This window comes from Haliea sp., from assembly GCF_041395985.1.
Lineage (GTDB): Bacteria > Pseudomonadota > Gammaproteobacteria > Pseudomonadales > Halieaceae > Haliea.
In genome coordinates, this window is sequence record NZ_JAWKZJ010000003.1 from 115,344 (window position 1) to 346,029 (window position 230,686).

Consider the following 230,686-nt stretch of genomic DNA (forward strand, 5'->3'; position numbering starts at 1 on the left):
CAGCGCGGCGTCGTCCATGAGGCCAACCGCATGTTCTGTGGCACCTATCCTGGCACGCAGCCGGTTTTCCTGCTCCGTTCGCCAGCGCAGCACGTCGTCAAACGAGGGTGCCTGCAGCATCAACCAGCGATCCGGCTGTGCGTGCAGCGTTGCATAGACGCCGGCCAGCTGTTGATTGACGTAGCCGCGCCAGACCGCCTGTGGATCCTCACGCTGTTCCAGTGCGTTACAGGGGGCCGCGAGCGCCGCCGGCAGTTCGGGCGAGACACCCAGGCACCATCCTTCGAGCAGCACAACGTCCAGCGGTGCGCGGATACGCGGCCACGCCACAGCGGGTTGTCGTTCGTCCTCGGCCTTGCTGAAGCGGGGAACCGCCACGTCACCGGAGACCCTCAAGGCCTGCAACGTGTGCAACAACAGCGGGATGTCGTGGGTGCCGGGAACCCCGCGAGTTGCCAACAGGGGATGCACGGAGAGCGCCAGCGCCTGCCGCTCAGCGCGCGTCAGGTAGAAATCGTCCAGCGACATGCACAGTGCAGAGAGCCCGGCTTCATGCACCAACCAGTCGCAGAGGTAGGCGACAAGCGTGGTCTTTCCTGCCCCCTGCGCACCATTTATGCCCACCAATAGCGTCGACTTTGCACTGCTGTGGTGCACCTCGGCCAGCTGCACCGCAACCGGGTCAAACCAGCGCCTGGCCTCGACGAGGTAATCCGCAGGCAGGTTTTCTCTCGTGAGGAAAGCGGCACGCCAGTCCTGCTGGCCAGAATCCTGTATGTTGCCTGCCGTCACGCCTTCTCCTGTCGCGTTCGCATCCGCCTGCTGACAGTCCTAGCAGGCTCCGTGCCAACCGGCGCGGCGCGCTAGAACAGTAACCTGCGTATATCCCCCAGCAGCGTCACCAATTGCGTGCAGAACCGGCCGGCGTCACCGCCATTGATGACGCGATGATCGTAGGACAGTGATAGCGGCAGCAGCGTGCGTGGCTGGAACGCCTGGCCGTCCCACACCGGTTTCACCGCCGCGCGGGAAACGCCCAGGATCCCCACCTCCGGAGTGTTCACAATCGGGGAGAAGCCGTTGCCACCGATATTGCCGAGGCTGGAAATCGTGAAGCAGCCGCCCTGCATCTCAGCAGGCTTGAGCTTGCGCTCTCGCGCCTTCTCCGCCAGCTCCACCACCTCATCCGCGAGTTCCCAGATGGACTTGCGATCCACATCGCGTATCACCGGTACCATAAGCCCTACCGGTGTATCCACCGCCATGCCGATGTGGACATAGTGCTTGTAGACCAGGCTCTCACCATCGGCTGTCACCGAAGCATTGAACTTCGGATTGTCGCGCAAAGCGGTGGCGCAGGCCTTGAGCAGGAAGGGCATCGGCGTAAGCCGCGTACCACGCTGCTCCGCCTCCCCCTTCATGCTCTTGCGAAACGCTTCCAGGTCCGTGATGTCGGCGTCGTCAAACTGCGTGACATGCGGCACATTCAACCAACTGCGCTGCATATTGGCGGCGGTGAGCTTATCGAGCTTGGTACGCGGTACGGTTTCGACAGCACCGAAGGCGCTGAAATCGACATCCGGGACGGTCGGCAAGCCGGCTCCGACGGCGGCGACCGGCGCCTTGCCACTCAGGGCGCGCTGCACAAATCCCTGCACATCCTCCTTGAGCACCCGCTCACGGGGCCCGGAGCCAGTCACCTTCGCCAGGTCAACGCCGAGTTCACGGGCCAGCTTGCGCACCGCGGGTCCTGCGTATACCAGCGTGTCATCACTGTCTCTGGCCGCGGGCTGGCTGGTGGCTGCCCCCGCTGTCGCGGGTGCTTGTGCCACAGAGTCATCAACCGGCGTCGACTCCGTACTGGCCGCGGGACTGTCGCCGCCGGCGCTGACCTCGACCGGCTCATCCCGGGCACTCTCCAGCAGCACCAGGGGGTCGCCCTCGCGCACGGCTGCACCCTCTTTGACCAGCATACGGATCACTTTGCCGGCGCGCGGGGATGGCACCTCCATGGAGGCCTTGTCGGACTCCAGCACCACCAGTGAGTCGCCCTCAGCGACCTCGTCCCCGGGCTTTACACAGAGTTCAATGACATCGACCGCATCGTCGGTGCCAATGTCGGGCACCTCGACAGTGATCTCGCTGGGCGCGCCGCCGCCCGATGACGCCTGCTCCGCAGCCACCGGCTCAACGTCGGCGTCCTGCACAGCCTCACCGGCGGGAGACCCACCCTCGGGCTCCGCTGTATCGGCGCTGGATTCGGGTTCTGGCTCGGCTTCAGCCTCAGCCTCGGTTTCCACAACAACAATCGGGTGCCCCTCGGAAAGCTCATCACCCACCTTCACCAGAACCTGCAGCACCTTACCGGCCAGCGTAGAGGGTATTTCCATGGAGGCCTTGTCCGATTCGAGCACCAGCAACCCCTGCTCCAGCTCGATCTGGTCGCCTGCTGCGACCAGCAGTTCGATCACCTCTGCGCCCTCTGCGCCGCCGATATCCGGTACCGTTATCTGTTGCTTAGCCATGCGCCTCGTTTCCTGTACCGTTAAAGGGTGGTGGGATCGACTTTGTCCGGGGAGATGCCCAGGGCCTGCATGGCCTCGACCACCACAGCCGCCTTCAGCGCCCCTTCATCCACCAGCGCCTTGAGGGCCGCCAGCACAACGAACTCCCGGCTCACCTCGAAAAACCGTCGCAGACGCTCACGGGTGTCACTGCGACCGTAGCCATCCGTACCCAACACCGCATAGCGACGGGGAATGAACTGGCGCAGCTGTTCTGCATGCGCTTTCATGTAGTCAGTCGCCGCAATGACAGGCCCGTCATGCCCCTCCAGCTGCTGGGTCAGGTAAGGCACGCGCGGCTCGTCCGCCGGGTGCAGCAGGTTCCAGCGCGCCACACTCTTGCCCTCGCGCTGCAGCTCGTTGATGCTCGTCAGGCTCCACACATCCGCTGCCACACCGTAGTCCTGCTCCAGCATGGCCGCAGCCGCCTCGACTTCCCGCAATATGGTGCCGGCGCCCATGAGTTGCACGCGCGGCCCCTTCTTGCGCGTCGAGCGCCGCAGGGCGTAGATGCCACGCACGATGCCTTCCTCCGCACCCTGGGGCATCTCGGGCTGCTGGTAGTTTTCGTTCATCGTGGTGATGTAGTAGAACTTGTTCTCCCCTTCCTGGTACATGCGACGCAAACCGTCCTGGATGATGACGGCCAGCTCATAGGCATAGGCGGGGTCGTAGCTGACGCAGTTGGGGATGGTGCTGGCCAGGATGTGGCTGTGGCCGTCCTGGTGTTGCAGTCCTTCCCCGTTGAGCGTGGTACGACCCGCCGTGGCACCGATCAGAAACCCCCGCGCCTGGCTGTCGCCAGCCGCCCAGGCCAGATCGCCAATACGCTGGAAACCGAACATGGAGTAGAAGATGTAGAACGGCACCATCGGATAGCCGCTGGTGCTGTAGGAGGTCGCCGCCGCGATCCAGGCGGAGAAGGCACCGGCTTCGTTGATGCCCTCCTCCAGGATCTGTCCCTTCTGGTCTTCCTTGTAGAACATGATTTGCCCGGCGTCCTGCGGCGTGTAACGCTGGCCAACGGAAGAATAGATGCCCAGTTGGCGGAACATGCCTTCCATACCGAAGGTGCGGGCCTCATCGGGTACGATGGGCACCACGCGCTCGCCAATATGCTTGTCCTTGACCAGGGTTGAGAGCAGGCGCACGAACGCCATCGTGGTGGAGATTTCCCGCTTGCCGCTACCCTTGAGCTGGTTGTCGAAGGCACTGAGCGGCGGCGTCTCCAGCAGCTCAAGCTCCTTGCGCCGGGCAGGAATCAACCCACCCAGCTCTTCTCGCCGCTGCATCATGTAGCGCATTTCCGGGCTGTCCGGTGCTGGCCGGTAATACGGCACATCCTTGAGCTCGGAATCCGATATGGGAATGCCGAAGCGATCGCGGAATGCCTTCAGGCTGTCGAGATCGAGCTTCTTCAGCGAGTGGGTCTCGTTGTTGGCTTCGCCCGACTCGCCCGTGCCGTAGCCTTTGACGGTCATCGCCAGAATCACTGTAGGACGTTCGTGCTGCGCGACCGCCTGGGCATAGGCCGCGTAAAGCTTGTAGGGGTCGTGGCCGCCACGGTTGAGGTACATGATGTCGTCGTCCGACAAGTCCTCGACCAGCTTCAGGGTCTCCGGGTACTTGCCGAAGAAATGCTCACGGGTGTAGGCGCCACCGTTGTACTTGTAGTTCTGCAGCTCACCATCGCAGACCTCGTCCATGCGCTGCTGCAGCAGGCCGCTGTCGTCTTTCTCCAGCAGCGGGTCCCACTTGCGCCCCCAAATCACCTTGAGCACGTCCCAGCCCGCACCGCGGAACACGCCCTCCAGCTCCTGAATGATCTTGCCGTTGCCGCGCACCGGACCATCCAGCCGCTGCAGATTGCAGTTGACCACGAAAATCAGATTGCCGAGGCGCTCCCGCCCGGCCATGGAAATGGCACCCAGTGACTCCGGCTCGTCGCACTCTCCATCGCCGAGGAAACACCACACGTTGCGATCGCCATGATCGACAAGCCCGCGGCTCTGCTGATACTTCATCACGTGGGCCTGGTAGATGGCCTGAATGGGCCCCAGCCCCATGGACACCGTGGGGAATTGCCAATAATCGGGCATCAGCCAGGGGTGTGGGTAGGAGGACAGGCCATTGCCATCGACTTCGCGGCGGAAGTTATCCAACTGCTCTTCGGTCAGCCGGCCTTCCAGGTAGGAGCGGGCATACATGCCGGGGGCACTGTGTCCCTGGTAGAACACAAGATCACCGGGATGCCCGTTCTCGTTGCCGCGGAAGAAATAGTTGAAGCCCACATCGTACAGGGTAGCGCTGGAGGAAAACGAGGAGATGTGACCACCCAGCCCCTCGTCGTTGTCGTTGGCGCGCATCACCATGGCCAGTGCGTTCCAGCGCACCAGAGACCGGATGCGACGTTCCATGAACAGGTCGCCGGGCATCAGCTTTTCATCGCGCGGTGCGATGGTATTCCGGAACGGTGTGGTAATCGCCGTCGGCAAACGCACGCCGGTCTCGGTGGCGTGCTTGGCAAGCTCGATAAGCAACTCAGCGGCGCGCTCCGGCCCACTGTATTTGCTGACCGCGTCCAGCGCGTCCATCCATTCCCGTGTTTCGATCGGGTCCTTGTCTTCGGTCATGCGGCTTAAACTCCTCAAGCGGGGTGGCTTGTGCGTACGCAGCTTTATTAGTTCTTAAATAGAACCTTATATGCACTCACAACACAGGGCTGAGTATAGCCGGTAACGTCAGAAATTACCTGCTTTTGCCTGCGCGCGCCTCACGTACGGGGTAGCACAGTACACCACACATACCCGCTGTGACAAACATACAGTTCTTTTATGGAACCTTATTCGACACTTTCATGCCACAGAGGCCGCGCAGACGGCAATGCTACTGGATGGTGTAGACCCCCATACGCGCCTTCACCGCCGCCGCCGACTCAACCGACTCACCATAACCACCCGGAACGGCTGCCGCTTTGCCCGGAGCAACCACCAGCAGGGACCGCCGCTGCTGCATGAACACCGCGTCGAAGTAGCGGCGCCAGTCATCGAGCGCCATGGATTGCACCGCCTCGGCGAGCTGCTGGCGGCTGTCAAATGCCGTTTCGCGCTTGGCGATCGACTGCCAGTAGAACTCCGCCCGCTCCCACAGGTTCTTGTCGGGGCGGAGGATCTCACCGACCAGGGAGTCGCGGTAGCGCAGGAACTGCGCCTCATCAAGACTGGCGTCGACGCCGTCCAGATAGCGATCCATCGCCTCGACAATGGCGGGCGCGGGCGTATTGGGCGACTGGATAAGCATCATCAACCCCGGCACGTCCAGCTGCGGCCAGGCAAAGGCGCTGACCACGTAGCCCAGCTGCTGCTCAGTGCGCAGCTGCTGGTAGAAACCCGTCTTGATAACGTGCGCGGTCAAAGCCGTTGCCGCCCTGTCGCTCCAGGTATCCCCCGCTGCCTGCAGGTACCATCCCACTACCGCGTCGTCATGGGGCACTTCCACCACATACTTCAGGGCAGTCCCGGGCTCCAGACGGGTCACCTGCAGCGGGGGCATTGCGAGGGGCTCACCGGGGGCCAGCAGCGTGTTCACACGCTCTGCCACAGCCTGCACCTTGTCCGCCGTGTAGTTGCCGTAGAGCAGGGTTTCCGCTGTTGCCTCACCCCAGAAATCCCGCACCCAGGCGTTCAGACCGGACAGGCTGATTGCCTCCAGTGCATCAATCAGCGGCTGTTCACCCCACTCACCATGCAACAACGCCTCGCGGGCATCGTCGATCACCTGGCTGCTGGGTCGCTTGGCCACGGCGTTCTTCAGGCCGCGCACCATGTCAGCGCGGATATTGTTGAAGCGCTGATCACTGAAACTGGCCTCATCGATCGCGACCAGCAGGCGATCCAGCAGACGCTGCTGTTTGTCGTCATAGCCGCTGATACGCAGGCTGATACCCTGCGCATGCTTGTAGACATCGAAATTCAGCCCTGCCAACAACGCAGGATAGGTAAACTCGTTGACGGCATCTTTCAACAGCGCGGTATACAACAAGGCCGCAGCCGCCTGCTCGGGAGTCTCTCCCACATGCGGCGAGCGGAAGTTGATGTACAGGGCCCCGCGAGGCACACCAAACTCCGTATCCTGACCGAACCAAACGGTCTGGCGCGCAGTTTCCAGGGTACGCTCCGGCGCCTGCGCAACCGGATCCTCGCTCACCAACGTGACATCTTCGGCAATAAACTCATTCGGGGCGGGCAAGGCCAATGCGGTATCACCCACCGGCGCAGTCCAGCGCGCAAGCAGCTCGGCGCTCACGGTCTGCACGCTGTAGGGTACCTCGTAGTGGGGGCTTACCCTGTCGACCGGAACCGAGGCATGGCTGATGGTCACCAGTGCGTTTTCCGGCACCACCGAGGCCAGCAGCTCCTCGATCAGCGCTGGCGCATATTCGCTCATCAGGCTGCCACCACGGAGGATGTCTTCGGGGGCGTAATCGTGCATACCGCTGGCCAGCGCACTGACATAGTTCACCGGGTTCGCCTGCTCGCGAAAACGGAACTGCAGGTCGGCCAGACGTGACTGCTCGTCGTACAACCACTGCTGCGGGCCTTCGGCACGCAGCAGGTCGAGGTAGGCGAACAGCAGTTGCAATACCCTGTCCTGCCCGGCGAGTCCCGCTTCCGTCAAGCCGATACTGATACTGAACAAGGCGCCGCCGCGCCAGCCGAGCCCCGAGCCTGCCGCCAGCGTCTCCGCCAGGCCCTCTGCCTTGAGCTGGGACAACAGACTGCCGGCCCCCTCGTGCCCGACCAGGTTGCCGAGGTAGGCAAGGGGGTTGCTGCGATAGTCAGTGCGGTAGTCCGCTACCGGAAACGACACTTCCAGCTGGCGCAGGGTCGCCTGGGGCTGGACCTGCAGCAGCATGGGCAGGCTCTCCGGTGTGAAAAGTGGTTCGGGAATATCCGTCACCACCACCTCACGGTTGGGGACAGCGCTGAACAGCGGCGTCACCAGTGCTTCCAGCTGTTCAAGCGACTCGGCACCAAACACCACCAGGCGCATCTTGTCAGCCGAGTAGTGCTGTTCGTAGAAACGCAGCAGATCTTCGCGGATCGGCTGTTCCGGCGTGTCCGCGAGGGTTTGCAGGCTGCCCACTGTGAACTGGCTGAAGGGATGCGCCGGGTTCATGACGTCCTGCAGCACATCCAGACCTCGCCGCGAGTCACTGCGCAGCCCCATCTGGTATTCCGCCTCGACCGCATTCATCTCGCGCTCGACATAGACAGCGTCAAAGCGTGGGGCGATGAAGAACTGGGCAAACCGGTCCAGCGCGCCGGGTAAATACGCTGCCTGGATATCAAAGAAATAATTGGTGTGCTCGAAGCTGGTGTAGGCGTTGTGGCTGCCACCGTGCTGGTCGATGTACTGCTGATAATCCCCCGCCTCCGGGTACTTGTCGGTGCCGAGGAACAGCATGTGTTCGAGGAAGTGCGCCAGGCCCTCGCGTCCGGGTGGGTTATCCCCGCTGCCTACCAGCACATCGAGGGCAGCGGCCGCCTTGGGTGCATCCGGGTCGGAAATGAGCAGCACCTCAAGCTGGTTGGGGAGTGTGAGGTAGCGGTAGGCATAGTCGTCATTGGGGCTCTTAACCGGCTGTGGCTGTGCCGGGGGAAGGCTGGCACAGGCAGCCAGCAGGGCGAGCACAGTAAACAGGGCCAGTGATCGATGCCACCGTCCAAACCGGGTTGCTTGCATGAACTTACTCCAGACTGCGTTGGTTATGGCCCTCTACAGGCGTGGGCCAGGCATTGATCACTGCCTTGATCAAGGTTGCCAGGGGAATGGCAAAGAAGACGCCCCATACTCCCCAGATACCGCCAAAAAACAACACGGCGAGAATAATGGCCACCGGATGCAGATTCACGGCCTCGGAGAACAGCAGGGGCACCAGAACATTGCCGTCCAGACCCTGGATGACAAAATAGACCGCCATCAGCCAGTAAAATTCACTCGTGAACCCCCATTGAAAGAAACCCACCAGCAGTACCGGCAATGTCACAAGCGCCGCACCCAGATAGGGGATGATCACCGACAGGCCAACGCACAGGGCCAACAGGGCCGCGTAATTGAGCTGCAGGAAGGTAAAGCACACATAGCTGACTGACCCGACGATCAGAATCTCCAGCACCTTCCCTCGCGCATAGTTGGCGACCTGGGTGTCCATCTCCGACCAGATACGACGCAGCAACGGGCGCTCGCTGGGCAGAAAGGTGGCCAGCCAGCTCAAAATCTGCTGCCGATCCTTGAGAAAAAAGAACACGAGGATGGGAATCAGGATCATGTAGACCAGCAAGGTCAAAATACTGGGGATGGTCGCCAGTGAACGTGTCACCACCTGCTGACCGAGACCACCCAGCTCTGCCTGCGCCAGCGCCACCATCTGGTTGATCTGCTGCTGGCTGACGACGTCTGGATAGCGACCGGGTAGCAGGGTCAACAGCTGCCGACCCTGCTCCAGCATACGCGGCATTTCCGAGGCCAGCGCCACCAGCTGACGCCAGACCAGCGGCAGCAGACCGAGCGTCACACCGAAGAAAATACCAACGAACAGCGTGTAGGCCACGCTTACGCCCACCCAGCCCGGCAAACCACGCTGCTCCAGACGTCCTGCAAGACCCTGCATCAGATAGGCGAGCACGATAGAAGCCACGACCGGCGCGAGAATGTCGCCAATCGTCATCAGCAGCGCCACCGCAACAACGAGCAGCACCAGCAAAAGCACCGACTCTTCTTCGAACAGGTAGCGCTTGTACCACTTATTGAAGATATCCAGCATGCTGCAGGTCCCTGTTGCCTAACGCTTTTTCAGCAGATAGGAGTAAATGCCATCGTGCTCGTCAGAGGCCAACAGCGCGTGGCCGGACTGCTCCGCGAATACCCGGAAATCGCGCAGTGAGCCGCGGTCAGTCGCCAGCACCCGCAAACACGCTCCGGGCTCCATCCCGTTGAGCGCCCGCTTTGCCAACAGCAGCGGCATGGGGCAATCAAGCCCCTGCGCATCGACCTCTACCACCGCGTCCTTTGCCTTCTGCATCATCCACCCGCCGGGTTTGTCCGCCGCGCAGTATATCCATTCATCCGATACACCCCAACAGCGCTGAACTTTTCTGTAAAACGATCATCACAGGGACTGTTACCGTGCTGGGCCGCCTGCGCGCCGTTCACGTACAATACAGGGATTGCCCTTGGCCCGCGCGGCTGTCATTACACGTGGTATGTAAAGAGCGTATGCTGCTCCGACGTTTCAGACCGACCCTGCTGCACGCCGCCCTGCTGGCGACACTGCTGCCCCTGACTACGGCATCGACACAGGCCGTGGAGGGGCTAAAGCTGCCCAATCTGGGTGAGTCCAGTACCAGCCTGTTCTCCGCCGAATACGAGTACCAGCTGGGCCGCACCTGGCTGAAGATTTTCCGCAGCCAGGCGGCCACCATGGACGATCCGCTGCTGTTCGATTATCTGGAAGACCTGATCTACCGTCTGGTCATACACAGTCAGCTGGAGGATCGACGCATCGACCTGGTGCTGGTCGACAACCCGACTATCAACGCGTTTGCCGTCCCCGGGGGCGTGATCGGCGTGCACAACGGCCTGCTGATGTATGCCCAGACAGAAGACGAACTGGCCTCGGTGTTGGCGCATGAAATCGCGCACCTGAGTCAACGTCACTTCTCGCGCCGTGTGGAGTTCCAGCGCAATCAGCAGCCACTGAACCTGGCTGCCATGCTGGCGGGCTTCGTGTTGCTGGCCACGGCCGGCGGCGATGCGGGCATGGCCGCGCTGTCTGCGGCCCAGGCGGCAGCCCAGGATTCGGCATTGCGTTACAGCCGCAGCAACGAGGCGGAAGCCGACCGTGTCGGCATGCAGACGCTGGTTGCGGCCGGCCTCGACCCGCATGCAACACCGGCCATGTTCGAGCGCATGCTGCAGGCCTCGCGCTACGCCAGCGGCAACCGCATCCCCGAGTTCCTGCGCACCCACCCCCTTTCGGAAAACCGCATTGCCGACACCCGCAACCGGGCGCGCCAGTACGCCAGCCCGGCGAACAGGGATGACCTGCAATACCAGTTGATGCGCGCCCGGGTCGCCAACCACCTCGCCGCAACACCGGAAGCCGCGATACAGCAGTTTCGCGGTGAGCTGGATGGCAACACGCGCTCACGCGAAGCATCCACCTACGGCCTGGTTCTGGCGCTGACGGAGGCGGGCCGGGTGGATCAGGCCGCACTGGAACTGGACAGCATCTGGTCCAGCAACCCGGAACGCCTTGAGTACAAGCTGGCCAATGCGGACATCCTCATGACGCGCGGCGAGCCGGGCAAGGCGGCAGAGCTGCTGGAGCATGAGCTGAAGCTGTCTCCCGGCAGCCACCCGCTGGCGATGGCGTATGCGCGGGCCCTGATGCAAGACCGCAAACCGCATATTTCGGAGGCTGTGCTGCTCGAGCAGAGCAAGGTGCGGCCCGAGGACCCCGCACTCTGGTATCTGCTGGCCGAGGTTCAGGGCCTGTCAGGAAATATTGTCGGCCTGCATCAATCTCGCGCCGAATATTTCATCCTTACGGGCAACCTGGGTGAGGCTGAGAAACAGTTGAGCTATGCACTGAAGCTGGTGGGCTCAAACCACGTCGCGGCTGCGCGCATCAACGAGCGCCTGAGCGATATCAACACATTGCGCGAACGAATGGATATCTGAATCAGGCGCGACCCAGCACGCTCTTGTTGAGATTGGCGGCAAAATCGAGCATGCGGCGCAACGGCACCATGGCTTGCTGCCCTACGACCGGGTCGACGAATACCTCGTTGCCGCCGCGTTCAAACACCTGATCCAGCGCTTCCAGTTCGTTCATTGCCATCCAGGGGCAATTGGCGCAGCTGCGACAGGTAGCGCCATTGCCCGCCGTCGGGGCGATAATGAATTCCTTGTCCGGTGCCTGCTGTTGCAGCTTGTAGAAGATGCCCTGGTCCGTGGCGACGATAAAACGGGGGTTCGGCATCTCCCTGGCGGCGCGGATGATCTGCGTGGTCGAACCGACCCGATCGGCCAGTTCGAGAACCGCCGCAGGCGACTCGGGGTGCACCAGCACCGCGGCGTCCGGATAGACCCGTTTCAGATCGGCTATCCCGCGGGCCTTGAATTCCTCATGCACAATACAGGCGCCGTCCCACATGAGGATGTCGGCACCGCTCTGGCGGCGCACATAGTCCCCAAGGTGTTTGTCCGGGGCCCAGATGATCTTCTTGCCCTGCGCCGCCAGGTGCTCGGCCACATCCAGGGCAATGCTCGAGGTTACTACCCAGTCCGCGCGCGCCTTTACCGCCGCCGAGGTATTGGCATACACCACCACCTCGCGGTCTGGATGCGCATCACAGAAGGCTGAAAATTCCTCGATCGGACAACCGAGATCCAGGGAGCAGGTCGCCTCAAGCGTGGGCATCAGCACACGCTTTTCGGGGGTGAGGATTTTCGCGGTTTCCCCCATAAAACGTACCCCGGCCACAATCAGCGTGGTCGCCGGGTGATCGTGCCCAAAGCGCGCCATTTCCAGAGAATCCGACACGCAGCCACCGGTCGCCTCGGCCAGCGCCTGAATCGCCGGGGCGGTGTAGTAATGCGCAACAATCACCGCATTTTCCGCGCGCAGACGCTCGCCAATGCGCGCGCACAGCTCGCGCTCCTGCTCGGGGCTCAGCTCGTGCCGCTGAGCATTATCCAGATGAACCTGAACCTGCTTGCGGATGGATTCCAGCTTGTCGGAGGCAATGCTCATGATCGGCCCGTCGTGCGAAAAGGCGGGGGATTCTAGCACAATTTAAGCGGATGTCGCCGCGTGCAAGGTCGGCACTGCGGACCTCTTCGCCGGAAAAAAATGTGAATGCGTCGGTGTTTGCGAAAAATTACTAGAATTTCTCTCACATACTACGTGAATTCAATTTGTAAGTGCAACTCTTGACGAGTTGGTTAGAGGGCAAGCTGCTGTACTATTGAGCTTTCTCTCACCGACCAAAGTTAGAGGAGCACAATGAAATACAAACAGCTTACCCAAGAAGAACGATACCAAATTTCAGCCTTGTTGAAAGCAAATCATGATCGATCCGAGATAGCCATGATATTGGGGCGTAACAAATCGACCATCAGCCGCGAAATTCGGCGCAATACAGGGTTGCGAGGCTATCGCCCGAAACAGGCTCAGCGCTTGGCTGAAGAACGCCGTGTGGCGAAAAGCAAGCCCCGTATTAACAGTGAGACCTGGATCGCTGTCGAGTACCTGCTTACCCTCGATTGGAGCCCAGAACAGATCAGCCTTTGGCTCAAGACATTCTGTAGAGTTTCTATCAGTCATGAATGGATTTACCAGTTTGTCCTCCAGGACAAAGCCAATGGCGGGGACCTTTTTAAACACTTACGCTGCCAGAAACAGCGCCGCAAACGTTATGGCAGTTACAACCGTCGAGGTCAGTTGATCGACCGCGTCAGCATCGATGAGAGACCCGCCGAGGTTGATTTACGTTCCCGTATTGGCGATTGGGAGCTCGACACAATTATTGGCAAAGGCCATCAGCAAGCGATCGTCTCTCTGACTGAGCGTAAATCACGCTTCACGCTGATACAGAAGGTGGAGCGTAAAACAGCACAGCTCGTTTCCAATGCCATTATTAACCTGTTATCTCCATATTCCGAGTCCGTGCTGACGATGACCTCAGATAACGGAAAAGAGTTCGCGAATCACAAAGCAATCGCTAACAAACTCAATGCAGAATTTTACTTTGCTCACCCCTATGCATCATGGGAACGTGGACTGAACGAGAACACCAATGGGCTCATTCGACAGTACTTCCCGAAGGGCAGAGACTTCACAACCATTACCCAGAAGGAAATCAAACAGGCAATGGACAGATTAAACAATCGACCAAGAAAATGTCTTGGCATGAAAACACCGAATCAGGTATTTTTTGGAATCACCCCCCCCGTTGCACTAGCGAGTTGAATCCGCGCTACGTATAACCTCATGTTAAATATAGAATAAGAAGCGATATAACCACGCCGGTGGGGCGCGAGCCCGAAGGCGGCGATATAAGGATGATGCGGGGAGCCTGTGGATCTGCGAACGATTCTGGCGATTTCAGCCAACAAAACAGACCATCTGATCCTGGCAGACTGCCTGGACCGCGCCGAGCCCCGCCGATTCCGGTTGAGCAGCAGCACCTCCCTTGAGCGCCCGCTGGATACGCTGACAGACCCTGCGATAGAGGCCGTCATCCTCGCCGCAGGGCCCGAAACCGACTACCTGCTGCGCCTGGCACAGAAACACGTACCGTCCCTGCCCATCATTCTTCTGCGCGACAGTGTCCCGGACAGCGAGCAGTTACGCCAGCTGCGCGACAGTGGCGCGCAGGACTACCTGGTGCGCGGGCAACTGCAAGATCCCATGCTGCACCGGCTGCTCGACTACAGTATCGAGCTGAAACAGGCCCGCACCACCATCAGCGAGCTATCAAACCGCGACGCCCTCACCGGGACGCTCAACCGGGCGGGTTTTCGCGCTCACCTTGAACGCGCCATGCAGCGCTCGCAGCGCTATCGCTTCAAGACAGCGCTTCTCTACCTCAATGTCGATCAGTTCACCAACATCAATGATCACTACGGTGAACAGAATGGCGACGCGGTTATCCAGGCGTTAAGCCAGCGCATGCTGAGCAAGCTGCGCAGCAGTGACAGCATCGCTCGCCTCGGCGGCGATGAGTTTGCCGTGATACTTGAGGACGTGGGCACACCCGCCGACATGGCCCGCATCGCCGACAAGATGCTGCAGGCCATCGCGGCACCCTACTACCTCGAGGGCCAGCACGTAGCGATAGACGCAAGCATTGGCGGTGCGCTCTACCCGGACGATGCTTCCAGTATGAGCGAGCTCATGGACCACGCACGCAGTGCCATGCTGCAGGCCAAGGCGATCAGCGGCTGCCGTTTCGTGGCCTACAGCGATCACCTGCAATTTGATATGCAGGGCACCAGCACGCTCGCTGCCGAATTGCGCCTGGCGGCGCGGCACAACCAGTTCGAGCTGCATTATCAGCCGCGCATGAACCTTGAGCGCGGGCAGCTGGCGGGGCTGGAAGCCCTGCTGCGCTGGAATCATCCGCAACGCGGCCTGATCTGTCCCGGTGAATTCATCGCCGAATGTGAAGACATGGGCCTGATGAAAACCATCGGTTATCAGGTCATACAGCACGCCTGCTGCGCCCTCAATTGGCTGGGTGACCAGCAGATGCATGACGTTGTGGTGGCGGTCAATATTTCGTTCTCGCAGATTCAGGACGATCGGTTCATCACTGCGGTGAAAGACATTCTGCAGCGCACGGGTGCAAATCCCGCTCGCCTGGAATTCGAACTGACAGAAACCACCATCCTGAAAGATCCCTCTGCCATCAAGGCACGCATGCACGAGCTGATGCAGATGGGCATCCGTTTTTCGCTGGACGACTTCGGCACCGGTTTCTCTCAACTCACCCACCTCACCGAGCTACCCATCTCCGCCATCAAGGTCGACGCAGCTTTCGTGAGAGACCTGCCTCATAACCCGCAGCAGGCGGCGGTGTGCAGCCTGATCATAGAAATGGCCCGACGCCTGGAAATCGAAGTAATCGCAGAGGGCGTTGAAAATCACGAGCAGGTCAGCTTCCTGCGCGGCCAGAATTGCGAGCAGGTTCAGGGCTTCTACTACAGCAAAGCCATTCCACTGCAGCAGCTGCCGCGCTTCGTACAGGAGCAGCGCTTCAAGCAGCGGGAGCGCATATCATCCTGACATTTTGTAACAGGGCCCGCGATACGCAGCCTTGCATCGGCGCCTTGGACAAAGAAGCCTATGCGGTAGCGACACGGAGTGGTAGCCTTGACCGATCTTCAGGTTGCCGCGCATAACGTACTGATGCCACAGTCCAGTTCACACCCGCTACGCGCAAAAATCCTGGTCTGTGATGATGACCAGATTGTGCGTTTATTGACACGGCAGTGCCTGGAAGCCGAGGACATGATTGTCATCGAGGCCAGCAGTGGCCCAGAGGCGCTGGAGCTGTTTTCGTCTGAACGGCCAGACCTGGTATTCCTGGATGTCGAAATACCGGGCATGTCGGGGCTTGAAGTCTGCAAGCTTATTCGCGAGATGCCCCAGGGGGAGTCCATCCCCATCATGATCGTCACGGGCTCCGACGATCGGGACTCCATCGACCTGGGCTTTGACGCCGGCGCCACCCAGTACAAAACCAAGCCGGTAAACTGGTCCCTGCTGGGCAGGGATGTACAGTACATGCTGCGTGCCAGCCAGGCCTTCAACGCCCTGCGTCGCCAGGAAGACCGGTTGCGTTACCTGGCCTACTACGACCCGCTGACGAACCTGCCAAACCGCCGCAATTTCAATGAACAGCTGGTGCGCATTCTGAAGCGCAGCCAACGTCGCAAGTCCTACGCTGCACTGCTCTTTATCGACCTGGACAACTTCAAACGGATCAACGACTCCATCGGCCATGGCCGGGGTGACAGGCTGCTGGTGGAGATCGCCAAGCGCCTTACACTGGAGCTACGACAGGATGACGCCATCAACTTCTTCAGCGATGACGATGAAGACGACGATGCGAGCGGCGATGGCAGCGCGGAGATTGCCAGACTGGGGGGTGACGAATTCACCGTCGTACTCTCCGACGTCCCCGATACCCAGCATGTGGAGAGCATTGCGCGACGCATTCTCGAAAGCCTGTCGCAGCCCATCGCACTGCAATCGCACAACCCGGTTGTTACGCCCAGTATCGGCATCGCCATTTACCCGACTGATGGGGAGGACCCCGACAGCCTGATCCGCAATGCCGATACCGCCATGTACGTGGCGAAGGCCGAGGGACGAGCCTGCTTCCGCTTCTACAACGAAGAGATGAACGCCAAGGCCGTAGAGCAGCTCAAGATGGAAGAAGAGCTGCGTCATGGGATGCAGGCGGGAGAACTCGAGCTGCGCTACCAGCCCCAGGTCGAAGTCGCCACCGGCAAAGTCGTCAGCCTCGAGGCGCTGGTGCGCTGGAAGCATCCACTGCGCGGCATGGTATCGCCAGCGGAGTTCATCCCCGTTGCGGAGCGCACAGGGCAGATCATAGAGCTGGGGGAATGGGTCATGACCCAGGTCGCAAAAGACTGCCAGTACTGGGATAGCCTGGGACTGCCGGCCTTCCGCGTGAGCGTCAATATTTCCCCCCTGCAGTTTAACCAGAGCGGCCTGTCCCGGTTTGTACGCGGCTTTCTGGAGAAGTCGAAGATGCTGCCGCACAGGCTGGAGCTGGAGCTCACCGAAGGCGCCATCATGACAGATGCGGAGGCCAACATTGTCAAACTCAAGGAGTTGAAGGCCATTGGTCTGGACCTCGCGGTCGACGACTTTGGCACTGGCTACTCCTCGCTGAGCTACCTCAAGCGCTTTCCGATCGACACGCTGAAGATCGACCAGAGCTTTATCGCAGACCTCGGCAGCCCCGATGGCGCCGCCATCATTGATGCCATCCTGGCCTTGTCGCGCACCCTCAACCTGCGTGTGATCGCCGAGGGCATAGAAACGGCAGAACAGATGCGTTATCTCGTCGACAAGAAGTGCGACCTGCTGCAGGGCTACTATTTCTCCGTGCCGGTTTATCCGGAGGAAGTGCCCAACCTGCTGCGCCACAATTTTTCCGAGCAACTCGCCTCGGGACAGTAGATTGACAGCACAGATGCGCGTGTGCCTGAGGAAACTGCCACTGAGCCTGGCCGCGTTGCTGTGGCTCGCACTACCGGCCCACGCCGAAAACCCTGACGATGCGTCCCTGATGATTATGCTGCAGGGCGCTGACGTGACGGAACTGCGGCAATTGGTGGAAGGCGTCGGCGGCACGATAACCCACGACCTCCCCATCATCCAGGCGCTGGGAGCCGCAGTGACCACTGCCCAGCTGGAACAGATTCGCAACTCACCGCTGATTCTGCGACTGATTGACGACCTGTCGATGGACATGTCCGAGCCGCTTCCTCCACCAGACACAGGCCAGTGCAATCTGGGTGGCGCACTCGAGGCGCGCATCAGCGACAGCAGGCTGGAATGGGACATACATAACCTCGGCGGGGTGGCAGAGCGACTCACGCACGTGGAACTCTCCTGGCCCGAAACGCTCGGCCCGGAAGTGCAGATACTGTTGGGAGCGACGTCGCTCAAACTCCCGCCACCGGCTCAGGAGAGCGACGGCGCCTGGTACACGCGCGACGAGATTGCAGGGGGTGTTCCGGCACCCCTGCCAGGTGACATCGCAACATTTGCCATTGCATTCCCGCAGCAAGCCGACTCAGGGTCTGCAGGCTGGCAACAACACCATTTCAGTGTGGCACTGCAGTTCGGTGGGGCGTGCAAGCTCAAAATGATCCCGGGGTACACCGATTACTTTTCGGACACGTATTTCCCGAGCGTCTCAGGCGCAGCCGAACTACACCGCCACGGCATCACCGGCCGCGGCGTTACCGTTGCCGTACTCGACTCGGGACTCTGGGAGCACCCGGCACTGGCCAAAGATACCCGCGGCGAGAACCGCATTGCAGGCCGCTACGACGCAATCCGTGATGTCGCCGACCACCCCGTGCCTGATGCCAGCGGGCACGGCACACACATGAGCAGCGTTATCGCTCACAGTGAGCGAGTGCTCACAAATGGTCAACCCGACGGCAGCTATAAAGGTATTGCTCCGGATGCTCGGCTGGTCGCCATCAAAGCCTTCGATGAAGAAGGGCAAGGCGATTTTCTGGACATCGTCCGCGGCATTCAGTGGGCTGTCGACAATCGGGAGCGCCTTGATATCAAGGTGCTCAATCTTTCGTTCGCTGCCCGACCCCGCTGGCCTTATTTCCTCGACCCCATCAACCAGGCGCTGATGCGCGCCTGGGCCGCAGGGATCACCATTGTCGCGGCGGCCGGGAACGAAGGTCCCGCACCCATGACCATCGGCTCCCCCGGTAATCTCCCCTACATCATCACCGTTGGCGCCTACACAGACTCCTGGACGGTTGACGACCGTAATGACGATTACATCCCTGGATTCTCGTCGCGAGGCCCCACGCCCAGCGGCCATATCAAACCGGATATCGTCGCGCCGGGAGGCCATATAGCAGGCCTGGCAGAGCCGGGCAGCGCGCTGACACGGAAACACCCGAACTACATGATCAGCACCGGTGAGTTGGTCATGACCGGCACATCACAGGCCAGCGCACTGGTTTCCGGTATTGCCGCGTTATTGCTGCAACTGGAGCCTGGCCTGAGCCCTGATGACATCAAATGCAAACTGATGAGCAGCGCCGAACCTGCCATACACAAAAACGGCCGCCTCTATTACAGCCCTTTCCAGCAAGGCAGCGGCGCTGTCAGCGCAACTCGCGCCGTGACTCTGGGGATTTCAGGTTGCGGAAACGCAGGGCTGGATCTAGCCCGCGACATCAATGGAGAAATGCACTTTGAGGGGCCCGCTGTGGTTGACGATGCCGGGCAACCTACGCTGCCCGGCATCGAACGCATGCTGGCTCCCGATGCCACTGAGGATTCCCCATCCAGCGCTTTGCGATGGGGCGTGAAAGCACACATCGAACGAGAAGACGCTGTCCCACCAGAGGAAAACTTGCCGATGAACTGGCTGGAAATCTACTTTTCCGAGAAAGCCAAGATCGAGGAACTCTCGCGCAACGCGGACCTTGACACCGGTCACTAACCCTCGACATCGACCAACTACCCCATATGGGGCAAACCCGGAACAGCACCTTGCCGTAATTATTTTTCTGATTATTTTTCAACAATTTAGAGCCAATTACCTCAAGCCAACTATGAAACAGCGGACGTCTTCCGCCCTCCTTTAAGAAAACGCTGCCCCAAACAGGGTATGGAAACGTCTTCAACCCCCTCTGCCCCAACTCTATAACGTTCACAAGCATTACAAACCCGTGATGCAAAGTGCCTCTCAAGGATGAGATCAGGTTAAAGAAATTGGGTCACAAATGTGGCCGTATCACGCGATGAGGCAGAGGATTTTATGAGAAACGACGTGAGGTCATTGCGAATTACAGAAACCTTAGCTGCTTGCGCTTTCGCTGCAGTGACTCTTAGCGGATACGCGTTTGCAGGTAACCAGCAGGTCAGCGAAGACCAATCGCTTGAGCTATCCGCTATCCCGGCATCAATTGCGAAGCAATACGAATACCGTGCCCCCGGTTACAAGTGGGGAAGCGCCAACATCAGCCACCAAACATCCACGGCACAGTGGGAAACCCCAGCCGTGAGCGCATCAAGCTTTAAGTGGGCAAGTGCTGGCAGCGAGACGAAAGCTGACGCGAGGCGCGAGAGCGCTGATGCCTCGATTGGTTCGAACGACACCGTCTCAGGCACTGTGAGTCATGCCGGTTACCGCTGGGGTATTCGCAACGTCGCTGACCAGGCGGGTTATCGCTGGGGTATTCGCAATGTCGCTGACCAGGCGGGCTATCGCTGGGGTATTCGCAACGTCGCTGACCAAGCAGGCTACCGCTGGGGTATTCGCAATGTCGCTGACCAGGCAGGCTACCGCTGGGGTATTCGCAACGTCGCTGACCAGGCAGGCTACCGCTGGGGTATTCGCAATGTCGCTGACCAGGCAGGCTACCGCTGGGGTATTCGCAACGTCGCTGACCAGGCAGGCTACCGCTGGGGTATTCGCAACGTCGCTGACCAGGCAGGCTACCGCTGGGGTATTCGCAACGTCGCTGACCAGGCAGGCTACCGCTGGGGTATTCGTTAGACCTGCTATTAGCAGACAGGTAGAAAAAAGCGGCTATAAGCCGCTTTTTTTTGGCTGCACCTCCAGCGTGACCTCCACGGTGCAAGCGCGTTATCATCTTACCCCGACTATCTGTGAACGGGGCCCATTTGTTTGAAAATATCAATCCGCTCACTGCTTTGCTTATTCGGTATTCTGTTTTATTGCGATGTGGCCGAATCATTGAGTCCGCGTGACTACACTTTTCAGCTTTCCCCCGCCACTAAAGAGCTATCGCAACAGTCTGTCAGAAGTGTGTTTCAGGACAGTCGCGGCTTTATCTGGATACTCACACAAGAGGGCCTACATAAATTTGACGGCTACTCCGTTACAAGATTTCGAGCATCTAACCGGGATCCAGACTCAATCAGTCATCAATCAACTACCGATATCGTTGAAGATGCGAAGGGCTTCCTTTGGATATCAACGGCGGGTGGGGGACTGAATAAGTACAACCCTGCAAATCATAAATTCTCGTCTATCCAAGCGACAACAACGCAATCAGATCAGCACCCACTGTCCAACAATATATACGCGATGTACAAAGATAGTGACGGCTTTGTCTGGATTGCTTATGAGGCAGGGGCGGGCTTCAGTAGATTTTCACCAGACAGACAAACGTTTGATCATTTCCCTCCCGACCCAAGTGCAAAGCAAACGCGTGCGGTTTCTTTCGTGGAGACTGGTGACAAAAACCTTTGGATCCTCATTGACGGACTGGGGCTACTTCAACTCAACAGACAACGCGACTTGGAGAATGTCATTGCCGTCACGACAGGTATTGAGAACTTCACCACAATCACCCGCTTCAGCCACATCATGGCGTCTAGGGACGGGAAGCTATGGATATCTACACTTAATGGGGGCCTGATCAAATACAACCCGACTACCGGTCATTTTACACACTACAGCAATGGATCCACAAAAAACAAAGCGCTATCCGACAACACCGTGTACATGTCAATCGAAGACCAATCTAACAATATTTGGGTGGCAACACGATCCGGTGTGAGTGTATGGGAGCCGGAAACCGACACATTCACTTGGATCAATGCTACAAATTCAAACATACCTGATGACCAAGTATTTAGCATATTTCAAAGCAAAGCGGGAATTATATGGATAGGCACCTTCAATGGGCTTGCATACGGGACTCGGTCGCTGTTTTCCCGAGTAGATTCTGAGACCGGATCTCCTGGAGATTCAATAAACACCTTCGCTGAAGACGACGATGGAAAAATTTGGATCGGAACTAACTCGGGAATATATATCTACGACCCAGAAGAGGGGCCATCTGATCACTATCAACCTGCAAATGCGATAAACGAGAAGATATCATCTCAGCTAGTCATGAGCCTGCTAATTGAAGAAGACTCTTTGTGGATAGGAACCCTAGACGCCGGGCTGAACCGCTTGAACATCGAAGACAACAAGGTGGAGATTTACAAAAAACGTATATCGCACGAGGGAAGCCTGAAAGCTGATGGAATCACGTCGATAGTTCGAGCTTCTAACGGCAAACTATTGATCGGCACATATGGCGGAGGGCTAGGCGTACTCAATGAAGGGAGTAAGAGCTTTCAGACCTACATGTTTGACCCCGATGATCCGGATAGCATCAGCAGTAACAACGTAATTGCAATTCTTGAAGATAGCACCGGAGATGTATGGATAGGAACCGAGAACGGGCTGAATCTTTTTGATGATTCGGCAGAAAAAGCAAAATTCAAGATATTTAAATCAAGTCTCGACAATCCAGAGAGCCTTTCAAGTAATATGCCTTGGGCACTACATGAAGACAAGTCCGGGACGCTTTGGATAGGGACACAGAGCGGTGGATTAAATTCTTGGAGCAAAAACGAAAGAACAAGGAGGACCAACCGATTCTCTCAATACCTAGAGTCAATCAATCTACCAAGCGCGGATGTCTATGCTATAACCAGTGACCGCGATGGAAACATATGGATGTCGCATAACCGAGGACTTTCAAGGTTTTCTGTTGAAACCAATTCCACAGAAAACTTTGACCTATCCGATGGATTGCAGGGCTCAGAATTTAATCATGGCGCCGTATTCAGAGATAGCAACTCGATACTGTATTTCGGAGGCAACAACGGATTCAATGTAATAGATCCCAAAAATCTCAAGAAAAGTGTATATTTGCCGCCAGTTCAAATCACTGAATTTAAAATTCTAAATGAAGAAGTATTTTTTGATGAACCGCTTTCCGAAAAATCTTTAATAGAGCTAGCTCACGATTTTAGATATGCGAGCTTTACATTTGCATCTCTTGATTACACCAATCCAGCATCAAATCAATATCGCTACAAGCTAAATGGTTTTGACGATGAATGGATAGAGCTCGGTACATCAAGGTCTGTATCTTTCACCAGTCTTCCAGCCGGAAACTATGACTTCCTACTACAAGGAAGCAATTCGGATGGCGTCTGGAGCCCCGCAACGTTATCTTTCACTTTGCGCGTCCATCCTGCACCGTGGTTTAGTCCAACTGCGTACATATTCTACGGTATCGCCACCATCTTCGTCGTAGCAGCATTGGTAGCCCAACAGAGAGCCAGAAGCGCGCTAGCCATAGCGCGGCAGCGAGAGCTAGAGAACAAAGTTCAAGAGCGCACAATAGACTTGGAAGAGGCGAGGAACGCCGCCGAGAGAGCAAACCGCGCAAAGTCTGACTTCCTGGCTACCGTAACACACGAGATTAGAACTCCTCTGCACGGAATAATTGGGATGACGGAGTTACTGCAACATACTCCACTCTCAGATGAACAAAAGAGATACACGGTAGCAGCTCATTCCAGTGGGGAATCTCTATTAGACCTCATCAATTCCATACTCGACCTCTCGAAAATCGAAGCGGACAAAGTGGTGGTGGAGCAAACAGAATTTGATCTCGTGAAACTTCTAGATGAGATATGCTATATCCAGAGCGAGGCTGCAAATAGGAAATCTCTTAGCATCTTCTATTATATCGAGCCCGACATTCCCGAAAAGCTAATTGGAGATCCGACTAAAATAAGGCAGATCATTACCAATTTATTTAGCAATGCAATCAAGTTCACCGAGGACGGATCTGTAACACTACGAGCAGGCTGGATCCCGAAGAACGATATAGTTAGTGAGGGCAAGTTCTTTATAGAGGTAAGTGACACAGGAATCGGAATTGAGGCAAACGCGAAAGACCGACTTTTTGAAGCTTTCACTCAAGCCGATGCGAGTACCACCAGAAAGTACGGGGGAACCGGATTGGGTCTAGCTATTTCGAAGAACTTTGTCGAGCTCATGAACGGTGAGCTTTCGGTTGAGTCATCCCTTGGTGTGGGGACCAAGTTTTCCATCTCGATACCTTCGGAGTCAGCATCTATACAGGTAAAGCCATCCAACCAAAACCCCACTTCTACCATAACACTCTATTCAATCAACGAGAGACTTATCGAATCCTTTATAGGACACGCAAAGAGGGCCAGAAGAAAGACATATATCTGTCGCACTCAAACAGAGGCCTTCGTCAAAGAACAAAAGAGTTCAGAGATAATAATTGATGTAGATGCATTTTCAGGTAAGACAGACTTAATCCACTTCCTTTCCACTTGTGACTTTGATAGGAAAATTCTTCTTTGTTCCTTCCGGTTCGACACTGAGCCATACGAAGAGCTAACCGATTCGGTCATCATTAAGCCAGCGTCCAGCACATCAATACTCCAACTTAATCATTACGACGATATACGAGATAACGACCGCGCGAGAGAAGCCCTTCCCCGCAGCAAGAATCAAAGACCGGAAGTTCGCGTATTAATCGCCGAGGATTTAGAGACGAATCAAAAAATAGCGACGGCCGTATTGGAGATGTTTGGTTGCGAAGTAACCGTTGCGAATAATGGCCAGGAAGCTGTTGAGAGATTCAGAGAGTCCATATATGACGTAGTATTTATGGACTGCCAAATGCCTCTCATGGACGGCTATGAAGCGACCATAAATATTAGGAAGCACGAACAGAGCAGTGGGCTCAGAAGAACTCCTATAATAGCGTTAACAGCCGGAAACAGTAACGACGAGATGCGCCGCGGCATTACTGCCGGAATGGACCAGTATCTCACAAAACCATTCAAGATGGATGAAATTAGGGACGCGCTCGAATCCCAGGGAATAATAGTTACGCGCGAAGCTCAAACAAACTCAAAGAGCGCTGAATTCCCAGAGAAAACCGACACTAATTCCGTTTATTCGGGAACAGACACTCTTAATATTAAGGCACTAGAGAATATTTTTGCTGTTGAAAAACAAACTGGCTCCGATTTACTTGAAAAGCTTATAGATGGGTATCGAGCCCAGATGACTCAAAAGATTGAGCAACTAAGGTTGGCAGTCAAAGATCAAGACGCAAGCTCCATTTTCTCAGTGGCGCACGCCATTAAATCCATGAGCTCTAATCTTGGAGCTGAGAGAGTACGGGTAATTAGTTTAGCAATTGAGAAGGTTTCGAAATCTGATAGCACTCGTGACCTGACGTCGGAAATCTTCGAGTTGGAGCTTGCAAATGAAGACTTTCTCTCAGCCATCAATGAGCTTCGTCGCCCCGATTAAAAAATGAGTAAAGTGTCAACGGCAATTTTATTTTCCGCAGTAGCAACTCTTTCAGCACTGCCCTCAGCTATTGCTACTGAATACCAGAAATCAGACTCTAAAATCTCGAATGAAATTCAAGCAAGTCATATTTCAATTCGGGAGTTCTCAGGATCGAGTAATATTAGAAATACCCCGGTAACGGAAGTTTTGCTCGACTCCTACGGTCGCCTTTGGATATCCACGCAAAGCGGAATATTTCTACATGATGGCCAGCGGGCAATTCCATTCAGTACTCGAAGAGGACATGAATTCTATGCACCCTCACTCGATATAACCTCTCTTACCGAGGATTCTAATGGTCAGATATGGGCTACATCTACAAGCATGGGCCTGATGAAATATAGCTCGCAGAACCGTAGTTTTCTTCCCTTTTCGAGTGTAAATCATCATGGCATAGCTGACGCCATTGCGCATAGCTCTGGCGCTCTGATATTCATCGCGCAAGATCAAGTCCACGCCATAAACATATCGACGGGCGACCAACTCCAGTGGATCACAGAGGCATGGAGGAAATCAGGAATAGGGAATGCTCATCAAATTCTTCATTTTAGTGGACGAAACTCTCTTTTTGTCTCCGGCTCAGAAGGTCTTATGGAGATTAATATTGTTGAACGCACGTCAGGCACCACCACGTGGAGTGATTTAGTTCAATCCATAGTGTCCGAAGGAAGTTCATCGGCGCCACGCTCCCGTCATGCAAGTGAAGAGCCGAAGAACTTTGGCATTCGCAAGAAGGAATTTCCTACCGACTTAGAAGCCGCGCTCATGTCCTTGCGCGAGTCATCGAAGAATTTGGTCGTTTTTCAAGATCTAATCTTCTTAGGTACCGATAAAGGCTTGTACGCCTTCACACTAAATGGATCATTTTTTAAAAGATTTACAAAGAGTAACTCTGGACTTTCAGGAGATCATATAACCGCACTAGCGGCAGACAACCGCCAATTGTGGATCGGAACTTTCAACGGATTATCTCGCCTTACTATTAGTGATTTTAAAAATTTCAGCCGCGCTGAAGGAGCAGCGTTGCAAGACGTATTAAACTTTTCTGAGGACCCGGATGGAAATGTATGGGTGGCAACATACAATGGCCTACTTCGATATAGCCCTGAGTCCGATACAATCAAAGAAGCGCAAAGTGTTTTTCCTAAGCTGAAAATGGTTGATGATCGAGTCATGGCAGTTAGTAGTGCGTTTGGATATCTTTGGATAGGAACTAGAAGATCTGGACTTGTTGTTTTCGACACAGCACGGAATTCGACAGTTGTGCCCGAGCTACGTTTCGAAAGCAGTTTCGCGGTTGCCAGTATCGCGCAGCTTGATTCAAAGACGACGCTAGTTGGCAGTTACAGCCACGGTCTATTCCTACTCTCCAGGATCGACGAACCTCAACCGAAGTTTGAGTCATATCATCTTCTTGAAGAACCTATACTTGGCATATATCCCCTTGAATCTCATGTTCTAGCTATTGGCGGCTCTAAGATTTTTTCAGTTCAGCCAGACCAGAAGGCAGTCGCTGAATTGTCTCTGACGAAGGACGGCATCCCAATTAGCATGATTTTGACTGCAGTGAGCCAAGTTTCCCCCGAGAGCTTTCTAATCGGCACTCAAAGTCACGGTGTGTTAATCGCCTCAATAGCGCTACATCAATCTGCGACTATAGTTGAAGACGTGATGACAGAGATCTTGCAGTTCGCATCTGCTATATATGCCATCGAGAAGGACGATTCAGGGCGCTTTTGGATCGCAACATCTAATGGGCTATTTTTGTACTCATCCGACTTGCATTTTCTGCGAAGATTTAGTCGTGCCAATCACTTACAAGCTGACAATTTCAATTTTGGGGCATCACTTCATTCTAGAGACGGTTCACTTTATTTCGGAAGCAATCTTGGCTTTACAAAGGTAACACCAAACAGCGTCACGGCTGCCCCCTCGGAATCACGCCTATACCTCAATGAAATCACCGCCGGCACTCAGCGGTTTCTCGGGCCTCAGCTTCTACTTCACACCGAAACCATTACCCTAACCCATAAAGATCGTTTCCTAACTCTGAATTTCAGTACAAGAGACCTTACCGACGTGGAGGCTGCTCAATATCGCCACAAGCTAGAGGGCTTCGAAGACGCATGGGTCGATATCGGAAACCGTGGATCCGCCACCTATACCAACCTGCCGCCGGGCAGCTATGTGTTCAAGGCCCAAGCGCTGAATGCCTCGGGGGTATGGAACCCGGAGGGCGTATCGATCGGCGTCACTGTAAAACCCGCGCCGTGGCGAACATGGTGGGCATATACGCTCTACGGCCTGTTCGTGCTGGCTATCGTCTATCTGATGCTCAGGGTATACCGGGAACGGATGCTAAAGGAGCAGGCAGAGAAGCAAGCGGATGAGATGCAGAGAATAGCCGATCAGTTCGCTGACGAGGTCCAGGACCAGATGGACTTCCAGCGTGTACTCGCAGACTCAATGCATCGCTACAACAAGGAGTTGCTGGCCTGGGCAAATGTCTGTATCCGACGCAGCGCTGAGTACGCGCACGGCGACGTGTCTGCACTTCAGTCTGGTATTGAGTACAGGCTGCGGGTGCTGGATCTGGTTCAGGATGCACTTTACTACCGAGGAGAGCAGCTCTACCTTGATCCCCATGCCTTCGTTTCAAAGCTCTTCACACTGGCTGCAGAGCGGCATCCCGAGTTGAACCAGCGACTGACCGCAATCAACGATGCCACGAATGAACTACTTCCAGCTTCACAGGCGATACCTATTGCAGTAATCATTGGTGAGCTGTTCGAAAACAGCTTGCACCACAGCTTTGCAGCGTCACAGGGGCCTTGCTACCTGCGTATCGCTTTAACGATGCCATCGGTCAACGAAGTGCAGCTCGAAATTCAGGACAACGGGGTGGGCATACCGGCAGGCCTGAGTTTTGAGGCGGCGGAGTTTGCTGGTTTTGCCATCGTGGCTGACGTTGCATTGGCTGCGCGCGGCGCCCTCAAGATTGGTTCAGACCGCAAGTCTGTGCTCGGACAGTTCTTGCTCGCTGAGGAGCCGAAGAAAAAGGATCAGCGGCCCTGAAACCTGGGCTCACGCTTTTCCTGACGCGCCCTGAACCCCTCCTGCAGGTCCTGTGATTCCAGGCACTCAGCCGCCAGCCCCTGGGCGAACGCCCGGTCGAGCGTGCCTGCAGCTGATTGCTGGATGATCTTCTTCATGGCTCTCACTGAAAGCGGAGCGAGCGCTGCGATACCGGCTGCGAGCTTGTCGACGGTGTCTTTGAGAGCCGCAGGCTGCACCAGGTAATCAAGGAAGCCAATTTCCAGCAGCGTCTGCGCGGGCATTTCCTCTGCCGCCAGTAGCATGCGCTTTGCAGCGCTCACGCCCAAACGCTCCACAAAGCGGTTTACGCCACTGACGGGATAACAAAGGCCTATGGCTGCCGCGGGAACCCTTAATTTACTGCCAGCAATACCGACACGAAAGTCACAACTGAGCGCCAATTCTGCGCCACCGCCATACACGTTGCCGCTGATAGCACAGATGGTCGGTATAGGAAGATCGGCGATGAGGTCTGTCGTTTCCTGAAAGGTGTCGCCGGATAAATTCCCGCTGCCCAGCTGTTGCAGGGACGCCCCGGCACAGAAGGTCTTATCGCCTTCACCGGTAATGACCAGAACCCGGACCTGCTCGTCGCCCTGCACAGCCACCAAGGCAGATTGAATGGCGCTCAGCTGCTTTTGCCCCAGAGCATTGTGCTGAGCGGGATTGTTCAGTGTCAGGCGGGCGATGTGCCCGGTGCACTCGTAGCGTATGGTATCTGTCATGGGGATGAATTCTGGCACACACCGGGATACGGCGCCAGATCACACGAAGGCATTGATGCTAGACAGGATACCGGGACAGTCTGATACTGAGGGCTTTTGCCGGGACAGTAGAGGAATGAGCACAATGAAGCGCTGCGGTTGGTGCGGAACCGACCCCCTTTACCTGGCCTATCATGATCAGGAGTGGGGCGTACCAGTACGCCACGACCCTACGCTGTTCGAGTTTCTGGTGCTGGAGGGGGCACAGGCGGGCCTTTCCTGGATTACCGTACTGCGCAAGCGAGACGGCTATCACCGCACGCTCGCAGGTCTGGACCCCGAGAAAGTGGCGCTCTTGTCCGATGCGCAGTTAGAGCGTGCTCTGCTGGATCCGGGCATTGTGCGCAATCGGCTGAAGGTATTTAGCGCGCGTAAAAACGCCCAGGCATTTTTGAATATCCAGGCAGCCGCTGGCTCATTTTCCAACTACCTCTGGCAGTATGTCGACAATGTTCCGATCACCAATCATTGGGCAAGTATGGCTGAGGTGCCGGGACGTACTCCGCTTTCGGACAGGATCAGCAAGGATCTGAAGAATCGCGGATTCAGCTTCGTAGGGTCGACGATCATCTACGCTTACATGCAGGCCATCGGCATGGTCAACGATCACCTCACAGACTGCTTCCGGCACGCGGAATGCCGTCGCCTGGCCTATGAGACCGGGGGAGCTTGATGGGTGACACGAGCCGGTTGATGGAGGCCAGGGAGTCGAGCAGTGCACGGGTATGGCAGTTGGCCTGGCCCACGATTATCTCCAACCTGCTATTCACCACCGTGGGCTTTCTGCATATCAAGATCGCCGCAGGGCTTGGTACATCTGCGGTCGCCGCGGTAACCACCGGCCACCGGGTGTTCTTTCTTGTGCAGGCTATCCTCATGGGGCTATCGGTAGCGACAACAGCAACCGTTTCTAGACACTGGGGGGCGAAGCAGGTCGCTGAGGCCGAGATGGCAAGCTGGACAGCATTGCTATTGGCGCTGCTGGTTGCGGGACTATTGACCGTCCCTGTGCTTTGGGTGCCTGACGCCATTGCTGGAATTTTTGGCTTGGACAATGCGACTACCGTACTCGCCGCGAGCTTTATTTTTTGGCTGGGTTTATTCAACCTCTTTTCGGCAACAAACATGATGTTGTCCACCTCGTTGCGTGCCACGGGCGATGTGATTACGCCGCTGTATTTTCTCGCCTGCAGTACCTTCATGAATGTGATTTTTGGTTACGCGCTGGCATTTGGCGTGGGCCCGCTGCCAACCATGGGTGTAGCCGGCGTTGCACTGGGCGGAGGCATAGCGGGCGCTTTGGTAACCGTAACCTTCGTGTTGATGTGGTGGAAAGGCCGATTCAACCTGCAACCTGTTGGAGAGGCGCGCTTTGACTGGACTGCAGCCCGCAAACTGGTGCGCATTGCCCTCCCTGCTGTCACTGAACAAGGTGTTGTACAAATCGCCTTCCTCGCGTTCTTTGCAATTGTGGCCAACTACGGCACCAGCGCCTACGCGGCCTACGGTATAGGTATCAGCCTTGTTGCCTTCCCAATCGTCGTCGGCTTCGGTTTCGGGATCGCAACGGCGACTCTGGTCGGACAGCAACTGGGAGCGGGCCGCCCGGCGCAGGCGATGCTCATCGGCTGGAGATCCCTGCGTATGGCACTTCTGGCGATGATCACACTCTCCGCGCTGATGGCCTGGTATGCCCGAGATCTAGCTACCTTCATGATTGACGATACCGAGGTGATAGACCTCACGGTCGGCTTCATCTATATCATTTGCCTTGCACAGCCCATGATGGCGGTTGATTTTGCGCTGGCCGGCGCGCTGCGGGGAGCTGGCGACACACGTTTCCCGCTGCTGGCGACATTCATCGGAATTATATTCGGTCGCCTGCTACCCGCCTGGCTCTGCGTGCAACTCAGCTTGTCCGTCTATTGGGTTTTTGCCGTGATGCTGCTGGATTACCTGTTGAAATCCTGCATGTTGATGTGGCGTTATCGCTCCCGGAAGTGGCTGCACACCAACTCGGGCAGAAACGCAGAGGACGCGCGCTAGACAGCGACAAAAAAAATACTTAAAGTTTGAATTGTCGACTATCGAGTACGGATGGCGGAAGTTCCAGAACCCGCAGAGGCGCTGCATGACCAGACTGAGTGAGGGACCACGACAGGGATCACCGTTCAACCGAACTGCACAGCACGATGCCAAGCGCGCGGCCATCCTTTCCCAGGCAGCACGGCTGTTCAACTCGAAGGGCTCGCGGGCAACCACACTGCGCGATATCGCCGAGTCCCTCGGGCTCACGAAAACCAGCCTCTACTACTATGTAAAAACCAAGGAAGAGCTCATTTTCCAGTGCTACCTGGCAACACTGGATCATCACCTGCAATCGATGGCCGAGATTGAGCGCTGCTGCGAGAGCCCGCTGGAGCGAGCGCGTCAATTCTTCCTTCTGCAATTCGAAAACTGGCTGGCGGCGCAAGAAAACAGGGGGCCCCACTACGCGGCACTGTTGGAAATCGCCTCCCTGCAGGGGGCACAGCGGGATGAGGTGGAGTCCCGCTACATCGACATGTTCAAGCACCTACGTAGCTACCTGCGCGACGGTATCACCGCTGGCGAAATCAGGCCCTGTGAAACCTCGGCTGCAACGCGGGCGATCCTTGGCTCGGTGGACTGGGTATTTTTCTGGCTACACAGCCTGCCGAGAAACTCAGTACCCCAGGTGGCAGCACAGGCCTGGGACATTATTGCGCATGGGCTGCGCAGCGGTGATGACATCTATCAGCCAGCACCACTGGCCATCAGCACGTCATCGGAACCCTACATACAAGGCTTCGACCGCGATGAACAGAACAGGCAGAAACAGCAGGCGTTCTACAAAACAGGCACCTGGTTCTTCAACAAGAAAGGTTTTACGGGTACCTCGCTGGATGAAATCGCAGAGCAACTGAACGTATCCAAAGGCGCCTTCTACTACCATCTCCGCAATAAAGAGGACCTGCTGTTCAACTGTTACACCTATTCGCTGGATATTAACGAAGAAATCCATGCCCAGGCAGTACAGCTACAGGGTAATGGGCTGCACAAGATTGATCAGGTGTGCCGGAAGATCTTTCACGCGCAGAACTCCGACCGCGGCCCGCTGATCCGCTACAGCACCATCACCGCACTGCCGATTCCACGCCGTAAACAGATCCTGGCACGTACAGAGGCCTCCAATCGGCGCTTCGGCGACTTTATCCGTGAGGGGATAAGCGATGGCAGCATACGGGACATTGATCCCTTCATCGCACAACAACTGATCACGGGCGCCATCAACGCTTCCATGGACATCAAACTGTGGCGCCGTGTGGACGATCTCGACGCGGTCGCCATCGACTACTTCGACCTGTTTTTCAACGGACTCGCGCCCCGCAAAGGCCAGGCCTGAGCCCACTCAAAGAGGCATATTCGTGGCAGATAAACTGCAGAAGCTACTGACCCTGCTCGAAGTCGAGCGCATCGACAAGTACCTGTTCATCGGAAACAGCCCGAGCTACCCGCCCCGCGTTTTCGGCGGGCAGGTGCTGGCACAGTCCCTGAACGCAGCGAGCAGGACCGTAGACGTCGACCGGAAGGCGCATTCCATGCACGCCTATTTCCTGCGCCCGGGAAACCCGAAAAAACAGATTGTGTACGAGGTCGACCCGCTGCGCGACGGCGGCAGCTTCACCACGCGGCGGGTGACTGCGAAACAGGATGGCATCCCTATTTTCAGTACGTCGGTATCGTTCCAGGCCGAAGAAGAAGGATTCAGCCACCAGTTCGACATGCCCAGCGTCACGCCGCCCGAAGAGCTGGAAACCGATTTCGAGTTCTGGAGCCAGATGGCCAAGCGCCATCCGGAACGCTTTGGACCGCCGATGATGCAGGCCCTCGAACGACGCCCCGTGAAGCGACGGGATTATCTGAACCCACAACCGCAAGAGCCAGAGCAATGCACCTGGTTCCGGGTACTGGATCCGGAGCAGGTCATCGGCGACGACCCGGTTCGACACCAGACGATCCTCGCCTTCATCTCGGATTTCGCATTGCTGGGCGCTGCCCTCCTGCCGCATCCGGTGACAGTCATGGACCCACAGATGCAAACCGCCAGTCTGGACCACGCACTGTGGATACATCGTCCTCTGCGGGTTGACGAGTATCTGCTCTACGCGATTGACAGTCCCACCGCGCACGGCGGGCGGGGCCTGAGTCGAGGCAGCTTCTATAACCGTCAGGGGGAGCTGGTGGCGTCAACCGCCCAGGAGTCACTGTTGCGACGCAAGCGGCCTGTCAGCGATACGTGACGAGTTGCTCGCCCTGCTGCGTGCCCAGCACCTGCAGGAAGGACCTGTCGTTGAAATACGACAGGGACACCTTGTCCCCGCTGTAGAACAGTTGCGTGACTGAGCAGTTGAAGATGGGCTCGTAGAATTTATAGGCATGTTCGCCAGACAGACCCAGAACCTGACTGACGATGGTCGCGATCGTGCCACCGGAGGTGAAGATGCCGACGGTTTTCCCCGCGCCCTGGGCGGCCATCACCGCTTTCAATGCAGCGCTGACTGCGCCCGAATAGTCAGCCCAGCTCTGAATGCGCGGTTCGTCGCATTCCGGTGAGGTCCAGTGGGTGAATACCGCCTCGATCACCTTCTGGTAGTCCTTGCTGGACGACAAGCCCTTGTCTACCAGCGCCTGAATAGCCGGGTTTGCCCTGGCCACAACCGGCACCAGATACCGGATCTGCTCATCATTGCGGACCTCATCAAACCGGGGGTCGATATGATGCGGCACATCGACCGGCTGGCTGGCCAGCGCCAGGGCTGTGGTCTCACGTTGGCGCAGCAGCGCACCGCTGTAGGCCGCGTCCAGCTGGATACCCTGATCCCGCAGATAGTGACCCAGCACCTCTGCCTGGCGGCTCCCCAATGGGGAAAGTTTGTCGTAATCGTCGGCACCGAAAGACGCCTGCCCGTGCCGGAATAGATACAGTGTAGCCATTATGCGATGCTTGCCTGTTGTTCGGGATTGCGGTTAAAGCGCAGCTTGCGCCGGTAGGGAAAGAAGTCCTCGACATGGCCCTCGCGGATGCGCTCCTGCAGGCCTCGCCAGAAGCTTGCCTCATAGATATCACTGTGCATTTCATCGAACACCCGGCGCGCACGCTGGTTGCCGGAAAAGAACAGGCGAAACTCCTCAGGAAAGATATCGTTGGGTCCCACGTTGTACCAGGGCTGGCTGGCCAGTTCCTCAGCTTCGCTGCGGGGCGTGGGGATCTCGCGGAAATTGCAGTCCATCAAGGGCACAATCTCGTCGTAGTCATAAAACACCACGCGCCCATGGCGGGTGACACCAAAGTTCTTCAGCAACATATCACCGGGGAAGATATTCGCGGCTGCCAGCTGCTTGATGGCATTGCCGTACTCGTCCATCACGGCCACCACCTGCTCATCGGTCGCGTTCTGCAGGTACAGATTCAAGGGCGTCATGCGACGTTCAACGTAAACGTGCCGGATCACCAGTGCCTTGCCATGTTCCTCGATCATGGACGGTGCGACTTTGTGCAGCTCCTCCATCAGCTCGTCGGAGAAGCGTTCCCGCGCAAAGGCGAGGTTGGTGAACTCCTGAGTATCCGCCATGCGGCCAGCGCGGTCCCAGCGCTTCACCAGCCGGTATTTTTCCTTCACCTGTTCACGCGTCATTTCCTTGGGGGGCGTAAATCGGTCCTTGATGATCTTGAACACAAAGTCGTAGGACGGCAGGGTAAACACACTCATCACCATCCCCTTGATGCCGGGCGCAATGATGAACTGGTCGGTGGTCTTCTGCATATGCCGATAGGCACAGCGATAGTAGTAGGTCTTGCCGTGCTTGTTGTAGCCCATGGAACTGTAGAGTTCGGAGATCGGCTTGGCCGGCATCAGCTGCTGCAGGAACAGCACATACTGCGAGGGGATGCTGGCGTCGACCATAAAATAGGCACGTGTAAAGCTGAATACAACGCTCATTTTGTCCGCACCAAACAGGATGGTGTCGACATAGACCTCGCCATTACCGGAGTGGAGAATGGGGATGACGATGGGCATCGAATCCGGCCCGGATACAATTCTTCCGACGATGTAGGCACCTTTGTTACGGAAGAAATGGGGTTCAAGCGTCTGCAGCTCGACGCCTTCCCGGGAGAGATCCAGGCGCCCTGACAAGCAGCCGTTGATCGCCTCCGCCAGGTTGTTGATATCCCGCTCGAGGTCTTCCCACGGCAGCCTGAAGCTGTAGTCTTCCAGGAGCGTATGCAGCATCCCTTTGAGATCATCGCCAAACGGGTAGCTCCGGTAGACCTTGCTCACGTCCGGAGCAGGCATATCCCCCTGAGGCGAAAAAACGAAGGCATACTCGTCGCGGATCTTGCGGTGTTTGAAGACGCCGCAGTACACCGAATTGAAAAACGTCTCAGCAATCTCGAAATTGTTATGCCCACGCACCAGATCGGCGTATACCAGACGCGCTTCCTGCCAGAACTGGAGTGAGTGGAGCTGCTCACCGGCAATCAACTCGACGTATTCCAGCACCCGGGTGGTGGCTTCCTTGTAGAGGTCTATGCGTCGAATGGAGGCGGCATGCATGCCCAGCCAATCCTGGGCTTCGAAGCGCGAACGCGCTGCGAGGGTGATATTCTGGAACTCGGCAAAGTAGGCTTCAAAGCCATTCAGGATGGTGCGCGCGAACCGTGCCTGTTGCTCTTTCCGCTGCATTTCGCTGTCGCCACCTACAGGTTAGGGTTACCGAAGCGCCGGCGCAGCTTGCGCATACCGCCCAGCCAACGGTCGTAATCGGCTGCCTTGTGAGCCCGGTAGTCGGCCACCTGGGGATGAGGAAGAATCAGGAAGCGCTCTGCAGCCAGCCCCTCTACAACCGCTTCTGCCACTTCATCAGGCGTCAGAATGCCGTCGACACCTGCGGTACCGCCCTCCTCCACGCTGCCGATCATCTGTGTGGCCACGGCCTGTGGGCAGAGCGCAGACACCTTGATGCCATCGTCGCCGTGGGTGATTGCAAGGGCCTCGGCAAATCCAATTGCCGCGTGTTTGGTCGTCGAATAGGCTGCGTCGCCCACCTGGTTCAGCAAGCCGGCAGCTGACACGGTATTCAGCAGGTAGCCCTGCCCGCGGGCCAACATCCCGGGCAGGCAGGCGCGAGCGGCGTACACATGGGCCATAACGTGTATTTCCCACATCGCTTGCCAGGTCTCGTTCGGCGCCGAGGTCGCCCACCAGGGCTCACCGTCACCGGCGATGATGCCTGCATTACTGCAGAACAGGTCGATATGACCGTATTTGTCCGTGACCTCATCAACCATGGACTTCAACGCGGCTTCATCGCGCACATCCAATGGATAGGCATCGCCGTCCACCAGCGCTGCGACGGCCTCGGCATCAGCTGCGTGGAGGTCTGCGACCACCACCTTCCGTGCGCCTTCGCGATGGAAGCGTGTGCAGAGCGCCTTGCCGATGCCGTTGCCACCGCCCGTAACGATGACAACGCCGCCGTTCACCTGCACTACAGCAGCTCCTTGGCGAAAAACTCCAGCACGTCCGGGTCGTGCACACCCAGCAGCATGGTGCCCACTTCGCCGCGGGACGCCGCAGCCTTCCAGCTCGACAGGCGTTCCACAATGCGCTCCCGGGGCCCGACCAGAGCGACCTCATCGAGCAACTGGTCTGGCACCAATGCCTCTGCCTCGGCCTTCTTGCCCGAAAGATAGAGATCCTGAATACGTTCGGCCACCTCACCGTAACCGGCGCGAGTGGCGTAGTCGTTGTAGAAGTTCTTGCCCTTCGCCCCCATGCCACCGATGTATAGCGCAAGCCAGGGACGCAGCGAATCATAGGCGGCCTTGAGGTCATCGTTCACCGCCACCGAGACAAATGGCGCGATATCGAAGTCGGCAAGGCTCTTGCCGTTGCCCGCGGTGTCAAAACCCTTCTGGATGTGGTCACCAAGGATGCTGAACTTGTCGGGGTCCATCCATACCGGGAACACACCGTCCGCCACTTCGCCCGCACAGCGCAGGCCTGCCGGTGTAATCGATGCCGTGTAGATGGGGATGTTGGGATTGCCCTCAAGAATCGATTTCAGGGGCTTACCCAAGCCCGTTGTGCCGGGGCCCGTGTTGGGCAGCTGATACATATCGCCGTCGAACTCCACGGGGCCTTCACGTGCCATGATCTTGCGCATGATCTGGATGTACTCACGGGTGCGGGTCACCGGCTTGCCGTAAGGTACGCCGTGCCAGCCTTCCACCACCTGCGGACCGGAAGCGCCCAGGCCGACGATAAAGCGACCACCCGACAACTGGTCGAGCGACATGGCCGTCATCGCGCACATGGCAGGCGTTCTTGCCGGCATCTGCATGATGGCAGTGCCCACACGGATCTTGCTGGTCTGTGCCAACACCCAGGTAGCGGCTGTGACGGCGTCGTTGCCATAGGCCTCGGCGGTCCATACGGAGTCGTAACCCATGGCTTCCGCACGGTGAATCAGGTCCAGCGGGATGTTGATCTGTTTGCCAGAGTACCCCAGCAATATACCCAGTTTCATGATGTGTTCTCCCGGTTCATGATCGAAACGGCTGCCGCGCGCACACCGCACTCATAGCGTGCGGCGCCGCAGGCACCGTTCTATTTTGCTTCAGGCACTGTAGCGCAGTTCGTTGAACTTTGCCTGATGATAGTCGCCGTTGCCAAAGGTGGTGTTGATCATCATCAAGCGCTTGGCGTAGTGACCAATATCCAGCTCATCGGTGATCCCCATGCCGCCGTGCAACTGTATCGCCTCACCAAATATTTTCTTGCCGTTGCGATCGACCAGCACCTTCAGTGCGTGTACACAGGCTGCGGTATCGTCACCCTCGCCATCGAGCTCGCAAACTGCGCGGTATAGCAGCGACTTGACCTGCTCGTAGGCCATAAAGGTATCCACCATGCGATGCTGGAGGGCCTGAAAACTGCCGATAGGAACGTCGAACTGCTTGCGCGTTTTGGTGTACTCCAGCGTCTTGGCGTTCAACTGCCCCATAATACCCAACGCTTCGGCAGCCAGCGCCACGTTGGCCCGGGTGATCACCGGACTCATCACGGCATACCCTTCGCCCGCTTCACCAACGATATCCGCCACCGGCACGCGTACGTCCGTGAAGGTGATATTGGCCACCACCTGCCCGTCCATCATCCGGTAAGCCGTGCGCTCCACGCCTGCAGCATCTGCGGGCACCAGCACCAGGGTAATGCCGTCTTCGTCGCTCTGCTCCCCGCTGCTGCGAGCAGCAACGATAAGCTGGTCAGCGCTGGCGCCGTTGAACACCACAACTTTCTCACCGTTGAGCACCAGCTGGTCACCCTGAACGGCTGCCGTGGTCTTGATGTCCGTGATCGCGTGGCGGCTCTGGCGTTCCAGATAGGCGAATGCGCCCAGGCAGCTACCTTCAATGATGCGCGGGATCAGCTCTGCCTGTTGTTCCACGCTGCCACCGCGCTGCAAAAGGCCACCGAACAGGAGCACGGTAGCCAGGTAGGGTTCCAGCACAATGCCCTTGCCGAACTCTTCCATCATCACCATGGTGTCCACCGGCCCACCGCCAAACCCGCCGTGGGCTTCGGCGAAGGGCACCGACAGCCAGCCCAGCTCGGCGAAGGTCTGCCAGCTTTCGCGGCTCATGCCCTCATCGCTGGCGGCTATTTTGCAGCGCGTATCAAAGTCATAGCTGTCCTGCACAAAGCGCGCCACGCTGTCCCGGAGCATGCCCTGTTCTTCTGTAAACTCGAAATTCATTGCTCTGTCCTCTCCAACAATCCGGGGTTAAAGGCCGAGTACGGCCTTGGCGATGATGTTCTTTTGCACTTCGTTGGACCCGCCGTAGATGGTTGATGCGCGACCATACATATAGGTCTGGCGAGCCTGGGAGCCGAAGTCATGCCCCAACTGCTCCGGGGTGAGATCGTTGGGCAGCACGCCCTGATAGTAGGCCGCCACCTCCATACGCAGCTCCTGCACAGCCTGCTGCATTTCGGTGCCCTTGATTTTCAGCATTGAGGATTCCGCGCCCGGCGCACCGCCGGCCGCCACGGTGGCCAGCACGCGCAGTTCGGTGAATTCCAGCGCCATCAGCTCAATTTCAATGTCGGACAGCCGCTTCTGAAACAGCGGATCGCTCAACAGGGATTTGCCGCCATTCACTTCACGCTCGGCAAATGCGCGGGTCTCGGCCAGGCTGCGCTTGCTGTCGGCAACGCCTGCGATGGCCGTACGCTCGTGGGCAAGCAGCGCCTTTGCGTAGGTCCAGCCCTTATCCTGCTCGCCAATCAGGTTGGCAACGGGCACCCGGACCTCGTTGAACTCCACCTCGTTCAGGCTGTGGTGGTTATCAATGGATACGATGGGGTTGACCTTGATGCCCGGCGTCTTCATGTCGATCAGCAGGAAGCTGATACCATTCTGCTTCTTGCCCTCATTGCTGGTGCGCACCAGGCAGAATATCCAGTCGGCGTACTGTGCGTAGCTGGTCCAGATCTTGGCGCCGGTGACCACGTACTCGTCGCCTTCACGAACCGCACGTGTTTTCAGCGAGGCGAGGTCGGAGCCAGCACCCGGTTCTGAGTACCCCTGGCACCACCAGTCGTCGCTTTGCAGGATACCGGGGAGGAAGCGCGCCTTCTGCTCCTCGTTGCCGAAGGCATAGATCACCGGGCCAACCATGTTGAGGCCAAAGGGAATCACGTCGCGGATGCCCGCAGCGCTGCGCTCAGTTTCATAAATGAATTTCTGTGTGGCGTTCCAACCCGTACCGCCATACTCCTTGGGCCAACCCGGGGCAATCCAGCCTTTCTTGTACAGGCGTTTCTGCCAGTCAATTACCGCTTCCTTAAACGTTTCCAGGTTGTTCAGCCGCGCCTGCAGTTCGCTGTCATAGGCTTCTGCAAAAAACGCACGCACTTCATCGCGAAACGCGAGATCTTCGGGAGCAAAACTTGTATCCACGTGGCTACCTCTTGTTTGATTTTGATCTAGAGAGACCCGGTGGGTCTCGATAAATTTACTCCTGGCGAAACAGCGCCAGAAAACGCACTAAACGGGCAGTGTCCGCCAGTCCGCCGGACACCTTGATCGTGCCGTCGGCCAACGCGACCGGAAAACTCCGCTGACCGGCCAGCAACCCCAACCACTCCGTGGCTGCCACTGTCACCACCAGACTCTCGTCTTCGGGTACTGCCTCCAGCGGCTCAATGACCGCAATCTGGTGACGCACGTGCACGGCATAGCGAGCGTCCTGATCAGGGAAAACAAATACGACGCGCTCATCCACGCCTGCACTGCGCTCCGGATCCAGGTTTACCGCCATGCTGCGCAGCACCCCCGCCACCGGGAAAGTGCCGGCGAACGCGACACGCTCCGCACTGATGGGCGAAGGCCCGGTCGTGATGCGCCCCTCGAGCTCCAACGCGTCGGTGAGATACCAGTTGCGGGCGTTGGGGTTGGGTGTGTTCACTGCCAGCATACGCAGCGCACGCGCCTTCAGCTCAGCGGCAACCGGTACAGAATCCGGACTGCCCTCCAGCACCAGATCGGCGAGCTCTGCCGCCCACTGCGGATCAACCGACAGCTGCGCCTGGGCTTCGGCCAGCACCGCAGACGCCCCACCGGCAAGCGCCAGCAGGCGCTGCGCGCGCGTACCCGCCGGCGTGGGAAAGAGTGTGCTGCTATCGCCCTGGTACCAACCCAGGTAGCCGTTGTAGATCGCCCGCACCGACCAGGCTACGGTGCCATAAAACGGTTGCAGCCAGGGGTGCGCCGCCAATTCGGCAGGCAGTTCAACCCGCCGCGCAAGCGCGTCCGCCTCCAGCCCCTGATTCATGCCGCGCACGGTCTGGTCATGCACAAACTGGATAGCATCGCCATAAACCTTGAGGATCTCATCGATCTCTGCGGCACCGGACACGGGACGGGTATGACTGGGGACCAGGTGCTCCGCCCCCAGTGAACGCATGAGGCGTACGCTGTCGGCCCACTGCATGACATCGCGGTAGCGCGTACCGCGAATCGTGTAGAGATTGGGAAAGGCCTTGTAGACGTTATCGCCGGGCAGCAGCACACGCTCCTCGGGGAGCCAGATCAGTAACTGGTCGTCGGTCTCGCCGGGGGCGTGCATCAGTACCAGACGACGGCCCGCGATGGTGATCTCCAATTGCTCATCAACCGTGTGGGTAGGCGGCAGCAACCCATAAATATCACCCTCACCGCTTGTACTGTGCGCCAGTGCCGGACCGATACCGTCGTTGACGATGCGTTCTCCACCCGCCGCCAGATAGTTCCCGAACATATGGAAGGAGCGGGTCTCAATGACCGGTCGCAACACATTCATGATGCGCTCGATATGAGTCCAGGTGGTCCTGTGGGCATAGACAGGGACATCGCGCCCCTCGGCAAACGCCTCGGCGCCAAAAATATGATCGGTGTGATTATGGGTGTAGATAATCGCGCTCACCGGCTTGTCGGTGATCCGGTCGAATTCGGCTTTTACCGCACGTGCGGCCTGCAGGGATTCCGTGGTATCGACAATGATGACGCCGTCATCACCTTCAATCAGAATGACGTTGGCCAGCGCGTACCCGATGGCGACATGAATACCCGGCACCACCTCGATGATATCCCGGCGAAACTCGGCAGAGTGGGCCTCAAGCTCGGCACTGCCGGCCACTGGCACCTCCGCTGGTGCTGGCGGCTCCGAGCAGGCAAGCAAGCCTGGCAACGCAACCGCAATGACGCTGCTGCACAAGTGGCGCAGACGCTGCATCGGGGCCGTATTACGGGTACGCGCCATAGCGGGTTTGACCTTGGAGTATGTTTTTCATCGCCAGGGCATGTACCTTAACGATTACCGCACCGCAACACAAGCACCGGAGCCCGCCCGCTGCCCGCGGGGGGCGGCTCAGTACAGCAGGCTATAGAGCTTGCGTTGATACTCCGCAGCCAGGGGGTCGCTCTTGCCCAGGCTTGCGATCGTATCGATCAGCGCCTTTTTGGTCGCCCCGTCGGCATGGTTGAGGTCCTGCCGCAGGATGGTGATCAAGTGTTCCAGCGCCTCGCGGAAGTAACCGGCATTGGTGTACTGCACCGCCAACTGGTGGCGCACGTCATGGTTGCCCGGTTCCGCCTCCAGGCGCTCCTCAAGCGCTGCCATCTCGGGTGTTACCGCGGCCTCACGCTTGAGCTTCAACTGGGCAACCAACTGCTCCCACGCGGGGTCCTGATCGGCCATGCGCACGGTGTCGAGCACCGCCTGTGCATCGTCCAGCCGGTTGCACTCAAGCAGGGCATGGGCGTATGCAAGGGTAATGTCATGGCGCTGCCCGGAATCCTCGAAGGCCTGCCGCAGCGGACCCAGGGCAGAGCTGAAGTCGCCCTGGGCCATGAACGCCTGACCCTGCTCCAGCAGGCCGTCCCAGGGCTTGGGCAGGTACTTTTCCAGCAGTTCCCGCACCTGCGCCTCGGACTGCGCACCGACGAATCCGTCCACCGGCTGACCGCCCTGCATCACCATCACGGTCGGCAGGCTGCGCACCCCGAATTGCTGGGAGATCATGGGCTGCTCGTCGGCATTCACCTTGGCCAGCAGGAACGCGCCCGCGTACTCATTGGCCAGCTTTTCCAGCACCGGCATCAGGCTCTTGCAGGGTCCGCACCAGTCGGCCCAGAAGTCAACGACCACCGGCCGCCGATGGGATTCCTCAATCAGCAGGGCCGCTGCGTTGCTCTCATCGATGTTGACAATACACTCTGTCACAAGCTTTCCTCTAGCGCATAGGGTGAGGGGGCCGGCTTATAACCCCAAAACGTCCTGCATGTCATACAGCCGCGGCTCCCGGCCCACCAGCCATCCCGCCGCGCGTACCGCGCCGCGGGCAAATGACATGCGGCTGGAAGCCTTGTGGGTAATCTCCACCCGTTCACCGTCGGCGGCAAATATCACGGTGTGGTCCCCCACAATATCGCCGGCGCGCACGGTGGCAAAGCCAATCGTGTCGCGCTTGCGCGCACCCGTCTGACCCTCCCGGCCATACACCGCCACTTCCGCAAGATCCCGACCCAGGGCATTGGCCACAACCCCGCCCATAGACAGAGCCGTGCCCGAAGGTGCATCGATTTTGTGCCGATGGTGCGCCTCAACGATCTCGATATCGACATCATCACCCAGAACACGCGCAGCCATATCCAGCAGCTTGAAGCACAGGTTCACGCCGGTGCTGAAGTTGGAGGCCTTGCATACCGCAATCTTACCCGCAGCCTGTTTGATCAGCTGATCCTGATCCGCCGTGAAACCCGTGGTGCCGATCACCATGGCCTTACCCGCCCGGGCACAGGTCTCCAGATTGGCCAGCGTGGCCGCAGGCACCGTAAAATCGATCAGTACGTCGATGTTCTCTAGCACATCGGCAAGTACGGCAGAGACCGGCACACCCAGCTTGCCGAGGCCGGCCAGTTCACCGGCGTCTGCACCGATCAGGCTGCTGTCCGGCTGCTCTACTGCAGCGGCCAGCTGCAGTCCCGGTTGTTGGGCGATGGTTTCGATCAGGGTGCGACCCATACGCCCACCCGCACCGGTGATTCCCACTCGTATCGTCATGGCTTCATATCGTCGAAAAAGGCCTTCACACCCTCGAACCAGCTGGTCTGGCGCGGCGACTGTGCGTCACCGCCCTGGCCGAGGCTATCCTGGAACTCCCGCAGCAGCTCCTTCTGTTTCTTGTTCAGGTTGACCGGGGTTTCCACCACGGCACGGCACAGGAGGTCGCCAACCGCACCACCACGCACCGGTTTAACACCCTTGCCGCGCAGTCGGAACAGCTTGCCGGTCTGGGTTTCGGCGGGAATTTTCAGCTTTACCCGACCGTCCAGTGTAGGCACTTCCAGCTCCCCACCCAGGGCAGCATCCACGAAGGTAATGGGCACTTCGCAGTACAGATTCTTGCCGTCGCGCTCAAAAATCGGGTGTTGTCGCACTGACATCTGCACAAAAAGATCGCCGGGCGGCCCACCGTCGGGGCCGGCCTCGCCCTCACCGGACAGGCGAATACGGTCGCCGGTATCCACACCCGGGGGCACTTTCACAGACAGCGTCTTGCGTTTCTCTACGCGCCCCTGACCGTGGCACTTGCCACAGGGGTCGGAAATCATCTTGCCGCGGCCGCGGCACGTCGGGCAGGTCTGCTGCACCTGGAAGAAGCCCTGCTGCATGCGCACCTGGCCGATGCCGCCACAGGTGGTGCAATTCACCGGTGAGCTGCCTTTTCGTGCACCGGTGCCGTCGCACTCGTCACAGGTGGCCAGTGTGGGCACCTTGATTTCCACGGTAGTACCCTTTACGGCGTCTTCCAGCGAAATATCCAGCGTGTAGCGCAGGTCTGAACCGCGTTGTGGCCCTCCGCGTCCACGGCCTCCGCCGCCGCCAAAAATGTCGCCGAACACATCCCCGAAGATATCGCTGAAACTACCGCCACCTGCGCCAAAACCGCCCCCACCCATGCTGGGGTCGACCCCCGAGTGGCCAAAGCGGTCGTAGGCCGCGCGCTTCTCTGCGTTCATCAGAACGTCGTAGGCCTCGGTCGCCTCCTTGAATTTCTCATCAGCATCCGGGTCGTCAGGGTTACGATCCGGGTGATACTTCATGGCGACCCGTCGATAGGCCTTTTTGATGTCCTTCTCGTCGGCCGCTTTCTCGACCCCGAGCACTTCGTAATAATCGCGTTTTGACATAGTCAGCCTGACGTTAAACTGCATTCTCGCAAATGACGACGCGGGCTCTCAGGTCCCGCGTGGTCAAGTTTACCGACGGGGCGCCCTGCGCCCCGGTGACAGGAAGCGCTAACGCCTACTTCTTGTCGTCCTTCACTTCTTCGAACTCAGCGTCAACCGCGTCATCGCCCGCCGCGGACTGCTCCGTGCCCCCTGCTTCAGCACCCTGCGCCGCCTCTGCCTGCGCCTGGTACATCTTCTGGGCCACAGGACCGGTTGCCTCGGTCAGCTTGGCCGCTGCCGCTTCAATGGCGTCTTTCTCGTTCGCCTTGAGCGCTTCCTCGGCCTCGCTGATCGCCGCCTCAATCGCTGCCTTCTCATCGGCAGTGGCGTTATCGCCCGCCTCTTCCAGCGTCTTGCGCGCAGCGTGCACCAGGCCGTCACAGCTGTTGCGTGCCGCGATCAGCTCCTCGAACCGCGCATCGGCATCCGCATTGGCCTCGGCATCCGCCACCATCCTCTCGATGTCCTCCTCGCTCAGGCCACCAGAAGCCGTGATGCGGATCGACTGCTCCTTGCCCGTAGCCTTGTCCTTCGCGGACACATTCAGGATGCCGTTGGCATCCAGGTCGAAAGTCACTTCGATCTGTGGCATGCCGCGCGGCGCCGGCGGAATGTCCGCCAGGTCAAAGCGGCCCAGCGACTTGTTCTGCGAAGCCTGCTTGCGCTCACCCTGAACCACGTGGATGGTCACAGCCGTCTGGTTGTCGTCCGCCGTTGAAAACACCTGCGATTTCTTGGTCGGAATCGTGGTGTTCTTCTCAATCAGGGGTGTCGCAACACCACCCATGGTCTCAATGCCCAGCGTCAGCGGGGTGACGTCCAGCAGCAGCACGTCCTTGACGTCGCCGGAGAGCACCGCACCCTGAATAGCCGCACCCATGGCAACCGCCTCGTCAGGGTTGACGTCCTTGCGCGGCTCCTTGCCGAAGAAATCCGCCACGGCCTTCTGTACCATCGGCATGCGGGTCTGGCCGCCCACCAGGATCACATCGTTGATTTCACTGGGGCTCAGACCTGCATCCTGGAGTGCCATCTTGACCGGCTCCATGGAGCGCTTGACCAGCTCCTCCACCAGAGATTCCAGCTTGGAGCGTGACAGCTTCACGACCAGGTGCTTGGGACCCGTTGCATCAGCGGTGATATAGGGCAGGTTCACTTCGGTCTGCTGGCTGGACGACAATTCGATCTTCGCCTTCTCTGCCGCTTCCTTGAGACGCTGCAGCGCAAGCGGATCGTTGTGCAGGTCGATGCCGCTCTCCTTCTTGAACTCCGCCGCCAGGTATTCGATCAGCCGCAGGTCAAAGTCCTCACCGCCCAGGAACGTGTCGCCATTGGTCGACAGCACTTCAAACTGGTGCTCGCCATCCACCTCGGCGATCTCAATGATGGAGATATCGAATGTACCGCCACCCAGGTCGTATACCGCAATCGTGCGGTCGCCCTTCGCCTTGTCCATACCATAGGCCAGCGCAGCCGCCGTCGGCTCGTTGATGATGCGCTTCACCTCGAGGCCGGCAATACGACCAGCGTCCTTGGTGGCCTGACGCTGGGAGTCGTTAAAGTAGGCGGGCACGGTAATGACCGCCTCGGTCACCGTCTCGCCCAGATACTCTTCCGCGGTGCGCTTCATTTTGCGCAGCACTTCAGCGGATACCTGGGGCGGTGCCATTTTTTCGTCCTTGGCCTGCACCCAGGCATCGCCGTTGTCGGCCTCGACGATTTTGTAGGGCACCATTTTGATGTCCTTTTGCACAACGTCATCCTTGAACTTGCGTCCAATCAGGCGCTTCACCGCGTACAGGGTGTTGTTCGGGTTGGTGACGGACTGGCGTTTTGCGCTCTGCCCCACCAGAATTTCGCCATCCTGGGTGTACGCCACAATCGACGGCGTTGTGCGATCGCCCTCGGAATTCTCGATAACGCGCGCCTTGCCCCCTTCGAGCACCGCGACGCAGGAGTTGGTGGTACCCAGGTCGATACCGATAATCTTGCCCATGTGTTCATCTCCTCATTTGCGCCGGCTCAGCCGGCTGCAGTATTCACTTGTTGTCTATATTGGCGCTGGGTCGGCAATTTCAAGGGGCCGAAACGGTTTTTACTCACCGGTTGGCGCTTTGCTGACCATGACCATCGCCGGGCGCACCAGGCGCGAATTCAGCGTGTAGCCCTTCTGCATGACCGCGATGACCGTATTCGGCTCCACTTCCGCGTTTTCAACCAGGCTCATGGCCTGGTGCAGCTGCGGGTCAAACGGCTGCCCTTCCGGGTCAATCGGCTCAATGTGAAACTTGCGCAGGGCATCCACGAAGCTTTTCAGCGTCAGCTCCAGGCCATCGATGATGGGTTTCACCGACTCGTCGTGACCCGCTGTTACCGCCAATGCGCGCTCCATGTTGTCGACCACGGGCAGGAGTTCCTTGCAAAACGATTCCAGGGCGAACTTGCGCGCCTTTTCCACGTCCTGTTCTGCGCGGCGCTTGATATTCTGGGCATCCGCCTGGGCCCGCAGGGCCGCATCCCGAGCGGCATTGAGATCGTCCTCCAGCGCTGCCATCAGCGCTTCCGGTGTCTGCTCCTCGCTGCCTTCCGCTCCCTCAGGCTGCGTGGATGCGGCCGTGTCCGCATAGGCGGCCGCTTCCGCGGCCTGCCGCTGGTTACCGCCCTCACCGGGCTCGGATTCGGGTGTGTTTTGCTCGTTATCAGCCACGTCTGGACTCCATCACTGGCACTTGTGAATGACACAGGCACGGCGCCGCTGCACCGCCCCGCTGTGGTTGGGGAAGATGTTGGGACGACCGGGGTAAATTTCAAGGCCGCCGAACTCTGGCGGCCCTGCTCAGTTGGACAGTGCGGAGCTCAGCATACGCGCGGTGATGTCCACGACCGGTATCACCCGTTCGTAGGGCATCCGCGTGGGCCCGATCACCCCGAGCACGCCCAGCGTACGGGCACCGTCTGTGTAAGGGGCGGTAATCACGCTGTAGTCGCCGAAGACCTCAAAGCCCGCCTCATTGCCGATAAAGATCTGCACCCCGTTGGCGCGGGTGCAGCGCTCCAGCAAATGCAGTAGATCTTTCTTGCGCTCAAAGGCGTCGAACAACTCACGCAGGCGCCCTACATCTTCCGGGCTGACGTGGCCCAGCAAACGCGACTCGCCGGCCATGAGGTATTCGTCTTCCGGGGCCTCCTGGTCCAGCGCCTTGCTGGCCAGATCCAGCGCCGCCTGCAGATAACTGTCGATACGGCTGCGGGCATCCTCCATCTCGGCCAGAATACGGCTCTGCACCTCATTCAGGGGCCGGCCGGCAAAGCGCTGATTGACCAGTGCGGCGGCATCCCGCAACTCGGCCTCGGTGAAGGCGCGCTGGGTGTGGATAATGCGGTTCTGCACCTCGCGCTCATTGACCACCAGAATCACCAGTACCCGGTCCCCGGACAGCGGCAGGAATTCAACCTGGCGCAGCTGATGGGTCTCTGGACGGGGCACCGTCACCAGGCCAGCCTGGGCGGTAATGGCTGACAATAGTGACGACGCCGACTGCACCAGCTCTGTCGTGGATTTGTCCGGATGCAGCTGCTCGCGCAGGGCGCTCACCGCCCGTTCGTCCAATGGCTGCACCTGCAGCAGGCGATCCACAAACAATCGGTACCCCTGGGCGGTGGGCACACGCCCCGCCGAGGTATGCGGCGAGTGCAGCAAGCCTCGCTCTTCGAGGTCAGACATCACATTGCGCACTGTGGCCGCACTCACCGACAAGCCGGCCTCTTCCAGCAGGCTGCGCGACCCGACCGGCTGCCCGTCGCGAATGTGACGCTCAATCAGCGCCTTGAGAATGGTCCGTGCCCGTTCCGATAAATCCGCTGAGCTCATACTCCACCCTGTGTGACTGCTGCCCCGGTTGTATCACAGCCCCCGCGGAATACAAAGCGATGAGCGCTGCGGATGTTTATGCCGCGGGGGATCTGCGGTATAACAGACCAAATACCCAAGCGGCTCACCATGCTCACCCATATTCACATCAGCGATTACACCATCGTCGACACGCTCGACATGGAATTCCATGACGGCATGACCGTCATCACAGGGGAAACCGGCGCCGGCAAGTCCATCATGCTGGATGCGCTGGGCCTGTGTCTGGGCGACCGGGCAGACCCCAAGGCGGTGCGCAGCGGCAGCGAGCGCGCCGAGGTTACCGCCACCTTTGCTATCGCCGACAACGCCGCCGCCACCGCCTGGCTGCGGGCTCGCGACCTGGACCACGGTGACGAATGCCTGTTGCGCCGGGTGGTAACGGCCGAGGGGCGCTCGCGCGCCTACATTAACGGCAGCGCCTCCACGCTACAGGACTGCGCCGAGCTGGGTGAATTGCTGATCGATATCCACAGCCAGCACGCACACCAGTCGCTGCTGCGCAAACCGGTACAGCGGGCCATGCTTGACGCCTTCGCCGGCCAGCAGGCGCTGGCGCGCCGCGTCGAGCAGGCTGCATCGGACTGGCTGCGAGGCCAGCGCGAGCTGGCCATGCTCACCGGCAATCGGGACGAGGCCACCGCACGGGCACAACTGCTCGCCTACCAGGTAGATGAACTGGAGCAATTGGGCCTGCGCGAGGGTGAACTGGAGGAACTGGAGCGCGACCAGAGCCTTCTGGCCAATGCCGAAGATATTCTCCAGGGCGCGCACCAGGCACTGGAGATCTGCGAAGAGCAGGCCGGCAGCGCCCGCCATGCCCTGCAGCTGATGCGCGTCGCCAGCGGCAGCAAGACTGCCGACAACGCGCGCAGCCTGCTGGATTCCGCAGCGATACAGTTGGAGGAGGCGCGCCGTGAAATACAGCGCTACATCGACTCCATCGAAATCGACCCGGAGCGGCTGGCTGAGGTTGAGAAACGCCTGGAGCAACTGCACGACGTAGCGCGCAAGCACCGCATAAAGCCGCCGCAGCTGCTCGAGCTTCAGGCGGGTCTACAGGAGGAGCTCGCCGGTCTTGCCCAGGGCGGCCAGCGTATAGAAGAACTGCAACGCGAGCTGGATGCCCTCGCGGAAAGCTACCGCAAGGACGCAACTCGGCTCAGCAAAGAGCGCGCCAAGGCAGCCGGGGATCTGGTCGCCCGGGCCACCGAGGTGCTGCACACGCTGGCCATGGCGGATTGCCGTTTTGACATTGCCCTGACCCCACGCGAGACGCGCGCACCCCACTCGCACGGCGCGGAAGATATCGAATTCCTGATCAGCACCAATCCCGGCTCAGCGCCACAGCCCCTGGGCAAAATCGCTTCCGGCGGTGAGCTGTCGCGCATCAGCCTCGCCATTCAGGTGGTCACCGCCAAGAGCGGTACCCTACCCAGCATGGTTTTTGACGAGGTGGACGTCGGCATCGGCGGCGCCGTGGCCGAGGTGGTGGGCCGCCTGCTACGCGGGCTGGCAGCCGAGGCGCAGGTGCTCTGCGTCACTCACCTGCCCCAGGTGGCCTCGCAGGGGCACCGGCACCTGCTGGTCAGCAAGACGTCGGACAAAACCGCCGCGTGGACACGCATGACCGCACTGGAAGACGACCAGCGGGCGCAGGAAATCGCCCGCATGCTGGGCGGCGTCAAGCTCACCGAGCAGTCACTGGCCCACGCCCGGGAGATGCTGCGTGACGCAGAGGGCGCCTGAGACTGGCAGCGGGCGCGGCTTCTGGTGTATGGTGGACGGTCATAGACAGTCTCCTGCCGCCACAAAAAGACACCTATTTTGAGCAACCCACCACCCCGCAAGAGTCTCCGAGAGCGCAAGAAGCAGGCGCAGCGCTCGCGCATCATTGAGGAAGCGCTCACACTGATCGGCCAGAGCGGCATCGCGGATATGACCATTGACGCCATTTGCGAGCGTGCCGGCATTTCCCGTAAAACCTTTTATAACTACTACGGCACGCGCCACGACCTGCTCTTTGATATCTGCGTCAGTCGCACGCTGGAACTGGTCAGGGGCTCGGTAGACGAGGCCCTGGAGCGCTTCGACCATCTGGACGAACGCATCTCGCACGTGCTGGGGATGCAAAAGCAGCAGCTCTGCCAGGCCTCCGATCTGGAACATGAACTGGCGCGCTATTCCATCGCCAGTATTGGCAACAGCCTCGCCAGCGGCGCGACCTTGTTGTCAGTGATGAATGAGAACTTCCTGCGCCTGTACAGCGCCAGCACGGGCGACCTCAAGGACAGCCTGTCGGCGGAATTCTGCGCGGAAATGACCGTTGGTATGATAGATACGGTGATTCTCAACCACCTGCACAACCCCGACTATGATGCGGGGCAGCGTTATGACGAGCTGATAGACTTTCTCTGCCGCAGCCTGGTGCGCGAGCGCGCCCGGTTGAGAGTTAGCGGCGCTGCCCAGGGGTAGGCGCTGCCTGTAAAAAGGCCGGAGCGCGCAATGCACACCGGCCCTTCGCACAGACCTAACCGTGCAAGCCGTGGCTGATGGGGCATTCGCCACGCGCCAGCTTGCGTGCGCGTTCCACCAGGGTCGCCTCCATGGTCTCGCGACCAATCATGATCACGAAGTCCTGCTTGCGCAGACCGTCGAGTGCAAACTCGGCGAGCTCGTCCAGGTCCTGCACCGGCAGATCAACGCCAATCTCCTTCATACCCTGCATGAACTCGTCGAAGGTCATTTCACCGCCCTCTGGCACCGGCTTCTCACGCGCCAGTTCCTCCGGGCGATTGCGCCGTGTGGTCCAGATGCCGGTAGGCAGGATGCCACCTGAAGGGTAGAAGATGCAGGCGCGCAGCTTGGTTTCCTGGCCCACCAGCTGGGCATTCAGGCACTCCGTCATGATGGACACCCCCGCCTTGCTGGAGGCGTACACCGATTGATCCGCCAGCGGCGAAATGCCGCCATCACCTGATGAGGTGTTCATGACGACGCCTTCTTCACCCGATGCCAGCATGCGCGGCACAAAGGCTTGCACACCGTGCGCGATACCGCGCAGGTTCACGCCCAGAACCCACTGCCAGTCGTTCGGCGTGGTATCCCAGACATTGGTGTTGGTAACGCTTACACCGGCGTTGTTGCACAGCACATGGCAGTGACCGAACTCATCGAACACCGCATCTGCCAGCGCATTGACAGATTCGGGCTTGGACACATCAGTAACGATGGCGCGCACCGTGCCACCGTTGGCCGCCAGTTCATCGCGGGTCGCTTCCAGCGCGGCGCGCTCCACATCCGAAAGCACCACTTTTGCGCCCGCGGCCAGAAACGCTCGGCCGAGGGCCTTGCCAATACCACTTGCTCCACCGGTAATGACCACAACCTTGTTATTGAAATCCTGCATAGTGGGGAAATCCTCTGTTATAAAACGTCAAAGGCCGCGGGCAAACGCCAGCGGCCAGGAGTAAACCGAAGGCGTTCTCAGCCCTTCAGCGGGCCACCATTAACGCCACGCCAGCGGGAATTGCCGATGGTGTTGGCCCAGGGCTCAAACGCGTCGGCATCCAGCGGATCACCCAGATCCACACTGCGGCCCAGGAACTCGGGCGTCCACAGGAAGGTTTCTGGCTTGGAGACGGGCGGCAGACGCTCAGTCAGCGGATCCCAGGGGCTGTCACGCAGAATCAGCTCACCTTCAACCTTGAGTTTCTGCGCTGTACCGTAGTTGGAGACGACATTGACCACATGCGGCGGAAAATCGAAGCCGGTTTTCACGTAGGACGCTGCACGGGAGTACTTCACCCAGAACTCGTGCTCGTCGAACTTGGGGCCGTTGTCCAGCGTGTCGGTCACCTTGCCGTAAAACTCCAGGAACGTGTAGTTCTGGTGCGTAACGCGGGCACCGACTTCCTCGCCGAGACGGTAGTACTTGATCTCCGCCGGGTATTTGGGCTGGCCAAACTTTTCCTGGCTGATGAAGATTTCCGCTTCCTTGTCGATGCCGTAGCCGAGTGCAAACTGGCCTTCCTGGCCTTTGTAGTTACACAGCACCGTCGTCAGCAGGCCCTGCTCCGGCTCACCGTTTACCGGCACGTTGTACACAGTCAGGGTCACTTCCGGGCGGCTGCCGGGCTCGAAACCGGGGGGCAGCACCGCCGCCAGCTTGGCCGGATCCGTCAGGTAGCGGATTTTCAACATCGGCCAGTTGTAGTGATCGCCCGGCGTTGTGGCTAGTTTTTCGTTCATACGCTTTATCCTCTGTTATGGGTGCTCTCTGTAACCTTGCTTTCCCGAGCCCGGAGGGGCTCAGGCATAAAACTGCTGGAACCACTTGCGATACTTGGCAATGGGGCCATCTCCGTCGCACAGCGCCGGATCATCCAGATAGACCTTGTGCTCCCAGATCGGGATATCCTGCTCTACCTGGCGCACGATCTCGTGCACGGTACCGGTGGCCATCATGGCGTTGTCTTCTGACTGTTTGCGCGGCACCGAGAAATTGAAACGCAGGTGGACGTTCTGGTCGTCAATCGGCGTCACCGTGCCCATCATCACCACATCGAACATGCGGGAAAAACGCTGGAAGGTAAAACCGGGGCCGACGCCCTCGGAGCGCAGGTGGATCGCATCGTGGTTTTCGCCGCTCAGGTCCACGTTGCCCTGCTCGTCAATCGCGTGCGCACGCGAGTCGAACTCGGTCACGCGACGCGGGCCATCCATCTCGACCGTGCCCTGGGGCATTGCCGGGCTGCCGTGGACGGTGATGAAGTGCGCGAGGTCTGCGGCGTTCTCGCCGGTTTCCTGGATGATCGTGTTGATCTTCCAGTCATAGGTGTCCAGGGGCGTCCACTCACCGGAGGCCAGCTCAGGGATCTCGTCAATATCGAACATCGGCGCCGCGCCTTCAGGGTGGTACCAGGCCCAGATCATCTGGTTGCGCTCAATAACCGGGTAGCTGGGCACACACTGCTTGCCCTCCACTTTCGGCGGCATGCGCTTGGCATAGGGAACAGACGTGCAGTAACCCTCGTTATTGAACTCCCAGGCGTGGAACGGACAGCTGATGGATTCACCGTTGACGATGCCGCCATAGCCCAGGTGCGCACCCAGGTGCGGGCAGTGCGCACTCAGCAGTGAGGCCGTGCCGGATTCGGTGCGGAACAGCACCAGTTCGCGACCAAAATACTCCACCGGACGGACATCGCCGGGTTTCAGGCCGTCGCTGTAATCAATCGCATACCAGCCAAACGGAATGGGCTTTTCGTAACGTTTGCTCATCGTCATTTCCTCTCTTATTTGCGGATATTGGTGCGTACGCGCAGCTCGCGAAACACCACCGCGTTGTGGTCAGAATTGTCTTTCTCCGGCTCTCCATCCAGTTCCAGATCCGGGAACTGCTTGAACAGCTCGACCATGGTCAGGTACAGCTGACGCTTGGCCATGGCGGCGCCGATGCAGTAGCGCGGCCCGTAGCCGAACAGCACATCAGGGTTGAACTCGCGCTTGACGTCGAAGCGCTCCGGATCAGTGTAATACTCGGGATCGTGATCCTTGAGGTGCGGCATCATCAGCACCATCTGCCCCTTGGTCACTTTCTGGCCGAGGATTTCCATGTCCGCCGGCGCGTAGCGGGCAAAGCCCATCTTCGACGAGATGGACCAGCGCATCACTTCGCTGAAAGTGTTAGAGAATGCATCCGGCGATTCCAGCGCAGCGGGAATCTGATCGCGGTGCTTGAGCAGCGAGTACAGCGTCCACTGCTGGGCGACCAGCGTGGTATCCGCACCCGCGCCAATCAGCGCGAGGATCAGAGTGATGATGTCCCACTCACCGAAATTCTCGTTTTCCGCCTCAATCTTCAGCAGCACACTCAGGAAGTCGTCATCGCCGGGGTTGGCGCGACGCTCGGCAATCACCCGCTGCAGGATCTCGATGGCGCGGTTGCTGTCCTGGCGAGCCGCTTCGCGGCGCTCGTCACTCAGCGTGGGGTTCCATGCCTCGGTGAAGGTCAGCACCACCTGCTTGATTTCGGGCCAGTATTTCTCCGGCAGCCCGACCATGCGACTGATGGAGATGAACGGAATGTGGTTGGCCACTTTCTCGATGTAGTCAAAGCTTTCCAGATCTGCGAGTTCGCCGATCAACCGTTCAACATCGGGCTTGATGCGGCGCTGGATCTCGTCGACCACGTTGCGGGAGAAGGCAGGCGACACCACGCGACGCACAAGGCGATGGTGGTCGTGGTCAGCGAGCAGGCTATGGCCGATCATCGCGCGCTCGTAATTACTCCACTGGTCCTCCGGCGGACGCGGCGGTGCAAATTCCCAATCATAGAAGTCGGAGGACAGGTATTCGTTGCGCCAGCACTCCATGATGTCGGGCATGCGGGTCATGATCCACGCCTGCCAGGGCGCGTACCACACGAGGCGGCCACGCCGCGCCAGCGCCAGGTACTGCTCCGGCGCATTTTCCAGATACTCCGGCGATGCCGGATTGAACAGGGCCTCAATGGGCTCTTGGGTTTCGCTGACGGCCTGCATACTTGCCTCCTCTGCCAATAGGCTGACGCAAGAATATACGTTCGCATAAAACTACACACAAGTGTATTTTTATTAATTCCACGTCACGCCGAGGAAATGTCATGCAAAAAGCGCGACAAAAGCCGCGCAGGGAGAGGGTTAGCGGCGTTTCTCTCGCACGTAGAGCACCAGGGAGTGATCAACGAGCTCGAATCCGTGTTCGGCGGCGATTTCCTGCTGGCGGCGTTCAATCACCGGGTCGGTGAATTCGATCACATCGCCGGTGGTCATGCAGACCATGTGGTCATGGTGCTCACCGGTGTCCAGTTCAAACACCGAATGGCCGGTTTCAAAATTGTGACGGTTCACCAGCCCTGCGCTCTCGAACTGGGTCAGCACGCGATACACGGTCGCCAGCCCCACGTCTTCACCGGCATCGCGCAGCTTCTGGTAGACATCCTCGGCGCTGAGGTGCTCGCTGGTCTCGCTGGTCGATTCCAGAATCTGCAGAATCTTGACGCGCGGCAGCGTGACCTTGAGGCCCGCATTGCGCAATTCCTGATTGTCAGTCGGCATGGGATCGGGGGTTCTCTGTACAGGTCTGGACGGGTATGATGCCACCCCATCATGACAAGTGGAAGTTAAAGCCCATGCGCAGTATTTTCCTGGCACTGGCACTGGCCTCGCTCACTGCCTGCGGCAACTTCGGGTTCCCCGGTGTCTACCGTATCGACGTTGAGCAGGGGAACATTGTCACCCAGGACATGATCGATCAGCTGCAGCCCGGCATGAGCCAGCGCCAGGTGCGCTTCATTCTCGGCACTCCGCTTGTGGAAGACAGCTTCAATGCCGACCGCTGGGACTATCCCTACCTGTTGCGAAACGGCAACGATGTGATCCGGGAAGCCTCCGTCAGCGTGCACTTCGACGGCGATGCGCTCACGGGTGTGAGCGGGGACTATCTGCCTGCCTGGGCGGCGTCAACGCCAGCACCCGAGAGCGAGCCCTCCCAATAACGACTTCTCAGCCGTCGCTTTCCTGGCGACGCTCCTTCACACGGGCTGCTCGCGCCTTGCGTACTTCTTTCGGGTCGGCCTTGAGTGGCCGGTAAATTTCAACCCGGTCACCCGCCTGCAGCACCTGGTCAGGCGCTACCAGCTTGCCGAAAATACCCAGTCGCGAATCCTCCAGGTTGAGTCCTTCAAAACGCAGCGCGACCCCGGAACGCCGGGCAGCCTCCAGCGCCGTGGTACCCGCTGCCACGTTGACCGGGATAATTGCCTGTCGGTCCGGTAGCGCATAGGCCACTTCGACCTGAATCATGTCTGTCTCGCTCGTCTCGCTCATCGCATCCTAACCGTAAAGCTGCCGCGCGCGGCGACCAATGGCGTCGACCAGGCTGTTGGTGACGCTGTCGAACAGGCGACTGACTGCTGCACCCACCAGCAGGCTGCTGGTACTGAACTCGAGGTCCAGGGTCACCTTGCAGGCACTGCTGCCAAGGCCGCGAAACTCCCAGTTACCCTGGAAGTAGTCGAAAGGGCCGTCCAGCAATTCCAGGGTGATCGATTGCGGGGCGTGCAGATGGTTACGCGTACTGAAACTCTGCTTGATGCCGCCTCGCGACAGATCCAGGCGCGCTTCAACGATATCCGCCTCACGGCGCAGCACCCGGGAGCCAACGCAGCCGTCCATGAACTCCGGGTAGGCCTCGATGTCATTCACCAGGTCAAACAGCTGCCGATCTTCATAAGGCAACAGGGCGTGGCGGTAGATTCGGGTCATCGCGATCTCTGTCGGGGGTGGCGACCGGCGCCACCTCGGGTTTACTCCGTTACCAGGGCACTTGCCATGACCAGCACGATGCCCAGCGGCGCAATATACCTTAACAGGAAGTACCACAGCGAAAAAAACTGTGTGCTTTCGCGGTACAGCTGTGCCCGCAGCAGGGGGCGTCCCAGCCGCCAACCCACCAGCAGGGCGGTGCCCAGAGCCACCAGAGGCAGCAACACACCGCCGGCGAGCTGGTCCATGAGCCGAAACAGGTCCGGCGCCCTACCGCGGCTGTCCGGGGCCAGCGTCGCGGCTGCTGCATAGGCCAGCGCCCAAACGACGGCGCCGACTATGACCGCCGCGGTGACCCGGCGCAGGCCGAAGCGCTGCTTGATGGCCCCGGTCACCGGCTCGAGTATGGCGATGGCAGACCCCAGGGCCACCAGCGCCACCAGCGCAAAGAACAGCGCACCAAACACCTCGCCATTCAGCATGTTGCCAAAGGCGTAGGGCATACTGATGAACATCAGGCCAGGGCCCATCGAGGGAAGCAGATGGCTGGCGAACACCAGCGGAAATATCGCCAGGCCCATCGCAATGGCCACCAGCGTGTCGAACAATGCCACCGCGAGCACCGAGCGACCGATGGGCGCGCGAACGGGCGCGTAACTGCCATAACTGATACCCGTTCCCACGCCTACACCCAGGGTGAAGAAGGCCTGGCCCAGCGCCATCAACACCGCGTCACGGTTGAAATCCAGCCATTGTACCGAGAACAGGAATTTGCCCGCGGCCGACGCATTGCCGTTTGCCAGGCTGTATTGCACCAGGAGAACCAGCCCTGCGAGCAGCGTAGGCACCACCAGCCAGGCAAACAGGCCAATGCCGCGGCGCACACCCGCGCCGACCACGACCACCGCGCTGGCCAGGAACAGCGTCTGGCCCAGCAGCATACGATCACCATCCTCCACCAGTGCCTCGAAATACTGCGCGGTATTGAACATGCTCGCAGCATTGAAACTCCCGGTATACATCGCGCCCGCGTACACCAGTGCCCAACCCGCGACGACGGCGTACAGGGCAAGCAGCAGAACACCGGTTACACAGGCCAACCAGGGTAGCGCCAGCCAGGCCCGCCGCAGCCGGGAGCGCTCAACAGCGCGATTGACCGACTCCACCACGCTGCCCATACCCTGCCGCCCAAGCACAAGCTCGGCAATGAGCAAAGGTACGCCCAACAGCAGTAGAAAAATGACATACGCGACCACGAACGGGCCACCACCATACTCCCCGCTCAGGTAGGAGAACCGCCAGACACTGCCCATGCCGACCGTGGCGCAGGCCAGTGACAGCACAAACGTCATCCGTGAGCGCCACTCCCCCAGCGGATTTCCCGCAGTCGAATTCACCGGGAAAACTTCCTTCTAATCATGGGCTTAGACTGCCCCACAGCGCAGGTGATGAAAAGAGCCAAATTCACGTTCCAGTGTGCAGGCTTGTCCGTATAATGCGCGCCATGGGTAACAAGAAGCCAGCAAAAAACGACAATGTGATCGCACGCAACAAGCGTGCGACCTTCGACTATCACCTGCTCGACAGCTACGAGGCGGGCGTTGAGTTGCAGGGCTGGGAAGTCAAGAGCCTGCGCATGGGCAAATGCCAACTCACCGACTCCTATGTGTTGATGAAGGACGGTGAGGCCTGGCTGCTGGGCACCCAGATCACGCCGCTGGAGACCGTGTCCACGCACTATGTCAGCGATCCCACCCGTACCCGCCGCTTACTGCTGCACCGTAAGGAACTGGCGAAGATCCTTGCCGCGACCAGCCAGAAAGGACTGACCTGCGTGTGCACCCAGCTCTACTGGAAAGGGCATCTGGTGAAAGCCCGAATCGCGCTCGCCGAAGGCAAGAAGGGCCATGACAAACGCGATACGGAAAAAGAGCGCGACTGGAACCGTCAAAAACAGCGCATCATCCGCGACAACGTCAAGCAGTAACTCCCCCTCACACCGGTCGGAAAGCATTGTTCAGCCTCGTCGAGGCTGGCAACATGAGCGAGTCCTTCTACTGCACTCGGGTCGCCTGGCATGTCGAAAGAACGTATCAATGAACTGCGCACGCGCATGCAACAATCCATCGTTGGCCAGGAGGCGGTCATCGAGCGGCTACTGATCGGTCTGCTGGCCAATGGCAATCTGCTGGTCGAGGGCCTGCCCGGTCTGGCGAAAACACGCGCCATCAAGGCGCTGGCAGACCATCTGGAAGCGGACTTCAGCCGCATTCAGTTCACACCTGACCTGCTGCCATCGGACGTCACCGGCACCGAGGTGTATTACCAGGATGGCAGCCGGGGCGACTTCCGCTTCGAGCCCGGCCCCATCTTCGCCAATATCGTGCTCGGCGATGAAATCAACCGTGCACCCGCCAAGGTCCAGGCCGCCATGCTCGAGGCCATGGAAGAGCGCCAGGTCACGGTCGCTGGCAAGACGCACCGCATGCCGCCACTGTTCATGGTGATGGCAACCCAGAACCCGGTTGAACAGGAAGGCACCTATCCCCTGCCCGAAGCACAGATGGACCGCTTCCTGATGCACGTGAACATTGTTTACCCGCCCGTCGAGGATGAAATGCGCATTGTCGACCTGGTGCGTTCAGAGGAACGGCAGGCGCAGGCGCGCCCGGATGACGCCGGCGAAAAACCCGAAAAACCCGCGCGAATCCCGCAGCAGGCGGTATTTGATGCACGGCGGGAAATCGCCCAGGTGCATGTGTCGGAGCCCATGAAGCGCTACATGGCCGATCTGGTATATGCCACCCGCACGCCGGAAAAGTACTCGGCCGACGTTGCCCGCTGGATTGAGGTGGGCGGCAGCCCACGGGCATCTATCGCACTGGACAAGTGCGGTCGCACCCACGCCTGGCTGCAGGGGCGGGACTATGTCGACCCCGAGGATGTGCGCGCCATTGTCCACGATTGCCTGCGACACCGGCTGATGCTGTCCTACGAGGCCCACGGCGAAGGCATGAACGCCGACAAGGTCATCGACGCACTGTTGGCTGAGGTGGCACTGCCCTAGCGGCGCCGCGCCATGCACGACGACCCCCGTATCCACGTCTCACTCGAACACCTGCGCAACCTGCAGGGGGCTGCCGAACAACTCAGCTTCCTGCCGCGCCAGCCTGCACGTAGTGTGCTCAACGGCCAACATGCCTCCCGCCTGCGCGGCCGGGGGCTCAACTTTGAGGAAATGCGCGACTACCTGCCCGGCGACGACGTTCGCTCGATCGACTGGAAAGCCACCGCGCGCACCGGCACTCCCCACGTGCGGGTCTACACGGAGGAGCGCGACCGACCAGCGCTGCTGGTCGTTGACCAGCGCATGTCGATGTTCTTTGGCTCCACCCTGAACATGAAGTCCGTCACTGCGGCAGAGGCCGCAGCCATCGCCGCCTTTGGCGTGCTCGGCGCGGGAGATCGCGTCGGCGGCATTGTGTTCGACGACAGCACCCAAGTGGAATTTGCCCCGCGCCGCAGCCGGCGAACCCTGTTTGCCCTGCTGCAGACCATGGCCAACTTCAATGGCGCGCTACACGCGGCAAAGCGGGTCGACGAAGGTGCTGACCGCCTGAACGACGTGCTGCGGCCGGTGGCGCGCCTGGCACGGCACGACCACCTGGTCATCATCCTCAGCGACTTTGCCGGGGCCAATGAGATCACGCGCAAACGCCTGTCCACCATCGCCGCGCACAACGATGTCCTCTTGATGCTGGTCCACGACCCGCTGGCAGAGCAGGGCCTGACCCGCGGCGAACCCACGGTGCTCGGCGACGGCCACCTGCAGGCGGAAATCGATCTCAGCCACAGCAGCACTCTGGAAGCCGTGGGCGGCTTTGCCCGCCAGCGACTGCAGACCATCAGGAACTGGCAACGCGAGATCAACCTGTCCGTGTTGCCCCTAAACGCGGCGCAGGACACCCTGCCGCAGATCCGGCAGCTACTGGGCCAGGCGCGCCCCGGACGACCCCGCGCATGAGCCGCTACGACGGGCTTTCGCTCTCACAACTGATCGACCTGCTGCACCCCATGGTGACGCCGGAACCGGTGTCGATGGCACCCGCCACCAGCGGCTGGTGGGTGCTGGGAGGCTGGCTCCTGGCGCTGATGCTGATCGCGCTCGGGCACCGTGTCGCCGCCTACCGGCGCAACCGCTATCGACGGGAGGCGCTGCGCGCGCTGGATGCGCTGGCGCAGCAGGAACCGGCTGCGAGCCAGGCTATCGCCGTGCTGCTCAAGCGCACGGCGCTGGGCGCCTATCCACGCCGGGACGTTGCCGCCCTGCAGGGCGACGCCTGGGCCGCGTTCCTGTGCACCAGCAGCGGCAACGACCCCGTGGTTACGGCCGCAGCGCCCTCTCTCGCCCGCGCAGCCTATCTCGCGCCCGTGAACGACCCACAGTTACTGGCCGCGGCCCGGCGCTGGGTACAGGTGCACCGTGCTTGAGTTTGCCTTTGCCTGGGCTGTGCTCGCCCTGCCCCTGCCGCTGCTGCTGTGGTGGGGGTTGCCGCCGCACCGGGAGCGCGCCAGTGCCCTGCGCGTACCTTTTTTTGCCGACATCGTGGCCGCGTCCGGCGTGGAGCCGGGCACCGGCGCCGTGGTGCATCGCCGACGCCGCACGCAGGCCGTTCTCCTCTGGCTGATCTGGCTATTGCTGGTTGTCGCGCTGATGCGGCCCAACTGGGTAGGAGAACCCATTGTACGCACCGAGGTCGCACGCGACATCATGCTCGCCATCGACCTCTCCGGCTCCATGGATTACCGGGATTTCCCCGGGCGCGACGGCCAGCCCATTTCCCGTCACCAAGCCGTACAACAGGTAGTGAAGGCCTTCATCGCCGAGCGCGAGTCCGACCGCGTGGGGCTGATCGTATTTGGCGACAAAGCCTATATGCAGCTGCCTTTCACCCGTGACCTCGCCACTGCAAGCACCCTGGTCGACCTGATGGCCGTCGCCATGGCGGGGCCGCAAACGGCGCTGGGCGATGCCATCGGCCTGTCCATTCACGCCTTTGAATCGAGCAGCATCGAGGAACGCATTCTGATTCTGCTCACCGACGGCAACGACACTGCCAGCCGCATGACGCCGATCAATGCCGCGGCCATTGCCGCGCGCAATGGCGTGGAAATCTACACCATCGGCATTGGCGACCCGCAGGCCACGGGGGAAGACCGGGTCGACTTCAGCCTGCTGGCCGATATTGCCGGGCGCACCGGCGGCGAGTTTTTCAATGCCGAGGATGAGACTGCGCTCGCCGCTGTCTACCAGCGCATCGATGAGGCGACCGCCGCCGAGGTGAACACCGAGTCCTGGCGCCCGCGGCAATCACTGGTGGTATGGCCCGCGGGTGCTGCGTTGCTGATTGGGCTCGCGACACTGGCGGGCATGCGGTTCGGCCGACAAAGGAGCAGCGCATGATGGAACAGCTGCATTTTCTGCGCCCGCTCTGGCTGCTTGCCCTGCCCGCGGTTCTTGGCATCTGGTGGTTGCTGCGCACCCAGCGCAGCCCCGAGAGCCCACTGGGCAACCTGGTTGCGCCGCACCTGCGCCGCGCGCTGACCATACAGCACGACACGCGCACAGGTTTCAGCGCTTTGGACAGCTTCACCATCGCCCTGCTGGCCCTGACACTGGCCGCCGCCGGCCCCGCCTGGCGCCAGCAGGTGGCACCGTGGTTTGAGGAAACGGCACCGCTGGTGATCGCAATGGAGGTCACCGACTCCATGCGCAGCAACGACCTCGCACCCACCCGCCTGGACCGGGCACGTTTCAAGGCACTGGACCTGGTCGCGGCCCGCACCGGGGCGCGCACCGCGTTGATAGCCTACGCGGGCTCTGCGCACATTGTGGTCCCCCCGACCACCGACAGCGCGGTTCTCGCCGGATTTCTCGAGAGCCTGGACCCGGCCATCATGCCGCGCGGCGGCAATAACAGTGCAGCCGCACTGCCGCTGGCACTGGACCTGCTGGGCGAGAGCGCCAGCATCGGCACGCTGTTGTTCATCACCGACGGTTTCGACAGCGCCGACATCCCCGCGCTCGCCGCGTTCAGTGTCAATGCCTCGGCCCCGGCGGTGGCGGCACTAGTGGTGGGCACCGATGCCGGCGCTGTCGCACTGTTACCCGATGGCAAGCCCGTGGTTGGCCCCGGGGGCGGCCCCCTGCAAACGGCGATTGACACCGACCTGCTGCGCCGCGTGGCGAACGAAACCGACGTCACCCTGGTGCGCAGCGAAGCAGGCGATGCGGATATACGCAAGCTGCTGCGACTGATTGAATCGAATCTGCTGCAGGCGGATGACCCGGACGCCGAGTGGCACGACGAGGGCTGGCTGCTGCTCTGGCCCGCCCTGTTGCTGGTGCTCTACGGCTTCCGCCGGGGCTGGGTGCTGCGATGAAGCGCCGGAATCAGAGGTCACCCTGGCAGCACGCGCCGCTGCAGTTTGCCGCGGTAACTCTCGCAGCCCTGCTGGCACTGGTGTGGCTGGCGAGCCGGGAGGCCACCCTTGCCGATCTGTGGCTGACCCGCGACCAGCAGGGCCAGCGCGCAATGAACCAGCGCGACTGGAAAACGGCACTGGCTCGCTTCGAGGACCCGGCACAGAAAGCCACCGCGGCCTACTATGCGGGCCAGTACGAGCAATCCGCCGACCTGTTCGCCCGCATTCCGGACGCCGTGGGCTTCTACAACCGGGGCAACGCCCTGATCAAGGCACGCGACTATCGCAACGCCATCCGTGCCTTCGAGCTGGCCGTCGCCGCCGAGCCGGGCTGGCAGCAGGCCGCGGAAAACCTGGACCTGGCACGGCATATCACCGAGTACATCGAGCAGCTGCGCGAGGACAGTGATACCGAAGACGAATCCGAACTCAGCGCGGATGACTACGTGTTCGACAACGAGGTCGAGCGCGGTCGAGAAATGGAAATCACGCGGGAGAGCACCATTGGCCTTGAGTCCGCCGAGAAGTGGATGCGCTCGGTGGATACCGACACCGCCGAATTCCTGCGCACGCGCTTCGCGCTGGAACAAAGCCGGGAGGAGGCGCCATGAAGCGCTGGTTCGCCCTGTGCCTGCTTGTGCTGCTGAGCGCACACAGCCTGGCCCAGGTGCAGCCCGTGGTGGAAGTGAGCATAACGCCGCAACAGGTCAGGGTGGGTGAACCTCTGGAGCTGCAGGTTACGGTACTCGTACCCACCTGGTTTGCACAGCCCCCCAACTACCCCGACTTTGAGCTGGCCAACGCGATCACACAGCGCCCCCCGGACAGCTCCTTCCCCACCAGTCGCGCGATCAACGGCGAAACCTGGTCAGGGATCGTACGCAGCTTCCGCATTTATCCGCTGCAGGCCGCACAGTATCGCATCGACGAAGCTGAACTCGGGGTCAGCTATGCCAACCCAGGCAGCGCGCCCACACGCCTGCAGGTGGCGCTTCCCGAGATTCGTTTCAGCGCGGTGGTGCCGCCGGGCGCAGAATCACTGACCCCCTACCTGGCCGGCAACGCGCTGCGCCTGACCCTGGAAGTCGGTGGCGATACAGGCAGTTTGCAACCGGGCGACGCCGTTACGCTGGTATACCGGGCCGAGCTGGAGGGACTGCCCGCGATCTTCCTGCCGCCACTCGCGCCCGAGCTGGACTTTGAGGCCGCCTCGGTCTACGCCGACCGACCCACCACGGCGGACGGACCGCCCGCGACACGCAGTGAAAAGCTCACACTGGTGTTTGAGGCGGGGGGCGAGTACAGCGTGCCGCCGGTGACCCTGAGCTACTGGAATACCGACACCGGCAGGGTGGAACAGGTCACCGCCGACGGTGTGACGCTGCGCGTCAGCGGTGCAGCCCCAGCGCGCGAGGGCGAAACCGCTGCGCGTGATTACGCCCTGCAATGGTGGCCACTACTGGTCGCCGCCGCGGCGGCCCTCCTGCTCTCCTGGGCATGCTGGCGCAGCTGGCAGCAGACACTGCGCCCACGCTGGGAAGCCCACCGGCAGCGCCACCTCGACAGCGAAGCGCATGCCTTCAAGGTATTGCAGCAGCGGTTACGGGCCCACGACCGCGCTGCGGCCTACCGCGCCCTGCTGGCCTGGAGCGCGCACCTGACCCCGACCATGGACAGCCGGGAATTCGCGCAACGCTACGGCGACGAAGCCCTCACCCGCGCACTCGACAGCTGGCGTATTGCGCTGTTTGGCCGGGGAGAAGAAGCGCCGGTCGGCAGCACACTGGAGAAAAAACTGCAGGCCGCTCGGCAACGCTACCTCAAGGCCAGCCACAAACCGGCGGCGCATGCCCTGCCGCCGCTGAACCCCTGAATATCAGCCCAGCGGCGCAGGCTGCGGCACTTGCAGCTGGCGCGCCAGCGGCGCCAGATCCTTCATGATGCTGGGGTACAGCGCCACGCCACCCGCCAGTTGCTCACGGCGCTGCTGCCACGCTCTCTGCCCGGGAAACCGTGCCGGCGGTGCCCCCTCGGATACTTCGCTTGCGGTGACCAGATACTGCAGTGCATGCAGCTGCTCCCTGAACACGGCGAGCGAGCCAAAGGCCGCAGGATCGATAATCTGTAGGAACACAGAATTGGCTTCGCCGTCCCCCGCTGCTTCCGCATCGGCCCGGCCATAGTTGCCCAGCGCCATGCTCAGCACTTCGGTTGCGGCCGACAGCGCGGAGCCCTTGTAACCATGCTGGGCACCACCGATGGGCATGATGCTGCCCCGGGGCGGTCCAGCGAGCGCGGACGGGTCATCCGTGATGACGCCCTCCGCGTCCTTCAGGCAGGGTTCGGGCAGCCGCTCGCCCTCACGCGCCGCGCGCGCCACGTAGCCGCCTGCGGTGATGGACATGCTGATATCGAACAGCAGTGGGTACTCCTTCCCCGGAGCACCCATGGCCAGCGGGTTGGCGGAAAATACCGGCGTGAGGCCGCCAAAGGGACTCACCGTGTGCTCCGCGGGCGTCGAGCAGGTCAGGATCCCGAGATAACCGGCCTCAATCACCCGGGGCAGATAGGCTGCCAGGCAGGCAATGTGCTGGCTGCGGCGCAACGTGGCGGTGACCACGCCGTACTCCGGAACGCGGGCCAGCGCGGTATCAACCGCCTGACTGACGACCCAGGGGCCGGGCAGAAAGGCGGCGTCCCAGTTGAACAGCGCGCCCTTGTCCACCAGCACCACAGGCTCGCCATTACAGCGGCTTGCGCCCTCCATCAGCCAGCGCACATTGTGCGCCACGCGCTGCATACCGTGGGTGGTAAAGCCCATCAGGTCGGCCTCCAGCAGCACCTCGGCCATCACCGCGGCACGTTCAGCGGGCAAGCCCGCGGCCTCGAACAGGCGCTGGCTGAAAGCGTGGAGGTCGGTGTGAGCGTAACGTACGGACATGTCAGGCTCCTTTTTTTAGCGGTATGGCAGGTAAAGCGCCCACTGGCGGGAAAGCGGCCCCGAGGGAACTATTGCAGATTTCACAGTCTAACACTGTGCAATTGAGGTACAATTGCGAGTCACACTGGGGGCGATACGGATTCGACGACGGTAACGAACCCTGAGGTGCATGCCGTGATGGTAGCGAATCACGTAAATCCAAAGCTGCAAACTATTAGTTGCCAATGACGACAACTACGGTGCCCAACTGGCTGCGTAAGCAGCCCGTGAAAGCACCAACTAGTGGCTTCGGCCCTAGCGGTCTTTAGTAAGGTGCCAGTACCGCACTACTGACTGTCATATAGAACTGGATCGCTGTGAAGCCCGCCTGAGGTGGAACTGCTAAAACTTATTCAGGCTCGCCAATTACGTCCTGCCCGTTGGGCTGTATGAGGCTAAATTAATTAACGGAAACTAAGCATGTAGAGCCGAAGGCAGAGTACTGGCGGACGCGGGTTCAACTCCCGCCGCCTCCACCAAACACCCATCCAAGCAAGTCCAAAGAAGTCCACGAAAGCCGCGACTCACAAGGGTTTCGGCTCTTTTTTGTCCATTGGAGTCCATCCTGATCTTGCATAATCCCGATGATTTAGGAACACTGGAAGGAACACCGACCCAGAGCCCCCCTGAACTGGTGTTCCTAAAATGCTCAATGGGATATGGAAATGGCCCGAACCACCAAGCCCCTCACGAACACGGAAGTGCTGAACGCCAAGGCTCGAGCAAGAGAATACAATCTGGTCGACGGCGCCGGCTTGAAGCTCCGGGTCAAACCGAACGGAACGCGAACCTGGCTGTTCAACTACTACCGTCCGCACATTGGCAAACGCGCCAACATGACCTTGGGGGCCTACCCTGACATCACCCTGGCAGCGGCAAGGCGGCTAGCAGAGGATGCACGCGCCCTAATCGCACGGGAAATCGACCCGCAGGAATATCGCGCAGAACAGGCCAGGCACAATCAAGAGGCGCACGCGACCACATTCGAACAAGTTGCCCGCAAGTGGATGGCCATCAAGAAGGGCAAAATCACCGCCGGTCATGCTGACGACATCTGGCGCTCCTTCGAGATCCACCTGCTGCCCGACCTGGGTACGCTCCCTATTCACAAGATCAGAGCGCCCGCCGTCATCGCAGTTCTGGAACCGCTCGCCGCAAAAGGGACGCTGGAAACGGTCAAGCGCCTCACTCAGCGCGTCAACGAGGTCATGACGTATGCGGTTAACACGGGGCTGATAGACGCCAATCCGCTCGCTGGTATCGGGAAGGCATTCCACGGGCCAGACAAGCAGCGCATGCCCACCCTGAAACCCGAGCAACTGCCCGACCTCATGCGGGCACTGACAGGCGCCAGTATCAAGCTGACCACCCGCTATTTGATCGAGTGGATGCTGCATACCATGGCAAGATCGGGAGAGGCCGCCGGCGCACGCTGGGAGGAGATTGACTGGGAAGATCGAGTTTGGGGCATCCCAGCGTCCCGCATGAAGAACTCGCGCCCCCACAGCGTACCCCTGTCGCCCCAGGCAATGAACCTGCTATTCGCCATGAAACCACTGAGCGGACACCGCGAGTTCATATTTACCGCGGATCGTAACAGCCGGAAACATACCCACACGCAAACTGCCAACATGGCACTTAGACGGATGGGTTACCAAGGAAAGCTGGTCGCTCATGGTTTGCGAGCCCTAGCCAGCACGACACTTAACGAGCAGGGCTTTGACCCGGATCTCATAGAAGCGGCCCTTTCCCACATCGACAGTAACGAGGTCAGGTCAGCTTACAACCGCGCAGATTACCTTAGCCGACGCCGGGGCATGATGGATTGGTGGAGCAGACATATAGAGGAGGCCGCGACAGGCAACATGAGCCTTGCGGCCAGCGAAACACAACTGGCGTAAGGGTCTAGTCGAATTTTCGCGTTTTTCACGCCGCACCACTTGCAGTCGAAAACGCAAGAAGTGACTGTTAGAAGATCTGTGTAAACCAAACCAACATTCATAAGGCTGAGGAATGAGGTACACTTGACTGCGGTTTTCGATTCTTGCTGCCTATTCTTCCTTCTTGTTGGTCATTTGATAAAACGGAACCTCAAAGGCTGGCGTATACCCAATCCTCGCACACGATGAATGTACGAATTCACGCCAGTAAGGCCAAACATGGTAGCCGACATTGTCCTGAGAGAATGCCATTAGCTGGTCTTCGCTCAATTCATTGAGAGATAGATAGCTTGCGTCAAACTGACCAACTATCTCTATAAGCGGCTCGTAGTCGTCAGCCTTACTTTCTTCCTCCTCTGAGTCCAGTATTAAACGAACTCCCACTGCATAGTTAAAACGATAATTCCATAGCTCGAGATCATCGCCTTCATTTGCGAGATTAAGCTCTCTTATTCTCACAAATGAGCGAAAACCTTGAGTCATGGTATCACTCCTATCCATTGACTCAGGAAAGACATCATCTCTCACAAATATCTTGCTTTCTCGAAGGTAAACCTCCTGGATTCGAAGGCTTTTTTGAGCTTCATTTAGGAGTTCATCAACCATCAGGCAGCACTACTCTCCCATACTCCGCGGCCAGTACAATCAATAACATTTGTCGAGCGATATATTGCAACCTTCTTTGCGCATTGGGCATTTTTGTCCACATCAATGTTAGTCCATGTAGCGTTATTCAAGCTGCGTCTATCCATTCTATCTACTGAACAATATTGAAGACCAACAACAGGCTTTACTCCAATTACAAAACAAATGTCAGAGAAAGTACCGAATGTCATATTTCTAGCTCCACTCAAGAGCTGAGAGACATATGCTCGAGACTTCCCTAACCTCTCGGCCAGATCTCTTTTGGAAATTTGAAAATCTTCCAAAGCTATAAGAATATCTTCAGTCACATTATAGATGAGCTCATCCCTGGCGAATGCTCGCTCCTCCGCCGCATCAAACTTTTGTCCTTCTGAGTAAAAAAGATCTCTAGCACTCATCTTCATAAACCTCAATTCTCCTCCAATTTTCGCCAACTCGCTTACTATCTTTATTTTTCAGATTCTCATAATCCTTGTAGACATAATGACTTATGAAATATGTATTCTCGTGCCGCTCTGAAAGCCAACAATAACCTCTGATTGGTATACGTTTGAGAGCGTTAAACTTTTTGGCCCGGTGTTGGCCTGTTCGCTTAGGCAATTCGGCCTCCTGGGGAAAGCTCTCCTTACTCATCCTATGACCGTCTGCAAGCCTTTGTATCTGGTTAATCATGCCACGCGTAAACGATTTTCGTTTGTTCGCCTCCACATGCCCGAGCGCCTCAGAGAACGATTCCAGTGCTCCTTGGCAGTGGACGATCGTAAACTTGCAGCCCTTGATCCTACACTTTGGTTTGTCACTAGTCACAATGGAATGGCACTTTAGTTAATATATATGTTAATTTCAAGAAATATCAAGGGGCATGTCGCATGCCCCTCTCAAAACCCCACAAATACCTTTAAAATCAATAGATTAAAAGTTTTCAAAGTCAACGGTCGCCTCCCCGGGCTCACATCGAGCTATTCACGTCTCCTTTGCCAGCATAACGAACGGTGTTAGACGCCGCTCTATTTCCGTAACTTATTAATTTTCCTAATAAAAAAGAAGACTCTGACATGTAACCGCCTTTTCTAAACGGCCCTCGCAGAGTAAGCACTTTGCTCGCCCCCATAGTAACTGGTCATTAGGTGATGGAAAGCTGCCTCACATTTCTCGTTATATATGCCCTCGTCGAAGCTCTCAGGAAGCCGCTGATCAAAAACAACCTCCATGGTTCGTCGCACAACTCCCCTCGACTGTGCCTTCTTCCGCCAATCCAGCACCAACTTCCCCGCCTTGAGGGTCTCCAGTAGCTCCCTACACATGGCCTTTACCTGAGCCACCTCCTTGTCGCTCATTTCAGGCGCAGGCCTAGTGATGATGTCGAAAAGCGCCAGCTCTTCCTCGGTGAGACCCTCACGAATGGCTCTTTGGTCTTCATCCTGCAGTTCCTCGCCAAAATCCATCAACTGTTGGAAGAACGCCTCAATATTCAGACTGCCGGCGTTGTATTTCTCTATTAGTCGTCGCAGTTTCTCCATGAAGTCCTTTCGACTTGGGTTCTGGGCTACCATGCTCTCCAATTTCTGGTTCAACAGTGCCTTCAGTTTCTCGGACTCGGTACGTTTCTTGCCCTTGCTGAATTTCTCCTTCAGTTTTTCGAAGTCGATCCTGCTGAGGTCAAACAATTTGTCCTCGTCCGCCTCCTCTATAACATAAGGTAGCGGGGCCACAGACCTGTCTAGCAGATCGTCTACATCCCGCATTACCTGAGATATGTCCACCTCAGGCTCCAGTGCCTTGATCTTCTGGGCCAGCACGGAGAGCAGCACCGCATCTGGGGCCAGCTCATTCGCGGAAGGGTCGGGTAGGATTGCCCGGTAGACTCTGGAGGCAGCCCTGGCAAGGCTCAAGAAAGCTTTCTTGGTCTCCTCGCTCTCCAACAGTTTCTCCACCGCATCGTCCAGCAAGGCGACCTTGGCGAAGCCTCCAGCTGCCTTGATGGCCGCGGGGTCGGCCTGTCTGTCTACCAGGAATGCCACCCCTTTAGCCAACAGGTGCTTGAGGTATTCAACCAGCTCAGCTTTTTGCTGGATGGGGCTGCCGTCCAACGGTGGTCTTTCACCATTGCCCGGCGAAGGCTCGCTCACCGCAGTAGCTGGACTGCCACCATAAATCGCCAGTGCCTCCTGCAGCTTCTTGAACACCCCAGCATAGTCGACGATCATCCCCGCCGCCTTGCCAGGGTACTTGCGATTAGCCCTCGCAATGGTCTGCATCAGCGTGTGGTTCTTCATCGGCTTATCGAGATAGATGGTCGAGCAGGAAGGCACATCGAAGCCGGTGATCCACATGGCGCAGACAAACACCAGCCTCAAAGGGTCGTCGGCATCCTTGAACTTTTCGTCAAGGTCTTCCTCAACCATGCGCTTGCGGTGGGGCAGAATGTCGAGGCCCTTGTCTGCTTGCTCCTTCACCTCGTTCTGACCCTGGGAGACCACCACCGCCATGTCGGTCGTCTCCAGCACCTTGATCTTATGCTTCAGCGCCTCCTGCTGCTCCTCTGGGGCCGATGCAAGGTCAGCCTGAAGCCCTTTCAGGAAACCCTTCCAGTGAGCCTGCACCTTGTCGTACATCTTCACGGCGGTGGCCTTATCGATGCAGACCATCATGGCCTTGCCCTGATGCCCCCTGCCGACGAAGTGCTGCACCAGATCCTCGGCGATGGCCTCCAAACGGTCGTCACGGGTGATCAGGTGATACTCACGGGCGAACACGCGCTCGACTTTCTTCTCCTGATCCTCGTCCAGCTCGGCATCTTCCAGCAGCTGGGTCAGGTCGTCGTTGAGGTTCTCGTTGATCAGTTGCAGCTCGGGGATGCGGTTCTCGTAGTAGAGCGGCACCGTAGCCCCATCGGCGATGGACTGGCCGAAGTCGTAGACCGAGATGTAGTCACCGAACACCTCCTTGGTCTTCTCTTCACCGGCCATCAGAGGCGTCCCGGTGAAGCCCAGGAAGGCGGCATGGGGCAGAGCCGTCCGCATGTTCATCGCCAGGGTGTCGTACTGGGAGCGGTGCGCCTCGTCGGTGATGACGATGATGTCTTGGCGGTCGGAGAGCTTGGCATAGGTCTCACCTTGCTTGGTGCCGAACTTCTGGATCAGCGTGAAGACGTACCGGTGATCCTCGCTGAGGAGCTGCTTGAGGTGGGCACCGCTCTCGGCGTGGGCTTCTACCTCGTTGACCGCACCGGTGGCGGCGAATGTCTTGTAGATCTGCTCGTCCAGCTCGTTGCGGTCGGTGACGATCACGAATGTCCAGTTGCCGGTGATGGTGCGATGGATCTTCTGGGTGAAGAACACCATAGAGAGCGACTTGCCCGAGCCCTGGGTGTGCCAGAATACCCCCAGCCGACCGGCCTTACCGGCAGGGCGGTTCTTGATTCGCTGTAGCTCGGCGATGGCCTTGTTCACCCCGAGGTACTGATGGTTCTTGGCGATCTTCTTGATGGTGCCGCCCTGGGCCTCCTCGAACACCGTGAAGTTATCCACGATGTCCAACAGCCGCGTTCGCTCGGCAATCCCTCGGATGGCGGTCTCCAGCGACACCACGCCTTTCTCACCCTCGTCGTTGATCCGCTTCCACTCGAAGAGATGCTCCCAGGGGGAGAAGGTGCCGCCCACAAGGGTTTCGGAGCCGTTGGAGAGCATCACCACGGCGTTGTAGATAAACAGCTGGGGGATCACCGTGCGGTAGTCGCTCAGGTTGCCGTCATAGGCGGCCTTGAGGGTCTTGTGGCTGGCCTTCAGTTCCACGAACAACAGCGGCAGCCCGTTCACGAAGCCGACTAGATCGGTACGCCGGGTATGCAACTCGCCCCTTACCCAGAACTGCGAGGTGAGCAGGAAGTCGTTCTCCTCGGGCTTGCTCCAGTCGATCACCCGTACCGTCTCGATAGCGGTGCCACCATCGTCTTCGGACACCTCAACCTTCACGCCATTCTTGAGCAGCCGGTAGACCTCCAGGTTGGCGTTCACCGCCAGCAGCTTGGAGCGGTCCCGGGTCAGCTCTTCGATGGCCTTATCCAGGGCATCGGCGGGCAGCTCGGGGTTGAGTTTCTCCAAGGCCACGCGCAGCCGGGGCACCAGAACCACATCCTGCTGTGTCTGCCGTCCCTCGCTCGATACCGTACCCGACCACTCTCCGTAGAGGTTGGCAGTGTTCCAGCCCAGATCAGCGAACAGCTCGATAGCGGGCTGCTCGACCAAGGCATCTTCAGAGTAGGCATAAGCGGGGGATGGCGGGGGTGTCATGCGGCTTCGACCTCCTTGTCGTTAGGCATGGAGATATTGGATGCGTCGATCTCACCTGAGACTAGCTTCGGCAGGAGCAGATCACGTTGGGCTCGAAGATTAACGTTCTTCCGTTTAAGCCTCATTTCCAACTCATACATAGGCTCAAGCGCGTCAGCCATTATCTTCAACGTGGCTTCCTCGGGCACTACAACCTTCATGGCTTTGAGATCTTTGGCACTCAGGTGAGCTACTGTTGTCCCAACGATGGTTTCTTCCAAGTGCTTGATCGGCCTCTCGATGGTCAAGAAAAGTAGGTATCGAGACATTGGCTGAGTGGGTCTGAATCTGGCGACTCGCTGAACAAGCCATGCCTTGCCTCCAGCCCACTTACCCATATGGAACTGGCCGTCCATCCCTACAAGGATGTCGCCATTCTCGATGATATGCTTGGGCTTTCCCTCTTCAGTTGTGTAGGTCTTTACCTGCCCATCGCGAATGTCTCGAATCCTGACCGCACCCAGCCCTTCCCGGTGATCATTAAACTGCTTGGCTTTGAAAGGATGCCCGTAAGTGACTTCGGCAATATCGTAAAGGCCTTTAACCTCCCACCCTTCAGGATTCCTTCCAAGCTCACTCTCCTTGAAGCTCACCTCCTCATGCCCAGGGAAGCGGAAATGGACGAACCACTCCTCGTACAGCCGCCGGGCAATCTCCTCAAGGATCCCGATGCGGCGCGTGTTGTTCTCAATGAGGTCGTCGTAGGCGGAGAGGATATCGACGATTATCTTTTGTTGCTCAATCGAAGGAAGCCGTAAATGGATCCTTTTGATTATGTCTTGGTTCAGAGAGGCCATGGTGGCTCCATGCGAGCACTGCTGCATCATCCAAGACTGGTGTTCGTGGGTGAGAAATGTGAATGATAGATACTTGGATAGTACGTTTTCCTCACTCAGAAGCCTGAGCCGTAAGCAATCTGATCCCTGAAACCAACGATTTTGAGCGTCTGTGATATAAACATGTCGTTCGACAGCTCCCTTCCTGCCAAAAACGATGTCACCTTTTCGTAGCAGGTGACCAGAGAGCCTTGTGACTACGTCTTCAGGGATATATTCCAGCTTGTCGTGCCGGATGTTTCCGAAGCCGATATTCCTAACATTGATGACAGGTGTGCCCTTCTCGACATAATCACTTGCTCGGAGCTGAGTTCCGAAAGGTCCGGTCTTGACCTCGGCTTCCGCACGTCCGACAAGGTCGCCAATAGTAATGTTGCTCCAACTCATGATGCTGCCTCAAGAACACCAGCAACATTAATCCCAATCACTTCCTCAAGCTCCCTTGCCTCAGAGTTCAGTACCTCCAACTCTTCAGCCAGTTCCTCCAGCCTCTCCGTGAAGTCCACATCCTCGGCTTCTCTTGCCGCTGCCCCGACATAGCGCCCAGGGTTCAGCGACCAGCCCTGCACCTCGATTTCCTCCCGAGTGACCACCTTGCAGAGCCCAGGCACATCGGTGTAGCCCTCGGCCAGACCCTTTTCGGCCAGCAGCGGCACACTGCCCTGGTCCCGCTCGATCTCTTCGCCACGGTAGTGGCGCACGATATTGGCTAGGAACTCGATCTGCTCCGGCAGCCAGTCGCGGTGCGCCCGGTCGATCTGGCGGTAGATATGGCGAGCGTCGATGAACAGTACCTTGTCGTCACGCTCGGTCTCGCGCTTGGCGCGGTCAAAGAACCATAGTGTGCAAGGCAGCGTGACGGTGTAAAAGAAGTTCGGCCCTACCGAGACGATCACGTCCACGGCACCGGATTCGATCAGCTTCTGGCGGATCACCTGCTCACTGCCTCGAGCATCCCCCGCCGAGTTGGCCATGACGAAACCAGCCCGCCCGGTGGGCTTGAGGGAGGCGAAGAAGAGCTGGATCCAGAGGTAGTTGGCGTTGTCGGTCCTGGGCATTCCGAACGGGAACCGGGGGTCACCCCCCAGGCGCTCCTTGTCCACCCCCGAGACGTTGAACGGGGGGTTGGCCATCACGAAGTCGAAGAAGCCGTCACCGTTCTTGTAGACCGAGCCGTGAGGGTCTTCATAGTAGGTGTTGGAAACGCGCACATCACCGGAGAGGCCATGCACCGCGAGGTTCATCTTATTGAGGTTGACGGTGGTCTGATCCTTCTCGGTGCCAAAGATCGAGATCTCGTCCATCGCGGTCTTATGGTGACGCTCCACGAAGTCCGCCGAGTGGACGAACATGCCGCCAGACCCACAGGCCGGGTCGAAGATGCGACCGTGGTAGGGCTCGATGATTTCCACGATCAGCTTGACGATGGATTCGGGTGTGTAGAAGACACCCCCTTTCTGGCCTTCCTTCAGGGCGAAGTTGCCTAGGAAGTACTCGTAGACCTTGCCGAAGGCGTCCCCAGACAGGTCCACCGGGCCGATGAGCTTGAGCAGCTCTTGCAGCACCCAGTTCTCCAGGCGAGTGTAGTTGCGAGGCAGGGCACCCTTGAGGTCGGGGTTCTCCTCCTCTATGGCTTTCATGGCATCGTTTACGGCCTTACCGATGTTGTCGCCCTCGGTGAGCGACAGCAGGTAAGAGAAGCGGGCGGTCTCGGGAAGGAAGATCACCCCCTCGGCCAGATAGTCAGCCTTGCTCACCTTGCGGCGGCCACCGGATCCCACCGGCCCGAGCTTCTCCTCGGCTGCGGCGTATTTCTTCTCGGCGTACCTCAGGAAGATCAGGCCCAGCACAGGGGCCGAGAACTCAGCGGGCTTGAGGCCGGTGTTGGCCCATAACTGGTCAGCGGCTGCCCACAGCCGCTTTCCTACATCTCCGTTAACCAAAACTATGCCCCCAAATCCGGCCGCTGTGTAGCCCAACCGTCAAATCCGGAGAGCTTACTACAATACCCGGCAGGTGGGAGAACGGAGAGTACAGGTCGCTACGGCATATCGATCTTCATCCTCGATTTCGGGGCAAGTGCACATTCAGATGATGTCTACTATTTTATAATATAGTTGACACATGAATAACCGGCCAATAAAGTGCACATTAAATCGCTAATTCACGTTAATTGACGTGTGAGTGTCAATTAAACGATTTAATAGACACGGGGAAGCCGGATTATGGTCAAACTGGGCTATGCACGGGTATCAACCAATCAACAAGATCTCGCCACACAACTTGAGAAGCTCAAGGCCGCCGGGGTCAAAGATCACAAGGACTTTCTGTTCACTGACAAGGCCAGCGGCAAGAACGACAAGCGCGATGGCCTGCAGCTACTCGTGACTAAGGCGCGGCAAGGAGATCACATCGTCATCAGCAAACTCGACCGGCTGGGGCGGAATACCGCCGACATGATACGAATCATCGAAGACCTCCATGAGCGGGGTATCACGCTCGAGTTTCTGGACGATGGCATCAGCACCCAGGGCTCAATGGGAAAGATGGTGACCACCATTCTGGCAGCCGTTGCCCAGGCAGAGCGCGAACGCATCCTAGAGCGCACCAATGAAGGCAGGCGGGCCGCGATGAGCCGAGGCGTCAGGATGGGGCGCAAGCCCTCGATCTCGCAAGCTGTCAGAGAGCGTGCGGTGCAGATGGTGGCGGATGGAAGACCGAAAGCCACAGTGGCCAAGGAGTTGGGATTCAGCCGGCAGAAGCTGTACGACATTCTTGATGAGTTCGCTTGACTAGGGTTGGTATCAGCAGGATGTCTGCTTTCACACCTCGTTGCGGTCTTTTGTAGGAGGCGAAGCTCTCCGCCCAATCATTCAGAATACCAAGACTTTCGCACGGAGAGCGATGAGGTGACTATTTGCTAGTATTCTGAATCCTAGCCTTTTTTGACGCCCACAAAAAGACAACCTTTCTCTTCTGTTCTTCAAAATATAGAGGAAACTCTCGCGAAAGAATTTTTTCCGCTAGCTCGAAGTTATTTTCAGAAATAGCATCCACCGCCATCTCGTGCGTATTCCGGTGAACGTGAACACCTATTCTGGACGAACGTGAACACCTGATTTCCCAGCGCATCACGTGTTGTGTTTTTTACTCTAGGTGTTCACGTTCCGTCAATTCACCTAGAACTTTCCGCATTGATTCCCCCTTCAGTGGCAGACGATGAGCGTTGTGCATCAGGCGATCTAAGATGGCATCGGCCAGCGTGTTGTCGCCGATAGCGGAGTACCACTGGTCCGTTGGTAACTGACTAATCATGATCGTGGAGGTTGTATTGTGCCGATCGTCCATAATCTCCATTAGGTCGTTGCGGTGGGCGGCATTGAGTGTCTCCAGCCCCCAGTCATCAATCAGCAGTAGTTGGGTCTTGGCAATTTGCTTTAGCACTCTCTGATAGCTGCCGTCGGCCTTCGCCTGAGTGAGTTCCAGTAGCAATCGAGACAACCTGAAGTAGCGTACGCTGTAGCCCTGTAAGCAAGCGTTATGGCCCAGAGCGCAGGCCAAGTAAGTCTTGCCACTGCCGCAGGGCCCGGTAATCAACAAATTTTGAGCGCGAGCAATCCAATCTCCTTGCGCAAGCCGAGCTATCTGATCCGGTTTGATGCTTCGTGGATGCTGGTAATCAATATCTTGCACAGTGGCACGCAGCTTGAAGCGCGCCTGGCTGACCAAGCGGCTTTGCTTGCGGTGCTCTCGCTCGAGACACTCTTGTTCGATCAGCAAACCAAATCGCTCCAAGAACGACAGGGCGTCATAAGTGCCGACCTGTTCGAGTTGCCTTTCTAGAGCCTCGGCCATGGCGCCGAGACGCAAGTCTCGCAGACGTGCGAGGGTAATAGCTGTTGTCATGAGTTTCTCCTTTAGTGGAAGTTATGTGGGCCGCGGATATTCTCGTGGTGCTGCGGTAGTTCAGTCGCAAGATTGAGTTGATCAGGCAGTTGATCCCGGTTGCTCTTCAAGATGGCCTTGACCTGTTTCAAGCGAAGCAAGCCTGAGCGATTGGCGATGCGACAGGCGGCGTTAAGGCGGCTAGCGGGATATTGCTTGCTGAGATTCAGCAATCCGAGACAGACCTTGTAGGCTTGCTCGGGATGTTCTCGAGCCTCAAGCTGGCTACTGACCCAGACCAATGTGTCTGCCCCAATATCTACTGCCCAGCGCTTTATACGCCCAGGTGACCACTGCTGCTGCGCTCGATGGCGTGTCGGCATATGACCGGGGTTAGTGGTAAAACCTGCGCGATGCTTGCGAGGGTGCGTAGCCACTAATTGTCGCCGGAAGTAGATCTCCACCAGCGTGTCGCTCGCATGTAGCTCCAAGCGTTCACCCACGTACTGGTGTGGCACCGAGTAGTGATGATCCTTGTATAAGACGTGGTAGTCGATATTGACCTTGACCGGCTTGATGTCGACATAGCGGTAAGGCTGGCTCGGCAATGGTCTGAGTGCTGGCCGGTCCAATTCCTCAAACGCGGATCGGCGGCATCCTGGTAGCTGCTTGAAGGGTCGGTTGTTCAAGTCCTCCAATAACGCTCGAATGCACTGGTTCAGCTCTGCTAGAGAGAAGAACGTATGATGACGCAAACGAGCCAGAATCCAGCGCTCGACGATCTGTACCGCCACCTCTGCCTTCGCTTTGTCTTTGGGTTTATACGGGCGAGCCGGGATAACCGCGACCTGATAGTGCTCCGCCCATTGCTGATAGCTGGGGTTGAGATCTGGATCATAGCGACACGCCTTGGTAACACCGCTGCGCAAATTGTCTGGCACGATCAGCGCTGTACAGCCGCCAAAGTAGTTCAGCATTCGAACATGGCTACCCAACCAGTCTGGGAGTGACTGCGTCCAAGTAGCTTCGGCGAAGGTGTAGTTAGAGGCGCCTAACGCAGCAACAAAGATTTGTGCTTCACGAACCTCACCGGTCTCGGCACTGACGACCGGCACAGTTGCGCCGGCATAGTCCACAAAACACTTCTCACCAGCCTTGTGATGCTGGCGCATAGATCGCTTTTGCTTCTTGCACCAACGCCGGTAGCGCTCGCAGAACTGGGAGTAACTGTAACAACGATTGGGATATTGCTGGGTGTATTCCTCCCATGCCAATTGCTTGGTCATGTGGGGGCGCTTGAGATCCTGGTGGAGAGCTGACCAGTCCGGCATCTGGAAGCGCGTTGAGCTACCGGTATCCGCCGAGGGGTAAAACAGCTGTGCCAGCTGGTTATCGTCCATGTCATCGGGTAACGGCCATTCGAGGCCGAGAGCAGCTGTCTTGGCTAACAACTTCTGGATGCTGCCGATGCTGAGCTTGGTGCTACGACTGATCTCACGAATTGAGAGGCCGCCGGATAGGCGGTGCCTGAGTACATCTCGAATTTTGCGCATTGTGATCCTCTTGCCTGGCATGAGCCCTCCCAAAAAAGCGGAAGAGCGTACCAAATCGTATGAATATCAATGCGTTGGGAATGATTCCGGTTGAGCGTGAACAGTGATTCCGGGATGGTGAACACCGATTCCGGAAAATGCGGCAAAGTGTTCACGTTAAACCAGAATGGGTGTTCACGTTCGTCCGGAATAGGTGTTCACGTTGAACCGGAATGGGTGTTCACGATGGGCCGGAATACGCACTCGAGCATAAATGCAGAGAGCGGGTCCAGCATCTCAATTGGCTTCTCGTTAGCGGGCTTCCTATTTGCTATAGCTGACTCTTGTTTCGCTATGCGTTCTCTGCCTGAAAAGTAATACTCATTCCTGTCTTTCCTTCCATCTACGAGTTCTCTTTCGGAATATTTATCGCTTAGGGCAATTTTTTTGACACTTGCAGTCGAGTTCTTTTTCGCTGCTGGCTGATGACTTTCGAGACGTTTAGCTGGAGCTTCTGGATTCCTATTTAGGGCAATTTTCACTAGGCGCTCATAGAGGGTGGAGAGGTCGTGAAAGACCTTCTTCGCATCCTCGTGATCCCTGTATTGAGATTCAAGCCACAATCCTGACAGTGCAATCGCGTAAGACCTACTGCGATCGAAATCATGCCGCTCACGCGCATCCTTGAACATTTCCTTACTCGACTTGAGTGCGCCGTCTCTGGACCAGTTCCCCTGCATGGCCATTAAATCAGTCACTCGCAGCAAAAAAATGTCAGCACATTCAGCTTTCCTATCAGCGCCCAAAGAATCAAACTGGCGAAGCGTAAGCTCTAGATCCCTTTTTAGTCGGCTCGCATGAGCACCTTCATTGGCTTCCTTAGCAGATTGCTTTATTGAATCCCAAATTCCCATTGAGAAAGTTCCCTCCCTTTCCTTCAGTTTATACGCAAGTCTCCTTTAGGCGAAAGCGGACCTGGCCGCTTCCACCTCACTAGGGACGGAACAGTCCTGTAGACCTTGATGCTCTGTGGTTGCGCTTCCGGCGAGAAGCCGACACGGGGTATCCAGCCGAGCCGGAAACCGGCTTAACTTGCTTTCAAATAGCGGTTGACCACTAAAAAAACAAGCGAGTAGTATATTTAGGCCAAATACTGGGTTTCCAGGGTGAAAGGATTGGGATTTTTCAGCAATATGAATAATAGGGCTCTGGAGGAGTTTGGTACTACCCCCCTTCACGTGACCATGCAAAAGAGCCAGTCCTGGGCAAGGATGCACCCGAAAAAACTTCGAGAAATACTTTCGCCACCGCGGATACACCTTCACACCTGAAGTGGCGCAGATTTTCAAGATGGCACTAAGCACCACTCCCGAAATGACGTATCGCGAATTCGTGGACTGTTACCTTGAGGAATAAGCTTAAGTGTCTCTGACAGTTTTATTCATAGCTCTACTGCATGGCGTGCCGGTTGGCATTGCCAATCTGGTTTGGGGTAAACACATCGGTTTCATCACCGCACTCATAATGAGCGTTATTGCGGTGGCATCTGGAGGCAGTCAATATGCAGGCGCGGATATCCTTATCATTTGGCTTATCTTCTTTCTGGTCTAGTACCATTGCTTAAACTAGGAGAGAGCGATGTTTGGCTTCAAAAGCAAGGAGACAATACGACGTATTTGTGCCGATCTCGGGCAAGCTGCAGTGGCACTGGAGGCGTTACCAGAACCCAGCAGATCAGATCAATTGGTCATGCTTTGGGCCGACAATATCTATCAGATAATCACTAGCACCGAAGCTATCCATGGTCTGAAGGTCAAAAAAAACACGAGATTTGATGGCTTTCTGCGGTACTACGTCAGTAAGGATCGTGATGGCCTGAAGAAGATGGTCGTTCAATTGAGGCAAGAACTACGCCGGAAGGGTCGCGCCATCGATAAGGGCAGCGATCTATACTTCTGTTTCACCAAAGACCTTCACTACTTCTGAGGCTCTAGCAAAGCCTACGTGTACTAGCATGCACAAGCAGAGAGCGAGCTCACTGCCTTCACTCGAGACGGACCATTGAATTCGACCGGTTAGCTGCCGCTTTCGATCCGGATCACGCTCTGAGTAAGGGTTTGCAAAGCTCGGTTGAAGGAATGCTGAGGGTTGTCAGTGCAGTAGGCCTCCAGCCAACGAGTCATCTTCTCGATTGATGTCTTACTCCCTGTCATACCATCGCCGCCAAACACTTTCTGAGCGGTGTTGAATCCAGTGAAGTACCCACCGATGTAGGTTCTGTACTCAATCCACTCCAGCGTCCCTTGCTCGCTTTGCTTACGCTTCGACGCCACGCTATTAAAATCGGCACATTTGAGATTTGCCAAACCCATCAAGTGCATCGTCTCCGCTTTGACGGTTGGGGGCGATGCGAATATGGCAAAGCAAACGAAGACGATTAACCACCTGGAATACGCACTGATAAGCATGATGACTCCCCCTGCGACTGAGAGTTAGGAGTTACACATCAAGCTGCCGGCCATAGCCGCAGCCGTGCCTGTACAAACCTTTGCGGGATCGACTTGGATGCCCAGTCTCGCCAGATCCAGCCGATCAGCATCCCAGCAACACGCCACCGAAGTACCTGTGTGTACCATACGACTACTATGAAAGCTGCTCGCCTCCACGATGAGATCAAACTCTGATTGCTTGAGAGTGTCTCACTAGATACCCGAGAGTTGAACGAAGCAGCCAGCAAGTTCATCGCTCCATCCGTAAAAATATTCGACACGAAATACCTGGTCAGTCCATCCGCCTGGGAAGTGTACGCGATTATACTGCAAGGCATCAGCCCACCGCGTTCGGAGCCTCAGTCAGATTCTCAATCTCTTCCGCCAGTTTCGCAGCTTCGGTTTCAAGCTCGGTGATTTCTGTCGCAATGTCGCTGGCTTGTGCATCGGCAACCTCCTGAAGAAGCTCCGGTTGCTCTTGCGTTAATCGATACAGCTCATAGTCACTGCTCTCTCGTAGCTCTTCGAGGGTTTCCAGTAGCTCCATGATTCGCGCCTGCAACGAATCGTAGAGCGCGCGCAGTTTCGTCAGGTCCGAATCGTCATCGAGATTGAGACCACCGAGCCCTTCGCGAGCGAGGAATCCGTCTAGATCTTCAGCGATCTCTCGGAGCCGCTGAATGTCTCCCCTGTCCCTGGCGCTGTTTATCTCGCTGGTCAGGCGCGTGTACAACTCGTGTTTCTCAGGGTCGTGGGCGTACCTGTCCGGGTGGTACAGGCGCACGAGCTTTCTCCAAAGCCGCTTTAGCTCCTGCTCCTCCTCTTCACTCAGCGCCTGGTTCTGAACGGCCAGCGCCGCTTCCCTTTTATACTCTTGCTCGGTCTCCGCTTGCGCCCTTTCGTGCTCCTGCTTGACCTCTTCTGCTTCTTCTTCGCCACCGACGAGCAGTAAATCGATGTACTTTCGGCGATAGCTGACCTTGAGTTTTAATTCATCAAGCTTCTGGTAGAAAGGGCGCAGTTTTTCAAACAGCCGTGATCTGACGACTTCTACTGCATGGTGCTCCTGTGTGTACTGCGCTTCCAGGTCCGCGAGACGCTCTCTGGCGCTTGCGATAAGGCTATTGAGTGTGGCGCGTTCTGCGGCCTGGTAGACGACCACCTCGCCGCTGTTGATGACTGGCGCACCTGTGACCGGAGTCTGCTTTTCCCCAAAGGCGCGGCCCGACTCCAACTGCTCCAGGTACCAGCGGCCCATAGATACACTCCGCGAGTTCTTAGCTTGTGCCAGCCACTCCAGCCATCCATGGAGGTCAGGGTCCTTTATCGCTTCTTGGTAGTCGCGCCCCTTGTACTTGCCAAAAGCGATTCGCGAGGGAAACCACGTCGCCGCCCCGAAATCAACAATTTCATCCCAGGTCAACAACCCTCGTTGTTTAGCGAGTGGTTTCAAGACCTGTTGCATAAGGTCGGCAACGGTCTCCACGTCGCCCAGTGCGGTGTGCGCTCCTCGCTCTGGCAACCGATAGTACTGACGGAGGGTCTGGAGCTTGTGGTTACCGGCGGGGACGGGGTCCAGCAAGCGTTGAGCCAATTCGAGTGCGCAGAAGCCGCGATTGCCAATGGGCGCGACACCCAGCCGAGACCACTCCGGCTGCAGGACACTGTCCAGGTCGTACTTAAGGTTGTAGGACACAAGGGGAAGGTCACCGACATACTCGGCAAAGTCCTCGTAAACGTTGAGGGGCGGGTCGCCGTCACGCTCCAAAATCTCGCGAGTGTAACCGTTGACTCTCGACGCCTCGGGAGACATGTCTGAGTTGTGGTTTAACAACCGACGGAATGGCTCGCCCTCAGGCTCCCATCCGCGCATACGCTGCGCAGCAAGCTCGACGACAAAGACGGGCGCCTTGATGCCCGAGGTTTCAGTGTCGAGGAGTATCCAAGGGGTTTGGTTCATAGTCAGAAGGGGACTGTATCAGGCGAATTCAATACCTTGTCAGGACCCTCGTCTGCATAACTGACGACGGTGCCACCATTTAATACAAACTCGCGAGGTGCATTTATGATTTTTACGCCGCCGTCGCACCGCAATTTTCTAATAGTAGGCACTGGGAAGAGGTCCAGCTCGCTAAGCTCATTATTGCGGCAGTCAAGTTCGAATAGCTTTGGCACTGGAGACAGATCTAGCTCGGTGAGCTGGTTATGGTTGCAGTACAGAAGACCAAGCTCCGGTACCGCAGAGAGGTCCAGCTCGGTCAGCTGATTGGTTTCGCAATCAAAGGCGTCAAGCTTAGGCACTGCAGAGAGGTCCAGCTCGGTCAGCTGATTGTGATTGCATCCTAGGGCTTCAAGCTCGGGTACCGCAGAAAGATCTAGCTGGGTGAGCTGGTTCGAGGCGCAAAATAGAAACTGGAGCTCAGCCACCGCAGAGAGGTCCAGCTCGCTGAGCTGATTACCGTCGCAGTATAGCTCGGTTAGCTTTGGCACCGGGGAGAGGTTCAGCTCTCTGAGCTGATTCCTAGCGCAACTCAGAAACGTAAGCTCAGGTACGGCGGAGAGGTCCAGCTCAGTGAGTCGATTCGGGGCAGATAAAAGCGAAAGTAAATCATCTTTCGATGTTTTGACGGGTATTTCGAGGACTTGCAGATAAGGCAAAATTGGATACCAAGTAGAGATGTTATCAGGCCATTCACCTCGAACGTACAGTTCCCGAATCATCAGTCCACGTCCCCAAATCCCGGGAGCATCTTTCAACCGATCTAGGTCCCATACTAAGCTGGTGATGGCGCCGTCTTTCACAACAAAACGCTGTTCCTCAGGCGTAGCCTCACGGCACTTGGAATCCTCCAGCACGTTAAGCAAAGCTTCAGGCGCCATTCCCAGCGCTTCAGCCCACCGAAGAATCTGCTGGTAGTCAGGCTCACGGAACTCATAGTCGCCGAGCTTGAAGCGTGCCTGACTGACCTCGTGAGACCGCGTCCGAGCGAGCACGTCTTGAGTCATCCGACTGACTAGTTGGTTGGCCTTCGACGTCGATACGGCGAGCTCCGAACCAGGCCGTGGGATTAGTGATCTTTTTCTTCCCTCGTCCAATTTGAAATCCTCAGGGGTCTTTATAGCTATCTGCCAAGGCTTAGAATCAGAAGAATATCAGAATACCCCAACCACGGAAGGTGGCTCTCACAAATTCGCCAGTCCGCTCTGTGGCGGCTGCAGAAATCAAAGGCGGTTATGTCATATCCGTGTAGGATAGAGCGCGTAATGGCACACGATTACACTGCCAAAATTACGAGCTCTACGAGGCCGGAGTTGATGCCCCGGGAAGAAGAAAAGGCGTTTATAGCAGCGATCAGGAAAGCCAAAAACGTGCAAGAGATTCACGCGGCGCTAGAGTTGCTGCCGCTGCCCCCCAGCGATTCTCCCACGGAGCCCCCTGAGACGTTAGGGGATCTGTGGCTGGCCATCCTTCAGGAAAATTCAGCGGGTGGCTTGAAGGACGGCTCGATCTGAATAGCGTCTGGCATCTTGCTGGAAATTGTTAGCTCTACCACATATACCGCCCGCGTTGCTTCACTGTGTAGTCGCCATCCATGATGTTCAACTCCTTGATTGCCTTGATTGCGGCAGCCGGGTCGAACGGCGACATTTCAACGTAAATCGTTCTAACGATCGTGCCATCAGGAGCCACTTCAACTTCCTCGGTGCGACTGACTTCGCGCTTGCCCCCAGCCTCAGTTGCGAGTGCCCATAGCCGCTCTCTCTTTGCCTGCGTTGTGATTTCCAGCCGCTGTCTAATTTTTCTTTGTCGTCGTGCGACCGCATCAATGATATGAGGTTTATTCAGGTTCTCATGGGCAACTGCACCTAGGGTGGCAGAGCTACCTCGATAGCCAGCGGCACGTGCAGCCGCGGTTCCATTGCCCCCGGTCTGGATGTAATTCTCCACAAACAGTAATTGCTTTTGAGTTAGCGCCTCTGTTGTCATCATCGTCTTCTCATCAACATGCCGTTTTTCACCGGTATTATTGGGCCACTCTGAAATTGAGTGCCAAAGGACGGCCTTCATTGAACTGCAGACCAGCACCAAAATTAAGGCCGATGGTGCCTTCAAATTCACCGTTCCGCTGCTTTTCCACAATGAATCGCTGGTCGAAATGCTTTTCAACGTATCCAGCTTCGGCCTCTGTGAGACGAATACCACTATCGCGCTTGACGGTAAGCCTCACCTTTTTCTTGTCTGCCCAATGTATGAACACATTGTGCACAAGATCGGTAAGCTCACCTGCCCCGCGAACATCAAACTTGTTGGGTATGTATTCCTCGCCCTGCGAGCTAGGTTTGCGAACGTGGCATACCAGGTGGATGTGTATTTGGAAAACTTTTGCCGTTGCGCACAGTGCGTCGATGAAGTCCTTCTCTGCTCCGCGCTCACCATACGGCAACCCGCACTTTGTCAGGGAGTCGATCAAGATGTGTCTGCAGCCCATCTCCTTCGCCATATAAAACACGGCACCCAGGACGCGAGAGGATGGCGTAGTGTCCAGCTTGTCGTAGTATGCAAGGTTCTGATGATTCCACTCGGCCCAGGCATGGATAAATTCCGGAGCAGGGTCTTGCGTCCCTGCCGCTTGTTGACACATGCGTTTCTGGGTGTCCCTGACAGGCATTTCAAAGCTGGCGATGCCAGCGGGCTCACCCTGGGCCGCAAACCATTGCATCATTTGCCCGGTGACCATGCTTTTGCGGTGGCCGTTCATGCCCGCGTGGATTGAGACCTCGCCGGGACGGAAGCGCACAAGATCTTGTGCTTTTACCCAAGGCAATTTAGCGCCGGTGAGCACCTCGCCATTCTTGAAGTGGTCAAGGAGTTCGTCGGTGTATTCGTTGCCCCAGCGGATACTCTGGGACTCTTGCCGGCCAAGGAAGGCTATCAAGTCCTTGTCGGTGTAGGAGACCTGGCTGTCATTGAAGTTCATACAATGTACTCCAGCGTGTCTGCGGCCACAGAACCAACTTCGTTGTCCCAGCCACGATCCCGGATCCATCGCTCGACGTGCTGGAAGTTGGCGGCAAACTGGCCTTGCGCTCTAAGGTCGCGCTTGACACGCACCTGTTGCTCAAGGCGAGCCCTGATCTCTTTCTCAAACTCGGGTGTTGGCTTCAACCTCTGCCACTGGTCGAGGGCGCGTTTACGATTACCCTTTTCACCCATGTCTGTTGGCCATGAATTCCAGAAGTCATCAAACCGCTCGGCTAGCGACGCAGCCGTGCCTTCCTTTCCTTCCTTCCTTCCTTCCGCTTGTGCATACACTTCACGTGAAGGTGACGCCTCACCCTCGCGTCGCTCATGCGTGCCGCACGCGTCGTGGCCCTTGTGCTCGCCGGCGATCACCTCATCTGCATCGTCAATCGAGGGCAAAGCCGAGCCAGACTCTCGGTTGTTTATGACCTGGTGCTTTGCAAAGGTCGGTATGCAGCCAAACAACTCGTCACCAACACGATACTTAACGATGAAACCACCCGTGAGCCACGCGTCAAGCACGCGTGAGAAGTCCAGATTGTCGTGAGGAAGAACCTGCGCTTTTAGAGTTCGTGGACGCCAACGAAATCGCCCTTCTCTGTCGGCTACCGTGAATAACATCACCCAGGCGAACCGAACCGGGAGCCCTGTTGCTTCCTCCAGGTCAAACATACCTTCATGGGCCGATAGTTCTGGCTTCACTGTTCGTATGCGCGCCATCAGGCCACCTCTCTGTCTGCTGACCGCTGACGTTGAAATGCGGTGAGTTCGGCCGCCATGAGCCAGCCCGGCAGATTCGCTCCTGCCGCTCGTTCATGCACGCAAAGCTCAAGCGTCAGGCGGTCAAGCTCCGTGAAGTAGCCTGACCGGTACACGTCATCATCGGTGGCAAGCTGCCCGTGGTCGTTAAAAAGAGGGGCGCCAGCCTCGTCAACATAGTAGGCAGGCATACCAGCGAAACTCGGTTCGCGGCGGCGGATCACTTCGAGTACCCACAGATAAAATTGAGGCCCCCTAACAAGTACGTCCTTCCGTCAGGGTAAACTCGAAACAAGTTGACGATCGCGCCTTCCTCATTCCGGATGAGCGTCACAAGCGCGTCTTGGTACCTGCGTATTTGCAACCCGCCAGGAATATTGGCGGCTGTCGAAGGATCCAACAAAATGACTGGAGAAGCCGTATCCCAAATTTCCTGCGCCAACTCAGCCAAGTTAGTCATTTTTTGCCACCTCGTCATCACGAGTGACGGGCACAGAATCTCGAACGACTGAGGGTAGGAGCAACTTACGTCGAGCCAATAGTTGGCGTACCAATGCTCTTATTTCAGCGTCCGAACAACCAGCGATTCGCGCCGAGTTGATGGCATCAACTTCATAGTCTGGCCAGCCCACAGCGCGCGGGCCTAATGGAACTGGGGCAGTAAACAGCCCTAGCTGAATATCAAGATAGTGTGCGCTGCGGGATCGACCGCGCTCGCGGAGTACCGAAGGAAGGCGAAGAATTGTAGTGGCCATGTCTGTACCTCATAGGCTCTAGCGGAACGTCTCCGCATAACCTTCTGCATGACATGTCACAAAACCAAATAAAATCCTTTATAAACAAAACGTTAGAATTACCCGATCTGTCATGACAATTCCGGATTTGTCATTACTCATGGCCTAGTTCGTTGGCCCTGAGCCACTTGTCCGCATCATCGTCTTCGAAGTCGAACCTTGTCTCAGAGTTCGCAAACTCGCGTCCCTGGGCTTCCAGGTAATCTCGCGATAAAGTTCTGCGCTGAGCATCGACTTTCGCGCGCTCGTCTAAGCGACCGCGATGATCATGTATTGCAAATTTTGGTCGCCAGCCCAAGTCCTGACTGTGAGGCTGAAATGGGTCTATCTGGAAACCGAGTCGTTCGCGAAGTGTCTTACGCAGCCGCTCCATGATCTTGGCATTCTTCACTTCAGCATTGCAGAATTTCTTCTTCTTCGCCAGACCGACCAACACCGCTGCCTTTTGGTTCAATGAGCCCCGCCGTCTATCCACAAGATCGAACTCTGCAAGAGATACACGCCGCTTTTCGCCTCGCGCAGAGATTTCAAGCATATTGTTCCCGGATAATCCGGATTCGACAACATCGCCAAGGATAGTGATGGTAATCTCACTGGGGTTGAGTTTATCCATATCACGAAAAACAGAGCATCGGTCGCTGTCTGAGGTTTGTTTCGCAATGGCCGGATTACTAGCCGGTGATTTCGTTTCGAGTCCACCGAGGGCAATCGATGAGTTCGTTCCTACATCCAGACAATCCTCAGACTCAACCTGTTCGATTTGCCTCACCTGAAACAAGCCTGCAGAAAGAGGGGGATAGTATGAATCTTCGCTGTGAGTCCATTGCGTGCAAGTAAACGTTGGATGAATGTCGAGCAAACGCGATTCTCTGACCTTTGCACGAATGAAAGCTACCACATTCGGGATATAGGCCTGATTACTCCATCGGCTGATCAGCGCCGTACCGGTAATGTAGCGATCTGCTGGTTTAAACCTATCAACATCCTCCTGGCGAAACCAACACCCCATAAGGAGTTCAAGGTAATCCTCGCCAAGATATTCCTCGAAGCGAAACTTTGGAGGCGAGCTCAGTTCGTTCGCGTTCTCGAATGCCGCAATGCCTCCATTGCCTGGTTCTAAGAAGATCCATACCGCAAGCTCGTCGGGTGTCGCCCCCAACCGATCGGCCAGTAACTTCATGGCTTTGGGGTAGGGGATATAATCGCGAGCAGAAATTGAACCGCGGGCCACTATGAGGCCTCCTCCACATCAATAGACTGACTTCAATGCTACCAGCTATTAGTTCGAGAGGCTCCGCGACTCATTCGACTAGCCCACGTAAAATGCCGAAGGTGTAACTAGGAAGTGGCTGTCCATTTTAGTGTCGCTACTTGGGTCATCATGGTATTTCAGATCCATATTACTCCACTGAATAGCCATCACCAGTACACTCAATACATCCCAAACCGGGCTGACATTACGTCTTAGGAACACGCTTAGGAACACTAACGAACACTTTAATTATTATTTCGTATTTAAAACAAATATATAGGTTAATAGTTCAACTCCCGCCGCCTCCACCAAACACCCATCCAAGCAAGTCAAAAGAAATCCAGGAAGGCCGCTGTTGAATGCCCGGTGGCGGTCACTACTCCTGGATAAAGAAACGCAGCCGCGTGGGCTCTGACAGGTTACCGCGCCCACCGTTTGCGCAGATGTCCACCGCCGTGCTCGCGGACCGCACATCCTGATCGTCCGTGTAGCAGACCCTGTACATGCCGTTCGCGGCGTCGAAGCTCTCGAAGACGGCGTAGCCCGTCAGGTCGTCCCTGTCCGTGTCCGCGAGTTGCGTGTAGTTGATGACCGTGTCGTTGAGTTCGAAGGTGTACTTTCCGGTAGCGAAGAGCGGCCCGGCGCGCTTGCTGTAGTTGCCGTTCTCAGAAAAGCGATAGGTCACCGAGAGGCCAGACTCGCGCACCAGGAACGCCGTCGACTGGATGAGCGCCGGGTCAAATGCATCCGTGGGAATCTGCACAAACTGGGGTACGAGGAAAATACTTCCTCCTGTCGCTCGAGGAAGCCCATCAGGATGTCATTGCCCTCGAAGCCCGACGTGAAGAGCCGGCAGGACCCATCGGAGCCGCCACACAGGCCGCGCTGGCGCTTAAGCCAGCTGTCGAAGCGGTAGCCGGTCGCCGGTTCGCCGCGGAAGGTTTCATCAAAAAACAGGTCCACGACATCGATTTCGCAAACCGCGCCAGTCTCGCAGTCGTAGCTACCAGACTCGGTGGTGACACGGCCACCTTCCGGCACCTCGATGCGGATCTTGCAGCCACCCAGCAGAAGGGTGGACAAGGTGATGACTATCAGAATCGACTGCTTCATTATGGGTACTCCCTCGGATTCGCTGTCAGGACAGAATTCGCAATTCGCACCCGCAGGGTAGGACCTGAGACAAGTGAAGTGACGAAAACTGGACGAAAGTTCACGAAATCAGCGCGAAATTCGCGGAAAACGGCATTAAGGGCGGTATGTGAATGACTTCTGCAGTGGCCTCAGGAGCACTTAGGCAATTTGAGCATTTTGCGATCGACACAAGTCGGGGCGCGGTCCTGCGGGACGGCGAGACGATCACGCTGCGGCCGCAGTCGTTCCGCGTTCTGCAGTACCTGGCGGCCAACCCCGGCCGCCTGATTAGCAAAGAAGAGCTCTTCGACAGGATCTGGGGTGAGCCGAACTGCGGCAGATCCGCGGGCGGGACATCGCCATGGTCTTCCAGGACCCGATGACCTGCCTCAATCCCTACATGACCATTGGCGACCAGCTGATGGAGCCCCTGCGCTATCACCACGGGGTCGACAAGGCAGAAGCGCGAGAGCGGGCCATTGCCCTGCTGGAAGAAGTGGGTCTGCGCGATCCGCAGACTACCATCGACCAGTATCCCCACCAGTTTTCCGGCGGCATGCGCCAGCGGGTGATGATCGCCATGGCGCTGATCAACGAGCCCAAGCTGCTGATCGCCGATGAACCGACAATAGCCCTGGATGTGACCATCCAGGCGCAGATTCTGCGCCTGCTGGCGGATCTGCAGAAGCGCCACGATGTCGGGGTGATCTTCATCAGTCACGACCTGGCGGTGGTGGCGGATATCGCCGACCACATTGTGGTGATGGAGAAGGGGCGCGTGGTGGAGCGGGGTGATCGCCGGGCGATCTTCGAGCACGCCGAACACCGCTACACCCGCAAGTTGCTGGCGGCTATCCCAGGGGGCAGCAAGGTGCCGACGGAGTCCGTGGGCGAGGACCTGGTGACGGTGCGTCACCTGTGTACCTGGTTTGGCCAGGGCAAGCATCGCGAACCGGTCAAGGCAGTGGACGACGTCAGCTTCTCGATCCGCCGCGGGGAGATTCTCGGGCTGGTGGGGGAGTCGGGCAGTGGCAAGTCCACCATCGGGCGCTCGCTGTTGCGCCTGGTGCCGGTAACCAGCGGTGAAGTGAACTTCGACGGGATAGATGTCACTGCCCTGGAGGGCAAGGCCCTCAAGCAGATGCGCCGGCGCATGCAGATGATTTTCCAGGATCCCTACGCGTCCCTGAATCCTCGCATGACCGTCTTCGACACCCTGGCGGAGCCGCTGCTGCTGCACGGCATCGAGACCCGCAGGAGCGTGGAGCAGGGGGTGCTCAAGCTGATGGATGACGTCGGTCTGGCCCGCGCCTTCATTCGCAAGTATCCCCACGAGTTTTCCGGCGGCCAGCGCCAGCGCATTGCCATCGGTCGCGCCCTGGCCACCCGGCCCGAGTTCGTGGTGGCGGATGAGCCGGTGTCGGCTCTGGATGTCACCATCCAGGCGCAGATTCTGGACCTGATGCTCGCCCTGGGGCAGGAGTACGGGCTGACCATGCTCTTCGTGTCCCATGATCTCGCGGTGGTGCGGCATATCGCCGATCGCATTATCGTCCTATACAAGGGGCGCATCGTGGAGGAGGGGCCCGGCCAACAGCTTTTCGAGCAGCCGAAGGAGGCCTACACGCGCCAGTTGCTGGAGTCGATTCCCGGCCGCAGCCTGCTTTAGCGCGTGAACCGAGGCGAACACGTCGGCCTTTCCGCAGGCTGCGATTCGGAAGAAATCTGCATCGAGTGAGCATCAGGGGTGAGGTAAGATCCTCCGGCCTTCGTCAATCAGTCAAAAGCTGCGAGATTATCCACGTGTCCCAAGCCGATTTCCCCTCGCCCTGGCGAGCCAATTACGCGCTGCTGCTGTTGCTGCTGGCCTACATTCTGTCGTTTATCGATCGCAACGTGATGGCGGTGCTGATCGGGCCGATTCGCAGCGACTTTGCCATCAGCGACTTTCAGTACAGCCTGCTGCACGGCTTTGCCTTCTCGATGTTCTACATCGTCATGGGCCTGCCCATCGCGCGCCTGGCGGATCGCCACAGCCGCAAGTGGATTGTCACTGTGGGGCTGGTGGCCTGGAGCCTGATGACCTGCCTGTGCGGTACCGCGCGCAGTTTTTTCACCCTCTTCCTGGCCCGCATCGGCGTGGGCGTCGGTGAGGCCACCCTGTCTCCGGCGGCCTTTTCCATGCTGGGTGATCTCTTCCCGAAGGAAAAGCTGGCCCGGGCCCTGTCCATCTACAGCCTCGGCATAACTCTCGGTGGCGGTCTTGCCTATGTGGTGGGCAGCACGGTGTACGAGTGGTTTGCCTCCGCCGAGCAGCTGGTTCTGCCCCTGTTCGGCGAGGTACGTCCCTGGCAGATGACCTTCATCGCGGTGGGCGCCCCCGGTTTCATTCTGGCCATTTTTCTCGGGTTTCTCAGCGAGCCGGTGCGCCGCAGCGGCACCGTGGCGGCCGGCACCCCGGCGGCCGGCGCTCCGGTGGCCGGCACCCCGGCGGCCGGCGCTCCGGAGGTGCACCACGGTCTGGCGGAGATTGGCGCGCACCTGCGCAGGCACTTTCGCGCTTATATGGCACCCATCGGTTCAGTGGCGGTGCTGGGTATCCTCGGTTACGGCACCATGGCCTGGTATCCGGAGTTTCTCATCCGCACCTTCGACATGCCGCGGGGCGAGGCGGGCAGCCAGTTCGGTCTGATGTTCCTGATCGCCGGCAGTGCGGGAACACTGGTGGGTGGCTGGTCGGTGGAACCCCTGATGCGGCGGGGCTACCAGGATGCGCCCCTGCGCATCATCCTGGCGGTGTCGGCACTGTGGATACTCCCCGCGGTGCTGGGGCCCCTGAGCGGTTCACCGACCATGGCGGTGTGGATGGCGGCTCCGATTGTGTTTTTCCTCAATGCCCACTACGGCGTAGGCGTTGCCGCGGTGCAGTTCATCACCCCCAACCGGATGCGCGCCCAGGTTTCCGCCCTGATGCTCTTCGTCACCAATCTCTTCGGGCTGGCCTTCGGACCCACGGCGGTGGCCATGCTGACCGACTTTGTGTTTGGCGACGACCTGGCGTTGCGCTACTCCCTGGCTGTGCTGCCCCTGCTGGTGTGTCCACTGGCGATTGTTCTGGTGCTGCAGGGGATGCGGGGTTACCGGCAGGCGGCGGACCTGGAGTAGGCCGATGATTGTCGCAAAACCTCTGCGCGGGCAGGGCGGCGATCCACTCTGTGGTAATCTTCGCCCCATGAAAGACGAGTCGCACCTTGAGGATCTGTACGCGAAGCACCGGGCGTCGCTGCAGCGCCATGTGCGCGGTACGCTGGATACCGCCGAGGATGCCGACGATGTGGTGCAGGACACCTTCCTGCGCATGTTGGCCAGCGAGAATGCCGGTGACCGGCTGCGGGATGCCGAATCCCCCGTGGCCTATCTGTTTCGCTCGGCGCGCAATCTGGCGGTGGACCGCCTGCGGCAGCTGCGCGCGCGCGGCAGCCACCACAATATCGTCTACCTGCAAGCGGCGTCCGCGGACGAGGCCCCGGGTCCCGAGCGGGCGATGCTTTCCCGGGAGCGTCTGCAGGCCCTGCAGGCAGCGGTGCGGCGCCTCCCCCCGCGCCGTCGGCAGGTGTTTTACCTGCACAAGATCCGCCAGCTTACTTATTCTGAAGTGGCGGAGCATCTGGACATCAGCGTCAGCATGGTGGAAAAGCACATGATGAAGGCCCTGCGGCAACTGGATCGGGAGCTGGGGGGCACGTCATGAGCCGCGGCGCGCCGTCAATTCCGGCGCTTCGCGAGGAAGCCCGGGCGTGGCTTCTGCGGATGAGTTCAGGGCAGGCGGGACCCGAGGACGAGCGTGCCCTGGAAGCCTGGCTGGCGCGCTCGGAGGAGCATCGCCGCCAGTTCGCGGAAGTGCATCGCCTTTGGAGCGAGCTCGACCAGGTGCCGGAGAGCACCTGGCTGGATGCCGGGCCACCGGCGGTTCGCTGGCGTTTCCGCTGGCTTCCCCATGCACTGGCAGCTTCCCTGGCGGTTGTCCTGCTCGCCGGTGGTCTGGCCTGGCGCGAACTGGCGGGCACCGGGCAGGCGTCGAGCCAGTGGCAGTACGTTACCCGGACCGCGGAGCTTCGCCCGATCGTGCTGGAGGACGGTTCGGCGATCGAGCTGGGTCCACGTTCGCGGATGCAGGTGGCATTTGCCCCGGACCAGCGGCGCGTTCTGCTCCAGGATGGCGAGGCCTATTTTGATGTTGTTCGGGATGCTGATCGTTCGTTCCTGATCGACGTGGGCGTGGGTACGGTTCGGGTTCTCGGCACGGCCTTCAACATTCACCGCAATGGCAACCAGATTACCGTAGCCGTGGCCCGGGGCGAGGTCTCGGTGTCGAGGGGCTCACACCAGGTTTCTCTCACCGCCGGGCAGCGACTCAAACTCAGCCAGAGCGAGTTGTATAGACTGGAGGACCTGCCCTCAGTGGAGATCGCTACCTGGCGCGACGGGCGCAGGGTGTTCAGGGACAGCCCGCTGGCGGACCTGGTTGCCGACCTGAACCGTTACAGCCGTAAACCGGTGGTGATCGCGGATACCCGCCTGGCCGGCATGCGCGTGACCGGTGCCTTTGACAACTTCGCCGATGTGCCTGCTGTTCTCGAGACCATAGAGCTGTCGTTGCCGGCCCGGGTGACCCAAACCCCCGAACGGGTACTGTTGCGCGCGCGCTGATGCAGGGCCGCTGGCTGGCACGGGTCGCGTGTTTCCTTTGCCTGGTCTGCGCCGGGCCCGTGCCCGCCGACGATGCCGGTCCCGCGTCACGTTCACTGGTGCTGCCGGCCCAGCCCCTGTCCGAGTCGTTGCGGCTGTCGTCCGAGTTCGGGCGTCCCATCCTGTTTGCTTCGACACTGACCCGGGGTCTTATGGCGCCGGCGCTTAAGGGTGTCCAGGATTTCGAGGAGGCCCTCGCCAGTCTGCTTGAAGGGCTTCCTCTCACCTTCAGCTTCACGCCCTCCGGTGCCGTCGTGCTGGCGCCGAGGGAGGTTCCCGCGGAGCGCGAACGTCCCGTGCCCCGGGCACCCGAAGAGGAGGTGCTGGTGACTGGCAGCCACATTCCCCGGGAGCCCCAGAAACACCTGCCCCTGCAGCTGGTGCGCCTGGACCGGGCAGACATGGAACTGTCCGGCATCGCCGAGCTGGGCGAACTGCTGGGGCGTCTTCCCTCCACTTCCGGCAACCAGATCCAGGTGCACAACCTCAATCAGCCGCTGACGGCGGGTGCCACCACCTTCAACCTGCGCAACCTCGGTCTGGGTTCGGCGCTGGTGCTTCTCGACGGCAAGCGGCCCGCGCGGGCGGCCGTGGCCACGGCTGAAGGCGAGACCTTTGTCGATGTTGGCAACCTGGTGCCGGCGATTGCCCTCGAGCGCATTGATGTCGTGCACGGCGGGGTATCCGCAGTCTACGGCAGCGATGCCGTGGCCGGTGTTGTCAACCTGCAGACCCGGGAGCAATTTCAGGGGCTGGAGCTTGTCCTGCGCCACCAGGCAACTGACAACCGTGATCAGGCGGATACTCGAGTGTCCGCCCTGGCCGGCAAGTGGCTGCGCGACGGCGAGATTCGCTGGCTCGGGGCATTCAGTCAGCTGGAGCGCTCCGCCCTGTCCACCGAGGACCGCGCCTTTGCCCAGCAGACTGCATTCAGCAGCCTCGGCTTCCCCGGGACCTTCGTGAGCCCGAATCAGGTTCTTGCCGATCCGTCCTGCGGCGTGGGCAACTCCCGGGTGGATCTGGAGACCGGCTTTTGCCAGCTGGATATTTCCGGATATTTTGATCTCACCCCCGAGGAGCAGCGCGAGCAATGGTGGACGCGGCTGGAGCATGTGCCCTCTGCCACGCAACGGGCGAGCCTGACTCTCGCCTGGAATCGCGCAGAGGTGGCGGTCAGGGCATCGCCATCCTTCCCCTTCGCCCGACACATTCCCGAAGTGCCAGTACACAACCCGGGCAATCTTCTCGGAGAGCCGGCGTTTTTCTACGGTCGGGTTCGCGGGGTGGGTTCACCTGTCGGTGACCGGGAGCGATTATCAACACGTATTTGTGGCGGCCGAGATCGAGCGGCACATGCCCCTGCTGTCGGTTCGTGCCAGCCTCTCCCACAGCCACAACAGCGCTGATTACGAGCGCCGCGACACCTTGAGGCCGCGGCTGGAGGCCGCCCTGGCTGGGCGCGGCGGACCTGCAGCCGATCAGTACTGGAATCCCCTGTATGGAAGCGAGAACGACCCGGCTCTGGTGGATGGTCTGTTGGCGGACTGGGGGATGCGCGGACGCTCCAGTCTCACTGTGGCGGAACTGCTTGCTTCGAGCGACTGGCATGCCACTGCACTGGGTCAGCATGCGGTTGCCCTGGGCCTGCAGTTTCGCCGCGAGGCCCTTCGACACAGCTTTGCCCCCGCGTTTAACCAGGAGCAGTTTCTGACGCTGGGGGGCGGGCCGGACTTTGGCGGCAGCCAGCGGGTGAGCGCACTCTTCGCAGAATGGCATCAGCGCTTTGATCCGACCCTGAGCATGGAGCTGGCACTGCGACATGAAGACTACGATGGTCGCCTGGGTGTACTGTCCCCTGGACTGACTCTGCTCTGGAATCCCGACTCCGCGTTTGCCCTGCGCAGTGCCTGGAGTCGATCCTTCGCCGCGCCCACGCTGTTCCAGCGGGTTGCCAGGCAGTCGGTGAGTACTGCCGTGAGCGACCAACAGACTCTGAACACGCCGGTTTTCGTCAATATCGTCGCCGAGGGTTCGCGTGACCTGAAGGCCGCGGTCGCAGATGCCTGGTCGGCGGGGATCAGTCTGGGCGAGCAGGCGGGCAGGCGTCTGGACCTCGATTTCTGGCACTACACCGTTGACGACCTGATCTTCAAGGAGCCGGCGCAGCTTATCGTGGATGCCGCGCAGGCGGGAGACCCGTCGGCCCTCGACCGCGTGCACCGGGATCCCTTGACCGGTCATATCGCGCGTGTGACCACCGCTTTTGTCAATGGTGCTTCGCTGCGAACCTGGGGGGTGGACGCCCAGCTCGAACAGCGCATTCAGCTGGATGGGGCGCTGCTCACCCCCTCGGCACGCTTGAACTGGGTGGGAGGGTACAGTGTCGAGGATCACGTGCGGCAGCAGCGCCGGGATGCCGTCGGTTATCTCAACGACACGCTGCCTGGTGTGCGCGCCCTGCCGCGCTGGCGGGCGCAACTGCAGCTGGACGGGCAGGCAGGGAATCATCGGGGGCGCCTGCAGCTCAACCATGTGGACAGCTATCGGGACGATACTGACGGTGACCGGCATATCGCCAGTCACACCACGCTGGATGCCCACTACCGCTGGAGCCTGGACGGCTGGAGTCTTGGCGCCGGCGTGCTGAATCTTACCGACAGGGATCCGCCGTCGTTGCGGGGCTTCCTTGGCTACGACAGCCGGACCCACGAGCCGAGAGGGCGGCTCTGGTATGTCGAATTGAACCGTCGCATCTGACTCGATCGGGTCCGGGGTGGGGTAAACGTGTCCCGCTTACGTCTCCTTGATGGGTTTCACCCAAACATGGAGAGACACAATGAAAACACCCAGATTATCCCTGACTGCATCGACCGCACTCGCGCTGGCCGGTTTCACGCTGCTGCCGCTGGCGCAGGCGGTGAAAGCGCAACAGACTCCAGCACTGGAAGAGGTGGTGGTTACCGGCAGTCACATCCGCCGTAAAAGCCAGTTCGATACACCCTCGCCGCTGTCGGTGGTAGACCGCGCCGACATGCTGGACCAGGGGGCGTCGACCGTGGTCGATGTGATCAAGAATCTGCCGGAGAATTCCGGTGCGGAGTTTCAGGTGGATAACCTGACTCAGCCCCTGACCAGCGGTACTTCAAACATCAACCTGCGCAACCTCGGGTTGGGCTCCACGCTGGTCATGATCAATGGCCAGCGGCATACCCTCAGCGCCGTGGCTGCTACCGACGGCAGCAGCTTCGTGGATACCAACTCCCTGGTGCCCTTCATTGCTCTGGATCGTATCGAGGTCCTGAAAGACGGCGCCGCGGCGACCTATGGCTCCGATGCCGTGGCCGGTGTGGTCAATTTCATGACCCGCGACGATTTCGAGGGTGTCGAGATCCAGGCGAAGTATCAGAGCGTGGATACCGGCAGCCACTCCGACAGTGAGCTGGGTGTCATCTGGGGCGGCGGCAACGACACCACCCACCTGGTGCTTGCGGCCAGTTATTTCGATCGCGACCCGCTGCAGTCCAATGAGCGTGAATTCACCGAGGGCACGGCACTGTCCAGTCTCGGACAGCCGGGAACCTTCCTGACCAGTGAAGGCTTCCAGGTGGATCCCGCCTGTGGTGTCAGTGGCGGCTTTGTTCGTGCCAGCGGCTTCTGCGGTTTTGACTACTCGCCATATTTTGATTTGAGCCCGGAGGAGCAGCGCTGGCAGGCTTTCGGCAAACTGACCCACGACTTCAGCGAGACCACCACGGGCACGCTGGAAGTTTCCTATGCCGATACCGAAGTGAAGGTGATCGCTTCGCCGTCCTTTCCGTTCTCAACCTTTTTCCCGACGGTTCCCGCGCATAATCCGGGTAACCTGTGGGGTGAGGATGCCCAGTTCTTTGGCCGGGTTCTCGGTGCCGATGCCGGGCCCTCGGTTGCGGTCAACGAGTATGAGACCGCGCGGATAGCGGGTTCGCTCGATGGCAGCTTCAGTGCCGGCTGGTACTGGACACTGAACGCCAGCTACAGCGAGCAGGAAGTTTTCTATGACAAGGGCGATGTGCTACAGGAGCGCGCGGTTGCTGCTCTGGAGGGGCGCGGTGGCCCCAACAATGACCAGTACTGGAACCCCCTGTACGATGAAAAGGACGATCCGGCAGTCATTGCCGACATGTTCGGGTCCACCGGGCTGCGGGGTGAAACCAGCCTGTATACCGTGGATGGCATCGTGTCCGGAGACCTGATGGAAATCAGTTCCGGAACTGTCCAGGCGGCGTTTGGCGTGCATTACCGCGACGAGGAACTGTCCCACGACTGGAGTGACGACTTCAACAACCGGGCCTTCCTCAACCTCTTTGGTGGCCCCGACTACAGCGGCAGCCGGGATGTCTACGCACTGTTTGGCGAATTCGCCATTCCCCTTGGTGACACTCTGGACATGCAGGTCTCCGCCCGCTACGAGGACTACGGTTCCGGACTCGACAGTCTTGATCCCAAGTTGGCCCTGCTCTGGCGTCCCAGTGAGCAGTGGTCGGTTCGCGGCAGTGTCGGTACCGCCTTCAGAGCTCCCTCGCTGTTTCAGACCATCGCCACCCAGGCCACCCAGGCCAACATGTACGACCCTCTGAGCGACAGCACGGTCTACCGTTCGGTACAGACAGTGGGCAACCCCGACCTGGAGCCGGAGGAAGCCGATGTCTTCAATACCGGTGTCACCTGGGCGCCCACGGATGCGCTGGAACTCAGTCTGGATTACTGGTACTTCAAGTACGACGATCTGATCGTAAAGCAGATTCCTGATGTTGTAGTGGCTCAGGAAGTGGCCGATACCCAGGCCGGGCTCCAGGGGACTGACGCACAACAGCGCGTCATCCGTGAAGCTGCCAGTGGGCTGATCACCTTCGTCAAGACCGACTTCATCAATGCCTCCTCCGCGGAGACGGACGGCCTCGACCTGAGCTGGAGCTATCGCTTCGCCCCACAGGGCATGGGCGATTTCCGTTTCGGGGGGACCTGGACCTGGATGAATCGCTATGATTTGCAGGAGGGTCCGGACTCACCGGAGATCGATGCCGTGGGAAGCCGCAATCGACTGAATTTTGCCCGCTCCATGCCGGAATGGCAGGGCAACATCAATCTGTCCTGGATGCAGGATGCACACAGTGCAGCGGCTTATCTTCGCTACACCGACAGCTATGTGGACGACGGCAACAACACGAAGATTGACAGCCATGCGACGCTGGACCTGCGCTATGCCTACGAGATCGAGCAACTCGGGGCGGGCAGTGCCACGCTTGCGGTGGGCGCGATCAACGTGACTGACGAGGATCCACCCACTGTCATCGACCTGCTCGGCTACGATACCAAGGTTCACGACCCGCGCGGTCGCATGTTCTATCTGAACGTGACCTACGCGTTCTAGGTGAATGGACCGAACCGGGGCGGGGCAGTCATGCTCCGCCCTTTTCATTTGAGGAGAGAGAAATGTTGGAAGATCGAATGCAGGCGCTCGAGCGGCGACTGCAGCGCGCCGAGGATGAGCTGGCGGTCCGCAATCTCATCGCACGCTACGGCATGGCGGTGGATTGTGGCGATGTGCAGGCGGCCCTCGACTGCCATCTGCCCGATGCCGTCTATGTGGTCTCCGCGCCGCGGGCCGGGCGCGAGGGCCGTGAGCCCGACGCGGATCTCGACCTGCGAGGGCATCAGGCCATCCGCGACATGCTGGATTCCGAGCTGCACCAGTCGCTGCTGCCGGGTTGCGCACATACCGTGGGGCCCCTGACGGTGGAGCTGGAGGGTGACAGCGCCCGGGCAAGTGGCTACTCGCGGCTGTATCACTACCGTGATGGTCGGCCGGAGTTGATGCGTCTGGCTATCAACGAGTGGGAGCTGGCCCGGAAAGGTGCCCGCTGGTATATCGCCCGGCGAACCTCGCGCCTGATCTCCGAGTCCGCCGCTCAGGCCGTGCTTAAACGGGCCGCCTGGTCTCCCGAGTCACCCTGATTGGAGGTCCTGAATTTGTCCAGGCTGGTGATCTGTGTGAATCACCGCAAATAAATTGACAGCTTCCATGTTTGGGATTATTTTCCCAAACATGGATATGCCAATTCAAAAAGCCCTCGCCGAGGGCGTGCTCAAGATTCTTCGCCCGCTGGCGCGCGTGCTGCTGTCCCACGGCATGGCCTGCGGGACATTTACCGAGCTGGCGCGGCGCGCCTTCGTGGACGCGGCCTTCGAACAGTTGCGCCGGGAGGGACATCGACCTACGGTTTCCAGTGTCTCGGCGCTGACAGGTCTCAGCCGCAAGGAGACCGCGCGCCTGAGGGATGCCGCGCCCGAGGAGGATGCCTCCAGCCAGCAGCGCTACAGTCGGGCGATCCGCGTGATCAGCGGCTGGGTCAGTGACCCGGCCTATCTGGACCACGACGGTCAGCCCGCGGCCCTGCCGATGGAAGGGGAGTTCGGCAGCTTTCACGCGCTGGTGCGGGATTACAGTGGAGACATCACGCCGGGGGCCATGCTGCAGATTCTCCAGGCCAGCGGCAATGTCGAGCTGGTCGATGGCAGGCCCAATCTGAAGACGCGCGCCTACATCCCCACGGCCACGCCCCTCGAGCGCATCGGCATCCTGGGCACCGATGTTGCCGAGCTGGTGGAGACCATCGGCCACAACCTGGAGGCAGCACCGGTCGACCGCTTTTTCCAGCGCAAGGTATCCAACTATTCGATTCCGCCCGACGCCCTGCCGGCATTCCGGGAACACTCCAATCAGCAGTCCCAGGCCTTGCTGGAGTCCTACAACGCCTGGCTGATGCGCCACCAGGTGGACGCGAGCGAAGACCCTGACCAGCCGCCGTGCTACGTCGCGGTGGGCATCTATTACCACGAGGATTTCTCCCGGGAGGGACAGTCATGAAACGCCTATATCCCAGCACAACCGTCGTTACTGCCAGCGCGCTTTCCCTGGTCCTCACCGCCTGCGGGCGTATAGGCAGTATAAACCACCTGTTCGTTGGCTCGCAGCGGGCAGTCTCGCCTGATTGGCCAAGGCATCTGCCGTCGGCCAGCCACGTCGGCCGCTCCAACGGCATGTGAATCGGCGTCAGGCCCCCGAATTCTTCCCAAAGTCGGCCGCGCCGGACCGCTTTCCCCCTCCCCGCCTGTTTACCGGCCAGCCGCCGCCATGGCCGTGCCGCTGACGGCAAAGCCCGAACGAAAAGATCCTGGGGTTGTCACACCGTCTCGTCGAACAGCCCCCGCTGCGGTGGCGCTCGACTCGGCGGCCGCTGGGTGGCTTTGCATTCAGCCGTTTTCGAATCCAGGTGATCGAGTATCTTCTCGATGACGTCGGGGGCCTCAATGCAGGCGATGACCCGCATCGACCCGCCGCAGGCCGGACAGGTCTCGATGTCGATCCCGAAAACCCGCTTGAGACGTTGCGCCCAAGTCATCGCGGCACGGCGTTCGGCCGGTGTCCGCTCCTCCGGATCCGCTGTCGTGGCATGCCGGCCTCCCCTGCCCCGCGTGGCCGGGGTCACCCGCGCGCGGTACTTGCTGTTGGGCGCAAACACGCCGTGGAAGCGCGTCAGGTTGACCCGCGGTTTCGGCACCAAGGCTGCCAGCCGGGCAATGAAGTCCAGTGGCTCGAAGATGACGTGCGTCGTGCCGTCGCGGTACGGCGTCTTCAGCTGGTACCGGACGTTGCCGTTCGACGTCAGCGACAAGCGCTTTTCCGCGATCGCCGGCCGACTGATGTAGCGACACAGCCGCTCGAGCTTCTGGCGTTGATCCGCCCGCGCTGCCACACCGGCGTGCAGGGAGAACCCGGCCACCTTGCCGACCCCGGCATCGAAGGCCTCATCACACGCCGGCAGCGTCTGCAGCGTGAACACCTTGCGCCCCTGCTGCGGCCCGACGGCGATGCGGTAGGTGATCGACGAACCCAGAAGCTGTTCCATCGGCCCGGCTTCGAACGCGTCGCCAGCCAGGTAGCTGTTCTCCGCGTCGCGTTCCAGCAGTCCCTGGCGCTCGAGGAAGCGGCCGATGCGCCGCGCGAGGGTCTGAGTCAGCCCGGCCAACTCGGCGCTGGTCGGTGCCTTCACCCAGCGGAACCGCAGCGAGCCGGCAGGCCGCTCGACGTAAACCCCGTCGAGGAACAGCATGTGGAAGTGGACGTTGAGGTTGAGCGCACTGCCGAAGCGCTGGATCAGCGTGACCGCGCCGGCCTGGGCCGTCTTCCGTGAGAACCCCGCCTTCTTGATCAGGTGCGTGGCGATGCAACGGTAGACGATGCCGAGCACCCGGCCCATGACATCGGGGCGGCTGGCGAACAGGAAGCGCAGCGGATAAGGGACGCTCAGCACCCATTGGCGTACCGGCTGCTCGGGAAAGACCTCGTCGACCAGCAGTGCAGCACTCTCCGCCATACGCCGGGCACCACAGCTGGGACAAAAGCCGCGTTTCTTGCAGCTGAAGGCAACCAGGTGCTCGGCATGACAGGTGTCGCAGCGTACTCGTAGAAAGCCGTGCTCGAGACGCCCGCACTTGAGGTAGTCCTCGAACTCCTGCTGCACATACCCCGGCAAATCTGTGCCCTGCGCCAGAAGTTGCGCTTTGAATGCGGGGTAGTATTCCTCGACGAGTTGATAGAGAAGGGTTCGCTCCGGGCGGTGGCGCACGTATGGCGGCGCGCTGCCACCCGAACTGGCTTCCTTGCCAGCCGATGACGGCAACATGATCGCATCCTTGCGATTCAGTCTTTCTCCGCCTTAGCCTAACAGGGTGTGGCGCTACCTGACCCTATCAATTCCTATCATTTCGATCGGGGGTATTTTTGGGGGCATTACTGGCGTTTAGCAACGCAACCTATTGATTCACAAGCCAATGTGATTGCCGCCGCCTCCACCAAACACCCATCCAAGCAAGTCAAAAGAAATCCAGGAAGGCCGCTGTTGAATGCCCGGTGGCGGTCACTACTCCTGGATAAAGAAACGCAGCCGCGTGGGCTCTGACAGGTTACCGCGCCCACCGTTTGCGCAGATGTCCACCGCCGTGCTCGCGGACCGCACATCCTGATCGTCCGTGTAGCAGACCCTGTACATGCCGTTCGCGGCGTCGAAGCTCTCGAAGACGGCGTAGCCCGTCAGGTCGTCCCTGTCCGTGTCCGCGAGTTGCGTGTAGTTGATGACCGTGTCGTTGAGTTCGAAGGTGTACTTTCCGGTAGCGAAGAGCGGCCCGGCGCGCTTGCTGTAGTTGCCGTTCTCAGAAAAGCGATAGGTCACCGAGAGGCCAGACTCGCGCACCAGGAACGCCGTCGACTGGATGAGCGCCGGGTCAAATGCATCCGTGGGAATCTGCACAAACTGGGGTACGAGGAAAAATACTTCCTCCTGTCGCTCGAGGAAGCCCATCAGGATGTCATTGCCCTCGAAGCCCGACGTGAAGAGCCGGCAGGACCCATCGGAGCCGCCACACAGGCCGCGCGCTACTCTTTCAACATTGGAAGGAGCATCAAACGCTAACTCCCGGGCCTGTTGAGCTTGTTTGGGCGTATCCATAATCAGGGCCATATAGTGGTGCGATGCAACAGTCGATCGTATCCTTCAAAACCGCCGGTGGCCGCGTGCAGCACGGACCTGTTGTCCCACATGATGAGCATGTTCGGCTGCCATTGATGCCGGTAAACGCATTCTTCCTTAGTTTGCCAAGCGTGCAACTCGCGCAGCAATTCTTCTGCCGCAACTTCATCCATACCTTCGATACCGATGGTGTAACCCATGCAGCCGAAAATGGCCTTGCGGCCATTGACAGGGTGGGTGATTACCAGCGGGTGAGTCTGGGTTTTTCGCGCCTCATCAGAAATAATCGGCTGCATGGCGCTTTTCACCCCGGGATCGGGCTTGCCGTACAGGCCGTCAGGTGAGTACGCCAGAACCGCCGAATGGACCGCTGTCAATTTTTCGACCCTGCGCTGCAATGACTCAGGCATTCTTTCATAGGCCAGGTGCTGATTTGCAAACAGCGTATCCCCGCCCTTTGGCGGTATGGTAACGCCCAGCAAGCAGGTACCTATGGGGGGCCTGGCTTTGAAGCTCCAGTCTGAATGCCACGATTCAGCAAAGATCGGCGACGTCTCATCCGCAAACCGGGCAATCGCTGCGATATAGCGGCGGCCTTCGATTGGGCGTAAAAAGGGATCGTCGCCAAGTTTGCCGAAGTACTGGGTAAAGCGCTCCAGATCATCGTCGGTCAGCTGCTGATCTGGAAACGACAACACGTGGTGCTCAGCCCAGGCCTTTTTGATGTCGGCTACCTCTCCGGTGGTAAGCGGCTTACTTAAGTCCAGGCCAAGAACTTGCGCGCCACAGGCTTGTCCACTGGGAGTAACTGTAATACTCACGGTTAAGCACCTCCTCTGCTCAAGGCTGTTGATGAAACACAGATACTGAACCCCATGCTAAAAACTCGCCCGCCTCCCGTATTGACCAATCACGCCAAGTTCTTCATCATCCTCCTGGTGATAATTCGAGTTTCAGGGCAGTTCACCCGTCTCCTGTCGGATTGGCTGGACCGCAACCGCATCGTCGACCCTGTATTACACGACCGTCTGGCAAGGTTGTCGAAGTGCGATACCGTAACAGCCGAAGAGTGGCGCGAAGCGCTGACACTGGCCTCACGACATACCGGTGATTCCCACTTCGGCTTGCAGGTGGGTATGGGCGCGACACTGGGTCACGTCGGCATACTGGGCTACTTGGTCTTAAACTCAGCCACGCTCTTTGATGCCTTGCATACCTACCAGATCAGTGAGCGGCGTTTCTACGGGGTCAATTTCTGTATTTTCGATAGCGACGAGAATCAGGTTTCGTTGACCTGGCCTAACACCTTGGGAGAGGAAAATGACCTGTTTGTGCAGGTCTCGCTGGCAGCCCTGGTTGGATTCCTGCGCCAGTGCTTCCCCACCACGTTTGCACTGATTTCAGTCGCCCTCAGTGAAACGCATCCGGAATATTGCGCTCCCTATGAACAGTATTTTGGATGCCCGATTGAGTTTGGAAGCGATTATCCGGGCATTCGGGTGAACCGCAGTTGCGCCAATCAATCGGAGACCGGCCAGTTGCCGCGGGCGATTTACAGTCTTCGAGACCAGCAAGCGCAGGCGTTTAGTGATCTGCGCTCAGAACGTACTCCGTTTTTACAGAAACTGCAGGAGACCCTAATGCAGCTGATTCCGCTGGGACAAGCTTCCCTGGGCCAGGTAGCCGATGCAATGGACATGTCTCCGAGAACTTTGCAGCGCAGACTGGGAGATCATCACCTCTCCTTTCAATCACTACTCGACGGATTACGTGAAAATCTCGGTTGTCGTTATTTACAGCGACGCGGCCTTAGTCAGGTCGATATTGCCCTGCTACTGGGCTTCTCAGAACAGAGCGCCTTTAATCGCGCTTTTAAGAATTGGACAGGCAGCACCCCTGGGGTTTACCAAAACTCCGCACCAAACACTGGAACCACGAAAGTTTGAATTGATGGGGCTTTTTGCCACCAGGGTTTCGCAACAGTTTCAGATCGAGCGCGCCGAGACAGTCACCGCTGTCTTTAGAGCACATGACTTTCGTTAGAAGTCACCTTCTTCTATATGCCAACCAATGCCAGACATTGCCTGTGAGTGCCCGTCACTCCCACTCCATTATCAATAAGCCATTTTTATCTTTTATTATCAACGGGTTATTTTACTGATAATCGGTAATACCATGAAAAATACCATACTCAGAAATTTCATGTAAAAATATTTATTTTGAGCAGATGAATGCGTCATTTCACGGCGTATCTGAAGGCAATCTCCCAAATCCAGCTTCATCGTCGACCCTCTAACCCCGCACGCAGTGCGTATTCCGGCCCATCGTGAACAGCCATTCCGGCGCTACGTGAACACCTAATCCGGACGAACGTGAACACCCATTCCGGGTGAACGTGAACACTTTTCGGGTCATTTCCGGAATCGGTGTTCACCATCCCGGAATGGGTGTTCACGTTCAACCGGAATCCCTCCCAACGCATTGATACTTAATCGCTTTTGGTAAGCTCCCCGCCTTTTCGGAGGGGGCATGCCAGCACCGAGAATCACAATGCGTAAAATTCGAGACGTACTCAGGCTCCGGCTGTGCGTATAGGCAGTATAAACCACCTGTTCGTTGGCTCGCAGCGGGCAGTCTCGCCTGATTGGCCAAGGCATCTGCCGTCGGCCAGCCACGTCGGCCGCTCCAACGGCATGTGAATCGGCGTCAGGCCCCCGAATTCTTCCCAAAGTCGGCCGCGCCGGACCGCTTTCCCCCTCCCCGCCTGTTTACCGGCCAGCCGCCGCCATGGCCGTGCCGCTGACGGCAAAGCCCGAACGAAAAGATCCTGGGGTTGTCACACCGTCTCGTCGAACAGCCCCCGCTGCGGTGGCGCTCGACTCGGCGGCCGCTGGGTGGCTTTGCATTCAGCCGTTTTCGAATCCAGGTGATCGAGTATCTTCTCGATGACGTCGGGGGCCTCAATGCAGGCGATGACCCGCATCGACCCGCCGCAGGCCGGACAGGTCTCGATGTCGATCCCGAAAACCCGCTTGAGACGTTGCGCCCAAGTCATCGCGGCACGGCGTTCGGCCGGTGTCCGCTCCTCCGGATCCGCTGTCGTGGCATGCCGGCCTCCCCTGCCCCGCGTGGCCGGGGTCACCCGCGCGCGGTACTTGCTGTTGGGCGCAAACACGCCGTGGAAGCGCGTCAGGTTGACCCGCGGTTTCGGCACCAAGGCTGCCAGCCGGGCAATGAAGTCCAGTGGCTCGAAGATGACGTGCGTCGTGCCGTCGCGGTACGGCGTCTTCAGCTGGTACCGGACGTTGCCGTTCGACGTCAGCGACAAGCGCTTTTCCGCGATCGCCGGCCGACTGATGTAGCGACACAGCCGCTCGAGCTTCTGGCGTTGATCCGCCCGCGCTGCCACACCGGCGTGCAGGGAGAACCCGGCCACCTTGCCGACCCCGGCATCGAAGGCCTCATCACACGCCGGCAGCGTCTGCAGCGTGAACACCTTGCGCCCCTGCTGCGGCCCGACGGCGATGCGGTAGGTGATCGACGAACCCAGAAGCTGTTCCATCGGCCCGGCTTCGAACGCGTCGCCAGCCAGGTAGCTGTTCTCCGCGTCGCGTTCCAGCAGTCCCTGGCGCTCGAGGAAGCGGCCGATGCGCGCGCGAGGGTCTGAGTCAGCCCGGCCAACTCGGCGCTGGTCGGTGCCTTCACCCAGCGGAACCGCAGCGAGCCGGCAGGCCGCTCGACGTAAACCCCGTCGAGGAACAGCATGTGGAAGTGGACGTTGAGGTTGAGCGCACTGCCGAAGCGCTGGATCAGCGTGACCGCGCCGGCCTGGGCCGTCTTCCGTGAGAACCCCGCCTTCTTGATCAGGTGCGTGGCGATGCAACGGTAGACGATGCCGAGCACCCGGCCCATGACATCGGGGCGGCTGGCGAACAGGAAGCGCAGCGGATAAGGGACGCTCAGCACCCATTGGCGTACCGGCTGCTCGGGAAAGACCTCGTCGACCAGCAGTGCAGCACTCTCCGCCATACGCCGGGCACCACAGCTGGGACAAAAGCCGCGTTTCTTGCAGCTGAAGGCAACCAGGTGCTCGGCATGACAGGTGTCGCAGCGTACTCGTAGAAAGCCGTGCTCGAGACGCCCGCACTTGAGGTAGTCCTCGAACTCCTGCTGCACATACCCCGGCAAATCTGTGCCCTGCGCCAGAAGTTGCGCTTTGAATGCGGGGTAGTATTCCTCGACGAGTTGATAGAAGGGTTCGCTCCGGGCGGTGGCGCACGTATGGCGGCGCGCTGCCACCCGAACTGGCTTCCTTGCCAGCCGATGACGGCAACATGATCGCATCCTTGCGATTCAGTCTTTCTCCGCCTTAGCCTAACAGGGTGTGGCGCTACCTGACCCTATCAATTCCTATCATTTCGATCGGGGGTATTTTTGGGGGCATTACTGGCGTTTAGCAACGCAACCTATTGATTCACAAGCCAATGTGATTGCCGCCGCCTCCACCAAACACCCATCCAAGCAAGTCAAAAGAAATCCAGGAAGGCCGCTGTTGAATGCCCGGTGGCGGTCACTACTCCTGGATAAAGAAACGCAGCCGCGTGGGCTCTGACAGGTTACCGCGCCCACCGTTTGCGCAGATGTCCACCGCCGTGCTCGCGGACCGCACATCCTGATCGTCCGTGTAGCAGACCCTGTACATGCCGTTCGCGGCGTCGAAGCTCTCGAAGACGGCGTAGCCCGTCAGGTCGTCCCTGTCCGTGTCCGCGAGTTGCGTGTAGTTGATGACCGTGTCGTTGAGTTCGAAGGTGTACTTTCCGGTAGCGAAGAGCGGCCCGGCGCGCTTGCTGTAGTTGCCGTTCTCAGAAAAGCGATAGGTCACCGAGAGGCCAGACTCGCGCACCAGGAACGCCGTCGACTGGATGAGCGCCGGGTCAAATGCATCCGTGGGAATCTGCACAAACTGGGGTACGAGGAAAAATACTTCCTCCTGTCGCTCGAGGAAGCCCATCAGGATGTCATTGCCCTCGAAGCCCGACGTGAAGAGCCGGCAGGACCCATCGGAGCCGCCACACAGGCCGCGCTGGCGCTTCAGCCAGCTGTCGAAGCGGTAGCCGGTCGCCGGTTCGCCGCGGAAGGTTTCATCAAAAAACAGGTCCACGACATCGATTTCGCAAACCGCGCCAGTCTCGCAGTCGTAGCTACCAGACTCGGTGGTGACACGGCCACCTTCCGGCACCTCGATGCGGATCTTGCAGCCACCCAGCAGAAGGGTGGACAAGGTGATGACTATCAGAATCGACTGCTTCATTATGGATACTCCCTCGGATTCGCTGTCAGGACAGCATTCGCAATTTGCACTCGCACGATAGGACCTGAGACAAGTGAAGTGACGAAAACCGGACGAAAGTTCACGAAATCAACACGAAATTCGCGGAAAAAGGCATTAAGGGCGGTATGTGAATGACTTCTGCAGTGGCCTCAGGAGCGCTTAGGCAATTTGAGCATTTTGCGATCGACGCAAGTCGGGGCGCGGTCCTGCGGGACGGCGAGACGATCACGCTGCGGCCGCAGTCGTTCCGCGTTCTGCAGTACCTGGCGGCCAACCCCGGCCGCCTGATTAGCAAAGAAGAGCTCTTCGACAGGATCTGGGGCGAGGCGGTGGTCACCGACGACAGCCTGGCGCAGTGTCTCGTGGACATCCGCCGGGCCCTTGGCGATGAGGGCCGGCACGCGGTCAGGACGCTGCCCCGTCGAGGGTACCTGTTCAATGCCCGGACCGTGGATACGCCGGTCGCCACACAGCCACCGGCGTCCGCAGCCTTGTCCGGCACGATCCGTGGAGCCTGGTTCACGGCGGCGATACTGGGATTGGGTACATTGCTACTGGCTTGGTGGCTGCTCCTGAGGCCCGAGTCCGATTCAGTAGAGAGACCCGCGGCGTCTCCCCCCGTCGTTGCGGTGCTGCCCTTCGCCGACTTCACGGCGGCGGGTGACAGGGACTATCTGGCCCTTGGCCTGCCGGAAGAAATCATCAACAGCCTGACCCGGGTGCATGGCCTGCGGGTTATTTCCCGCACCTCGTCATTCCTGCCGCAGCTGGGTCAGCAGCTGACCGCAAGGGAGATCGGTGCGCAGCTGGGCGCCACGCACCTCCTCGAGGGCAGTATTCGCGAGCACGACGAACTCCTGCGGATCACGATACAGCTGATCGAAACGAACAGTGGGCACCATGTCTGGTCCGAGACGCTCGACCGCAGGTACGGCGATATCCTGCGCGTACAGAGCCAGGTCGCCAGCGCTGTTGCGGGCCTGTTCCAGCTGACGGTGATGGAGCCGGCCGGGTCTGACACGGTGATAGCCCCGGACGATTACAACCTGTACCTGCGCGCCCTGCACGTGCTGCGAAGCGGTGAGTTCGCCGAACTGGGCAGCGCGATCACGTCACTGGAGGGCGTCGCGCGCAGGAGTCCGCGTTTTATCCCGGTGCGGGACCTTCTGACCCGGAGCTACCTGCTGCAGGTCTATCGGGGCGAATTGTCCGGTACCGACGTGGCGCAACGGGTTCGCACGCTGGCCGAGGAGATGCTCGCCGTGCCCTCCGGCAGCGCTGGCGCCCACGGGGTCCTTGCCGTACTGGCCCTCGAGGTAGAGAACGACCTGCCGGCAGCGGCTGAGCACGTGACCGAGGCCCTGACACAGGAGCCGGGGAATCCCCGACACCTGAGACTTGCCGGCGATCTCGCCTACGCACTGGAACGCTTTCCCGCGGCGGTGGCCCTGTACCAGGGAGCGCTCGATCTCGATCCCTTCTGCACCGCCTGCTACATACACCAGGCACAGGCCTACATCGCCGCCGGTCAGCCGCGCCAGACCGAGGCCGCCGTCCGGCAGGTTATGGAACGTTCGCGCGGCGGCCACCTGACCCTCGGTCTGACCAAGATCATGCAGGGCGATTTCGCGGCGGCACAGCAGATTATCGATCAGACGGTGCCGGCAACGGCGAGAAAGTTCCAGGAATTCTACCGGGCGTTGCTGTGTCACGCCCAAGGCGAGATCGCGTGCTTCCGTTCACTGCTCGAGCGTTTCGAGGCCGAGAACGGTGAATCCGAGGCGATGCGTATCGCGCAGCTGCACGCCGTCGGTGGTGACGTGGATGCGGCCTTCCGATGGCTGGCGCGCCTGCGCGAGCGCAAACAGACGCTGCTGCTGAAGAACCTGCCGGACCCCCTGTTCGACAACCTGCGCGAAGACCCGCGCTGGCAGCACATGCTGGTGGAGCTCGGTCGCGCGCCGCAGCAGCTGCGGCAGATAGCGTTTGATGCCGAGGCGTTGCTGGAGGCACGCTGAGAGCAAGAGATCGACGACGACTGGCTGCAGGACCGTCCAAACCTCGCTTCACTCTCAGCCACATCAGGATTGGTCCGGCGGGGTCGTCTATGTCGCAGAGATCGGTTGACTCGGTTTGAACTGCCCCGTTAACCTCAACGGGTTCTTCTACTCTTATCGAGGATACTATGGCGGGAGAGCCCAGCATGGTGCGAGCGTCCCGCGCGTCCGACACAGCAATTGAAACCGAAACCGTCCGTGAGGGGCTGGTCAAGCTGTTGTACGAGTCGCTCAGGTTGTCCTTGTCGATGAGCGTTCTCAATGGCTTCATTCTGGCGGCAATTATGTCCCCTGCTCTTGGCTTGGCGAGGGTAGGACCGTGGTATCTTGTTCTGCTGCTGATATCTGCCCTGCGATGGCAAGACATGCTGGCTTATCAGCGCGCACCTTCTCAGCACGATGCCCGAGTCTGGGAGCGCAGAGCCTTTCTGGGGGCTGTGGTTGCGGGTACCGTTTGGGGTGCCGCCGGTTGGGTGTTGTTTGCTCCGCACGATCCTGTTGAGCAGGTTATTCTCGCGTTTGTGTTGGCGGGTATGGCAGCGGGTGCGCTGTCGGTTTTGTCCTCTCTTCGTTATGCAGTCAACGCATTCCTGGTTATCTCGCTGTCCCCACTGATCCTTCGCTTCTTGTTTGAGGGGGGACGTGTGGGCTGGCTCATGGGAGGCATGGCGCTGCTGTTCATGATTGCACTGTATGTCACCGCCCGGCGTTTGAATACAACGATTACCGACTCTTTGCGTACACGTTATGACTGCCAGCAGGCCGAGAACTCGGCGTCGTATCAAGCGCGCTTTGATGATCTGACAGAGCTGCCAAACCGGCGTTACCTGCACGAACAGACCCAGCGGAACCTGGCGCGCTCGCGACGTCACGGCATTGGGGGTGCTCTGCTATTTCTGGATCTGGATAATTTCAAGACCGTTAATGACTCACTGGGCCATCCAGTAGGCGACCAGGTGCTGCGACAGGTTGCGGATCGACTGCGCACCCGGTTGCGTACAGAGGATATCGCGGCGCGTCTTGGTGGTGATGAATTTGTGGTGTTGCTTTCGGATTTGAGTGTTGATGTACAAACCGCTGAAGCTGCGGCGATGCGCTTTGCCGAAGACCTCCAGCATGTGCTTACCGACCATCCCTACGAAACACAAGAGCATGTTCTGCACATGTCTGCCAGCATAGGGATCACTGTGTTCCCCGGGAACGGAACGGATATCGACGATCTGATGCGACAGGCTGACACCGCGATGTATGACGCCAAGGCGAGTGGTCGCAACGCTATCAGTTTTTATCATGGTGCGCTGCACGAGGCTGCCAGCCTGCGCCTGCAGCTAGACCGGGAGCTGCGTGCTGCATTGCGGGGCGGTCAGCTGAGCTTGCACTATCAGCCGATGGTGGATCAGAACGGACAGATTAGTGGTTTGGAGGCATTGCTACGCTGGAATCACCCTGAACGCGGCATGATTCCCCCGGCGGAATTTATCCCTATCGCGGAGGAGACCGGAATTATTCTTGAACTGGGCGAGTGGGTTCTATCCACAGCCTGTCGTGATCTCGTGCGGTTGCTGCGGCGGTTCGGTGATGCAACCCCGTCCATTTCTGTCAATCTAAGCGCGCGCCAGTTCCGCTTGCCAAGCCTGGTCGATACGGTTGTGGCGATTGCAGCTGACGCAGGCGCGCCACTGTCAAAATTGTGTCTGGAGGTTACCGAAGGTAGCCTGATGGATAACGTGGAGCGTGCCATCAGCACCATGGAGTCCCTGCGGGCGCTTGGTGTGAAGTTCTCCGTTGACGATTTTGGCACAGGTTATTCATCGTTGGCGTATCTGAAAAAACTGCCAGTCGATAACATTAAGATTGACCAGTCGTTCGTGCGTGATGTGCTGCTGGATCATAACGATGCGGGCATCGTTGGGGCGATCCTCTCAATGGCTCAGCACCTGGGGTTGGCGACTGTTGCGGAGGGCGTAGAGTCCGTCGAGGTGCGCGACTTTCTGATTGCTCGCCATTGTACGTATTTCCAAGGCTATTATTTTTCGCGTCCTCTGATCTTCGAGCATTTACTGAATTTCATAGACCAGGCTTCACGGCAGCGCGCGTGATCTGCGCCGCCTCCACCAACGCGGTGCGCCACATTGGTCAACCGGGCACGGCAAGCATCGCTTCAACACCGCCGTCGACGGGAAGTACCACACCGTTGACGAAGCCGGCGTGCTCTGAAGCGAGGAAGGCCGCTACCGATGCGATATCCTCCGGCGCGCCCAATCTCCCCATTGGTTGTGCCTCGGCAAAGCCTTTCACCCCGCCCGGTGTCGACTCCAGCCACTGGATCATGCCTGTGCTGGCAGCAGACGGTGCTATCGCGTTCGCCCGGATGCCCTTGCGGCCATACTCGATGGCGATACTGCGCATCAGGCTGTTGACCCCGGCTTTGGCCGCTCCGTAGACCGCCAGCCCGTTCACCGCGCCGGAGCCGGCTCCCGAGGTCGTCGACAGAATCACCCCGCCCCCCTTGGCAACCATGACCGGAAGTGCCTCCATCGACGCGTGGTATACGGCATCGAAGTTAAGCGACCTGAGTCGCTGGAACTCTTCTTTGCTGATCGCTTCCATTGGGGTCGGGAACGAACCGCCAGCGTTGTTAAACAGCACGTCAACACCACCCAACTTTTTACAGGCAAACTTCACAACGCCAGCGGCCTGGTCGGGATCGGTGACATCAGCAACAATCGACAGGGCGGAACCGCCCGCATCAACGATTTGGTCAATCGTCTCCTGCAAGCGCTCCTCGTTGATATCGCTGGCAATCACCGATGCACCAAGCCGGGCAAAGAGCAGCGAGCTCGCCCGGCCGATGCTTCCACCCGCGCCGGTGATGATGACGCTTTTACCCGTGTAGTCGATCTTCATGGTTCAACCCTACTCCTCATGATCGTGGGATACCGGGTGATTAGAACCCGGGGCCAGCGTTGCCGGCGAAAGTTGCCTGTCGCCCCTGGTTTAGCTGCCTTAAACCAAGCGTGAGCTACCCGAATCATAGCAAGGGCAGCCTAATAGTTCGCGGACCGAAAAAAACTTGAACCACCCCACGGTATTGTTTCATAACCCCCACGCAGAGCTTGCTTTAGCTTCGTCAAGGCAGCACGGTTATACAAACTAAAATTCGATAAAGAAAACCCATCCCAAAGGGATTTATAATGAATAACAACAGCACAACCGACCAGACCGAGACCAACAACCCCATGACTCCCGGCAAGGGACTGCTGGTGCTGCTGGGCATTATCATCGTGGTCGGGGGGTTTATCGCGCTCAATACTGCGCTCGGTGTACACGAGTTCTGGGCAGGTTTTTTGTTCCTGCTCTACTGGGCGGGCATCGAACAGTTCGCCTGGGACAAGCTGGCGGCTTGTGTGGTGGGCGCCATTGTGGGCTTACTGATGGCTTGGTTGGCCTTCACTCTGCCCGGATGGCTAGGTGATGCTGGCGGGTTGGTCTTCCTCACACTCATCCTGGCGTTGATCTACTGCCAGGTGATGGGCTGGCTGTCGGTGGCGATCAATCTGGCCACTATGCTGCTCCTAACCGCCGGCACGATTCCCGCCGTGCAAGAACACGTCAACTTTGCAGACGCCTTCATCTCACTGGGCCTGGCCTTCATCTACTTCATCGGCCTGGTGTGGGTGGGCACGCGAGTGATGGCAAAGAAAACAGCGGCAGTGCCTAGCCAGTAGCGTGGGAACACGCAGGTGAAGCGGCGGAAGTTCAACAGCGGGAAGAGAATTGCGAGTGGATTCTGAAGCGGAAATACGGCGCGCAATCTGGGAGCAACTGCAGTGCGCGACTATTGACCGACATCATGCGTGGCGCTTGCCCGTTCTGGCGAATGTAGACGAACATGGCTCACCGCAGGCGCGCACTGTGGTGTTGCGCGAGGTGCAGGAAGCGTCCCAGCGCCTGATGATTTACACCGATCATCGCAGCCCCAAGGCGCTGGCTCTGGCCGTCAATCCGTCGTCGGTACTGGTCTTCTGGAGCAAAGCACTGAGCTGGCAACTACGTGTGTCGTTGAGCGCCCGGATTGAAACCCGGGGCGAAAAGGTAGAAAAGGCCTGGGAAACCGTACGTCAAACTGCCGCTGCAGCTGATTATCTCTCGCCACAAACCCCAGGGTCACCAATGCCCGCCCATGCTGGAAAGCCTGCCGAGGAGTCTGCCTTCGCCCTCATTATCGCCAGCGTCCTCAGTATCGATTGGCTGGAACTGGGCGGTGAAGGACATCGACGAGCGTTGTTGACGCCCGATAAATTCCAATGGTTGGTTCCCTGAGCCTCTTTGCCAGGTGTAACGGGGGCTGAATGAAGAAAAGGCTAAGATGCGCATCTTGATACTGGCGAAGTTACTGCCACAGGCCGCACGCGACCTCCAGCCTGACGCCGGCTACAGTTGACGATTACAGGCGGTTGCCGCCCCAGGAGAGAAACAGTGAGTAACAGTGCTACTGAGATCGCTAATTTGCTGTATCGCTACGCTGAGTTAATGGACAGCGGCGAACTGGAAGCGGTTGCCGCTCTGTTTGATAGTGCAATGATCAAGAGCCAAGGTGCCCTCCTGGACAGCCAAGGACTACTAGAGCAATGGCGGCAATGGGTGAAAATTCACCCCAATGGTACACCGCTCACCAAACACGTTATCACCAATCCGATTATTGACGTGGACGAAGAGGCCAATGCGGCAACTTGTCGCTCCTATTACACCGTCCTGCAGGCGACTGATACCTTGCCCTTACAGGTCGTTGCTGCGGGGCGCTATCACGACGAATTCGAGCGGGCTGCGGGTCTCTGGCGGTTCCGTTATCGTGACTATTCGTTGTTCGATTTGAAGGGCGACCTCAGGGATCATCTCAACTTTCTGGTTTAGTCGTGAACCTGACTGCCCATGAACGTGTTTTCATTCGAGTGGCCACCCGCTTGTAGTAGCTCTGCGCGGCCCCGCGCGGCCTTTTTACTCAAAATAGCCGAACGGAATATCACAGTGTAGTATTGAAACAAAAGCCGTGACCGCCGCCTATGCCTGTTCTTCAGTCCCTCACTAATCGTGCCGTCTTCCAGAGCCTACGGAACACCACACTCACAATCACTGGCTCAGCATGCACCATTGGCGGTCTCATCGCTGATGTCCTGCAGCCAATAGCGCCATTCGCATTCTATATGTTCGCTATGGCCATACTTGCCTTCGTGCTTCTGTTCATTCTCTATCGTCGTGGCAATGAAGAGCTTCTGGGCAGCGTGGCCTTTAGCGGCATTGCAGCCGGTGTATTTGGCCTGATTGTTTTCTTTCAATCCGCTGAAGACGCGGAAGAAAGCGGGTTTATCGCTGCAGCCATCCCGGGCGTTGCTGAATTGCAGGCCAGCCTCGGTATCATCGACGCCAAACTCGACAGCATTGCCGAAGATACCCAAAGCCTGCGTGAAAGCGCCGCACGCCTTGAGGATAATTCCGCTCAGGTGCTCCGTACGCTGGAGGAGATGAGAGAGAACTTCGCCAGCGGCGGGTTAATCGACAAGCCGCGCTCGCCGGAAGACTACTATCACAACGCGCGGCTGCAGGAACTGGGTGGCGATTATTCTGCCGCGCGCCGCTCGTATATCAGCTATTTTCGCAGTGATTTACCGCTTCTCGATCCGCATCTCCGGTTTTTGGCGTTTCTGAAAGTGCAGGAAGGCACCGCGGGGGCTCGCGAAACCTACACAACCCTGATGGCGGGCAAGGAAGGGGGCATGCCGGCCTATGTTCGCCTGCTGCTCCTGCCAGCCCCTCAACGTGTAATGGCGCTTGAAACCTATGCAGAGCAGCACCCGCAATTTGCACCGGCTTACTACCATCTCAGCGAAGACGTTTCCGCACGCCGCCTGGGCTTTCAAACCTTCGCCGACAAGCGCACAGAACAGCGTTACCTGCAGAAGTTTCAGACGGCGGACGAAGCCGGCGGCCTGCTCAAGCACATAATCGATCAATCATTGGTGGAGGAATGGCGCAACGACGCGGCAGCGCGGCTTCAGGCGCTGAACGGCTTAGGCGAAGGTGTTCTGGAGAACCCCGTGTCTCTGTCCTTTGGCGTCAACAATTCCGGTTACACCGTCACCGTCGGCATCGCCGAGCCGGCGCTCGAAATACTGTGGAATGTGCAGGGGAGCACCGAACCGCGCAGCACCGGGGATAGCGGTGCCATCAACCCGCAAACGGGCAAGCCCATGCCGCAAATGTTTTTCACCCTTCCTGCCAGCCAGCGTGATACACGCCTTGAAATCCGCTACCGCGATATCAAAGGCGTTGTGCAGGGGCCTTATAGCTTTGAGTTCAAGGGCAAGCAGCAAAGCGAAGACGCAAACCAGCGAATTCTGGAATCGACCACAACCAGTTGGGTGAGTTTTCGGGATTACGAGGGCAAGCGCCTGCTGTACTTCACGCACCTGATGAGCTACCGCGGCAGTATCAGGAATATACAGTACGGATTAAACAGTGCTCAGCCAAACAAGAACTTTCGCTTCAAGCCCTGGAACAAGGCTGGGATGGCACCCATCGACGCCAAGACGCCTATGTATATCACCGTGCCGCGCAGTACAGACTATGTGACCGTGCAACTGACCTACAAAAGTGGCGAGCAATCCGCCGTGCAACGCTTTGACTATCCCGGCTGATGCACGAGGGTGAATCACAGGAGGAGGAAGAGTTGACGGCAGAGAAAACCAGCCTGCGGAGGCGGCTGCAGACAGTTTTTTCCGGTAATAAAACGCTCTTCGGGCGAATTTGCCAAATATTGATTCAAGCCCTGATTGTGCTCTCTATTGTGGCGTTTACCGTGGAGACCCTGCCCGACCTGCCGCAGGAGGTACGCACCAACCTGCGCAGGTTTGAAGTGTTCGTGATAACCGTATTCACCATCGAATATCTGTTGCGTCTCTGGCTTAGCGAAAGACGTCTGGCATTCATCTTCAGTTTTTATGGCCTTATCGATTTGCTGGTGATTCTGCCATTTTATCTGCAGCTCGGGCTGGATTTGCGCAGCTTGCGCATTCTCTGGTTGTTTCGGCTGTTCCGTTTATTCAAGCTCGTTCGCTACGTCGATGCCGCCAAACGCATTGGCGATGCCTTTCGCCTTGTGCGCGTTGACCTCGCCGTATTTGGCATTGGCGCGCTGTTTGTGTTTTATCTCGCCGCTGTGGGAATTTATTTCTTCGAGCGCGACGCACAGCCCGAAACCTTCGCGTCCGTGTTCCATTCTTTCTGGTGGGCACTGGCCACCCTCACGACCGTGGGTTATGGCGATGTGTACCCTGTCACCGTGGGCGGCAAGATATTCACCTTTTTTACCCTTATGATCGGGCTTGGCGTGTTCGCGGTACCCACGGGCCTGATTACCATGGCAATTGTCAGCACGCGCGAAGCCACGCTCAAGGATGACGCCAGCTGAAAAGTTCAGGCGCGTCATGGCCGGCGAGAAAAACTGCAAGCCGTGAAACGGAGATCAAGTGCGAGTTCAACACGTTCGATCCCATAGATTTCACGCACTGCAGATGACTATCAGCGCTAGCAGATCCGCGGCAATTGCTCACCACTCAGCATGTCCAGCATCTGGCTTCCACCCAACTGACTGCAGGCGATGACGCCGCGACCTTCGGACACCACGCCAATCGTTCGGGCACTGGCACTCAGACTCTCCAGAATCTCGTCTTCACGCGACGGCTCGGCAAACAGCACCATTCGGCCCTCATTGGCCATATACAGAGGATCCATACCGAATAACTCGCAGACCGAGGCCACTTTCTTGCTGACGGGCACCCGGTCGCGTTCGATAGTTATCCGCAGGGAAGCCGTTTCACTGAGCTCGGCCAGGACCGTCGCCAGGCCACCGCGAGTGAGATCGCGGATACAGTGAACAGACTCAGCCAAAGGCGATAAGCGCGCGACGGCGGGCCACAAGTGGTCGCAGTCACTTTCTATTGGAGTCTGAATCTGCAAGTCCTCACGCTGGGCGAGGATGCAGGCGCCGTGCCGTCCCAGGTCACCGGAGACAATCACCACGTCACCGGGCTGAATAAGCCGGGGATGGCAGGAAAACCTGCGTACACCGACACCGGACACGTTCAGGAACACACCGTCACCGTGACCACGCTCCACCACTTTCGTATCGCCGGTGACGATTCTGGCTCCGACTTCAGCTGCAGCCAGGGCCATGGACTGTGCCAGCGCGAATAATGACTCGGTGGGAAAACCCTCTTCGATAATCCAGCCACAGCTCAGATACGCAGGCTCGGCGCCACACACGGCGAGATCGTTGCAGGTGCCGATCACCGAAAGCTTGCCAATATCCCCACCTGGAAATACCAGCGGGCTGACGACGTAGGAGTCCGTGGTGAACACCAGGCGACTGTCGGGTGGGTCCTGAAAAACGAGATCAGCGCCATCCTGATCCGCCTGCACATCGGTCATGGCCGCAGAGAAAATATCCCGTATCAGTTGCTGGGTGAAACGACCACCGGCACCATGAGCAAGCGTAACGACGGGATATCTGGCGAAGGGGAAACGACACTCAGGCACGGTGTGCTCCTGCATTTCGGCGGTAGCGATAGTACGCCGCGCAAGCGCCCTCACCGGACACCATGGTAGCTCCCAGTGGGGAATCCGGGGTGCATTCCCTGCCGAAACGTGGACACTCATAGGGGCGGATGCGTCCAGTGAGGACGTCTCCGGCGAGGCACTCACCTGACTCCCTGGACGGTACGCCACTCAAGGCGAACTTTTCCCTGGCATCGTAGCTGGCGTAACGACCCTGCAGCTTGAGTCCGGAGGCCTCAAGCCTGCCCAAACCCCGCCAGGACTGTCCGGTCTCGCGAAAGACCTGCTTCATCAAGTTCTGTGCCTCGCGGTTCCCATTCCGGTCCACACAGCGGGCATATTGGTTTTCGACCCGGGCCTCACCGCGCTCGAGCTGTCCCAGCGCAGCCTCAATACCGAGGAGAACATCCAGTGGTTCGAAGCCGGTCACAACCACAGGCACTCCCAAACGAGCTGCAACCGCCTCGTACTCCCAATAGCCCATCACAGCACACACATGTCCCGCAGCAAGAAAGGCCTGTACCCGGTTACCGGGCGAGCCGGCTATTGCTTCAATAGCCGGTGGCACCCGAACCTGACTGACCAACAGGGAAAAGTTGTCGACGCGGGATGCCCTGGCCTGCACAACACTGAGCGCATTTACGGGTGCCGTGGTTTCAAAGCCAACCGCAAAGAAAACGACCTCGCGCCCGGGATTCTCACGCGCCAACTGCACTGCGTCCAGGGGTGAGTAAACCGTGCGGACGTCTCCTCCCATGGCTTTGCAGGCCAGTAAATCCGTATCGCTGCCTGGCACTCGCAACATGTCGGCAAAGGTCGCGAAAATCACGTCTTGCCTTCGAGCCAACTCAAGCGCCTCATCAATGCAGGCTACTGGCGTGACACAGACGGGACATCCCGGACCGTGAATCAGCTCTACTGAATCAGGCAGCAATTGATCGATACCATACCGGATAATGGCGTGAGTCTGACCGCCGCAGACCTCCATCAGGACCCACGGCCGAGTTACCAGGCCAGCGATTCGGGCAACGATCGCCTCAGCCAGCACAGGGTCCCGAAACTCCTCAAGAAACCGCATGACCGCGCTCCATCGAGGCCAGCTCATGCAGCAGGGACAAGGCGCGCTGTGCCTCCTCCTGATCCAATACCCGGATCGCGCAACCCACGTGCACAATGACGTAGTCGTCTGTTACTACCTCTGGCGTCAGGCACAGGTTAACGACACGTTCAACATCGCCGAAGCGAACCAGGGCCTGTCGCTCAAGGCCGACGCCGCTGATGCTGATGACTCTTCCGGGTATCGCTAGGCACATTGCTGAGAAACTCCGGTCTGTTTTGCACCCATGGCGAGGGCCACACACTGCCCAGCGGCAATACTTCCATCGTTGGGCGGGAGTCGCCCGGGCAGCAATAGCTTCAATCCAAGTTCCCTGGCGCCAGCAACCATCAGCTCTACCAACAGGCGATTTTGAAAAACCCCACCAGACAGCAGAACGCTATCACCACGCCCCAGACGGCACTGGCGCAGCGCCGCTCTGGCCAATGCCTGATGAAAGCCCAGGGCACGGGCAGACAGACTGACGCTACGGTCAGCAACCACCGGCAACAGCGGGCGCCAGTCCAGATCAGCGCCAACCAACGTGAAATCCATGTGCGACGCGTTGGTTGCACGGTGGCCGAGCGCTTCCCACTCCATGGCGACCTGGGCCTCGAACAGGTTTTCCTCCCGAAGCCCGGCCAGTGCGGCGAGACCCTCGATTAATCGGCCCATGCTTGAGCAGGCAATCGAACTGCCGGGATACGTCTCGCCGCTCAGGACTCTGGCGATCCTGCCTGGAAACCGGGCGATGTCGTGCCCCGCTGGCAACTGAAACGGGCGAATGCTACCCAGGCGCTGCCACTCCATTCCCGCCTCAAACTGCAGGCACTCTCCCCCCCAGACCGTGCCGTCGGGACCCAGGCCAACACCGTCCCAGGTGAGCGCCTGAAAAGGGGGGTCCGGCTGATGCTCCAGCCAAACAGCCATGGCATGGGCTACGTGGTGCGGCACCGTGAGCGCGTGGTCATCCGCCTCTACGCTAGAACCATAATCGGGGTGCAGATCAGTGACTTCAGTCCCTGCATCAATCTGGAAAAAAGCGGGCATTGTGGACTTCTGCTGGAGATAACGCTGCCTGTTGCCAGCTCCCTGAAGATCGCCGATGTACGGGCCAACGATCAGCGTATGCCTCTCTTGCATCGCGAGGTTGACCTTCAAATGCGCGCCACAACCCAGCGATGAGTGGGCTACCGGTACAGTGTGTATCTGGGGCGCCAAGCCTCGCCCAAGTCGAAGACTGACCGACTGGCCAGCCATGACCCGCAGTACGGCATCATCCAGGCCCTGTACCAGATCAAGATCGTGCAACAGGAACGCATCGGCAATGTCAGCCAACGCAGACAGTGCGGTGTCATTTTCATGAATCAGCGGCGCACCGGAAAGATTGGCACTCGTAACGACCAGAGGGCGCTGCAGCTCCCGCATTATGGAGAGCTGAATCCCGCTGCTGGGCAACATGACGCCCAGTGTACCCAAACCAGGCGCCAATGATTCGTGTATCCCGCCATACGCCCTGAGCAACACGATAGGTGCTGCAGATCCCTTAAGTGCAGCACGCTCTGCAGCCTCGGTATGGGCGTTTTCAAGCACCCATTCAAACGTCGGGGCCAGCACTGCGAGTGGTTTACTGCGTCGCTTGCGCTCCCGCAGGCGCGCAACAGCCGCCGGATTCTGCGCATCCACCAGCAAGTGGAATCCGGCACTACCTTTGACGGCAACCACACCACCGCGCTCCAGCACAGCACAGGCCTCCTGTACTGCCGCCTCGCCCTGCAGACCGTCAGCAGTGAACAACACCGGACCACAGTCCGGACAGGAAATACCCACGGCGTGGAAGCGACGGTCCAGAGGCGACTCGTACTCCTGTCGACACGCTGCGCAGAGGGAAAACCGGCTCCAGCTGGTATTGATCCGATCCCAGGGGAGCCGCCTACAAATGGAAAAGCGCGGCCCACAGGACGCGCAGCTGATAAACGGATAGTGGTAACGCCGATCGCTCTGATCGTGAAACTCGCGACGACAGTCCTCGCAGATTGCCTGATCCGCAAGCAGCGTTCCGGCGATGCCGGCGTCAGTCTGACTCGGAGCAATCACAAAGTCGCTGTGCGCTGTTGCGGCGGCCACATTCACCGAAAACTCATGCCGCTCTCCGGGCGCATTCCGGCGAAGCTCATTCAAAAACTGGTCCAGCACCGCCATCTGGCCCTGTACTGTAATGCTCACCCCTGAGGAACGATTGCGTATTTCACCCTGCAGGCCCAAGCGCTGCGCCAGCCGGTATACATAAGGCCGAAAACCCACCCCCTGGACCAGGCCGGTAACCTGAATATGGCGGCACTCAGACTTCGGCAATGTCGATACTCCTCAAGAGAATAGCCTGGGCCTGAGGATGGTTGATATCTGACGATGTTTCGACTGTGAGCTCGGCACCCTCCGCCAGGCTGCCGACAGTTTCGTTGCGAAAATGCTCGGCAAAATGTTCCGGTGAAATATGGCTCAGGGCACCCAGCCAGACCGTTACCCGTGTCACCGACGTCGCCGCTTCCCGACTGGCTAACTCGTTGATTTTTTCGAGCAAATCCCTGATCAATCCAGCCTCATGCATAGCCATACCGTCCGCTGAGTTCTGCGACAAGGCGGTCCGCGGCCGCCATCACGTCAGCGGAAAGGCCCTGCCCCTGACCAAAGCACGCGCCGGCAATAGCAATTACGGTGAAACGGTCAGGCAGGGAACCGAGTGATCGAGCCAACGCGATAGCCTCGGCCACGCCCATGGCATGTGTGCTGGCGCGCAGCCCGACGTCGGCAAGCGCCGGGTCATTCGCCTCCAACCAGATCACGCTGCCCGGGCATAACCCCGCGCCAACAGCATCCACGGCATCGATGAGCAGCAATTCATCACAGCCCTGGAACGCGGCAATAAGTCCACTGACCTCGCCGTCAGATGCCACCAGATCCAACCCCGGAAGCGCCTCGGACAATCTGCTGAAGACGTAGGGTCCAACACCGTCATCTCCGCGGTAGGAATTACCCACAGTCACAATTCTGCCCCCTCTAGCCATGACGTAACTGTAGCTTAAGGAAGTGGGTCGCACAGGAAATACAGGGATCATAGTTTCGAATCGCCTGCTCACAGAGCACAGTCAGCTCGCTCTCGGCGAGATGAAGATTGCCCGCTACCAGCTCGTGCAGGTCCTGCTCGATCGTCAGTTGGTTCTGTGAGGTTGGCGGCACAATGTTGGCCAGGGTGATAAGCCCGTCCTCACCGACTTCATAGCGGTGAAAAAGCAACCCACGCGGCGCTTCTGTGGCCGCCATCCCCACACCGCCACCCGCGGGAACCACTTCTGCCGCCCGTGCTGGAACGATAAAATCGTCTATCAGCCGAATGGCTTCGTCGAATGCCTGAAAAACTTCCAGCGCGCGCACCACGATGCTCTCAAAGGGGTTATCCACCGTGCGATCAAAACCGACTTCGCATGCGAGCTTCCGGGTCGCGCTCGAAAGGCGATCGCGATTCAGGTTGTATCGAGCCATGGGACCGACAAAGTAAGGCGTATTGTCAGGCGTGCGCACTGAGTGCAGGGCATTGCTGTGGGGCACCTGACGCTCTGAGAAATGGCTTGGGTACTGTGCCATCGCAATATCAAGCCCGCGGCTGGACACAATGCGCCCCTCGCTGAAGGGATAGTCGCTATCGTGGCGCAGTGCGACGAACTCATAGTCGCGATGCATATCCGGAATATCGAGACCGGCTGCCCAGAACACTGTCTCTGCGGCCGCGTCACGGGCCCACTTCAGTTCATCAAGCAGCGCGGTGAATGCCGCGACTTCGGGAATCTTGTAGAACCCGCCCACGCGGACATTGATGGGATGAATTTCCCGACCACCCAGCAACTTGACGATATCGTTACCCGCTTTTTTCATGCGCAGGCCGCGTTTCACCACGTCCGGATGCTCCCGAGCCAGTGTGATTGCGTCGTCGAAACCGAGGAAATCCGGTGCGTGGAGCATATAGATATGCAAAACGTGACTTTCAATCCATTCACCGCAGTACAGCAGCCGGCGTAATCGGCGGATGCCCTCGTCGGGGCGGATACCGAGCATCGCCTCCAGCGCATGCACGGCGCTCATCATGTAGGCCACGGGGCATATTCCGCAAATGCGCGCGGTGATGTCCGGCGCCTCTGTCAGTTCTCGGCCCTGCAAAAAAGCCTCGAAGAAGCGCGGCGGTTCAAAAATCTTTAACTGGACGTCCCTGAGCTCACCGTCAACCACATCCACCATCAGGGCACCCTCGCCTTCCACCCGGGCGAGATAACCCACATCAATACGCCGGGTTTTCAACCCGGCCCTGACCGGAATGTCTTTACCCGTCATGGCCACCGCTCCCTCTTTTGCTACCGGAAACATCGTCCTTTTCGCACTGCAGGGCGATGATCTGCAGCGGTTCAGCTGTAGGATTGTAGGCTCGCAGGCTGCGCCTGGCCTGGTCCAGGGTCATACCATGGTGCACTCGCAAATGGTCAATCAGCGAACCCACCTGAGCCTGCTCTTTCACCCCGAAGCAACCATAGCAACCGCGGTTGTAGGCAGGACACAATGCACCGCAGCCAGCCTGGGTAATCGGGCCCAGACAATGCTGCCCCTGGGCAACGAGTACGCAGACATTGCCCCGGGCTTTGCACTCCATACAAACGCTTTCGCGGGCGATCTGGGGACTTCGCCCGCTGGCGAAAGCCAGCACCACTTCCAGCAATTGATACTTGTCGACGGGGCAGCCATGCAGCTCGTAATCGACGGCGACATGGTCAGCGATCGGCGTAGAGGTCTCCAGCGTCGAAAGGTACTCCGGATGGGGATAGACCGTGCGGGCATAGTCACTGACATCAGCGAAGTTGCGCATAGCCTGCAGGCCACCCGCTGTGGCACAGGCGCCGATACAGATCAGGAAGCGGCTCTGCTCGCGAATCTCGGTGAGACGTTCGCGATCATGCGCGGTAGTGATAGAACCCTCCACCAGAGCGATATCGTAGGGGCCCTTCAGCATCCGTCTGGATGCCTCGGGGAAATGCACAATATCGACCCGTTCAGAGATGCTCAGCAATTCATCCTCGCAATCGAGCAGGCTTAACTGGCACCCATCGCAGGACGCAAACTTGAAAACGGCCAGTCGCGGCTGAGCAGGCATAGCCATCAGAATTCCTGCGTCATGAGATAGTGTTCCACATCAGGATAGGCGAATACCGGCCCGTCCTTGCAGAGAAAATACGGGCCCAGCTGACAATGGCCGCAGAAGCCGGTGGCACACTGCATGTGGCGTTCCAGGGAGACATGAATCGCGTCGCTGGCGACGCCGAGCTCCCGCAACCGTCTTGCGGAGAAACGCAGCATGATTTCCGGCCCACAGACCATTGCCACGGTTTGCTGCGGGTTTATACCTGCCCTCTGCACCAGGTCGGTGATAACACCGACGTCGCCGCGCCATTCGGCGGAGGCCGCGTCGACGGTTGCCAGCAACTGCAGGCCGGCATCTGATTTCCAGCGTAGCAGCTGTTCGGCATACAGCAGCTCCTCCGGGGAACGAGCGCCCAGCAACAGGGTAACTCGTCGATAGCGCTCAGGCGCAGCGAGAGCCTGAAACAGTACCGGCCGCAGTGGCGCCAATCCGATCCCACCCGCCATCAGGAGCAGTTCCCGACCTTCGGCAGCGGCCAGAGGCCAACCTCGACCGAAAGGACCACGCAGACCGATGCGGGCAGGTGGCCTGAGACCGCGCAGAGCTCGCGTCACAGTGCCTACTGCCCTGACTGTGTGCGTCAGGTGATTTCTGTCAGCCGGGTCACCGCTGATAGATATCGCCGATTCACCGATGCCGGGCAGGTAGAGCATATTGAACTGGCCCGCACGAAAGGTCCCGTAGCCTTCCGGCGGCTCGACCTGAAAAGTAAACACGAGCTCGCTTTCCTGCTGCCAGGATTGAATCTCGACGCCTTGGGGCAGCAGCGGGTCCTTCACGGGGCGTTCGCGCTCCCATACAGGTCCAGCACCTGCAGTCGCGTGGCCTCTACGCGCTGACTCATAATGTAGGAAAAGCGCTGCATGAGGGCGTACCCCATCACGGGGTCAGTATCACACTTATGGCGCAGACATTTACCGTCGAGTCGAATGGCATGCACATCCTGCATCGCTATTGCCTCAATCGACCAGCGAAACGGCGGAAACAGCCAGGACCAGCCCAGAATATCGCCGGCATCGAGCGTTTGTATGAGTAAAGCGCCCGTTGCCGACGTGTGTAGCTGCAACGCGACCCGCCCTCGCTCAATGACATAAAACTCATTGGCCGCACTGCCTTCGCTGGCTATCGTCGCACCTGACCGGAACACCACATGTTCGCCACAGCCTGCGATCAACTGCATGCAGTCCTCACTCAGTCCAGCGAAGAACGGATGGGCCCGCAACTCGTCGCCAACAGTTCTCATAGCGGCCGCCTGATCTCGGCAACTTCCTCCGTCAAATCAATGCCAACCGGACACCAACTGATGCAGCGCCCGCATCCCGTGCAGCCGGACACGCCAAATTGTAGCTCCCAGCCTGCCAGCTTGTGCGTCAACCACTGGCGATAGCGCGACTTCACACTCGGGCGTACCACACCACCGGAAAGATAGGAGTGATCGGCAGCAAAGCAGGATTCCCAGCGGCGCATGTGCGTCACCCCAAGACCGACAGGGTTTACATGCTCCCGGGTTGAGCTACAAAAACAGGTCGGGCAGACCTGGGTGCAGTTGCCGCAGGCCAGACAGCGCTCGGCGACCACATCCCAATGCGGATGATCAAGGGCGGAGTACAGTGCCTCGGCAATGCCCTCGGTGGCAAACTCGCGCTGCATCTGCAGTCGGGTCGCGGCCAGGACTTCATCCCGGGCGTCGATTTCCCCGGTTGCCGCCGCAGGGCCACCGATAGCCGAGATCATCAATTGGCCAGCTTCGGTTTGAGCCTCCACCAGGTAGTAGGGATCCTCCGGCCGCAGCTCGGTCAGGATCAGGTCGGCGCCGACACCCACTGCAGGGCCATCACCGGTAGATGCGCAAAAACAGTTACCCGAAGCCTGGGAGCAGTTGACCGCAATCAGCAGCAGGTTTTCACGGCGCGAGGCGTAGCCAGGGTCGGCAAAGTCGCCCATGAATACCCGGTCCTGAATCGAAATCGCGGCCAGCTCGCAGGCTCGGACACCGAAAAAAGCCATTTTATCGGGCTGCTCACGGCAGCTGATAAACTCCCCGTCCTGCACACGAAATATCGCCTCCTCTGGCGGAAACAGGAACTGTTTCCAGGTCGACGGGCCCAGGTTGTAACCGAAGCGACTCTGATCGTGTCTCGCGGTCAGACGATAGTGGCCGGGGGCCTGCTCGTCACCACATCCGATGGGCAGAGTTTCAATCTCATCGTAGAGTATGGCCGCATCGCCCACCCTTGGACCAAGTACGCGAACCCCCTCGGCACGCAAGCCGTCGATCAGCGCCTGTAAATCCCTTGGAGTCCAGCGTTGCATAAGCATGGCCTTCCAGTATCGGGGCAACACGCCGGCGCTGCGAAGTGCTGCGCGGCTAAACCCGTATTCTTATCACCCCGTCTATTCTGTAGAAGAATTTGTGCGGACGACACCCCGAACCGCAAAAATGCCAGTGAAGCCGGCGGAATCCCACTGAATCTTGAGGCAGGTCAATAATCCTGGCCCGCGTTGCGAACACACTGAAATCGGGACGTGGGAGGCAATGTCATGAGTAACTTCAGTTACGTTCGACTGTTCTCTGAACTGGGCATCGGTGATGTGCCTTTGGTAGGAGGCAAGAATGCCTCATTGGGCGAGATGTACAGCACACTGTCCGGCCAGGCAATACAGGTGCCGGATGGCTTTGCTACGGTGGCTGCAGCCTACTACGCATTCCTTGATCATAACGATCTTCGCAACAAGATCACCGAGGCACTGGCCCAGCTGGATATCGCGGATGTCCGCGCGTTGGCCACTGTGGGTGCCAGCATCCGCGGCTGGATTGTCGATGGTGAAATGCCTCCTGAAATCGCCGCAGAGATCAACGCCGCCTACGACATCCTGAGACAGAAAAACGGCGGCATGGACCCCGAGGTCGCCGTACGGTCATCCGCAACTGCCGAGGACATGCCTGACGCCTCATTTGCGGGGCAACAGCAGACCTACCTCAACATACAGGGCGAAGAGCACCTGCAGCGCAGCTGCAAACGGGTGCTCGCGTCACTGTTCACAGACCGCGCCATCGCCTACCGCGTGCACAAGGGCTTCGACCACATGGCAGTGGCACTGTCCGTCGGTGTACAGAACATGGTGCGTTCCGACCTTGCCTCATCCGGCGTCATGTTCAGCATCGATACGGAGAGTGGCTTTACCGACGTGGTCATGGTTACCGCCGCATACGGCCTCGGTGAAAACGTGGTCCAGGGGGCGGTTACGCCTGATGAATTCCTGGTTTACAAGAACACACTGGCGGACGGCTTTCGGCCCATCATTCGCAGGCAGCTGGGTTCGAAGGCCCTGAAGATGGTGTACAGCAAAGACGGCGTTACCGGCGTGGCTACCCGCAACGTCGAGGTGCGTCGTGAGGATCGCGAGCGCTTTGCGATCACCGACGACGAAGTGCTGCAGCTGGCCCACCTGGCAATCAGCATCGAACGCCACTACGGGAGACCCATGGATATTGAGTGGGCCAAAGATGGCCGGAGTGGCGAACTGTTCATTGTTCAGGCTCGCCCGGAGACTGTGCACTCAAACCTGGACGCCAGCAAACAGCTGAGCTACCGCCTGTCGGAAAAGGGCAAGGTCTTGCTCACCGGCAAAAGCGTGGGCGCGCGCATTGGCAGCGGCACGGTGAAAACGATACTCGATGCCTCGCACATGGCCGATATCGAAGACGGCGATGTACTCGTGACTGACATGACCGACCCTGACTGGGAGCCCATCATGAAACGTGCCAGCGCGATTGTCACCAATCGCGGCGGGCGCGTCTGCCACGCGGCTATCATTGCCCGTGAACTGGGTATTCCTGCCATCGTCGGGACTGTCGATGCAACGGATCGACTGAGCGACGGGCAGGCGGTAACGGTGTGCTGTGCCGAGGGCGAAACGGGGAAGGTCTATGACGGACGGCTATCCTTCGAGACTGTGGAGTTCAATCTTGAGGCGGGTATACGCCCACGCACAAAAATCATGATGATCGTTGGCAACCCCGGACGTGCCCTCGAGTTCAGTCGGCTGCCGAATGATGGCGTCGGCCTGGTCCGAATCGAGTTCATCATCAACGATCACATCGGCGTGCACCCCCAGGCCCTGCTGGATATCGACAAGCTTGAGCCGTCGCTACAGTCAGAGATACGCGAACGGATCGCAGGCTACGGCAGTCCCCGGGAGTTCTATGTCGGTCGTCTCGCCGAAGGAATAGGCACTATCGCGGCTGCCTTTTACCCGAAGCCAGTGATCGTGCGCATGAGCGACTTCAAGTCCAATGAATATGCGCAGTTGCTTGGTGGTGTGGACTACGAACCACGGGAGGACAACCCGATGCTCGGCTTCAGGGGGGCATCCCGTTACCACTCACCACGCTTCGCGGACTGCTTCGCCATGGAGTGCGATGCGGTAAAGCGAGTCCGCGACGTCATGGGGCTTGCCAATCTGGAGTTGATGATTCCCTTCGTCCGCAGCGTGGAAGAGGAAATCAAGGTCATGGAACTGATGGCGGGACAAGGTCTGCGCCGGGGAGAGAATGGCCTGCGTATTCATCTCATGTGCGAAATCCCGGCCAATGCATTGCTGGCAGAGCGCTTTCTGGAGCATTGCGATGGCTTTTCGATTGGCTCAAATGACCTGACACAACTCACACTCGGGGTAGACCGGGATTCAGAACTCCTGACGGAGTTCGATGAGCGCAACGACGCCGTTGCCGCACTTATGGGGATGGCCATTCGGGCCTGCAAGAAAGCGGGGAAATACATCGGTATCTGTGGGCAGGCGCCGTCTGATTTTCCCGAGATAACCCGCTGGCTCGTAGAGCAGGACATTGAATCCATCGCGCTGAATCCCGACAGTATTCTGAAAATGACACAGCTGGTTCTGGACGTGGAATCAGGCGTGGCCCGCATGACACCACAACCCAATGACTCTGGAACGCAGCAATTATGACAACTCTCACCCTGGCGATCAGCGGCAGTGGTGGCGCCGGCGCAATCTCGACCGGTGAACTGGTCCTGCGGCTGTATGCGGAGGTCGGCGGCTACGGCATGCTGAAAAAGACCTTCAGCCCACAGATCCGCGGTGGCGAATCAGCCGCCATCTTGCGCCTGGGCGACGCGCCGGTATCGACGATACCGGCTACGATTGACCTGCTGGTTGCGTTGGACTGGCAGAACTTTGCACGTTTTGCCGATGAAGTGCCGATCAGCGCCAGCACCCTGGTCCTGCATACCGGCACCGACGTCCCTCCACCCGGGGTCACCCCCGACAATCTCCTGACTGTTGACGCCCCAGGGATTGCTGCCACCGCGGACTCGGGGTGGCTGAACATGGTGTTTTTCGGGATGCTCGCCAGCGGCCTGGGTTGCACATGCGCCGCGGCGGAGACGCTACTGCGCGCGCGCCTCGAAAAACACGACGATGCAGTGCTGGATGCCGCCTGCCGGGCACTGCAGGCCGGGTTTGCCCAGGCACTGCCGGATCCGTTACGGGAACTCCTCGCCACATTACCGGTGCCCGCGGCGACTGCCCCCGGGCAGCCCCAACGCTGGCTTGCCAGCGGCAACCAGATGGCGGCGCTGGGCGCGCTTGAGGCCGGGGTACGTTTTGTCGCGGCCTATCCCATCACACCCGCGTCCGACCTGCTGGAGTGGCTGGCCCACCATATCGAGCACTACGGCGGCCATCTGGTGCAGGCCGAAGATGAACTCGCGGCCATCAACATGGTGATTGGCGCAGGGTTTGGTGGCGTGCCGGCCATGACCGCCACCTCTGGCCCCGGAATGGCGCTGATGAGCGAGGCCATGGGACTCGCAGTCGCCAGCGAGACCGCGGCAGTGGTGGTCGATGTCATGCGCGGCGGCCCTTCCACGGGTATTCCCACCAAGAGCGAACAGAGCGACCTGAACCTGGCGCTCTACGGCATGCACGGTGATGCCCCGCATATTGTGCTGGCGGCACAGTCGATCGCCGACTGCCACTTCACTGCCGCGTGGGCGGTGCATCTGGCAACCCGCCTGCAAACCCTGGTGATCGTGCTAAGCGACCAGTCCCTTGGCCAGTCCATTCAGGTGATTGATGCGCCCGGGAGCGACTGCCCACGGGCCGCCGTCGACAGCTCGCAAGAAGCAGAACCCTACTTGCGCTATCGCGACACGGATTCGGGTGTGTCGCCGCTGGCCCTACCCGGTGAGCCGGGCCACATGTATACCGCCGATGGCCTCGAACACAGCGAGAATGCCATCCCGTCACCGCGTGCCCGGGACCACCGCATGCAGCTGGATAAACGCTGGCGCAAGCTCGCCGACTGGGACTTCGGTGGGCACTGGGCCGAACTCGTCGGCCAGGTGGACCAGCGCCCCGTGATCCTTTGTATGGGGTCGGTCACCGCCACCGCGCTGGAGGCGCAGGCGGCCATGGCAGGCGCTGGGCGCGAGGTCGCGGTGCTCAGTCTGCGCCTGCTGGCGCCGCTGCCCACGAAACAGCTGGCAACCCTGCTTGCGTCCGGCACCCGACTTCTGGTGGTAGAGCACAACCATGGGGCACAGCTTTGGCACTACCTGCGCTCCCTGCTGCCGCAACTCGCCTTCGAGAGCCTGGCGCTGCCCGGGCCCACAGCGATCCAACCCCGGGACATCTACACAGCACTGGAGGCGGCCAATGCCACTTAAAGCGAGAGACTACAAATCCGGGATCAAGCCTATCTGGTGCCCGGGTTGTGGCCACTACAGTGTGCTCAACGCAATCACCAAGGCCATGGCTGCGCGCGAGGTTGCCAGCCACAATACGGCGATCGTCTCCGGCATTGGCTGCTCCTCGCGCCTGCCCGCCTACGTCAGCAGCTACGGTTTCCACGGTGTGCACGGGCGGGCACTACCCCTGGCCGCCGGCCTGAAAGTGGCGCGCCCCGATCTCGAGGTAGTCGCAGTGGGCGGCGATGGCGACGGCTTTTCGATTGGCGGCAACCACTTCCTCCACGCCTGCCGCCGCAACGTGAATATTGTCTACATTGCAATGGACAACGAGGTCTACGGCATGACCAAGGGGCAGGCATCTCCCACCAGTCCGGAATCCTGGCTGGATGGCAAACTGACCCCTCACGGCACCGAGATGCGCGCCTTCCAGCCCTGCGCCATCGCCCTGGCCAGCGGTGCCGGCTTTATCGCCCGTGGCTACAGCGGGGATCCCAACGGCCTGGCACAGCTTATCTTTGAGGCCATGGCCTTTCCCGGCTTTGCCTTCATTCACGTGCTCAGCCAGTGCGTGACCTTTGTACCAGAGCAAACTGCCTGGAAACAGCGCGTGCACCCTGTGGAGGGCACGCCTGCAACCGCCGCGGAGGCTGCAGCGCTGATTCACGCGGACGACGGTTTCGGCAAGGGTATTCTGTACCGCAATCCGCGGCCCGTATGGCCGCGGATGCATCCACAGGCTGGCGGGGGGGAAGATCCACGAGCGGGGTTTGCACTGTGAATAACGATCTGATCACGGATTTGTCCCTGTTCCTCGCCCACAGCCTGGAACTGGAACAGGAATCTGCCGAGCGTTTGCGCGAATTTGCCGACACGATGCGTCACCACCGGCAGCAGGCCCTGGCAGCACTGTTCGACGAGTTGGCCACCTACAGTGACCTGCACGCGCAAGAGGTCGCCGCCATCTGTGCCAGCCACGACCTGCCGCGTCTCAAGCCCTGGGAGTTCGCCTGGCCCGACGAAGAGCCGCCGGAGACCGGCGCCTATGCCGACCTGCGCTACGAAATGCAGCCGGAGACGGCACTGGGCCTGATGATCAGGCAGGAAACCGCAGCGGCGGATTTTTACGCCGACGTTGCGGCCCGCTCAACAGACCCGGAGATCGTGAAATACGCCGCGGAGTTTGCGGCGGAGGAGCGCGAGCACGCTAGCCTCCTGCAGGCGAGGCTGGCAACGCTGCAGCGAGAGAACAGTGCGGCGCCGCCGGCGCCGGACATCGACCCGCCCCACCAGCCGGATTAGGCAGCCAGGTCCGCCAATACCCCCTACACCCTGCCCAGCCAGCTGGCGAGCTGATCCGAAACGCGCGGGTCGCATAACATGCCCAGGTGACCAAGATCGTACAGGATGCGTGTGTTCTCACGGTTCAACCCGAGATCGTGTCGCGGGTTGGCGTGCCTGCCGGTGGCACTTGAGGGATGCACAAGGCCATCGCCCAGCAACCTGCCTAGCCGTTCTCCGGGTTTTTTTGACAGGGTTGCTGCGATTGCGTAGTGCTCTATGCCCTCAGCCAGTGGCGTGGGAACGCGGTAATCGCCATTGTCGCTGTCCGCGTCGTGGTGTTGCCAGTCTTCATCGCGCAGGTTGCCGTGGCGCAAATCGATAATACCGTCGCTGCGAATCCTGCCCAGCACGGCGAATGGGGCGGTATAGGGGCTGTAAGTCAGCAGTTTCTGTAGCCAAAAGCCGCCGCGCTCCAGCACCGCGCCATGATGGGGCGTGCCGATGTAGACAGCCTTGTCGACCTGGTTGATCCAGCCCAGCTGCCGCTGTTGTGCACGGAGCATGGCGCTGCGGGCAACCAGCCCCCCCATGCTGAATCCAATCAGGGTGATGGACTCCACCGGCAACGGCCAGCCGGCCACCAGTGCGTCGAGCGCCGCGGACAGCTCCCGGCCATTGTCGGAGATGTGCTTCCCGGAGTTGTAGGACACATAGACGGGGGTGAAACCATGCTGGTTGGCCAGCGTCTCGATGTGGTTCTGGTTCTGCCAGGTCCATTCCTGATCATTCATGCTCAGGCCGTGGATAGCAATCAGCAGGCGCCCACCCGGCTTGCGGATGTTGTCGCTGGGCCCTGCCCGGCCGACACGCAGGCGCGTCTGTATCGCCAGCGGATTGCCCGTGCGCGCCAGGTGATCGCCACAGACACCATTCAGCGCGGCGATGACCGCCTCCCTGCGCGGGCCCGGTGGCGCGATGCTGTCAAGTCGCGGCGCAACCTGCTTGAGCACAAGATCCAGGCTGCTTCGGCTGATGCCGCTGACCTGGCGGATCGCTGTATGCACGAAGCCTGCGATGCCGGGTGCCGGCCCCTCCGGGGACTTGCCCAGGGGCCAGGCGCCCGCCGCGATGTTCCGATACATGCCTTCGACAATGTGTGTAACGCCATCGACGGCATCAAACGCCAGGTGTGTGCTGCCCCGCAGGGCCTTACCGGTTTCCATGACATCGACTCCGTGGACCTGGAGCTGAGAGCATAGCGCATTTACCGGTGCAACGCCGTCTCACCGAATGGTGTCACGCCGCCGGCGAGCGAGACGACGCAGATACCAGTGCCGGTGGCAACAGCGAACAGAAGCCCTGCTTCATTCAAGGCGCATGCTGTCGATCAACTCCTGCAATTCGCCGTTCTCGCGCATGGCCTCGATTTCTGCACGCAGGTCGGCCGCAGCCTCAGGGCTCTCAGCCCCCAACAGAAAGCGCACCGGCTCATCGCGCAGCACCGCATTGTCAGCGCGCTCGAGCTTGTTGTGGCGGATCATGCCTTTCAGGGAATCCACATAGTCCTGGCCCCGTTCGGAGTAACGCAGCAGGCCATCAGCCAGCCGCAATGAAGAGAGCGGCTCGCCACGCGCGCGCATGTCAGCGCGCAGTTGCCGGAAATCCTCATAGGCGGGGTGAGACATCAGGTTGATGAAATAGCCACGCACGCTGTCGAAGGGCCAGTCAAAAGCCTTGATGGAGTAGTCGCCCTTGTAGGCGCGGTGTTCCTTCGCCTTGATGCCATCACCCTGATACGTCCACTGACCGAACAGCGAATTGCCCTCCACCGCGAAACGCGAGGTGCCATAGCCACTCTCGTAGGCCGCCTGCCCCAGTACCAGACCCGCAGGAACGACATCAACACGGTAGAGCAGGCTGCTGATCATCTCCTTCAGCTCCGGGTTGTTCTCCTGCAGTGCAGCGACATGCTCTGCCGTCTCACCGGGCAACAGCAGTGACAGTCGGCGCAGCAGGGTGAGGCTCTGCTCCGACACCCTACCCTCGCTGGCCAGTTCCCGCTGTGCCTGCTCCAACCCCGCGCGAAATTCCATCACCATATGGTTGGCGTGCAGCACCTGCGGCAGCATCAGGCGATAGAAGAGCGCCTTCTTGTCTTGCACCGGGATACTCTTCGACGCTTCCTGCCAACTCGGCCTGATCGCGGTAATCAGCAGGCGCGGCACGTCCAATGGCTCATCGGCCTTGGCTTCACCCCACCAGCTCTCCTTCTCCAACAGTGCGATCATGTCCTGCAGTGACGCAGACACGAGCACCTCTGCGTCGCTGGTCGCCCGTGCCGCAGCAGAGTCTTCGGGGGCTGTCAGCTCGTCTCCCGGAGCCCCCGCGTCCGAATCCGGCGTTTTGTCACCGCTGCAGCCGCTCAACAGTAAAGACACAAGGCACATTGCCAGTATGTGGAGTCCTCGCAAGGGCATGCAGTTGATCTCACTCTGAGGGTAGCGCCCCGATTATGCCCACGCCGGGGCGGCAAACGTCAATCCCCCTGTCATAAAGGGTTGCCGTCCAAGTGCGTTACAATGCGGGCCTTCTGTGGAGCACGCTTCGGGCACTGGAGCGACCAAATGAACGAAGAACACGAAATCCGTGAACAGAAACGCATGGGCTTGGCGATGCAGGCCCTCGCGTGGGTCGTGCTGCTGGGGCTGGGTGTGCTCTATTTCAGTGATGTGCTGGACAGACAGTTGAACCCCAACCGGCAGCTGGAGACCCTCTACACCGACGAGGGCGTTCGCGAAGTCACCCTGCAGCGGAACCGGTTCGGCCACTACGTGACCAGCGGAGAAATCAACGGCCAGCCGGTTACCTTCCTGCTGGATACCGGAGCCACGGGCGTGGCCATACCAGAGACGTTGGCGAACCGGCTGGGGCTGCAGCGTGGGCGTGCCTACCGCACGCAAACCGCCAACGGTACGGCGATCAGCTACGCCACAACGCTGGACGAAGTGGCGGTAGCCGACATACGGCTTCCCGATGTACGTGCCGGCATTGTGCCCGGGCTACAAACCGATGAGGTGCTGCTCGGTATGAGCTTCCTGAAACACATCGAGTTTACCCAGCGCGGGGACAGCCTGACACTGCGCCAGTATCTGTAAGCCGTGCTTACGGGTCGCTGTCGGGGGCCAGCAGCAGGAACACCATGAACAACCCGCACACCGTACCGTAGCGCATCGCGCCAGCTATCGGGCCAGCGCCCGCTGCGGTCTGCCAGATCATAAAGTAGCCTTCGCCGACCACGATGAAGATACCAAACCAGACCAGCATTCCCACCGCGCATGCGGCGACTGCGGGCCGCGTGGCCGCGGCAAACAGCTGCGCGTCGGCGGAACGGTTCTTCAGCATCATGAACACCGCCGCACTCGCCAGGCCTGCGACCGCCAGTTCACCCGCCAGTATCAGCGCCAGCGCAAGCCCATGAAGGACGCGCGACATCGCGGGGGGACCATAGAGCGTATAGAACGGCTGCTCACTTCCTGCTGTAACGGCGCCTACAAACCCGATTGCGGCTTCCAGATTGGCAAGGTTGCCGAGCACATGCAAAAGGCCGAGTAGTGCCACAAAGAACGCTGTTGCAATCTTGAGTGATCGAAGCATGTCCAGTCCCCAGGGAAGCCAGTCTCATACATGAAGCGTAGACAGGAATCTCAAAGCTATCCAGCCGAAACCCTCCCGGCGCACAGCGACAGCTAGGTCCTCGCCCGCATACCCTAGGGCTTCACCCCACCGTTCGCTAATGAAGGTTAGGACCTGCGCTGCAGCGCGAGTCGCAGCTGCTTCTCGACTTCGATGATGGCAAAGAACACGGCACCAACCACAATGATCAGCAGACCGTCAAGCAGCGGCACCGACTGCGTCCCAAACACGGACTGCAGCGGCGGCGCATAGGTGATAGCAAACTGGGCGCCCGTTACTGCGATCACGCAGGCCCACACCACTCGGGTGCCGCGGGCTGCAGCCCAGGTCAGTGACGTCCCGTAGATATTGCGGATGAAGAACAGGTGAAAGATCTCCAGCACCACCAGCGTGTTCAGCGCCATCGTCTGCGCCAGTGCCGGCTCATAGCCGCGGCCGGTAGCGTAGGTGAACATGCCGAACACCGCTATCAGAAAGAGTGTGGAAACCAGAACGATGTGCCAGACAAGCTCGCCCTTGAGCAGTGGCTCGTCACGCCGACGGGGCGGGCGGCGCATCGTGCCCGGCTCGCTCGGCTCAAAGGCGAGCGCCATCCCGAGCGTAATCGCCGTGACCAGGTTGACCCAGAGAATCTGCACGGCGGTGATCGGCAGGGCCAGCCCCAAGAACAACGCGACCACAATGGTCATGGCTTCACCCGCATTCGTGGGCAGCGTCCAGCTGATGACCTTCTTGATATTGTCATACACGGTGCGGCCCTCGCGCACCGCCGCGGCAATCGAGGCAAAGTTGTCATCCGCCAACACCAACTCGGCGGCTTCCCGCGCGGCGGCGCTGCCCTTCAGACCCATAGCAATTCCCGCATCCGCGCGCTTGAGCGCCGGGGCATCATTGACTCCGTCCCCGGTCATCGCCACCGTCAGCCCGTGCGATTGCAACGCCATGACGAGGCGCAATTTATGCCGGGGCGATGTGCGGGCAAAAATATCCGTCTCACCCACAACGCTGGCCAGCTGGGCGTCGTCGAGCTTCTCGAGTTCTGCACCGGTTAACACCCGCTGCGTATTCTGCAGGCCCACCTGCACAGCAATCGCCCGGGCCGTAGCCGCGTGGTCACCGGTGATCATCTTCACGCGGATCCCCGCCGCATGGCACTCGGCGACCGCCTCGATCGCTTCCGGTCGCGGGGGGTCAATGAGCCCTATCAGCCCGAGCAGCGTCATCTGCCTCTCGACATCGGCGTTATTAAGCACCGTGTGTGCCTGGGGCACGGAGCGCGTGGCAACCGCGATAACACGCTGGCCATCCGCCGCCAGACGCTCCACCATGTCGTGCCAGTAGTCAGCCTGGAGCGGCTCATAGCCGCCAGACGCGGTGCGCTGATGCACGCTCATCGCCAGAACCGCCTCGGGCGCACCCTTCACGAAGATGCAGGCGTGCCCGTCGTGGTCATGGTTCAGCACGGCCATATACCTGTGTGCAGCGTCGAACGGAATGACATCAGTACGCTTCCAGTGTGGAAACGGGTCCGGCCCTTCGCGGCTGATCTTGCCCGCCAGTGCGCGCAAAGCCCCCTCCATCGGGTCGCCTTCGACCTGCCAGCCTGCGGCGCGCTGGTGCAGCACAGCGTCGTTGCAGAGCGCAGCAGCCTGGGCAAACTCCAGCAATACCGCATCGTCCTGGCAGTCTGCGCCATCTTTTCGCTCCACCAGACCTTCGGGCGTGTAGCCGTCGCCCTCTACCACATAGATTGAACCTCGCGCCGCCAGGGTCGAGGCCAGCATTTCATTTCGCGTCAGCGTGCCGGTTTTGTCTGAGCAGATCACCGAGACAGACCCCAGTGTTTCGATAGCCGGCAGGCGGCGCACGATGGCGTTGCGCCTTGCCATCGCCTGCACACCCACCGCCAGGGTAATGGTGAGTACCGCCGGCAACCCCTCTGGAATCGCAGCCACGGACAGCCCTACCACCGCCATGAACAACTCGGCGAAGGGCAGCGCCTCGCGCACGTAGCCGTAGAACAGCAGGCTCCCCGCAACCAGCAGAATGAAAACCGTCAGCCAGCGCGCAAACATATCCATCTGCCGCACCAGCGGGGTCGTCAGGGTCTCTACACGCGCCAGCATGCCGCTGATGCGGCCTATCTGGGTCTGCGCGCCGGTAGCAACGACAACCCCGCGGGCGGCGCCCGCGGCCACCAGCGTGCCACTGAACAGCATTGAACTCTGATCGCCCAGAGCGGCTTCGGTCGGCACAGCTGCGAGACTCTTCTCGACTGGCACCGATTCGCCGGTAAGAATGGCTTCTTCGGCAGACAATCCACGCGCTTCAATAAGCCGGATATCAGCGGGCACGCGGTCTCCGGGCTCCACCAGCACGATGTCACCGGGGACCAGATCCGCGGCGTCGACAGTGACGCGTCGACCCTCGCGCAATACAGACGACCGTGGTGCCAGCATGCCGCGAATGGCCAGCATGGCCTGCTCCGCGCGCCCCTCCTGAATAAAGCCGATCACGCCATTCACCAGCACGACAGCGAGGATGACGCCCGTATCGACCCAATGCCCCAGGGCAGCCGTCACCAGGGCGGAGGCGAGCAGGACGTAGATGAGCAGGTTGTGAAAGTGCGCCAGAAAGCGCAACAGGGGGTGGCGAGGTGGCGGTTCCGGCAAGCGATTGGGGCCGTGCAGCGCTGTGCGACGCTCTACTTCCGCGGCATTGAGCCCCTGGGCAGAGCCCTCGACCGCTGCCAGCGTGTCCTCCGCGGACAGAGAATGCCAGTGATGCCGTGCCTGCGTCATGGCACCCTCCTGTCTAGATCGTGGTCTGCCCGCCATCAATCACCAGCGCTGAGCCGGTGATAAACCTCGCCTCTTCCGAGGCCAGGTAAGCCACAGCGCCGGCGATTTCCTCCGCCTGCGCGAAGTAGGGGGTCAGCGGGAACATCCGGCCATAGAGCGACATATCGGCACCCTCGGGTATCTGGACGTCCTTGACCAGCGGTGTATCCACCGCACCCGGACATACGGCATTGACCCGCACACCGCGGCCCGCGAACTCCGCAGCGAGGGACTTCGACAGCAGCAACACCGCGCCCTTACTGGCGCAGTAGGCACTGTTATAGGGCAGGCCCTGCAGGCCCGCCGCAGAGGAAATATTGACAATGTTGCCGCCGGTTTCCAGCAGGTGCGGCATGGCGGCCTGGCACAGCACAAAAACGGAGCGGGTGTTTACCGTCATCACGCGGTCCCAGTCCGCTGCGCTCACGTCGGCAAAGTTTTTGGTCAGCGCCATACCCGCGATGTTGCACAGCACATCCAGCTTGCCGAGCTCGGCCACGCACGCTGCAATGGCCGCGCGACAGGCCGTCTCGTCGCTGACGTCGAGGGCGAGATTGCGAATAGCCAACCCTTCCCCGGCAAGGCTCGCGGCTTCGCGCGCCAGCTGTTCAGCGTTGATGTCGACAGCGTACACCTGCGCGCCCTCGCGGCCCAGACGCGCCATGGTTGCCAGGCCGATGCCCGAGGCTGCTCCCGTCACAAACGCCACTTTCCCTTGAAAACGTTTCATCCTGTGTACTCACTGTTGGGCCAAGAATTGGGCCAAATCTACCACGGATTGCTCGTGGCCAGCAGGCCAGAGGGCGCCTCAGGCGACGTTGCGCGGGCCATGGTCTGGTCGGCCATCGAGGAAAACGCCATACTCGACACTATGATGCTACTCACCGTCAATGCCGGCAGCTCCTCCCTGCGCCTCGCCGCGTACAGCGTAAGCGGCGGCGAACCGGAAGCGATTGCCAGCGCGCGTTACGAATTGCAGGGTGCATCGGTGGCGGAGCTCCTCCGCAACTTCCTGGCGCAATACCAACCGGGGCACATCACGGCCGTGGTACATCGCATCGTCCACGGGGGGCCGCATTTCTCCGGGCCCAGCCTGATTGACGCAGCGTCGGAGCAGCAGCTCGCGCAGCTCACACCGCTGGCACCCCTGCACACCGGGCGGTCGCTGTCGCTGATTCGCGCCGCCCGGGCGCTGTTCAGCGCCGACACACCGCACATCGCCAGCTTTGACACCGCGTTCTACTCAGGCCTGCCGCCGTTCGCACGCCACTACGCCCTGCCGGCAGAACTGACGACGCGCCTGGGCCTGCGGCGCTACGGCTTCCATGGGCTGGCCCACGAAGCGCTGTGGCAGCGCTGGTCGGCGGTCGCAGCGCGGGGGGCGAGCACGGGGCGTATCCTGACGCTGCAACTGGGTTCAGGCTGCTCCATCACCGCCACCCGCGATGGCAGGCCGGTGGACACCTCCATGGGGTTCACCCCGCTCGAGGGCCTGATGATGGCCACCCGCAGCGGCGACATTGATCCAGGCCTGCTGCTGTACCTGCAACAGCACCACGGCTGGAGCACCGGTGACCTGGACGACCTGCTCAACCGCCAGAGTGGACTGCTGGGTGTATCGGGCCTGAGCGCCGACATGCGCGTGCTGCTGGCGTCCGACAGTGCAGCGGCAAAACTGGCGGTGGGGCTATACTGCTATCGCGTGCGGAAATACGTTGGCGCCTACCTCGCGGTACTCGGTGGCGCAGACAGCATCGTATTCGGCGGCGGTGTAGGCGAAAACGCCCCGGAGGTGCGCGCACGCATCCTCAGCGATATGGACTGGGCAGGCGTGCATATCGATCCGACCGCGAACAGCGCGACAACGGGTCATGAACGCCGCATCAGCAACCTGCAGAGCCCGGTCAGCGTCTGGGTGCTGAAGGCAGACGAGCAGGCGCTGATGGCCAGGCAGGCCGCTACCCTGCTGGCCGCACAAGCAACGCACTGATCGGCGGAAACCGACCCAGCAAACACCCACAGGAGATGCGACTTATGGACAGGCCCGGGAACATATCGCCTCTGGAGGCCGACGAACTGCGCCAGATAGACGCCTACTGGCGCGCCTGCAACTACCTCGCGGCAGGCATGATCTACCTGCGCGATAACCCGCTGCTGCGCGAACCACTGCAGCCTGAGCACATCAAGGAGCGCCTGCTCGGACATTGGGGTAGCAGCCCGGGCTTGAGTTTCCTATACGTGCACCTGAACCGGCTCATCCGCAAGCACGATCTCAACGCCATTTACCTGGCAGGGCCGGGCCACGGCGCACCTGGCGTACTGGCACCGGTGTACCTGGAAGGCACGTACTCGGAGGTCTACCCGCACAAGGGAGAAAACAGCGCCGGCCTGCTGCAGTTCTTCCGCGATTTCTCCTTTCCAGGCGGCATCGGCAGCCATTGCACGCCAGAGACCCCGGGATCGATTCACGAGGGCGGCGAGCTGGGCTACAGCCTCTCGCACGCCTTCGGTGCGGCTTTCGACAACCCCGACCTGCTGGTTGCGGTGATGGTGGGTGACGGCGAGGCCGAAACCGGCCCACTGGCCGCCGCCTGGCACTCCAACAAGTTTCTCAACCCGCGCCGCGATGGCGCGGTGCTCCCCGTGCTGCACCTGAACGGGTACAAGATCAACAACCCCACCGTGCTCGCGCGAATATCGCATGAGGAACTCGATGCGCTGTTCCGGGGGTATGGCTGGTCCCCGCTGTTTGTGGAGGGCGACGACCCCGAGCTGATGCATCAGGCGATGGCGGCGGCACTGCAGCACTGCGTGGCGGAGATACGCCGCATTCAGGCGGACGCGCGCGGCTCGACAACGTCTGCGCCGGAACGCCCACGCTGGCCGATGATTGTGCTGCGCAGCCCGAAAGGGTGGACCGGCCCGAAAACCGTCGATGGCCATGCCATTGAAGGCAGCTGGCGAGCACATCAGGTCCCGCTGGCGAAGGTACGCGAGGATGCCGGGCAACTACAGAGCCTGGAAGACTGGCTGCGCAGCTACCGGCCCGATGAGCTGTTTGACGCCGAGGGTCGGCTGAACAGCGAGCTTAGGGCACTCGCACCGCAGGGGAACCGCCGCATGAGCGCCAACCCGCACGCCAACGGCGGCCTGTTGCGCAAGGCTCTGCAGCTGCCCGACTTCCGCGACTATGCCGTTGCGGTACCGCAGCCCGGCGCGAGTATCGCCGGCAACACGTTTCCACTGGGCGAGCTGCTGCGCGATATCCTGCGCGCCAACCCGACGAACTTCCGCGTGTTCGGGCCCGACGAAACCTCATCCAACAAGCTGCACGCCGTCTACGAGGCCAGCAAGAAGACCTGGATGGCCGACCGGGTGCCGGGAGATGACGATGGCGGCGAGCTGGCCGCAGATGGTCGCGTCATGGAGCTGCTGTCTGAACACACGCTGGAGGGCTGGCTGGAGGGCTACCTGCTGACCGGGCGGCATGGTTTCCTGTCAACCTACGAGGCTTTCGTGCACGTGATCGACTCCATGTTCAACCAGCACGCGAAGTGGCTGGACGGCGCGGAGGATATCGATTGGCGGGCACCCATCTCATCGCTGAACCTGTTGATCACCTCGACCGTCTGGCGCCAGGATCACAACGGTTTCACCCACCAGGACCCCGGCTTCCTCGACCTGGTGGTGAACAAGAGCCCCAGCGTTGTGCGTGTGTACCTGCCACCGGACGTCAACACCCTGCTCAGCGTGGCCGACCACTGCCTGCGCAGCCGCAACGACATCAACGTGATCGTGGCCGACAAACAGCAGCACCTGCAGTATCTGGACATGCCTGCGGCAATTCGCCACTGCACCCAGGGCATTGGCATCTGGGACTGGGCCAGCAACGACCAGGGCGAGGAGCCCGATGTGGTGCTGGCCGGCTGCGGGGATGTGACCACGCAGGAGGCGCTGGCGGCCGTTGAACTGCTGCGGGAACATTTCCCCGCCTTGAAAATCCGTTTTATCAACGTGGTCGACCTGTTCACCCTGACGTCGCCCCAGGAGCACCCCCACGGCCTCTCGGACCGCGACTTCGACAGCCTGTTCACGGTGGACAAGCCGATCATCTTCAATTTCCACGGCTACCCGTGGCTGATCCACCGGCTGGCCTACAAGCGCAGTAATCACGCCCACCTGCATGTGCGCGGCTACAAGGAAAAGGGCAGCATCAACACACCATTGGACCTCGCCATCAAGAATGAAATTGACCGATTCAGCCTGGTGATCGACGTGATCAACCGCGTGCCTGGCCTGCTGGTGGCGGGTGCCCATGTGCGGCAGAAAATGCGCGAGCTACAGCTCGACTGCCAGGCCTACGCCTATGAACACGGTGTCGACAAACCGGAGATCCGCGACTGGCGCTGGGGGGCCAGCGGGTAAACGTGCAAGACTTTTTATGGGCCAACACGACTCACTGGAGTGGGTGCCCGAGTACGCAACAGGGACTTCAAACCATGCATAACATTGATCTGACCGGCAAGGTCGCACTCGTAACCGGCGGCAGTCGCGGCCTCGGCAAGGCCATGTGCCACGGCCTCGCCGACGCCGGCGCCGACATCATCGTCGTCAGCCGGCGACTGGAAAACTGCGAGACTGTCGCGGATGAGCTGCGCGCCAAGGGGCGCAAGGCGCTGGCGCTGTCGGCACACATGGGTCGCACTGAGGACCTCGACAGGGTCATTGAGGCCGCCTACGAAACCTTCGGTCGCGTGGATATTCTGATCAACAACGCCGGCATGAACCCGATGATTGGCGAGCTTTCCGACCTGCAGCCGGATCTGTTCCAGAAGCTGTTCGATGTCAACACCAAGGGACCCTGGTACCTGGCGTCAAGAATGGCTCCGAGAATGGCAGAGCACGGCGGCGGCTCGGTGATCAACGTGATCTCCGTGGGCGGCCTGAAGCCCTCCGCATTACAGGGCTTTTACGCCGCCACGAAGGCGGCCCTGGACGCACTGACCAAAGTGATGGCTGCGGAATGGGCCGGCAAGGGCATACGGGTCAACAGCCTGGCGCCCGGCAGCTACCACTCCGACCTGTTCGACAGTGCAGCGAATATCCCCGGCTATCTGGACGGGGCCATTGCGGCATCATTGCAGAAACGGGTGGCTGAAACCGAGGAAATCATCGGGCCCGTGCTCTACCTCGCCAGCGACCTGTCGAGCTTCACCACCGGGCATACCCTGGTGACTGACGGCGGCTATATGGTGTTGTGAAGGGCAAGGCGGCACTCTGACCGCCCAGCCCGCAACCAGTGCCTCCCTGGCCTCTCAATCAAAGCACCAGTTCAGCCATCTGGCGCAGGAACTCGCGGTCACCATTGACCAGCATGGTGGTTACCGGTGAGCGCTTCCAGTCCTGCAGCCGTTCACGTATGCGGTCCAGCGGGCCGCACAGCGCGATCTCGTCGGCAAAGGTGTCCGGCACCATGTCGATCGCCTTCTCACGCTCACCGGCAAAGAACAGCTCCTGAATCTGGTCCGCCTCATCCGGAAAGCCGAGTCGCGCCATCAGGTCTTTGTGGAAATTGTTGGTCTTGGAGCCCATGCCGCCCACGTAGAAACCGAGCATCGCCTTGACCGGGCGCAGGGCCGCTTGCAGGTCATCGTTGATATTGACCATCACCATGGGGGCAATTTCGAAGCCTGGCTTCGCCGCCACCAGCTGGCTTTCGTAGACCTCATGACGCCAGGGTGAGTAGTACAGCGGCAACCAGCCATCGGCGATTTCCGCCGTCTGCGTCACGTTCTTGGGCCCCTCGGCGCCGATGAAAATCGGCAGGTCGGCACGCAGGGGGTGGGTGATCGACTTCAGCGGCTTGCCCTGCCCCCAGGCGTTGGGGCCGTGATAGGGCAGCGGATAATGCTCACCATCGTTGGACACGGGCTCTTCGCGACGCAGGATCTTGCGGATGATGCTGACGTATTCGCGGGTGCGGGCCAAAGGCTTGCTATACGGCTGGCCGTACCACCCCTCAACCACCTGCGGCCCGGACACACCGAGGCCAAGCATCATGCGTCCACCGGACATGTGATCCAGCGCCAGCGCCGCCATCGCGCAGGACGCCGGCGTACGCGCAGAGAGCTGTGCGATCGCGGTTCCAAGGCGAATACGGGACGTGTGTGCGCCCACCCAGGCCAGCGGCGTGAAGCAGTCATTACCCCAGGACTCCGCCGTCCACACGGAATCAAAACCGAGGCGCTCCGCCTCCTGTGCCATACCGACAAAATCCGGCGGCGGCTGCGCGCCCCAGTACCCCAGTTGCAGACCCAGTTTCAGTGAACTCATTGTGAGACCTCTATCGTCAGAATCATGTTCTCAACGCACTCGGTGAATACCGTTCGCGCATTCTTTTTCAGCAGGTGCCGCATCAGGGAGCGCACCAGCTCGGCGTCCTCCGCGGGCAACTTGTCGACATCGCTCATGCTCACGCGAGACCCTGAACGCTTGCTGGCGATTTCCATTAATATCGCACTCATCACGGTCGTAGAGACCCATTGCACGGTGTCCGCAAGGCGGTTATCCGTCCGCCCGGTTTGCGCCAATATACGGGCCAGGGTGGCGACCTGGGCCAGCCATGCGCTGGCGATATGCTGTTGCCAGCCGATGATGGTGAAAAGCGCGGGATTGGCCAGAAAGTAGTCGCGTGTGGCGAACGCCCAGTGCCGGATCTGTGACTGCCAGGGCTGGTCTGGAATTTCGGGCTTGAAATCACGCAACATACGATCGGCCACGGCCTCCATCAGCTCATCCCGATCACTCGCATAACGGTAGATCGCCATGGGTGTAATACCGAGGGCCTTGGCAATGGCGTTCAGTGAGAGATCCTTCTCGGGCTCACGGGCCATGAGCTCGACGGCCTTGTCGACGATCTCCTCGAGCGAGGTTTTCGGCGGTCGCCCGCGACGTGTCGCCCGCGTGCTCACAGTTTGCTCCACACGGGTGCGCGTCCCTCCTGGAATGCCCGCATGGATTCTTCCATGCATCCGGAGAAGTACCCCAGAACCTGCGTGCGGTTCTCCAGCTCCATAGCGTGGCGCAGGCTGGGGGCGTCCTGATTGGCGCGAATGCCTTTCTTGGTCATCCAAACGCCATACTCACTGTTCTCGAGAATCATCTGCGCCAGACGGGTCGCTTCCGGAATCAGTTCGTCTGCCGATACCACCCGGGATACCAGGCCAAGCTCACGGGCTTCCGGGGCGGGGAAGATTCTCCCGGTCAGCATCAGCTCTGTTGCGGCGGAAACGCCGACAATGCGCGGTAGCAGGTAGCTGGTACCCACATCGCAGGAAGACAGACCCGTCTTGATGAATACCGCGCCGAACTTGCCCGCCTCGGCTGTAATGCGGATATCGCAGGCCAGCGCCAGCGCCATGCCGCCGCCCACGGCCGCGCCGTTGATGGCCGCAATAACAGGCTTGTCGCACTCCTGTATGGCCAATATCAATTCCGCCAGATACTCCTGATACTTGTAGACATAGCCCAGTTGGCCCATGCCCTCGGTACCGGGCACCGAACCGGGCCGGGACCCGCTGGACTTCAGATCCGCTCCCGCGCAAAAACCCTTTCCCCGGCCGGTCAGAATGACCACTCGCGTTTCACGATCATTGTTCAGGCCGCGAAACACCGCCAGCAACTCGCCGATCAGATTCTCATTCAGCGCGTTCAGGCGATCGGGCCTGTTCAGGCTGACTTCGATCACTCCCTCCGCCAGCTGTCGTCTCAGCACTGTTTTCATAGTGTCGTCACTCGTGGTGTCATTGGTCGATCGTAGTTGATCGAGCTCATTACAAACAGGACCGCTCGGGGTTCAGCGCGATAGCCTGGCCCAACTGCTCCAGGGCGACATTAACACCGCCAGACAGCATCTCGTAGTGCCGCGCCCATACCGCATAGCGCCAGAGTGGGTACTCACGGTCGTGCCCCAAACCACCATGCACATGCTGGCAGCCCGCCAGCACCCGATGGCCGGCGTCTGCCGCCCAGATGCGCGCCGTGAGCACATCCAGCTCGGCGTCCTCACCATTGTCCAGCTGTGTTGCCGCCGCGAGGGCAGCAAGGCGCAGGTTCATCAGGTCGATCCAGCAATCCGCCAGGCGCTGGGACACTGCCTGGAAACTGCCGATAAGCACACCGAACTGCTCCCGCTCGCAGGCATGGTTGCGGGCGAGCTGCAGTGCAGCATCCAGTACACCGGTCTGCGCCATGGCAGAGGCCATCGCCCCGCACTGGTCCAGCCAGGCCAGCAATTCGGCGCCACCCAGCCGCTGCGCGGCCACGGCGTCAACCTGCAGCAGTCCCAGCGGCTCCAGAGCGGTGCTTGTCTGAGCCTGCCAGGTGACTTCGTCACTGGAGACTTCCAGCAGGCACAGGCACCAGCCCTGCTCGTCGCGGGCGGGAACAACCAGGTGATGGCAGCCGCGCCCATGGGCAATGCCACCCAGCGACCCGCTGAGCCGACCGTTCACACAGCGCAGCGTATTGCCATCGGTACGTGTGGACGCCGCCATCCAACCGTCAACAGCAAGCAGCGGCGCCAGCGCCGAAGCCCCCCGGCTGCGCTCAACAGCCAAAGCCGCCAGACCGTGAGCCAACAGCGGTATGGGCGCAGCCGTCGCGCCGACCTGCTCCAGAATCAGGCCGAACTCCAGCAGGCCCAGCCCACCGCCACCGGCCTCTTCACTGGCAGCCACCGCAGACAGGCCGGCCTCACGCAGGGTTTGCCAGAGTTCCTGATCGATGCGCTGCTCCCTTTCCTCTATTTCCCGCAAGCGTTCCACGGTGCTGCCGTCGGTCAGAATCTCGCGCGCGAGTTCGCGCACCTGTTGCTGCAGTTCCGTCAATGCAAAATCCATAACCCCTGCTCCTAGCGTTTGGCGCGCGGCAGGCCCAGTCCGAACTGGGCCACAAGATCGCGCTGAATTTCATTAGTGCCGCCAGCGAAGCCATACACTGGTACGGAGCGGTAAATCAGCTCAAGCTGTCCCTGCAGCAGCGCACCGGTGGAGCCGCGTTTGAGGATACCGTCGGGCCCCAGCACCTCGAGCAGGCTGCGGTAGCAGCTCAGAAAAATCTCGTAGCCGGACACTTTGATGGCGGAGGCATCAGCGGTTTCCAGGCTGCCATTGGCGATCGCCCAGGCCTGTTTGCGACAGGCAAGCTGCAGCACACGGAGCTGGCTGTAGACGGAGGCAAGCAGCCGCTGCACCCGGGGCTGCTCCAGCAGGGGCCGGCCATCCGCCGCCAGTGTGGTGCGCGCGTGCTCCAACGTCTGCTGGTAGAGCAGATTGGCTGTGCCGGGGTTCATCAGTGTCAGCCGTTCCCGATTGAGCTGGCTGGTGACCACGCGCCAGCCACCGTTTTCGGCGCCGATGAGGTTCTTGACAGGCACACGCACGTTGTCGTACCAGGTGATATTGGTTTCACCATCACCCACGGTGTAGATGGGGGTGGCGGAAAAGCCTGGGGAATTGGTCGGGACCAGCAGAATGGAAATGCCCTTATGCCGCGGCAATGTTTCCGGATCTCCCGTGCGCACGGCGAGAAACACGTAATCGGCAAAATGTGCGAGCGAGGTATAGACCTTCTGCCCGTTGATCACGTACTCGTCTCCCTCGCGTACTGCAGTCGTGCGCAGCGCCGCCATATCGGTACCCGCCTGGGGTTCGGAGTACCCGATGGCGACCACAGTCTCACCCGCGAGGATGCGCGGCAGCAGGGCGTCACGAATCTCCGGGTCGGCAAATTCTGCGACGGCGGGGCCGATCGACTCCGTGGTCAGGTAGGGAAACGGGAGGCCGGCGCGCGTGACCTCCTCGATAAAAATGTACTGCTCAATCGGGCCATACCCGCGTCCGCCCCACTCTGTTGGCCAGCCCAGACCGATCCAGCCATCGGCGCCCATTTGCTGCATGGCTTTGCGCCAGAGCGGACCACCACCCTCGGTCGCCAGAGGCTGCTGAAGTTCCTCGCGCAGCGCCGGTGTCATCAGCACCTGCATATAGGCCCTGAACGCGTCACGCAGCTCCCGCTGCGCGGGTGAAAAGTCGATGTTCAAGCGTACACTCCCTGCAATCCCATTAAATATATTATATATATTATTTTACAGGACCGGCCGCTGCAAGCCTTTCCACCACATTGGCGCAGGCCCCCGCAGGACGCGGGGGCCAAGACTACAGGTCCGCCTCTTCCCGCAGCCGTATCGGCCCCACGTTGGCCGGGAACTTGCCGACCATACCGGCATAGAAGTCGCGGAAATACTGCATGTCGGCTACCACGTTGCCGGTGGTCGAGAGGCCGGGCCCAAACCCTCCCCGTTTGCGGGAGAAATCCAGAAAGGAAGGCACGATGGGGACGTTGGCTTGGCGAGCGATGTGGTAAAAACCCGATTTCCAGTAGTCGGTGCGGTCTCGCGTGCCCTCCGTCGGCACCACCAGCACCAGCTGGTCTACCTGCTCGAAGGCTGCAACCATGGACGTCACCAGATTACCGGCGCGATGCCTGACGATGGGCATTCCGCCGAGGCCGCGCATGACCCCGCCAAAGGGCCAGACAAAGAGGCTGTGCTTGCCCATCCATCGCACCTTGATGTCGAAGGCGGCGGCGTACAGCAGCATCAACGGAAAGTCCCAATTGGAGGTATGGGGCGCCGCGATCAGGACATAGCGCGCATGTGCCGGAGGAGCACCCTCCAGGCTCCAACCCGCGGCGCGCAGCAGCCAGCGCGCGATTGTCTGCTTCATGTATCTGGCACTCCCAGAGCGGTTGCGGGTTGGGGCCCGGTCAGTTGGCGCCACATGGCAGCAGGCTTTTTCGTGAACGCGGAGTCTAGCAGACTTGCGGCATTTCCGGATGTGTCGTCCAGATAGTTGGACCGCCGCGCTGGCAGCCACACCGGGAGCAGCTAGTATGTGAAGTCTGCACGGTAAAAAATAAGGAGAATACGATGCAGCTACCGTTCTCAGCGCCGCGCCAAAGCGGCGCTCTGCGCGCCCACTTACTCACGCTGGCGTTGCTGCTGACCGCCTGCAGCGACGGCACCGACCATGGAAACGGAGGTGAACCTGAGCTGCTCGGTGCGTTCGCCGTCTCCGTACTGTCCAGCCCACCCGAGATGGTCAGCGGGGGAGAGGCGCGGGTCGGCATAGAAGTGCCGGCCGCGCTGCCACTGGAGAACGTGGTGGTGATGCTGGATGGAGAGGATATCACCGGGCAGTTCGAAGCACGCAGCGACGGCCACGGCCTGGAGGGCCGGGTTGTCGGGCTGGTGGTGGGTGACAACGCACTGGAAGTCAGCAGTAGCGCAAACAATGTCACCGCTGCCAGCATCACCCTGAGCAATCATCCTGCGAGTGGGCCAATCTTCTCCGGACCGCAACAGGCACCTTTTTTCTGCGCAACCGACCGTCACCTGGCCGATCTTGAGCTGGGCCCGGTGATTGATGAAAACTGCAGCGTGGAAACAGTAGTCAGTTACAAATACCTGACCGAGGGTGGCGCCTGGATGGATTACCCGGAAAACGGCGAACGCCCCGCCGACATCGCCACCACGACCACGATTGACGACCGCGAAGTCGACTTCATCGTACGCTGGGAACGCGGCAGCCTGAACCGTTTCCTCTACTCAATCGCCATGCTCTCGCCAGCGCCCCAAGAGGACGACGACCCCGACCTGAGCGTCTGGAACCAGCGGCTCATCTACTACTTCCAAGGGGGCGTTGCCATTGGCCACTACCAGGGTGGCCCCAGCCGTAGCCGGGCACTGTATACGGACGGTCTGGCCGCCGGGTACGCGGTGGCCTATTCCACTGGCACGAAAACGGGTACTCACTACAACCTCGAGCTCGGCGGCGAGACCGCCATCATGGTCAAGAGCCGTTTCGTCTCGGCCTATGGTGCACCCGAGTACACCGTTGGCGTCGGCGGCTCTGGTGGTGGCATTCAGCAGTACGTTTACGCCCAGAATCATCCAGGGCTGATTGACGCTGGCGTCCCCCAGTACTCCTATTCAGACATGGTCACGCAAACCATACACATCGGGGACTGCGAGCTGATTGAACGCTGGATCGATCTGCAACTGCGCGAAGATCCCGGCGGCAAGTGGGCGGATTGGAACAACCGCAGCTGGCTGATAGGCCTGAATGCAAGTAACGATGTACCTAACGACGTCGTCAGTTTCGGGCTCACACCCTGGGTCCCGCAGGGTTCCAGCGAGTGCACAGCCTCCTGGCGCGGCCTCTCGCCGCTGGCGCTGAACCCTCACTTTGGCGAGGCTCCCGGCATCACGCCAGAGCAGCAGGCCGAGGTGGAATGGACACACTTTGCTGACGTGATCAACATCTACGGTCGTGCCGAGGACGGCTTTGCCGCCACCACCTGGGACAACGTCGGCGTGCAGTACGGTCTGCAGGCACTGCTTGACGGCAACATCAGCCCTGACGAGTTCATCGATCTGAACTGGAATATCGGCAGCTGGAAGAACGAACCGGACATGGTGCAGGAGGGCTGCCCCTTTATCATCGACCTGTGCTTTGCCCTGACCGACGACGAGCCGCTGTACCCCAACCAGATCGACCCCTGGAGTTGGCGCAATGCCACAACCGCGACGGAGGACACACCGGCGCCACGCAAGCGCGCCGACCCGGGCGCGATCCGGGCCGCATTCGATTCGGGGATGGTGCAACGGGGCGAGGCGGAAATACCTTTCATCGACCTGCGCCACTACCTGGAGGACGAGCTGGACATGCACAACACGATCCAGTCCTTCGTCACACGACAGCGCCTCCTGAATCACGATGGTGATGCTTCCAACCAGGTGATCTGGTTCATCGACCGCAATCCGGACGGCAGCGACTACGACAACACCATGCAGGCGTTTGCCGTGCTCGACGAGTGGGTGGCCAACATTCATGCCAACCCGGATAGCCCGGTGGGCGCCAACCGCCCTGCTGCTGCGGTGGACAGCTGCTTTGACAGCGACGGCGAACTGATCGCCAGCGGAGAGACGGTATGGGACGGCATCCTCAATGACCGGCCCGCCGGCAGCTGCACAGAGCGCTTTCCACCCTACAGCACATCGCGCATCGTCGCCGGTGCGCCCATCACCGGTGACGTCTTCCGTTGCGCACTGCAGCCCCTTGACGACGCAATTGATGCGGGCCTTTACGGCAGCTGGGAACCGTCCGCCGAGGAGTATGCAAAGCTGCAGGCCATCTTCCCCGATGGGGTCTGCGACTACAGCCAGCCGGGCGTCATCGACTAGGCAACGTACAAGCGTCGCACCGTTTCAGCGGGTGCGGCGCTCTCTTGACACCACGCGCACTCTCGCACCCGGACGTGCCCCTCGCCAACCGTGCGCGCGCGGACACCAACAATTGCGCTATGCTGCGCTGGCATCGCATACCGACAGGAGTCTCGCGTGGATCAGAACCTGCTGTACATCATCGCCGCCGTACTGGTACTGGGCGTGGGGGCCCAGTGGCTCTCCTGGCGACTGAAGCAGCCCTCTATCCTTGCCCTGCTGGTGCTGGGCATCATCGCCGGACCCGTCACCGGACTGCTCCGACCCGATGAACAGTTCGGTGACCTGCTCTTCCCCATGGTGTCTCTCGGGGTGGCACTGGTGCTATTCGAAGGTGGCATGACGCTGAAGTTCCGAGACCTGAAGGGCCACGGACGGGTAGTCACCAACCTGGTGAGCTGGGGGGCCCTGCTTAACTGGGTGCTGATGGCGGTAGGCTGCTGGCTGCTGGCCGACTTCTCCCTGCCTGTTGCCCTGCTGTTTGCGGCACTGGTCGTGGTCACCGGGCCGACTGTAATCAACCCGTTGTTGCGCACCATGCGCGCCAAGCCGGAGGTCAGCCAGGTGCTGCGCTGGGAGGGCATTCTGATTGACCCGGTGGGCGCGCTGCTTGCCGTTCTGGTCTTCCAGTACATCCTCTCAGGCGTGGATTCGTGGGCCGTGTTTGCCCAGAGCATCGGCGTCGGCCTGGTGGCGGGTTTTGTTGGCGCCCTCAGCCTGGGGTTCGTGTTGCGCAAACACTGGGTTCCGGAATACCTCATCAACGTGGTCACCCTGGCCTGGGTCATCATGATGTTCGCCGGCAGTGATTACGTCGCCCACGAATCCGGCCTGCTCACCGTTACCGTGATGGGCATCTGGCTGGGCAATATGAAAGACGTGGGCGTGAGTGAAATACTCAGCTTCAAGGAAAGCCTGTCGGTGCTGATTATCTCGGTGCTGTTCATTGTGCTGGGCGCGCGGGTTGATCCCCAGGATATTCTCGCCACCGGCTGGAACGGCGTGATCGTGCTGCTGGTGGTGCTACTGGCGCGGCCGGTCGTGGTATGGGCATCCGCCATCGGCGGCAACTACAGCTGGCGCCAGAAAGCGCTGCTGAGCTGGGTTGCACCGCGCGGTATTGTTGCCGCAGCCGTCTCCTCACTGTTTGCGCTGCGACTCGAAGGCATCGACTACCCTGGCGCCTCGGACCTGGTGGCCTACACGTTCCTGGTGATCATCGCCACCGTCGTGCTGCAGAGCCTCACCGCCGGCGCGGCGACCCGTGCACTGGGCCTCGCCGAAGCGGAGCCGAACGGCGTACTGATTGTCGGCGCGAATGCCGTGGCTCGGGCCGTGGCCCAGGCCCTGGTACGGCAGGGTTTCCGGGTAAAACTCGCAGACACCTCCTATGAAGAGATTCGCAGCGCACGCATGGCGGGACTGGAAACCTATTACGGCGATCCGATTTCCTCCCACGCCGACCAGTATCTGGAACTCGTGGGCATTGGGAGACTCTTCGCCATGTCCCGGCGCGCGCGTTGGAACACGCTGGCCTGCCTGAAATACCGCAGCGAGTTCGGCCCGAAGAAGGTGTTCAGCCTGCGCAACGCGGAAGAGCGTGAAGTCAGCGAGCGTGAACGGCCCGCGGACGAATTCCGCGCACCGCGTCTCTTTGGCAGCGAAGTCACCTACCAGAAGCTGGCCAGCCTGCTGGCGCGTGGCGCGGAGATACGGGCGATCAACCTCAATGCAGAGTTTGACCTCGTCGCCTACAAAGAAAAAAATGGCACCAGCATGATCCCGCTGTTCACCCTGACAACTGACGGCAAACTGCGCGTCATCAACGACGATGCACCCGTGGAGGAGCTGGCCGAGGGCAAGCTGCTGGCGCTGGTCTGGTCTACAGAGAGCCTGTAGCCGACGTCCGAAATGACCCACCCCATACCACTATTAATGGTCAACGAGGGAAGAGCACACCATGGATATCAACAACAAGCATATCGCTATCACGGGCCCCACGGCGGGCATTGGCCGCAGCGCCGCCCTCACCCTTGCCGGCAAGGGAGCGGTACTCACGCTGCTGTGCCGCAATCTGGAAAAGGGTGCGGCGCTCAGCCGGGAGATCGTCGCAGCGGGCGGGGCTGAGCCCAGCGTGGTACAGCTTGACATGGCCAGTCTGGCCAGCGTCCGCGCCGCCGGCGAAACGTGCCTGTCCCAGGGGCGGCCGATAGACATACTCCTCAACAACGCGGGCCTGATGAATACCAGCCGCAAGACGACGGTGGACGGCTACGAAGAGACGCTCGCGGTGAACCACTTCGCGCCCTTCCTGCTCACGGGCCTGCTGCTGCCCGCATTGATGGAAGCGCCCAGCGCACGCATCGTCAACGTTGCGTCTGCCGCGCACGCGTTTGTCCGCGGCCTGCATTTCGATGACATGCAGGCGGAGAAGAACTACAAGGCGTTTCGCGAATATGGCCGCTCCAAGCTGGCGAACATTCTGTTCACCCGAACCCTGGCACAGCGTCTCGAGGGGCAGCCGATCACGGTCAACGCCCTGCACCCCGGCGCGGTAGCCACCTCACTGGGCCAGCAGAATGACGGCTTCCTGAAGAACATTGCACCGGCGTTCATGAAGATATTCTTCCGCTCCCCGGACAAGGGTGCCGAGACATCTGTGTATCTGTGCACCAGCGATGACGTTGCAGACACCAGCGGTGAGTATTTTGCCAACTGCAAGCGGGTGCGTCCGCGTCCCTGGGCCAGAGACGATGCGGCCGCGGCTAAGCTGTGGGCGTATACGGAAGACTGTACCGGATTCACCTACCCCATCTGATACGGGCCGACGTTCGGAACGCACCGGCTAGAAGGTGCGCAGATAGCTGAGCGAGTAGGCGCGAAAGTTTTCATCGCTGTCGTTGAGGGAGCCCTGCTCATAGGCGAGCTTAAACGCATTGCGCCGGTTGAAGGGGAATACCAGGGTGAATCCCGCTTTACTGTCGCGCTGCAGGTTATCCAGGCGCCGGCCGCCCAGCGTGCTTCGTCCTCCGCGATAGAAGTTCGCATCCAGCGATACCCAAAGTCCCGGATGGATCTGGCGCACGAGATGCGTCTCGACCGAGTACAGCGCAGCCTGCTCCCGCCGCAAGCCCAGAAAGTTGTCGTTGTCCTGAAACCACCAGCCGCCCGCCTCAAGCTCCCATATCCACTGGTTTCCGATAGGCAGGATGTAACCCAGCTCCAGCTTGGTTGCCCAGCGGTTCGCACCGACATTCAGCAGCCGCTCAGGGTCGTAGCGGCCCGTCGGTGCCACAATGCGCAGGCTGCCGCCAAGCAGGGGGCGGGGCGACCGCAGCATCTCGGCAAAGGCCTTACGATCCATGGCGGGCGCACCGGAAAAGTTGACCGACAGTGTTGCAGCGATATCCCCGAGGCCATCATAGTCGCGAGACACCGTGCCCAGCCCATCAATCTCTGCTGAGGAGCGGCCGCTGGCATAAGGCGCATCTACCACAAAGGTCGCGGTGCGCCCCGCGAGGGAGAAGGTCTGGCGAACACTGAGCTGTGCCGTGGTAATGGACGAGTTAAGGCCGGCAATCGGCAGCGAGGGATCGGGAATGGTGTCGCCCCGGGTATGCGCAAACCCGAGGGCACCGATCTGCGTGCCCTGTGGTGCGGGCCAGTAGGCGCGGGGAGAAAGCTCCTGTGCCAGTGGCCTCGAGCTCACTGACATCAGCAGGAGCAGGAGTGCAACGACTTTCCCGGTTGTTCGCGCCACGCCATCCTCCCCGCCGTGTCATGCCTGGCCATGCGACAAAGAAAAGATTACATCAGTGGGGGGACCCAACACCACCGGGCAGCCCTGGCACCCGCGGCGGGGGCCCTGGCATCAGAGGCGGAAGCGCGCGCCGATTTCAAAAGAGCGCTCGGGCCCCACATAGATACCCTGGCGCAGGCCCGTGATATAGCGTTCATCTGTCAGGTTTTTCACCGCACCGAACACCGTCAGGCTGCTGCTGAATTCATACTCAGCCATGAAATCCAGCAGCGTATAGGAAGGCATCTTGCCACCCCAGATACCGCCGGCTGCGTTGTCGGGGATATCAACCTGGTTGCTTGCATCACCGAACTGCGAGCCACGGTAGTGGGCGGTCAGCGCGGCATTCCACTGGCTGCCACGGTAGTTAAGGGCCAGATTGGCCAGATGCTCCGGTGCATAGGGCAGCCTGTTCCCCGCAAACTCCCCAGTCTGGAAGTCCGACTCAGGCACCCAGGTCGCGTTGGCATCCACGCTGAAGCCCGCGCCCAACTCATAGCCGAGGATCAGCTCCATGCCTTTATGCACCGTTTCGCCGGCATTGGACTGGGACAGGTTGGGATCGCTGTTGCCCGTGACCACCTGGTTGTCGAAATCCATATAGAACGCAGCGACTTCATAGCTCAGCTTGCCCTGCAAGCCACGAATGCCGACCTCATAATTGTTTGAGCGCTCGCCGTCCAGGCTCTGGTCCGTGAGGCCGTCCAGCGCCACGCCATTTGCCGCCGGCGAGAACGCGCGGTAGAGGCCGCCGTAGAGCTGGGCCGTGGGGGTCAGTTCGAAGGTTGCGCCGACCCCGGGCAGGAGCTCAGTGTTGGAAGTTTTGGCCGAGGCGTTGTTCTCGGTCAGCACCCGACGCTTCTGCTCATAGGATTCGATTCGCAGCCCCGGTGTCACTGCCAGCCGCTGGGTCAGCTCGGTACGGTTCTGCACGTGCACTGCGATGCTGTCGGCGCTATCCACGATATGGCGGTCATTGATACCGGTGCGATCGGCGTCCCGAGTGGCGCGTATGCGCGTGTCGTCCGACTCCTCGCTCATCACCCGGAAACCGATTTCCGCGGCATTTTCCAGGCCGAAAAGCTGGTGATCCAGCTGCAGGCGTGTCTCCAGGCCGAGCCGCTCAAAGGACCGGTTGTTGCCGGTGAGGGTGTCGGTATAAACCCAGCGACCCGCCTCGTTGGAGGCCGCTGTATCGACATTGTAGCGCCAGTAATCCCGCGACACCTCGCTCCAGTAGGCCACGGTTTGCAGCCTGGCGTTATCGTTGATGCGCCAGGCATGATTGAGGTCGAAGGCCACACGATCGGTCAGGAAGTAGTCATCTGGCGCCGGGTTGTAGGTTGCGCCGGCCTCATAGTCACCGAGCAACAGGCCGCGGTAGGAAATGTTGGCGTCATTTTCGTACCAGGAGAACTTCACACCCACCTCCTGGCTGTCGCTGAGCGCCATGCCGGACTTGACGAGAATGTCCGTCATTTCGTAGTCCTTGTCCATGAAGCCGTCGCTTTCTGCGCGGGTCGCCACAAGCCCGGCAAAGGCATCGCCAGAGGCGCTGCGACCTCCCGCCTCCAGGGAGGCTTCGCGGGTATCGAAGGAGCCAAGCCGACCCGACAGCAGAACACCGTCGTCCGGTGTCTTCGTCTGGTAGTTCACCACGCCACCGATGGTGGAGGGGCCATAGCGCAGGGACGCCGACCCTTTCAGCACTTCGATGCGTTCGACACGCTGAATGCGGGGGTTGAAATACCGCTCGTTGCCGATAAACAGGCCGGGGGCCACAGGCACACCGTCTTCAAGAATCAGGGATTTTGACTCACTGGCCGACAACCCGCGAATTCCCAGATTGGCTACAATCGCCGTCTCGTCTTCCGTTGTCGCATTGATGCCGGCGACGCGGCGCAGCGCGTCATCGGTGGACAGCGGCTGGATCAGCTCCAGCGCCTCCCGGTCAATCAGCACCACCGAACCCGTCTGCCGCGACACGGCATCATCGCTTTTGCCGATAACCTCGATCACCGGCATGGGAAATTCACCCCCCTCCTGCGCGGCAAGGCCGGATGGCAGCAAAATGGCGGCAACAGCAAGGGTGAGCACCCGTTTCGGTGGGCGCGAGGGCATGGTGTTCATAGGTTACTCCAGGATCAGGCCCAGGCGGTTTCCGATGTGGGCTTGAGTTCAAAGAAAAGGGATTCAGCAACCGTCTCGGCTATCACTTCTTCAGCGCTGTCTTTGCAGGTGCCGCAACATGTACCCACCTCCAGGCGGGCCTGAATGTCTTCATAGCAGACGGCGCCCTGCTGGACTTCGGCGCGGATGGCGGAGTCGGTCACTCCGCGGCACAGACAAATAAACATGCAATAACCTCCTGACTGCACCTAGTGTAGACGAATGCGAATCATTGTCAATTGCGTGTGGTATTAATTGTCAGTCTCGAACACAGAAATGGGCCGCCAAGCTTGACGGCCGGAATCCGTGGTCTCCCGACGCCAAGTTGACTACACTGCAGGGGAAACCCACCACACAAGGAGCAGAGCGTGAAAGGTGACAAGCAGGTCATTGCCTTCCTGAACCAGGCACTGAAAAACGAACTCACGGCCATCAATCAGTATTTCCTGCACGCGCGAATGTTTGAAAACTGGGGGCTGAACAAGCTCAATGAGAAAGAGTACGAGGAATCCATCGATGAAATGAAGCACGCCGATCTGCTGATCAAGCGTATTCTGTTCCTCGAGGGGCTGCCTAACCTGCAGGACCTCGGCAAACTGTACATTGGTGAAAACGTTGCAGAAATCCTGCAATGCGACATGAAGCAGGAAGAGCTGGCCATTCCGCTGTTGCGCGAGGCCATCGTGCACTGTGAATCGGTCTCTGATTTCGGCACCCGCGACCTGTTCTCCGAGATCCTGAGGAGCGAAGAAGAGCACGTCGACTGGCTGGAGACGCAACTCGAGCTCATCGAGCGCGTCGGTATACAGAACTACCAGCAGTCCATGATCTAGAAGGAAAAAGCCCGCCCCAGTCTCTGCGGCGGGCCTGTGTTACCGCGCGCGACGCACTCAGTCGCAGCCGCCACTCAGGCTGTTCAGCCAGTCACGCACCAGTCCTACGGCTTCGTCATGAATAATGCTGCGGCCGATTTCCGGCATGCGCACATTGGGCTCGTTGGAGTTCATGCGAAACACGGTGATGGACGCATCGGCATTGCCCGGCACAAGAGCATACTGCAGGCCACCTGAGCCTGCCCCGGCAGCAACGGGGGGCTTGCAGACACCGTAGGTGGCGTTCACCTCGCGCCAGAACTCGGTGAACATGCCAGAGTTGCTGGCAAAGCCGCCGGGGCTATGGCAATGGGCGCAGTTGATGTCCAGGTAGGCCTTCACGCGTGACTCGAGTGGCTTGCCCACGTCTTCCCAATCAGGCGCCGTATCGATGGCCGCGAGATCTGCCGGCAAACCCACCAGGACACCTTGATCCGCCATATGCGCCAACTGGTTCTTCAGGGTGCCGTCGTACAAGCGCTCGCGGTTAAGGAACCGCGCCTTGGGCCCGATAGGCAGGTTGACGGTCTCCGTGTTCACGCCACTGCCCGTTTCCGCCCGGGTCACGCCGTGGCAGGTTTTGCAACTGTTGGCATCGGGAATCACGTACTCGGTGCTGCGCGTGCTGCCGTCACTGTGAATCCACTCCAGCGAGCGGCGGCCTCCCGCCACCGCCAGGTCGGCGCCGCTGCCATCCTCGCGCCAGATATAGGGCAGTGTTGCCCACCCATCCCGGCGATGAATCAACAGACGGGTTTCGATAATCTCCTCGCCCGCCGCCGGATTCAGGAAGTCGTTGGGCATGGCGAAGGTCTTGGCGATGATGGTGCCCACCGGAAAATCGAATACGTTCTGACTGTTGTAAGCAGCTTGCAGACCGTCTGGCACGTAGATGAAGCGGTACTTGCTGGCATAGTCGGTAAACAGTGCGCTGGTCAGCTCGTAGCCGATACCGTCGTTGGCGGCTGAGCGCGGCTCCAGCGCATCCGCAAACAGGTTGTAACCGGCAAGCTCCCGACAGCTGACTTCCGCCGCATCGAAATTGGGGTCGCTGCCCTCGGGGGTACACAGTGCCGCGATTTCATCTTCGGTGAGGGGGCGCTCGCCCTCTGCAATCTCTTCCGGGGTATCCAGTACTACCGCGGTCAGTGATGCATGCGCGCAATCAAAGAAGGCGGGATCCACGCTCGGGCCACCGCCGCCGGGCTGGAACACAACGCCCAGACGAACTGAGGCTTTTTCGGAAACACAGATACGGTCCGCATCCGGGAACGCACCTTCCGCTTCACCCAGCCCGTCATAGACCACCTCAGGCAGGCCATCTAGCGCGGCGAACAGCCCGGCAACATCCGCCGCAAGGTCCGCGGGTGCGTAGGCATTGTTGGCGTACAGGTTGTCGTGCACGTGGATGCGGCGCGGATCCGGATCGTAGCGCACATCATTCGTGGTCAGGCCGCTGATGTCGTAGCTGACGATGGCCACCGCCATGGACTGGTTGTTTTCAATGCGGTTACCAAAAATCTCCACATCGTCAAACGCCATGGCGAGTATGCCGGTGCCCGCCGGCACAACACCCACGATATTGCCCGCTGGCGCAAAGTTGGGGGTATTGTTATCGCGGATGGTATTGTCGAAAATCCGCGCGCGCGCACCGTCCACAGACAGGTTCGGCAGGTCGAATACCAGAATGCCGCCCGTGTTGTTCTCCGCAACGTTGTCGTACACATCCGAGTCTGTGGAGTTCTCGATCTCAATGCCCGCCACGTTCAGGGAGACATTGTTGCGGCGCACGATGATCTTGTCCGACTGGCCGACATAGATCCCCGCATCGCTGGCGCCGATGACCACACAGTCTTCGATCAGCACGTTCTTGGTCTGTACCGGGTACAGCCCGTAGGCACCATTGCTCTCACAGGCGCCACAGGTCCATTCCACGCGCACCGAACGCAGTGTCACACCGTTGGAGAATTTGAACTTGATGCCATCTGACGGCGCGTCGATCACCGCGAAATCTTCCAACACCACGTTGTTACTGGTGACCAGGATACTCTCGCCACCCGACACCTGGCTGCCGAAGTCGAGCAGGGTTTCACCATGACCCTGGCCGCGTACGGTAACATTGTCCACATCCAGCGACAGCTGGGCGTCCAGCTCAAATTCTCCAGCGGGCAGTTCGATGGTCTGCCCGGGCTCAACGTTGATAAAGGCCTCTATCAACCGCCGCTGGAAATCTTCGCCGGGCTCGATGACGACCAGGTCGGGGTCCGGCACCTCCTCGGGCGTCACCTCAGGTGGCGGTGGCGCAGCAGACCCGCCGCCATCCGAGCAAGCCGTCAGTGACGCCAACCCGAGCAACAGCAGAGTGGACAGAACAGAGTTTCTGGCGAATATCTTCATGATGCTCCCGGTTTATTATCTTTAGAATTGGAGTTCCGCCTGCCTATTTATCACAGGCGGAGTAAATCACAAAGCCACGTCAGGCGATCGCTACCAGTTCGATGTCAAACGTAAGGTCTTTTCCGGCCAGCGGATGATTGGCATCCAGCACGACCACCTCGTCACTGACTTCGGCGACCCGCACCGGGATCGCCTGACCGTCGGGGGTTTGCATCTGCAACTGCAAGCCCGGTTCCAGCGGAATATGCTCGGGGATCTGCGACCGGGCCACTTCCTGCCGGGCCTCGGCAGCCGGCTGGCCGTAGGCCTCGTCTGCCGGCACATTGACCTGCTTTTTGTCACCGACGGCCATGCCCTCGATGGCCCGATCCAGGCCGGGAATGATCTGCCCGGATCCCACTTCGAACTGCAATGGGTCGCGACCATCGCTACTGTCGAATACGGTGCCGTCGTCCAGGGTACCGGTGTAATGAATGCTGACGTTGTCGCCTGCTTTGGCTGCGCTCATATTGTGCTCCTGATTGCGTAGGGACAGGGGAAACTACGCAGTGCCTGGCGCAGTAACTCGCGAATGCTCCAGTTTAACGGCTGCAATGAGGATGTAAACCGAAGGCACTGAAAACCTGCGCCAGGGCAGGCGGCAGGGGAGAAACGGTAATAGTGGTGCCGCGGGGCACTGGCGAGGGGCCCGGGAGATCAGTATCTTGCTCACGACCACCGGCGCAAGTCCGGTACAACCGTTTTGCAGGAGCTGACTCATGATGGCGTTGGGAGCCGTACTCATCGGCCTGGTATTGCTGGTCTGGAGTGCCGACCGCTTTGTATCGGGCGCGGCGGCAACGGCCTGGCATTTCAACGTGCCGCCGCTGCTGATCGGCATGGTCATCATCGGTTTCGGCACATCGGCGCCCGAGATGGTCGTCTCCGCCATTGCCTCCAGCCAGGGGAATCCGGGCCTGGCACTGGGCAATGCCTACGGCTCCAACATCACCAACATCGCGCTGATTATCGGCGTCACCGCTGTGCTCAGCCCCCTGGCCGTGCACTCGCAGATCCTGCGCAAGGAGCTGCCGATACTGCTCGCTGTCACGGCGCTGGCAGCCTGGCAGGTGGTCGACGGCGTCATCACCCACCTTGAGGCATTCCTGCTGCTTGGCCTGTTCGTCCTGCTGATGGGCTGGTCTATCCACCAGGGCCTGCGGGGCGACCGCGATACGCTGGCCATTGAGGTCACTGCGGAGCACGCGTCTACCCAGCACATGCCGCTGGGACGCGCGCTGTTCTGGCTGCTCGCCGGCCTGCTGCTCCTGATTGCTGCTTCGCGCCTGCTGGTGTGGGGCGCGGTGCTGATTGCCGAGGGCCTGGGGGTCAGCGACCTGGTGATCGGGCTCACCATCGTGGCGGTTGGCACGTCGCTTCCCGAACTCGCGTCCTCGGTGATTGCCGCGCGCAAGGGTGAAAGCGACATCGCGCTGGGCAACGTGATCGGTTCCAACCTGTTCAACACGCTGGCGGTGGTGGGCATCGCGGGCGGTATTGCCGAGATCGACGTGCCGCCGGAGGTGCTTGGCCGGGACGTACTGAGCATGGGGGCCCTGGCGCTGCTGTTGTGTGTGATGGGCTATCGACGCCGCGGACCGGGCCGCATCAACCGGCTGGAGGGCGCCCTGCTTATCCTGTGCTTTGTCGGTTATACCAGTTGGGTGCTTGTCTCCAGCGGCTCATGATCCGAGCTTGCGCAGCAGGGCCTCAAAATCTTCGGCCGGCAGCGGCTTGCTGAAGTAATATCCCTGAAACTCGTCACAGCCGTTGTCCTTGAGGAACTGCCACTGCGCCTCCGTCTCCACGCCCTCGGCGATGGTGCGGAACCCAAGTCCGCGAGCCACGCCGATAATGGCCAGCGCGATAGCCTGGTCCTCGGCGTCCTCTGCCACCCCGTCGACAAAACTCTTGTCGATTTTCAGCTTCTGTACCGGATAGCGCTTGAGATAACTCAATGAGGAGTAACCGGTGCCGAAATCGTCAATCGACAGCACGACGCCGCGCCGATGCAGGTCAGCCAGCGTTGCCAGTGTCTTGCCGGAGCTCTCCATGGCAATGCGCTCGGTGAGCTCGAGATCCAGCAGTTCCGCCGGCACGCCAGCGTCGGCGAGCATCTGACTTACCATCTCGGCGAAGTCTTCGCGGTAGATCTGCATGGCGGAGAGGTTCACAGCGACGGGCCCAACAGGCAGCCCCGCTGACTGCCACAGCGCCTGCTGGGCTATGGCGGTACGCAACACCCAGCTGCCGATCTCCAGGATCAGCCCGCTCTCCTCGGCGATGGGGATAAACCGTGACGGCGGCACGAAACCCAGCTCAGGGTGCTGCCAGCGGATCAGGGCCTCAACGCCGGTGATCTCTCCTGTCGTCAGACTGACTTGCGGCTGGTAGTGCAGGCTGAGGTCGCCTTTGGCCAGGGCCTCCCTGAGCTGGTTCTCGATCTGCAGCGTTTCATTGGCATGCACGCGCATCTCGTCTTCGAACACGCAGAATACATTGCGCCCGGCGAGCTTGGCACGCGAGAGCGCTGCGTCTGCGGCCTGCGTCAGCTGATCGAGGTCTCGGCCATGCTCCGGGAAGCAGGCGATGCCGATGCTCGCGGTAACGCTGAGCCGTTGCGCCTCCAGCTGCAGGGGCTCGGCGATGCGACTGAGCAGGCGTTCCGCCACCTGGACGGCGCCTGCTTCGCCAACGCCGGGAAGCAGGAGGAAAAACTCGTCTCCCCCCATGCGGCTCAGCGTGGACTCCAGGTTCAGCTCGGCGCTCAGGCGGCTCGACAGCGCGGTGAGCACAGCATCCCCCACCGCGAGCCCGAGCGATTCGTTGATCAGCTGGAAACGGTCGAGATCGATATAGAGCAGTGCCAGCGGCGTGGCACTCGCGGCAGCGGCGGTCACCGCCAGGCGCGTCCGCTCGTGCAGCAATTCCCGATTGGGCAGGCCTGTGAGCGTGTCGTAGTGGCTGAGGAAGCGGATGCGGTCCCGGTTGTCGCGATGCTCGGTAATATCGGTGGAGATACCACAGAGCGCGTAGACCTTGCCTTCAGCGTCATACAGCGGGATTTTCACCGACCAGAATACTGAGGTCTTGCCGCTGCTGCGGATGGTCTCCACCTCTTCGCGCTCCTCGGAAATACCCGAGGTGAGCACCTTGCGGTCGTTCTCGCGAATACGGGCCACGCTATCCGGTTCAAACAGGCGCTCGTCGCCCTGACCGATAATGTCCTCGCGCTCGACCCCCCAGGTCGCAAGCACCTGTCGATTCACGAACAGGTACTTGCCCTCGAGATCCTTCAGGTAGATGCAGGCACCCACATTCTCAAGGATGGTGGACAACAGCGACTCACTTTCCCGCACCGCCTTTTCATAGCGCGTACGCTGTTCCTCCCGATCAAAGTTGTCGAGGGCGAAACTGATATCTGCGCTCATCTCACGCAGCAGCGCCGTCGCCTCCTCGTCAAACACGTTGCGATGCGCATGGTAGACACTGAACACAGCAAACGGCTTGCCGCCCCGGGGAACCGGAAACGCGGCCGATGAGCGCCAACCGAACTCGCGCGCCCGATCGTGCCAGGGTTCGGTCAGTGAAGAGTCGAGGTAGTCGTTGATGATCACTGGCCGGTTCTCCCGCGCTGCGGTGGCCATGGATCCGCCTCCGCCAGGATGGTTGGCATCAATGGACAGGGACTTGCTGTCGAAGTATTCACGTCCCTCCCCGGCACCGGCGACGCCGACAATCGCACCACTTGCGGTATCAATGCGACCGACCCAGGCCAGGGTAAAGCCACCAAAACGAACCGCCACATTACAGACCAGGGGCATCAGCTCCGCCTCGCTGTCCATGCGCACAATGGACTGGTTGACTTCACTGAGTGCGTGATAAAGGCTGGCGAGACGTTCCGCGCGCCGGTCGCTGCGGTCGCGGCCGCGGGCTATCACCAGCACTAGCAACGCCAGGGCAAGGCTGGCGGAACCACCCGCCACAAACATCGCGGAGGAGCCCCCCGGCGCCCGCGACGCGGCGCGGAAGGCGGGCGTAGAGCTAATATAGAACGTCCAGCTGCGGGTACCCACCGTCACGCTGTGCTCCGCCTGCACCTCACCCGCGGCGGCGCGGGCCGCATGGGATACGGCGTCCGACAGATACAGCCGATTACCCGGATCGCGCGGGTCGCCGTCGTAAATATCAAAATCCAGGTCGGCATCAATCTCCCTCGCCATACCCTCAATCAGGTCACTGACGCGGAAGGGCACGTCGACATAGCCGGTGATTCTGGCCCTGCGCTCCGCCAGTGTGTCCGGCACTGCCGACGCACCGTACACCGGCAGGTACATCACAAAGGACGGAGACTCGGGATTCTCCGCCGCTGGTGCATCACCTTGGTCCTGCACCAGTTGCAGCGGGCGGGTGATGACGATATCGCCGAGGTCACGCGCTTTCTCTGCGGCGGCGCGAGCCACCGGAAGCTGGTAGATATCAAGGCCGATGGCGCGCAGGTTGGCACCCGCCAATGGCTCGATGTAGATGATTGGCGCCAGCACCTCGCCCGGGTTCCCCGGTCGAATGCTGTAGTCCACCGGCAGTTGTGCAGCCATCTCCTCCAGGTGCTTGTCCAGCTGGCTGTGTCGCACCAGTTGCACCCAGGCGATTCCCTGCAGGCCTGCCAGCTCCGTCGTGGCATTAAGGGCCCTCGTGTAGGCCAGGAACTCGGGATACTCAACGCTTTCCGAGCCCTGGAAAAAACCCTGCAGACCGCGCATCACCACAGAATAGGTGTGCAGCTGCTTTTCCGCTACGGCAATCAGGCGTTGTGACTCGGCAGTGAAAGCTGCAGACAGCAGCGCCTGCTCACGTTGCTGGTATTGCTGCCAGGTGGCGATCGTAAGCGCCATACCCAGGGACAGCACGAACACGGATAACAGTGCTGGCACCAGATTGGCAAAGCGGTATTTTCTGACAGCCTTCATGTGTTTTGCCGCGACGCAGCGCTATTTCCGGTTTCGACCCTCATATGGTCCATGTAAGCATGAGGAAAATAGTCCCGCAATCACTCTTGGTGCAATTCATACAATTCCCTCCCCGGCCACCGCTACCCTGTCGTTGACGGTGGGCAAAATCGGGGCAAGTCGCTACACACGCGTGAATATTTCTCCTCACGACACTTGACGCAGCAGGCCCCGACAACGTTAAACTGCGGTTGCAGGTTTTCGATAACATACAATCACTGCGCAATCCAACACACTGTGTTGGCAGGTTACCCCGGCGCCCCTCCGGAGCGCTGATAATAACGATTACGGAGCCTCACCATGCCGAGATATATGCACACACCCATCGCCGCCGCGCTGATCGCGGCCACGTCGATCCCCTTCGTTTCCGTTGTTCAGGCTCAGGGTCTGGCACTGGAGGAAGTCGTGGTTACCGCACAGCGTCGGGAGACGCTGCTGCAGGAAACGCCCATCGCGGTGACAGCCTTCAATGCCGAGCAGATTGCCGACCTCGGCATCTACAATGTCACGGACCTGAACGGGCTGGTGCCGAACACCAACGTACAGAAGCAACCCTCGTCCAACTCCAACATGTCGATTTACATCCGGGGGGTGGGCAGCGGTGAAACCTCGCTGATGACCGACCCGAAAACGAGCTTCTACCTCGACGGCGTTTACATGAGCAAAACCGTCGGCGCGATTTTCGATATCGTTGACCTGCAGTCCATCGAAGTACTGCGTGGCCCACAGGGCACACTCTTCGGCCGCAACAGCACCGGCGGTGCCGTGAACGTCACCACACGCAAACCCACCGGCGAACTGGGTGGACGTGTAGAAGTGAGCGTCGGCAATGATGGCTATCGCCGCCTCACGGGTTCCGTCGACCTGCCACAAGTGGCTGACATGCTGTCAGTCAAGATTTCCGGCAGCAAGATGGAATACGACGGCTGGGCGACCAATGAATTCCCCGGCGTCAACCCAGACCTGGCGAGTGAGGACAACTCCTCCTACCGTGTTGCGCTGCGCCTGGAGCCCACAGACGGGTTGACCGTAGACTATTCCTATGACGACACTGACAACACCGGGGTACCCACACCGTATCAGGTGACCAAGGTCAAGGACTCCATCTACAACGGCTTTACCAACACCCCCTTCCCCTACACCTTCCTCGGCGGAGAAATCTTCCAGCAGATGGCGGCAACGGTGGGCGACCCCACCAAACGCCGTGAGACCTTCATGCTCGAGGGGTCCAGCGAGGAATGGCTGGAAGTGCAGGGCCACAACCTGACTGTTGCTTGGGAACTTGACCCCTTCACCATCAAGTACATCTACGCCAACCGCGACACCGATTCCGGCTACGACTCCACCGACCTCGATGGCGGCGCCTACACGATGCGTGACCTGCTGTACGGTGGCGGCGCGGAGATTCCGACACAGGGCTTCCAGGCCGGCATTCCCGAGGGCTGGATTAAAATGGAAAGCCACGAATTCCAGCTGATCGGCGATGCCTTCAACGACCGCCTGCAGTACACGGTGGGCGTATTCCTGTTCGATGAAGAAGTGTATCAGGACAACCCGCAGAGCTTTGTGCTGCCCATCCAGTTCCTGGTGGACAGCGCGATCGGACCGGCCTTTATCGGCGCCGGCTTCTGTAACGACTTCGGCACCGGACCGGTCTGCCAGGGCAGCCAGCGACTCCCCCTGCCCTTCCCGTTCCCAGGGGCCGACCCGAACCTGAACGGCTTCCAGGATTTCATTTACGGACAGGAGTCGGAATCGACCGCGGTCTACGGCCAGGCGACCTACTCTCTCACCGATCAGCTGGATATTACCGCGGGCCTGCGCTACACGGAGGATGATCGCGAGGCGTTCCTGTTCAACGAGGGCCTGGGCCACGTCAGCTTCGACGACCGGTTTACCAACGAGGACACCTGGGACAACATCAGCTACCTGCTGACAGCCAACTACTCGATCAGCCCGGACATGAATGTCTATGCCACCTACTCCACGGGTTACAACGGCGGCGGTTTCAACAGCCGCGCGTCCAGCGCCACAGCCTGGGAGGAACCCTACGAGGAAGAAACTCTCGACTCCTACGAAGTGGGGATGAAGTCCGACTGGCTGGATCGCCGCCTGCGGGTCAACGGTGCGGTGTTCTACAACAACTACAAGGACATGCAGATTGCCGTGTTTGAAGCTGGCAGCGGCGGTGCGTCCAGCCGCATCACCAATGCCGGTGAGGCGACCTACATGGGCCTTGAACTGGAGGTGATTGCGCTGCTCAGCGAGAACGTGTCCGTGGACCTGAACTACGGGTATCTGGACGCCGAATTCGATGAATACAACGCACGCAACCCGGTGACCAACCAGATCGAAAATATCAAGGACGTTGTCACCGTCACCCGTGCCCCAGAGAATACGGCGTCACTGGGCCTGCAGTACTCTACCGCCAATACGGGGATGGGGCGACTGAGCGCACGTCTCGATGTGTCGTACACCGACAGCATGGTATTCCACCCCTTCCAGAACCAGTTTGATTCCTCGGATGCCCGCACGCTGCTGAATGCGCGCGTCACACTGGACGAACTCACGATGGGCGAGAGCGGCGACCTGCGTCTTTCGGCCTGGGTACGTAACCTCACGGATGAGGAGTACCGCGAGTGGGGGATCGACTTCGGCACGCTGGGTTGGGCCGGCAACACCTGGGGGCAGCCACGCACCTTCGGCTTTGACGCGGTCTACTCCTTCTAGACGGTCAACCCGCCCTCTGAGAGGGCCGGTAGCGATTCGCTACCGGCCCTTTTTTATGCCGCAATAAAAAGTTCTTGGTTTCGCCACGCAAGCGCCACATCACTGCAACACAGCCTCTCTACCCTCCTGCCTGGATAGCCGATGCGATCCTGCACCGGCCGACACGCCCCCGGTGACAGCCGCCGGGGTACCGCTCACTCCTCTCAGCGCAGGTAGAGACAACCATGGAACATGATGAAGGCACCAGTAACCCGTCAAGCAACCGTCCCTTTCGAGAGGTCCTCAAGGACTACGCCTCGCGGCGGCAGGTCCTGCGCGGCGGCCTCACGCTGGCCGCGGGCGGCTTTCTCGCAGGCCCCTTGTCGGCGGCCGCCAGCAGCGCCCCGGCCGCGCCAAGCCGTAAAATCGGCAGCCGGCTGATCGACTTCCAGCCCGTGACGCTGGCCGAGGGCAACGGCCCCCTGCCCGCCATTTCTCCCGACTATGACTACCAGGTGCTGATCCCCTGGGGCACCTCACTGACCCATAACGTCCTGGACTACAGCGGCGCGCCGGACGCAAGACCCAGCGCCGGCGAACAGGCTCAGCAAATCGGTATCGGTCACGACGGCATGTGGTTCTTTCCCTTCCGTCGCAGCAGCACGCGCGGCCTGCTTGCCATTAATCACGAGTTTGGCACCAACAGCACGGTACTCGGCAAGGCGGCCCCAGAGAGCCTGGCAGACGTGATGACCTCACAGCATGCGCACGGCATCTCCGTCGTGGAGATACGCAAAACCGGCCGCGGCTGGGAGCTGGTAAAGGACAGCATGTACAACCGGCGTGTGCACGGCCGCACCCCGGTGGAATTCAGTGGCCCGGTGGCAGGCAGCGAGTTCATCGGACCCGAAGCCGGCGCGATGGGCACGCTCAACAACTGCGCCAACGGCTACACACCCTGGGGCACGTACCTGACCTGCGAGGAAAATTTCAACGGCTACTTCGGGACCAGCGACCCGAGCTGGACACCCAGCGAAGAGCAGGCACGTTACGGCCTGAGCGCCAACGGCTTCGGCTATGGCTGGCACCTCTTTGACGAACGCTTCGACCTGTCCGGCGGTAGCCACCCGAACGAAGAGAACCGCTTTGGCTGGATCGTTGAGGTCGACCCTTTCAACCCCGATGCACTGCCGGTCAAACGCACGGCAATGGGGCGCTTCAAACATGAAGGGGTGGCTCTGGTCGAGGGCCGCGGTGGCCGCGTCGTAGGCTACATGGGTGACGATGAGCGCTTCGACTATATCTACAAGTTCGTTTCTGCCGGCAACTGGCGCTTCATGCGCTCGCAGGGTCTGAGCCCGCTGGACAGCGGGACGCTGTACGCCGCCAGATTCAACGATGACGGCAGCGGTGAGTGGCTGGAACTGAGCCTGCGCAACCCCGCCATCGCAGCGCGCTTCAGCTCTGAGGCGGAAGTACTAACCTACGCCAGAATCGCCGCCGACCTCGCCGGCGCCACACCAATGGACCGCCCTGAGTGGACCTCAGTCGGCCGGGATGGCACGGTGTATTGCACACTGACCAACAACAGCCGCCGCGAGGAGGCGGATGCCGCCAATCCGCAGGCGCCGAATCCGGACGGTCACATCATTCGCTGGCGTGACAGCAACCGCCATGTCGGCCGCCATTTCACCTGGGAGATATTCCTGCTTGCCTCGTCAACGCACGGTGGTGAACGCAGCCTGGCCTCACCCGATGGACTCTGGGTAGACCCCGAAAACCGTGTTTTCATCCAGACCGATGGCGCACAGAAAGATGGCCTCAACGACCAGTTACTGGTGGCGAACGGCAATCAGTCCGGCGATGACATCGAGATCAGGCGCCTGCTCACCGGTGTCACCGACTGTGAAGTCACCGGCATAACCGTCACACCCAACCGGCGCACATTGTTCGTCAACCTGCAGCACCCCGGCAACGGCGATCCTGCAGTGACGAACTTCCCTGCCGCCCTGGGCAGCGGCGCTATCCCCCGCGACTGTACGCTGGTCATCACCCGCAAGGACGGTGGCATCGTAGGGTCCTGATTCTGCACGCCGCACGTGGTCCCGGCCGCTGGAGGCGACTCCAGCGGCTTTTTTATTCGCGCAGCTGCATCGCTCGCTGTGGCAGATCCACTGCCTGCAGAATCTTCATCCGCAACTGGGCGTTATACGCTGGCCGGGCCTGCAGAAAGCCCTGTACCGTGGCAATCGCCTCGGGCGTGTGGTGGTACCGCAGTGTCGTGTTCAACCAGGCCGATGGAAAGAAGATGTCGCCGGTCACCTGGATGTCCTGCAACCATTCCAGGCTCGGCTCAAGATAGCGCTCGGCGTGCGCAATCCGCAGGGGATGGTGCAGGTAGCCCAGCGCATCCAGCACCCAGTTCTCCGTCGCCCGGTTGGCGGGGTCGGCAAGGCTGGCAAAAAACGCATCGCGCTCCGTGGCATCGGCGGACAGCGCGGGCGCCAGAAACCGGAGACGGCGCCGGTTATCGGGGTTTTCGACCTGCGCCAGTTGCTGGGTAATGAGCGCGCTGGCGCGTTCGGGCATGGCCACGGCGAGCCGCTCAGCGAGGCGTATCCTGTCCCGTTCTGCCAGCGCCAGCCCGCTGATCGAGTCCTCCCCGCGCCAGATGGCGTGCAGACGCTGCAAGGTCTCCGGCTGCCGTGCCAGTTGCGTGAGGTTGTCGAACAGCAGGCGTGTACGGCCCGCATCCGTGGACTGCGCCAGTGCCTGCCACAGAGTCGCTTCGAGATCGGGCTGGACCCGCTCGCGCGCCGGGTCGGCCAGCAACAGCTGCTGCAGCACTGCGAGCTGATCCAGCATCTGGCTCAACAGCAGCTGGTTCGGCTCGGCGGTCAGGCGCGACAGCAGTTCGCGAGCATAGGCTTCGGGCGCAACAGCGCCACCCTGCAACACCCCCTCAAAGAGGTTGAGCAGCAGGCGTCCGCGCGCCACGGGAGACAACTGCGGCCAGCGCGCCATGTCCTCAAGCTGCGCCGCCTGCGGACCATAAAACAGGGCAGTATCCTCCGCCTGCCGGCTGTCCGGGGGGAAACCGGGACTGTGCACCCAGGTATCGCTCCAGGCCGCAAGGTCCAGCGGGGTTTTCTGATCAAGAATCTCCACCAGTGCCGGCCAGGTGGCATTGGCATAGGCAAAACGCTCCAGATACGCCGCCAGGCCTTCGCGCAGTGCATCGGCACCCAGCAGTGATTCGAGCTGACGCATCATGATGGGCGCCTTGTTGTAAATGATAGGCCCGTACATCTGCCCGGCCTCGTTGAGGTTGCCCAGCGCCTGCCGGATCGGATTGGCCCCTGCGCTGCGGTCGACCGCATAGGCCGCCGGGTAATGGCGCAGCAGAAAGTTCAGTTCGTGGTCAATCTCAGGGAACAGCGGATTCACCATTTTTGCCGCCATGAAGTTGGCAAAGACTTCCTTGGTCCACACATCGTTGAACCAGCGCATGGTCACCAGATTGCCGAACCACATGTGAGCAACCTCGTGCGCAATCAGGCTGGCGCGACGCAGGCGCTCGTCATCCGTCGGGTTTTCATCCAGCAAGAGCAGCTCAGCGCGGTATTGAATCGCCCCCACGTGCTCCATACCGCCATACTGAAACGCAGGAATGAGCGCGAAATCCAGTTTTTCGAAGGGAAACGGCACACCTGTGTAGTCCTCCAGCCAGGCCACAGCTTCGCGGTGTTGACGGAATATGTCGTCGAGATTGCGGGCCAGCTTCTCCGGGTCAGTTTCCCGATGCAGCATCGTCATGCCCTGCCCCCGCCACCCCCGCGTGACCGACTGGAAGCGACCTGCAACGAAACCGAACAGATAGGAACTGATCGGCTCGCTTGCCGCGAAGCGGTGTACCCGCCTGCCGTCCGCTTCGCTTACCGACAGCCTTGGCGTATTGGCAATCGCCTCCCAGGCGGCGGGCAGGTCAAGGCTAAGTTCCCAGCTGGCCTTCAGGTCCGGCTGGTCAAACACCGGCAGCGCTGTGCGCGCCCGGTCCGGCACAAACAGGGTATAGAGGTAATCCGGATTGCGGTTCAGGGCGCTGTCCCCTGCAGTAAACTGCAGCGCCACGTTATTCTCGCCGATGTGCAAGGTATTGGTCGGTAGCAGCACATGTTCAGCCTCGACGGCCGTGGGCAGGGCAGCACCGTTGACCTGCAGACTGTGCAGCGCCTCGCTGGCGGCACGGAAATCCAGCGCCAGCGGCTCCTCTGCAGTGGCCAGGTTGAAGCGTATCTCCATGCGCCCCGCAACCGCCTCCGAGACGGCCTCGGGGACGGCCAGGTGAACAAGGTAGCTGACGTCGGACACGCGCTGTGCGCGCTCCTCTGCCAGCGCCAGTGAGACCCCAGGCTCGACCGGACCGGACTCCGGAGGTGCCGTTGTGCGGCTACAGGCCATCATGAACAGGACCAGGACGAGGGTGAAACAGAATTTTGGCATGGTGCCTCCTGACTGCCATTCTACCCTCCATGGCGACCTGCAGTTAACCGCCGGTGTGTTTGCTGTTAACATAGGCCGCTGCCTGTCACAGGGATCCTCCCGTATGCTCTCCAGACTCGCCGCACCGCGCACGCGCGCTGCACTGCTGCTGACCAGCGCCGCGCTCCTGGCCGGCTGTACCGACGGCCCCTGGAATAACCCCAACCCGGAGAGCCCGCCGGGCCTTGTTACCTACCAGTCGGTGATGACACCACTGCCGCCCAAGCATCTGGACCCGGCACTGTCCTACGCGTCCGATGAGTCGCTGTTCCTGATGCAGATCTATGAACCCCCCATGGGCTACCACTACCTCAAGCGGCCCTATGAACTGTTGCCCCTGGGCGTTGAGGATTTCCCTCAGATTACCTATATCAACGCCGAAGGCGAGATTATTGACCCGGAGGCAGAGGACGTCGCCTACTCGGTGTATGCGTTGACCGTGCGCGCCGATGCGCGCTACCAGCCACACCCGGCCTTTGCCGTGGACGACCGTGGCGCGCCGCACTACCTGTTCGAGGACGCCAGCGAAAGCCGCCCGTATCGCCAGATCAGCGATTTTCCGGAGCTGGGTTCGCGGCCGGTAGCCGCCAACGACTACGTCTACGCCATCAAACGCCTCGCGGACCCGTTCAATGCCTCACCCATGCTCGGCTTCATGGCCCAGTACATTGTCGGTATGGAGGACTTCTCGGCACGCCTGAAAGACGTGCCGCGGGACGGCTGGGTCAACCTGGACGACTATCCGATGGACGGTCTGGAAGTAGTTGACGAGCGCACCTTCCGCATCACCATCAAGGGACGCTACCCGCAATTCAGCTACTGGCTGGCCATGCACTTTTTCTCGCCGATCGCGCCAGAGGTGGACCGCTTTTTCCACAATCCGGGCTTTTTGGACCGCAACCTGACCCTGGACTGGTGGCCGGTAGGCAGCGGGCCGTTCATGATGGTGAAGAATGACCCGAACAGTGAAATCGTTCTGGAGCGCAACCCGAACTTCCGCGAGGACTATTTCCCCACCGAGGGCGCGCCGGGAGACGCCGAGCAGGGGCTGCTGGAAGATGCGGGCAAGCGTCTGCCGCTGATTGACCGCGCGGTGTTCCGGCTGGAAAAGGAAGTGCTGTCTCTGTGGACCAAGTTCCTGCAGGGCTACTACGACCGCTCGGGTGAAAGCCACGGCAACACCAACCGGGTGTTTGACCAGGCCTTCGTGGTCGGCCCGAATGGGGTGGAACTGGGTGCGGAACTGGCCAACCATGGCATCACGGTATCGCCCGATGTCAAACCGGCGATCTATTATTACGGTTTCAACATGCGCGACCCGGTGCTCGGCGGCTACACCGAGGAGCGCCGGAAACTGCGCCGTGCATTGCAGATTGCCTTCGATACCGAGGAATACCTCAACATCTTCTACAAGGGCAACGGCATTGCTGCCCAGTCGCCGATACCGCCAGGCATACCGGGTTTTGTCGAAGGCGAGGCCGGCATCAACCCTTACGTGTACGATTGGGTAGACGGCGCACCCAAGCGCAAGTCAATTGAGCACGCAAAACAGCTGCTGACCGAGGCCGGCTACCCGAACGGTCGCGATGCGCGCACCGGGGAGCCGCTGAAGATCTTCATTGACGTGCAGAGCCAGGCCATCTCCAGCACCAGCATGAACTGGATGGACCGCGCTTTCGGCCGCATTGGTGTGCAGGTCGAATACCGCCCGGCTGACTGGAACCGCACCCGCGAAAAACTGCTGACGGGCAACACACAGATTTTTTCCCACGGCTGGCTGGCCGACTACCCGGACCCGGAGAACTTCCTGTTTCTCCTCTACGGACCGGAAAGTCCGCTGATCTGCAATTGCGATGGGGCCAACAATGCGAGTTACGAGCGCCCCGAATACGACGACCTGTTCCGCCAGATGCGCGTTCTTCCTGCCGGCGAGGAACGGGATGCGCTGGTCGCGCGCATGGTCGACCTCTACCGCGAGGACGCCGTCTGGCTGTACGGCTTTTACCCGAAGGACATCTACCTGAATAACCCCTGGGTACACAACAACAAACGCCACGGCATTTCCAAAAACACCCTCAAGTACGTGCGCATTGACGATGACCTGCGCGAGCGCAAGCGCGAGGAGTGGAACCAGCCCGTGATCTGGCCGTTGTATGCCATGAGCGCGCTGCTGGTGGCACTGCTGCTTCCCGGCATTATCGCCTATCGCCGTCGCCTGCGCGCGACGGCCCGCCAATAACAGGAGCGACCATGTTTGCCTATATCGTGCGCCGCCTGATCTATGCCATCCCGATCCTGGTGGGCGTCAACCTGCTCACCTTCACCCTGTTCTTCGTGGTCAACTCGCCCGATGACATGGCAGCTTCCCAACTCGGCGACAAATACGTCACCCCCGAGGCTATCGAGAACTGGAAGCAGAAGAACGGCTATGACAAACCCCTGTTCCTGAACCCGGACGCAGCGGGCGTGGCGCAGCTTACCGATACCATTTTCTTCGACAAGTCCGTGCGGCTGTTCGCCTTTGACTTTGGCCGTTCGGAAAGCGGCCGGGACATCACCACGGATGTCGCCACCCGGATGTGGCCCAGCCTCGCCGTCGCCCTGCCCACCTTTCTGGTCGGTATTGGCGTCAACATCTGCGTGGCGCTGATGGTGGTCATGTTCCGCGGCACCCGGCTGGACCGCGGCGCCGTATTTGTCTTTGTCGCGCTGATGTCGATTTCCTACCTGTTCTACATTATCGGCGGGCAGTTCCTGGTAGCCAAAACCTGGCGCCTGGTGCCGATATCCGGGTTTCATACGGAGGGCCAGGTGTGGAAGTTCCTCATCCTCCCCGTACTGGTGGGCGTGGTGGCGGGCATCGGCGCCGGCGCCCGCTGGTACCGCACACTGTTCCTCGAGGAGGCGAACCAGGATTACGTCCGCACCGCCCGTGCCAAGGGCTGCAGCGAGCTGTCTATCCTGTTCCGGCATATCCTGCCCAACGCGCTGATACCCATTCTCACTGGTGTGGTGGTACTGATTCCCTCACTCTTTATGGGCAGCCTGTTGATTGAATCGTTCTTCGGCATACCCGGCCTTGGCAGCTACATGCTGGACGCCATCAACTCCCAGGACTTCGCCATCGTGCGCAGCATGGTGTTTATCGGCTCTATTCTGTACATCATCGGCCTGCTGTTAACTGATATTTCCTATACCTGGGCCGATCCCCGGGTACGGCTGTCCTGAGGGCCTGACAACGATGAAACCCGTTATCCTCTGGTCCGATGCGCTGATCTTCCTGCTGGTGATCTCACTGACCCTGTTTTTCTGGCGCCTGCGACGTGACCCACAAACCCGGGAGCGCTGGGCGGAGGTCTTCAGCTCGCGACTGGGCATGGTGGCGTTTACAGTCATCGCCGCCTATATCATGGTGGCCCTGCTCGACTCCCTGCATTTCCGGCGCGCACTGGAAAACCCGGAGAGCCTCGCCACCGAAGAGGTGTTCTACGACAACAAGGTTACGAGCGTCTTCGACGTGCTCACTGGCGGTATGGGGGAGCGTTTCGAGCGCACCTACTCCGCGCCTTTTGCACTGTTATCCTTTGAAAAGGAGAATATCAAGGACGCGGACGGGCGCGACATCCGTGATTTCCCGCCCCTGCGCCATGCCGGACAGCACCTCAGCCACCCCGACGAACGCGCCGCCGATATACTGGGCAAGAGTGTCCGCGCACTACTCTGGGGCCTGCTGCTCTGCGCACTGGTGATCACGCCACAGTGGCTGCTGCTGCGCGGCAGTCGCTTCCCCTGGCTGGCGTCGTGGACGACACAGGCGGTGATTCTGTGCAGCGCCGTGTGGATGGTGAGCCTCAGTCGCCATTACCATATTCTCGGCACGGACCAGGGCGGCGCAGACGTGCTGTTCCAGTCACTCAAGGGTATTCGCACCGGTGTGCTGCTGGGCACCCTGGCCACACTGATCATGCTGCCGATCGCGGTCACGCTGGGCGTCATGGCCGGTTACTTCAAGGGCTGGGTTGACGATGTCGTGCAGTATCTCTACACCACCTTGAGCTCCATTCCCGGGATTCTGCTGATTGCCGCCTCCGTGTTGCTGTTCCAGGTCTACATCGATCTGAACCCGGATTTCTTTGCCGTGGGCATGGAAAAGGCGGATGCCAAGTTCATCGCCCTGTGCTTCATCCTGGGGGTGACGAGCTGGTCGACACTGTGTCGGCTGATTCGTGCGGAGACTCTGAAGATCAGCCAGCTCGGCTACGTACAGGCAGCGCACGCCTTCGGCGTCAGCCACAGCCGTATTCTGGGTCGGCATGTCCTGCCCAACGTCGTGCACATCATTCTCATCACGTTCGTACTCGACTTCAGTGCACTGGTTCTCGCCGAGGCCGTGCTGTCCTATATCGGTGTCGGTGTCGACCCCTCCATGGGCAGCTGGGGCAACATGATCAACGGTGCGCGGTCAGAGCTGTCGCGGGAACCCACCATCTGGTGGACGCTCACCGGCGCGTTCTTTTTCATGTTTGTTCTGGTGCTGGCCGCCAACCTGTTTTCGGACCTGGTACGCGATGCCTTCGACCCGCGCACCAGCCTGCGGAGGGCAAGCGCATGAGCAGGGAACGCCAAACGCAGCCTGCAGCGGGCACCGTCTGCCTGCGGGTCCAGGACCTCACGGTCACCCTGGCCGAGACCGGCGAGGCGATCGTCAAGGGCATCAGCTTTGAACTGCAGGCCGGCAAGGTTTTTGCGCTGGTCGGCGAATCCGGCAGCGGCAAGTCGGTCACGTCCCTGGCCGCCATGCGCCTGTTGCCGGATGCGCTGCGCATCAGCGGCGGCAGCGTGGAGGTGTCGGGGCAGGATCTCTTTGGATTGTCCGAAGCGCGCATGCAGGAAGTCCGCGGGCGCCGTGTGGCGATGATCTTCCAGAACGCGATGAGTGCCCTGAACCCTGTGCAGACTGTGGGCAGGCAGGTTGCCGAAACACTGCGCCTGCACACGCGCCTACGGGGCGCGGCTCTGCGTGAGCGCGTAGTTTCGCTGTTCCACGAAGTCGGCATTCCCGACCCCGAGCAGCGCTTCGACTTCTTTCCTCACCAACTGTCCGGTGGGCAACAGCAGCGGGTCATGATCGCCATGGCCCTGGCCTGTGAGCCCGATGTATTGATCGCCGACGAGCCTACTACGGCACTGGACGTTACCATCCAGCTGCAAGTGCTGAACCTGATACGCGAACTCACACGCTCAAGGCAACTCGCAGTTCTGCTGATTACCCACGACATGGGTGTGGTCAAGAATACCGCCGACGACGTTGCGGTCATGTATCGCGGAGAGCTGATTGAACGCGCCAGCGTGGAAGATTTTTTCCACAACCCGAAGCAGGCTTACAGCCGGCGCCTGATCGATGCCCTGCCGGACCTGACCCATTTCCGCGAAGCGGCTGCCGAGGCGCCGCTGCTGGAGCTTGAGGATGTGAAGGTCTGGTTTCCCATTCGCCGTGGACTGCTGCAGCGGGTGGTTGACCACACCCGCGCCGTCGACGGGGTATCCCTCGCCATCGGGCGCGGTGAAACCTATGCCCTGGTCGGTGAATCCGGCAGTGGCAAGTCCACGCTGGGACGTGCGGTGCTCAACCTGGAGCCGATCGCGGGGGGTGCAATCCGCTTCCAGGGCGAGACCATAGGTGGTCTGGGGCGCAGCGCCATGCTGCCCTACCGCAAGCAGATACAGGTGATTTTCCAGAATCCGTTTTCGTCCATGAATCCACGTATGACCGTAGGCGACATCATTGCCGAGGGCATGATCAGCCTCGGTCTGGCGCTCTCCCCGGAAGAACGCAAGGAGCGCATTCAGCGGCTACTGGAGCGGGTGCAGCTCGCTGCGGAGCACGCCCATCGCTATCCGCATGAATTTTCCGGCGGCCAGTTGCAACGCATCGCGATCGCCCGCGCCCTTGCGGTGAATCCGGAGCTGATCATCTGCGACGAGCCGACCAGCGCGCTGGACGTGTCAATTCGCGCTGAGGTGCTGGACCTGCTGGCAGAGCTGCAGCGCGAATTCGGTGTCTCTTACCTGTTCATCACACACGATCTCTCTATCGTTCCCGGACTCGCCCACAAGGTGGGTGTGATGCAGCGAGGCAAACTGGTGGAACAGGGTACCGCAGAGCAGATTCTCACCGCGCCCGAGCACCCCTACACCCGGACACTGCTGGCCGCCGTGCCAAGGGTCTGAGGATCTGCGGGTCCGCCGCGGTGCGGCGCCTTACATGACTCCGTAGGCGATCATCGCGGCCGCCACTTTGTTGAACCCGGCGATATTGGCGCCCTTGAAGTAGTCCACGTGGCCGTCCGCCGCAGTGCCAAACTCCACGCACTGGTCGTGGATGCCGCGAATGATGCTGCGCAGATGCTGGTCGACCTCGGCCCGGCTCCATTGCAGCCGCAGGCTGTTCTGGCTCATCTCCAGGCCGGACACGGCCACTCCGCCGGCGTTGGCCGCCTTGCCCGGGGCATGCAGCACATTTTTGGCCCCCTGAATCACCCGAATTGCTTCCGTCGTTGCCGGCATGTTGGCGCCCTCGGAGATGCCACGGCAGCCATTTTCCACCAGCTGCCTGGCATCATCCGCAGTGATTTCATTCTGCGTGGCGCAGGGGAACGCCAGGTCACAGGGCACTTTCCAGGGGCGCTCGTCCGCGTGAAAGGTCGCACCGGAGAACTCTCTGGCGTACTCCTCGATGCGTCCGCGACGCCGGTTCTTCAGCTCCATGATCCACTGCAGTTTCTCGTGGGTCAGCCCCCCCGGGTCGTGGATGAAGCCACCCGAGTCCGACATGGTTACCACCTTACCGCCCATGCCTATCAACTTTTCTGCACAGTAGGTGGCCACATTACCGGCACCGGACAGCAGGCAGGTTTTACCCTCGATGCTCTCCTTATGGTGGGAGAGCATTTCCTCCATCATGTACACAGCGCCGTAACCGGTCGCTTCCGCACGAATCCGGCTGCCGCCAAACTCCAGTGATTTGCCGGTCAACACACCCTCGAAGCGGTTCACGATGCGTTTGTACTGGCCGAACATGTAGCCCACCTCGCGCCCTCCCACGCCGATGTCTCCGGCGGGCACATCGGTGTTGGGGCCGATATGTTTGTAGAGTTCGGTCATGAATGCCTGACAGAACCGCATGATCTCGCGCTCGCTCTTGCCTTTGGGATCGAAATCGGCGCCTCCCTTACCGCCGCCCATGGGCAGGCCGGTCAGGCTGTTCTTGAACACCTGCTCGAAGGCGAGAAACTTCAATACCGACTGGTTCACCGAGGGGTGGAAGCGAATGCCGCCCTTGTAAGGGCCGATGGCATTGTTTTGCTGCACGCGAAAGCCGCGGTTAACGCAGATCTCACCGTGATCGTTCTCCCAGACAACGCGGAAGGTGACAATGCGGTCCGGCTCCGCCATCCGCTCCAGGATTTTCAGCTCCTGGTAAACGGGCTTGTCCGCAATATAGGGCACAATATCCATGGCCACTTCGTGTACGGCCTGCGCGAACTCTGGCTCTCCCGGATTACGGCGCTCGATTTCTTCCATGAAACTCTGTAATGCGTCAGCGTGCTGTGCGTTCACTGTCGTGGCTCCTGTGTGTGGTACACCGGCGGTTATCGCGGCGGGTCGACCCGGGTCGCCGTGGACCCGTTCACCCGAAACCACCCGGCAATGGAATATCGGTCGCGGTTGGCCGGCAGCACTTCGTGGGGAAAGTCCTCGCTGAGAAACACCACCACAGTGCCATGCAGCGGCTGCACCAACAGCGCGGCTTCGTCGTCGGTGCCGGTAAACAGGCGTAGCTCCCCCCCATTGTCGCCTTGCCAACCCGGATTCAAATAGGCAACCACGGACAACACCCGGTTGGCCTCACCGCGAAAAGCGTCCACGTGCTTGCGGTAGAAATCCCCGGGGCGGTAGTGCGCAAAATGACTTTCAAAGGAAAACAGGCCGAGTAACAGCTCCCGGTTCAAGGATTCACGCAGTGCCTCGGCCCACGCCAACCACGCCCGCCCGGCGGATGACTCGCCGTTGATCCAGCAGATCGCATCGGTGCGCACGAAACTGTTCAGTGTGTGGTCGTTCTCGCGTCCAACGCCGGCCGCAGTGAAACGCGCTGCGCTCATCGTATGCAGGTGGTCCAGCAGGCCCCCGGCAAGCGCCAGCGGCAAGGCGCCCGGGCAGACGCTGTAGCCGCGATCACGCAGGTCTCCGGCAATGCGTACGAACAGTTGCGGGTCGACGAGCGGCGTGGCCTCGGCCGTGTGGACGACTAGGGCACTCACCGGCCGCGCTGCTCCAGACGCTGCTGAAACTCTGCCATGATCAACATGTACAGTTCCTTGCCGAGATAGGCATCCTCCACGTCGTGCTCAATGCTGGGGTTATCATTCACCTCCATCACGTAGACCTGTTGCCCCTTCTGTTTGATATCCACGCCGTATAACCCCTTGCCGACCACACGCGATGCCTTCAGGGCCGCGTCCAGCACCACTTTGGGGACCTCGAAGGTGGGCAGGGTTTCGAAACCACCTGAGGAAAAGCGTTTCGCGCCGTGGTTGTAGATCTGCCAGTGATCCCGCGCCATGTGGTAACGGCAGGCATAGATAGCCCGTCCTGCGAGCACTCCCACACGCCAGTCGAAATCGGTGTACATGTACTCCTGCACCAGCACCAGCGCAGTATTACTGAGCAATTCCCGCAGCCGGTGGGCCAGTTCCTCCCGGTTTGCGACCTTGTAGATGCCCTTGGAGAAGGCGCCTTCGGGCAACTTCAGAATGCAGGGGTAACTGAACTGGGCTTCGATCTCATCCAGCTCGGCTTCCGACGTACCAATCACCGTGCGCGTTTTCAGGGAGGGCACCCGGTGATAGCTGAACGCGTCGTGCAGGAACACCTTGTTACAGCAGCGCAGAATCGACGCCGAGTCATCAATCACCACGAGGCCCTCACGCTCTGCTTTGCGCGCCAGCCGGTAAGTATGGTGGTCAATTGCCGTCGTCTCGCGGATAAACAGCGCATCGTACTGCGCGATCTGGCCGGCCTGCTGTGCGGTGATGGTTTCTGCGTGCATTCCCAGCTTCGCCGCGGCCTTGATAAAGCGCTTGATCGCCTCGGCATCGCTGGGCGGAATGGCCTCGTCGGGGTTGACCAGAATTGCCAGATCCCAGCGCAGGGGCTTGCGATTCGACGAGGTACGCCACACCTGTTCGGTAAAGGTCTTCAGGCGCTGCTGGAACAGGCCGCGCTCGACATCGGTAAGGTGTGTGTATCCGTGGCGGCGCACGGTCAGGCGGGGGCTGCCGTTCTCCAGCGCCAGACGAAACCGCAGTATCGGTGCCGGGTAGCGCTCAAACAGATTGCGCACGGACTTGCGCCAGCGCTCATCCTCGGTCCAGCCAAAATAGGCGAGAAACTCCCGCGTCTCGCCTTCCTGCAGGGAGGCCACGTCAAATGCCGTCAGATTGACGTCGTCATCCGGCCCCAGTGTCAGGTCACGCAAATCGTTGATTGCACTGACGCTGGGCAACACCTTGTGCTGGCGCGCTTCCGCGAGCAGGGAACAATAATATCCCCGGCTCAGGTAGTACTCGGTGTCACACAGGTTGATAAGGCGGGTCTTGGGCTCATTGCGCTTGGGGAAGTCGACCAGGTAGCGCTCGAAGGAGACCACCTCCAGTTCATCCGAGGCCAGGGCGAAATCGTCTTCATCAACGACAATAATGGTTTTATACATAGCGCATCCCCCTCACGCGAGGCTTGCAAGATCTTCTTTACGAAAGGCACGCACCTGCGCCAGGTTGTCCGCGGCGACATGCTGTACCCAGTCGGGGTTGGCGATCAACGCCCGGCCGACTGCCACCAAATCGAACTCGCCCGCATCCAGCCGCCGCAACAACTCGTCGAGACTGGCAGGCTCCGCTTCCCGGAACGTGGTTTCACCGGGTTTGGGTATGAAGTCCGCGTTGAGGCCAACACTGCCCACGGTAATGGTCGGCTTGCCAGTGAGTTTACGGGTCCAGCCGGCCAGGTTGAGCGTGGAGCCTGCGAACTCCGGCTCCCAGAAGCGACGCGTCGAGCAGTGAAAGATATCCACGCCCGCCGCTGTCAACGGCGCCAGAAACTCATCGAGCTCAGCGGGACCCTTGACCAGCCGTGCGCTGAAATCCTGCTGTTTCCACTGCGAGAAGCGGAAGATGATCGGGAGGCCGTCCCCGACAGCGCGGCGCACCGCCTGGATGATGTCTACCGCAAAGCGGGAACGCTTTGCCAGGCTGCCACCATAGGCATCCTCGCGCTGATTGGTACCCTCCCAGAAAAACTGGTCGATCAGGTACCCGTGGGCGCCGTGCAGCTCCACGGCGTCGAAACCACAGGCCTTGGCGTCCGCAGCAGCCCGCGCGAATGCGGCAACCACGTCGTCGACGTCCTGCTGCGTCATCGCATGCCGGTTCACCCTGCCCGGGACATTCATACCTGAGGGCGTGTAGCCCGGCACATCGCCCTCGGGCATCACTCCGGCGCTGCGCATGCCACCCACGTGCCACAGCTGCGGCGCTATTTTTCCACCCTCGGCGTGGACGGCGTCGGCAACCCGCCGCCAGCCCGCCAGGGACGCCTCACCGTGGAAATAGGGTACATCCGGGTAGCCGTTGGCCGCGATGTGGCCCACGCAGGTACCCTCGGTAATAATCAGGCCTGTACCGCCCTCGGCACGACGACGGTAGTACTCTACCACCGCGTCCCCCGGGACATTCCCCGGGGAAAAATTGCGGGTCATTGGTGCCATCACGACCCGGTTACGCAGCGCAAGCCCACCGAGGTTGATGGGTTGCAGAAGGGCGTTGGTCGCAGGCATACGGGCTCCAGAGGGGATTCAAACCTGCGCGGCAGCGTATACCAGCCGATAGCCCAACACCAGCCGCGAAAAAGCAAATATGGCGGCCACCACGGTATCCCGGACCTGCACTGCAGGCCCCGGACAAAACGTGCAGAAGAGGCTTTCAATCTGCGTAGACCCCGCCTGCGTACACAGGGAACAGACCCAGACGGCGGAACCATGCGCGAACTCTACTGGCTACAGAACGACCTGCGTCTGCAGGACAACCCGGGGCTCATGGCCCATGCGGAAGCCACAGAGCTCCTGCTGATCTACATATGGCAGGAGCCCCGGCCGTGGTGCAATCTGCGCGGCATTGGCAAGCAGCGCCAGCGTGTCACGCTGGAGCACCTGCAGGACCTGCGGGAACAGCTCGGCCCCCTCGGGCAGGACGTGCTGGTGCTCCAGGGTCAGCCGGAGACCCTGTTGCCCGAGCTGGTGCGCCAGTGGCGTATTGACCGGGTAGGTACCAGCCGTTGCGCTGGCGTGTATGAGGATCAGCAGCTGGAGCGCGTGCGCCAGCGCCTGTCGATTCCGTTGCAGGTGCACGGTGGCAACACCCTGTTCCGGCGCCAGCAACTGCCCTTTGCACTGGAAGACCTGCCCATGCAGTTCACACCGTTTCGCAGGGCGGTCGAAGCGCTGACCGTCGATCACCCTCTGGAAGCCCCTGGTCAACTGCCGCCCCCACCTGCGGGCCTGACCTTCGCCCCGCTGCCCGCTGCACCCGTTGCGCCGCACACCGCCCTGCCGCTGCGCGGTGGCAGCCGCGCCGGGCAACGCAGACTGCAGCAGTTCACGTTCGGTGAGCAGGCCCTCGCATGCTACAAGGAAACCCGGAATTGCCTGGATCCACTGACCGGTTCCAGCACCCTCTCGCCCTGGCTGGCCGGAGGCGCGCTCTCTCCGCGGGAAGTCGCGCACGCCGTGTACCGTTTCGAGGCCGCGCAGGGGGCCAACGAGTCTACACACTGGCTGGTCGTTGAACTGCTTTGGCGTGAGTTTTTTCACTGGCGCGCCCTGGAGGACCGGCAGCTGCTGTTTCGATTTGAGGGACTCGGAACCGGGCGCAACAATCGCTTCTGCACCTTCGATCCAAGGGCCTTTGCCCGCTGGTGCCAGGGTGATACTGACTTTCCGCTGGTCAACGCACTGCAGCGCCAGCTGCTGGCGACCGGCTGGATGAGTAACCGCGGTCGGCAGATCAGCGCCAGCTGCCTGATCCACGAGCTGGGACTGGACTGGCGCTACGGCGCCGCGTTCTTTGAGAAGCACCTCATCGACTACGATGTGGGCAGTAACTACGGCAATTGGCAGTACATCGCCGGAGTCGGCTGCGACCCGCGCGGTGGGCGCCGCTTCAACCAGGCGAAGCAGGCGGCAGAGCACGACCCGGAGGGGCTTTTCACGACCAAATGGGGCGGACAGCGGCCAAAACAGCCGCTGTACGTGACCGATGCCGCCGACTGGCCCCTGATGCCGACTGCACCGGAGGGCGACCGTGGGCCGGGCTGAGCGCCCCAGCAAACTGTGCCCGGTGTGTGCGAGGCCGTTCCAGTGGCGAGCGCGCTGGCGCCTCAATTGGGAACAGGTTCGCTACTGCTCCCGACGCTGCGCAAGCCGGCGCAACAGCGTCAGTCTGGCGGACCCACCAGCTGCTGCAGAGCCTGATCGGCCCAGGCGACGATAGCCTCGCGATCCGCGGCACTGCGCTTGCGCCAGTTCGCCGTGATCAGGCCCATGCGCGGGTTCTCCGACAACGCATCCAGGTGGCGGTCGATAAAACGCCAGTACAGCGCGTTGTAGGGGCAGGCGCCCTCTCCAGTCATGCGTGAGGGTGCGTAGCGACACTCCTTGCAATGGTCACCCTGGCGCTGGATATATTTACCACTGGCCGCATAGGGCTTGCTGGCCATGACACCCCCATCGGCATGCAGGGCCATACCCAGGGTGTTGGGCAGTTCCACCCATTCAAAGGCGTCCACGTAGACGGCCAGATACCACTCGCACACTGCCTTCACGTCCAGGCCTGCCAGCAGGGCGAAGTTGCCGATGACCATCAGACGCTGTATGTGGTGGGCGTAACCGAGATCAAGGCTCTGTTCCAATGCGCGCTGTAAACACCGCAGGTCAGTTTCAGCATTCCAGAAAAACGCCGGCAACGGCGTCCGGGCGTCCAGGCCGTTACCCTCGGCGTAGTCCGGCATCAGCAGCCAGTACACGCCCCGCACATATTCCCGCCAACCGAGAATCTGGCGGATGAAGCCCTCTGCAGCAGAGAGGCTGCAGTGGCCGTCGTGCCACGCCTGCTCCACATCGCGACACAGCTCCAGCGGCTCCAGCAGGCCGATATTCAGGTACATGGAAATCTTGCTGTGAAACAGCCAGGGCGACGCCTCTGTCAGCCCATCCTGATACCTACCGAAATCGGGCAACGCGTGCCGCAAAAACCAGTCGAACTCGCTACGGGCCTCTGTGGCCGTGCAGGCGTAGTTGAACTGCTGCAGATCGCCGGGATTGCTGGGAAAAGCCTCTGCCACCTCGGCGAGCACCTCGCGGGTCAGGGCAGACTGTTGAAGCCTGCGGCGTTGCGGGATCTCGCGCTGCTGGCGCCAGCCAACGCGGTTTTCCTGATCGTAGTTCCAGCGACCACCCGCGGGTTGCCCATCCGTTTCCAGCAATACGCCGTAGCGGCGCCGCATGTCACGGTAGAAGTATTCCATCCGCAGCTGCTTGCGGCCCTGCGCCCATGCACGAAACTCGCCATGACTGGCCAGAAACCGGCTGTCTTCCAGCATTTCCAGCTCGATACCCAGCGCCTGCGGCCACCCGGCCATGGCCAAGCGCAGCCGGTACTCACCGGGCTCGCAGACCCGCACAGTTGCGCAGGGGTGGCGCTCCATCACCTGCGCCAGCGCCGCCTGCAGGGAGGGCACGCCGTCCGCGAGGCGAATGTAGTGCACCTGAAAACCGCGCGCCCGCAGCTCCTCGGCAAAATGCCGCATCGCAGAGAAAATCAGCGCGATCTTGTGCCGGTTGTGTGGCACGTAACTCGCTTCCTCAGCGACTTCCGCCAGCAACAACAGATCCTTCCCGGGATCAGCGCTGGCGATAGCGGGGTTGGCGAGGGACAGCTGGTCTCCCAGCACGAGAACAAGGCGCGATGCAGGCATGCACACAATACGCACCAGGGTGGCGCACGGACCACGCCCGGATGCGCTCCGGGGCTATTCCTGCAGAATCAATGTCTCCCCAATCTGCTGGGCGGCGATATCCGCTTCGCAGTAGGGGAAGCGCACCCACTGTTTGTTCGCATAGAGCTCGGTCTGGTCGGCAAAGTGCGGCGATTCGGGATTGGTGGACTGCGAGGGAACCAGGATCACATCGGCAATGGGGCACTCCGAATCGTCCCAGGTTACCGCCTGGATATAGGAATTGCCGCTGCCCGGATTGACATAGCCGGTGTCGCGCAAGGCCGCACTGATGGCCCCATACACGCCCATGGTGCCCGAGCCACCGTGGATAGGCACACGCACACCGTTGCGTTCCAGTACCTGCACCTCGCCCCAGGGCGCGTCCAGCGGCACACCGACCGCTGCCAGCCTCTCGCCCGCCACGGCCAGTGCATTGACCACCCGCGCGCTGTTGGCCGGTACGCCCAGGTCAATGCCGGATGGCGTGTTAAGCGGATCCTCCGGATTGAAATCCACTGCCCAGAACTCGTCACTCTGTACAATGTTCTGGAACCTGTTGCCGAGTTCATCGCTGATCTCTTTCCAGAACTCGGTGAAAATCTGTGCACCCCGGCTGTCCACGTTGACCCGGCGATCCCAGCCGGCAAGGACGTTGCAGGCCTGCAGGACCGGCGCGGCAGCCTCAGTGGCGCAAATGGCCAGCACGTCATCCAGCACGACCTCCGCACCATAAACGCGGTTTGCGTACATCAGGCCCTTGAGGGTCTCCAGGTTGAACAGCGGCTCCGAATCCAGACCATCGGTGGCCTGCTTGCGCTCCTCCACCATGATGTGGCCAATGCGGGTGCGCAGGAACTGCTGCTGCCGCTCATACCCGACTGGCCCCATGATGACCGGGAAGCCCTCCAGGGGATTGTTGGCATCGGACAGCCAGTAACTGTTGTTGCTGTTGCCTACATAGTCTGTGGTCAGCAGCTGCGGCAGGCTGGAGCCACCGTACAGGTTGCTGCCCGGTGGGGCTTCGGGGTCCGTACCCCACTCGCAGGCCGGATCGGAGCCGTCCAGCGACAGGATGACGTTGGTGGTCGCAGCCGCCAGCAGGGGCCCGACCACACCGTTGATACAGCGATCGAGCTGGGCCTGGGTGACAAAGGGCACCGCTGACAGCTCGCCGTAGAACGCCTGGCCCGCCCGGTCAGCCGCCAGTTCATGGAACACCGGATTACCGATGCTCTGGAGGGCATCAACGTACTCTTCGATTGAGCCCGCCTGCCCCTTGGTGATCCACTGTTCTATACCGCGAATCCCGGTGAGGATATTGGCATCGCGAAACGCAAGTACAGAGCCGTTGAACATCGGCCAGCCGTCCAACAGCGACGTCACCCCCTTCAGGTTAACCACCGGGCCATAGTGCGACACATAGAAGACCTGCTCACGATCCTGCAGGCTGCCATCAGGCTGGCGCACCTGGATGGTCACGGTCTGCGGTACGATGTCTCGCCATTCACCGTCGTAGTCATACTGCAGCGGGTTGTCGGGGTTGAGCTTCAGTTCGTAGAGACTGAAGCGGTTGGCCAGTGACACCGTATGCGTCCATGCCACGTCCCGGTTGAAACCAATACCGATAAAGGGGAAGCCGTGCAGTGCAGCACCGGCGACATCGTACACCCCCGGCAGCGTCAGATGAGCCTGATACCAGGCACCGCTGCCGAACCAGGGTTGGTGCGGATTTCCCAACAACATGCCCTTGCCACTGCGGGTGGCATCGCGACCCAGGGCCAAACCGTTGCTGCCGCGGTCAATATCGCGCAGCGCTACGGCGGCATCCTGCAGCGCGCGCACGGCATCGTCCAGCGCATCAGGGGCGGGTGCGGCACCTTCATCAGGGCCTGTGGTGGCCAGAATCGCGCGCCGGAACAAACCCTGCTCCGAGCTGCCACGCAGCGCCTCTCGGCGCAGGAACAGGAACAGGTCCACACTGTCGATGGGGTATACCCAGTCGGCGTTGCGACAGCCATAATCGCCTTCGGGCAGGTTATCGAGACCGGTTTCTTCCAGGTAGCGATTCATGCCCCGGCTGTAGCCCTCGGCGAGATCACGGGCAAACTGTGGCAGGGCCGAGACAAACTCCTCGGCGAAAGCGTCCTTGTCACCGTTGAGAAAGCGAAACAGGAAGTCCGATTCGACATTGCCCATCTCTTCCCCCATGAGCTCTGCTGAGCGGCCGGCGGCAAAGACAATTTCACGCATCGCTACGCAGTAGTTATCCTGCGCGTAGGCGTAACCGAAGCCGTAGCCCAGGCTGCCCCAATCCTCTGCACGGATGTGCGGTATGCCATACTCAGTGCGGCGGATTTCAGCAGAATAGGTGAGTTCCGGTTCAGGTGGCGGAGGCGGTGGCGCAATCTGGTCGCTGGAGTCGGAACAGGCAGCCAGCACAATGCACAGGGACGCCGCGAGAACAGTACGTGAGGGCATGCAAAACCTCTTATTATGGGTTGAGATTACGCGCTAACGGCGTCGCCGGGTGGCTGTGAGCATAACACTAATGTACGCTAGTTTCGCGCACACCGACGCTCAAATTTCGGGGCGTAACAGGGACAGGAGCGCACCGCATGAACACTTTCAGCACCGATCGCGCGATCTGCGTATCCCGCCTGTTTGACGGCGAGCGCTGGCATGAAGACAGTGCCCTGCTGCTCGCGGGAGAGCGCATCGTCAACCGGGTGCCGATTGCCAGCCTGCCCCCCGAGCTGCCCCGCGAGACCGTACCCGATGGCATGCTGGTGCCCGGCTTTGTCGACCTTCAGGTCAACGGCGGTGGCGGCGTGCAGTTCAACAACGCGCCCACCGTGGACAGCCTGCTGCATATAGCCACAAGCCATCGCCGCTACGGCACCACCGCCGTGCTGCCCACCCTGCTCAGTGACGCGCCCGACGTTCTGCGCGCAGGCGCCGACGCGGTGCGCACCGTTCAGGCGGGCGACAACCCCGCTGCAGCGAGCGTACTCGGGCTGCACATCGAAGGGCCCTTTTTCGCTGCAACGCGGCGCGGTACGCACCGCGGCGATCGCCTGCGGCGCTGCACGCAGGCGGATATCGACTGGCTGTGCAGCCTGTCAGACCTGCGCTGCCTGCTCACCGTCGCACCCGAAATTATGGCCCCGGGGCAAATCCGCACATTGTGCGAGGCCGGTGTAACCGTGTTCGCCGGCCACAGCGATGCCGGTTACGAGGTGGTGCAGGCAGCACGGCGCGAAGGACTCAGCGGTTTCACCCACCTGTTCAATGCCATGAGTCCACTGCTGGCACGGGAACCCGGCGTCACCGGAGCAGCGCTGGAAAGCCTCACGGACTGGCTGGGCATCATTGCCGATGGCCACCACGTACATCCTGCCAGCATTCGCCTCGCACAGCGCTGTGCCGGGTCCGGGCGCCTGTTCCTGGTCAGCGATGCCATGGCGACCGTGGGTAGCGAACAACGCTGGTTCACGCTGTATGGCGAGCGCATCGAGGAGCGTGAGGGCCGACTGGTCAACGCCGAAGGCGCTCTCGCCGGCAGCGCCATCGGCCTTGTGGACGCAGTGCGCTACTGTCACCAGATTGTGGGACTGGCGCTGGATGAATGCCTGCGCATGGCGTCATGCTACCCGGCCAGACTGCTGGGCGACGCGTCGCGGGGTCACCTCAGCGCGGGCGCCCGGGCGGACATCGCCCTTCTGGACGATGCACTTACGGTGAGCGCCACCTGGCTCGGCGGCGTGCGCCAGGACCACCCCCGCAGCCCCTAGGCTGTGCCAGTGTGCCGTGCCATCAGTGCAGCCACATCGACACGCGCACCCAGCCGGTGTGCCAGCATGAACAAACCGCCCAGCTTGCGGTGGAAGTAAATCGCGTCCGTCGGTGGTGCCTGCCAGAAATCGCGAAACCCGGTGACAGACTGGCCCAATTCCATCAGCCGTGCCGGCATGTCCGACGCGCCAAAATCGTAGGCACCGGGGTGCCGCAGCGGCTCCAGCGCCAGCAAGAGCATGTCCAGCACCAGCTCGCGGTAATGCGAACCGGGGTCACCCATGGCGTAGCCGACGCGCTGTGCCGCACGCGCCAGCCCTTCCCGGTCCTCCGCCATGGCCGCCGCTGCCAGCTTGCCGTAATCCCGCACGAAACCGGCGCGAAAGCGCCGCGTGGCACCAAAGTCGAGCAGCACGATCGCGCCGTCGCTGTCCCGGTACCGGTAATTGGCAAAATTCGGGTCTGTCTGCACCAGACGCAGGGAGAAAAGCTCCGTCAGCAGTAGCTCAAGCAGCGCCGTCATCACCCGGTCGCGTTCCGCTGCGGGCTGTAGCGCCAGGGTCTCGATAGGCTCGCCCGCCACATAGGTCATGGCCAGAACCGTGCGCCGCGTCAGGTCGGGCAGCACTTCAGGCAGCACAAACCTGGTGTCCTCAGACAGCGCGTCGCGAAAACGCTGCAGGAATTTCGCCTCGCGCAGGTAATCGGCCTCTTCCCGCAACTGCACACGCACATCCGCCAACAGCGGCTCAACGTCCAGATGCCGCGGCAGCAGTCCCGACACTCGCAGCAGGCTGGCGATGTTGTCGACATCACTCTCAATACTGTCCGCCACACCGGGATACTGGATCTTCAGCACTGCCGGACGGCCGTCCGGCGCCCGAATACGGTGTACCTGGCCGATGGAGGCTGCTGCCAGCGGCTGCCACTGGAAATCGTAGAGAGCAGGATCCCAGCGCTTGCCGTACGCACTCTGCAATGCTGCCTCCAGCTGTGATCGCGGCATGGCATCGGCGTCCGCGCGCAGACGTGCAAGAATCTCGGCGAGCTCCCGGGGCAGAAAGTCCCCGGTATCCATGGACAGGATCTGCCCCAGCTTCATGGCTGCGCCGCGCATGCGCGACAGCTCGCGGGTTACGCGACGCGCGTTGCCCGGGGTCAGCAGCATGTCGCGCATTTTGGGCCGCTTGCCGGCGCGCAGCTGCCGCTCACCCTCCGCCAGCATGCCACCGGCCACGCCGCCGGCAAGTCGCGCCATACCCGCCAGGCGCCGCAGGCGACCGGCGGGAACCGGACGTTCCTTGTCACGCTCTGCCATCAGCCTGCCTCCCGCCAGCGCGCAATATGCCCGGCGGCCAGATCGTGTCCGTTAAACTGTGCGTCAAGTACCGCGATGAACGTGAAAACGCCTGTGAGCTTGCGGGCAATGAGGGCGAAATCCCGGGAGGGCGTGGCAAAATCCAGCGACGCAGCAGAACTGGCGGCGCGTTTTCCTGCGCGGCGCAACAACTGGGAGCGGCCCCAGCAATAATCTCCGTCCGCGTTGAGGTACTCCGCGGGCAGCTGTGCAGGGGAACGCAGGGGCTCGAGCAAGGCAAAACAGAAATCGGTGAACGTATCGCGGGCATAGGCGCTACTGCGCGCGTTCAGGCATCCCAGGCCCACGAGGCTTTCCAGCAGCGCCGTGCGATCCTGTTCCAGGCCGGCGGCAATGGCCCACCCGAGGTGCTGCAGAAACGTGGCCTCGCATTCGAGTGTCGAGCCAAAATCCAGCAACACCAGCTGGTCGCTGCGTGGCCCGCTGCGGATCAGGTAGTTGCCGAAGTTCGGATCCGTCTGCAGCAGGCCCCAGGCGTAGAGTTCGCGGAAAAACAGATCCAGCATGGCGCGCCCGAGCGCATTACGTCGGCGCTGCGGCAGTTCGCTGATCGCAGTATCCGTGACCAGGTGCCCTTCGATGTATTCCAGCGCCAGTACGTCTGCCGCGCAGTAGCGCGCGTAGCGACGGGGCACATGGTAGCGGCAGGCGTTCGCAGCCGCAGCCGCACCCTGCACGTGCTGTGCCATGGCATCGCCGAGGCGCGCCTCGCGCTCATAGTCGATTTCATGGTGCAGGTGCAGCCGCATCGCCTCCAGCCAGTCATCCAGCTGACGTCCGGCAGGCAGCCAGCGCGCCAGCAGCAGCATGCGCACGACCGTATCGAAATCGCTGTCAATCACATCGCGCAGGCCCGGGTACTGTACCTTGAGACAGATCCGCTCGCCTGTGGCCCGCACCGTGGCCCGGTGCACCTGCGCCAGCGAGGCGGCAGCGAGGGCTTCCTGTTCCACATCGAGTTCGTCAAGGCGGGCGCCCAAGCTGTCGCGCAGCGCAGGGCCAATCTCGGACCAGGGTAGCGGCTGGGTGGCGGCGTTGAGCTCCTGCAGGGCCTCGGTCAGGGCACGCGGCAGAAAGTGCTCGCCGAGCAGTGCGAACATCTGCCCGATTTTCACGTAGGTGCCCTTCAGGCGACCCAACTCGGCGACGAAGCGACGCGCCTCACGGCGCAGGAACTCCGAGTCTCCCGCATCGGGCTGCTGTTCTCCGCCGGCACGGAGCCGGGTAAGCGCGCCATCGAGGGCGAACGCACCGCCGGCGCGCAAACCGGCCAACGACATGGACAGACCACGACCCAGACCGCCGCTGCGTAGAGATGACGCTGGCTTACGTTTACCCATGGGCCTGATACGCAGTGATGTGGCCCCCGGACTGACGGGAGATCGGGCAGAAGCCAGACAGACCGGATTCAGCGATCAAGCAGCAGCCGCGCGAGCCTTTTCCGGTGATGCTGCGCATCGCCGAAGGCCTGTTGCACCCATTGCGCGCGGCGCACATAGAGCTGCGCGTCGCACTCCCAGGTAAAGCCCATGCCGCCGTGGAACTGCACCGCTCGATCGCCAGCGTATTTCAGCGTTTCTGTGGCCTGCGCCTTCGCCATGCGACAGGCGATTTCCGCATCCCCATCCAGCGGCGCATCATCCACCAGGGTGGCCGCGTGGTAGACGAACGACCGGGTGGCATCCAGCGCCATCAGAATCTCGACGCAGGGGTGCTTGAGCGCCTGGTAGGAGCCTATCAGTTTGCCGAACTGTGTACGGGTCTTCAGGTACTCCACCGTTGTGTCCAGGCAGCTGGCAGCGCTGCCAGCGGCTTCCGCCGCCAACAACAACCCCCCGAGAAGACGCACATCCCGCAGTGCGCGGGCAACGTCGGGGCCGCGCAGCACAGCGTCCCCTGCAACCTGCACGCCGCTGAAGTCGATAGTCTGGGCGCGACGCGTGGCATCGATCAGTACGTGGTCGCGCCGCGCTGCCGGCGCAACGGCCGCCGCCGGCACCACCGCCAGCACGGGCTCTCCCTGCTCCTGCGCCACGACGACCAACCACTCCGCGGCGGCGGCTTCCATGACCTGCTGCTTGACCCCACGCAGGACGCCGTCGCTGCCCAGTTCACAGCGGATCTGCTCAGTGCCCCAGTCGGCGTTATCCAGCAAGGCGATGGTGGCCGGCGCCCCGGCGGCAATCGCCGCCAGCACAGCGCTGCCGTCACGTCCCGCGCTGGCGCGCAACAAGAGCTGGCCCGCCAGCAGCGTAGCCAGCAGGGGGCCGCCCAGCAGGGACCGCCCCAGCGCCTCGCACACGGGAACCGCCACCGACACGCCCAGCCCTGAACCGCCTACGGCTTCTGGCAGAGCCATCCCCGGCCAGCCCATGCCGACCATCTCGCCCCAGACCGCAGGATCGTAGCCGAGGTCTGATTCCAGCAAGTCCCGCACGCGTTCCAGCGGTGACCTGTCGGCACAGAAACCCCGGGCCACATCCAGGATCATCGCCTGGTCGTCAGTGAAATCCAGCGCTGTATTCCCAATCACCGACACCGTTCTCTCCTTACTTGGGCAAACCCAGGATGTGCTCTGCAATGATATTGGCCTGCACCTGGCTGGTGCCGCCGCCGATGGTGGCGGAAAAACTGTTCAGGTAGGCCCGCTGCCAGAAGCCGCCCTGGCGCGCCGCCGCGTCGCCCACATACAGGCCACCGTCCGCGCCCTGCAGGTTGATGGCCATCTGGCGCATGCGCCGGGTGCTCTCGGTGAAACGCAGCTTGTTCGAGAGTGGCAGCGAGAAGGGGTAGTCCGTGGTCAGGGCCGGTATAGCGGCACGCCGGTCACACAGCACCACCGCTTTCTCCTCCATGATCATTTGTACAAGCTGGTCGCGCACCGCAGGGTCCTGCAGTGCGGGTTCGCCGTCGCGCTCGACGTCCGCCAGTTCGGCAATCATGTCGTCGATCGCAATGCGCACAAAGGCCAGACCACCCGCCGCACCGGCTTCCGCGCCGCGCTCATATTGCAGCGTGCGCATGGCGATTTTCCAGCCCTGCCCCTCCTCCCCCATCAGACAGCTGGCGGGGATGCGCGCGTCGGTGAAAAAGGTTTCGGTAAACCCGTATTCCCCGGTGAGCTTGCGTATCGGCCGCGGGTCGATACCCGGTACCTGCATCGGCGCCAGGAAGAACGACAGCCCATCGTACTTGCGCTCCGCCTGCGGATTGGTGCGCGCGAGCAGGATCATGTATTTCGCGAAGTTGCCCATGGTGGTCCAGATTTTGGTGCCATTGAGCACGTATTCATCACCTTCCCGCCGGGCCCGCAACTGCGCGCTGCCGAGGTCGGAACCGTGGTCCGGCTCGGAAAACCCCTGGCACCAGATGTCCTCACCCGAGAGAATGCCTTTCAGGTAGCGCGCTTTCTCGGCTTCCGTACCGATGTCGTTGATCAGCGGCCCGGCCCAGCCCAGGCCGATCACGTTGAAGCAGATGGGAACGCCATGGCGACGCATCTCCTGATCGGCGATGGACTGGTAGACGGGATCCACGCCCTGCCCGCCGTATTGCCGCGGCCAGGCCATGCCCAGATACCCTGCCGACCACACCTTGTGCTGCCACTCACGGAGGAACTCCAGCTGCTGCTCGCTGCCGACCTCCATAAAGGATTGCGGCAGCAGGAACCCGGGATCCGCCGGGCGGTTGGCCTGCATCCACGCTCCCACCTGCTGCCGAAACTCTGCCTTTTCCCGATCACTCACCTGACTCACAGCGTACTCCTCGTCAACAGTCGGCTCTCAAACCACATCGGGCAGGACCAGGGGTTCCGCGTGGGCATTCGCGCGCTGGAAGCCCGGGCGCGCCATCAGCCGCTGCAGATAGTCTGCCGTGGCGGGTTTGTAATATTTGTCCAGGTGCAGCATCTGACCCAGATACAGTGCATAGCCGATGGCGATATCCGCCACGGTAAAGCGCTCCGCCACCAGGTACGCCTGGCGCTCGAGGCACTCATCGAGGCGCCGCAGGCGGGCCCGAAACCACTTCGCGTAGTCATCCGCTACCGCGCGCTTCGCCGGATCAGGCTCAAAAAAGTAGTAGCGCAGGGCGATGGTCTGGGGAAACGTGAGCGTGGCATCGCTGTGGTGCAGCCAATTCAGGTAGGCGCCGTACTCGGGATGCTCCGGGCGCAGGCCCAGGCCCCGATCCTCGTAGCGGTCTACCAGATACTGGCAAATCCCCACCGATTCCGTCATCACGGTATCGCCGTCGACAAAATAGGGCACCGTGCCCAGGCTGTTCACTTTGAGGTAATCCGGCTGCATCACCCGCGGAGGGAACGGCAGCACCTCCAGCTCATAGTCCAGCCCCAGCTCTTCCAGCGTCCACAGGGGACGCAGTGAGCGGGCGCCACCGCAGTGCCATAACTTCATCTCAGACTCCGTACTGGCGCGCCGCCAGGTCACGCATGATCTCTTCCGAGCCGCCGCCGATGGCATTGACCCGAACCTCACGGTATATCCGCTCGACGCGACTACCGCGCATGTAGCCAATGCCACCGAGGATCTGCATCGCCTCGCGGGCACAGAACTCCACCGTCTCACTGGCCTGCACCTTGAGCAGGGCGATATCACCCGGGTTCGCGGTGCCCGCTTCAATCGTTTCATAGCACAAGCGTATATACGCCTGGGTGGCGTTGATCTTCTGCTTCATCTGCGCAATCTTGTGGCGAATGACCTGGTGATCCGCCAGGCGCTTGCCGAAGGTACGGCGTTCGCGGGCCCAGGCCACTGCCTCTTCCAGGCAAACACGTGCCATCGCTTCCATGCCGGCGGCCATCGCCATGCGTTCGCCGTTGAAATTGGTCATGATAACCCAGAAACCCTGGTTTTCCGGCCCGATCAGCTGGTCTGCGGGCACCCGCACGTTGTCAAAATACAGGGTTGCCGTGTCCGATGCCCACCAGCCCTGCTTGCGGCTCAGCGGGGTGCGGCTGAAACCCTCTGCGTTTGTGGGAATGAGCAGCATGGAGACGCCCTTGCCACCCTCGCCACCCGTGCGCACCGCGGTGGACACCCAGTCGGCGCGCATGCCCCCGGTAATGTAGGTTTTGGAGCCGTTAACCACGTAGACGTCGCCGTCGCGCACCGCCGTTGTGGTGAGGCTGGCCACATCGGAGCCGCCTCCGGGTTCAGTAATCCCCAGGGCGATATGCTTCTCGCCGGCCAGCACCGGCGGAGCCACCCGCTGTTTCATCTCTTCGGAGCCCCAGTGGATTACCGGCGGCAGGCCAATACCGTGCACCATGAGACTGGCAGGGATACCGCCGGCACCGATACGCGCCAGTTCCTCCTGGGTGATCCACGCGTGCCAGCTGTCGATACCCTCACTGGTGCCCCCATAGGCTTCCGGATAGCCCAGCCCCAGCAACCCCACAGCCGCGGCCTTGGGCCAGAGCGCTGCCGGAATCTCGCCCGCCTCGTCCCAATCATCGGCAAACGGCATGATTTCACTGTCGATAAAACGGCGCAGCTGCGTGCGCCAGGCTTCGTGCTCCTCGGTGAACCAGGGGTTGGGTAATCGTGCACTGTCAAAATCCAGGGACATCGGTCCTCTCCGGGCGGTCATTTCAGGCGAGCCGGTATAGTACGGTAAGCCTCGCCGGGATGCATGCCCCGCAGCCGGCGCAGCCCACGGACAGGCACCATCGCCGATCCGCTAGGAGACCAGTGCGAGGACCTCCTGGAGCTCCGGATGCGCGGCGCCGATGTCGCGTAGTTCGCGACGCGCACGCTGCGCCAGGGTCGCAGGGGCGCGGTCACCCAGGGCCAACACCTCTGCCCGCAGCAGCCAGTCCTCAGGCCGGGCATCGAGTGCCCTGACCACCGGGGCCTGATCAGCACCCAGCGCCAGCGTCGCCACCGCGTGGTAGGCTGCCTCAAGTTCGGCATCGGGCGTTGCGCGCGGGGAACGCGCACTGCTGACGGGCTGGTAGAGCGGATACTTAGCGCGGTCCGCGCTGCCGCCAAACACCGAGCAGATTGCTCCGCCCACCGCCATGTCGTAACGCCCCCATGCCGGCTCGAACAGCACTTCACCCTGCAGGTCGGTCACCGTGCAGTCGCTGAAGCTGAGCAGCAGATTGCGGTGTTCCTGCCGCAGCACATCCTGCAGGTATCCGCGCACGGTGATGCCCGACAGAAACTCCAGGCAAACCGGCTTTCCAATGCGTATGTTGTGCGCCTTCAGCTCATCCACCGAGTACTCGGACAGACAACGGGTGAAGTCCTTCAGCTTGCCAATCGGCGAGCCAAAGCCCTCGGCGTGCGTTGTCGTGCCGTGTCCATAGATCTCCGCGCCCTGGAAAGCGATCTGGGTCGGCCCCACACACTGCATATAAACCGCCTTGCCAACCGCATCGCACAACACCGACGTGAAGCAGCCGCTCACCTGAACACCCGTGTCATATTCCGCCGTGCACACGGTGCCGGCGGCAATAGCCTGACGCAGGGCCGCTGCGCCGCCTACGCGATACGCCATGGTCGCGGCGAACTCTTCCAGCACCTGGCTCAGATGCCGACAGCTGCGAGTGACGTACAGCTGTGGCTGCTCCCGGGTGATGTCGTAGGTTTGCGACACCGCGTCCACCGTAAGCGGCAGTTTGCGCACCTGCAGGTCGTCCAGGCAATGGCGGCCCTCGCCCAGGGAGGACAGCAGCCCGGCCCCGAACAGCCGGTAATCTGCAACATCACCGACCAGGCCGTACTCGACCGTCCACCAGTGCAGGCGCGCCAGCAGGGCTGCCTCGGAGGGCGCCTCTTCGACCGCCTGCAGCGCGTTCAGCGCCTGCTCCGCGGCGGCGATGCGTTGCGGCTCCACGCCCGGTGTTTCCTTGAGTATCGAGAGCTCACGAATCGCTTCGTACTGTGCGTGATCGCGCCGGGAGGCGATGGCACGCATGCCGATTTCGCCAAAGCGCTGCAGGAATTCAGCGTAATCGACATCCACGATAAAGGGCGCATGCCCGGCCGCCTCATGCACGATGTCCGGCGCCGGGGTGTAAACAACGTGTTCAACACTGCGCATATCCAGTGCAATCACCAGCACCCGCAGCGCCTGAAACTCCATGAAGATGGCCGGCGGAATAAAGCCCTCGACCACGACAGCGCGCCAGCCCAACTGCGCGAGGCAGGCGTTCATCTCGTCGATTGAGGGAATATGGTCCAGTGCGATGCCGGTGCGGGCGAGACCCTCCAGATATACCGGATGCGCAGTGTCGCGCAGCTGCCGCACCAGGTGCCGCATGATGAAACGCCACAGTGCCTGGTCCTGCGCCGTGTACTGCTGCCGATAGTCCTGGACCGCAACAAAGGGCCGTAGATGCGTCGGCAGACTGGCGACCACCTCCTCCTGTGTCATGCGGCACTCTCCGGGCGTTCTGTGCTGTCCGAGGTTGGAGACATCGCCTGCAATTGCAGATCCAGTCGGTCGAGCAGGTTAAACAGTGTGTCCCGCTCCCCGGCTTGCAGGGGAGCCAGCAACGCCTGCTCCCAGGCCAGTGCCTCCGGTTCGATACGACGAAACAGCGCCAGACCAGACGCACTGAGGCGCAGCAGTGATGCCCGGCTGTCGCGGTCACAACTGCGACGCAGTAGCAGATTGCGTTCCGCGAGGCCGGCGACCGCCCGCGAGACCTGCACCTTGTCCAGCGTCGTGAGTTCCGTGACCTGTCGTGCCTGCAGCTCACCGTATTCGGCGAGTGTGACCAGCACACGCCACTGGGGAATGCTCAGGCCAAAGCGGTCACTGTAGATACGCGACAGGGAAACACTGATTTTGCGCGCCAGGCTGTTACAGCGGTAAGGCAGGAATCGCGCGAGGGAAAGGGAATTCGGCATGGGGCACCTGCAGGCAGAGACAGGCCCTGAGTATACGCCCGGGGAAAGTGGTTTCCAATGCAACCAAATTCCCCAAAGCCACCCGCCTGCTACTTGCGGTAGTCCAGCGGCGGTTCGCGATCACCCAACAGCGGACGATAGCTGAAATCCGCTCCCCGACGCTGCTCGAATTCGCTGCGTGCGGCATGCAACAGCTGCGGTTGCTGGAACAGGTCCGCAGCCGTGAGTGCGAGGGTTTTGGCAGCCACCATCATGCCTTTGACGCCGATATCAGTGCCGCCCGCGGCAATCGCCTGCCAGGTGTGGGGCGCAGTGCCAGGCACCCAGGTCGCCGCACGCATCTCGGTTGTCGGCACCACCCAGCTCACATCTCCCACATCCGTCGAGCCCATACTCCGCGAGGGTGCGAAGGGTTCTATGCGTGCCGCGGCGGCAGCCAGGTCCGCCTCGCTCTGGGCCAGCGACTCCGCCAGCGTGTTGGCGAAGGCCAGATCGCGCGCACTGTACTGAACACCCCCGACCTGCGACAGGCGCTCGTGCATGGTCCTCGCCAGGGTTTCGTTGGGCAGCACGCTGTGGTTGCCGTGAATCACCTCGTAGCTCACCTCGGTGCCGGTACCCAGCGCGGCGCCTTCAGCCGTTGCGACAAGCCGTTCCCAGAGCGCCTCCAGGGTTGCCGCCTCGGGATGACGCAAGTAGTAGAAAGATTCGGCAAAGTCCGGCACCACGTTCGGCGCCGAGCCACCACTGGTGATCACGTAGTGCATGCGCACTTCCTGTGGCATGTGTTCGCGCAACATGTTGGCCATGATATTCATCGCCTCCACGCCATCCAGCGCGGAGCGCCCGCGCTCCGGGGCCACGGCGGCATGCGAGGACACGCCGCGAAACCGGAACTTGGCAGACTTGTTGGCCAGCGTCGTGGCGGGGTTGGATTGATTGCGGTCAGACGGGTGCCACACCAGCACTGAATCCACACCCTCAAACAGTCCGGCTCGCACCATGTACACCTTGCCGGAGCCACCCTCTTCCGCCGGCGTGCCGTACAGCCGAAGGGTACCACTCACGCCGTTTTCCTCCATCCAGTGACGCACGGCGACCGCCGCGGCCACCGAGCCAGCCCCGAACAGGTGATGACCGCAGGCGTGACCGCTGTGCTTCTCCGCTGCGGGCTCCCTTACCGGTGCTGCGGTCTGGGAAATGCCGGGCAACGCATCGAACTCTGCCAGCAGACCGATGACCGGGGCGCCGCTGCCATAGCTGGCGACAAAAGCCGTGGGCAGTCCGGCCACGCCGGTCTCAATGCTGAACCCCTCGCGGGCCAGCGTGTCCTGCAGCAGGGCGCTACTCTCGTTCTCGAGGTAGCCGAGCTCGGCCTTGTCCCAGAGCGCGAGTGCCAGACTGGCGTAGTGCGGCTGTTCACGATCAAGTCTGGTGAGCATGCTCTCCTCGTCGCCGCCCTGCGCTCCACTGGCAATCAGGACTGTGGTGAGCGCCGCAATGGCGGTGAATCTGTGCATGGTATCTGCCTCCGTGAGCTGAATCGGGGATTTCGCCACCTTACCATCGCAGGCGACACAATGCCTGATATGCTTGCAGGCCAAAGGGTCGTGAGCAAGGCTTGTGGATGTGGTAAACCTCAAATTGTGGGCGGCAGCCCTGAATGGAATGCCCGGTGTGACCACCGAGCAATGGGCGCAGCTGGACCCCGTGGCTCGGTGGCTGCTGGCTTGCAGGGCGTCCGTGCTGTTCATGACACTGACCGCGGCCATGCTCGGCGGATTGCTGGCCTGGCGTGCCGGCAGTTTCGACCCGCTCTTCTGGTTCGCCTGTGCGACCGGCCTGTTATTTGCACACGCCAGCAACAACCTGCTCAACGATTACACCGATTCCCGCAGGGGAATTGACCGCGGCAATTACTATCGCAATCAGTATGGCGTGCACGTGCTGGAAGACGGCCTGATGAGCGAGGCGCAATTCTGGCGCTATTTCGCGTTCACCGCCGGGGTGGCGCTGGCGCTGGGCCTCTGGCTGGTGAGCGAACGTAGCGGGCCGACACTGGCGTTATTGCTGGCCGGTGCCTTCTTTGTGCTGTTTTATACCTGGCCGTTGAAGTATGTCGGGCTTGGCGAACCCGCCGTGCTTCTGGTCTGGGGGCCGTTGATGGTGGGGGGCACCTACTTCGTGGTATCCGGCGAATGGAGCAACGAAGTGGCATGGCTCAGCCTGGTGTTCGCCCTGGGCCCCACTACCGTGCTGTTCGGCAAGCACATCGACAAACTCGGCGCCGACCGCGCCAAGGGTGTCCACACCCTACCGGTATTGCTGGGCGAAAATCGCGCGAGGAGGACAACCGCCGCCCTGCTGCTGGCGCAATACGCGCTGACGCTGGGGCTGGTTCTCATGCAGGCATTTGGCTGGCCGCTGCTGCTGGTTTTTGCCAGCGTCCCAGCCCTGCAGAAAACGTTGCGGGCGCTGCGCGCAAGCAAGCCCGAGAGCCGGCCGCCAGCCTACTCTGCGACGCTTTGGCCACTCTGGTTCTCCGCAGCCTGTTTCCGCCACACGCGCCAGTTCACGCCGTTGTTCCTAGCCGGCGTGCTTCTCGATACGCTGTTATAAAAAAAGGGAGCCACCTGACGGTGACTCCCCGGGACTCCCACCAGGGGTAGCGGGAGTTGACCTCGCTAGCGCAGGGTACCGGCAACGTGCTCGGCGCCAACCTGGCTCACAGCCTCGGCAAACGCTGAGGCGTGACAGGCGCGGTTGTTCGCGGCCTGGCGCAGGCCACCAGCGGCACGATAATCGGTAGAACCGCAGACTTCGCGAGCAGCCGCGCTGATCCGCTGGTGCAGCACTTGCTGGCCCTGCGCGGTGTCCAGATTGAGATCGCTGAGCTCAACCCGCACACTGGCGGCTTCCATTCCCTTGGCCAGTACCAGCGTGTCTTCGTGCACAGTGGCAGCGGTTGCTGCAAGAGCTACTGTGCTGCACGCACCGAAAGCGAGTGTGGCGATGTACTTCTTGATAGATGATTGCATGGTCGTTCTCCTGGCCAAATGTGGCGTTGTTGTTGGTTTGAGGACCCGCTAGGTGGTGTCCCGCGCTGTCCATGGAACACAGATTAGAGGCCCCGTGCGCCTGCCGACAGGGGCTTTCGATGAGTTGCAGGGGGCCAGCGATGAAATGCATCAATCCAGCGACGAGTGGCTTGCGTAACCGACTCTTCACACGCACCGCCGCTTGGCTTTCGAGCGTAGCCACAGGATAATGCAACCCCATGCGATACCGCGGACAACAGGACTACGACCACCGTCAGGCGCCCCGAATCGGCGTACTGGTCACCAATCTTGGAACACCCGATGCTCCTGAAAAGGGAGCGTTGCGCCGCTACCTGAAGGAGTTTTTGTCCGACCCACGGGTGGTCGAAGTGCCCCGCCTGCTCTGGCTGTTCATCCTGCACGGCATCATCCTCAACGTTCGACCTGCGCGCTCTGCGAAGGCCTACCGTACGGTATGGACCGAACAAGGTTCGCCGCTGCTGCTGCACACCCGTGAGCAGGCCAGCGCACTACGCCAGGCGCTGCAGAAAACCCATGGCGACTCCGTGCTGGTGGAATTTGCCATGCGCTATGGCTCCCATCCCCTGTCGGAACAGCTGCAATCACTTCTCGACCGTGGCGTACAGAGGCTGGTCGTGCTGCCGCTGTATCCGCAATACAGCGGGCCAACAACCGGCTCCACCTTTGACGCCCTCGCGGCCGACTTCCGGCAGCGCCGCTGGCTGCCAGAATTACGCTTCGTCGCGCAGTATCACGACCATCCCGCCTATATCCGTGCACTGGCCGCGAGCGTGCGCACGCACTGGCAGACGCACGGTCGCGCCGACCGCCTGATCATGTCCTACCACGGCGAACCTGAGCGCTACCTGCACAATGGTGATCCTTATCACTGCCACTGCCACAAAACCAGCCGCCTCCTGGCGGAAGCGCTGGAGCTGGACGCCGGTGACTACCTGACCTGCTTTCAATCGCGCTTTGGCCGTGAACCCTGGCTCAAACCCTACACGGACGACACCCTGCGGGGCTTGCCCGCACAGGGTGTGAAGTCCGTTCAGGTCATTTGTCCGGGTTTCTCTGCAGACTGCCTGGAAACCATCGAAGAAATCGGCGTGGAGAATCGCGGCTACTTTATGGAGGCCGGCGGTGAACGCTACGAGTATATTCCCTGCCTGAACAGTGACCCGGCACACATCGAGGCACTCACCACGCTGATCGAGGAGCAGATGCTGGGCTGGTCAGAAAAGCCCTTCGACGCAGAGGCTACCCGCGCCCGCGCCAGGGCGCTGGGCGCGTGACATTCAGCGTTGGCTACAGCCAACGCCGCACACGGGCACAATAGGCAGGGTAGTCTTCGGGAAAGAGGCCCTGCAGTAGTGCCTCTTCGGGCCGAATGTAGCGCCACTCGACAATCACCATGAACAACGGCGGGACCAGCAACGCCATGCTGGACCCCACCGTCACCGCGACGCCGAGCAGAATGGCCGTCATACCCAGATACATGGGATTGCGGGTGAAACGGTAGACGCCTGTAGTGACCAGCGCCGACACATTGCGGAAGGGGATCAGGTCCGTGCCGGCGCGTTTGAAAAGTCCGCCTGCCACCACGAGCATGGCAAGACCCGCGAGTAAAATGGCCCCGCCCAGCAACTGGCTGGCCTGACTGGTGAAACGGGGGCCCGGGTAGAATTCATTGAAGGCAAAAATGGCACAAACCCCGAAAACCATCCACATGGGTGGATAGATAATGCGTTTGACCATGGTCCTCTCCTTTCCTCTGTTCAGACGCCGTGCATGTGCACACCGGCGGGCTCCAGCCCGCCTATCGCGTAGGCCAGTATAATCCCGGCAAGGAAGGCCAGAGTCAATTTGCCGCGATCGTGGCTGTGAAAGTGCACCTCGGGCAGCAGATCGCTCAGGGCAATGCAGATGAAGGCGCCGGCAGAAAACGCCAGCGCACCCGCCACGGCGTGGTGACGGGCATCCCCAAGCAGATCCACCCCGAAGAAAAACAGCAGCGCGCCCAACGGGCAGAGCAGCGCAAACCCGAGATTGGCCAGCGAACGGGAGCGCCGGCTCCAACCGCCTGCCTCCATGATGGTGGTGATGGACATGGCATCCAGCGGTTTATGCAGAAGGATAGCCAGAAACACCCCGACGCCGAGCAGCCCCGCACTGCGCCCAACCTCACCCTGCATCACCGCCCCCAGGGCAACGCCATCAATCAGCGTGTGTACACCCAGTCCAAGCGCGAGTCCAACCCAGCTGAGGCGGTGTGCAGCGGGAACCGCCTGCGCGGGCACCAGTGCAGTGGGCGCTGCGGCTGCATCGCCATGGTGATCATGGTCGTGCGCGTGGCTGTGGTCATGATCATGATGCTCATGCTCTTCCTCACTGAAGTCGTGCTGGTGAAAATGAAACATGCGCAGCAACAGAAGCATGGTAATAAGGCCGATCATCAGCCACCAGACCGACGCATCCGCGCCATACTCACGCGGCTGCAGGGCGATACTGTGTGGCAGAAGGTGATAGAACGCGACACCCAGCATCAGCCCCGAGACAAAACTCATCACCAGCTGGGTACGGGTGTGGGTCATCCTCACCCAGTTCGGCAGCAGACCCCCGGCCAGGGACAGCAGCGCGATGGCCACACAGTACGCAACCAACAGCAGTTCGGGTGTCAGGCTCATGGGTTTTCCCGGCCTCCAGCGCCGCTAGCACAATACCAGGTTGTCGCGGTGAATCAGCTCTTCATCACCTTGATAACCCAGCAACGGCGCTATCTCAACAGACGGCCTGCCCATTATGCGCCGCGCCTCGTCCGCGCTGTAATTCACCAGGCCGCGCGCCACTTCGCGCCCCTCCTGGTCTACGCAAAGCACCATATCACCGCGCTCAAACTGTCCTGTCACGGCGTGAACACCCACGGGTAGCAGGCTACGGCCGGACTCCTTGAGCACACGCACCGCGCCGGCATCCAGTTCCAGGCTGCCCGGGATGCGCACCATGCCCGCCAACCATTGCTTGCGGGCGTTTTCCGACTGCCTGCCGGAGCGTAGCCAGGTGCCCAGCGCGTTCCCCGCCGCTACCTGAGCAACCACATCGGGATGGCGCCCGCTGGCGATGACCGTCTCGGTGCCCGAACGCGCTGCAAGGCGCGCAGCGCGCAGTTTGGTGATCATACCGCCGCGGCCGAGCGCCCCGCCTTCCCCCGCCATGCGATCCAGCGCCTCATCGTGCACGTCGCGGCTATCCACCAGCACCGCGAAGGGGTTGAGGCGCGGATCCTCCTCGTACAGCCCCTGCTGGTCGGTCAGCAGCAGCAGGGCATCGGCATCAATCAGGTTGGCCACCAGGGCGGCCAGGGTGTCATTGTCGCCAAAGCGGATTTCATCCGTGACCACGGTATCGTTTTCGTTGATGACGGGTACCACACCGAGGCGCAACAAGGTGGTCAGTGTGCTGCGGGCGTTCAGGTAGCGATCGCGCGCGGTGATGTCGTCGTGACCCAACAGCACCTGTGCCGAGACAATATCGTACCCGCGAAACGCGGTTTCATAGCTCTGTATCAGCGAGGACTGACCGACTGCGGCGGCCGCCTGCAGCTCATGCAGGCGGGTGGGACGCCTCGGCCAACCCAACCGCACCAGGCCGGCTGCGACCGCGCCGCTGGAGACCAGCACCACCTCTGCACCGCGTTCCCGCAGTGCCGCAATCTGGGCAACCAGACTGCCAATCATCGCCGCATCCAGACCGCGACCATCGTTGGTCAGCAGCGCGCTACCCACCTTGATGACCCAGCGCCGGCTGGCGGCAATTGTTTCGCGATCCTGTTCAGCCATCAGTGCACGTATTCCACTTCAACATCGTCGCTATCGTCGTCACTGGCGTCATCCTCCGGCTGGCGGCGGTGACGGGCGCGCAGGGCTTCAATGCGTTCGCGCGCTTCCTGTTGCATGCGGGACTGTTGCTCCGCCTCGGCTTCTGCCACCTCGGGGTCGGCGAGTTCCAGCGCTTTCTGCTCTTCCAGCGCCACCATCAGATCCTGGCACAGGCGCTTGGTGCCCGCGCCGCTGATGGCGGCGGTTTCATAGACCGGCCCCTGCCAATCCAGCGCTTCGAGCAAGGCTGCGCGACGGGCCGGGAGCTCATCCTCGGGCACCAGATCCACCTTGTTCAACACCAGCCAGCGCTGGCGGGCGGCCAGTGTGGGACTGAACCGCTCCAGCTCCCGCACGATGGCGAGGGCCGCATCCGCCGGCTCACTGTCGTCAACCGGCGCCATATCCACCAGGTGCAGGAGAATCCGGTTCCGCGTCAGGTGCTTGAGAAAGCGGATACCCAGCCCCGCGCCATCGGAGGCACCCTCGATCAGGCCGGGAATATCCGCCACGACAAAACTGCGGTGGGCGTCAACCTTGACCACACCCAGATTCGGCACCAGGGTGGTGAACGGGTAGTCGGCCACTTTCGGTCGCGCCGCGGAGATTGCCCTGATCAGCGTGGATTTGCCGGCGTTCGGCAACCCCAACAAGCCCACATCGGCAAGGACCTTGAGTTCCAGCTTCAGCGAGCGCTGCTCACCCTCAGTGCCGGGGCTGGTTTGCCGCGGCGCGCGGTTGGTACTGGATTTGTAGCGCGCATTGCCGAGGCCGTGCCAGCCGCCCTGGGCCACGACCAGCCGTTCACCGTGCGCCGCCAGGTCGCCGAGCACCTCGGCGCTGTCTTCATCAATGATGGTCGTACCAACCGGGACCCGAAGAATCAGGTCTTCCCCGCTCTTCCCGGTACAATTGCGGCTGCGGCCGGATTCACCGTTTTCGGCGCGATAGCTGCGCACGAAACGGTAGTCAACCATGGTGTTCAGGTTTTCGTCTGCCTCCATGATGACACTGCCACCATCGCCACCGTCGCCCCCATCGGGGCCGCCGCGCGGCACAAACTTTTCCCTGCGGAAACTCAGGCAGCCGTTGCCGCCGTTGCCCGCGAACACTTTGATGCTTGCTTCGTCTACAAATTTCATGGTTTGGCCGTTGCGCCCCTTGCCGGAGCGCGTTCGCCTTTGCGAACGTCAGTTACTCTAAAAAAAAAGCCCCGTCAGTTGACGAGGCTTTCTGTCTATCCGGCCAGGTGGTCCGCCTGATCAGGCGCTCACCACCTGCACATATTTCCGGTTTTTCGGGCCTCGCGTCACGAACTCTACCCGACCTTCCGCGGTCGCGAACAGCGTGTGGTCGCGGCCGCAACGCACATTGGCTCCGGGATGGAAACGGGTGCCACGCTGGCGGATCAGGATGTTGCCTGCCTGCACCAGCTGACCGCCAAAACGCTTGACGCCAAGGCGTTTGCTTTCGGAATCGCGACCGTTACGAGTACTGCCGCCTGCTTTCTTGTGTGCCATAGTCGCTAGCCTCCGTTACGCCGTGATTGCAGTGATTTTCACTTCGGTGAACCACTGGCGGTGGCCCGTTTCTTTCCGATAGTGCTTACGGCGGTTGAATTTGACGATTTTAACCTTCTTGTGGCGACCGTGGCTGACCACTTCAGCCGTGACCTTGCCACCCGCTACCAGCGGAGTACCGATCTTGACCTGCTCGCCGCCGACCATCAATACACGGTCGAATTCGATCGTGTCACCGGTGGCCACTTCAATTTTCTCCAGCTTCAGGGTCTCCCCCTCCACCACGCGATGCTGCTTGCCACCGCTCTCAATCACTGCGTACATTGCGTTCTCCGTTCAGTTAGCCTGCTCGCGACAGAAAATAACCCTGGATTATCGAGGGGGCAGAGCCAGGCACTAACAGTTCTCATGATTCCGTGGCATACGCATCAGGCGCAACTGCCGCGGAGGGCGGCGATTTTACTCAACTCACCCCGCTCGAGCAAGGATTATTTGTGCCCTCTGTCGACTCCACGGGCGGCGCAGCAGATGGCGCCAAGCTTGACACCCCCTCCCGACCCACCTAGCATGCGCGGGCATTTTCAACGCCCTCATACTATGCAGCAAATCCGCGCCAGCGTTGCCGGGGAGTTCGATCAGGTCAACCAGCTGATCATCCAGCAACTCCAATCCAACGTGCCCCTGGTCGAAAATGTCGGCCACTATATTGTGGACGCCGGCGGCAAGCGCATGCGCCCCTTGCTGACACTGCTGACCGCCAAAGCACTCGGCGCCTGCTCAGCGGGACACGTGACCTTTGCTGCCGTCATTGAATTCATCCATACCGCAACGCTGCTGCACGATGACGTGGTCGACGTCTCGCAGCTGCGCCGGGGCAGGCCTACGGCCAACTCAGAGTTCGGCAATGCCTCCAGCGTCCTGGTCGGCGACTTTCTCTATACCCGGGCCTTCCAGCTCATGGTGCAGCTCGACAACATCGAGATACTGCAGCACATGGCGGACACCACAAACACCATTGCCGAGGGCGAAGTGCTGCAGCTGACCCGCGCGGGCAATGCAGGCACCACCGAGCAGGACTATATCGACATCATTACGCGCAAAACCGCTGTGCTGTTCGCGGCGGCCTGCTACGGCGCCGCCGTGCTGAGCGGCACTGACGCGGTGCAGGCGGAAAGCCTGCGCCGTTTCGGTCTGCACCTGGGGCTGGCATTCCAGATGATTGACGACATGCTCGATTACGCGGGCGATGCGGACACCATGGGCAAGAATGTGGGCGATGACTTGCGCGAGGGCAAGGTCACGCTGCCGCTGATTCATATCCTGCGTACCGGGACCGCCGACGAGCAGGCTCTGGTGCAACGGGCCATCACTGAGCGCTCCGCCGCAGAGCTGGACGCCATCAGCGAGGCCGTACGGCGCTGCGCTGCTATCGACTACACGCGGGAGCGCGCGCGCGAGCATCACGACCTGGCGGTGGCCGCCCTCGCCGGGCTGCCCGCGGGCCCGGCACTGGAGGCCCTGCAGCAACTGACGCGATTATCCATCGAACGCGATCACTGAGCGCACGCCTGAATTGCAGGCCGGGTTAGCCCTGCCTATACTGGTCGCCAGACACAGCGGCGCGCACCATGGCACACACTCTGCAACTCCCGGACCTTCCCTCGTGGCACGAACTACAGACCCTGGCCGAGGGGATGCGCAGCACATCTGTCAGTGCCCTGTTCAACCGTGAAGTACAGCGGGCCGGCGATTTCACGGCCAGTGCAGCCGGGCTCACGCTGGATTACTCCCGTCAGCTGCTCTGTCGGGACAGCCGCGCAGCCCTGTTGCGACTCGCCGAACAGGCGCAGCTGCCCCGCCGCGCCCGCCAGCTGTTCAGCGGCGTCGCGCTGAACAACACCGAGGCGCGACCCGCGCTGCACACCCTGTTGCGCGCACGCACGGCACCCGCAGGACTGGAGGCCGAGTTCAGCCGCGTGGAAGATACCCGGCACCGTATGCGCCTCTGGTGCGAACGCATCGCTTCGGGTGAGCTTACCGGATACTCCGGGCAGGCCATTCGAGACGTGGTAAACATCGGCATTGGCGGTTCCGATCTGGGCCCACGACTGGTCACCGCTGCGCTCCCGGCCTGGCAGGGTCCCATACGCTGCCACTACGTGGCCAACGTGGACCCTGCGGACCTGCAGAGCACGCTGCGACAGGTGCAGCCTGAAACCACGCTGTTCATCCTCTGCTCAAAATCCTTCCGTACCCAGGAGACCCTTGCCAACGGCGAGGCGGCGCAGCACTGGCTGCGTTCCGCTGGAGCCGGAAATGAAGACTGGTCACGCCATTTCCTGGCCATTACCAGTAATCTCGACGCCGCGGCAGCCTTTGGCATTCCCGCCGACAATTGCCTGCCGCTGTGGGACTGGGTCGGTGGCCGCTTTTCCTTGTGGTCAGCAGTCGGACTGAGTATCGCCATCGGTATTGGCTGGGATGGTTTCAGCGCCCTGCTTGCCGGTGCCGAGGCAATGGACCGCCACTTCCTGGAAGCAGACAGTGCGCAGAATCTCCCGATCCTGATGAGCCTGCTGGAGGTGTGGTACTGCAATTTCTTCCAGGCCGCGAACCATGTGGTCCTGCCCTACGACCAGGGCCTGGAACGGCTCCCCGACTACCTGCAACAACTGACCATGGAGAGCAACGGCAAACGCGTGAGCCGCGACGGTGAGGTCCTCGGCTACGACACCGCTCCGGTGCTCTGGGGCGCCGCGGGCACCATGGGTCAACACTCGTTCTACCAGCTCCTGCACCAGGGCACACGGCTGTGCCCCGCCGACCTGATTCTGCCGCTGACCACCCCCACGGGAGAAGCGGCGCAGCACCGCCTGCTGGTCGCCAACGGGCTGGCCCAGAGCCGCGCCCTGATGATTGGGCGCAGCCAGGACGAGGCGCTCGCCAGCCTGCTGGAACGCGGCATGGAAGAAAGCGCCGCCCGGCAACTGGCGCCGCATCTGGTGATTCCCGGCAGCAGGCCACACAGCGTTATCACGCTGGATGCCCTCACCCCCCTTACCCTGGGGGCACTGCTGGCACTGTATGAACACCGCACCTTCTGCAGCAGTCAGTTGTGGGGCGTGAACGCCTTCGATCAGTGGGGCGTGGAGCTTGGCAAGGATATCGGCCAGAGCATTTTGCAGCGTCTGGACCACCCCGAGGCAGACAAGACGCTGGACCCGGCCAGTGAACGACTGATCGCCGAGTGGTTCAGGGCGCAGGCGGCGGCGCGAACAGCAACGGACTAGGCGTCGATCAGCGCCAGCAGGGTGCTGGTCTGCGTCCTCATCAGGTCGACATCACCTCGGCTTTCCACGTTCAAACGCACCACGGGTTCCGTGTTCGACAGGCGAAGATTGAAGCGCCAGTCCGCAAACGCCATGGATAGCCCATCCACCGAAGATTCCTCCAGTGCCTGCGTGCGATAGCGCTCCGCAACCTTCGCCAGCACTGCGGCAGGGTCATCGACACTGCGGTTGATCTCGCCACTGCAGGGAAACGCCGCCATGCATTCCGCAACCAGCGCCGAGAGCGGCATGCCACGGCGCCCGAGCTGGGCTGCAACCAACAGCCAGGGAATCATCCCGCTGTCGCAAAAGGCGAAGTCGCGGAAGTAGTGATGGGCGCTCATTTCTCCGCCATAGGCGGCGTTCTCGGCCCGCATCCTCTCCTTGATGAATGCGTGGCCGGTCTTGCTTTCCACCGCCCGCCCACCGAGCTTCTGCACGCGATCGATGGTGTTCCATACCAGCCGCGGATCGTGAATGATCGCCGCTCCCGGGTGTTGCTCCAGCGCCATTTCCGCCAGCAAGCCCACGAGGTAATACCCCTCGACAAACTCGCCGCGCTCGTCGAAGAAGAAACAGCGGTCGAAGTCGCCATCCCAGGCCAGGCCCAGGTCGGCGCCCTCGGAGAGGACTGAGGCGCTCGTCACAGCACGATTTTCCTGCAGTAGCGGGTTGGGCACGCCATTGGGGAAGTGTCCATCCGGCTCATGGTGCAAGCGGACGAACTCGAAAGGCAGATGCGGCGCCAGCAGGTCGACAACGCGCCCCGCACCGCCGTTTCCCGCATCCACCACGATACGCAGCGGGGGCAGCGCATCGACATCGACATAGGACAGCAGGTGTTCGATGTAGGCGGAGGAGGTGTCCAGCGGCAGGTAGCGGCCGTGGGTGGCCGCACGCGTAAAGTGATTGGCCTCGGCCAGCGCGCGGATCTCAGCGAGGCCGCTGTCGCCGGATATCGGCCTGGATTCCTCGCGCACGAACTTCATGCCGTTGAAATCCTTGGGGTTGTGGCTCGCCGTCACCACGATACCACCGTCCATTTGCGCGTGGCTGGTGGCGAAGTAGATCTCCTCAGTGCCACACAGCCCGATATCGTAGACATCCACCCCCTGCTCACGCAGGCCGTCCGCCAGGGCTGCCTTGATGGCTTCACTGGTGAGGCGGATATCGTGGCCCACCACCACTTTGCGCGGCTTGACCACCTCGGCATAGGCCCGGCCGATGCGCCGCGCGATCTCCTCATTCAGCTGGTCGGGGACGCGCCCACGCACATCGTAGGCTTTGAAACAGTCCAGTTTTTCCATGGGTCTGCGCTCCGCCTACGGCTGGGAATAGTAGTTTTCGTAGACGAAGTTGGTGGCCTCGACAAAACCCGGGACACTGCCGCAGTCGAACCGCCGGCCCGAGAATTTGTAGGCCATGACGCAACCCTGCCGTGCCTGGGTCTGCAATGCATCGGTGAGCTGTACCTCGCCGTTGGCGCCGGGCGGCGTCTCGCGCAGGATGTCGAAGATATCCGGCGTGAGGATGTAGCGGCCGATGATCGCCAGATTGGAGGGTGCAGAGGCGGCATCCGGTTTTTCCACCATCTTGTCGACGCGGTAAATGCCATCCTTCAGGCTCTCACCGGCAATCACGCCGTATTTGTGCACTTCCTCCATGGGCACTTCCTGAATGGCGACAATCGAGCAGCGAAACTGGCGATACAGTTCCGCCATCTGGCTGAGCACGCCCGGCCCATCATTGATACAGAGGTCATCCGACAGCACCACCCCAAACGGTTCGCTGCCGATCAGGGCCTCGCCGGTCAGTATCGCGTGGCCCAGGCCTTTCATCTCGCGCTGGCGCACCATGGTGAATACGCCTTTATCCAGAACGTTGCGAATGCTTTCCAGATACACTTCCTTGCCGGTGCCGGAGATCTGGTGCTCCAGCTCAAAGCTGATGTCGAAGTGATCCGCGATACTGCGCTTGCCGCGCCCGGTCACCATGGCACAGGTCGTCATGCCCGCCGCGATGGCCTCTTCCACGCCGTACTGCACCAGCGGTTTGTTCACGATAGGCAGCATCTCCTTGGGCATGCTCTTGGTCGCGGGCAGGAAGCGGGTGCCATAACCGGCAACCGGAAACAGGCATTTCTTGATCATGAGCGGCTCTCCTTGCGTGCCTGAGTGGCCTTTTCGCGGCCATATACATCCTCAAAACGAACGATATCATCCTCGCCAAGATACGTCCCTGACTGCACCTCAATCAGCTCAAGAGGAATGCGTCCGGGGTTGGCGAGACGGTGCTTGCGGCCAAGCGGGATATAGGTGGATTCATCCTCGCCGAGCATGAAGACCTTCTCTTCGCAGGTCACCTCCGCCGTGCCGTGCACCACGATCCAGTGCTCGGCGCGGTGGTGATGCATTTGCAACGACAGCGTCTGGCCCGGATTGACGATAATACGCTTGACCTGGAAACGGTCGGCACTGACCAACGTTTCATAGGAACCCCAGGGGCGATACACACGTGAATGCAGTGATGCCTCTGGACGCGATTCGGCCTTCAGGCGGCTGACAATACGCTTGACGTCCTGCACCTGGTCGCGGTCGGCCACCAGTACGGCGTCCGCAGTCTCCACGACGACAAGATTCGCGACACCCGTGGCCGCCAGCAGGCGGGACTCGCTGCGGAAATAGCTGTCACGGCAGTTGTCCAGCATCACATCGCCCTGGCTGACGTTGCCCTGCGGGTCGCGCGCTGCCACTTCCCACAACGCCGACCAGGCGCCGACATCGCTCCAGCCGCAGTCCAGCGCGATCACGCCGCCTTCCCGGGTGTGCTCCATCACCGCGTAGTCGATACTGTCAGCGGGACAGGCAGCGAAGGCTTCTGCTTCGGGGCGAATGAAGTCCATATCCTGCGTCGACTCCTGCATTGCCCGCCGACAGCTGGCCAGCATCGCCGGCTGGAATTCTGCCAACTGCGCCAGGTAGGTTTCCGCCCGCAGCAGAAACATGCCGCTGTTCCAGAGGTAGCTGCCGCTCTCCAGGTAGGCCTGGGCGGTGGCGCTGTCGGGCTTCTCGACAAACGCGTCGAGGGTGTAGAGATCATCCCCCAGCGCCGCGCCACAGCGGATATAGCCGTAGCCGGTTTCAGGCGTATGCGGCACCACGCCAAAGGTCATCAGGCGGCCAGCGCGGGCCAGCGGCAGGGCCCGGGCAACCGCCTCGGCAAAGGCCTCCACCTGCTGGATCAGGTGATCCGCGGGCAGCACCAGCAACACCGCCTCGGGATCCTGTGCCAATTCGTGCAGCGCCGCCAGCGCTACCGCCGGTGCCGTGTTGCGCCCCTCAGGCTCGAGAATCAGTGCGCCGGCCTTGATGCCGACCTGGCGCAGCTGCTCGGCGACCATGAAACGGTGTTCTTCATTGCACACCACCACCGGCGCCCGTGCCTGCAGGGAACCGGTGCGCGCCAGGGTCTGCTGCAGCATGGTCAATTCGCCGGCGAGGGGCAGAAACTGCTTGGGGTGAAGCTCCCGCGAAACGGGCCACAGGCGACTTCCGACGCCGCCGGAAAGAAGTACGGGTGTCAACATGGCAGATCCTGTTGCGTTGGGCGACACGGGCTACAAGCAGCCGATGCTCGCTGGAACCCACTATCTTACTTGATGGACAAAGCGCGAGGCCAGCGCGCCCCGGCATCGGCTCCGGTCTCACCAGTCTGCATACTCATGCACCGCCAGCACCCCGCGCACGCCAGCGCTGGACTTGTGCCCCGCAGGGTTTAGAATGACGCCCTGACACACACGCCCTGCCCGATCATCACGCGGCCGACACCGGGGCCTGACGCCCTGCCCGGACTCCAGGGCCCGACTGGACACACTATGACCGCACAAAGCGCATTCACGAAAGAAGAACTGGTCGCCTGCGGCCACGGCCACCTCTTCGGCCCCGGCAACGCCCAGTTGCCGACCGACAACATGCTGATGCTGGATCGCATCACCCACGTAAGTTCCGAGGGTGGCCGCTACGGCAAGGGGGAAATCGTCGCCGAGCTCGACATCCACCCGGACCTGTGGTTTTTCCAATGCCACTTCCCGGGTGACCCGGTGATGCCCGGCTGCCTGGGACTGGATGCCATGTGGCAGCTCGTGGGTTTCTTTCTCGGATGGCGCGGCAACCCGGGGCGGGGTCGCGCACTGGGCTCCGGCGAGGTGAAGTTCACCGGGCAGGTTGTCCCCAGCGCAAAGAAGGTCAGCTACCACATCCACATGAAGCGGGTTATCGAGCGCAAGCTCATCATGGGCATAGCCGATGGCGTGGTATCGGTGGATGGTCGCGATATCTACACAGCGAACGACCTGCGCGTCGGGCTGTTCACCTCAACGGAGTCTTTCTAATCCCATGAGCAGACGGGTAGTCATTACAGGGCTCGGTATCGTGTCCTGCCTGGGTAACGATGCCAAAACAGTCACCGAGGCGCTGCGGGCCGGGCGCTCCGGCATCAAGATTCGCCAGGAACAGATTGATATGGGGATGCGCTCCCATATCGCCGGCGCACCGGATATTGTTGTCGCTGATCACATCGATCGCAAACAGCTTCGCTTCATGGGTGATGCTGCCGCCTATGCCTACATCGCCATGCAGCAGGCGATAGCGGACTCCGGACTCGCCGAGAAAGACGTATCCAATGTGCGCACAGGTATCATCGCCGGGTCCGGTGGCGCCTCATCGGCAAGCCAGACCGAAGCGGCCGACATTCTGCGGGAAAAAGGCCTGCGCCGCGTGGGCCCCTATCGGGTGACCCAAACCATGGGGAGCACGGTATCAGCCTGTCTCGCCACGCCCTTCCGGATCAAGGGCGTGAACTACTCGATTTCATCTGCCTGCTCCACCAGCGCGCACTGCATTGGCAACGCCATGGAGCAGATTCAGCTCAACAAGCAGGACATCGTGTTCGCGGGCGGCGGCGAGGAGTTGCACTGGACACTGAGCAGCCTGTTCGACGCCATGGGTGCGCTGTCCACCAAGTACAACGATACGCCGGAGCGCGCCTCTCGCGCCTACGACGCAAACCGGGACGGATTCGTCATCGCGGGCGGCGGTGGCATGCTGGTGCTTGAAGAACTGGAACACGCCCTCGCACGGGGTGCACGGATCTACGCCGAGTTAGTCGGCTACGGCGCCACCTCCGACGGCTACGACATGGTGGCGCCCTCTGGCGAAGGCGCCGTACGCTGCATGCAGCAGGCGCTGGCTACGGTCAGCGGCCCGATCGATTATATCAATGCCCACGGCACCAGCACTCCCGCCGGCGACATTCAGGAACTGAAGGCGGTGCGTGAAGCCTATCGCGATCGCGATCACATTCCCGTTGTAGGATCGACCAAGTCACTCTCGGGGCACTCTCTGGGTGCCGCCGGCGTGCAGGAGGCGATCTACTCCCTGCTGATGCAGCAAGCCGGCTTTATCGCCGCCTCGGCCAATATCGAGACCCTGGACCCGGAAGCGGAGGGCCTGCCGATCGCCACCCAGCGACACGACAACGTGGACCTGCAACGCGTGATGTCCAACAGCTTCGGCTTCGGTGGCACCAATGCCTCGCTCGTGTTCCAGAAATTCACCGGCTGAGCAGGCACCGGACTCAGCAAAGGGAATCCAGTAGCGCCACATCCAGCCAGTCCCCTTCCACAACGCAGGTCGCGGGAGGCACGCAGGCCAGCGCGTTGCTGTAGCACACCGAACTCAGCACACCCGAGCTCTGGTTGGCAAAGGGTACCACCAGCGGGCCATCGGGCCCGGCGCTCACGCTCACCCGCAGATACTCCTGCCGGCTGTCCGGCTTGGCACGACTGAACCCGGCCCGGGCACGCAGCCAGAGCGGCTCTACGTCGCAAGCACCCTGGTAGCGCAACAGGAAGGGCCTGGCCAGCAGGCAGAAGGTGACAAAACTGGAAGTCGGGTTGCCGGGCAAGCCAAGAAACGGCACACCAGCGACTTCCCCGAACGCCAGTGGCTTGCCCGGCTTGATGGCAAGGCGCCACAGAGACAGCGAACCCAACCGCTCCACCTGATGGCGCACATGGTCCTCGTCGCCCACGGATACGCCACCCGAGCTGATTACGCAGTCGGCGCTGCCTGCCGCCTGCACCAGCGCTGCGGCCGTGGCCTCCGGCGTATCGGCCACCCTGCCACAGTCGACAACCTGCATACCCAGGCCGCGCACCAGCGCCGCGAGCATATAGCGATTGCTGTTGTAGATCTGCCCCGCTCGCAGGGGCGCGACGCCGGGCTCCACCAGTTCATCACCGGTGGCCAGCAGCGCGACCCGCAGCGGGCGTCGAACAGGCACCTGCGCAAGCCCCACCGCGGCCAGGAGCCCCATATCCTCGGCTCGCAGACGCCTGCCCCGGGCCAGCACACGAGTGCCTGCAGGGATATCCTGCCCACACGGCCGAATATTGTCACCCGGCTGCACCGCCCCCTGTATGACGACGGTGCCGTTGACCTCGACACACTGTTCCTGGATGGCGATGGCATCGGCACCGGCAGGCACTGGCGCGCCGGTGAAGATCCGTGCCGCCGTCCCCGGCATCAGGGGTTCGGGAGCCTGTCCGGCGGCAATACGCTGGCTGACGGGCAACGGGGCGGTGGCGTCGCGGGCGCGCAGTGCGTAGCCATCCATGGCGCTGTTGTCCTCCGGTGGCACCGCGACGGAGGCGATCACATCGTCGGCCAGCACCATGCCACACGCCGTCTGCAGACAGCGCAGCTCGCTGGCAGGCGGTGGGGGGGCGCTGGCCAACAGGGTCGCCAGCGCTTCATCGACCGGCAGTAGCGGCTTCACGACAGCGTAGCGCGGGCCCGCAGCACCCCAACGAAGTTACAGGGCCGGTGATCGCTGTCCAGCTGTTCGCGGATAATGCCTGTCCAGGCGGTGCGACAGGCACCAGTGGACCCCGGCATGCAGAAGATGAGCGTGTTGTTGGCGAGTCCGCCCAGGGCGCGCGACTGCACCGTCGACGACCCGATTTCTGCAAACGACAAGGCGCGGAAGACTTCACCAAAACCCTCGATGGATTTATCGAACAGCGGTGCCACCGCTTCGGGCGTGGAATCCCGCCCGGAAAACCCGGTACCGCCCGTCACCAGCACCACCTGCACGGCAGGCTCGGCTATCCAGCCAGACAGCAACGCACGAATCTGGTAGATGTCATCGGGCACGATGTTGTGCGCGAAGCAGCTGTGACCTGCGGCTACAAGCGCCTGCACCAGGTACTGCCCCGAGGTGTCGGTGTCGGGCGTACGGGTGTCGGATACCGTCAGCACCGCAATCGACAGACCGGTCGCTGTGCCGCTCGCGGACGATTCAGACATCAGCCTGAGGCCTCCTTGTTTGCCTGCTGTTGTTGGCGTTGGTAAAAGTACTGGCGCACGGTATCGGCGACAAAACTGCGCCAGGAAACCTGTTTGATGGCAAAGGTGCTGCGGATGCGGTTGCACTGCAGTGAGCGGTTGAGTGCGCGGCCCGGGCCGCCCAGCAACTGCAACTGCACGGCATCGGGAGAGAAGCGCGAGAACTGGGACGCGGAAGCCAGCAACGCTTCTGCAAACTCATAACAGTTGGTCGTATCCGTGCTGCAGTAATGGTAGATACCCCAGGACTCTGCGCCGGCACCCAACTGGTCGAGCATGCCTGCCACAACCCGGGCGGCGTCCAGAGACTCGACGGGGCAACCCCTGAGCTGGTTGTCCAGTGACAAGGTACCGCCTGCGATCAGCTGTTCCAGCATATGCGACAACACGTTGACGCCGGCTGCGGAAAATACCGGGCCAAGACGCAGCACCACGTGCCGTTCGCAGGTCTCGCTGGCGCGCGTTTCCGCCGCCGCCAACAAACGCCCCACCGTTTCGGGATTGTCTGGCGGGTCCTGTTCGCGATAGCTGCGCTCCGCATCACCTGCGAACACGCGCGCGCTGGACACCAGAAAATAGCTGGCATCGCTGCGCTGACAGGCCTTGGCCAACCAGTGACTGCGCTCGACATCCAGCTCGTTGATCAGTTCGCCACTGTCGATTGCGCCCTGCAGGCGCAGATCAACCACGATGTCCGCCCGCGCACGGCGCACAACCTTCTTGGCGTGGCGCTCACTCTTCCAGCGCGACACCGAGCTGGAAACACTCTCAAGCTCGTGCCGGCCCCAGCGCTTCAGATGGTCCGCCAGTGCCAGCCCCAGAGAGCTGTCCGAGCCGATCAACAGGACGCGCACACGAGCACCCCCGGATCACTGCCCTGCCCTGCAGGCGCAACACCCGCCTCAGAAAGGAATGTCGTCGTCAAAGTCGTCAAAATCACCGGGAGGTGTGTTGCTCGCCGGCGCACGTGCGCCGCCCGATGCGGCGGGAGCTTGCTGCTGCGGCGCCGCGCTCTGGTTGTACTCATCGCGCCCATAGTTGTCGCCGCCCATCTGGCCGCCGCCGGGGCGGCTGTCCAGCATCTGCATCTCACTGGCCACGATTTCCGTGGTGTACCGATCCTGGCCGTCCTGTGCCTGCCACTTGCGCGTGCGCAGGGAGCCCTCAACATACACCTTGGAGCCCTTCTTCAGGTATTCACCAGCAATCTCCGCCAGCCGATTGAAGAAGACCACACGGTGCCACTCCGTGCGTTCCTGGGGTTGGCCGGTCTGCTTGTCCTTCCAACTCTCGGACGTAGCCAGGTTGACGTTGGTCACCGCACCACCTGATGGCATGTAGCGCACTTCCGGATCCGCGCCCAGATTACCGACGAGTATGACTTTGTTGACGCCCCGTGAAGCCATGGTAACTCCTCTTTCGTGGACGGTTGGCGATTGGACATAACTGCAGGGACTATAACAATCCGCCTGTGCAATTGCGACAGCACATCACGCCAAAACCCATCGGTTCAGGCCTGCGGCTGCCGCCCGGCACTCAGGGCGCGGCTTCGCCCAACCCGGACTCGCCTTGAACAGGCGCCGGCAGTGCCACCAGCATCCACACCGCGATAACCAGCAGGCACAACTCGGTAATGCCAACGATCCCGTAGTGCTGGAGTACCCAGCCGCCCGCGGCACCACCGGCGAAGATACCGAGAAACTGCGCGGTGGAGAATATGCCCAGCGCCGTACCCTTGGCCTCGGGTGCCACGGCCTTGCTGACCAGGGAGGGCAACACCGCCTCCATATAGTTGAACCCGACAAAGAACAACCAAAGTGCCACGCAGAACAACCAGGGCGTGGCCGCCAGGCCGAGCAGTGCCAGAGCCACCATCAATACGGCGATAGCGACAAGGAACACAAGATGGTGACGGCCGCCGCGCTCGGCCAGCCGCATCAGGGGCAGGATGCCGAGCACCGACAGCAATACCGCGGGCAGGTAAATCTGCCAATGGTGCTCGCGGGCCACCCCAACCACTGACTCCAGTGCCCCGGGCACAATCTGGAAGCTGGCCATGAGCACAAAATGGAGGGCAAAAATGCCGATATCCAGCCGCAGCAGCGTGCCGTTGCGCAGGCTGGCCCGGAACAGGCGGGGTCGCGTACCAACCTCGGTGTAGGTCACCCCGCTGTGAGGCGGGTCCGGCACCTGCCAGAGCACCACCACGATGCCCACCAACGCCAATGCCGCGGTGACGCCAAACACGGCCTCCAGCCCGCCCATTCCCGCTATCAGCGGCCCCAGTACGAGGGCCAGGGCGAAGGCCAGGCCAATACTCGCACCCACAACCGCCATCGCCTTCGTGCGCTGCTCCCGGGACGTGAGATCAGCCACCAGTGCCATCACACTGCTGGCAATCGCCCCGGCACCCTGCAGGGCGCGGCCAAGAATGATGCCCTGAATGCTCTCGGCCAGTGCCGCCACCACACTGCCCGCCGCAAAAACCAGCAGACCGCCAATAATCACCGGCTTGCGGCCGATGCGGTCGGAGAGCCAGCCCAGGGGAATCTGCAGTGATGCCTGGGTGAGCCCGTAGACCCCCAGCGCCACCCCGATCAAGGTGGGCGTCGCGCCGGCAAAGTCCACGGCGTACAGGGCCAGCAGCGGCAGCACCATGAACAGGCCCAGCATGCGCACGTTGTACAGCAAGGCCAGTGAGGCCACTGAGCGCCGCTCAACGGACGACATGGGATGTTTGGTAATCACAGCAGGGCAGGCACTTTGCAAAAGCCGCTATGGTAACAGCTTCGCTTTCCCTGTGGCATCCACTCGGCAGACGCCTGCGTACCACCTGGTAACCTTTTGCCTCGACACGACAACACCACCTATACTGTCGGGTTCGACCGATACCCCCTGACCGGAGACACATGGACACCATTCACGTCCGCGGTGCACGCACCCACAACCTGAAGAACATCGACCTCGACATCCCCCGGGACAAACTGGTTGTCATCACCGGGCTCTCAGGATCAGGGAAGTCTTCATTGGCCTTCGACACGCTGTATGCCGAAGGGCAGCGGCGCTATGTGGAGTCGCTGTCCACCTATGCCAGGCAGTTCCTGTCGATGATGGAAAAGCCCGATATGGACCATATCGAGGGTCTGTCGCCCGCTATTTCCATCGAACAGAAGTCCACATCCCACAATCCGCGCTCGACCGTGGGTACCATTACCGAGATATACGACTACCTGCGCCTGCTGTACGCACGTGTCGGGGAACCGCGCTGCCCGGAACACGGTGAGAGCCTGCAGGCCCAGACGGTGAGCCAGATGGTCGATTCCGTGCTGGCCATGCCCGAGGGCAGCAAACTGATGTTGCTGGCGCCCGTGGTGCGGGCGCGCAAGGGTGAGCACCTGCATGTCTTTGAGGAGCTGCGCGCCGCCGGCTTTGTACGTGCCAGGGTCGATGGCATTATCACCGAGCTTGATGACCTTCCCGACCTCGACAAAAAGCGCAAACATGACATTGAGGTAGTGGTAGACCGCTTCAAGGTGCGCGCCGATCTCAGCCTGCGACTGGCGGAATCCTTCGAAACGGCGCTGGGTCTCACCGATGGCCTCGCCACGATCAGCCCCATGGAGGGCGACGGCGGGGACATCATGTTCTCCGCCCGTTTTGCTTGCCCCGTCTGCGGCCACAGCATCGACGAACTGGAGCCGCGACTGTTTTCCTTCAACAACCCCGCGGGTGCCTGCTCCAGCTGTGACGGTCTGGGCGTCAAGCAGTATTTCGATCCGGCACGCGTCGTGCTGCACCCGGAGTCCAGCCTCGCCGAGGGCGCCATACGCGGCTGGGACCGGCGCAACGTGTACTACTTCCACATGTTGACCAGCCTCGCCGATCACTACGGCTTTTCCATCGACACACCGTTTGCACAGCTGAAGAAGGACCATCAGCAGGCCATTCTCCAGGGCAGCGGGGATGAGGAGATCAGCTTCGCCTACATGAATGATCGCGGCGATGTCTACAAGCGCAAGCATCCCTTTGAGGGGATACTGCCCAACATGGAGCGGCGCTATCGCGACACAGAGTCCCAGTCGGTGCGTGAGGAGCTGTTCAAGTTCATGTCGACGCAACCCTGCCCGGATTGCGGCGGCACGCGCCTGTGCCAGGATGCACGCCACGTATTCGTGGATGATCGCGACCTGCCGAGCATCGCGGAAATGCCGGTGGGCGAGGCCGAGGTCTACTTCGGCAACCTGACCCTGCCCGGGCGCAAGGGCGAAATCGCCAGCAAGATCCTCAAGGAACTGCGCGCACGGTACCGCTTTCTGGTCGATGTGGGACTGAATTACCTGACGCTGAGCCGCAGCGCGGAAACCCTCTCGGGTGGTGAGGCACAGCGCATCCGCCTAGCCTCGCAAATTGGCGCGGGACTGGTCGGCGTGATGTACATTCTCGACGAGCCGTCGATTGGCCTGCATCAACGAGACAATGAGCGCCTGCTGGGCACGCTGACGCACCTGCGCGACCTGGGAAATACGGTACTGGTGGTTGAGCACGATGAGGACGCCATTCGCAGCGCTGACCACATTATTGACATAGGCCCCGGCGCGGGGGTGCACGGTGGGCGCATTGTGGCCCAGGGCAGCCTGGCGGATATCGTGGGCAACGCGGATTCCCTGACCGGCGCCTACCTGTCCGGAAAACGCTCGATCGCTGTGCCCGCAAAGCGCACCCCTGTGAACCGCAAGAAAATGCTTACGCTTTCGGGCGCCACGGGCAACAACCTGCAGAATGTCACCCTCGAGCTGCCACTGGGGCTACTGACCTGTGTCACAGGCGTATCCGGCTCCGGCAAATCTACCCTGGTCAACAATACGCTGTATCCCCTCGCTGCTACCGAGCTGAATGGTGCCACCACACTGACGCCGGCGCCTTACTCGGCGATCACCGGCATGCAGCACATCGATAAATGCATCGACATCGACCAGAGCCCGATCGGCCGCACGCCCCGTTCCAACCCGGCGACCTATACCGGGATCTTTACCCCGGTGCGGGAATTGTTCTCTGGCACCCAGGAGGCGCGCTCGCGTGGCTACAAGCCCGGCCGTTTCAGCTTCAACGTCAAGGGTGGTCGCTGTGAAGCCTGTCAGGGCGATGGCGTCACCAAGGTAGAGATGCACTTCCTGCCTGACATTTACGTCCCCTGCGATGTCTGCAAGGGCAAACGCTATAACCGCGAAACGCTGGAAGTCCGCTACAAGGGCAAGAATATCCACGAAGTGCTGGAGATGACGGTGGAAGATGCGCTGGCCTTCTTCGAGCCGGTGCCGACCATCGCGCGCAAGCTGCAAACCCTGATGGATGTAGGCCTGTCCTACATACGCCTCGGGCAGGCGGCTACCACCTTGTCAGGTGGCGAGGCGCAGCGCGTCAAACTGTCGCGGGAATTGTCCAAGCGCGATACCGGCAAGACCCTTTATATCCTCGATGAGCCCACCACCGGCCTGCACTTTGAGGACATTCGCCAACTGCTGGAGGTTCTGCACCGCCTGCGGGATCACGGCAATACCGTGGTGATCATTGAGCACAACCTGGATGTGATCAAAACGGCGGACTGGCTGGTAGACCTGGGGCCGGAAGGCGGTTCGGGCGGCGGCCAGATTATCGCGACAGGTACGCCGGAGGAGGTTGCGGAAGCGCCCGGTTCCTATACCGGGATGTTCCTCAAGCCGCTGTTGACGCGCGCAGCCGGCGGGCGCGGCAAGACCGGGGCTGTGCGGAAAAGGAAGAAGAAGGCGGCTGCATAGGCTGTATCGGTGCGGTGGTGCGGTCGTGCGGTGGTGCCGGCGCCCAGCAGCGTTACCCAGGCCACTGCGGACACGCCGTGAACCCGTCCATGGGGGCTCGGCGGCGGCCGTCCTGGCCGCCGACGGTCCGCTGTGGCCTGGGTAATGCTGGTGGGCTTGTCGTAGGAGGGTGGTTCGCCGGTGGGTTGTCGTGATTAACACCGCGAGCGGGTGTTGTCATCGTGCCGAATTGCGGGCATAAAAAAGCCGGGCAGTGCCCGGCTTCTTAATGGGAGGCTTTACGCCTCTTCGCTTGCTACGTCATCCGACGCTGGACGATCGACCAATTCGACATAGGCCATGGGAGCCTTGTCGCCCGCGCGATAGCCGCACTTCATGATGCGAATGTAACCGCCCGGGCGGGCCTGGTAGCGCGGCCCGAGTTCGGCAAACAACTTGCCCACTGCAGCCTTGTCGCGCATGCGATCGAAGGCGAGGCGGCGATTCGCCACGCTGTCGCTCTTGGCCAGGGTGATCAGCGGCTCAGCGTAGCTGCGCAGCTCTTTCGCCTTGGGCAAAGTGGTTTTGATCAACTCGTGCTCTACCAGAGACACGGTCATGTTACGGAACATGGCCTTGCGGTGGGAGGCATTCCGATTCAACTGACGTCCGCTATGACGGTGACGCATTTTTCCTTTCCTATACTCTCTGTGCTATCTCAGCACTGCCAACTGGTAACTCGTGTGTTTAGATGCTCAACACCCGGTCGTCGTTTCGGAGGCTGGCCGGTGGCCAGTTGTCCAGGCGCATACCCAGCGACAAGCCGCGGGACGCCAGTACATCCTTGATTTCAGTCAGTGACTTCTTGCCCAGGTTCGGGGTTTTCAGCAGCTCAACTTCAGTGCGCTGAACAAGGTCGCCGATGTAGTAAATGTTCTCTGCTTTCAGACAGTTGGCGGAACGCACTGTCAGCTCGAGGTCATCAACCGGGCGCAGCAGTATCGGGTCGACTTCGTCTTCCTCAACCACAGATTCGCTCTGGCTCTCACTCTCGAGGTCGACAAACACGGCCAGCTGCTGCTGCAGAATGGTCGCTGCGCGGCGGATCGCCTCTTCAGGGTCGATGGTGCCGTTGGTCTCGAGGTCGAGCACCAGCTTGTCGAGGTCCGTGCGCTGTTCGACACGTGCCGCCTCGACCACATAGGCCACCCGATTGATGGGTGAGAACGTGGCGTCGAGGTGCAGACGGCCAATCGCGCGCGTCTCCTCCTCGGGATTCTCTCTGGAATCAGCCGGTGAGTAGCCACGGCCACGTGCCACGGTCAGCTTCATGCTGATGTCCGAGTTGCCGTTGAGGTGGCAAA

General features: G+C 60.5%; 190 protein-coding genes, 1 other RNA gene and 2 pseudogenes (2 of these 193 only partly in view). 76 read left to right on the forward strand and 117 right to left on the reverse strand.

From position 1 onward, the window contains the following. From R3E49_RS07000 to R3E49_RS07025, 6 genes are all read right to left on the reverse strand, one after another. Positions 1 to 792, reverse strand: partial view of a hypothetical protein gene (locus R3E49_RS07000; protein WP_371294392.1) — the 5' portion only. 135 nt of this gene lie to the left of the window's left edge; 792 of the gene's 927 nt are visible here — the first part of the coding sequence; the start codon lies at positions 790 to 792; its stop codon lies beyond the left edge, outside the window. Positions 793 to 863: 71 nt separating this feature from the next. Continuing rightward, the gene (locus R3E49_RS07005) at positions 864 to 2,525 is read right to left on the reverse strand and encodes a dihydrolipoyllysine-residue acetyltransferase (protein ID WP_371294393.1); all 1,662 of its coding nucleotides are present in this window, start codon (positions 2,523 to 2,525) and stop codon (positions 864 to 866) included. Between the two features lie 20 nt (positions 2,526 to 2,545). Further along, complete coding sequence (aceE, locus tag R3E49_RS07010; RefSeq protein ID WP_371294394.1) at positions 2,546 to 5,197, reverse strand: pyruvate dehydrogenase (acetyl-transferring), homodimeric type; 2,652 nt, start codon at positions 5,195 to 5,197, stop codon at positions 2,546 to 2,548. A gap of 253 nt (positions 5,198 to 5,450) precedes the next feature. Further along, positions 5,451 to 8,309, reverse strand: coding sequence for an insulinase family protein (locus tag R3E49_RS07015; protein WP_371294395.1), 2,859 nt, complete (start codon positions 8,307 to 8,309; stop codon positions 5,451 to 5,453). A 4-nt stretch (positions 8,310 to 8,313) separates the two neighbouring features. Further along, entirely contained in the window at positions 8,314 to 9,390 is a 1,077-nt protein-coding gene (locus R3E49_RS07020) for an AI-2E family transporter (RefSeq protein WP_371294396.1), read from the reverse strand. Between the two features lie 18 nt (positions 9,391 to 9,408). Beyond that, positions 9,409 to 9,648 carry a sulfurtransferase TusA family protein gene (locus R3E49_RS07025; protein WP_371294649.1) on the reverse strand — a complete coding sequence of 80 codons (240 nt, stop codon included), beginning with the start codon at positions 9,646 to 9,648 and terminating at the stop codon, positions 9,409 to 9,411. Between the two features lie 194 nt (positions 9,649 to 9,842). Here R3E49_RS07025 and R3E49_RS07030 point away from each other — a divergent pair, with 194 nt between their 5' ends. Then, on the forward strand, positions 9,843 to 11,309 hold the full coding sequence (locus tag R3E49_RS07030) for a M48 family metalloprotease (protein ID WP_371294397.1): 1,467 nt from the start codon (positions 9,843 to 9,845) through the stop codon (positions 11,307 to 11,309). 1 nt (position 11,310) lies between these two features. On the opposite strand, the gene nadA is transcribed toward R3E49_RS07030, so the two are convergent. After that, a complete protein-coding gene (gene nadA, locus R3E49_RS07035) occupies positions 11,311 to 12,384 on the reverse strand; it encodes a quinolinate synthase NadA (protein ID WP_290743070.1) in 1,074 nt (357 codons plus the stop codon). 252 nt (positions 12,385 to 12,636) lie between these two features. Here nadA and R3E49_RS07040 point away from each other — a divergent pair, with 252 nt between their 5' ends. The 7 genes from R3E49_RS07040 to R3E49_RS07070 all read left to right on the forward strand — a co-directional run bounded on the left by R3E49_RS07040 (position 12,637) and on the right by R3E49_RS07070 (position 28,171). Next, a complete protein-coding gene (locus R3E49_RS07040; protein WP_116369220.1) occupies positions 12,637 to 13,602 on the forward strand; it encodes an IS30 family transposase in 966 nt (321 codons plus the stop codon). Positions 13,603 to 13,710: 108 nt separating this feature from the next. Continuing rightward, entirely contained in the window at positions 13,711 to 15,420 is a 1,710-nt protein-coding gene (locus tag R3E49_RS07045; RefSeq protein WP_371294398.1) for a putative bifunctional diguanylate cyclase/phosphodiesterase, read from the forward strand. A gap of 87 nt (positions 15,421 to 15,507) precedes the next feature. Beyond that, positions 15,508 to 17,349 (forward strand): EAL domain-containing protein, encoded by a 1,842-nt coding sequence (locus R3E49_RS07050; RefSeq protein WP_371294399.1) that lies wholly within the window; start codon positions 15,508 to 15,510, stop codon positions 17,347 to 17,349. Between the two features lies 1 nt (position 17,350). After that, positions 17,351 to 19,375, forward strand: coding sequence for a S8 family peptidase (locus tag R3E49_RS07055; RefSeq protein WP_371294400.1), 2,025 nt, complete (start codon positions 17,351 to 17,353; stop codon positions 19,373 to 19,375). 561 nt (positions 19,376 to 19,936) lie between these two features. Next, complete coding sequence (locus R3E49_RS07060) at positions 19,937 to 20,434, forward strand: hypothetical protein (RefSeq protein WP_371294401.1); 498 nt, start codon at positions 19,937 to 19,939, stop codon at positions 20,432 to 20,434. 273 nt (positions 20,435 to 20,707) lie between these two features. Next, positions 20,708 to 25,054 (forward strand): two-component regulator propeller domain-containing protein, encoded by a 4,347-nt coding sequence (locus R3E49_RS07065; RefSeq protein ID WP_371294402.1) that lies wholly within the window; start codon positions 20,708 to 20,710, stop codon positions 25,052 to 25,054. 3 nt (positions 25,055 to 25,057) lie between these two features. Then, complete coding sequence (locus R3E49_RS07070; RefSeq protein WP_371294403.1) at positions 25,058 to 28,171, forward strand: two-component regulator propeller domain-containing protein; 3,114 nt, start codon at positions 25,058 to 25,060, stop codon at positions 28,169 to 28,171. On the opposite strand, the gene R3E49_RS07075 is transcribed toward R3E49_RS07070, so the two are convergent. Continuing rightward, positions 28,159 to 28,917, reverse strand: coding sequence for an enoyl-CoA hydratase/isomerase family protein (locus tag R3E49_RS07075; protein WP_371294404.1), 759 nt, complete (start codon positions 28,915 to 28,917; stop codon positions 28,159 to 28,161). The genes R3E49_RS07070 and R3E49_RS07075 overlap by 13 nt on opposite strands. A gap of 115 nt (positions 28,918 to 29,032) precedes the next feature. On the opposite strand from R3E49_RS07075, the gene R3E49_RS07080 reads away from it, so the two are divergent. The 4 genes from R3E49_RS07080 to R3E49_RS07095 all read left to right on the forward strand — a co-directional run bounded on the left by R3E49_RS07080 (position 29,033) and on the right by R3E49_RS07095 (position 33,278). Beyond that, positions 29,033 to 29,629: a DNA-3-methyladenine glycosylase I gene (locus R3E49_RS07080; protein WP_371294405.1), complete on the forward strand. Its 597-nt coding sequence runs from the start codon at positions 29,033 to 29,035 to the stop codon at positions 29,627 to 29,629. Beyond that, positions 29,629 to 31,002, forward strand: a complete 1,374-nt coding sequence (locus R3E49_RS07085; RefSeq protein ID WP_371294406.1) for an MATE family efflux transporter — start codon at positions 29,629 to 29,631, stop codon at positions 31,000 to 31,002. The genes R3E49_RS07080 and R3E49_RS07085 overlap by 1 nt, the downstream gene beginning before the upstream one ends. Positions 31,003 to 31,087: 85 nt before the next feature. Continuing rightward, the gene (locus R3E49_RS07090) at positions 31,088 to 32,380 is read left to right on the forward strand and encodes a TetR/AcrR family transcriptional regulator (RefSeq protein ID WP_371294407.1); all 1,293 of its coding nucleotides are present in this window, start codon (positions 31,088 to 31,090) and stop codon (positions 32,378 to 32,380) included. A gap of 22 nt (positions 32,381 to 32,402) precedes the next feature. After that, complete coding sequence (locus tag R3E49_RS07095; RefSeq protein ID WP_371294408.1) at positions 32,403 to 33,278, forward strand: acyl-CoA thioesterase; 876 nt, start codon at positions 32,403 to 32,405, stop codon at positions 33,276 to 33,278. On the opposite strand, the gene R3E49_RS07100 is transcribed toward R3E49_RS07095, so the two are convergent. From R3E49_RS07100 to hrcA, 13 genes are all read right to left on the reverse strand, one after another. Next, a complete protein-coding gene (locus tag R3E49_RS07100) occupies positions 33,265 to 33,972 on the reverse strand; it encodes a histidine phosphatase family protein (RefSeq protein WP_371294409.1) in 708 nt (235 codons plus the stop codon). The two genes, R3E49_RS07095 and R3E49_RS07100, sit on opposite strands and share 14 nt — an antisense overlap. Then, positions 33,972 to 35,723, reverse strand: a complete 1,752-nt coding sequence (gene aceK / locus R3E49_RS07105) for a bifunctional isocitrate dehydrogenase kinase/phosphatase (RefSeq protein ID WP_371294410.1) — start codon at positions 35,721 to 35,723, stop codon at positions 33,972 to 33,974. The genes R3E49_RS07100 and aceK overlap by 1 nt, the downstream gene beginning before the upstream one ends. A 14-nt stretch (positions 35,724 to 35,737) precedes the next feature. Continuing rightward, positions 35,738 to 36,529 carry an SDR family oxidoreductase gene (locus R3E49_RS07110; protein ID WP_371294411.1) on the reverse strand — a complete coding sequence of 264 codons (792 nt, stop codon included), beginning with the start codon at positions 36,527 to 36,529 and terminating at the stop codon, positions 35,738 to 35,740. Next, the gene (locus tag R3E49_RS07115) at positions 36,529 to 37,569 is read right to left on the reverse strand and encodes an LLM class F420-dependent oxidoreductase (RefSeq protein WP_371294412.1); all 1,041 of its coding nucleotides are present in this window, start codon (positions 37,567 to 37,569) and stop codon (positions 36,529 to 36,531) included. Before R3E49_RS07115 ends, R3E49_RS07110 begins: the two co-directional genes overlap by 1 nt. 90 nt (positions 37,570 to 37,659) lie before the next feature. Beyond that, positions 37,660 to 38,799 carry an acyl-CoA dehydrogenase family protein gene (locus R3E49_RS07120; RefSeq protein ID WP_371294413.1) on the reverse strand — a complete coding sequence of 380 codons (1,140 nt, stop codon included), beginning with the start codon at positions 38,797 to 38,799 and terminating at the stop codon, positions 37,660 to 37,662. A gap of 27 nt (positions 38,800 to 38,826) precedes the next feature. Beyond that, positions 38,827 to 40,005 (reverse strand): acyl-CoA dehydrogenase family protein, encoded by a 1,179-nt coding sequence (locus R3E49_RS07125; protein ID WP_371294414.1) that lies wholly within the window; start codon positions 40,003 to 40,005, stop codon positions 38,827 to 38,829. A 55-nt stretch (positions 40,006 to 40,060) separates the two neighbouring features. Next, a complete protein-coding gene (locus R3E49_RS07130; RefSeq protein ID WP_371294415.1) occupies positions 40,061 to 41,845 on the reverse strand; it encodes an alkyl sulfatase dimerization domain-containing protein in 1,785 nt (594 codons plus the stop codon). A 108-nt stretch (positions 41,846 to 41,953) separates the two neighbouring features. Then, positions 41,954 to 42,808, reverse strand: a complete 855-nt coding sequence (gene trxA / locus R3E49_RS07135) for a thioredoxin (protein ID WP_371294416.1) — start codon at positions 42,806 to 42,808, stop codon at positions 41,954 to 41,956. Positions 42,809 to 42,844: 36 nt separating this feature from the next. Then, on the reverse strand, positions 42,845 to 43,648 hold the full coding sequence (dapB, locus tag R3E49_RS07140; RefSeq protein ID WP_371294417.1) for a 4-hydroxy-tetrahydrodipicolinate reductase: 804 nt from the start codon (positions 43,646 to 43,648) through the stop codon (positions 42,845 to 42,847). Further along, positions 43,645 to 44,778, reverse strand: coding sequence for a molecular chaperone DnaJ (dnaJ, locus tag R3E49_RS07145; RefSeq protein ID WP_371294418.1), 1,134 nt, complete (start codon positions 44,776 to 44,778; stop codon positions 43,645 to 43,647). Before dnaJ ends, dapB begins: the two co-directional genes overlap by 4 nt. Positions 44,779 to 44,893: 115 nt before the next feature. Further along, positions 44,894 to 46,816 carry a molecular chaperone DnaK gene (gene dnaK, locus R3E49_RS07150; protein ID WP_371294419.1) on the reverse strand — a complete coding sequence of 641 codons (1,923 nt, stop codon included), beginning with the start codon at positions 46,814 to 46,816 and terminating at the stop codon, positions 44,894 to 44,896. Between the two features lie 99 nt (positions 46,817 to 46,915). Further along, positions 46,916 to 47,527, reverse strand: coding sequence for a nucleotide exchange factor GrpE (gene grpE / locus R3E49_RS07155; RefSeq protein ID WP_371294420.1), 612 nt, complete (start codon positions 47,525 to 47,527; stop codon positions 46,916 to 46,918). A 129-nt stretch (positions 47,528 to 47,656) separates the two neighbouring features. Further along, positions 47,657 to 48,691: a heat-inducible transcriptional repressor HrcA gene (gene hrcA / locus R3E49_RS07160; protein ID WP_371294421.1), complete on the reverse strand. Its 1,035-nt coding sequence runs from the start codon at positions 48,689 to 48,691 to the stop codon at positions 47,657 to 47,659. Positions 48,692 to 48,820: 129 nt separating this feature from the next. On the opposite strand from hrcA, the gene recN reads away from it, so the two are divergent. Beyond that, complete coding sequence (recN, locus tag R3E49_RS07165; RefSeq protein ID WP_371294422.1) at positions 48,821 to 50,479, forward strand: DNA repair protein RecN; 1,659 nt, start codon at positions 48,821 to 48,823, stop codon at positions 50,477 to 50,479. Positions 50,480 to 50,557: 78 nt separating this feature from the next. After that, positions 50,558 to 51,205: a TetR/AcrR family transcriptional regulator gene (locus tag R3E49_RS07170; RefSeq protein WP_371294423.1), complete on the forward strand. Its 648-nt coding sequence runs from the start codon at positions 50,558 to 50,560 to the stop codon at positions 51,203 to 51,205. A gap of 55 nt (positions 51,206 to 51,260) precedes the next feature. Here the strand turns inward: R3E49_RS07170 and R3E49_RS07175 are convergent, their stop codons facing one another. From R3E49_RS07175 to fur, 5 genes are all read right to left on the reverse strand, one after another. After that, the gene (locus R3E49_RS07175; RefSeq protein WP_371294424.1) at positions 51,261 to 52,139 is read right to left on the reverse strand and encodes an SDR family NAD(P)-dependent oxidoreductase; all 879 of its coding nucleotides are present in this window, start codon (positions 52,137 to 52,139) and stop codon (positions 51,261 to 51,263) included. Between the two features lie 77 nt (positions 52,140 to 52,216). Further along, positions 52,217 to 52,981, reverse strand: a complete 765-nt coding sequence (locus R3E49_RS07180; protein ID WP_371294425.1) for an acetoacetate decarboxylase family protein — start codon at positions 52,979 to 52,981, stop codon at positions 52,217 to 52,219. A 60-nt stretch (positions 52,982 to 53,041) separates the two neighbouring features. Next, positions 53,042 to 54,013, reverse strand: coding sequence for a Rieske 2Fe-2S domain-containing protein (locus tag R3E49_RS07185; protein ID WP_371294426.1), 972 nt, complete (start codon positions 54,011 to 54,013; stop codon positions 53,042 to 53,044). A 14-nt stretch (positions 54,014 to 54,027) separates the two neighbouring features. Beyond that, positions 54,028 to 55,275, reverse strand: coding sequence for a cytochrome P450 (locus tag R3E49_RS07190; RefSeq protein ID WP_371294427.1), 1,248 nt, complete (start codon positions 55,273 to 55,275; stop codon positions 54,028 to 54,030). A 138-nt stretch (positions 55,276 to 55,413) separates the two neighbouring features. Continuing rightward, entirely contained in the window at positions 55,414 to 55,830 is a 417-nt protein-coding gene (fur, locus tag R3E49_RS07195) for a ferric iron uptake transcriptional regulator (protein WP_290742984.1), read from the reverse strand. A gap of 74 nt (positions 55,831 to 55,904) precedes the next feature. On the opposite strand from fur, the gene R3E49_RS07200 reads away from it, so the two are divergent. After that, positions 55,905 to 56,270, forward strand: a complete 366-nt coding sequence (locus R3E49_RS07200; protein WP_371294428.1) for an outer membrane protein assembly factor BamE — start codon at positions 55,905 to 55,907, stop codon at positions 56,268 to 56,270. Between the two features lie 7 nt (positions 56,271 to 56,277). On the opposite strand, the gene R3E49_RS07205 is transcribed toward R3E49_RS07200, so the two are convergent. From R3E49_RS07205 to R3E49_RS07215, 3 genes are read right to left on the reverse strand one after another with little or no spacing between them, the layout of a single operon-like run. Then, entirely contained in the window at positions 56,278 to 56,601 is a 324-nt protein-coding gene (locus tag R3E49_RS07205; protein WP_371294429.1) for an RnfH family protein, read from the reverse strand. A 6-nt stretch (positions 56,602 to 56,607) separates the two neighbouring features. Then, positions 56,608 to 57,039 (reverse strand): type II toxin-antitoxin system RatA family toxin, encoded by a 432-nt coding sequence (locus R3E49_RS07210; RefSeq protein WP_371294430.1) that lies wholly within the window; start codon positions 57,037 to 57,039, stop codon positions 56,608 to 56,610. A 41-nt stretch (positions 57,040 to 57,080) separates the two neighbouring features. Then, entirely contained in the window at positions 57,081 to 58,436 is a 1,356-nt protein-coding gene (locus R3E49_RS07215; RefSeq protein WP_371294431.1) for a sodium-dependent transporter, read from the reverse strand. Positions 58,437 to 58,543: 107 nt separating this feature from the next. Between R3E49_RS07215 and smpB the strand changes: the two genes are divergently transcribed. From smpB to R3E49_RS07255, 8 genes are all read left to right on the forward strand, one after another. Then, positions 58,544 to 59,026, forward strand: coding sequence for an SsrA-binding protein SmpB (smpB, locus tag R3E49_RS07220; RefSeq protein ID WP_290743308.1), 483 nt, complete (start codon positions 58,544 to 58,546; stop codon positions 59,024 to 59,026). A 90-nt stretch (positions 59,027 to 59,116) separates the two neighbouring features. After that, the gene (locus R3E49_RS07225) at positions 59,117 to 60,106 is read left to right on the forward strand and encodes an AAA family ATPase (protein WP_371294432.1); all 990 of its coding nucleotides are present in this window, start codon (positions 59,117 to 59,119) and stop codon (positions 60,104 to 60,106) included. A 12-nt stretch (positions 60,107 to 60,118) separates the two neighbouring features. Next, positions 60,119 to 61,063 carry a DUF58 domain-containing protein gene (locus tag R3E49_RS07230; RefSeq protein WP_371294433.1) on the forward strand — a complete coding sequence of 315 codons (945 nt, stop codon included), beginning with the start codon at positions 60,119 to 60,121 and terminating at the stop codon, positions 61,061 to 61,063. Beyond that, positions 61,060 to 61,530, forward strand: a complete 471-nt coding sequence (locus R3E49_RS07235; protein ID WP_371294434.1) for a DUF4381 domain-containing protein — start codon at positions 61,060 to 61,062, stop codon at positions 61,528 to 61,530. Before R3E49_RS07230 ends, R3E49_RS07235 begins: the two co-directional genes overlap by 4 nt. Continuing rightward, positions 61,523 to 62,503 (forward strand): VWA domain-containing protein, encoded by a 981-nt coding sequence (locus tag R3E49_RS07240; protein ID WP_371294435.1) that lies wholly within the window; start codon positions 61,523 to 61,525, stop codon positions 62,501 to 62,503. The genes R3E49_RS07235 and R3E49_RS07240 overlap by 8 nt, the downstream gene beginning before the upstream one ends. Further along, positions 62,500 to 63,483 carry a VWA domain-containing protein gene (locus R3E49_RS07245; protein WP_371294436.1) on the forward strand — a complete coding sequence of 328 codons (984 nt, stop codon included), beginning with the start codon at positions 62,500 to 62,502 and terminating at the stop codon, positions 63,481 to 63,483. The genes R3E49_RS07240 and R3E49_RS07245 overlap by 4 nt, the downstream gene beginning before the upstream one ends. Next, a complete protein-coding gene (locus tag R3E49_RS07250; protein ID WP_371294437.1) occupies positions 63,480 to 64,136 on the forward strand; it encodes a hypothetical protein in 657 nt (218 codons plus the stop codon). The genes R3E49_RS07245 and R3E49_RS07250 overlap by 4 nt, the downstream gene beginning before the upstream one ends. Continuing rightward, positions 64,133 to 65,398: a BatD family protein gene (locus R3E49_RS07255; RefSeq protein ID WP_371294438.1), complete on the forward strand. Its 1,266-nt coding sequence runs from the start codon at positions 64,133 to 64,135 to the stop codon at positions 65,396 to 65,398. Before R3E49_RS07250 ends, R3E49_RS07255 begins: the two co-directional genes overlap by 4 nt. 3 nt (positions 65,399 to 65,401) lie before the next feature. On the opposite strand, the gene R3E49_RS07260 is transcribed toward R3E49_RS07255, so the two are convergent. Continuing rightward, entirely contained in the window at positions 65,402 to 66,466 is a 1,065-nt protein-coding gene (locus tag R3E49_RS07260; RefSeq protein ID WP_371294439.1) for an Ldh family oxidoreductase, read from the reverse strand. 126 nt (positions 66,467 to 66,592) lie between these two features. Here R3E49_RS07260 and ssrA point away from each other — a divergent pair. Together ssrA and R3E49_RS07270 are read left to right on the forward strand one after the other, a co-directional pair. Continuing rightward, positions 66,593 to 66,984: a transfer-messenger RNA gene (gene ssrA / locus R3E49_RS07265) on the forward strand. Between the two features lie 186 nt (positions 66,985 to 67,170). Further along, entirely contained in the window at positions 67,171 to 68,406 is a 1,236-nt protein-coding gene (locus R3E49_RS07270) for an integrase domain-containing protein (RefSeq protein WP_371294440.1), read from the forward strand. A gap of 150 nt (positions 68,407 to 68,556) precedes the next feature. Here R3E49_RS07270 and R3E49_RS07275 read toward each other — a convergent pair whose 3' ends face one another. The 5 genes from R3E49_RS07275 to R3E49_RS07295 form a co-directional block, all read right to left on the reverse strand. After that, a complete protein-coding gene (locus R3E49_RS07275) occupies positions 68,557 to 69,051 on the reverse strand; it encodes a hypothetical protein (protein ID WP_371294441.1) in 495 nt (164 codons plus the stop codon). After that, positions 69,051 to 69,494, reverse strand: a complete 444-nt coding sequence (locus tag R3E49_RS07280; protein WP_371294442.1) for a transcriptional regulator — start codon at positions 69,492 to 69,494, stop codon at positions 69,051 to 69,053. Before R3E49_RS07280 ends, R3E49_RS07275 begins: the two co-directional genes overlap by 1 nt. 666 nt (positions 69,495 to 70,160) lie before the next feature. Next, entirely contained in the window at positions 70,161 to 73,382 is a 3,222-nt protein-coding gene (locus R3E49_RS07285) for a type I restriction endonuclease subunit R (RefSeq protein ID WP_371294443.1), read from the reverse strand. After that, complete coding sequence (locus tag R3E49_RS07290; protein WP_371294444.1) at positions 73,379 to 74,644, reverse strand: restriction endonuclease subunit S; 1,266 nt, start codon at positions 74,642 to 74,644, stop codon at positions 73,379 to 73,381. Before R3E49_RS07290 ends, R3E49_RS07285 begins: the two co-directional genes overlap by 4 nt. Beyond that, a complete protein-coding gene (locus R3E49_RS07295) occupies positions 74,641 to 76,200 on the reverse strand; it encodes an N-6 DNA methylase (protein WP_371294445.1) in 1,560 nt (519 codons plus the stop codon). Before R3E49_RS07295 ends, R3E49_RS07290 begins: the two co-directional genes overlap by 4 nt. 282 nt (positions 76,201 to 76,482) lie before the next feature. Here R3E49_RS07295 and R3E49_RS07300 point away from each other — a divergent pair, with 282 nt between their 5' ends. Beyond that, on the forward strand, positions 76,483 to 77,049 hold the full coding sequence (locus R3E49_RS07300) for a recombinase family protein (RefSeq protein ID WP_371294446.1): 567 nt from the start codon (positions 76,483 to 76,485) through the stop codon (positions 77,047 to 77,049). A gap of 355 nt (positions 77,050 to 77,404) precedes the next feature. On the opposite strand, the gene istB is transcribed toward R3E49_RS07300, so the two are convergent. From istB to R3E49_RS07315, 3 genes are all read right to left on the reverse strand, one after another. Beyond that, entirely contained in the window at positions 77,405 to 78,163 is a 759-nt protein-coding gene (istB, locus tag R3E49_RS07305) for an IS21-like element helper ATPase IstB (protein WP_371294447.1), read from the reverse strand. 11 nt (positions 78,164 to 78,174) lie between these two features. Continuing rightward, the gene (gene istA, locus R3E49_RS07310) at positions 78,175 to 79,716 is read right to left on the reverse strand and encodes an IS21 family transposase (RefSeq protein ID WP_371294448.1); all 1,542 of its coding nucleotides are present in this window, start codon (positions 79,714 to 79,716) and stop codon (positions 78,175 to 78,177) included. 176 nt (positions 79,717 to 79,892) lie between these two features. Next, complete coding sequence (locus R3E49_RS07315; protein ID WP_371294449.1) at positions 79,893 to 80,588, reverse strand: hypothetical protein; 696 nt, start codon at positions 80,586 to 80,588, stop codon at positions 79,893 to 79,895. A gap of 508 nt (positions 80,589 to 81,096) precedes the next feature. On the opposite strand from R3E49_RS07315, the gene R3E49_RS07320 reads away from it, so the two are divergent. Then, entirely contained in the window at positions 81,097 to 81,285 is a 189-nt protein-coding gene (locus R3E49_RS07320) for a hypothetical protein (RefSeq protein WP_371294450.1), read from the forward strand. Positions 81,286 to 81,312: 27 nt separating this feature from the next. Further along, complete coding sequence (locus R3E49_RS07325) at positions 81,313 to 81,660, forward strand: hypothetical protein (RefSeq protein WP_371294451.1); 348 nt, start codon at positions 81,313 to 81,315, stop codon at positions 81,658 to 81,660. A gap of 89 nt (positions 81,661 to 81,749) precedes the next feature. On the opposite strand, the gene R3E49_RS07330 is transcribed toward R3E49_RS07325, so the two are convergent. The 3 genes from R3E49_RS07330 to R3E49_RS07340 all read right to left on the reverse strand — a co-directional run bounded on the left by R3E49_RS07330 (position 81,750) and on the right by R3E49_RS07340 (position 85,169). Then, on the reverse strand, positions 81,750 to 82,142 hold the full coding sequence (locus R3E49_RS07330; RefSeq protein WP_371294452.1) for a hypothetical protein: 393 nt from the start codon (positions 82,140 to 82,142) through the stop codon (positions 81,750 to 81,752). Between the two features lie 358 nt (positions 82,143 to 82,500). Beyond that, positions 82,501 to 84,123: an exonuclease domain-containing protein gene (locus R3E49_RS07335; RefSeq protein WP_371294453.1), complete on the reverse strand. Its 1,623-nt coding sequence runs from the start codon at positions 84,121 to 84,123 to the stop codon at positions 82,501 to 82,503. 2 nt (positions 84,124 to 84,125) lie between these two features. After that, positions 84,126 to 85,169: a leucine-rich repeat domain-containing protein gene (locus R3E49_RS07340; protein ID WP_371294454.1), complete on the reverse strand. Its 1,044-nt coding sequence runs from the start codon at positions 85,167 to 85,169 to the stop codon at positions 84,126 to 84,128. A gap of 258 nt (positions 85,170 to 85,427) precedes the next feature. On the opposite strand from R3E49_RS07340, the gene R3E49_RS07345 reads away from it, so the two are divergent. After that, positions 85,428 to 85,676: a hypothetical protein gene (locus R3E49_RS07345; protein WP_371294455.1), complete on the forward strand. Its 249-nt coding sequence runs from the start codon at positions 85,428 to 85,430 to the stop codon at positions 85,674 to 85,676. A gap of 34 nt (positions 85,677 to 85,710) precedes the next feature. On the opposite strand, the gene R3E49_RS07350 is transcribed toward R3E49_RS07345, so the two are convergent. From R3E49_RS07350 to R3E49_RS07385, 8 genes are all read right to left on the reverse strand, one after another. Further along, the gene (locus R3E49_RS07350; RefSeq protein WP_371294456.1) at positions 85,711 to 86,232 is read right to left on the reverse strand and encodes a terminase small subunit; all 522 of its coding nucleotides are present in this window, start codon (positions 86,230 to 86,232) and stop codon (positions 85,711 to 85,713) included. Beyond that, entirely contained in the window at positions 86,189 to 87,142 is a 954-nt protein-coding gene (locus R3E49_RS07355) for an AAA family ATPase (protein WP_371294457.1), read from the reverse strand. Before R3E49_RS07355 ends, R3E49_RS07350 begins: the two co-directional genes overlap by 44 nt. Further along, entirely contained in the window at positions 87,139 to 87,906 is a 768-nt protein-coding gene (locus R3E49_RS07360) for a hypothetical protein (protein WP_371294458.1), read from the reverse strand. The genes R3E49_RS07355 and R3E49_RS07360 overlap by 4 nt, the downstream gene beginning before the upstream one ends. Next, positions 87,906 to 88,136, reverse strand: a complete 231-nt coding sequence (locus tag R3E49_RS07365) for a hypothetical protein (RefSeq protein WP_371294459.1) — start codon at positions 88,134 to 88,136, stop codon at positions 87,906 to 87,908. The genes R3E49_RS07360 and R3E49_RS07365 overlap by 1 nt, the downstream gene beginning before the upstream one ends. Positions 88,137 to 88,397: 261 nt before the next feature. Next, positions 88,398 to 88,700, reverse strand: a complete 303-nt coding sequence (locus tag R3E49_RS07370; RefSeq protein WP_371294460.1) for a helix-turn-helix transcriptional regulator — start codon at positions 88,698 to 88,700, stop codon at positions 88,398 to 88,400. 133 nt (positions 88,701 to 88,833) lie between these two features. After that, positions 88,834 to 89,970 carry a hypothetical protein gene (locus R3E49_RS07375; RefSeq protein ID WP_371294461.1) on the reverse strand — a complete coding sequence of 379 codons (1,137 nt, stop codon included), beginning with the start codon at positions 89,968 to 89,970 and terminating at the stop codon, positions 88,834 to 88,836. A 397-nt stretch (positions 89,971 to 90,367) separates the two neighbouring features. After that, positions 90,368 to 90,697: a hypothetical protein gene (locus R3E49_RS07380; RefSeq protein ID WP_371294462.1), complete on the reverse strand. Its 330-nt coding sequence runs from the start codon at positions 90,695 to 90,697 to the stop codon at positions 90,368 to 90,370. After that, a complete protein-coding gene (locus R3E49_RS07385) occupies positions 90,673 to 91,104 on the reverse strand; it encodes a hypothetical protein (RefSeq protein ID WP_371294463.1) in 432 nt (143 codons plus the stop codon). The genes R3E49_RS07380 and R3E49_RS07385 overlap by 25 nt, the downstream gene beginning before the upstream one ends. A gap of 152 nt (positions 91,105 to 91,256) precedes the next feature. On the opposite strand from R3E49_RS07385, the gene R3E49_RS07390 reads away from it, so the two are divergent. From R3E49_RS07390 to R3E49_RS07435, 10 genes and pseudogenes are all read left to right on the forward strand, one after another. Continuing rightward, positions 91,257 to 91,508: a transcriptional regulator gene (locus tag R3E49_RS07390; protein ID WP_371294464.1), complete on the forward strand. Its 252-nt coding sequence runs from the start codon at positions 91,257 to 91,259 to the stop codon at positions 91,506 to 91,508. Continuing rightward, a pseudogene (locus tag R3E49_RS07395) lies at positions 91,454 to 92,794 on the forward strand (dipeptide ABC transporter ATP-binding protein); the annotation flags it as partial. The gene R3E49_RS07390 and the pseudogene R3E49_RS07395, both read left to right, overlap by 55 nt. Positions 92,795 to 92,928: 134 nt before the next feature. Then, a complete protein-coding gene (locus R3E49_RS07400) occupies positions 92,929 to 94,290 on the forward strand; it encodes a spinster family MFS transporter (RefSeq protein WP_371294465.1) in 1,362 nt (453 codons plus the stop codon). A 4-nt stretch (positions 94,291 to 94,294) separates the two neighbouring features. Further along, complete coding sequence (locus R3E49_RS07405; RefSeq protein ID WP_371294466.1) at positions 94,295 to 94,876, forward strand: RNA polymerase sigma factor; 582 nt, start codon at positions 94,295 to 94,297, stop codon at positions 94,874 to 94,876. Further along, positions 94,873 to 95,835 (forward strand): FecR domain-containing protein, encoded by a 963-nt coding sequence (locus tag R3E49_RS07410; protein WP_371294467.1) that lies wholly within the window; start codon positions 94,873 to 94,875, stop codon positions 95,833 to 95,835. The genes R3E49_RS07405 and R3E49_RS07410 overlap by 4 nt, the downstream gene beginning before the upstream one ends. After that, on the forward strand, positions 95,835 to 97,280 hold the full coding sequence (locus R3E49_RS07415) for a TonB-dependent receptor plug domain-containing protein (protein WP_371294468.1): 1,446 nt from the start codon (positions 95,835 to 95,837) through the stop codon (positions 97,278 to 97,280). The genes R3E49_RS07410 and R3E49_RS07415 overlap by 1 nt, the downstream gene beginning before the upstream one ends. Continuing rightward, positions 97,228 to 98,631 carry a TonB-dependent receptor domain-containing protein gene (locus R3E49_RS07420; protein ID WP_371294469.1) on the forward strand — a complete coding sequence of 468 codons (1,404 nt, stop codon included), beginning with the start codon at positions 97,228 to 97,230 and terminating at the stop codon, positions 98,629 to 98,631. The genes R3E49_RS07415 and R3E49_RS07420 overlap by 53 nt, the downstream gene beginning before the upstream one ends. 79 nt (positions 98,632 to 98,710) lie before the next feature. Next, positions 98,711 to 101,284: a TonB-dependent receptor plug domain-containing protein gene (locus R3E49_RS07425; protein WP_371294470.1), complete on the forward strand. Its 2,574-nt coding sequence runs from the start codon at positions 98,711 to 98,713 to the stop codon at positions 101,282 to 101,284. A 62-nt stretch (positions 101,285 to 101,346) separates the two neighbouring features. Then, positions 101,347 to 101,868, forward strand: a complete 522-nt coding sequence (locus R3E49_RS07430) for a nuclear transport factor 2 family protein (RefSeq protein ID WP_371294471.1) — start codon at positions 101,347 to 101,349, stop codon at positions 101,866 to 101,868. Positions 101,869 to 101,959: 91 nt separating this feature from the next. Next, positions 101,960 to 102,781 carry a DUF6502 family protein gene (locus R3E49_RS07435; protein ID WP_371294472.1) on the forward strand — a complete coding sequence of 274 codons (822 nt, stop codon included), beginning with the start codon at positions 101,960 to 101,962 and terminating at the stop codon, positions 102,779 to 102,781. Between the two features lie 316 nt (positions 102,782 to 103,097). Here the strand turns inward: R3E49_RS07435 and R3E49_RS07440 are convergent, their stop codons facing one another. From R3E49_RS07440 to R3E49_RS07450, 3 genes are all read right to left on the reverse strand, one after another. Then, the gene (locus R3E49_RS07440; protein ID WP_371294650.1) at positions 103,098 to 104,597 is read right to left on the reverse strand and encodes an IS91 family transposase; all 1,500 of its coding nucleotides are present in this window, start codon (positions 104,595 to 104,597) and stop codon (positions 103,098 to 103,100) included. A gap of 240 nt (positions 104,598 to 104,837) precedes the next feature. Continuing rightward, entirely contained in the window at positions 104,838 to 105,422 is a 585-nt protein-coding gene (locus R3E49_RS07445; protein ID WP_371294473.1) for a hypothetical protein, read from the reverse strand. Positions 105,423 to 105,424: 2 nt separating this feature from the next. Then, positions 105,425 to 106,264 (reverse strand): TauD/TfdA dioxygenase family protein, encoded by an 840-nt coding sequence (locus R3E49_RS07450; protein ID WP_371294474.1) that lies wholly within the window; start codon positions 106,262 to 106,264, stop codon positions 105,425 to 105,427. Positions 106,265 to 106,318: 54 nt separating this feature from the next. On the opposite strand from R3E49_RS07450, the gene R3E49_RS07455 reads away from it, so the two are divergent. Continuing rightward, on the forward strand, positions 106,319 to 107,389 hold the full coding sequence (locus R3E49_RS07455; RefSeq protein WP_371294475.1) for an AraC family transcriptional regulator ligand-binding domain-containing protein: 1,071 nt from the start codon (positions 106,319 to 106,321) through the stop codon (positions 107,387 to 107,389). An 890-nt stretch (positions 107,390 to 108,279) separates the two neighbouring features. Here the strand turns inward: R3E49_RS07455 and R3E49_RS07460 are convergent. The 3 genes and pseudogenes from R3E49_RS07460 to R3E49_RS07470 all read right to left on the reverse strand — a co-directional run bounded on the left by R3E49_RS07460 (position 108,280) and on the right by R3E49_RS07470 (position 110,754). Continuing rightward, positions 108,280 to 109,005 (reverse strand): transposase, encoded by a 726-nt coding sequence (locus R3E49_RS07460; RefSeq protein ID WP_371294476.1) that lies wholly within the window; start codon positions 109,003 to 109,005, stop codon positions 108,280 to 108,282. A 74-nt stretch (positions 109,006 to 109,079) separates the two neighbouring features. Then, positions 109,080 to 109,787, reverse strand: a pseudogene (locus R3E49_RS07465) (transposase zinc-binding domain-containing protein); the annotation flags it as partial. Positions 109,788 to 110,016: 229 nt separating this feature from the next. Further along, complete coding sequence (locus R3E49_RS07470; protein ID WP_371294477.1) at positions 110,017 to 110,754, reverse strand: hypothetical protein; 738 nt, start codon at positions 110,752 to 110,754, stop codon at positions 110,017 to 110,019. Between the two features lie 152 nt (positions 110,755 to 110,906). Here R3E49_RS07470 and R3E49_RS07475 point away from each other — a divergent pair, with 152 nt between their 5' ends. Further along, positions 110,907 to 112,793, forward strand: coding sequence for a winged helix-turn-helix domain-containing protein (locus tag R3E49_RS07475; protein ID WP_371294478.1), 1,887 nt, complete (start codon positions 110,907 to 110,909; stop codon positions 112,791 to 112,793). 185 nt (positions 112,794 to 112,978) lie between these two features. Then, positions 112,979 to 114,931, forward strand: a complete 1,953-nt coding sequence (locus R3E49_RS07480) for a putative bifunctional diguanylate cyclase/phosphodiesterase (protein WP_371294479.1) — start codon at positions 112,979 to 112,981, stop codon at positions 114,929 to 114,931. Between the two features lie 37 nt (positions 114,932 to 114,968). Here R3E49_RS07480 and R3E49_RS07485 read toward each other — a convergent pair whose 3' ends face one another. Further along, positions 114,969 to 115,739, reverse strand: coding sequence for an SDR family NAD(P)-dependent oxidoreductase (locus tag R3E49_RS07485; protein ID WP_371294480.1), 771 nt, complete (start codon positions 115,737 to 115,739; stop codon positions 114,969 to 114,971). Between the two features lie 287 nt (positions 115,740 to 116,026). On the opposite strand from R3E49_RS07485, the gene R3E49_RS07490 reads away from it, so the two are divergent. The 5 genes from R3E49_RS07490 (at position 116,027) to R3E49_RS07510 (ending at position 120,300) form a co-directional block, all read left to right on the forward strand. After that, a complete protein-coding gene (locus R3E49_RS07490; RefSeq protein ID WP_371294481.1) occupies positions 116,027 to 116,560 on the forward strand; it encodes a hypothetical protein in 534 nt (177 codons plus the stop codon). Between the two features lie 55 nt (positions 116,561 to 116,615). Continuing rightward, positions 116,616 to 117,155 carry a pyridoxamine 5'-phosphate oxidase family protein gene (locus R3E49_RS07495; protein ID WP_371294482.1) on the forward strand — a complete coding sequence of 180 codons (540 nt, stop codon included), beginning with the start codon at positions 116,616 to 116,618 and terminating at the stop codon, positions 117,153 to 117,155. Positions 117,156 to 117,311: 156 nt separating this feature from the next. Beyond that, complete coding sequence (locus tag R3E49_RS07500; protein WP_371294483.1) at positions 117,312 to 117,746, forward strand: nuclear transport factor 2 family protein; 435 nt, start codon at positions 117,312 to 117,314, stop codon at positions 117,744 to 117,746. A gap of 299 nt (positions 117,747 to 118,045) precedes the next feature. Next, positions 118,046 to 119,527 carry a hypothetical protein gene (locus R3E49_RS07505; protein WP_371294484.1) on the forward strand — a complete coding sequence of 494 codons (1,482 nt, stop codon included), beginning with the start codon at positions 118,046 to 118,048 and terminating at the stop codon, positions 119,525 to 119,527. Continuing rightward, the gene (locus tag R3E49_RS07510; RefSeq protein ID WP_371294485.1) at positions 119,527 to 120,300 is read left to right on the forward strand and encodes an ion transporter; all 774 of its coding nucleotides are present in this window, start codon (positions 119,527 to 119,529) and stop codon (positions 120,298 to 120,300) included. The genes R3E49_RS07505 and R3E49_RS07510 overlap by 1 nt, the downstream gene beginning before the upstream one ends. Before the next feature lie 116 nt (positions 120,301 to 120,416). Here the strand turns inward: R3E49_RS07510 and hypE are convergent, their stop codons facing one another. Genes hypE through R3E49_RS07565 form a run of 11 tightly spaced genes read right to left on the reverse strand, consistent with a single transcriptional unit; the run spans position 120,417 to position 130,102 of the window. Further along, the gene (gene hypE, locus R3E49_RS07515; RefSeq protein ID WP_371294486.1) at positions 120,417 to 121,427 is read right to left on the reverse strand and encodes a hydrogenase expression/formation protein HypE; all 1,011 of its coding nucleotides are present in this window, start codon (positions 121,425 to 121,427) and stop codon (positions 120,417 to 120,419) included. Next, positions 121,420 to 122,523 carry a hydrogenase formation protein HypD gene (gene hypD, locus R3E49_RS07520; RefSeq protein WP_371294487.1) on the reverse strand — a complete coding sequence of 368 codons (1,104 nt, stop codon included), beginning with the start codon at positions 122,521 to 122,523 and terminating at the stop codon, positions 121,420 to 121,422. Before hypD ends, hypE begins: the two co-directional genes overlap by 8 nt. Further along, positions 122,510 to 122,758, reverse strand: coding sequence for a HypC/HybG/HupF family hydrogenase formation chaperone (locus R3E49_RS07525; protein ID WP_371294488.1), 249 nt, complete (start codon positions 122,756 to 122,758; stop codon positions 122,510 to 122,512). Before R3E49_RS07525 ends, hypD begins: the two co-directional genes overlap by 14 nt. Beyond that, positions 122,749 to 124,896, reverse strand: a complete 2,148-nt coding sequence (gene hypF, locus R3E49_RS07530; RefSeq protein WP_371294489.1) for a carbamoyltransferase HypF — start codon at positions 124,894 to 124,896, stop codon at positions 122,749 to 122,751. Before hypF ends, R3E49_RS07525 begins: the two co-directional genes overlap by 10 nt. After that, on the reverse strand, positions 124,883 to 125,134 hold the full coding sequence (locus R3E49_RS07535; protein ID WP_371294490.1) for a hydrogenase/urease maturation nickel metallochaperone HypA: 252 nt from the start codon (positions 125,132 to 125,134) through the stop codon (positions 124,883 to 124,885). The genes hypF and R3E49_RS07535 overlap by 14 nt, the downstream gene beginning before the upstream one ends. 7 nt (positions 125,135 to 125,141) lie before the next feature. Beyond that, on the reverse strand, positions 125,142 to 125,579 hold the full coding sequence (locus R3E49_RS07540) for a hydrogenase maturation protease (protein ID WP_371294491.1): 438 nt from the start codon (positions 125,577 to 125,579) through the stop codon (positions 125,142 to 125,144). Between the two features lie 19 nt (positions 125,580 to 125,598). Continuing rightward, positions 125,599 to 126,924: a Ni/Fe hydrogenase subunit alpha gene (locus R3E49_RS07545; RefSeq protein ID WP_371294492.1), complete on the reverse strand. Its 1,326-nt coding sequence runs from the start codon at positions 126,922 to 126,924 to the stop codon at positions 125,599 to 125,601. Then, positions 126,914 to 127,741, reverse strand: coding sequence for an oxidoreductase (locus R3E49_RS07550; RefSeq protein WP_371294493.1), 828 nt, complete (start codon positions 127,739 to 127,741; stop codon positions 126,914 to 126,916). The genes R3E49_RS07545 and R3E49_RS07550 overlap by 11 nt, the downstream gene beginning before the upstream one ends. Beyond that, positions 127,741 to 128,562: an FAD/NAD(P)-binding protein gene (locus tag R3E49_RS07555; protein ID WP_371294494.1), complete on the reverse strand. Its 822-nt coding sequence runs from the start codon at positions 128,560 to 128,562 to the stop codon at positions 127,741 to 127,743. The genes R3E49_RS07550 and R3E49_RS07555 overlap by 1 nt, the downstream gene beginning before the upstream one ends. Further along, the gene (locus tag R3E49_RS07560; RefSeq protein WP_371294495.1) at positions 128,559 to 129,026 is read right to left on the reverse strand and encodes a cyclic nucleotide-binding domain-containing protein; all 468 of its coding nucleotides are present in this window, start codon (positions 129,024 to 129,026) and stop codon (positions 128,559 to 128,561) included. The genes R3E49_RS07555 and R3E49_RS07560 overlap by 4 nt, the downstream gene beginning before the upstream one ends. Further along, on the reverse strand, positions 129,023 to 130,102 hold the full coding sequence (locus R3E49_RS07565) for a 4Fe-4S dicluster domain-containing protein (protein WP_371294496.1): 1,080 nt from the start codon (positions 130,100 to 130,102) through the stop codon (positions 129,023 to 129,025). The genes R3E49_RS07560 and R3E49_RS07565 overlap by 4 nt, the downstream gene beginning before the upstream one ends. 222 nt (positions 130,103 to 130,324) lie before the next feature. Between R3E49_RS07565 and ppsA the strand changes: the two genes are divergently transcribed. Genes ppsA through R3E49_RS07585 form a run of 4 tightly spaced genes read left to right on the forward strand, consistent with a single transcriptional unit; the run spans position 130,325 to position 135,798 of the window. Then, on the forward strand, positions 130,325 to 132,754 hold the full coding sequence (gene ppsA, locus R3E49_RS07570) for a phosphoenolpyruvate synthase (protein ID WP_371294497.1): 2,430 nt from the start codon (positions 130,325 to 130,327) through the stop codon (positions 132,752 to 132,754). After that, positions 132,751 to 134,475 (forward strand): 2-oxoacid:acceptor oxidoreductase subunit alpha, encoded by a 1,725-nt coding sequence (locus R3E49_RS07575; RefSeq protein WP_371294498.1) that lies wholly within the window; start codon positions 132,751 to 132,753, stop codon positions 134,473 to 134,475. The genes ppsA and R3E49_RS07575 overlap by 4 nt, the downstream gene beginning before the upstream one ends. After that, the gene (locus tag R3E49_RS07580) at positions 134,465 to 135,277 is read left to right on the forward strand and encodes a thiamine pyrophosphate-dependent enzyme (RefSeq protein WP_371294499.1); all 813 of its coding nucleotides are present in this window, start codon (positions 134,465 to 134,467) and stop codon (positions 135,275 to 135,277) included. The genes R3E49_RS07575 and R3E49_RS07580 overlap by 11 nt, the downstream gene beginning before the upstream one ends. Next, complete coding sequence (locus R3E49_RS07585) at positions 135,274 to 135,798, forward strand: ferritin family protein (RefSeq protein ID WP_371294500.1); 525 nt, start codon at positions 135,274 to 135,276, stop codon at positions 135,796 to 135,798. Before R3E49_RS07580 ends, R3E49_RS07585 begins: the two co-directional genes overlap by 4 nt. 23 nt (positions 135,799 to 135,821) lie before the next feature. On the opposite strand, the gene R3E49_RS07590 is transcribed toward R3E49_RS07585, so the two are convergent. Next, the gene (locus tag R3E49_RS07590; protein ID WP_371294501.1) at positions 135,822 to 137,003 is read right to left on the reverse strand and encodes an esterase/lipase family protein; all 1,182 of its coding nucleotides are present in this window, start codon (positions 137,001 to 137,003) and stop codon (positions 135,822 to 135,824) included. A gap of 141 nt (positions 137,004 to 137,144) precedes the next feature. Then, on the reverse strand, positions 137,145 to 138,218 hold the full coding sequence (locus tag R3E49_RS07595; RefSeq protein ID WP_371294502.1) for a glucosaminidase domain-containing protein: 1,074 nt from the start codon (positions 138,216 to 138,218) through the stop codon (positions 137,145 to 137,147). Between the two features lie 186 nt (positions 138,219 to 138,404). Between R3E49_RS07595 and R3E49_RS07600 the strand changes: the two genes are divergently transcribed. After that, positions 138,405 to 138,935 (forward strand): TIGR02281 family clan AA aspartic protease, encoded by a 531-nt coding sequence (locus R3E49_RS07600; protein WP_371294503.1) that lies wholly within the window; start codon positions 138,405 to 138,407, stop codon positions 138,933 to 138,935. 7 nt (positions 138,936 to 138,942) lie between these two features. Here R3E49_RS07600 and R3E49_RS07605 read toward each other — a convergent pair whose 3' ends face one another. The 3 genes from R3E49_RS07605 to R3E49_RS07615 form a co-directional block, all read right to left on the reverse strand. Beyond that, entirely contained in the window at positions 138,943 to 139,434 is a 492-nt protein-coding gene (locus tag R3E49_RS07605; RefSeq protein ID WP_371294504.1) for a DUF2165 family protein, read from the reverse strand. Between the two features lie 146 nt (positions 139,435 to 139,580). Next, complete coding sequence (locus R3E49_RS07610) at positions 139,581 to 142,274, reverse strand: cation-transporting P-type ATPase (RefSeq protein WP_371294505.1); 2,694 nt, start codon at positions 142,272 to 142,274, stop codon at positions 139,581 to 139,583. Between the two features lie 13 nt (positions 142,275 to 142,287). Then, positions 142,288 to 143,043 carry an SDR family NAD(P)-dependent oxidoreductase gene (locus R3E49_RS07615; RefSeq protein ID WP_371294506.1) on the reverse strand — a complete coding sequence of 252 codons (756 nt, stop codon included), beginning with the start codon at positions 143,041 to 143,043 and terminating at the stop codon, positions 142,288 to 142,290. A gap of 54 nt (positions 143,044 to 143,097) precedes the next feature. On the opposite strand from R3E49_RS07615, the gene R3E49_RS07620 reads away from it, so the two are divergent. The 3 genes from R3E49_RS07620 (at position 143,098) to R3E49_RS07630 (ending at position 147,574) form a co-directional block, all read left to right on the forward strand. After that, a complete protein-coding gene (locus tag R3E49_RS07620; RefSeq protein WP_371294507.1) occupies positions 143,098 to 144,303 on the forward strand; it encodes an acetate/propionate family kinase in 1,206 nt (401 codons plus the stop codon). A 44-nt stretch (positions 144,304 to 144,347) separates the two neighbouring features. Continuing rightward, complete coding sequence (locus R3E49_RS07625; RefSeq protein ID WP_371294508.1) at positions 144,348 to 146,738, forward strand: phosphoketolase; 2,391 nt, start codon at positions 144,348 to 144,350, stop codon at positions 146,736 to 146,738. 74 nt (positions 146,739 to 146,812) lie between these two features. After that, entirely contained in the window at positions 146,813 to 147,574 is a 762-nt protein-coding gene (locus R3E49_RS07630) for an SDR family NAD(P)-dependent oxidoreductase (protein ID WP_371294509.1), read from the forward strand. A 58-nt stretch (positions 147,575 to 147,632) separates the two neighbouring features. Here R3E49_RS07630 and R3E49_RS07635 read toward each other — a convergent pair whose 3' ends face one another. From R3E49_RS07635 to R3E49_RS07660, 6 genes are all read right to left on the reverse strand, one after another. Then, positions 147,633 to 148,646, reverse strand: coding sequence for an LLM class F420-dependent oxidoreductase (locus tag R3E49_RS07635; protein ID WP_290742839.1), 1,014 nt, complete (start codon positions 148,644 to 148,646; stop codon positions 147,633 to 147,635). Beyond that, entirely contained in the window at positions 148,643 to 149,284 is a 642-nt protein-coding gene (locus R3E49_RS07640; RefSeq protein WP_371294510.1) for a TetR/AcrR family transcriptional regulator, read from the reverse strand. Before R3E49_RS07640 ends, R3E49_RS07635 begins: the two co-directional genes overlap by 4 nt. Then, complete coding sequence (locus tag R3E49_RS07645) at positions 149,281 to 150,096, reverse strand: enoyl-CoA hydratase/isomerase family protein (protein WP_371294511.1); 816 nt, start codon at positions 150,094 to 150,096, stop codon at positions 149,281 to 149,283. The genes R3E49_RS07640 and R3E49_RS07645 overlap by 4 nt, the downstream gene beginning before the upstream one ends. Positions 150,097 to 150,145: 49 nt before the next feature. After that, positions 150,146 to 151,213, reverse strand: coding sequence for an acyl-CoA dehydrogenase family protein (locus R3E49_RS07650; protein ID WP_371294512.1), 1,068 nt, complete (start codon positions 151,211 to 151,213; stop codon positions 150,146 to 150,148). An 11-nt stretch (positions 151,214 to 151,224) separates the two neighbouring features. Further along, positions 151,225 to 152,415: an acyl-CoA dehydrogenase family protein gene (locus R3E49_RS07655; RefSeq protein ID WP_371294513.1), complete on the reverse strand. Its 1,191-nt coding sequence runs from the start codon at positions 152,413 to 152,415 to the stop codon at positions 151,225 to 151,227. A gap of 115 nt (positions 152,416 to 152,530) precedes the next feature. Continuing rightward, positions 152,531 to 153,100: a lysophospholipid acyltransferase family protein gene (locus R3E49_RS07660; RefSeq protein ID WP_371294514.1), complete on the reverse strand. Its 570-nt coding sequence runs from the start codon at positions 153,098 to 153,100 to the stop codon at positions 152,531 to 152,533. A gap of 203 nt (positions 153,101 to 153,303) precedes the next feature. Here R3E49_RS07660 and R3E49_RS07665 point away from each other — a divergent pair, with 203 nt between their 5' ends. The 3 genes from R3E49_RS07665 to R3E49_RS07675 all read left to right on the forward strand — a co-directional run bounded on the left by R3E49_RS07665 (position 153,304) and on the right by R3E49_RS07675 (position 158,476). Further along, positions 153,304 to 155,619: a DUF6351 family protein gene (locus R3E49_RS07665; protein WP_371294515.1), complete on the forward strand. Its 2,316-nt coding sequence runs from the start codon at positions 153,304 to 153,306 to the stop codon at positions 155,617 to 155,619. Between the two features lie 156 nt (positions 155,620 to 155,775). Then, positions 155,776 to 157,557: a cation:proton antiporter gene (locus R3E49_RS07670; protein ID WP_371294516.1), complete on the forward strand. Its 1,782-nt coding sequence runs from the start codon at positions 155,776 to 155,778 to the stop codon at positions 157,555 to 157,557. Between the two features lie 61 nt (positions 157,558 to 157,618). After that, positions 157,619 to 158,476 (forward strand): SDR family oxidoreductase, encoded by an 858-nt coding sequence (locus R3E49_RS07675; RefSeq protein ID WP_371294517.1) that lies wholly within the window; start codon positions 157,619 to 157,621, stop codon positions 158,474 to 158,476. Between the two features lie 27 nt (positions 158,477 to 158,503). Here R3E49_RS07675 and R3E49_RS07680 read toward each other — a convergent pair whose 3' ends face one another. From R3E49_RS07680 to R3E49_RS07690, 3 genes are all read right to left on the reverse strand, one after another. After that, positions 158,504 to 159,418, reverse strand: coding sequence for a transporter (locus R3E49_RS07680; RefSeq protein WP_371294518.1), 915 nt, complete (start codon positions 159,416 to 159,418; stop codon positions 158,504 to 158,506). Between the two features lie 111 nt (positions 159,419 to 159,529). Continuing rightward, positions 159,530 to 161,587, reverse strand: a complete 2,058-nt coding sequence (locus R3E49_RS07685; RefSeq protein ID WP_371294519.1) for a TonB-dependent receptor family protein — start codon at positions 161,585 to 161,587, stop codon at positions 159,530 to 159,532. 14 nt (positions 161,588 to 161,601) lie between these two features. Beyond that, on the reverse strand, positions 161,602 to 161,814 hold the full coding sequence (locus tag R3E49_RS07690; RefSeq protein ID WP_371294520.1) for a (2Fe-2S)-binding protein: 213 nt from the start codon (positions 161,812 to 161,814) through the stop codon (positions 161,602 to 161,604). Positions 161,815 to 161,994: 180 nt separating this feature from the next. Between R3E49_RS07690 and bfr the strand changes: the two genes are divergently transcribed. Further along, positions 161,995 to 162,459, forward strand: a complete 465-nt coding sequence (gene bfr, locus R3E49_RS07695) for a bacterioferritin (protein WP_290742810.1) — start codon at positions 161,995 to 161,997, stop codon at positions 162,457 to 162,459. 57 nt (positions 162,460 to 162,516) lie between these two features. Here the strand turns inward: bfr and R3E49_RS07700 are convergent, their stop codons facing one another. After that, positions 162,517 to 164,895 carry a parallel beta-helix domain-containing protein gene (locus R3E49_RS07700; protein ID WP_371294521.1) on the reverse strand — a complete coding sequence of 793 codons (2,379 nt, stop codon included), beginning with the start codon at positions 164,893 to 164,895 and terminating at the stop codon, positions 162,517 to 162,519. 79 nt (positions 164,896 to 164,974) lie between these two features. Continuing rightward, positions 164,975 to 165,403, reverse strand: coding sequence for a peptidylprolyl isomerase (locus R3E49_RS07705; protein WP_290742804.1), 429 nt, complete (start codon positions 165,401 to 165,403; stop codon positions 164,975 to 164,977). A 250-nt stretch (positions 165,404 to 165,653) separates the two neighbouring features. Between R3E49_RS07705 and R3E49_RS07710 the strand changes: the two genes are divergently transcribed. Further along, positions 165,654 to 166,622, forward strand: coding sequence for a calcium/sodium antiporter (locus R3E49_RS07710; protein ID WP_371294522.1), 969 nt, complete (start codon positions 165,654 to 165,656; stop codon positions 166,620 to 166,622). On the opposite strand, the gene R3E49_RS07715 is transcribed toward R3E49_RS07710, so the two are convergent. Further along, positions 166,617 to 169,904, reverse strand: a complete 3,288-nt coding sequence (locus R3E49_RS07715; RefSeq protein WP_371294523.1) for an EAL domain-containing protein — start codon at positions 169,902 to 169,904, stop codon at positions 166,617 to 166,619. The two genes, R3E49_RS07710 and R3E49_RS07715, sit on opposite strands and share 6 nt — an antisense overlap. Before the next feature lie 339 nt (positions 169,905 to 170,243). On the opposite strand from R3E49_RS07715, the gene R3E49_RS07720 reads away from it, so the two are divergent. Next, complete coding sequence (locus tag R3E49_RS07720; RefSeq protein WP_371294524.1) at positions 170,244 to 172,673, forward strand: TonB-dependent receptor; 2,430 nt, start codon at positions 170,244 to 170,246, stop codon at positions 172,671 to 172,673. Between the two features lie 224 nt (positions 172,674 to 172,897). Continuing rightward, positions 172,898 to 174,736, forward strand: a complete 1,839-nt coding sequence (locus R3E49_RS07725) for a PhoX family phosphatase (protein ID WP_371294525.1) — start codon at positions 172,898 to 172,900, stop codon at positions 174,734 to 174,736. A gap of 52 nt (positions 174,737 to 174,788) precedes the next feature. On the opposite strand, the gene R3E49_RS07730 is transcribed toward R3E49_RS07725, so the two are convergent. Continuing rightward, positions 174,789 to 177,155 (reverse strand): M1 family aminopeptidase, encoded by a 2,367-nt coding sequence (locus tag R3E49_RS07730; RefSeq protein WP_371294526.1) that lies wholly within the window; start codon positions 177,153 to 177,155, stop codon positions 174,789 to 174,791. 103 nt (positions 177,156 to 177,258) lie between these two features. Here R3E49_RS07730 and R3E49_RS07735 point away from each other — a divergent pair, with 103 nt between their 5' ends. Genes R3E49_RS07735 through R3E49_RS07750 form a run of 4 tightly spaced genes read left to right on the forward strand, consistent with a single transcriptional unit; the run spans position 177,259 to position 183,425 of the window. Continuing rightward, on the forward strand, positions 177,259 to 179,433 hold the full coding sequence (locus R3E49_RS07735; RefSeq protein WP_371294527.1) for an ABC transporter substrate-binding protein: 2,175 nt from the start codon (positions 177,259 to 177,261) through the stop codon (positions 179,431 to 179,433). 11 nt (positions 179,434 to 179,444) lie between these two features. Then, positions 179,445 to 180,422 carry an ABC transporter permease gene (locus R3E49_RS07740; protein ID WP_371294528.1) on the forward strand — a complete coding sequence of 326 codons (978 nt, stop codon included), beginning with the start codon at positions 179,445 to 179,447 and terminating at the stop codon, positions 180,420 to 180,422. 13 nt (positions 180,423 to 180,435) lie between these two features. Then, entirely contained in the window at positions 180,436 to 181,806 is a 1,371-nt protein-coding gene (locus R3E49_RS07745) for an ABC transporter permease (RefSeq protein ID WP_371294529.1), read from the forward strand. Next, positions 181,803 to 183,425 carry an ABC transporter ATP-binding protein gene (locus tag R3E49_RS07750; protein ID WP_371294530.1) on the forward strand — a complete coding sequence of 541 codons (1,623 nt, stop codon included), beginning with the start codon at positions 181,803 to 181,805 and terminating at the stop codon, positions 183,423 to 183,425. The genes R3E49_RS07745 and R3E49_RS07750 overlap by 4 nt, the downstream gene beginning before the upstream one ends. A 30-nt stretch (positions 183,426 to 183,455) precedes the next feature. Here the strand turns inward: R3E49_RS07750 and gdhA are convergent, their stop codons facing one another. Genes gdhA through R3E49_RS07770 form a run of 4 tightly spaced genes read right to left on the reverse strand, consistent with a single transcriptional unit; the run spans position 183,456 to position 188,091 of the window. After that, the gene (gene gdhA, locus R3E49_RS07755; RefSeq protein ID WP_371294531.1) at positions 183,456 to 184,814 is read right to left on the reverse strand and encodes an NADP-specific glutamate dehydrogenase; all 1,359 of its coding nucleotides are present in this window, start codon (positions 184,812 to 184,814) and stop codon (positions 183,456 to 183,458) included. Positions 184,815 to 184,846: 32 nt separating this feature from the next. Next, complete coding sequence (locus R3E49_RS07760; protein ID WP_371294532.1) at positions 184,847 to 185,518, reverse strand: 2OG-Fe(II) oxygenase; 672 nt, start codon at positions 185,516 to 185,518, stop codon at positions 184,847 to 184,849. Then, on the reverse strand, positions 185,515 to 186,969 hold the full coding sequence (locus R3E49_RS07765; protein ID WP_371294533.1) for a RimK family protein: 1,455 nt from the start codon (positions 186,967 to 186,969) through the stop codon (positions 185,515 to 185,517). The genes R3E49_RS07760 and R3E49_RS07765 overlap by 4 nt, the downstream gene beginning before the upstream one ends. Positions 186,970 to 186,981: 12 nt before the next feature. After that, positions 186,982 to 188,091 (reverse strand): NADH:flavin oxidoreductase, encoded by a 1,110-nt coding sequence (locus R3E49_RS07770; RefSeq protein ID WP_371294534.1) that lies wholly within the window; start codon positions 188,089 to 188,091, stop codon positions 186,982 to 186,984. Positions 188,092 to 188,292: 201 nt separating this feature from the next. Between R3E49_RS07770 and R3E49_RS07775 the strand changes: the two genes are divergently transcribed. Beyond that, positions 188,293 to 189,627 carry a DASH family cryptochrome gene (locus R3E49_RS07775; RefSeq protein ID WP_371294535.1) on the forward strand — a complete coding sequence of 445 codons (1,335 nt, stop codon included), beginning with the start codon at positions 188,293 to 188,295 and terminating at the stop codon, positions 189,625 to 189,627. Positions 189,628 to 189,649: 22 nt separating this feature from the next. Beyond that, the gene (locus R3E49_RS07780) at positions 189,650 to 189,802 is read left to right on the forward strand and encodes a DUF2256 domain-containing protein (RefSeq protein WP_371294651.1); all 153 of its coding nucleotides are present in this window, start codon (positions 189,650 to 189,652) and stop codon (positions 189,800 to 189,802) included. Here the strand turns inward: R3E49_RS07780 and R3E49_RS07785 are convergent. Both R3E49_RS07785 and R3E49_RS07790 read right to left on the reverse strand, forming a co-directional pair. Beyond that, on the reverse strand, positions 189,747 to 191,285 hold the full coding sequence (locus R3E49_RS07785; RefSeq protein WP_371294536.1) for a cryptochrome/photolyase family protein: 1,539 nt from the start codon (positions 191,283 to 191,285) through the stop codon (positions 189,747 to 189,749). The genes R3E49_RS07780 and R3E49_RS07785 overlap by 56 nt on opposite strands. 54 nt (positions 191,286 to 191,339) lie before the next feature. Next, positions 191,340 to 193,784, reverse strand: a complete 2,445-nt coding sequence (locus R3E49_RS07790) for a penicillin acylase family protein (protein ID WP_371294537.1) — start codon at positions 193,782 to 193,784, stop codon at positions 191,340 to 191,342. Between the two features lie 137 nt (positions 193,785 to 193,921). Here R3E49_RS07790 and nagA point away from each other — a divergent pair, with 137 nt between their 5' ends. Beyond that, on the forward strand, positions 193,922 to 195,097 hold the full coding sequence (nagA, locus tag R3E49_RS07795; RefSeq protein WP_371294538.1) for an N-acetylglucosamine-6-phosphate deacetylase: 1,176 nt from the start codon (positions 193,922 to 193,924) through the stop codon (positions 195,095 to 195,097). Here the strand turns inward: nagA and R3E49_RS07800 are convergent. From R3E49_RS07800 to R3E49_RS07840, 9 genes are all read right to left on the reverse strand, one after another. Further along, positions 195,094 to 196,416, reverse strand: coding sequence for an ABC1 kinase family protein (locus tag R3E49_RS07800; RefSeq protein WP_371294539.1), 1,323 nt, complete (start codon positions 196,414 to 196,416; stop codon positions 195,094 to 195,096). The genes nagA and R3E49_RS07800 overlap by 4 nt on opposite strands. Then, positions 196,416 to 197,816: an ABC1 kinase family protein gene (locus R3E49_RS07805; protein ID WP_371294540.1), complete on the reverse strand. Its 1,401-nt coding sequence runs from the start codon at positions 197,814 to 197,816 to the stop codon at positions 196,416 to 196,418. The genes R3E49_RS07800 and R3E49_RS07805 overlap by 1 nt, the downstream gene beginning before the upstream one ends. 68 nt (positions 197,817 to 197,884) lie before the next feature. Further along, entirely contained in the window at positions 197,885 to 199,015 is a 1,131-nt protein-coding gene (locus R3E49_RS07810) for an acyl-CoA dehydrogenase family protein (protein ID WP_371294541.1), read from the reverse strand. Between the two features lie 10 nt (positions 199,016 to 199,025). Beyond that, positions 199,026 to 200,174, reverse strand: a complete 1,149-nt coding sequence (locus tag R3E49_RS07815) for an acyl-CoA dehydrogenase family protein (protein WP_371294652.1) — start codon at positions 200,172 to 200,174, stop codon at positions 199,026 to 199,028. Between the two features lie 84 nt (positions 200,175 to 200,258). Continuing rightward, positions 200,259 to 200,891 carry a glutathione S-transferase family protein gene (locus tag R3E49_RS07820; protein ID WP_371294542.1) on the reverse strand — a complete coding sequence of 211 codons (633 nt, stop codon included), beginning with the start codon at positions 200,889 to 200,891 and terminating at the stop codon, positions 200,259 to 200,261. A 1-nt stretch (position 200,892) separates the two neighbouring features. Further along, positions 200,893 to 202,065, reverse strand: coding sequence for an acyl-CoA dehydrogenase family protein (locus R3E49_RS07825; protein WP_371294543.1), 1,173 nt, complete (start codon positions 202,063 to 202,065; stop codon positions 200,893 to 200,895). 111 nt (positions 202,066 to 202,176) lie between these two features. Continuing rightward, complete coding sequence (locus R3E49_RS07830; protein ID WP_371294544.1) at positions 202,177 to 203,877, reverse strand: aromatic amino acid hydroxylase; 1,701 nt, start codon at positions 203,875 to 203,877, stop codon at positions 202,177 to 202,179. Further along, positions 203,874 to 204,356: a MarR family winged helix-turn-helix transcriptional regulator gene (locus tag R3E49_RS07835; protein ID WP_371294545.1), complete on the reverse strand. Its 483-nt coding sequence runs from the start codon at positions 204,354 to 204,356 to the stop codon at positions 203,874 to 203,876. Before R3E49_RS07835 ends, R3E49_RS07830 begins: the two co-directional genes overlap by 4 nt. Before the next feature lie 89 nt (positions 204,357 to 204,445). Beyond that, complete coding sequence (locus R3E49_RS07840; RefSeq protein ID WP_371294546.1) at positions 204,446 to 205,876, reverse strand: amidohydrolase; 1,431 nt, start codon at positions 205,874 to 205,876, stop codon at positions 204,446 to 204,448. A gap of 148 nt (positions 205,877 to 206,024) precedes the next feature. Between R3E49_RS07840 and R3E49_RS07845 the strand changes: the two genes are divergently transcribed. After that, positions 206,025 to 206,975, forward strand: coding sequence for a prenyltransferase (locus tag R3E49_RS07845; protein ID WP_371294653.1), 951 nt, complete (start codon positions 206,025 to 206,027; stop codon positions 206,973 to 206,975). Between the two features lie 65 nt (positions 206,976 to 207,040). Here the strand turns inward: R3E49_RS07845 and R3E49_RS07850 are convergent, their stop codons facing one another. After that, complete coding sequence (locus R3E49_RS07850) at positions 207,041 to 207,394, reverse strand: UrcA family protein (protein WP_371294547.1); 354 nt, start codon at positions 207,392 to 207,394, stop codon at positions 207,041 to 207,043. 239 nt (positions 207,395 to 207,633) lie between these two features. On the opposite strand from R3E49_RS07850, the gene hemH reads away from it, so the two are divergent. After that, a complete protein-coding gene (hemH, locus tag R3E49_RS07855) occupies positions 207,634 to 208,710 on the forward strand; it encodes a ferrochelatase (RefSeq protein WP_371294548.1) in 1,077 nt (358 codons plus the stop codon). A gap of 13 nt (positions 208,711 to 208,723) precedes the next feature. Here the strand turns inward: hemH and R3E49_RS07860 are convergent, their stop codons facing one another. From R3E49_RS07860 to rplU, 6 genes are all read right to left on the reverse strand, one after another. Continuing rightward, on the reverse strand, positions 208,724 to 209,173 hold the full coding sequence (locus R3E49_RS07860) for an isoprenylcysteine carboxylmethyltransferase family protein (protein WP_371294549.1): 450 nt from the start codon (positions 209,171 to 209,173) through the stop codon (positions 208,724 to 208,726). Between the two features lie 20 nt (positions 209,174 to 209,193). Next, entirely contained in the window at positions 209,194 to 210,102 is a 909-nt protein-coding gene (locus R3E49_RS07865; protein WP_371294550.1) for a ZIP family metal transporter, read from the reverse strand. Positions 210,103 to 210,126: 24 nt separating this feature from the next. After that, the gene (proB, locus tag R3E49_RS07870) at positions 210,127 to 211,254 is read right to left on the reverse strand and encodes a glutamate 5-kinase (protein WP_371294551.1); all 1,128 of its coding nucleotides are present in this window, start codon (positions 211,252 to 211,254) and stop codon (positions 210,127 to 210,129) included. Further along, positions 211,254 to 212,435, reverse strand: coding sequence for an Obg family GTPase CgtA (gene cgtA, locus R3E49_RS07875; RefSeq protein ID WP_371294552.1), 1,182 nt, complete (start codon positions 212,433 to 212,435; stop codon positions 211,254 to 211,256). The genes proB and cgtA overlap by 1 nt, the downstream gene beginning before the upstream one ends. Before the next feature lie 120 nt (positions 212,436 to 212,555). Next, complete coding sequence (rpmA, locus tag R3E49_RS07880; RefSeq protein ID WP_290742705.1) at positions 212,556 to 212,813, reverse strand: 50S ribosomal protein L27; 258 nt, start codon at positions 212,811 to 212,813, stop codon at positions 212,556 to 212,558. Between the two features lie 15 nt (positions 212,814 to 212,828). Continuing rightward, positions 212,829 to 213,137 carry a 50S ribosomal protein L21 gene (gene rplU, locus R3E49_RS07885; RefSeq protein ID WP_371294553.1) on the reverse strand — a complete coding sequence of 103 codons (309 nt, stop codon included), beginning with the start codon at positions 213,135 to 213,137 and terminating at the stop codon, positions 212,829 to 212,831. A gap of 273 nt (positions 213,138 to 213,410) precedes the next feature. On the opposite strand from rplU, the gene R3E49_RS07890 reads away from it, so the two are divergent. Continuing rightward, positions 213,411 to 214,373, forward strand: coding sequence for a polyprenyl synthetase family protein (locus tag R3E49_RS07890; RefSeq protein WP_371294554.1), 963 nt, complete (start codon positions 213,411 to 213,413; stop codon positions 214,371 to 214,373). A 68-nt stretch (positions 214,374 to 214,441) separates the two neighbouring features. Further along, positions 214,442 to 216,103 (forward strand): glucose-6-phosphate isomerase, encoded by a 1,662-nt coding sequence (gene pgi / locus R3E49_RS07895; protein WP_371294555.1) that lies wholly within the window; start codon positions 214,442 to 214,444, stop codon positions 216,101 to 216,103. Here the strand turns inward: pgi and R3E49_RS07900 are convergent. The 3 genes from R3E49_RS07900 to R3E49_RS07910 are packed head-to-tail and all read right to left on the reverse strand — an operon-like array spanning position 216,100 to position 219,728. Beyond that, positions 216,100 to 217,449, reverse strand: a complete 1,350-nt coding sequence (locus tag R3E49_RS07900; RefSeq protein WP_371294556.1) for a phosphomannomutase — start codon at positions 217,447 to 217,449, stop codon at positions 216,100 to 216,102. The two genes, pgi and R3E49_RS07900, sit on opposite strands and share 4 nt — an antisense overlap. Positions 217,450 to 217,464: 15 nt before the next feature. Continuing rightward, the gene (gene galU / locus R3E49_RS07905; RefSeq protein WP_290742690.1) at positions 217,465 to 218,292 is read right to left on the reverse strand and encodes a UTP--glucose-1-phosphate uridylyltransferase GalU; all 828 of its coding nucleotides are present in this window, start codon (positions 218,290 to 218,292) and stop codon (positions 217,465 to 217,467) included. Beyond that, on the reverse strand, positions 218,289 to 219,728 hold the full coding sequence (locus R3E49_RS07910; RefSeq protein WP_371294557.1) for a mannose-1-phosphate guanylyltransferase/mannose-6-phosphate isomerase: 1,440 nt from the start codon (positions 219,726 to 219,728) through the stop codon (positions 218,289 to 218,291). Before R3E49_RS07910 ends, galU begins: the two co-directional genes overlap by 4 nt. A 288-nt stretch (positions 219,729 to 220,016) precedes the next feature. Between R3E49_RS07910 and fabA the strand changes: the two genes are divergently transcribed. Together fabA and fabB are read left to right on the forward strand one after the other, a co-directional pair. After that, on the forward strand, positions 220,017 to 220,532 hold the full coding sequence (fabA, locus tag R3E49_RS07915) for a 3-hydroxyacyl-[acyl-carrier-protein] dehydratase FabA (protein WP_371294558.1): 516 nt from the start codon (positions 220,017 to 220,019) through the stop codon (positions 220,530 to 220,532). 4 nt (positions 220,533 to 220,536) lie between these two features. Then, complete coding sequence (fabB, locus tag R3E49_RS07920; RefSeq protein WP_371294559.1) at positions 220,537 to 221,763, forward strand: beta-ketoacyl-ACP synthase I; 1,227 nt, start codon at positions 220,537 to 220,539, stop codon at positions 221,761 to 221,763. A 13-nt stretch (positions 221,764 to 221,776) separates the two neighbouring features. Here the strand turns inward: fabB and glp are convergent, their stop codons facing one another. From glp to R3E49_RS07945, 5 genes are all read right to left on the reverse strand, one after another. Continuing rightward, entirely contained in the window at positions 221,777 to 222,979 is a 1,203-nt protein-coding gene (gene glp / locus R3E49_RS07925; RefSeq protein ID WP_371294560.1) for a gephyrin-like molybdotransferase Glp, read from the reverse strand. After that, on the reverse strand, positions 222,976 to 223,509 hold the full coding sequence (gene moaB / locus R3E49_RS07930; protein WP_371294561.1) for a molybdenum cofactor biosynthesis protein B: 534 nt from the start codon (positions 223,507 to 223,509) through the stop codon (positions 222,976 to 222,978). Before moaB ends, glp begins: the two co-directional genes overlap by 4 nt. Beyond that, the gene (locus R3E49_RS07935) at positions 223,509 to 224,402 is read right to left on the reverse strand and encodes a sugar nucleotide-binding protein (RefSeq protein ID WP_371294562.1); all 894 of its coding nucleotides are present in this window, start codon (positions 224,400 to 224,402) and stop codon (positions 223,509 to 223,511) included. The genes moaB and R3E49_RS07935 overlap by 1 nt, the downstream gene beginning before the upstream one ends. A gap of 48 nt (positions 224,403 to 224,450) precedes the next feature. Further along, positions 224,451 to 224,954 carry a single-stranded DNA-binding protein gene (gene ssb, locus R3E49_RS07940; protein WP_371294563.1) on the reverse strand — a complete coding sequence of 168 codons (504 nt, stop codon included), beginning with the start codon at positions 224,952 to 224,954 and terminating at the stop codon, positions 224,451 to 224,453. Between the two features lie 130 nt (positions 224,955 to 225,084). Further along, positions 225,085 to 226,278 carry an MFS transporter gene (locus R3E49_RS07945; protein WP_371294564.1) on the reverse strand — a complete coding sequence of 398 codons (1,194 nt, stop codon included), beginning with the start codon at positions 226,276 to 226,278 and terminating at the stop codon, positions 225,085 to 225,087. Between the two features lie 179 nt (positions 226,279 to 226,457). Here R3E49_RS07945 and uvrA point away from each other — a divergent pair, with 179 nt between their 5' ends. Continuing rightward, positions 226,458 to 229,343, forward strand: a complete 2,886-nt coding sequence (gene uvrA / locus R3E49_RS07950; RefSeq protein ID WP_371294565.1) for an excinuclease ABC subunit UvrA — start codon at positions 226,458 to 226,460, stop codon at positions 229,341 to 229,343. 278 nt (positions 229,344 to 229,621) lie between these two features. Here uvrA and rplQ read toward each other — a convergent pair whose 3' ends face one another. Together rplQ and rpoA are read right to left on the reverse strand one after the other, a co-directional pair. Further along, positions 229,622 to 230,011: a 50S ribosomal protein L17 gene (gene rplQ, locus R3E49_RS07955; protein ID WP_027950917.1), complete on the reverse strand. Its 390-nt coding sequence runs from the start codon at positions 230,009 to 230,011 to the stop codon at positions 229,622 to 229,624. A 58-nt stretch (positions 230,012 to 230,069) separates the two neighbouring features. Then, positions 230,070 to 230,686: the 3' portion of a DNA-directed RNA polymerase subunit alpha gene (rpoA, locus tag R3E49_RS07960; protein WP_290742660.1), read on the reverse strand. It continues 388 nt past the right edge of the window; the window shows 617 of its 1,005 coding nt (coding positions 389-1,005); its start codon lies beyond the right edge, outside the window — the gene reads right to left on this strand; the stop codon is at positions 230,070 to 230,072.

Excerpts from the sequence above, each read along its gene's own strand:
- R3E49_RS07005 (WP_371294393.1), bottom strand. The coding sequence starts at position 2,525 with ATGGCTAAGCAACAGATAACGGTACCGGATATCGGCGGCGCAGAGGGC.
- aceE (WP_371294394.1), bottom strand. The coding sequence starts at position 5,197 with ATGACCGAAGACAAGGACCCGATCGAAACACGGGAATGGATGGACGCG.
- R3E49_RS07015 (WP_371294395.1), bottom strand. The coding sequence starts at position 8,309 with ATGCAAGCAACCCGGTTTGGACGGTGGCATCGATCACTGGCCCTGTTT.
- R3E49_RS07020 (WP_371294396.1), bottom strand. The coding sequence starts at position 9,390 with ATGCTGGATATCTTCAATAAGTGGTACAAGCGCTACCTGTTCGAAGAA.
- R3E49_RS07025 (WP_371294649.1), bottom strand. The coding sequence starts at position 9,648 with ATGCAGAAGGCAAAGGACGCGGTGGTAGAGGTCGATGCGCAGGGGCTT.
- R3E49_RS07030 (WP_371294397.1), top strand. The coding sequence starts at position 9,843 with ATGCTGCTCCGACGTTTCAGACCGACCCTGCTGCACGCCGCCCTGCTG.
- nadA (WP_290743070.1), bottom strand. The coding sequence starts at position 12,384 with ATGAGCATTGCCTCCGACAAGCTGGAATCCATCCGCAAGCAGGTTCAG.
- R3E49_RS07040 (WP_116369220.1), top strand. The coding sequence starts at position 12,637 with ATGAAATACAAACAGCTTACCCAAGAAGAACGATACCAAATTTCAGCC.
- R3E49_RS07070 (WP_371294403.1), top strand. The coding sequence starts at position 25,058 with ATGAGTAAAGTGTCAACGGCAATTTTATTTTCCGCAGTAGCAACTCTT.
- R3E49_RS07075 (WP_371294404.1), bottom strand. The coding sequence starts at position 28,917 with ATGACAGATACCATACGCTACGAGTGCACCGGGCACATCGCCCGCCTG.
- R3E49_RS07080 (WP_371294405.1), top strand. The coding sequence starts at position 29,033 with ATGAGCACAATGAAGCGCTGCGGTTGGTGCGGAACCGACCCCCTTTAC.
- R3E49_RS07085 (WP_371294406.1), top strand. The coding sequence starts at position 29,629 with ATGGGTGACACGAGCCGGTTGATGGAGGCCAGGGAGTCGAGCAGTGCA.
- R3E49_RS07090 (WP_371294407.1), top strand. The coding sequence starts at position 31,088 with ATGACCAGACTGAGTGAGGGACCACGACAGGGATCACCGTTCAACCGA.
- R3E49_RS07100 (WP_371294409.1), bottom strand. The coding sequence starts at position 33,972 with ATGGCTACACTGTATCTATTCCGGCACGGGCAGGCGTCTTTCGGTGCC.
- aceK (WP_371294410.1), bottom strand. The coding sequence starts at position 35,723 with ATGCAGCGGAAAGAGCAACAGGCACGGTTCGCGCGCACCATCCTGAAT.
- R3E49_RS07115 (WP_371294412.1), bottom strand. The coding sequence starts at position 37,569 with ATGAAACTGGGTATATTGCTGGGGTACTCTGGCAAACAGATCAACATC.
- R3E49_RS07120 (WP_371294413.1), bottom strand. The coding sequence starts at position 38,799 with ATGAATTTCGAGTTTACAGAAGAACAGGGCATGCTCCGGGACAGCGTG.
- R3E49_RS07130 (WP_371294415.1), bottom strand. The coding sequence starts at position 41,845 with ATGGCGCGTACCCGTAATACGGCCCCGATGCAGCGTCTGCGCCACTTG.
- dapB (WP_371294417.1), bottom strand. The coding sequence starts at position 43,648 with ATGACGATACGAGTGGGAATCACCGGTGCGGGTGGGCGTATGGGTCGC.
- dnaJ (WP_371294418.1), bottom strand. The coding sequence starts at position 44,778 with ATGTCAAAACGCGATTATTACGAAGTGCTCGGGGTCGAGAAAGCGGCC.
- dnaK (WP_371294419.1), bottom strand. The coding sequence starts at position 46,816 with ATGGGCAAGATTATCGGTATCGACCTGGGTACCACCAACTCCTGCGTC.
- hrcA (WP_371294421.1), bottom strand. The coding sequence starts at position 48,691 with ATGAGCTCAGCGGATTTATCGGAACGGGCACGGACCATTCTCAAGGCG.
- recN (WP_371294422.1), top strand. The coding sequence starts at position 48,821 with ATGCTCACCCATATTCACATCAGCGATTACACCATCGTCGACACGCTC.
- R3E49_RS07175 (WP_371294424.1), bottom strand. The coding sequence starts at position 52,139 with ATGCAGGATTTCAATAACAAGGTTGTGGTCATTACCGGTGGAGCAAGT.
- R3E49_RS07180 (WP_371294425.1), bottom strand. The coding sequence starts at position 52,981 with ATGAACGAAAAACTAGCCACAACGCCGGGCGATCACTACAACTGGCCG.
- R3E49_RS07185 (WP_371294426.1), bottom strand. The coding sequence starts at position 54,013 with ATGAGCAAACGTTACGAAAAGCCCATTCCGTTTGGCTGGTATGCGATT.
- R3E49_RS07190 (WP_371294427.1), bottom strand. The coding sequence starts at position 55,275 with ATGCAGGCCGTCAGCGAAACCCAAGAGCCCATTGAGGCCCTGTTCAAT.
- fur (WP_290742984.1), bottom strand. The coding sequence starts at position 55,830 with ATGCCGACTGACAATCAGGAATTGCGCAATGCGGGCCTCAAGGTCACG.
- R3E49_RS07200 (WP_371294428.1), top strand. The coding sequence starts at position 55,905 with ATGCGCAGTATTTTCCTGGCACTGGCACTGGCCTCGCTCACTGCCTGC.
- R3E49_RS07205 (WP_371294429.1), bottom strand. The coding sequence starts at position 56,601 with ATGAGCGAGACGAGCGAGACAGACATGATTCAGGTCGAAGTGGCCTAT.
- R3E49_RS07210 (WP_371294430.1), bottom strand. The coding sequence starts at position 57,039 with ATGACCCGAATCTACCGCCACGCCCTGTTGCCTTATGAAGATCGGCAG.
- smpB (WP_290743308.1), top strand. The coding sequence starts at position 58,544 with ATGGGTAACAAGAAGCCAGCAAAAAACGACAATGTGATCGCACGCAAC.
- R3E49_RS07225 (WP_371294432.1), top strand. The coding sequence starts at position 59,117 with ATGTCGAAAGAACGTATCAATGAACTGCGCACGCGCATGCAACAATCC.
- R3E49_RS07230 (WP_371294433.1), top strand. The coding sequence starts at position 60,119 with ATGCACGACGACCCCCGTATCCACGTCTCACTCGAACACCTGCGCAAC.
- R3E49_RS07235 (WP_371294434.1), top strand. The coding sequence starts at position 61,060 with ATGAGCCGCTACGACGGGCTTTCGCTCTCACAACTGATCGACCTGCTG.
- R3E49_RS07245 (WP_371294436.1), top strand. The coding sequence starts at position 62,500 with ATGATGGAACAGCTGCATTTTCTGCGCCCGCTCTGGCTGCTTGCCCTG.
- R3E49_RS07250 (WP_371294437.1), top strand. The coding sequence starts at position 63,480 with ATGAAGCGCCGGAATCAGAGGTCACCCTGGCAGCACGCGCCGCTGCAG.
- R3E49_RS07255 (WP_371294438.1), top strand. The coding sequence starts at position 64,133 with ATGAAGCGCTGGTTCGCCCTGTGCCTGCTTGTGCTGCTGAGCGCACAC.
- R3E49_RS07260 (WP_371294439.1), bottom strand. The coding sequence starts at position 66,466 with ATGTCCGTACGTTACGCTCACACCGACCTCCACGCTTTCAGCCAGCGC.
- R3E49_RS07270 (WP_371294440.1), top strand. The coding sequence starts at position 67,171 with ATGGCCCGAACCACCAAGCCCCTCACGAACACGGAAGTGCTGAACGCC.
- R3E49_RS07275 (WP_371294441.1), bottom strand. The coding sequence starts at position 69,051 with ATGGTTGATGAACTCCTAAATGAAGCTCAAAAAAGCCTTCGAATCCAG.
- R3E49_RS07280 (WP_371294442.1), bottom strand. The coding sequence starts at position 69,494 with ATGAAGATGAGTGCTAGAGATCTTTTTTACTCAGAAGGACAAAAGTTT.
- R3E49_RS07285 (WP_371294443.1), bottom strand. The coding sequence starts at position 73,382 with ATGACACCCCCGCCATCCCCCGCTTATGCCTACTCTGAAGATGCCTTG.
- R3E49_RS07290 (WP_371294444.1), bottom strand. The coding sequence starts at position 74,644 with ATGAGTTGGAGCAACATTACTATTGGCGACCTTGTCGGACGTGCGGAA.
- R3E49_RS07300 (WP_371294446.1), top strand. The coding sequence starts at position 76,483 with ATGGTCAAACTGGGCTATGCACGGGTATCAACCAATCAACAAGATCTC.
- istB (WP_371294447.1), bottom strand. The coding sequence starts at position 78,163 with ATGACAACAGCTATTACCCTCGCACGTCTGCGAGACTTGCGTCTCGGC.
- istA (WP_371294448.1), bottom strand. The coding sequence starts at position 79,716 with ATGCCAGGCAAGAGGATCACAATGCGCAAAATTCGAGATGTACTCAGG.
- R3E49_RS07315 (WP_371294449.1), bottom strand. The coding sequence starts at position 80,588 with ATGGGAATTTGGGATTCAATAAAGCAATCTGCTAAGGAAGCCAATGAA.
- R3E49_RS07325 (WP_371294451.1), top strand. The coding sequence starts at position 81,313 with ATGTTTGGCTTCAAAAGCAAGGAGACAATACGACGTATTTGTGCCGAT.
- R3E49_RS07330 (WP_371294452.1), bottom strand. The coding sequence starts at position 82,142 with ATGCTTATCAGTGCGTATTCCAGGTGGTTAATCGTCTTCGTTTGCTTT.
- R3E49_RS07335 (WP_371294453.1), bottom strand. The coding sequence starts at position 84,123 with ATGAACCAAACCCCTTGGATACTCCTCGACACTGAAACCTCGGGCATC.
- R3E49_RS07340 (WP_371294454.1), bottom strand. The coding sequence starts at position 85,169 with ATGACTCAAGACGTGCTCGCTCGGACGCGGTCTCACGAGGTCAGTCAG.
- R3E49_RS07345 (WP_371294455.1), top strand. The coding sequence starts at position 85,428 with ATGGCACACGATTACACTGCCAAAATTACGAGCTCTACGAGGCCGGAG.
- R3E49_RS07350 (WP_371294456.1), bottom strand. The coding sequence starts at position 86,232 with ATGAAGGCCGTCCTTTGGCACTCAATTTCAGAGTGGCCCAATAATACC.
- R3E49_RS07355 (WP_371294457.1), bottom strand. The coding sequence starts at position 87,142 with ATGAACTTCAATGACAGCCAGGTCTCCTACACCGACAAGGACTTGATA.
- R3E49_RS07360 (WP_371294458.1), bottom strand. The coding sequence starts at position 87,906 with ATGGCGCGCATACGAACAGTGAAGCCAGAACTATCGGCCCATGAAGGT.
- R3E49_RS07365 (WP_371294459.1), bottom strand. The coding sequence starts at position 88,136 with ATGCCTGCCTACTATGTTGACGAGGCTGGCGCCCCTCTTTTTAACGAC.
- R3E49_RS07370 (WP_371294460.1), bottom strand. The coding sequence starts at position 88,700 with ATGGCCACTACAATTCTTCGCCTTCCTTCGGTACTCCGCGAGCGCGGT.
- R3E49_RS07385 (WP_371294463.1), bottom strand. The coding sequence starts at position 91,104 with ATGAAGCAGTCGATTCTGATAGTCATCACCTTGTCCACCCTTCTGCTG.
- R3E49_RS07390 (WP_371294464.1), top strand. The coding sequence starts at position 91,257 with ATGACTTCTGCAGTGGCCTCAGGAGCACTTAGGCAATTTGAGCATTTT.
- R3E49_RS07405 (WP_371294466.1), top strand. The coding sequence starts at position 94,295 with ATGATTGTCGCAAAACCTCTGCGCGGGCAGGGCGGCGATCCACTCTGT.
- R3E49_RS07410 (WP_371294467.1), top strand. The coding sequence starts at position 94,873 with ATGAGCCGCGGCGCGCCGTCAATTCCGGCGCTTCGCGAGGAAGCCCGG.
- R3E49_RS07415 (WP_371294468.1), top strand. The coding sequence starts at position 95,835 with ATGCAGGGCCGCTGGCTGGCACGGGTCGCGTGTTTCCTTTGCCTGGTC.
- R3E49_RS07420 (WP_371294469.1), top strand. The coding sequence starts at position 97,228 with ATGCCCCTGCTGTCGGTTCGTGCCAGCCTCTCCCACAGCCACAACAGC.
- R3E49_RS07425 (WP_371294470.1), top strand. The coding sequence starts at position 98,711 with ATGAAAACACCCAGATTATCCCTGACTGCATCGACCGCACTCGCGCTG.
- R3E49_RS07430 (WP_371294471.1), top strand. The coding sequence starts at position 101,347 with ATGTTGGAAGATCGAATGCAGGCGCTCGAGCGGCGACTGCAGCGCGCC.
- R3E49_RS07435 (WP_371294472.1), top strand. The coding sequence starts at position 101,960 with ATGGATATGCCAATTCAAAAAGCCCTCGCCGAGGGCGTGCTCAAGATT.
- R3E49_RS07445 (WP_371294473.1), bottom strand. The coding sequence starts at position 105,422 with ATGGATACGCCCAAACAAGCTCAACAGGCCCGGGAGTTAGCGTTTGAT.
- R3E49_RS07455 (WP_371294475.1), top strand. The coding sequence starts at position 106,319 with ATGCTAAAAACTCGCCCGCCTCCCGTATTGACCAATCACGCCAAGTTC.
- R3E49_RS07460 (WP_371294476.1), bottom strand. The coding sequence starts at position 109,005 with ATGGAACAGCTTCTGGGTTCGTCGATCACCTACCGCATCGCCGTCGGG.
- R3E49_RS07470 (WP_371294477.1), bottom strand. The coding sequence starts at position 110,754 with ATGAAGCAGTCGATTCTGATAGTCATCACCTTGTCCACCCTTCTGCTG.
- R3E49_RS07475 (WP_371294478.1), top strand. The coding sequence starts at position 110,907 with ATGACTTCTGCAGTGGCCTCAGGAGCGCTTAGGCAATTTGAGCATTTT.
- R3E49_RS07480 (WP_371294479.1), top strand. The coding sequence starts at position 112,979 with ATGGTGCGAGCGTCCCGCGCGTCCGACACAGCAATTGAAACCGAAACC.
- R3E49_RS07485 (WP_371294480.1), bottom strand. The coding sequence starts at position 115,739 with ATGAAGATCGACTACACGGGTAAAAGCGTCATCATCACCGGCGCGGGT.
- R3E49_RS07490 (WP_371294481.1), top strand. The coding sequence starts at position 116,027 with ATGAATAACAACAGCACAACCGACCAGACCGAGACCAACAACCCCATG.
- R3E49_RS07505 (WP_371294484.1), top strand. The coding sequence starts at position 118,046 with ATGGCCATACTTGCCTTCGTGCTTCTGTTCATTCTCTATCGTCGTGGC.
- R3E49_RS07510 (WP_371294485.1), top strand. The coding sequence starts at position 119,527 with ATGCACGAGGGTGAATCACAGGAGGAGGAAGAGTTGACGGCAGAGAAA.
- hypD (WP_371294487.1), bottom strand. The coding sequence starts at position 122,523 with ATGCGGTTTCTTGAGGAGTTTCGGGACCCTGTGCTGGCTGAGGCGATC.
- R3E49_RS07525 (WP_371294488.1), bottom strand. The coding sequence starts at position 122,758 with ATGTGCCTAGCGATACCCGGAAGAGTCATCAGCATCAGCGGCGTCGGC.
- R3E49_RS07545 (WP_371294492.1), bottom strand. The coding sequence starts at position 126,924 with ATGACGGGTAAAGACATTCCGGTCAGGGCCGGGTTGAAAACCCGGCGT.
- R3E49_RS07550 (WP_371294493.1), bottom strand. The coding sequence starts at position 127,741 with ATGGCTATGCCTGCTCAGCCGCGACTGGCCGTTTTCAAGTTTGCGTCC.
- R3E49_RS07560 (WP_371294495.1), bottom strand. The coding sequence starts at position 129,026 with ATGAGAACTGTTGGCGACGAGTTGCGGGCCCATCCGTTCTTCGCTGGA.
- R3E49_RS07565 (WP_371294496.1), bottom strand. The coding sequence starts at position 130,102 with ATGCTTATGCAACGCTGGACTCCAAGGGATTTACAGGCGCTGATCGAC.
- ppsA (WP_371294497.1), top strand. The coding sequence starts at position 130,325 with ATGAGTAACTTCAGTTACGTTCGACTGTTCTCTGAACTGGGCATCGGT.
- R3E49_RS07575 (WP_371294498.1), top strand. The coding sequence starts at position 132,751 with ATGACAACTCTCACCCTGGCGATCAGCGGCAGTGGTGGCGCCGGCGCA.
- R3E49_RS07580 (WP_371294499.1), top strand. The coding sequence starts at position 134,465 with ATGCCACTTAAAGCGAGAGACTACAAATCCGGGATCAAGCCTATCTGG.
- R3E49_RS07590 (WP_371294501.1), bottom strand. The coding sequence starts at position 137,003 with ATGGAAACCGGTAAGGCCCTGCGGGGCAGCACACACCTGGCGTTTGAT.
- R3E49_RS07600 (WP_371294503.1), top strand. The coding sequence starts at position 138,405 with ATGAACGAAGAACACGAAATCCGTGAACAGAAACGCATGGGCTTGGCG.
- R3E49_RS07605 (WP_371294504.1), bottom strand. The coding sequence starts at position 139,434 with ATGCTTCGATCACTCAAGATTGCAACAGCGTTCTTTGTGGCACTACTC.
- R3E49_RS07610 (WP_371294505.1), bottom strand. The coding sequence starts at position 142,274 with ATGACGCAGGCACGGCATCACTGGCATTCTCTGTCCGCGGAGGACACG.
- R3E49_RS07615 (WP_371294506.1), bottom strand. The coding sequence starts at position 143,043 with ATGAAACGTTTTCAAGGGAAAGTGGCGTTTGTGACGGGAGCAGCCTCG.
- R3E49_RS07625 (WP_371294508.1), top strand. The coding sequence starts at position 144,348 with ATGGACAGGCCCGGGAACATATCGCCTCTGGAGGCCGACGAACTGCGC.
- R3E49_RS07630 (WP_371294509.1), top strand. The coding sequence starts at position 146,813 with ATGCATAACATTGATCTGACCGGCAAGGTCGCACTCGTAACCGGCGGC.
- R3E49_RS07635 (WP_290742839.1), bottom strand. The coding sequence starts at position 148,646 with ATGAGTTCACTGAAACTGGGTCTGCAACTGGGGTACTGGGGCGCGCAG.
- R3E49_RS07645 (WP_371294511.1), bottom strand. The coding sequence starts at position 150,096 with ATGAAAACAGTGCTGAGACGACAGCTGGCGGAGGGAGTGATCGAAGTC.
- R3E49_RS07650 (WP_371294512.1), bottom strand. The coding sequence starts at position 151,213 with ATGGATTTTGCATTGACGGAACTGCAGCAACAGGTGCGCGAACTCGCG.
- R3E49_RS07660 (WP_371294514.1), bottom strand. The coding sequence starts at position 153,100 with ATGAAGCAGACAATCGCGCGCTGGCTGCTGCGCGCCGCGGGTTGGAGC.
- R3E49_RS07665 (WP_371294515.1), top strand. The coding sequence starts at position 153,304 with ATGCAGCTACCGTTCTCAGCGCCGCGCCAAAGCGGCGCTCTGCGCGCC.
- R3E49_RS07675 (WP_371294517.1), top strand. The coding sequence starts at position 157,619 with ATGGATATCAACAACAAGCATATCGCTATCACGGGCCCCACGGCGGGC.
- R3E49_RS07685 (WP_371294519.1), bottom strand. The coding sequence starts at position 161,587 with ATGAACACCATGCCCTCGCGCCCACCGAAACGGGTGCTCACCCTTGCT.
- R3E49_RS07690 (WP_371294520.1), bottom strand. The coding sequence starts at position 161,814 with ATGTTTATTTGTCTGTGCCGCGGAGTGACCGACTCCGCCATCCGCGCC.
- R3E49_RS07700 (WP_371294521.1), bottom strand. The coding sequence starts at position 164,895 with ATGAAGATATTCGCCAGAAACTCTGTTCTGTCCACTCTGCTGTTGCTC.
- R3E49_RS07705 (WP_290742804.1), bottom strand. The coding sequence starts at position 165,403 with ATGAGCGCAGCCAAAGCAGGCGACAACGTCAGCATTCATTACACCGGT.
- R3E49_RS07710 (WP_371294522.1), top strand. The coding sequence starts at position 165,654 with ATGATGGCGTTGGGAGCCGTACTCATCGGCCTGGTATTGCTGGTCTGG.
- R3E49_RS07715 (WP_371294523.1), bottom strand. The coding sequence starts at position 169,904 with ATGAAGGCTGTCAGAAAATACCGCTTTGCCAATCTGGTGCCAGCACTG.
- R3E49_RS07720 (WP_371294524.1), top strand. The coding sequence starts at position 170,244 with ATGCCGAGATATATGCACACACCCATCGCCGCCGCGCTGATCGCGGCC.
- R3E49_RS07725 (WP_371294525.1), top strand. The coding sequence starts at position 172,898 with ATGGAACATGATGAAGGCACCAGTAACCCGTCAAGCAACCGTCCCTTT.
- R3E49_RS07730 (WP_371294526.1), bottom strand. The coding sequence starts at position 177,155 with ATGCCAAAATTCTGTTTCACCCTCGTCCTGGTCCTGTTCATGATGGCC.
- R3E49_RS07735 (WP_371294527.1), top strand. The coding sequence starts at position 177,259 with ATGCTCTCCAGACTCGCCGCACCGCGCACGCGCGCTGCACTGCTGCTG.
- R3E49_RS07740 (WP_371294528.1), top strand. The coding sequence starts at position 179,445 with ATGTTTGCCTATATCGTGCGCCGCCTGATCTATGCCATCCCGATCCTG.
- R3E49_RS07745 (WP_371294529.1), top strand. The coding sequence starts at position 180,436 with ATGAAACCCGTTATCCTCTGGTCCGATGCGCTGATCTTCCTGCTGGTG.
- R3E49_RS07750 (WP_371294530.1), top strand. The coding sequence starts at position 181,803 with ATGAGCAGGGAACGCCAAACGCAGCCTGCAGCGGGCACCGTCTGCCTG.
- R3E49_RS07765 (WP_371294533.1), bottom strand. The coding sequence starts at position 186,969 with ATGTATAAAACCATTATTGTCGTTGATGAAGACGATTTCGCCCTGGCC.
- R3E49_RS07770 (WP_371294534.1), bottom strand. The coding sequence starts at position 188,091 with ATGCCTGCGACCAACGCCCTTCTGCAACCCATCAACCTCGGTGGGCTT.
- R3E49_RS07775 (WP_371294535.1), top strand. The coding sequence starts at position 188,293 with ATGCGCGAACTCTACTGGCTACAGAACGACCTGCGTCTGCAGGACAAC.
- R3E49_RS07785 (WP_371294536.1), bottom strand. The coding sequence starts at position 191,285 with ATGCCTGCATCGCGCCTTGTTCTCGTGCTGGGAGACCAGCTGTCCCTC.
- R3E49_RS07790 (WP_371294537.1), bottom strand. The coding sequence starts at position 193,784 with ATGCCCTCACGTACTGTTCTCGCGGCGTCCCTGTGCATTGTGCTGGCT.
- nagA (WP_371294538.1), top strand. The coding sequence starts at position 193,922 with ATGAACACTTTCAGCACCGATCGCGCGATCTGCGTATCCCGCCTGTTT.
- R3E49_RS07800 (WP_371294539.1), bottom strand. The coding sequence starts at position 196,416 with ATGGCAGAGCGTGACAAGGAACGTCCGGTTCCCGCCGGTCGCCTGCGG.
- R3E49_RS07805 (WP_371294540.1), bottom strand. The coding sequence starts at position 197,816 with ATGGGTAAACGTAAGCCAGCGTCATCTCTACGCAGCGGCGGTCTGGGT.
- R3E49_RS07815 (WP_371294652.1), bottom strand. The coding sequence starts at position 200,174 with ATGCAGGCCAACCGCCCGGCGGATCCCGGGTTCCTGCTGCCGCAATCC.
- R3E49_RS07820 (WP_371294542.1), bottom strand. The coding sequence starts at position 200,891 with ATGAAGTTATGGCACTGCGGTGGCGCCCGCTCACTGCGTCCCCTGTGG.
- R3E49_RS07825 (WP_371294543.1), bottom strand. The coding sequence starts at position 202,065 with ATGTCCCTGGATTTTGACAGTGCACGATTACCCAACCCCTGGTTCACC.
- R3E49_RS07830 (WP_371294544.1), bottom strand. The coding sequence starts at position 203,877 with ATGACACAGGAGGAGGTGGTCGCCAGTCTGCCGACGCATCTACGGCCC.
- R3E49_RS07835 (WP_371294545.1), bottom strand. The coding sequence starts at position 204,356 with ATGCCGAATTCCCTTTCCCTCGCGCGATTCCTGCCTTACCGCTGTAAC.
- R3E49_RS07840 (WP_371294546.1), bottom strand. The coding sequence starts at position 205,876 with ATGCACAGATTCACCGCCATTGCGGCGCTCACCACAGTCCTGATTGCC.
- R3E49_RS07845 (WP_371294653.1), top strand. The coding sequence starts at position 206,025 with ATGCCCGGTGTGACCACCGAGCAATGGGCGCAGCTGGACCCCGTGGCT.
- R3E49_RS07850 (WP_371294547.1), bottom strand. The coding sequence starts at position 207,394 with ATGCAATCATCTATCAAGAAGTACATCGCCACACTCGCTTTCGGTGCG.
- hemH (WP_371294548.1), top strand. The coding sequence starts at position 207,634 with ATGCGATACCGCGGACAACAGGACTACGACCACCGTCAGGCGCCCCGA.
- R3E49_RS07860 (WP_371294549.1), bottom strand. The coding sequence starts at position 209,173 with ATGGTCAAACGCATTATCTATCCACCCATGTGGATGGTTTTCGGGGTT.
- R3E49_RS07865 (WP_371294550.1), bottom strand. The coding sequence starts at position 210,102 with ATGAGCCTGACACCCGAACTGCTGTTGGTTGCGTACTGTGTGGCCATC.
- proB (WP_371294551.1), bottom strand. The coding sequence starts at position 211,254 with ATGGCTGAACAGGATCGCGAAACAATTGCCGCCAGCCGGCGCTGGGTC.
- cgtA (WP_371294552.1), bottom strand. The coding sequence starts at position 212,435 with ATGAAATTTGTAGACGAAGCAAGCATCAAAGTGTTCGCGGGCAACGGC.
- rpmA (WP_290742705.1), bottom strand. The coding sequence starts at position 212,813 with ATGGCACACAAGAAAGCAGGCGGCAGTACTCGTAACGGTCGCGATTCC.
- rplU (WP_371294553.1), bottom strand. The coding sequence starts at position 213,137 with ATGTACGCAGTGATTGAGAGCGGTGGCAAGCAGCATCGCGTGGTGGAG.
- R3E49_RS07890 (WP_371294554.1), top strand. The coding sequence starts at position 213,411 with ATGCAGCAAATCCGCGCCAGCGTTGCCGGGGAGTTCGATCAGGTCAAC.
- pgi (WP_371294555.1), top strand. The coding sequence starts at position 214,442 with ATGGCACACACTCTGCAACTCCCGGACCTTCCCTCGTGGCACGAACTA.
- R3E49_RS07900 (WP_371294556.1), bottom strand. The coding sequence starts at position 217,449 with ATGGAAAAACTGGACTGTTTCAAAGCCTACGATGTGCGTGGGCGCGTC.
- galU (WP_290742690.1), bottom strand. The coding sequence starts at position 218,292 with ATGATCAAGAAATGCCTGTTTCCGGTTGCCGGTTATGGCACCCGCTTC.
- R3E49_RS07910 (WP_371294557.1), bottom strand. The coding sequence starts at position 219,728 with ATGTTGACACCCGTACTTCTTTCCGGCGGCGTCGGAAGTCGCCTGTGG.
- fabA (WP_371294558.1), top strand. The coding sequence starts at position 220,017 with ATGACCGCACAAAGCGCATTCACGAAAGAAGAACTGGTCGCCTGCGGC.
- fabB (WP_371294559.1), top strand. The coding sequence starts at position 220,537 with ATGAGCAGACGGGTAGTCATTACAGGGCTCGGTATCGTGTCCTGCCTG.
- moaB (WP_371294561.1), bottom strand. The coding sequence starts at position 223,509 with ATGTCTGAATCGTCCGCGAGCGGCACAGCGACCGGTCTGTCGATTGCG.
- ssb (WP_371294563.1), bottom strand. The coding sequence starts at position 224,954 with ATGGCTTCACGGGGCGTCAACAAAGTCATACTCGTCGGTAATCTGGGC.
- R3E49_RS07945 (WP_371294564.1), bottom strand. The coding sequence starts at position 226,278 with ATGTCGTCCGTTGAGCGGCGCTCAGTGGCCTCACTGGCCTTGCTGTAC.
- uvrA (WP_371294565.1), top strand. The coding sequence starts at position 226,458 with ATGGACACCATTCACGTCCGCGGTGCACGCACCCACAACCTGAAGAAC.
- rplQ (WP_027950917.1), bottom strand. The coding sequence starts at position 230,011 with ATGCGTCACCGTCATAGCGGACGTCAGTTGAATCGGAATGCCTCCCAC.